The organism is Corallococcus sp. AS-1-6 (assembly GCF_020037015.1).
In the GTDB taxonomy this organism is placed as follows: Bacteria; Myxococcota; Myxococcia; order Myxococcales; family Myxococcaceae; genus Corallococcus.
This window is the reverse complement of record NZ_JAIQDE010000010.1, coordinates 114,632-296,734: the sequence shown is the minus strand read 5'-3', so window position 1 is coordinate 296,734 and position 182,103 is coordinate 114,632. Positions and strand designations below refer to the sequence as shown.

The window sequence follows — 182,103 nt, the reverse complement described above, 5'->3', positions numbered from 1 at the left end:
CTACCCGCTAATGGCGCAGGCGGCAGTAGACAAGGCCGCCGCCTGAACCATTCAGAATCCCTGTGTCGGCGTACTAGGTCGCGGCCGTCATCCAGCGCGTGAGGTCCTCGCGCACGGCCGCCAGCACCGGCGGGCCGTGCGTGCGGATGAAGAAGTGGCCGCCCTCGAAGTGGCGGATGCGCACGTCGGCGGTGGTCTCCTCGCGCCAGTGCTCCATCATGTCCAGCCCCACGTGCTTGTCCCCCTTGCCCGCGTACACGGACAGCGGGATGTCCAGCGGGGCCGCGTCCTTGCCGTTCTCCGACCAGGCCAGCGCGAAGTCCGCGCGCAGCGTGGGGAGGATGAGCTCCAGGAGCTCCTTGTGCTGGAGGACCTCCTCCGGCGTGCCGTCGTACTCGCGCAGCTTCGCGATGAAGCCCGCGTCATCCAGCGTGTGGATGGGCTCCCGGTCGTTGTGCGCCGGCGAGGGCGCCGCCGCGGCGATGAAGCCCAGCGGCTTCGGCCCGCCCTGGCGCTTCAGCGTCCGGGCCACCTCCAGGCCGATGCGCGCCCCCATGCTGTAGCCGAACAGCGCGAAGGGCCGGTCCATCAGCGGCGTCAGCGCCGGCATCAGCACGTCCATCAGCTCCGGCAGGGACTTCATCGCCGGCTCCATCAGGCGCCGCTCGCGCCCGGGCAACTGCACCGCGCACAGCTCCACGCCCGTGGGCAGCGCCATGCTCCAGGGCGTGTAGATGGCCGCGCTCCCGCCGGCGAACGGCAGGCAGAACAGGCGCAGGCGCGGCTCCGGAAGCGGCTTGCGGGACGGGAACCAACGGTCTTGGACGGGAGGGGTTGCGCTTGCCATGGCGCGGCCGTCTATACCACGCGCCCCCCGCGCGAAAATCCCCCTCCCGCACGCGGCGTGGGGGGCCGGAGCACGCACCGCGAGTGGAACGTGAAACATCCCTCCCAGCAGGTCCTCCCCCCATGTTTCACCGCCCCCTCCGGCGTGTCGCATCCGGCGTGTCTCGCACCCGCGGACGCGGAAACCTCCACGGCCCCGGTTGGGTGTGGGGAGGGTTGTGGTAGCTTGCTTGACCGTGAGCTACGAGCTTTCACATCTTGAGGCGCTGGAGGCCGAGTCCATCTTCATCATCCGGGAAGTCGCGGCGGAGCTGGACCGGCCGGTGCTGCTCTTCTCCGGTGGCAAGGACTCCGCGGTGATGTTGCACCTGGCGGTGAAGGCCTTCTGGCCCGCACCGCTGCCGTTTCCGCTGATGCACGTGGACACGGGGCACAACTTCCCGGAGGTCATCCAGTATCGCGATGAACGGGTGGCGGAGCTGGGCGCGCGGCTCATCGTCGCGTCCGTCCAGGAGGCCATCGACGCGGGGAAGGTGACGGAGGAGAAGGGGCCTCGCGCGTCCCGCAACCGCCTGCAGACGCAGCCGCTGCTGGAGGCCATCGAGAAGAACGGCTTCAACGCCGTCTTCGGCGGCGCCCGGCGCGACGAGGAGAAGGCCCGCGCGAAGGAGCGCGTGTATTCCTTCCGCGACGAGTTCGGCCAGTGGGACCCGAAGAACCAGCGGCCGGAGCTGTGGGCGCTCTACAACGGCCGCCACCGCCGGGGTGAGCACCTGCGCGTGTTCCCCCTGTCCAACTGGACCGAGCTGGACATCTGGCAGTACATCGGCCGGGAGAACGTGGCGCTGCCGTCCATCTACTACACGCACCGGCGCGAGGTGTTCCGCCGGGACGGCATGCTGATGGCCTGGTCGCCCTTCATGTCCATGATGCCCGGCGAGACGGTGACGACGGAGACGGTGCGCTTCCGCACGGTGGGCGACATGACGTGCACCGCGTGCGTGCCGTCCACCGCGTCCACCGTGGAGGAGGTCATCACGGAGGTGACGGCCTCCCGCGTGACGGAGCGTGGCGCCAGCCGCGCGGACGACAAGTTCTCTGAGACGGCGATGGAAGACCGCAAGCGCGAGGGATACTTCTAGTGGAACTGCTGAGATTCGCGACCGCGGGCTCCGTGGATGACGGCAAGAGCACCCTCATCGGGCGGCTGTTGTACGACACGAAGTCCATCCTCGAGGACCAGCTCGCCGCGGTGGAGCGCACGAGCCACGCCCGGGGTGACGAGTACGTCAACCTGGCGCTGCTGCTGGACGGCCTGAAGGCCGAGCGCGAGCAGGGCATCACCATCGACGTGGCGTACCGCTACTTCTCCACCCAGAAGCGCAAGTTCATCATCGCGGACACGCCCGGACACCTGCAGTACACGCGCAACATGGTGACGGGCGCGTCCACGGCGGACCTGGCGCTCATCCTGGTGGACGCGCGCAAGGGCGTGCTGGAGCAGACGCGGCGCCACGCGTTCATCGCGTCGCTGTTGCGCGTGCCGCACCTGGTGCTGTGCGTGAACAAGATGGACCTGGTGGACTACGACCAGGGCGTCTTCGACCGCATCCGGGAGGAGTTCCGCCAGTTCTCCATGAAGCTGGACGTGTCCGACCTGTCGTTCATCCCCATCTCCGCGCTGGGCGGGGACAACGTGGTGACGCGCTCGGAGAAGATGGCCTGGTACCAGGGCCCCACGCTCCTGCACCACCTGGAGAACGTGCACATCGCGTCCGACCGGGACCTCATCCACCTGCGCTTCCCCGTGCAGGGCGTCATCCGGCCGGCGTCCGCGAAGAAGTTCCACGACTACCGCGCGTACTCCGGGCAGCTCCTGGGCGGCGTGATGCGCCCGGGCGACGAGGTGATGGTGATGCCGTCCGGCTTCACCACGCGCATCAAGGCGCTGGAGCTGGCCGGCAAGCCGCTGACGGAGGCGTTCCCGCCCATGTCGGTGAACGTGTCGCTGGAGGAGGAGCTGGACATCAGCCGCGGCGACATGCTGTGCCGCCCGGGCAACCCGCCCACCGCGAGCCAGGACATCGACGCGATGGTGTGCTGGCTGTCGGACTCGTCGCAGCTCAACAGCGGCTCGCGGCTGGCCATCAAGCACACCACCCGCATGGCGCGCGCCATGGTGAAGCAGTTGCACTACCGGCTGGACGTCAACACCCTGCACCGCGACGAGCAGAGCTCCGGCTTGAAGCTCAACGAGGTGGGCCGGGTGACGCTGCGCACGACGGTGCCGCTCTTCTTCGACGAGTACCGGCGCAACCGCAGCACCGGCAGCTTCATCCTCATCGACGAAGGCACCAACGCCACCGTGGGCGCGGGGATGATCAACGGCCCCGCCGTGGACAGGTAGAAGGGAATGGCGATGCAACAGCGTCCGGGCTTCATCCTCTGGTTCACCGGCATGTCCGGCGCGGGCAAGAGCACGCTGTCCACCGCGGTGGCGCGGCAGTTGTCGCCCGTGCAGCGCGTGGAGCTGCTGGACGGGGACGAGGTGCGCACGTACCTCTCCCGCGGCCTGGGCTTCAGCCGCGCGGACCGCGAGGAGAACGTCCGGCGCATCGGCTACGTGGCGCGGGTGCTGGCGAAGCACGAGGTGGGCGTCATCACCGCGGCCATCTCGCCCTACAAGAGCTCCCGGGACGAGGTGCGCGCCCTGGCCACCCAGGCCGGCATCCCGTTCCTGGAGTGCTACGTCCAGGCCAGCCTGGACGCGCTCATCGCCCGCGACGTGAAGGGGCTCTACAAGAAGGCCCTGGCCGGGGAGATTCCCCACTTCACCGGCGTGTCGGACCCGTACGAGCCGCCCGAGTCCCCCGAAATCACCGTCCGCTCCGACGCGGAGACGGTGGAGGCGGGGCTGGAGCGCATCCTCGACACGCTGCGCGACCGGGGGCTGCTGGCTCCGGCCGCGAGCGCCGCCTGAGACGGCCGGGCCGGTTCCGGCCGTCGCTTTTCGGCTAGGCTGGTGACCCGGGAGGGGGTCCGAAGGCCGTGCCGATGCTCGTCTACAATCCAGGCCAGCCGGATGAGCTGTCCTACCCGCTGGGGGACGCGCCCATCACCATTGGCCGCGCGGACGACCAGGGCATCTGCATCCCCCACCGCAGCCTGTCCCGCCAGCACGCCCGCATCGAGTCCTCCGACGGGCGCTTCTTCGTCACCGACCTGGGGAGCAAGAACGGCACCTTCGTCAACGGCGTGCAGATCCGCCGCAAGGAGCTGCGCCCCGGCGACACGCTGACCCTGGGCGAGCTCGTCTTCCTGCTCACCCACGAAGCGCCGCCGGCCGCGCCCGCGGGCCCGCCCGGCTCCGGCTCGGCATCCGGCGAACCCCGCCCCCAGCTCACGCGCGCGCTCACCCGCGTGCCGCTGAAGACGCTGGTGCAGGCGGTGTCCGGCTCGGAGCGTTCCGCGGTGGAGCCCCCCGGCACGGCCACGCGCGCCCGCGAGCGGATGCGCATCCTCCAGGAGGTGGCGAAGCTGCTGTCCGTCACGGACGACCTGGAGGCGCTGCCCGGCCGGGTGCTGGACCTGGCGTTTCAAATCCTCCACGTGGAGCGGGGCGCCATCCTGCTCATGGACGAGGGCACCGGGAAGCTGGAGCCGCGCGTGACGAAGACGGCCGAGGGCACGGCCGTGCGCGGGCCCATCTACAGCCAGAACATCGTGGACTTCGTGCTGCGCCGGAGCGTGGCGGCGCTCTTCTCCGACGCGGTGAATGATCCGCGCCTGGGCGCCGCGGAGTCCGTCATCTTCAGCTCCATCCGCGCCTCCATGTGCGTGCCGCTCAAGCCCCGCGACGAGGTGCTGGGCGTGCTGTACGTGGACAACGTCTCCACGCCCAAGAGCTTCTCCGAGGACGACCTGGACTTCCTCGTCGCGTTCGCGGGGCAGGCGGCGCTCGCGCTGGAGAACGCGCGGCTCTACCGCCGCATCGAGCAGGAGACGGTGCAGCGCATGCAGCTCATCATGGACGCGAAGCTGGCCTCGCTCGCGGCGCTGGTGGGCGGCATGGCGCACGAGCTGCGCAACCCGCTCAACTTCATCAGCAACTTCGCCGGCCTCTCCGTGGGGCTCACGGAGGACCTGGCCGGCGTGCTGGAGCCGCAGCGCGAGCGGCTGACGGCGGACTCCGTGCGCGACGTGGACGAGGCGCTCGCGTGCCTGCGCACCAACGTCCAGAAGATCAACGAGCACGGCCGCCGCGCGGACGCGCTCATCCAGAACATGCTCCAGCACGCGCGCCGCTCGCCCGGTCCGCGCGAACCGGTGGAGCTCAACGCCCTGGTCGCGGAGAGCGTCGCGCTGGGGCAGGGCGGCATGCGCGGCGAGCCCCTGTCCGTCCACCTGGACGCCGAGTACGACCCGGCCGTGGGGCGGCTGGAGCTCAGCCGCGCGGACGTGGGCCGCGTCATCATCAACGTCGTGGACAACGCGCTCTACGCCATGCGTCAGAAGCGCCAGACGCAGGGGGCCACGTACGTGCCGGTGCTCAAGGTGCGCACCCTCGCGCGTCAGGAGCAGGTGGAGGTCCGGCTGCGCGACAACGGGCCGGGCATCCCCACGGAGAGCGCGGGAAGAATCTTCGACCCCTTCTTCACCACGAAGCCGCCGGGGCAGGGCACGGGGCTGGGGATGTCACTCAGCCATGACATCATCGTGCAGGGACACCAGGGCACGTTCCGCATGGAGTCGGTGCCAGGGGAGTTCACGGAGTTCGTCATCACCCTGCCCAGGCGGGGGGGACGGTCACCCATGGAGCGAGGCTCGGGAACGCGATGAAGAACCTCATGGACCCCGCGCTGCTGGAAGCCTTCCAGGGCCGGTACGAGCTGCTGTCGGAGCTGGGCGAGGGCGGCTTCGGCCGCGTCTACAAGGCCCGCCAGGTGACCACCGGCCAGAACGTGGCGGTGAAGCTGCTGCGCCTGACGGACGGCGCGACGCCGGAGTCCGTGGAGCGCCGCAGCGCGCGCTTCGAGCGCGAGATGAAGCTGTGCGCGCAGATGCACCACCCGAACATCGTGCGGCTCATCGACTCGGGCCGCGCGCAGGGCGGCGCCGTCTACTCCATCTTCGAGTTCGTGCCGGGCAAGAACCTGGCGCAGGTGCTCGCGGAGGAGGGCGTGCTGGACCCCGTGGAGGCGCGCCACCTGATGCTCCAGTTGCTGGACGCGCTGGCGTGCGCGCACGCGCAGAACGTGGTGCACCGCGACCTGAAGCCCGCGAACATCATGGTCGTGCCCACCGGGGCCCGGCGCAACGCGCTGGTGCTGGACTTCGGCATCGGGTCGGTGACGGACGAGCTTGCCCGGGGGGAGGGCCAGCCGCGCATCACGTCCACCAATGAGTCGCTGGGCACGCCGTCGTACGCGGCGCCGGAGCAGCTCCGCGGGCAGGCGCCCACGCCGCGCTCGGACCTGTACGCGTGGGGGCTGGTGTTCCTGGAGTGCCTCACCGGCCGCCGCGTCTTCGAGGGCGCCACCGTCGCGGAGGTCATCTTCCAGCAGCTCTCCACGGAGCCGGTGCCCATCCCGCCGGCCATCGCCGCGCACCCGCTGGGCAAGCTGCTCCAGCGCGTCACCGCGAAGGACGCGTCCCAGCGCACCGTGTCCGCGGAGGTGCTGCTGCGCCAGTTGGAGGCGGTGGACGTGTCCAACCTGCCGCGCCGGCCCGCGCCCGTGCGCATCCAGCCCGCGGCCCCCAACGCGGAGACGGCGACGGTGGAGCTGTCCAGCCGCACGCCCAACGCCGTGTCCACGCGCTCGCGCCGGTGGGCGGAAGGGGAGCGCCGGCAGTTGACGGTGGTGTGCTGCACGCTGTCCGCGACGCAGACGGCGCCGGGGCCGGTGGACATCGAGGAGCTGGATCACGTGCTGGGGGCCCAGCAGGAGGTCTGCATCGAGATCGCCCGGCGCTACAACGGCCACATCGCCAGCGCGCTGGGCGACATCGTCCTCTTCTACTTCGGCTATCCGGCGGCGCGGGAGGACGACGCGCGGCGCGCGGCGCAGGCGGCGCTGGACATGGTGGCGGAGGTGAAGCGGCGCGGCCGGGCCATCGAGGCCGAGCGCGGCACGCGGGTGGAGATCCGCGTGGGCCTGCACACGGGCCTGGTGGTGTCTCGCGAGCAGCGGGACCCGACGCTCTCCGGCCTGGGCTTCGTGGTGGGCACCACGCCGAAGCTGGCCTTCCGGCTGTCCACCTCCGCGCCGTCGGGCGCCATCCTCCTCACGGGGGACACGCAGCAACTGGTGCGCAAGCACTTCCCGCTGGAGCGCGTGCCCGCGTCCCCGAGCGAGCTGTTGCCCCCGGGGTTGGAGACGTTCGCCCTGCAGGGCGCGGACGCGACGTGGAGCGGCACGGACGACACGCTCACGCTGGTGGGCCGCTCGCGCGAGCTGGACCTGGTGCTGTCGCGCTGGGAGCAGGTGCGCGCGGGGCAGGGGCAGGCGGTGCTCATCACCGGCGAGCCGGGCATCGGCAAGTCGCGCCTCGTGCGCGAGCTGGGAGACCGGCTGGGCGCGGAGCCCCACACGTGGCTGGAGGCCCGCTGCACGCAGGACAGCTCCGGCCAGGCGTATGCCCCCGTGGTGGACCTGCTCACGCGGATGCTGGACCCGAACCGCGACCTGCCGCCGGAGGGCCGGCTGACGGGCCTGGAGGCGCTCCTGTCCGGCTACAGCTTCGAGCTGCCGGAGACGCTGCCCCTGTTCGCGGCGCTGCTGTCCCTGCCGCTGCCGCCGGAGCGCTGGGCGCCGCTGGACGTGTCGCCCATGAAGCACCGGGAGCTCACGCGCAACGCGCTGCTCGCGTTCCTCGCCGCCATGGCGGAGCGGCAGCCCGTGGTGCTGGCGCTGGAGGACCTGCACTGGGCGGACCCGTCCACGCTGGAGCTGCTCAAGGCGCTGGTGGAGGAGGTGTCCTCGTCGCGCCTGCTCGCGCTGTTCAGCGCGCGGCCGGAGCTGGAGCCGCCCTGGGCCGCGTCGTCGGTGACGCAGGTGCAGTTGGGCGCGCTGGCCCGCGCGGAGGTGGAGCGGCTGGCCACCGCCGCCGCGGGAGGCCCGCTCTCCCCGGAGGCGCTGGAGGAGATCGCCACGCGCACGGACGGCATCCCGCTGTTCGTGGAGGAGCTGGTGCGCACGCTGCGCGAGTCCGGCGCGCTGGTGGAGCGCGAGGGCCGCTTCGCGCTGGAGGCCAGCAAGGCGGGGCCGGCGGTGCCGGGCACGCTGCGCGACCTGCTCGTCGCGCGCCTGGACCGGCTGGGCCGCGCGAAGGAGACCGCGCAGATCGCCTCCGTGCTGGGCCGCGAGCTGACGCATGAGCTGCTGCGCCACGTGAGCCCCCTGACGCCCGAGGCGCTGGAGGCGGACCTGGAGCGGCTGGTGGGCTCGGGGCTCCTGCACCGCAAGCGCCGGCCGAAGGGGCCCGTGTACCTCTTCAAGCACGCGCTGGTGCGGGACGCGGCCTACGACTCCATGCTCAAGCGGTACCGCCAGCAGATGCACGCGAAGACGGCGGAGGCGCTGGAGGCGCACTTCCCGGAGCAGGTGGAGTCGCGGCCGGACCTGCTGGCGCACCACTGGGCCGCCGCGAACCTGAAGCGCAAGGCCATCCTCTACGCGCAGAAGGCCGCGTTCGCCGCGCTGGTGCGCTCCGCCTACCTGGAGGCCATCCTCTTCGCCCGGCTGGGCCTGTCGTGGCTGGACGCCATCGACGACCCGCTGGAGCGCGCGCAGTTGGAGCTGAGCCTCAACGGCGTGCTCGCGCCGGCGCTGATGTCCACGCAGGGCTGGCGCTCGCAGGACCTGCGCACCGTGGCCGAGCGCTCGCTGGAGCTGCTCTTCACGGTGGGGGAGAGCCCCTACGCGGCCCCGACCCTGTGGGTCCTCTCCATCTACTACCACCTGGGCGGGGATCAGCGCCGGGTGCGCGGCCTGTTGGATCGGCTGGTGGCGCTGGCGCAGCGCAACGGCGACGCGGGCCAGGAGGCGGTGGCGCTCACCATCCTCTCCAACATCGAGCTGCTGGAAGGCCGCCTGGGCGAGGCGAAGGCGAAGGCGGACCGGTGCCTGGCGCTGTTCGACCCGGTGGCGCACCGGATGCACCGCATCCTCTACGGACAGGACACGCGCGTGGGCGGCGAGTCCGTGCTGTGCCGGGGCCTGTGGCTGCTGGGCTTCCCGGACCAGGCGAAGGCGCACGGCGAGGCCGCGGTGGCGTGGGGCCGCGAGCTGAACCACGGCACCAGCATCGGCCTGTCGTTCATCTACCTGCTGCTCATCGCCCAGGAGCACAACGACCGGACGGAGGCGCTCCAGCTCATCGCCCAGCACACGGAGCTGTCCCACCGCTACGGCCTGCTGGAGCAGTCCGCCTACGTGGGCATCCTGCGCGCCTGGGCCGTGAAGGACCTGGAGACGATGCGGCGCAGCGTGGCGCTGCGCGAGGCGTTCGGCACGGAGATGGACCAGCCGGCGTACTACGCCCTGCTCGGGGAGCTGGAGCTGGAGCTGGGCCACGTGGAGGCGGCGCTCGCCTCCGTGGAGCGCGGCCGGCAGCGCGCGCAGGCCCTGGGCGAGGCGTACCACGAGTCCAAGCTGCTCCACGTCAAGGGGCGGGTGCTGCTGCAGCGGGATGGAAACACTGCACCCTCCGCGGAGTCGTGCTTCCGGCAGGCGGCGGAGGTGGCGCACGCGCAGGGGGCCCGGATGCGGGAGCTGCAGGCCGTCACCGCCCTGGCGCGGGTGCTCCAGGCATCCGGGCGGCAGGAAGAAGCCCGGCAACGGCTGCAAACGGTCTACAGTACCTTCTCCGAAGGATGGGGAACCCCGCCCGTCTCGGAGGCCCGCGCGCTGTTGGATGCGCTGGGAGGAGATCGCTGACATGAGCAAGAAGAAGCCGGAGTCGAAGGCCGCGCCCGCACGGGCCCGTCCGCTGGCGCGCAAGCCCGCGCGGGGCCCGGAGGCCAAGGCCTCGGTGAATGACTGGCAGGCCGTGTGGATGCGCGCCGTCGCGCTGGCGTGGAAGGAGCCCGAGTTCGAGGCGGCCCTCCAGAAGGACCCGCGCGCGGCCCTCAAGAAGCGCTTCGACTTCGACCTGCCCGCCAGCATCCACCTGAAGGTCGTCCCCTCCACCGCGCAGGACGCGGCGACGGACGGCACCTGGAAGGTGAACAACGCGGAGGTGGAGCTGCACCTGCCGAAGAAGCCGGCCGACGTGGCGGACCACGCCGTGGCGCTCTCCAGCCTCACCGACACCTACGGCCGCTCGCACTGCTGCGGCAGCCCCTGCTGCTGAAGCCCGCTCGGGGGGCGCTTCAGCGCTCCTGGGACTCGCCCCCCGACACCGCGAAGGCGCCCACGCTGGCCTCGCCGAAGCCGTCCACGCCCGCCACGCGCTGGAAGAAGTCCGGATCGCTCCGGCCCAGCGCGTAGGGCCTCAAGCCCAGCGCGGTGGACACCAGGTAGAGCGTCTGCACCAGCGCTCCCGTGTCCTGCAGCACCAGCGAGTACGCCAGCGTCTCGTACTTCCACGCGAGCCGGGGCACGCGCGCGGCCACCACCATCAGCACCTCCGGCCGCTCGAAGGGCTCCACCGGCGCGCGGGCCTCGTCCAGCAGCGCGTGGAACTCCGGCGTGGGGCCGCTCAGCTTCTCCAGGCGGTGGCCCAGCGGATCGTAGTGGTAGGCGCCCGGGGCCAGGCCCTGGCACTCGCCCACCAGGGGGTAGAGCTCCAGCGCGTACACCGCGCCCGCGCCGGGGTAGGGCCGGTCGGTGACTTCGCCGTCCTGCGTGGTGCGCACGTCGCGCACGCGCGCGGCGCGGTAGAGCAGCTCGCCCAGTTGCTTCACGGTGAGGGGGGCCGCGCCCCGGCCTCGCAGGCTGCGGCGGGCCTCCAGCACCTCCGTGAAGGAGCGGTCGCCGCCCGCGCGCAGCGCCTCCAGGTCCGGCCGGTACAGGTCCACCCCCTCTTCCGTCACGGTGGGCTTGAGGGCGGGCGGGTTGGGCAGCTCTCCCCGGAAGCGGTAGGTGGCCCCCGCGCGCGTCTGGTGGCCCCAGCCGCGCGAGCGCAGGTGGAAGAGCAGGTCGTGCGGCTCCCACTGCTTGAGCGCCGTCTGCGTCTCCTCCGACGCCGGCACGTCCAGCCCGTTGGGGACCAGGATGCCCGTCTCCGCCAGCAGGCGCACCAGCTCGCGCAGCGTGAAGGACTCGATGCCGGTGTTGAACTGGTTGAGCCGCGCCAGCAGCGTGGGGCGGGCCATGTCGAAGAGCAGCGACACCACGCGCCGGTCGTGCAGCGCCGCGGTGGCGTGCACCGTGGGGCAGTCCAGCACCGCGCGGCCCTCCGCCATGCGCGTGTGCGCGAAGCGCGACAACTGCAGCGGCTGGGCCGCGTCGAACGTCGCGCGGTGGCGCAGGAAGGACGCGGACGCGGGCGTGAGCGTCAGCAGCAGGTTGCCGCGCTCCTCCACCGTCCAGGACAGCAGGCCGCCGTCCCCGGCCAGGTCCAGCCAGTACCACGCGAGCGTCGTGTCCGTCCCCGCGGCGGCCGGCACCTCCGTCTCGTGGATGCCTCCGTCCGCGAGCGACTCGAAGACGGCGCGCACACCGGGGGCCAGCGGGCCCAACCGCAGTGAGCGGCCAGGGCCCTCCACGCGCGCGTCCTCCGCGTCGGGGCAACGCAGCGCCACACCTTCGGCGAGCGACAATCTCATTCGTGCGGCCTCACGGTTCCACACCGTAGAACCGAGTCGGGTTTTCCCAGAGAACCTTTCGTAGACGACTTTCGGTCATCACGTCACGCAAGGACAGCATCGCACCCAGCACATCCTCGCCGTGGTCCAGATGCGGGAAGTCGCTTCCAAAAACCAATCGGTCCTCCGGGAGGTGGCGCACCACGTCAGACAGGTACGGTTCGTCCGGTTCCACGGAAACGAAGCAGTGTTGGCGCAGGTAGGAGGAAGGGAGCTGTCGGATGGTGGCGGAGACCTCTGCACCCACAGCGCGATATTCCTCATCCAGGCGCCAGGCCCAGTATGGCAGCCAGCCGCAGCCGGCCTCCATGGCGCCAATGCGCAGGGCCGGGTGCCGCTCCAGCACGCCCCCCTGGAGCAGCGCGAGCAGCCCCATCATCAGCTCCATGGGGTGGGCGCAGACGTGGTTGGCGAAGCGGGTGTCGAAGCGGTCCGCGCCCGCGGACGGCACGTAGACGTGGCCGCTGCCGTGGAGCACCACCGCGAGTGAGAGCTTCTCGCACTCGGACCAGAAGGGCTCGTAGGCGGCGTCCGACAGGAGCCGGCCGTTGATGGGGTTGGGGCGCACCATCACCGCGCGCCAGCCGAAGCCCGCGACGCGGCGCGCTTCGGCGACCATGGCCTCCGGCTGGTGCCGGCTGATGAGCCCCACGCCGCGCAGGCGCTCCGGGTGGTGCGCGCAGAAGCCGTGCAGCCAGGTGTTGTAGACGGACGCGAAGGCCGTGGCGACGTGGGGCTTCAGCGGGGAGAAGCCCTCCAGCAGCAGCGCGTAGGTGGGGAAGAGGGCCGCCATGTCCACGCCGTCGCGGTCCATCTGGGCCAGGTACACGTCCGGCCGCTGCAGCAGCTCGTTCCGGCCCAACTGCGCGTAGGAGCGCGCGGAGAACTCCAGCCAGGCCTTCTCCGGCATGTGGTTCCACAGCGGCTTGCCGTCCACCTCCGGCAGGGGCAGCACGGGCAGGAGGCCCTGGGGCCCCAGCCGCGCCAGGCGCTCCTCCAGCGACTCGTCCGGGAGGCGTCCCGGGCGGGGCGCGTGCCGGCGCAGGCCGGGCTCCAACTGCTCCGCCCACAGGCTCAGCGGCTCCAGGACGTGCCGGTCCGCGTCGAAGATGTGAAGGCCGTCGCGCATGCGTCAGGGTCCCCAGCTCGCGAGCTCGTCGCGCACGTCCTTGAGCAGCGCCTCCAGCAGGCCGGTGCGGCGCGCCTGGGTGCGCAGGGCCTGCTCCTCCGCGTCCTCCAGCGTGCCCGGCTGTCCGCCCCGCGCCGCCACCGCGCGGTCGCACAGCTCGCGCAGGAACTCGTGGTGCTGCGGCTGGAGCGCCTGGAAGCCCTCGCCCCAGCGGGCGACGAAGTCCACCAGCACGTCGCGCGAGGCCTCCGGCACGTCGCGGCGGTCCGGCAGGTCGCGGCTCAGGCGCACGAAGAGGTCCGGGAACACGTCGCGCATCGCGGTGGCGAAGCTCGGCGGGACGTAGACGGGCTGCGTGTCCGGGACGAGGTCGCCCTGGCGCTCGGTGGCCAGCACCGCGTCGAAGTCCGTGAAGAGGCGCTCGTGGCGGCGGCGCTCGTTCTGGTTGCGCGCGAGGAAGAACACCGCGCGCGGCAGCATCGCCGGGGCGGTGCGGCGCACCTCCGCGAGCGTGTCCCCCAGGGCCTGCCGCTCGGACGGCGTCAGGGCCCAGGCGGCGGTGGACTCGCGCAGGAAGCGGTCGGTGACGGCCTCCGGCCAGTGGGGCTCCTCCACCCGGGGCGGGCGCTGGATGCCGGCGATGAAGCCCCGGATGCGCTCGCAGGCGGCGTCCCAGGTGGACAGCCGCTCCACCAGGTCGCGGAAGCCTTCGAGCAACTGGGGCCGCGTCATGCCCAGGGGCATCACGTTGAGCATGATGGCGCCCCGGTCCTTCGCTTGCGCCTTGCGCGGCGTGGCGAGCCGGCCCTCCGCGCGCAGCCGCGTCCACAGCTTCGTGCCGCGCGGGGCCTGGAGGGGCGCCACCACCACCCAGGGCAGGTGCGTGCGCTGGATGTTCGCGTGCAGCGAGTCGAAGACCGCGGGCGTGTCCTGGTCGAACCCGACGATGAAGCTGCCCCGGGGCCCGATGCCGTGCGCCTGGATGCGCAGGAGGTCTCCCACGAGGTCCGCGCGCACGTTCTGGTGCTTCTGCGCTTCCTTGAGCGCGGCCGTGTCGAAGGACTCGATGCCCAGGACGACGGTGTAGAAGTTGGCGTCCGCCATGCCCTCCAGCAGCCCGGCGTCGCGGCTCAGGTTCATCGTCACCTGGGTGAAGAAGCGCAGCGGCCGGGGCAGGGCGCGGTTGAGGGGCACCAGCCCCGCGAGCACCTCCTTCGCGTACGCCGCGTCGCCGATGAACTCGTCGTCCGCGAAGAAGACGCCCTCCGCCCCGAGCGCCGCGTGGGCGCGCACCTCGTCCAGCACGCGCTCCACCGGCTTGTGCCGCTGCTTGCGGCCGTACAGGTAGATGACGTCACAGAAGGAGCAGTCGAACGGGCAGCCGCGCGTGGTCTGCACGGAGCCCCACGCGTAGCGCGGGAGGTCCGCCGCGATGGCGTCCCAGCGGGGCAGGGGGCTCTCACTCAGCGCGGGCTTGTCGAGCTGGCGGTACTCGGCCGCGTACTCGCCCCCGAGCCAGTCCGCGAGGAAGCGCGGCCAGGTGCGCTCCGCCTCGTTGACGAAGAGGGCGTCGAAGAAGCCCCGGTAGTCCTCCGGCGCGGCGGAGATGGCCGGGCCGCCCGCGACCACGGTGGCGCCCCGGTCGCGGAAGTGGCCGCCCAGGAAGCGCGCCTGGTAGGTGAGGGCGGAGTACATCACCGACACGCCGACGATGTCGTAGTCCGGCAGCTCCGTGTCCGCGCGGAGCTGGCCGTGCAGCTCCTCGTCCCAGATGTCCACGGTGAAGGCGTCCGGCGTGAGCGCCGCGAGCGTCGCGCAGGCCAGCGGCGTCATCGTCGCGCGCTTCACCAGGCCGCGCTCGGGGTCGAAGTCCTCCGTCTCCCGGTCCACGTGGCGCCGGTCGGGGCCGCACTGGACGAGCAGGATGCGGGGCTTGGGTTCAGGGGGCGGCGCCATCGCTCAGAAGTAGAAGGGCACGGGGTTGAGCTGCGCTTCTGCCTTGGGGGCCTTCAGCCACCCCATCCGCACGGGGACGTCATACAGCCGGCCGGGGCCCAGCCTCCGCCAGAAGTGGCGCAGCCCCGGGACGATGACCTTCACCGCGGATACGCCCACGTCGGGCCGTGATTGCTCCACCACCAGCGTCTCCAGCCCCACGCTCGCGGCCCGGGCCACGCACTCGCGCACGTCGTCCCGCAGGTCGTGGTGCCACACGCGCGGGAAGTCGTCGCGGACGCGCGCGGGGACCAGGTCGTTGGGGAAGAGCCAGCTCACGTCGCCGTGCGCGCTGGCGTCCCAGGGCGACGGGGCCACGTCCTTCGGGTCGTAGCACTGGGCCACCTCCGTGAGCGCGCGCTGCACCGCGAGCTTCGCGTCGAAGTGGCAGCCGCACCCGGCCCAGGCCCGCCCGCGCTCCGGCGACCACACGAGCGCGGCGAACACCGGGATGCCCAGGTCGTGCGTGAGGTCCAACACCGACAACGTGAGGCCGAGCGACTGGTAGTGCTCGCTCACGGACGTGAACCACGGCTCGTCGAAGGAGCGCAGGTCCAGGCGCGGACGGCGCAGGCGGTTGTACCACCAGAGCGCCACCGCATCGCGCTCCACCAGCTCCAGGAAGCCCTGGAGGATGGCCTCCTCCAGGCAGTTGCCCGCCGCGTTCCCGTTGGAGTTGAAGAGGCAGAACGGCCCGTCCGCGGACGGGGGCGTGGGCGCGAAGAGGTACGCGAACGCCGTGGGCACGTACCGGGGGACCCCGTGCGTGAGCGACCACGCGGGGCTCCAGTCCATGGGCTCATCCGCGTACGGACGGGGCACCGCGGTGCGCATGTCGCGCCGGCCCTCGCCGTCGGACCGGGCCTGGAACTGCGCGGCGCTGAAGTGCTGGAGCGCGTCCGGGTGCACGGCCTGCGCGCCCAACTGGGACGCCGTGGCGTGGACGCGGGGCTCGTCGCCCTGGAACACCGCGCTGTAGCGCTCCAGCGCCTCACACAGCGCGCCCGCGCGGGCCTGGGCCTCCGTGCGGCCCTTGCCGCTGGCCACGCGGTGGAAGTCGTCGGAGGCCGGCGCGTCCGTCCACGGGCACACGCGGAAGACGGCGGACTGGATGTGGCCCAGCGGGGCGTCGCCCGGCACCGCGCGCAGGTCACTCACCACGCCCGTCACCGGGCTGATGAGGTGGCGGTGGCGCTCCCAGGTCTGCTCGGGTGTGAGGATGCGGTGGCCCCCGTCGTCGGTGAAGCGCTTGAAGCGCGAGGCCAGCTCCAGGGGCTTCTTCGCCCGCGCCTCCATCCAGTGGGGGTCGCCGCAGTCCGGGCACTGCGGGCGCTTCGCCACCGCGTGCGACTCCAGCTTCCAGGTGGCGAAGTCCAGCGTCCACAGCCGCGCCTGCCCCGGGCCGGCGGGCCCGTCCACCACCCAGCGGGCCACGAGCGTCGCCGCGAAGGACAGCCCCGCCTTCGCGGTGGTGGGCAGGCCCGTGCGCGGCGGGCGGATGGCGCGCGGCGGGGTGCCCTTGCGCGCGAGGTACTTCTCGATGGGGCGGTTGTCCCACAGCCGCGCCGTGAGGCACGTCCAGCAGGCGCGCTCGCCGGTGCCCACCACCGGGCCGGCGTGGCACGCGGTGCCGGACACCTTCAGCGGGAGGAACGCGGCGCCCGCGCTCCGGGCCTCCCGGGCCAGCGCGAGCGCTTCGGGCGACAGGTAGTCATCCACCAGCAGCACGCGGCGGTCGGCGTCGTCGCGCACGTCCAGGCCGGTGTCACGCAGCGCCTCCGCCAGCCCCTCGCCGTCCTCGCCGTCCACCGCGTGCACGGAGACGGACACGTCCAACAGCCGCCCGGCCGCGGTGGCCGCGCCCACGCCCATGGACTCCCAGAAGCCGGCGACGCTCTCGTCGAAGACGTCGTGCGCCTCCTCCACGTGCCCGCGCTCCTCCAGCAGCGCCAGCGTGTAGAGCACCTCCGGCGCGGAGGCCCGCCCCGCCAGCGCGGCGATGACGTTCGCCACGGTGCGCTCGCCATCCAGCAGGGGCACGATGCTCGCGTGCAGCTCGCCCTCCAGCAGGAACTGGGCGCGCTCCCCGACGAGGAACACGCGCCGCGCGTCGAGCACCTCTGCGCGCAGGTGGGGTTTGATGCGAAGGACTCGGTCCATGGGCAGGCGGGCGAGCCTACCCGGTAGCCCTCGCTCGTGGATACGACCCGGCGCGGCTTCCGGGGGCCCGGACGCCGCGTGGTAGAACGCCGCCTCATGGCCCGCATCCCCCTGACGCAGAGCGCGCGTGTGTCCCCGGCGTCCCTCCATCCCCCCCTCCGGAGCCGCGCCGCCACCGGCACGGTGGAGGTCACCCTGCTGCTGCGTCACGGGTCACCGCTGCCCACGGTGGAGGAGCTGTGCACGAACCCGCCGCGCCGCCCGCTCACCCATGAGGAGTTCGAGGCGAAGTACGGCGCGGACCCGAAGCACCTGGCCGCCGTGCGGCGCTTCGCGAAGAGCCACGGCCTGACCATCACCTCCGAGCGGCGCGACCGGGGCTACGTCGTGCTCCAGGGATCCACGGCCGCCATCCGCAAGGCCTTCGACGTGGACCTGCGGCGCTACACTTACGGGAAGACCTCCTACCTGACGCACACGAAGCCGGTGTGCCTGCCGCGCGCGCTGAAGGACGTGGCGGAGTGGGTCCTGGGCCTGGACACGCGGCCGCTGGTCACCCACAACGCGGCGGCCCTGCCCATCCCCCGGGAGATGGCGCGGCAGGCCGGGCTGCGCACGTACACGGCGCCCCACGTGGCCGCCCTCTACCGCTACCCCCGCAACCTGGGGGAGGGCCAGTGCGTGGGCGTCATCGAGCTGGCGGGCGGCTACAAGCAGGCGGACCTGGACGCGTACCTGAAGGCCGTGGGGGTGGAGCGCACGGCGCCGGTGGTGAACGTGGGGCCGAACAAGGCGGGGATCCTCAACACCGCCTCCAACGCGGAGGTCACCATGGACGTGGAGCTGGTGGCCTCCGTGTGTCCGTCCGCGCGCGTCGTCGTCTACAACGCGGCGTCGAAGGACTACTCGCTGCGCGACTACCACCGCGTCCTGGCGGAGGCCATCAGCGACCGGGAGAACCGGCCGTCGGTGCTGAGCACCAGTTGGTCCTTCTACGAAGGGTCGCTCATCCAGCCGGGCGAGGAGCTGGCCTTCGAGCGGCTCTTCGTCGAGGCCGCGCTCCTGGGCATCACCGTGTGCGCCGCGTCCGGTGACCTGGGCTCGCAGGTGCCGGTGAACGCGCGCTCGCCCACGGGCGCCATCACCGTGGCCGCGACGAGCTACCCCGCGGCGAGCGCGCTGGTGCTGGGCTGTGGCGGCACCACGCTGGAGGCGGTGGGGGACGTCCTCCACCACGAGCGCGTGTGGAACCGCCTGGGCGAGGCGATGTCCATGGGCCCCAGCTCCACGGCCGCGGGCGCGAGCAGCGGTGGCGTCAGCACCATGAACGCGCTGCCGCCGTACCAGCAGGGCATGGGCGTGCCGGAGCTGGTGAAGTCGTCATGGACGAACGGCGTGTTCGAGGTCTCCCGGAGCACCGGCCGGGGCGTGCCGGACGTCGCGGCGAACGCGGATCTGCACACCGGCTATGAAATCGTCTTCAAGGGCCAGCAGGGCGTGGCCGCGGGCACGAGCGCCGCCGCGCCCATGTGGGCCGCGCTCATCGTCCGCCTCAACGCGGCGTTGGGCGAGCGCGTGGGCTTCCTCCACCCCCGGCTGTACGCGCTCGTCACCGAGGGCCAGCCCGTCGTGCGCCGCATCACCCTCGGCGGCAACGGCGCGTACTTCGCCAGCGACGAGACGCTGTGGAACGCGTGCACGGGCCTGGGCACGCCGGACGGCGAGGCGCTGCTCGCGGGCCTGCGCAAGCTCGCCCGCCGCAAGCACTGACGCCCGGCTTCGTTGGGCGCGCGGCTACTCCAGGATGCGCTCCATGCTCAGGAAGGGCCGCGCGGCGGGGATGCCGCGGCCCTTGCAGACCTCGATGAACTTGTTGGATTCGATCATCTGGGGCGCGGTCTCGTCGTACTGGAGCACCATCACGTGGCGCAGCCAGGGCTCCTGGCCCATGGCGTAGATGAAGACCTCCTTCGGGTTCAGGTGATTGAGGATCTCCGTGGCGCGGGCGCTGTCGGAGCCGTTGAGCCGGCGCGACTGGTCCATCTTGCGCGGCAGGGGCTGGCTGAGCAGCGGGCCGTACATCCAGCTCATCGGGCCGCCCTCGCACTCCATGCCCAGGTAGAGCGCGTCCAGCGGCCCCACCAGCGCCGACAGGTGCTGGTACATGCGCGGCTCCAGCGCGTTGGAGTCCGCGGCCATCAGCAGCGAGCGGCCAGCCAGCCGCACCAGGTGCGCCGTCTTCGCCTGCACCGCCAGGTCGCTGTGCTCGCCGATGAAGGGGATGCCCATCAGCGACCCGCCGGGGATCTGGATCTCCTGCAGGTCGTCGATCTCGATGACGTTCTTGAAGCCCGTCTTCTCCAGCACCAGGCGCAGCGACGGGTCCGCCAGCGAGTACGCGTTCGAGCGCGGCACCACGATGGTCCCGATGCGGTGACGCAACTGCAGCAGCGTCTCCATCATCAGGTGGTCCGCGTGGCCGTGGGTGATGAGGACGTAGTCGATCTTCTCCGGCAGGTCCGCGTGGGTGAAGCGCCGCTGGTCCGTGGGGAACTCGTAGCTGATGACGGGGTCGGTGAGGACGGACACCTCGCGCGTCTCCATCAGCACGCACGCGTGGCCGAAGTAGCGCACGCGCACGCCGGGGCCGGTGTACGGCTCGGGCTTGCGCGGGGCGGTCTCCGTGAAGAGGTCCGCGAAGGCCTCCGCCGCGGAGGACGGCACGCCCAGCATCTCCGCCACCTGCCCGGGGCTGCCCGGCGTGTGGCGCATGCGGAAGAGGGCGTCGATGCCTTCATGCCGGTAGGGCACCTGGAGCCACAGGGGCGAGTCGCCCTCCAGGCGCGGGGTGCTGAAGACGTACTTGCGCGCGTCACCGGCCACGCGCATCAGCGAGATGCTCTGCGACGCTTCCTTGTAGAGGCTGCTGCGGTAGAGCAGCGGCTCCATGATGCGGGCGTTGGCGCGGTGGGCCAGGTCGTAGTGCAGCTCCACGAAGCCGCGCAGCATGTCCGGCACCTTGGCGTAGAGCGGCTCCAGGGACTCGCCCTTGGAGCTGGCCAGGAGCTGCTCCAGGTCCGACACGGCCTTGGTGTAGGCCAGCATGTCCGCCTGCTCGCGGGTGGTGCGGTCGAGGAGGGCCTTCACCTCGTTCACGCGCGACACGGGGTGGTTGATGAAGGGGCCGCCCATCAGCGCCGGGTTCTGCAGCGCGGCCACGTGCACGTCCGGGTTCGCCACGAACGACTGCATCAGCTTCAGGTGCAGGCGGGAGACGAACAGCGGCGCCGTGGCGGGGGAGATGAGGTACCACCAGACGTACCACTGGTTGAACAGCGGCTCGATGGCGACATCGGGCTTCAGGTACATCGGGCGGTCGAGCATGGAGGTCTCACGAGGGCGTCCGCCGGAACCGTGGGCCCGGACGCACGCGGATGGGCCGCCAATGTTGACGATTCCGGGCCTGACTTCAAGGTGCGGACTTCCTGGCCTGACCCGGAAGACGGCGGGGGCCCGCTACGGGCACCCCCGGCCCGCGTACGCGCTCGCGGACGGCGCATCACAGTCCAGCACGCGCACCCCGCCGGTCAGCCCCTCCACCTGGAACAGCGTGGGGACCCGCCCGGAGGAATAGGTGAGCGTCAGGGTGCCGGGCGCGGCGGCGGCGAGCGCGTCGGGGAGCCCCCGGCTGGCGCGCAGGCAGCCCAGGTCGCCCTCGACGCGCACGGGCCGCCCCGACGCGGGCAGGAAGCACAGCCCGCTCACGCTGGAGGCGTCCATCGACGGGGGGAGCGGGATGTCCTCGCCCACCTCGTCGCAGCATGACGGGACCTGCCGGCACGTCGTCGCCAGGCAGCGCGTGGCCGGGCAGGAGTCGCTGTCCCAGGTGTTGTCGCACACCGGCCGCTCCCAGCGCGCCACGCTGGCCACGGTGCCGTTCGCCAGCCGCACGTTCGCGTCCACGACGAAGCGGATGGGCTGCTGGGTGGACTGGGCCCGCTGCCGCGCCTGCACCGCCGAGGACTCCAGCTCCCGCGCCGCGCCGCTCTCGCGCCGGCGCTCCAGGTCGCCGCGCATCCCCGCCACCGCCAGCGCCGTCCCCACGGCGAACACGGCCAGGGCCGCCATCAACTCCAGCAACGTCATCCCACGTGAGCGCTTCATGAAGTCCTCGGAGGGGCGTCGGGGGCCGGTCATGGCACCCGTCCCGCGATGGCCGGGTTGCGGAGACTGACCCGGAAGGTAAGGGTGCGGCGGCGGTAGCCGTCCTGGGGGAAGCCCTCGTCGTCGCTCGTCCCCGCCTGGACGGAGCCCAGGTCGCGGCGGGGCGTGCGGACCACGAGCGTCACCTCAACGGAGCGGACGCGCTCCTGGAGCAGCCGCTGGAGCTCCGCGTCCGACGTGGGGGCGTCCTCCGGAGCGTCCGCGGGCCCCGTGTCCACCGCGCACAGCGCCTGGCCGAGCGTGCAGGCATCCACCGCGGGCCTCCCGGCCTCCGCGTCCGGGAACCAGCGCGGGGGCAGTTGGGGCTGGGACAGGTCGATGAGCCCCTGCCGGACCTTCAGCCGCTCGACGTCGCGGCTCATCGCGGTCCACGTGGTGGCCCCCGCGGCCAGGTACTCCAGGACCGGTTCACCCGAGGCCCAGTTCACCCGGTACGACGCGCCCTGGGCCCGCATCAGCAACCAGCCTGTCTGTTCCCACACGGCGTCCTGGGCGTCCACGCAGGGCCCGCTCCCGGTTCGCAGCGCGCCGGTGCCCGCGACGGCGGACACCTCCTGCGACGCCGCGCGGACCTGCTGCACCTCCACGTGGCAGGCCAGCGCCTGGCTGGCATTGACGAGGAACGCGGGCGTCGTCTGCCCCGACACGGGCTGGAGCTCCGTGGAGGGCGAGGCCGCCGTGCAGAAGCGCTCCGCGCCATCCTCGCGGACGCGGTAGGCCTTTCCACCGGAGCAGTCGTCCAGGGTGATCAGCCCCCGGCTGTCGCCCCACCACAGTTGCAGCGCATCCGAGGCCATGTCCGCGTAGGGGCCGCTCGCGGGCGGCAGCCTGAAGCCTGGATCCGCGGCCAGCAGGGGCGGACGGCCCTCGGACAGGTCCGGTGACGTCCACACGGTGAGGCCCTGGCGCACGTCTCCCTGGGAGAACACCAGCGTGGCGTTCCCCATGCCGGCGCCCACGCGGAGCAGCTCGGAGACGAGGAACTCCTTGATGGAGCGTGCGTTCGTCTGCGCCAGCATCGTCTGCTGCTCCAGCGTCGAGCGCCGCTGGAGCTGGAGGCTGGCGCCCAGGGCCATGGCGAGCAGCACCACGGACACCGCGGAGCCGATCATCAGCTCCACCAGCGTGAAGCCCCGCTGAAGGGAAGCCCTGCGTCTCATGGCGCCATCCGCGTCTGGAGGACCACCACTTGGCGTCCGGTCCGGGCCGGTTCCACCCAACTGACGCTGACCCGCACGTTGACGAGGTCGCCAGGGCCCTGTCCCCGGAGCGAGCGGTCCACGGCCGGCACGCCGACGGAGCCATTCTCGTTGAGGCCCGGCTGGACGGAGCCGTCCACGTCCACGGCGAGTTCGTACTCGCGCGCGACGACGGAGGCCGCGGGCTTGCTGGTCAGCACCGCCCCGGCGGCGGTCTGCCACACCGTGGAGCGGGTGCCGTCCAGCGCGGCGATGTTTCCGCACGCAGGGGCGCGCGTGCACCCCATGGACACGATGTTCTCCAGGGTCAGCTCCCCCAGGGTCTGGGCTTGCGTGGCGGTGAGGGTCCGGCGGTTGGCGCGGTTCGTCTCGCGGATCATCGCCATGGCCCCCATCAGCCCCAGGATGAGCACCACCGACGCGGCCAGCGTTTCAATCAGGGCGACGCCCCGGCTCGCGGAGGTCTTCCGGGTCTTCATTTCGGCAACCGTCCTTCCGGCACGGGCTCCCAGAACAGGACCCGCGAGCGCGTGGCGGCGGCGCTTCCGGTGTCGTTGTTCCAGGCGTCGTTGCCCACCATCAGCATCTTTCCGTCCGCGGTGAGCACGAAGAGGTGCTCGTCATGGACCACCGGCGCGCTGACGCCGTGGCCCTGGAGGGGCGCGCTCGACAGCGTGGGCGCCAGCGCCCCGGTGTTCACCTGGCCCACGGCGTAGAACCGCCCGCTCTCCGTGCTGCTCAGGCTGCAGATGTCCGCGGCCTTGCCCACCGCCGTGGTGGCGTAGACCTGGTCCTGGGACAGCGAGACGCCGCCCCACACCGCCTGCCCCGCGTCCAGCGGCTTCACCCAGAGCGGCGTCAGCGCCGAGCAGCCCCGCGTGCCCGTGGGGTCCGGATCCTCGTAGCCCAGCAGGTGGTAGCGGTAGAGGGTGTTGTTGGCCGGCCCGTCCGAGCTCTCGTCCGGGTTGTCCGCGGTGCCGAAGTAGAAGCGGACCACCGGGCCGGTGGACGCGTCCGTCACCTTCACGGCCAGGTTGGAGTAGAGCTGCTGGTAGCTCTGGTCCTGCCCCTGCGCGGCGCTGCTGCTCAACGACACGTCCACCGGGGCGTCCGCCACGCGGCAGCGGCGCACCTTGGCGCCTGGCGGTGCGCTCGTGTCGACCTGATCCAGGTTGATGCGGTACACGCGGCCGGCGGTGGTCGGGACGTAGAGGACCTCGTAGGTGCCGTCATGGTCCAGGTCCACCAGCGCGGCCTCGCCCGCGATGCCGGAGGCGTCGTCCAGGGTGATGACGCCCGCCATGCGGCCGGCGGCGGTGGTGCCCAGGTCCAGCGGGCGGCCCGTCTTCATGTCGAGCAGGTAGAGGGTGCCCGCCCTGCCGGAGCTGGGGACGTAGTCCGTGCCGACGACGGCGGTCCACGCGCCTGGGGTCCGCGTGGAGCCCCAGGCCAGGCGCACCACGCTCGGCGCGTGCCGCGAGCCGGAGTCATCCGGGAGCTTCACCTTCTTGGGCGATGACCTGTCCGCGTTGCGCGCGTCCGTGAAGGCCTGCTGCACGGCGCCGTCCGCCAGGCTGAACTCCCAGAGCGGCAGCGGGTACTGCGCGGGGAGGTCCGGCCGGGTGATGTCGAGCGCGAACACCGCCGGGCTGCCCTTGCCCGTGGCGGAGACCAGGACCGTCTTGGCGCCCTGCGTCCGGGAAGGGGTGCTGGACATCGTCCACGCGGGCTTGCCGGGCACGCCGAAGTCCACGTTGGCGATGGTGGGCGAGGCATCCACCTGCGGACGGGGCAGGTTGCCCGAGCCCAGGAAGCGCGCGTACCGGTTGACGTAGCGCTCCAGCAGGAGCCGCGGCAGGTAGGCGAACCGCTCCTCGCCGGTGCCGTAGTCGCGCGGCGACGTGCCGGCGCCACATGACGTCGGCGCGAAGTAGCCGCGTTGCTGATCCCGGGCGAGGCAGCCATCGCGCGCGCCGGTGCGAAACGCCCCCGCGTCGAAGGCGTGCAGGTAGCCGCTCACCGTGCCCACGTAGGCCACGGTGCGGCGGTTCTTCAGCGGCTCCATGAAGTTCCTGCGGTACTGGTCGCGCTCCGCGGCGCGGGCGCTCTGGTACCAGCCGTCGAGGAACGGCGGCACGGCCAGCGCCACGGTGGACAGGTTGACGCCGCCCACGGGCCAGGCGCGCCGCACGTTCGAGGCGCCCGGCGCGTGCAGGTCCTCCCAGCCGTACAGCCACTCGCGCAGGAAGGCGCGGTCGTTGGTGACGTCGTTGATCTGCTTGAACGGGTGCGTGGGCGTGCCGCAGGTGCCGTCGTTGTTCAGGTCGAAGACGTAGCGGCCGTTGACCACCTGATCACAGAGCGAGTCCGGGAAGAGGGGGCTGGTGGACGCGCTGTCGGCGGCGGCCGTCGCGATGTCCGTGCGCGCCCCCGTGGCATCCAGGGTGAAGAGCCTGCGGGTGGCGGGGTCCTGGCCCTTCGTCAGCGCGATGGCCATGACCCGGCCGGCGTTCCACCGCTCGACGACGTTCGTCCGGTTGGGGGCCTCCGGGTCGTAGAGCGAGCGGAAGTAGAGGTGCCCGCGCACGGACAGGTCCGTGGTGCCGTCGTAGGCGCGCGTGGTGGCGGCGGGCATGCCGGCATACCCGGGCGCCGTCCAGCCCTGGCCCCAGCCGCGTCCGGGCGTCTCGTTCGCGCCCCAGACGATGGCGTTGCCCACGGTGGACGGCGAGGCGCGGGCGTAGGTGCCGGCGCGCACGGCCTGGTAGCCCACGTCCACGTTGTCGATGATGGGGCGGCACCGCTCGTTCGGGCTGGTGATGTCCGCCTTCCAGCACAACTGCGACCCGGTGAAGCCCAGCGCCAGCATGTCCAGCTCCACCTCCTGGGTGGGCGGCGAGGTGTTGGGGAACTCCACCGGATACCAGGTGGGGTTGGGATTGCGGGTGCAGGTGCCGCCAGCGCAGACGCGGCAGTCCACGGCCACGGCGTACCGGAGGGTGGGCAGCGGCCCGCCGGGAGGCCGGCACGCGCCGGGGATCTCCTCCGACCAGCACGGTGCGCCGCCGGTGCAGGTGCGCGGCGCGGGGGCGAGGTCGTCCTGGCGGCGGAAGCGGACCTTGGTGATGGTGAAGTCCTCGGCGATGTCCGGGGAGATGTCGCCGGAGACGGTGCCGGAGCGGACGCCGCCGCCGTTCTCCTTGTTGATCAGGAACACGACGTCGTTGAAGTCGCGGTCACCGCCGCCGTTGAGGTCCTCGAAGCCGAGGATCCACCGGAAGGGGTCCGTGCTCGGCGCGCCCATGATGACGTGGGCCATGCGGTTGTTGGCGGGCCGGGGGATGGACTCCTTCTCCATGGGCATGTCGAGGTTGCCGTAGGCCGCCGTGTTCAACCGGCCCAGCGTGGAGTTGACGTGGGTCTTGGGGCCCTCCAGCCAGCCGCAGAGCAGCTCCTTGGTGCCGGACACGGCGCAGGCCCCGGCGGACGTGGAGGGGCTGCTCGGGTTGCAGCTCGAGTTGTAGCTGCAGCCGATGTTGCGCTCGGCCGTCACGGTGCCGCCCACGGCGTTCTGGTCCATGTTCCACGCCGCCTTGGAGAAGAAGACGGAGACGGACGTGCGCAGGTGCAGGGTGCACTTGTCGTCCGCGTCCCGGCGCAGGCACGGGAAGACGGTGCCGCCCGTGGACGTGGGGGCGTGGGATGCGTCGTAGAAGACGACGAGGAAGAACACGAGCTCCTTGCCGCCTTCGATCTGCCCCAGGTCCACGGTCCTGTCGTACGTGGTGATGCCGGGGTCGGGGTTGGTGGCGCGCTGGAGGCCGTTGGGGTCGTACCGGGAGACGTCGTAGTCGGGGACGCCGTCGGCGGTGTTGCTGGAGTCGGCGACGGGGGCGATGTTGTTGAAGACGCTCAGGTCCGTGTCGTCGTCGGACAGGAGGAAGACCATCTTCCCCAGGCCCAGCTTGTTGTTGCGAGGGTCGGCGGGCTCCAGCAGGTTGGGGATGTAGTCGAAGACGCCACGGTCGGAGAACGCGGGGGACGTGGGCGCGCCGCCCATCAGGCTGCCCACGAGGTCGACCTTGAAGGTGTTGCCCGTCTGACCCGGCCGCGCGTCCTTCAGCGACTGCTGGGAGGCGAAGGTCGACGCGCAGCCGCCGTTCATCGCCAGCTCGGGCTGGTTGTAGGTGAAGCCGCCGGAGGTGAACGACACGTTGCACCGGCGGTTGGGCGCGCCCGCCGAGGTGTAGGGGCCGATATAGGGGCGGGCCTTGGCGCCGCTGGTGGGCGCCAGATTGAAGAGGTCCTCGTGCAGGTCGAGGATGCCGTTGCTGTTCTTGTCGACGAGGTTCCCGTTGGCGTCCGCGTAGCCCCGGGCCTTCACGTCGTCCATGTACATATAGCCGAGCGCGTGCGACGCGCCGGCGGACTCGAACACGTAGCTGATGGTGACGTGCTGATCGAACGGGAAGTAGATGCGTTCGGGGTCCAGCACGGTGAGGTTGGTGTTGAGCTGGAGCCGGGGCGGGCTCTCGCGGGTGATGTTGACGGACTGGTTCGTGTCGAAGCCGCTGGCCTGGAAGTCGGGCTGCTTGTCCTGGGTGAGCACGTCCTGGCAGAGCTGGCTGAGCCCCTGCGCGTGCGCGAACAGCGGTGCCAGCAGGAGCGCGGAGATGGCGAGGGCGCGGTTCATCGCGTCTCCTTCGCGCGCCGCTCGGCGAGCTGCTGCTCCAGCTCCTGCCGCAGCCGCTCCGCGCGCTGGGGCTCAGGAGGCTGGGATGCGGTGGCCAGGAACGACATGAGCGCGTCCAGGTCCGAGGGCGCGAGCATGCGGGTGTCGCAGCCCGTGTCGGGCTTGAGGCGCTGGGGCCCCTGGATCCACTTGCGGACCTGCTCGTAGCCGCGGCGGGGCAGCAGCTCGCCCAGGTGGGGGCCGCTGCCCTTGGAGGCCGCGACGAGGCCCGAGGTGGACGGGGCCTTCGTCTGCACCTGGGCGACGTGGCACCGGGAGCACGCCTGTTGGAAGAGGACCTCGCCCCGGCTCTCCGCGTGGGCGAGCGGCGCGAGGAGGAGGAGCGCGGGGAGGAGGTGGACTCGCATGGACGCCTCGATGACTTGCAAGCTTCAGAAGAAGCGGACGGTCTGGGTGGCCGGGGCGCGGCGGTCCAGGGAGTTGTTGAACGTGTTGTTGGGGCCGCAGCCGCGGTTCACGCAGCCCGGGCCGGTGAGCTGCAAGGCATTGTCATTGGTGATGAGGGCCTGGACGACGGAGCGGGCAGGGCGCCCGCCGCCCACCACCACCTCGCCCACGGCGACGAGCCAGACCCGGCGGTTGGTGTCGGTGGTGAAGTCGGCGTCATCCGCGTCGTCATGGACGAACACGCGGTAGCGGACGTGGGCTTGGCGTGGGTAGTCCACGTAGGCCTCGCCCGTCGCGCTCGAAAGCTCCGAGGGCGTCATGGCCTCCGGAGTGAGCGAGTACGTGTTCCAGCCGTCAGCGGAGCCCGCGGCGGGGAGGACCTCGTACCAGGGCTGGGCGGCGGACCCGAGCCCGGGCTCGCTCACGGGGGCGCCGAGCTGCGCGAGCGCGGAGTTGTAGGTCTCCGAGTCCCCGAGCAGCAGGCGCATCGTCTCGCGTCCCTCCGCGAGTCCCGCCTCCGCGGCGAAGAACGCCTCCTTCTGTCTGCGCAGGTCGCCCTGGACAGAGGCCTCGCGGGTCACCGCGCGAACCGTCAGGGCGACGGTCACGCTCAGCGCGAGCGTGATGCCCAGGGCCGCCAGCAGGGCGAAGCCGCGACTGCGTGGCTTTCTGAGGGGAGAGGTGGGACGTCGTTGGGAGCGGGACTCCGAGGGGGGAGGAGCCATGGCCCGGGATAGAGCAAGGGCCGTGCCCTGGGCTTACGGATGATGACGAAAGGGCCGTCACCCTCTGGAAGACAGACGTCGCGGGTCCTGACGGCGCGCCAATTCCAGACAAACTCACGGGTGATTTCTCCAGAATCTGGATGGCCTGAACCAGATTCTGGAAGCGCGTCAAAAGTATGTTCTGGGAACATCAGGCAGGTCGGGCCATGCCTGCTTGCCCCGTGCCCGCCCGGGGAAGCGGCCGTTGCGGGGTGGACAGAGGACGCCCGGTCAGGCGTCAGACCCGTTGCGCCCGACCAGTCCCCTGCTATAACGCCCGCCGCCTCACGACCCCGTAGCTCAGTTGGATAGAGCGGCGGTTTCCTAAACCGCAGGCCACAGGTTCGATTCCTGTCGGGGTCACTCCGCAACCCCCCGTTCCGACTGAGGATTTCATCGGGACGGGGACGCGGGCTCCAGGGTCCAGCCGGTCCGTGGCGCTGTCCTGGCGTTGCGGCACCGTCTCTGACGCCGGGCCGGGGGCGGTCCTCGCCTTCGTGACGTCGGTGCCGCCAGTTCCCGGGTGCGTTGCCTGCGGCTTGGCGTGCTGGCCTGGATCTCCTGCCCAGGCCTGTACACACCACGCCTTGGAAGCAGCCGTCGCGGAGTTGCAGCGCCTCCGAGCTTCCGCCGGTTTCGTTCCGGAGGCCACGTCTGTCATGGATGGTGAGAAGGGCGGTGGCCGATGAGCCGCGCCTACGACGTGGGCGCGAGCTCCGAGATGGGGCGCCGGGACTACCAGCAGGACGCCGTGGGCCACACCCAGGGCCCGGCGGGACTTATCGCCGCCGTGGCGGACGGCCTGGGCAGCTACGAGGGCAGCGACAAGGCGGCCCAGGCCGCAGTGCGCTCGGTGCTGGGGCACGCGTACATGGACCCGGCGGGAGGCGGTGGCTCGCTCAAGCCCGGCATGGAGTCCGCCGTCGCGCACGCCCACCGCGACGTCCGCCATGAGCAGCATGTCGGCCAGCACGCGGGACTCACCACGCTGGCCCTGCTGGTGGTGGCGGGTGGACGCGCCGCCGTGGCGCACGTGGGCGACAGCCGCGTGTACCGGCTGCGCGCGGGAAAGCTGGAGCAGCTCACCGAGGACCATCGCGATAGCCGGCACGTCCTGACGCGGTGCCTCGGCAGCCTCCGCTCCGACTGCACTCCGGACGTGCTGGAGACGGACGCGCGTCCCGGGGACGTATGGCTGTTGTCCACGGACGGCGTGCACGAGTCGCTGACGCCGGAGCAGCTCGCCTCGGTGCTGGCGGACGGCGCCGACGCCCAGGTGGCTGCCCAGGCCCTGGTGGAGTCCGCGCTCGCCGCCGGCAGCCGCGACAACTGCACTGCCCTGGTGGTGCGCGTGCCCGGGGACACCTCGGAGACGGTGCGAGGTGCCGCGTGACGCGCACCGAGATTCAGGCGCTGCTGACGGTGATTCGCTACGAGGACTGGCTCTTCCACCTGGGCGGTGAGGGCTCCTGCCTCTTCCTCCAGGTGCGGTTCACCGCCGACGGCCAGTCCCAGCACGGCCGGAAGTGGCTCCTGTCGCCGCACATGACGCCCTCGGAGTTGGTGCAAACCGCATTCAAGGCGGTCCTCACTGCGCAGGAGCACGAGGTGCGTGAACGCTTCCGCTTTAGGGGCCGCACCATCTTCGGCCCGCACTTCGACGTCGATGCGCTCGTGGAACTCTGTGACCGCAGCGCGCTGGACGTGCGGACGGGAGGTGCCGCGTGAGCGCGCCCCGCCCCCACTCCGCCTCCGTCGCCAAGGTGTCCCTGCGCAGCGGCACCGGCCACCGCGTCTCCATCAGCGACCCCTCCGGCGTCGTCGTCAGCGTCTGGGACGCGGACGCGCGCAAGGCATGGGCGAAGGCCGACGACCTCGACCGCGCCCGCCGCGAGCGTGCCGCCAGCTGCGCCACCGTCATCACCCGGAGGCCCACGCGATGAGCTGCCGTCCCCCTCCCGAGAATGGCCCCTCCGGGGGCGCCCCCACGCAGCGCCAGCAGGAGGTGCTGGCCTACGTCCACGCCTACAAGCTCGACAGAGGCGTGGCGCCCTCGGCGAGCGAGGTGTGCGAGCGCTTCGGCTGGTCGTCCAAGCGCGCCGCGACGGACTACTTCGAGCGGCTGGAGCAGCGCCGCCTGCTGAAGCGTCTGCCGAACGTCCACCGCGGGCTCGTCATCACCGAGTCCGGCGAGGCCCTGGCTAACGACTACCTGCGCGAGCACCCCGAGGTGCTCAATGGGTAGCCCGCTGCCCACGCCCGAGGAGCGCCGTGAGCAGGTGCGCGTGCTGGTGCGCACGTGCCCGAAGCGCGAACGCGGCCTGCTGCGCCTGCGGCTGTACCGCGAGACGCCCACGTCGCTGGAGGACGCCGGGTACGCCGGGCTCAAGGCCCGGTGCGCGGTGTGCTGGACGCTGCGCCCGCGCCACCTGCAGCTCGGCGAGGTGAAGGAGCGCCCGGTGGCCACCTGCCGGCATCCCGCCTGCGAGCGGCTGTGGCGGACGGCGAAGAAGCGCGAGCAGCCCTTCCACGAACGCGCGAAGGCCGCGCTGCTGGCCTCCTTCGCGGCGGGCCCCGAGGTGCGCCATGCGTGAGCTGCTCACCGCGGCCGGCATCCTCGTCGCCCTCGCCGCGCTCCGGGGCGTGACTGCGCTTCTAGGCCTGATGGACCGCGACGAGGCGCCCGCCACGCCCACCCGCAGCACCGCTCGGCCCGTGTTGCGCGTGCTGCCCGGCGGCCTTTCCACGCAGCGCGAGGAGGCGAAGCGCCATGGCTGAGACGGCCATCGAGTGGACGGACGTCGTGTGGAACCCGACGCGGGGCTGCTCCCGCGTCTCCCCGGGCTGCGGTGGAGGTACCCCCGGCGCACGCAAGGGCGGCTGCTATGCGGAGCGCATGGCCATCCGGCTGTCCGGTCCGGGGCAGGCCTACGAGGGGCTCGTGAAGAGCACTCCGGCGGGCCCGCGGTGGACGGGCAAGGTGGTGCTCGACGCGGAGAAGCTGCTGGAGCCACTCCACTGGCGGAAGCCCCGGCGCGTCTTCGTCAACAGCATGAGCGACCTCTTCCACGAGTCGCTCACGGTGAAGGACATCGCGAAGGTGTTCGCGGTGATGGCGCTCGCGCGGCGGCACACCTTCCAGGTGCTGACGAAGCGCGCGGACGTCATGGCGCGCACCGTGGGCAACGAGGAGTTCCGTGGCCAGGTGCTGTCCATCGCTGCCATGGAGGCGACGCGGCGCGGGCTCAACCTGGAACCGGACGAGCTGCGCTGGCCGCTGCCCAACGTGTGGCTGGGCGTGTCGGTGGAGGACCAGCAGCGCGCGGACGCGCGCATCCCGGAGTTGCTGCGCACGCCCGCGGCTGTGCGGTGGCTCTCCTGTGAGCCGCTCCTCGGGCCGATTGACCTTCAGCGCTTCATCCCGCAGCGGACGCAGACCAGCGGCTGGAACGGCCCGGCCCATCACCACGTGCTTCCCGCTGTTGGTGGAAGTCGAGGGTTGGACTGGGTCGTCGTCGGTGGTGAGTCCGGCCCGGGCGCCCGGCCCATGCACCCCGTCTGGGCGCGACGCCTGCGCGACCAGTGCGTGAGCGCGGGCGTGTGCTTCTTTTTCAAACAGTGGGGAGCGTGGAGGCCCTACTGCACGATGACGGAGCAGGAGGCGGACGCGCTCTACGAGCCGGTGCCGGAAGGCATGCCGGAGGACAGCACGCGTCTCTGTCGCGTGTTGGAGGTGACCTTCCCCTCGGAGCCGCTGCCTGTTGGCGGTGAGGTCCACACGCTCTTCGCCCTTGGGAAGAAGGCTGCTGGCCGCGTCCTCGATGGCCGCACCTGGGACGAGATGCCGGAGGTGGCCCGTGGGTGAGGTTCGGATCCGCGGAATCACCCTTTGGCGGCCCTGGGGATGGGCGGTCGTCCATGCCGACAAGGACGTGGAGAACCGGGGCCCGCGCTTCCCTGCGCCCCCTATCGGCTCGTGGCTCGCCATTCACAACGGGAAGACGTGGGACCAGGACAACGCCGACGCCATGGCGTCCGAGTTCGGGCTCCACGTGCCGACGGAGGCAGAGCACCCGTCCGGCGCCATCATCGGCGTCGCGCGCGTGGAGGCGATGACGCGCAAGACGGCCTTCCGTCCCAGCCGCTGGTACATGGGAGAGACGGGGCTGTGGCTCACGGACAGGACGCCCATCCAGCCCGTGGCCTGCCGCGGCGCCCAGGGGCTGTGGGTGCTGCCCGGTGAAGTCCTCCGCCAGGTGCGCGCCGCGTGGTCGGTCGCGCAGGGGGCGGCTCGATGAGGCCCCGCTACCTGGATGCCGGCGCCGAACTGAGCGAGTGCGGCCTGTACCGGTACCGCCTCTGGCGCCGCTGGTCTGCGCAGGACGACCGCCGCGTCCTCTTCGTCATGTTGAACCCGTCCGTCGCCGACGGGCAGCAGGATGATCCGACGCTGCGCCGCTACGTGGCCTTCGCGCAGACCTGGGGCTACGGGGCGCTCACGCTCTGCAACCTCTTCGCCTTCCGGGCCACAGACCCGGAGGACCTGATGCCCGCGAAGGACGCGGTCGGCCCGCTCAACGACGCGTCCCTGGAGCGCGCCGCGCGCGAGGCCGCCCTCGTCGTCGGGGCGTGGGGCGCTCACCGGATGGTGCCTCAACGCGCGCCTGCGGTGCTGGCCCTGTTGCGCCGGTACCACCCCGTGCACGCGCTCGCGCTCACCGGCGCTGGCGAGCCCCGCCACCCGCTGTACCTCGCGGGCCACCTGCGGCCGCAGCTCTACCGGGAGGCGCTGTCGTGAGCCACGCGCGCCTCCTTCTGGCCGGCACGTTCGTCGGATACCTCCTCGCCCACGCGGAGCCGCACGTGGGCGCCTTCCTCTTCGCCGTCCTCTCCTTCTTCGCGGCGCTCGGCGCCGTCATCGCAACCCGAGCCCTCCCATGAGCTGCATCACCACCACGCCGCGCATCTTCACCATCGGCTATCCCTTCTGCGGCTCGGGCATCGGCGCCTCGGGCTCGGACGCAGCCATCGCCCAGGTTCTGGGGGCGTCCGCCACCTTCCGGAACCTGGGCGGCATCGACTTCGACGCCGAGGCCTGCGCGGACTTCGAGATGCTTACCGGCGCGCGGGCCCTCTGCGCCGACGTGACGAAGCTCACCCCGCACGCTCTGCGCGCGTTCTGGGGGCCGCGCTCGCCAGACGTCCTGAAGGGTAGCGCGCCGTGCAAGGCCGGCTCCGGCCTCCTTCCTCTGGAGGTCGCGAACACGCCCGCGTACCAGGCCATGAACGAGCTGATGGTCGTGTTCTCGGAGTTGTTTTTCGAGGCCTACCCCGACCCGGAGACGTGGCCGGCACTGGCCGTCTGGGAGAACGTGCCCAGCCTGCTCTCCGCGAAGCGTGCCGCCCGCGCCGTCGACCGGATGCTCAAGACGTGGACGTCCCGCGGCTACCTCTTCGACGTCCGCGTGCACGATCTGGGGAAGGAGGGCGGGCTGCCGCAGAAGCGGCGCCGCCTGGCCATCATCTTCCGGAACCCGAAGCGCTGCCCGGTGCCGGTTGAACTCCCGCCTGAGAAGCCTCTCCGCAGCGTGGGGGATGCCCTCGGCCCGCTGCCCTGGCCGGATGACCCACGCGCCGGGCCCATGCACCGTTCCCCGCGGTTGAGCTGGGCGAACCTCGTCCGGCTCGCCCTCATCGGCATTGACTGGAAGGACGGCCGGGTGCCGAAGTGGGACTGGCGGGACCTACCCCCGCGTGGCCAGGTGGTGCCGTGGCTTCGCGCGCGCGGGCTGTGGTCCGTGGACGTGGACGCCAGCGCGGTGGCCAAGCTCGAGGAACTGCTCGTCGGGGCACCCAGCCAGAAGCGGAACGAGGTGCACCGCCGCCAGCCCGTCCAGCCCTGGGGAGAGGCGTCCCCCACCGTCACAGGCCCTGGTGGCGCGGGGCTGTGCGGCGTCCAGGACGCGCGCCTCGGCGACATCGCGATGCGCACCGACAACCCGGGACGGCACGTCTCGAAGTACGCAGTGCAGCCCTGGACGGAGGCGAGCCGGACCGTCACAGGCGCGCAGCAGGTCGGCAGTGGAGGCCCGTGCGCGGCGGATCCACGCATCCTCGAAGCCATCGCGGAAAAGCGTGCCGGGCGCCCGGGCTTCATGCAGGTGGGCCTGTGGGACGCGCCGAGCGCGACGGTGACGGCGAGGACGGAGGCGACGGCGGGTCAGTCCATGGGGGCGGTCGCTGACCCGCGCCTCCTGGAAGGACTCGCCGAGGGGCGCACGGGCGACAACGCGGCCCGGTGGAAGGGGCGTCCCGGGTACCGGCAGGTGGTTCCCTTCGACGACGCCTCGCCGACAATCAGCGCGCGGACGACGGCGACGAGTGGTCAGGGGCCTGGGTCTGTCGCCGATGACCGGCTGCTGGAGCATCTCGGCTTGGGGTGCGAATGCCGCAATGGCTTCTACGGCGTCCTGCCGTGGGACAGGCCCTCGGGCACCGTGACCGGCAGCCTCCAGGTGGACTGCGGCACCGCGGCGGTGGCGGACCCACGCGGGCTGCCGCCGGAGCGGCCGGTCATCTCGCTGGAACTGGCGCTCCACCTGCTCGCCATCGGATGGGAGGTGCCAAAGGGCTGCCTCGCGCCAGCCATCCTCGCGCCGGATGGCACCTGGCACCGGCCGCTCACCACGCTGGAGCTCGCGCGCCTCCAGACGCTGCCGATGACGTTGAACGGGAGGCCCCTGGTGCTCGCGGGGCGGAGCGACCGCCGCTGGCGCGAGCACATCGGCAACGGCATCCCGCGCGATGCGGCGGAAGCCTGGGGACGGCAGCTGCTGGAGTCCCTACTGCGCTCCTCCCTGGGCGAAGGCTGGCGGCTGTGTGGCAACGGCCAGTGGGTGGCGCCGGAGCTGCACGAGGGGTACGCGGCGTGAGCGCGCCCACGCCCGCCATGACGGCGCTGGAGCAGGCCCGCGCCCTCGTCACCCGCCATCGCTTCCGCTGCGCCGGGGAGGCCCTCCTGCAGGAGGCGCTTGCCCAGGTGCTGACGGAGGCGGACATCCCCTTCCTGCGCGAGGTGCGGCTGGGGGCGGCGGGCCGCATCGACTTCCTGCTGACGGAGGCCCACGTGGGCCTTGAGGTGAAGGTGGACGGGGGCCTGTCCGAGGTCACCCGCCAGCTTCTGCGCTATGCGGAGCGGGAGGACATCCACGCCCTCCTGCTCGTCACGACTCGTTCCCGCCACGACAGCTTGCCGGCCCTCATGCAGGGCAAGCCCGTGCGCGTCGTCGTGCTGAAGGGAGGCCTGCTGTGAAGACATACGGGACGGTGCGCCTGGAGGCGCGGAAGCTGGGCAGCAGGGGAGGGGAGCGGCCCGCGTGGGTGGTGCAGGCGGAGCCCCACGTGGCGCTGCGGCTGAAGCGCGTCTTCGACCGCATCAACAAGGGGGACATCGGCGAAGTCCTCCTGGCGGCCACCGCGGAGACGGCGCGCGAGTTGGAGTGGTTCCTGGAGCGTTTCCCCATGGAGGTGGTGGGGAAGGAGGCCAAGGCCTTCCTCCGGCACGGCGCGCGCGAGCATGCCCGACGCGAGGCACAGGTGGCGGAGTTGCTGGCGACGGAGTACCAGGCGCCGGACTTCGCCATGAATGTCCCGCCCCGCGAGTACCAGCGGAAGGCGGCGGACATGTGGCTGCGCCTGCAGCGCCTGCTGCTGGCGGACGACGTGGGCCTGGGGAAGACGGCCTCCGCGCTGACGGGCTTCACGGACACCCGCACGCTGCCCGCCGTGGTGGTGACGCTGACGCACCTGCCCCGGCAGTGGCAGCGCGAGCTGGCGCGCTTCCTCCCGCGCCTGCGCGTGCACGTGGCGAAGCGCGCGACGCCGGAGGACGTCACCCGCGGGCGCGGCGGGCGGAAGCTGCCGTGGCCGGACGTCCTCATCCTCAACTACCACAAGCTGTCGGGCTGGGCGGACACGCTGGCCAGCGCGGGCGTGCGCTCCATCGTCTTCGACGAGTGCCAGGAGCTGCGGCGCGGGCCCGAGTCGGACAAGTACCGGGCCGCCCACTACCTGGCGGAGCGCACCCCCTTCGTCATCGGCCTGTCCGCCACCCCCATTTACAACTACGGCGGGGAGATGTTTCACGTCCTCGACGCCCTCAAGCCCGGCGTCCTGGGCACGCGCGAGGAGTTCAGCCGGGAGTGGTGCACCGGCGTGGACGACAAGCTCAACTTCAAGGACCCACGCTCCTTCGGTACGTACCTGCGCGACGCGGGCCTCATGCTGCGCCGCACGCGGCAGGACGTCGGGCGGGAGCTGCCGTCCCTCTCGCGCGACGTGCACACCGTGGAGTCGGACACGCGGGTGCTCGACGAGGTGCAGGACAAGGCCGCGGAGCTCGCCCGCATCATCCTCGCGCAGGGTGGGGTGAAGCCCGAGGAGCGGCTCCACGCGTCCGGGGAGCTGTCCTGGCGCCTGCGGCAGGCCACCGGCATCGCGAAGGCGCCCTTCGTCGCGGAGTTCGTCCGCATGCTGGTGGAGAACGGCGAGCGGGTACTGCTCTACGGCTGGCACCACGAGGTGTACAGCATCTGGCGCGAGCGGCTCGCGGAGTACTCCCCGGCCATCTTCACCGGCCAGGAGAGCCCCGCGCAGAAGGAGGAGCAGGCGAAGCGCTTCAAGGACGGGCAGACGCCCATCCTCATCATGTCGCTGCGCGCGGGCGCGGGCCTCGACGGACTCCAGCACTGCTGCCGCACGGTGGTGTTCGGCGAGCTGGACTGGAGCCCCGGCGTGCATGAGCAGGCGTGCGGCCGCGTCCACCGTGACGGCCAGCCGGACCCCGTCATGGCCTACTTCCTGGTGTCCGACTCCGGCTCGGACCCAGTGGTGGCGGATGTCCTCGGCATCAAGCGCAACCAGATGGAGGGCATCCGCGATCCGCAGGCCAGCCTCATGGAGCGGCTGGAGACGGACGAAGGCCGCGTCCGGAAGCTGGCCGAGGCCTTCCTGAAGAATCGGAGGGCGGCATGAGCCCCTGCGCTGCCCCCATGCGCGTCCCCATCTACGGCGTGACCGCGCCCCAGCCATGGGCCTGGGCTGTCCAGGTCCGCAATGCGCCGGTGCTCAACCTCCACCGAGCCCCGCCGGCGGACGTGCTGGGCGCCTACGTCGCGGTGTGCGCCGCAGCGGAGTACGTGCCGGAGCTGGCCGAGTGGATGGCCTCCTGGCACGGGCCGGGCGTCGCGGCCCCGCGCGCGGGCGACGTGCCCACCAGCGCGGTGGTGGCGGTGGCGCGCGTTGCAGCGGTTTCGCTATGGCCGGACGGCGAGCGGCAGTCGCGCTGGTACGTGGGCCCGGCGGGCATGTGGCTCGAGGACGTGGTCGCGCTGCAGGAGCCCGTGGCCTGTGAGCCTGGTCCCGCTGACACGCTGTGGGAGGTGCCCGGACAGGTGCTGGCGCGGGTTCGGTTGGGCTTCGGGGCGCTCGTCGGGGCGGACAAGGCGCGCTGGGACGCCTACGAGGCCCGCGCCGCGCGCGCCGGGGGGCGCGAGGCCGCGTCACTGAAGGACCGCGTCCTCCGAATGTGCGCCTGCCGGAGGGCGATGACGAAGTGCTCCACGTGCCGGACCTGGCGCTGCACCGCGCCTGGGTGCCCGCCGCACACCTGCACCATGGGGGTGTCGCCTTGAGTCGCTGCCGCCTGCCCACCGTCCGCTGCGAGGACTGTGGCGCCTCCCGCATGGCCGCCGTCACCGCCGCGGGCTTGCCCGCGCCCCATGCACCGCGCGTCGCCTCGGAGTCAGTTCGCGCGAAGCACCCCAGCGCCTGGCCCACCTGCCGCCACGGTGTCGCCGCGCTGGCCGACTGCGTGGACCGGCCTGTCTCGCCCGCGTGCTGCCCCTCTCCGGAGGCGTCGCCCCTTCTTCCCGTGCAGGACCCCACACCATGAGCATCTGCCCCACGCCTCCTGCTCGCCCTCGCCGTCGGCCCGTCCCGCCCCCACCTCCGGAGATCGGGGAGGGCGAGCCGGTGCCCCCGGGCATGGTGCGCCTGCTGTCCGGCCAGCTCGTCAGCGAGGAGGAGGCGGCCCAGGTGATTCCCGGCGAACTCCCGCCCGAGGCGCGCTGGCCCGGAGAGGCCTCGCCCGCACCGGAGGCCCACGCGCCCACCTACCGTCGCGAGCCTCCGGGGGCGTGCTGTGCACACACCTTCGACCCAGAGGCGCTGCACGATGAACTGGACGCGCTGCGCGCCCAGGCGGCCCAACTGCGCGAGGACCTGGCGCGCAGCGAGGGCCGTGCGGAGGGGCTCGCGCACGCCATCGCGCTGCTGGCCCCGTCCCTCGCCGTCCCCGCGCCTGTCCCCGGCGCGTCCCGTCCCGCTGTCCCCATGGTTGTCCCCCCTGTCCCCGGGGACATGTCCCCTTTGTCCCCGGGGACAGACGGGGACATGAAGGGGGGGAGGGGGGAAGCAGCAGCAACAGCGACGAAAGACGAAAAGCGTAGGGAATACGAGAAGTTGAAGAAGCAGAAGCAGCGACAGAAGAAGCGTGCTGCTGCTGAAAGCGCGCGCGACGTGTCCCCTGTCCCCTGTCCTCCTGTCCCCGGGGACATGTCCCCTGTCCCCCTGTCCCGCGCCGGAGGGGACACGTCCCCGGCAGCCCCTATCCCGGGGGCCTCCATCGTCCGCAAGGCTCGGCCGAAGTGGATGGAGGACGACGCGCCGAGCCCGGACAAGGTGTTCTTCGCGTGGACTCAGGAGGAGCGCTGCCGGCGCTTCGGCCGCGCCATCCCCGAAGCACCCCCTCCGGGCTGGGCCACCTGGTACTCGGACTCGCTGGCCGCCGTCGGAGGCGACGAAGGGCGCCTGCGAGCGGCCTGGCTCGCGTGGCTGGAGGACACCTGGGGGCAGTCTCGCCAGCCGGTGTGCGCCGCCCGGGCCTTCATCGGCGCGGAGGTGTGGCGCCGGCACGTCCCGGGGCAGGGCGGGGCCGAGCTGGGCAGCGTGGGTCCTGCGCAGATGCCCCCCGCCGAGGCCCGTCGCCGCGCGCAGATGAGCGTCGGCCGCGGTGAGGAGCCGAGCGCCCCGTGCGCCACCGGGTGCGGGACGGCGTCCTCCCTGGTGGTGTGGGGGCACTCGCTGTGCCGGGTCTGCGCGGCGTGGCTGGAGACGGACGTGCCGCGCCTCACGACGGACAGCGTCTCCCGCTGGGTGGAGTCTCGTGCATGCGGAGCGCTCCCCGCCGCCCTGGAGGCGAGTCCATGACGTCCTTCCGGAAGCACCCCGACCTGGACAAGGCGCTGTCCCGCGAGCGGGAGCGCGTGGAGGAACTCTCGCGCGCGTCCGCCGCCTCGCCGAGTCCCTGGACAGGTACGGCGCCCACCTGAGCAGCTGTCGCGCACCCACCCATGTACGTGCTTCAGGCGGGTGGCAAAGCTCCAAGCCTGTCGCGCGGCGGCGAAGAACTGTGGACGAGGAAGGGGAGGGCGCGATGAGCTGAGCGCCGTTCTACACTCGGCCGGCCCCGCCGGCTGGTCACGTAGGCGGCCGAGTAGTGCTCAGAATCCGCGTCACAGAAGGGCGTTGGTCTGAACGGGCAGTGCAGCACAGTGTCGTCTCAAGCTCAGCGCGGCGGTATGAATGTAGGTATTGCAGTGCGCGTATCTGTGTTTAAGAGCCGTCCTTGCGGAGGACTTCATGCAGCATGTCAACGAAGAAGAAGTTGCAAGACAGTTGCTCGCGCAAATCGCGACCCGTGGTCGAGAGCCAGTCGGAGCGCTCTTTTCATTTGTTCTGCGGCATACGGGCAAAGGCACGATTCCCATTGAGGGGAGAATTGTCTTTTCGGACGAGCGAGTCGAGAGTCGCGCCATAGTCAAAAATCAGAAAATGACGCTTGTGGAGGAGTGGGTTGAAGGGGCTGAGGCGGCCGTCGATAGGGTTCGCAGCATTATTGCGGGAAGCGGAACGGTCGACTCAGTCGGCATCGTTTGCTTGGGCGCCAGTACCTACACGGAGACTACGGGTAAGTTTCGCCACAGTGTTACTGGTTGGCGTGAATGGCAGTTTGTGACAAGGCTGCCTCGGGTCGAGGGATACGGCGAGGCTGATCTTCCTGGTGAACCCATTTTGTCAAAAGGAAATCCGCCATACTTGACGGGCGCTCATGCCGTCTGGGAGTGGATCCATAGGAGTGTGGATAGCTGGAAGAAGGATGCTACGCACGCCTCGTATGAATTGATAACAGTCCTGCCTGACTCGAGAGTTAGGCTGAGCCGTGTTGTGTGGCGCGGAGAGACGCTTGAGATAGACGTTGATGTTCGCGTTACTGAGCAAGGATACGAAGTGCAGGTTTTTTATGGGGGTGGAAAGTCGAGACGTCACGACATCAGAGAGGCGCAATCAGGAATGCTGGTTCTTGATGTCCCGAACGACGTGGAGACGATTGAGACGTTCGTTGTGGATCGAGCTGGCGAAATGCTGGTTCGTCATAGTCTGCATAGAAATGTCGATCACATTCCCACTCCTGGAGCAGATGTTGCTGAGCCCAGCGAGGAAAGTCAGATTGCAGCTGAGCTTCGTGATGGAGAGAACGAGAAGGTCGAGTACAAGCCGTTTGTTGACTCGAAGGACTCTCAAAAAGAAGCCGAGCTTGTGAAGACTGTTGTCGCCTTCTCCAATGCCGGTGGTGGGCGGCTGTATATTGGCGTCGAGGATAGCGGGCAACTGCAGGGGTTTGGTGAACTCAAAAAGATTTCTAAGCGATCTGATGATGCGGTGGAGCCACACATCAAATCGATGGCGGATAGGGTTGATCAGCTGATTCGAGATGGCGTCAAGCCCCTGCCGAAATTCAAGGTGAAATCTCGCAGTAGAGATGGAAGCCCATTCTTGGTTGTCGAGGTTGAGCGTGGCGATCAACCTCCGTATGCCACGAAGAACAATGACTATTTTGTTCGCCATGGGTCCAGCAGTATGCGCCCAGACCCAAGCGAGCTTAGGCGTTTGGTGCGCGGTGAGTATGCTGGTTTCGATGTCTTGCCACTTCTGGGGTTTAGGTGAGTGAATAAGCTTGGCTGGGTAAGCCATTAGCCACTTGCGAGTGTCATCACCCAGCCACGAGGAGCACCTTCAGCGGAGCGGAAAATGCTCCCGTCATGCCAAAGGACAATGACGTTTAACGCCAACAAGATACGTTCGCGCATGATGCTGAGCGGTCTATCCACCACGACGCAGAGCTCATCCTCGGGGGCTCCGTGGACGTGGCGGTACTCCAAGAGCTGGGCAAGGGCGGAGCGCGTCTGGTGCAGTTCGTTTCCTTCCGCTAGCGTCTTGGCCTCGAAAATGACGCGTCGGCCTTCGTTAGGACTGCGCGCCCAGAGATCGACGGCGGCCGGAATCTCCTCGATATCCGTCCAGCCTGCCGCTTCCAGTGACCGGTGGAGCTCCACCAGTAGTGCGTAGTGCCCGTGCGTCGCCTTTTCGCGCAGGGCGAGCGTGTCCTCTGGTGAAGCGTGACTGGTGCCCGGGATGAAGTCTGCCGGCGGACGACTCGAGTCGAAAGGGCGAGGCCTTCGCTTGAGCGGTGGCTGCGCCGCGTTCCGAACTTCGCCTCCTACAGGGAAAGTGGGAGGCGGGGCCGGCTTCGACTTTGAATGCGGGAGTGGGTCCGAGCCGTGCTGCACAGTGAAGCCGAGCGCTTTGAGCTGCGTTAAAACGGTGACGAACCCACCGCTGAATTCCGAGGACCAAAGCGGTCCTTGCGGCGGGTACTGGTAGCCATGGGCCACTCCGACGATGGCCTTCGAGTCGTACTTCTTGCCGTTGTGGACAAGAAAGTAGGAGCGGGCTTCTCCGAAGCCGTACGCCCGGAGGAAAGCCTCGCGGCCGAGGGCATCGAATTCGGCGATGGCCTTGAGAACAGCATCAGAGTCGGTGAGATCCTTGAGCGCCATCGCGCTCAGCCTATCGAACTCTGCTGGTGCTCGTATCCCCGCGAGGAGTTCAGGAAATCGTCCACGAGACCCGGGACTCTAAAGCTCGCGGGTAGGCGCTCTCAGCCCTTCTCCGTGTCCAGGAGGAACGTCGATGAGCTGCATCCGCTTCGAGGTGCCGGTGGAGACAGTCAACACCTCCAACCGGCGCGAGCACCACATGCAGCGTCACCGCCGCGCGAAGGGGCAGCGTGATGCCACCCACCTGCTGTGGCCGGGCTGGAGTGGCCCCGCCCTCCTGGTGGTGCGTCTGACGCGCGTGTCCCCGAGGACGCTCGACAGTGGGGACAACCTCCCCATCGCGATGAAGAGCATTCGCGACGAGGTGGCCCGGCAGCTGTGCTTGGACGACGCCTCGCCATTAGTGCGTTGGGTGTACGCCCAGGCTCAGGGCGAGCCCTCGGTGCTGGTGGAGCTCTCCTGGGGGGACGATCCACTCGCCGCGGCTGTGCGCGCCCAGGACGCGCTGGCCCCACCCCCACCTCCGGTGTCGCCCGAGGCCGCCGCTCCCCGCGCGCCCAGGGCACAGAAGCCGAAGGCCCCGAAGAAGGCTTCGTCCCGGCCGTTGCGTGGGCTCGCGGCCCTGGCCACGCCGGCCAGCTACCCAGGGAGGAAGCCGTGACGTGCCGCGTGCCGGAGCAGCCCCTGCTGCCGCTAGACGCCCCTGAGCCCCGGAAGCGCCGCCAGGCCGAGGAGGGCGTGCCCCTGCGCGGGCGTGGGTGTGAGGACGCTCGGGAGGCTCACCGACACGGGTGAAGTCCGTACTTTGCTTGTGTTGTATGACATTGGATTACACTAAGGGGCGGCCTCGTGCTTATTGATGGCGTTTTCGGTCGTCTTGTGCGTATAGATGGCCGACCACTACCCTGACACCGAGAGGCGTACGGATGCGCCAACCGCAGCCTGCCCAGTCCACGAGCCACCACGCCGTCTTCCAGAAGTACGTCCCGGAGGCGTTTATCGACGCGTGGCTCAACACCATCGCTGCGGTCAACCGCAGGCTCGCGCGTGAGTGCAGTGACCGCTACTCAGCCGAGAGTGCACGAGACGTCCTGCCCCAAATGCGACGTGGCGAGGTGGAGGACAAGTTCTTCGAGTTGGTAGGGCGCTTCGGCGGCGTTGCCACTCGCGCCTACAACAAGACGAACAGCTCGTGTCATGTGGAAGGCGTCTTCGGTGACGGTCGGGTACTGGTGGTCGAGAACTATGCGCGTGACGAAAGTGTGGGTCCGCGGTTGACGGGCTACGTACAAGAGCACGCGGCAGAGCTCCGGCAGATGTACCTGGGCCTGAGCATGTTCTCGAAAGAGATCGAGGCGACAAAGGCGCTTTCCGTCGCCCCCTCTCCGGAGATGAGCATCTTCGCTCAGCTGGTGTACGGGCCCACGGCGCGCAGCGCACGAGGCACTGGCATCCCCGGGTTCGCACGCGTGCTGTTCCCGTCTGCCGAGAAGGGGTTTTCCCGTGCCCGACCGCTGGTTCTCAACAACAGATTGATCGCGCTCCTTAACAAGACGCGTTCTGCTCAGGAGACCATCCACGACGACCTGCTGCTCGCCCCTCGCGCGCTGCCGAAGCTGGGCGAAGCGGACGGAACGCAGGGGGACTGATGCTTCTCGGGACTCCCGGATTTGTTCCCAGCCGATTGGTCGAGGCGCGCGAGGCACGGGGCCTTACGCAACTCGCACTGGCCGACCAAGCAAACCTCAGCCGCAGCACCGTGAGTGCCTACGAACTCGGTGACGCAACGCCGAGTCCTGCTGTTCTAGATCGCATCGCAACTTGCCTCGGTGTACCCGTCCGCCTCTTCCTGCGCCCACAGACCGCGCCAGGGCCAGGCGCTACGTTCCTTCGTGCTCCGCGCAGCGTCTCACCTGCCCTAAGCGCTCGTGCCGAGAGCTGGGCGAAGTGGGCAGGTGACGCGCTCTTTGACCTGAGCGACGCGGTAACTCTGCCGCCGGTGGACTTCCCCGATTTCAACATCGAGGACCCAGCGTCACTGACCGGAGACCGAATCGAGGAGCTAGCTGTTGCTGCGAGGCGCTACTGGAAGCTGGGCGACGGTCCTATCAGCAACGTGGTCTGGCTGCTTGAGAACAAAGGAGCGGTGGTGGCTCGATGCGAGCTTGGCGAGCCACGTTTGGATGGACTGAGTCATTGGCGCGGCTCTCGGCCAACTGTGCTTCTCGCATCTGACCGGAACTCCGGTGCCCGCTCTCGCTTCGATGCAGCCCACGAGTTGGGGCACCTCTTGCTGCATCGGCATGTCGCTCCAGCACGTCTGCGGTCCTCCTCAGAGTGGCGAATGCTGGAGGATCAAGCCCACCGCTTCGCCGGCTCCTTTCTTTTTCCGCGCTCAGCATTCTTGGACGAAGTCATCCTGGTTGACCTCGACAGTCTGCAGCCTTTGAAGCTGCGCTGGAAAGCCTCCATCAAGATGATGATCAAACGTGCGGCTACGCTGGGGATCATCAGTCCTGAGCGCGAGCGGCAACTGATGATCAACTACAACCGGCGAGGCTACAAAACGAACGAACCGCATGAGCGCGATGTGGCGGTAGAGTTGCCGCGCCTCCTTATGCGAGCAACAGAGATGGTGGTGGATGCGCACGGTCCTTCAGCCGTGCAGGATCGACTGCCTTACGCTCCTCACGACGTTGAGCGACTGACTCGGTTGCCACCTGCCTTCTTTGAAGGAAAGACTGGACTGGTTCTGTCGTTGCGCATTCCAGAGACAGTCGCCCAGGTAGTGGCGCCCGGGCCGCCCCAGGGTGACCTGCTGGGCGAAGTTGTGCCCTTTGCGCCGCGACGGCCATCCCGCTAGGTAGAACTCCGACCAAAGCCAGCGGCCCGCCCCGTCCCCTTAGGCGGGGGGCCATCTACGAGCACCAGGGACTCGACTGTGTCGCCGCTGCGGACCCTTCCACTGGCATCCTCTGCCGGTACTGCATGGGGGACGGTGCGATGGTTACGGAGGAGGATCGGCGTGCTCTTGCGCTGCGCTGCGACCGGCATCCCGGCGTGGTGATCAGTGGCGCCCTGGATGTCGTCGCGCACAACCCGAGAACGCGGTGACGTCCCGCGCCTGCCCTCGCAGCGCCGGACATGGTCACCTGCCATGCCCGAAGCTACAGTGTCCGGCCGACGTCGCGCTCCCACATTGCTTCCACGAGGATGTCGATGGGGCCCGCTTCGCCCGGGTCGTCGTGTTGGGCACGCCGTCGCGGTGGGCGTGGCGGCTGTGGGTGCCGGTCCGGGCTGCCGGACCCAGGGAGAAGTAGCTGGAGGGTGCTGCTATGGCTTGTCCGCAGGGGATGACCGTAGCGCGTTCGGTTGGGTGATACTGATTTCCAGCTATCCTGTGAAGATGCAGTGATGAAGTCGATTCGAAGGGTAGCGCGAGAAGGTCATGGTGAGACTATGATCTATCCATGAGCGAATCTCCAGGAGGGGTGAGAGAGGTGTCACCAAGCGAGTACCTGGCTCTGATGAAAGAGCCATTCGCACGGGCACGTCAGCGTGTTGGACTCATCGCGTTACTCAGTGGGAAGAGTAAGCTAGAGGGAAAGGGCACTGCTTTCTTTGCCAGGGTTGGAGGAAGGGATCTCGTCTTTACAGCCCGTCACGTAGTTCGTGTCGAGCGTGAAGAAGTGCCTCCAATTACATGGCCGTTCACGCCTTATCTCGTACGACTTATGGTCTTTTCGGCGGATTCCAACCCTCAGGCGGGGAGCCAGCCAATAGGGTTTACGCTCAGCGAGGGCGATATTGTCTGGGAAGACACGAGGCTGGATGTAGTGGCCTTTGCGGCTCCTGATGCTCTTATTAAGAGTGGTGCTTGTATCTTTCTCGATGCAGAACTAGCCAAGGATGCAGAAGTCCTCCAGGTGTTCCGTAATAGGCCTGAGGAGGAGCAGAAGCGGTTCGCGTGCTTCATCTCAGGTTTTCCCAACCTGACGCACGACCAAGATCCCATAACGCAGATGAATATGGTCGGCTGTGTTCATGCGCCCGTATCTGTGCGCAGAATGCCTGATGCGGTGTGGGATGGTTGCGGTGAATTGGCTCCGCAAATCGATGTTGAGATTGAGATTGGGTATGATATGCCCAAATTGCCCACTGAGCTGGGGTTCGTTGCCGAAAGATGGGGAAGGCTTTTGGATAGTGTAGCGCCCGATGAGCGACCGCTTATTGGGGGATTTAGCGGAGGACCTGTGTTCCTCTTGGGAGCGAAGGGCGAAACAGTTCTTGGGCTGCTCAAGGAGGGGGGACCTCGCTTCGAAGATCACGTCGGAGGCTGGTTGTCTCCTTGGGATGATGTTCTTTCGCAGATGCGCATGAGATTCCTGGTGGAATGAAGCACCAGGATTCGCGCAGTTGCTTGGGACTGGCGTTTCACAACCGCTGAACGTCGGGCAATAGTTGCCCTGTTGGCTGTGGTGGTGACTTTGCGTGCATACCCGCCAGACGTGAGGCGAAATTAGTGTGTCACGGCTGCCTGCCGCCCAGTCACATGCTCTGACGATGGGTGTTCCCGCGACGCCGCGCCACGACACCGGCGCTGCTCGGGACACCTCATGCGGCAGCGGCGCGGGCAGTCCATGTCGGAGCCGCTGCGCGAGCCCTACGCCACGACGGGGACAGGCTGACGGCTGCGTCCTTGGCCTACGGCGAGGCGGACGACGGAGACGAGGAGGACTTCTTCCGCGCGAAAGGTCGGCTCCGATGAGGCCGCCAGCGCGTTCCGTGCAGACGGGCCTGGAATGAGGCACGGTGAGGGAGCATGGCCCGATGCCGCAAACCACCAGAGGACGAGGGCCCGGAGCCGCAGTGCCTCGGTCCGGACCAGCCGGAGGGGCTGCCGCCCGCGCAGCTGCGGCGCCAGCAGCGAGCGAAGGCGCTGGATCTGCTTCGTGAAGGGGGGCACCACAGCGCCGTCCTGGAGCGCTTCCCTGCCTCACCTACGCGGGGCTGCCGAATCCTTGAAGCGCACCGCCGGACCCGGTCTACGCCGCAGGTGATGCTGCGAGGATGGAGACCAACGACGGCGTGGCCACGCTCAAGCCCTGGGAGACGGTGGACTTCCCGCACTTCGTGGGCGTGCGGCACCGCGGCGGCGAGTGGAGCACCATCATCCTGAAGCCCTCGGGGCAGGAGATCGATGTGGCGAGCCTGGGCGGACGGCGCGTCGTCCTCCACGGCAACGGCATCGAGTTCCTGGACCCGCTGCCGTCCGCAGGCGCGCAGCCGGTGCCGCTGAAGCCCAAGACGCCGGAGACGGTGTAGCCGTTTCCTGCCTGCCGGATTTGCAGCTGGCGAAGGGCGGCGGTCATTGACGCCCTGTGCCTGCCCCGCGAGCGCGGGGACCTGCCGTGCCCGATGCCGGGGTACCAGGCGGGCGTGGTGCTCCCGCGTGGTTTCCACGCGGATCCAGACGGTAGGAACTGGGCCCGTATCCTCGTCCCGGGGCAACCCTCGCGGTGGGGGTGGAAGCCGTGGGGCCAGATCCGGGCGGGTACTCCCAGGGAGAAGTAAGTGGAGAGGGGGCGGGGGCCGGCATCGCCGCCCGCCCATTGGCTGGTGGCTCAGCTCTCGGCGGTCGCGGCCTGCTCCGCCTCTGGACGGCCCTCGCGACACACCGGCGCGGTGTCTTCGGTTTGCTGGGACGCGTTCGCGGTAACGGAATCAGACGCCTCGTCACCGGGGCTCGGAGCTCCGCAGTATCCCTCCTTCTCGCAGGTCGATGTGCGGAATCCCACGGCGCAGAACGTGTTGCAGGGCTTGGAGAAGCACACGTCGTCGCACTGAGGAGGGAGGGCGAAGCTGGTGGCGGGGAGCAGCGAGAGAAGAGAAGCGGCAGCGAGGAGAGGACGGAAGCGCATGCGGGGACTCCGTTGCAGGGGTGCGCGTGAATGCTGCCCCTGAGGGAGAAGCCCTGGAATCGTGGCAAACCGCTAAACCCGATTCTGGCTGACTCTCTTCCGAGCGCGCACCTCGTGCGGACCCTGCGGAGCTGCGGCACAGTAGGCGTGACCATGTCCTCCTGCCGCCCTCAGTGCTGCGAAGGTGACTGCACCCGCTCAGCGGCGCCACGGCATCGTCGCTGCCACGCACACCTCATGCGCCAGAGGCGGCGTCAGCCCATGTCGGAGCCGCTGCGCGAGCCCTACGCCACGCCTTGGGAGCGGCTGACGGCTGCGGCCCTGGCCTACGCGGAGGCGGACGACGGGGACGAGGAGGACTTCAGCCGCGCCCAGGACAGGCTCCGAAAAGCAGCCCAGGCCTACGCGCAGAAGGAGTCGCCCCCGGCATCCGAGGTGGAGGCGGCCCCCCGCGCCCCGCGGAAGCGGCCGGAGCCGGAGGGGCAGCTGGCGCTGTGGGGCGACGACGTGGACGGCCAGGGCTGAGGCTGAGCGCGTCATCCGCGCGGCCCGGTTCCCTTGGGCTGCGGCCGAGGTAGTCGCAGTCCGAGCAGTGCCAGTCCTTCGTGCCCGGGACCCGGGATGCGTAGGTGTGCGGACAGGTACTGAGCCTCTCGGCGCGCTGGCGCAAATCCTCCAGGCCAGAGCACCAGTGGCCTGCGGAGGGCCGGTTGTGGGTGCGGCAGGCGGGGCAGTAGCGCGGATCGTCGGACACGGCTTCTCCATGGGGACGGCCGGCGGAAAGTCGCCGGTACCCATGAAGAAGGGCCGGCCTCCCGCGCCAGCGCCGGACGTTGTCCACGCGACACCGGAGACTCGGCGGCGTGGGAAGCACGCCTCCTCGCAAGCCCAGCACGCGCTCCAGCCGGAAGACGCCGGCGGATGAGTCGCGCGACCAGGTCCTGACGGCGAAGCAGGAGCGCTTCGTCCAGGAGTACCTCCTCGACCTCAACGCCACCCGGGCCGCCCGGGCTGCTGGCTACTCGGAGCGCACCGCCGAGTCGCAGGGCAGCCGCATGTTGAGGAATGTCAAGGTGTTGGAGTCCGTGGCGGCGGCCCAGAAGGCCCGTGCCGAGCGCGTCGAGGTGAAGTCGGACGACGTCCTGCGCGAGCTGCTCCTCATCGCCCGGACGGACATCGGTGACGCCTTTAGCCCCACCGGGGCGCTGCTGCCGCTGAAGCAGATGCCGGCCCACCTGCGCCGGGCCATCTCCTCCATCGAGGTGGAGCAGCTCACTGTGGACGGGGAGGCCATCGGCACCGTGGCCAAGGTGAAGCTCTGGGACAAGCCGAAGTCGCTGGAGCTGCTGGGTAAGCACCTGCGCCTCTTCGTCGACAAGGTGGAAACCACCGTCCAGTTCAGCCACGAGGACGCGCTGGGGGAGCTGGAATGAGCGCCCGCGCCCGTCGCCGCGCGGCCGAGCCGCCCCACCAGGGAGCGCGCCGCAAGCCCCTCTCCCCGCGAGAGAAGGCCATCCGCCAGCGGCTGAAGGACGACTTCCCGCACTACGCCTCGCGGTGCCTGCGCATCCGTCCGAAGGAGGTGACGGGCGGGGAGTTGCCGGCGCTGAAGCTCAACCGCGCGCAGCTGTACATCCACGAGCGGCTGGAGGCGCAGCTGAAGCGCCGGGGCTTCGTGCGCGCCATCGTCCTGAAGGGGCGCCAGCAGGGCTGCAGCACGTACGTGGAGGCCCGCTTCTACTGGAAGGTGAGCCACCTGAAGGGCGTGCGCGCCTACATCCTCACGCACGAGGACGCGGCGACGGTGAACCTCTTCGACATGGCGAAGCGGTACCACGACCATGTCCCGGCCCTGGTGAAGCCGTCGACGAGCGCCTCCAACGCGAAGGAGCTCCTCTTCGACAAGCTGTCCAGCGGCTACAAGGTGGGCACTGCGGGTGCGAAGGGGACGGGCCGCTCCTCCACCATCCAGTACTTCCACGGCAGCGAGGTGGCCTTCTGGCCGAACGCCGCGACGCACATGCGCGGCGTCATGGAAGGCGTGCCGACGGCGCCCGGTACCGAAGTCATCCTGGAGAGCACCAGCGACGGGCCCCAGGGCCTCTTCCACCACCTGTGCACGGCGGCGCAGAAGGGGGAGAACGACTTCGAGCTCATCTTCGTCCCCTGGTTTTGGCAGGAGGAGTACCGGCGGGAGGTGCCGCCGGGCTTCGAGCGCACCAGCGAGGAGGAGCGGTACGCTGCCCTCTGCCGCGAGGCGCACGGCTTCGAGCTGGACGACGCGCAGCTTGCCTGGCGCCGGGCGAAGATTTCCGTCTACGAGAAGGGCATCCACGACTTCCGCCGCGAGTACCCGGCGACGGTGAAGGAGGCCTTCCAGGCGGCTGCCGTGGGCGCCCTCTGGACGCAGGAGCTACTGGACAACTGCCGCGCCGAGCTCCCGAAGGACGCCGAGGGCAATCCGCTGCCCATGGTGCGCGTGGTAGTGGCGGTGGATCCGGCCGGCGGCGACGGGCCCGACAACGACGAGGTGGGCATCGTCTGCGCCGGCAAGGCCAGCAACGGCCACGCCTACGTGTGGCTGGATGCTTCGGGGAAGTACTCCGCAGAGGGCTGGGCAGCGAAGGCGCTGGCCCTCTACGAGAAGGAGCGCGCGGACGCCGTCGTGGGTGAGAAGAACTACGGCGGCGACATGGTGGAGACGAACGTCCGCACCAAGGCGCGCGAGATGAAGAAGCACGTCACCGTGAAGGTGGTGACGGCCACGCGCGGCAAGGCGAAGCGCGCGGCACCGGTGGCCGCCCTTTACGAGCGCGGGATGGCTCACCACGTGGTGCGCCTTCCTGCCCTGGAGGACGAGCAGACGACATGGGTGCCGGGCGAATCGGGCTGGAGCCCCAACCGCATGGACGCGGTGGTGTGGGCGCTGACGGAGCTGATGCTCGGCGAGGGCACGGCCACCTTCCAGGTTGGGAGCTACCGGTGATGGCCTGCCCGCTGCCGACCGCGTCCGCGCCGGACCTCTACGTCTCCGACGGCTACCGCGTGCGCCTGGCGCCCGGCGTCCTGGCCAAGGCCCTGCGCCTGGCGCGCGTGCGCGCCCCGCTGGAGACAGGCGGCCTGCTGCTGGGCGACGTGGTGGACGGCGAGGCGCACGTGCTCACCATCACCGGCCCTGGGCGGCGTGCCGTGCACGGCCGCGTGGGCTACGACGCGGACCGCGCCCACGACAACCGCCTCCTGGCCCGGGTGTACCCGCGCCTGCGCTACCTGGGCGACTGGCACACCCACCCGGGTGGGCCCGCCAGGCTGTCGCGCACCGACGAGGCCTCGGTCCGCGAGTCCCTCCGCGCGAACAGGCCGGAGGTGCTGCACCTGCTGCTGTCCGGCCCGTCCGCCATGCAGGGCCACGTGGTGGCGAGCGTCTTCGCCGCGGTGCTCGGCGAGCCGGCCATCCGCCGCATGGAGGTGGTGTCGTGACGTGCATTGCCGGAGTGGTGCACCAGGGGCGTGTGTACGTCGGCGGGGACAGCGCCGGCTCCAACAGCTGGCAGTTGGTGGTGCGGAAGGACGCGAAGGTGTTCCGCAACGGCCCCTACGTCCTCGGCTTCACCACCTCTTTCCGGATGGGACAGGTGCTGCGCCACGCCTTCCGGCCGCCGACTCCGCCCCGCCGGAGGAGCGCCCTGGAGCGCTTCATGGTGGTGGACTTCGTCGACACCTTGCGCGCGACGCTGAAGGAGGCGGGCTTCGCGCGCCACGGAAACGGGCAGGAGCACGGCGGCCACTTCCTGGTGGGCGTCGCCGGCCGCCTCTTCACGGTGGAGGACGACTACCAGGTGGGCGAGTCGCGGGACTCCTTCGCTGCCATCGGCTGCGGGGCGGACGTCGCTCGTGGGGCCCTCTTCGCCACCAAGGGCGAGAAGCCGGCGGAGCGCGTGCGCACCGCCCTGCGCGCGGCGGAGCGCTTCAACAACGGCGTGCGGGGCCCCTTCCTCGTGGTGTCCGGATGAGCGGCGCCGCCGACGTCAGCACCCCCAGCAGCGCCTACCGGGCCATGCAGCCCGCGTGGGCCCTCGTCCTCGCCCTCCTGGGCGGCACCGGCACCATGCGCGCCGCCGGGCGCACCTACCTGCCGCAGTACCACGCGGAGGAGGACGCGGCGTACAAGGAGCGCCTCCAGCGCGCCGTCCTCCTCAACGTCTTTGGCAAGACGGCGCGCAACCTCGCCGCGAAGCCCTTCGCCAAGCCCGTGCGCCTGGGCGACTCCGCGCCGGAGCCGCTGCGCGTCCTGGTGGATGACGTGGACAGGCAGGGCAGCGACATCACCGCGTGGGCCCGCGGCGTCTTCCGGGACGGCCTGGCCAAGGGCCTCGCCCACATCCTCGTGGACTTCCCGGTGGTGGACCCGGAGACGGTGAAGACGCTGGAGGACGAGCAGCGCGCCGGCCTCCGCCCGTACTTCGTGCACGTCTCCGCCGAGTCCCTCATCGCCGCGTACGCGGAGACGGTGGACGGGGTGGAGGTGCTCACCCACGTGCGCATCCGCGAGAGCGAGACGCGCCGGGACGGCTTCGAGGAGGTGCTGGTGGAGCGGGTGCGCGTCCTCGAGCGCGACTCCTGGGCGATTTACGAGCGTAGCGGCACCAGCGAGTGGAAGGTGGTGGCGGGCGGCCGCAGCACGCTGGGCTTCATCCCCCTCGTCACCTGGTACGCCGGGGAGCGCACCGCCTTGTGTGCCGCGAAGCCGCCGCTGATGGACCTGGCGGACAAGAACGTGGAGCACTGGCAGTCCGCCAGCGACCAGCGAAACATCCTCAACGTGGCGCGCTTCCCCATCCTGGCGGCTTCCGGGCTGGAGCAGGACCGCGGGGAAGGGGAGGGGCGAGGCTCGGGGAAGGTGACGGTGGGGCCCCACGCCCTCCTCACCACCAGCAGCCCGCAGGGGAAGTTCTACTACGTCGAGCACACGGGAAAGGCGATTGAGGCCGGCCGGCAGGACCTGGAGGACCTGAAGGACGAGATGGCCATGCTGGGCGTGGAGCTCCTCGTCCGGCGCTCCGGCACGCCCACGGCCACCGAGAAGTCCATCAACACGGCGCAGTCGCACAGCGAGTTGCAGGCCATGGCGGAGTCCTTCAGCGACGCGCTGGAGTTGGCCTTCTACTTCGCGGCCCGGTGGCTGGGGTTGGAGGTGGAGGACGCGAAGCTGAAGGTGGAAGTGCACACCGACTTCGGCATCTCCGAGGCTGACGCGCAGGGCCTGGACGTCCTCTTCAAGGCGCGCGCGGCCCGGGAGATTTCCCGCGAGGCCTTCCTCGCGGAGCTCAAGCGCCGCGGTGTCCTCATGGCCGACTTCGACGTGGAAGCGGACGGGGAGCGCTTGGCGAGCGAGGGGCCCGCGCTGGGCAGCCTGCGCACGGCGCCGGCAGCTGGCGGCCAGGTGCCCCCGGGCCAGCAGCTTCCCGCCGGTGGGAGGGCTGCATGACGCCCGCCCTGCGCGCCCGCCTCTGGCGCTTCGTCCACAACGTCATCGCCCACCCCCTCATGGAGGCGCTCCCCGAGGCGTGGGGGGATGCGCTGCATGACTGGACGGCCCGGCGGGCCTTCATCGAGTTGGGCTCCGGCTCGAGCCCAGGCGGTGCCCAGTGAAGCTGCTCCATGACGAGACGCTGTGCGCGGCGGGACTCCTTGGGGAGCGGCTGCCGTGCCTCACGGAGGACTTCGCGCGGGCCGCCCACTGGTTCCGCTCCAACCGTCGCGGCGCGCGGAAGGTACGCCGCCGCCTGCGCGAACTGCGTCAGGCACGGCTTGCCCGCGAGCAGCGCATCACCGCACGCGCCCAGGTGAAGTGGGGGGAACGGTGAGCCCCGTCCGCCCCACCGCCAACGAGGAGCTGCTGGAGCGCTCCGTCGCGCACGCCGTCCAGCTGGAGCGCTACAAGGCCGGCGTCGCCCGGCGCGTGGTGGCTCTCCTCAACGACACGGAGGAGCGCCTCACGGAGCAGCTCGCCGCGCGCCTCCAGGCCATCGAGGCCGCGGGCGGGTACGACGCCGGCCGCGAGACGACGGAGCGCATCGCCGGGCTGCTGTCCGAGGTGCGCACCCTCCGGGCCGGGGCCTACGCCGCCATTTCCAGCACGCTGCAGGAGGAGGCCGCCTCCTTCGCTGCGTATGAGGCGCGGTGGCAGGCGGCCCTGTTGGAGGAGACGCTCATCGTGGACGTCTCCATCGCCGCGCCCACCGCGGAGGTGCTGGAGGCGGCCGTCTTCTCGCGGCCCTTCAACGGCGCCGTCTTCGAGACGTGGGTGGCCGGCATGGAGCCGGCGGACCTGGCCCGCATCGAGCGCACCATCCAGGCGGGCGTGGTGGAGGGGCGGACGACGCAGCAGATTGTCCGGGACCTCATCAGCGGGGACGGGGCGCTGGAGGGCAGCCGCCGCGGCGCGGAGGCAGTGGCGCGCACCGCCCTCAACCACGTGGCCACCCAGGCCCGGGAAGAGGTGTACCGGGCCAACGAGGACCTGGTGCGCGAGGTGCGCTGGGTGTCCACGCTGGACGGCCGCACCACGCTGCTGTGCGCCTCCCGCGACGGCCACACCTTCCCGGTGCGCGGGGGCCCGCGCCCGCCCGCCCACTGGCGCTGCCGCAGCACCACCATCCCCGTCATCGACGGCGTGCGCCTCGTGGGCGACAGGCCCACCGTCCGGGACACCCGCGACAGGCGGAACCGGGAAATCGACTTCCGGGCCGAGGCGAAGGCCAAGGCGGGCGAGGCCTGGAAGGACATGACGGAGAAGGAGCGCGGCGCGGCGGTGAAGCGCATCCGCGAGCGCTGGGCCAAGGAGAACATCGGCTCTGCGCCCAAGGGCCTGTCCTACGAGGACTGGCTGCGCCGTCAGCCCACGAGCTTCCAGGACGAGGTGCTGGGCCCCGCGCGCGGGCGCCTCTTCCGGGACGGGGGACTTCGCCTCGGCAGCTTCACCGACGCTAGCGGCAAGACGCTCACCCTGGACGAGCTGCGCGCCGCCGAGGCCGCCGCTTTCAAGAAGGCACAGATGTAGCGGCCCGCCGGGCCGAGAAAGGCAGACACGTGGAATTCGAGTGGCAGCAGGAGTTGGACGCGCTGGACATCGTCCCGGAGAAGTTCCGCGGGCTGTACGCGAAGGGGGAGGGTGAGGGCGCGAAGTACGTCCTCGAGGCGGACCTGGTGAAGCGCATGGACACCACCAGCCTCAGCACCGCGCTGAAGAAGGAGCGCGACGCGGTGAAGGAGCTGAAGGCCCAGGTGGCCGGCTACCAGAAGCTGGGGAAGACGCCCGAGGACGCGGAGAAGCAGCTGGGAGAGCTGCGCGCGCAGCTGGCCGAGGCGCAGAAGGGGAAGGAAGGTGCGGCGGCGTGGGAGAAGCAGCGCGCGGAGCTGGAGGCCGGGCACGCGAAGGTGCTGACGGAGAAGGACTCCACCATCGAGCGCATGCGCTCCACGTACCACCAGCGCGTCGCCAACGCGGAGGCCCTCGCCGCCATCGCCGAGGCGAAGGGAAGCACGTCGCTGCTGTTGCCTTACGTCGAGCGTTATGTGAAAGTGATTGAGGAGGACGGTGACTTCTTGGCTCGGATTGTCGACGCGAAGGGTGAGCCTCGCGTCAACAAGTCGGGCGGCTACGTGACGACGCGAGAGTTCGTCGCGGAACTCAAGAAGAATCCGGACTTCGCCCGGGCCTTCGAAAGCTCGGGTTCCTCCGGCAGCGGGACGCCGCCGGGGGGCAAAACGGGCGGGACGCCCGGCGGTGAGAAGCTCACCTCTACGCAGCGCATCGCGAAGGGGTTGGCGGAGCTGAAGTAGCCGTTTCAGGTTCGCGGGATGCGGCCTGAAACACACCGGGCGGGATGCCCGGACGCAGTCACTCTCCTTCCAAACCAGACGCGTCCACCGGGCTTTCCCCAGCCCTCGCCGTAGCGCGTCCGCCCACTCGTCTTCTTTTCCCTCTCACGCGAGGAAGAAAGCCTTTCCATGCCTTCCGTCATCCTTTCCGAGGCGGCCAAGCTGTCGAACAACGACCTGGTGGCCGGCATCATCGAGAACATCGTCACGGTGGACCGCTTCTTCGGCGTCCTCCCCTTCGAGCCCGTCGAGGGCCCCGCGGCCGTCTACAACCGGGAGAACGTCCTGGGCGACGTGCAGATGCTGGGCGTCGGCGGCACCATCACCGCGAAGGCCGCCACCACCTTCACCCAGGTGACGAGTCCCCTGAAGCGCATCGTCGGCGACGCCGAGGTGGACAACTTCGTCGAGGCCACGCACAGCGACACCACGGATCAGGAGGCCGTGCAGGTGGCCGGCAAGGCCAAGGCGGTGGGGCGCAAGTACTCCAGCCTCCTCATCAACGGCACGGGCGCCAACGAGGAGTTCGTCGGTCTCCTGGGTCTCGTGAGCTCGGGCCAGACGCTGACGGCCGGCACCAACGGCGCGGACGTTTCCTTCTCGCTGCTGGACGAGTTGCTGGACGCGGTGAAGGCGAAGGACGGGAAGGTGGACTTCCTGATGATGCACGCGCGAACCATCCGCTCGGTGAAGACGCTGCTGCGCGGCCAGAGCGGCGCCGGCATCATTGAGACGCTGACGCTGCCGAGCGGCGAGGAGACGCTGGTGTACGAGGGCGTGCCCATCTTCCGTAACGACTGGGTGCCCACCAACCAGACGCAGGGGAGCAGCACCACCTGCACCAGCATCATCGCCGGGTGCCTGGACGACGGCAGCCGGAAGGTGGGCATTGCCGGCCTCCATGCGAAGAAGGCCATGGGCATCCAGGTGAAGGCGCTGGGTGAGTCCGAGTCGAAGGACGAGTCCATCACCCGCGTGAAGTTCTACTGCGGCCTCGCCTGCTACTCCGACCTGGCGCTGGCCGTCGTCAAGGGCATCTCCAACTAGCAGTGCGCGGCGAGGGCTCGCCCTGGGTACGCGCTGCGCGCGTGTCGTGGCGGGCTCCCCTTCGTGTTGCGCCGTCAACCTGGCGTCCGGCGCGTGCCGGGCGCTCCTTTTCCAAGGAGTCTTTCATGAGTCGAGTCATCGAAGTGGAGCTGGTGGGGCCCCGGTCGGGGCAGTCATGCGTGCTCGCCGGCTTCGAGTTCAGCCGCGGCGTCGCGCTCGTGCCGGCGGACGCGGGAGCGGCGCTCTCCATCCTCGCCACGTACCACTCGGCATACCCGCGCGAGTCGCGGGAGTACGAAAAGGCGCGGGATGCATGGGAGGACCGCCAGGCGTCCTCCGGCGGGAAGCTGACCACGGGCGGCGACCTGGTGGATGACCTCAAGGCCCAACTGGAGGCGGCCAACCGCGAGCGCGAGGAGCTGGCGGCCCGGCTGGCGCGCGCGGAGGGCGCCGGGAAGGGCACCAGCATTTCGGCCACCGAGGCGTCTGCCGCGCCCCCCGTCGAGGCCCAGGAGAAGCCGCCGAAGCCCGCCAAGGCGGCGAAGTAGTCCGCACACGAGGAGCTGCCCATGGCACTCGACACCACTCCCGGCGGCCCGCTCGCCGACTCCTACTGCGACGTTGTGGAGGCGGACGCCTACCACGCGGCGCGCGCCCACAACGACGCCTGGGCCGCCGCTGACGAGGCGGCGAAGGAGCGGCACCTGAAGTGGGCGACGTCCGTCCTGGACTCCCGCTGCGAGTGGGTGGGCGCGCGCGCCGACGCGGAGCAGGCCCTGGCTTGGCCGCGCCGGGGCGTGGTGCTGGATGGGTGCCCGCTGGCGGAGGGCGCCGTCCCCCGTCGGGTGAAGTCCGCGGTGGCGGAGTTCGCCTTCCGGCTGCTGGGGGAGGACTGGACGGCCGGCCTCGGGCCGGTGGTGGACGAGGGCGTGACGGTAGGCCCGCTGAAGACGTCGAAGGAGACGCACCGGCCCATCCCCTCCCAGGTGCTGGCCCTGCTGGGGCCCCTCGTTCAGGGCAGCCCCGGCGGGATCCGCGTCCACACCACGGTGCGCGGATGAGCGCCCAGGCCGACAGGTTGGCGAAGAAGGCCCTGGCGCTGGTGAAGCGCTTCGGCCAGCAGGCCACCCTCACGCGGGCCGGGCCGGGCACGTACGACGTGGCCACGTCGAAGGTGGTGGCCTCCACGACGGCGTACCCCGTCCAGGTGCTGGTGCAGGCGGACAGCGGCCAGGACAAGGAGGGCGACAGCCTCTCCGACGGCGGTACCACCCGCGCGGACCGGCGGAAGGTGCTCGTCGCGGCCAGCGGACTGCCGGTGGTGCCGGCGCCGGGGGACACGGTGGGCCCACTGGAGGGCCGCACCTGGCGCGTGCTGCGGACCGACCCGCCGACGCAGCTGGGCGGCACCCCCATCCTCTTCAACCTCCGGGTGTCCGCATGACGAAGGTGGACAGGCGCATCCGCAAGGGGGCCCGCTTCAGCAAGCAGGTGCAGGCCTTCGTGAAGGCCACCGAGGCGCGCGCCAACGAGGTGGTGCTCAAGACGGCGCTGGGCATCTTGGCCAACGTCGTCACTGCCTCCCCGGTGGACACCGGCCGCTTCCGGGGCAACTGGCAGGTGGGGCTGGGCGACAGGCCCGCTGGCACCGTGGACGCGGAGGACAAGGACGGCAGCGCCGTCGTCTCCCGCGAGGGCGCGAAGCTGGAGGGCGTGGAGCTGGGCGAGACCGTCTACATCACCAACAACCTGCCCTACGCCCGTCGGCTGGAGTTCGGCTGGAGCCAGCAGGCCCCGAAGGGGATGGTGCGCACCACCCTGGCCCAGGTGAATGAAATCCTCGAGGAGGCGGTGAAGTGAGCACCGTCCTCCTGGACATCCCCCGGGCGCTGGAGGCGCACGCTGCGGTGGTGCTGGCCCCCGTGGTGGGGGCGGACAACATCGCCTTCCCCAACGTCCTCTACGTCCCGAAGGAGGGTACGCCCTGGGCGCGGGTGGACCACCTGCCCGCGCGCACGGCCGCCGCCGGCCTGGGCCAGGACGCGCAGACTCGCCACCCGGGCGTCTTCCAGGTGTCCCTCTTCTTCCCCCTGGGCGAGGGCGCCGGGTCCGCCAACACCGCCGCCCAGGCCGTGTGCGACGGCTTCGCGCGCGGCACCTCGCTGCAGGCGGGCGCCACCGTCGTCCGCATCCAGTCCGCCTCCGCCGGGCCCGGCCTCCGCGAGGAGCCCTGGTGGCTGCGTCCTGTTTCCGTCTTCTGGCTCGTCCACGCGTAGCACCGTCGCCTCGCGCGACAGGAGAAACCCATGCCTTCCGCTTCCGGCCAGCGCACCGCGCTGCGCTTCACCCCCGAGGCCACCTTCGGCGTCGCGGCCAGCACCGCCTACAAGGCGCTGCGCTTCACCAGCACCGGCCTCAACCTCTCGAAGGCCAACTACCATTCCAACGAGATTCGCGCCGACAGGCACCTCTCCGACTTGCGTCACGGCATGGTGAGCGTCGGCGGGGACATCGGCGTCGAGCTCTCCCTCAGCACCTTCGACGACCTCCTGGAGGCCGCCCTCAGCGGCACCTGGGCCACGGCCACCACCGGCAGCGTCTCCCTCTCCGCGGACGCGGCCACGGGCGCCTTCGTGCGCACCACCGGCAGCTTCCTTGCGGACGGCTTCCTGCCCGGGGACCAGGTGCTGGTGTCCGGCTTTGCGGAGGCGGGCAACAACGGCCGCGCGCGCGTCGAGGCCGTCACCGCCCTGGGCCTCACGGTGGACCGGGAGTTGGTGGACGACGTGGCCGCCGCTGGCCGCACCGTGGCGCTGGTGGGCCGCCGGCTGAAGTCCGGCACCGTCCTGAAGACGTTCAGCTTCGAACGCGCCTTCACCGACATCGACCAGTACGCCCTCTACCGCGGCTGCGCGGTGGACAGTCTGAAGCTCTCCATCAAGCCGGAGGAAATCATCACCGGCACCTTCGCCCTGCTGGGCAAGGACATGCAGATGGCCACCGCCTCCCACGCGGCCACCGTTACGCCCCCGGGCACCAACAGCCCCTTCGACGCCTTCACCGGAAGCCTGCGCGAGGGCGGGCAGCTGGTGGCCAACGTCACGTCCCTCGACTTGGACATCACCAACGGGCGCTCCACGAAGGGCGTCATCGGCCAGCGCTCCGCCACGGAGATTCACGAGGGCGGCTTCGGCGTCTCCGGCACCCTCAGCGCCTACTTCATGGGGCAGGACCTGCTGGCGAAGTTCCTCGACGAGTCCGAGTCCTCGCTGGAGGTGGTGCTGCAGGACGTGAACGGGACGGACTTCCACACCCTCCGGATTCCCCGCCTCAAGTACACGGGCGGCGAGCTCGACAACCCCAAGGAGGGCCCCGTCCAGGTGTCCATGCCCTTCACCGCGCTGCTCGACGCCGCGTCCGGCGCCTCCATTCTCTACCAGCGCAGCAACGCGTAGCCCGCGGCCTGCGCAGCCCTTCCTCCCTTCACCACCAGGAGTCCCGCATGAGCACCGCCCCTGCCCCCTCCGGCTTCGACCTCTCCAGCCTCGTCCACCACGACACCCTCACGGTGGACATCCTCCACCCCGTCACCGGCAAGCCCACGGGCATGCAGGTGGAGGTGGCCGGCATGGACTCGCCGCGCTACCGCGACGCCACGCGCTCCCTCATCGACAAGGCCACCGCCAGCGCGCCGCGCGCCGGCCGCCGCGCTCGGCAGGAGGCGCCGCGGGACATGGAGGCCGACGCGCTGGAGCTGCTGGTGGCCTGCACCGTCTCCTGGACGGGCGTCCTGGAGGGCGGCGCGGCGGTGCCCCTCACGCCGGACAACGCCCGGCGCCTCTTCACCACCCACCCGTGGCTGCGTCGCCAGGTGGACGAGGCCGTCTCGGACCGCGCGAGTTTTTTCGAGGAGAGGGCGAGCGACTCCTCGACTTCGCCCGCCACGAATTCCGCCTGAGCCGCACCGACGCGGAGGGCGTCTCCGTCCGCGCCCATCTGGAGCAGGTGGAGCGCGCTACCGGGAAGCCTCCGCCGGAGTTGCTGGAGGCGCCCCCGCTGCCTGATGCCCTCGCCCACGTGTGGGGGTGGTTCGCCGAGCTGTCCAACGCCCGCGGCGCCGGTGCCTTCACCCTCAACCCCATCTCCTTCCCGGACATGGAGGCCTGGGTGCGCCTCTCCGGCCACCGGCCCACGGCCTTCGAGGTGCAAATCCTCCGTCGGCTGGATGAAGCATTCCTGGTTGAGGTCTCGAAGAAGTGAGGAGAGTGCACTCGCGGCTACATGCAGGCCGATGTGTTTTCAGCCCACTTACCGCCTGCTTCGCGACAAAGGATGTATGCACAGCCATCGCCACTGTATGAGCAGCAGGAGTATTCAAATCCTCCAGAGCACCCAGTAAGAGGGCGCCCATTGTGTGTTGCTGGTGGAGTGATGTTGCTTCTGTCTGGTTGTTTCGAATTTGCCTTGGTGGCGCTGGTTGACGATGGGGCGGCTGGCGCAGTGGGTGGTGATTGATCTTTGGAAATGGTGGGCTCTATTTGCTTGCTGAGTGCATGGCTCTTTCTGTCTTTCAGTGCGTTTTGGTGTTCCGTAATGAACTCCTTGATTAGTTTGTTGGCGGTTTCTAGCGCGCGCTTGGCTGCGAAGTCAGTGCGCGACTGGACCAGTTGAGAGGTCTCCCACGTTGTTACAAGGCGTCGATATTCAGTTCCAGTGATGGTGGCTGGTTGCGCGGCGGAGACGTTGATGTGAATCGCTGTTGTTCCATGGTTTTCCCAGGTGACTTCCTCAATTGATATGCTGAATAGTGATAAGCCTGCGGTTGTGTCCGCTCGATCGGCGGCGGGGATCGCTGCAAGCTTAAATGCGCCGTAAATTGTTTCCTCTAGGCGCGTCGATGAAAGTCCCTGTTGTGCAAGTAGTTCGGGAACGGAAGCGCTGACGCGAAACGCTGTAGCGTCGGCAAGATGGCCGAACGCGCTTCCTGCAAATGCGGTCGCCGAAAGCAAACCAATAAGAAATGCCACGAGAGCTTTCATGCTCCAAGGCCACCATATAGCCGCTGAGCAGTCCACTGGGCGCGTTGCCTGGGTGCGGCATGACCCTGCTGTTCGCCTCCCCCCGTTGTGACCGAGGACCATCATGTCTGGTGGCTTTGATTTGGCTGAGCTGAGCCTCCGCATCGACACCTCCGAAGCGAAGGAGGCCGTCACGTCGCTGGGCGGGCTGGAGGAGGCCGCCGAGAAGACGGAGCGGAGGACGACGGGGCTGGAGAACGCCACTGAGGCCCTCACCAAGGCGTTCGCCCGCGCGACGCGGAGCCTGGACGGCACCTCGAAGGCGCTGGCCGACATCCGGGCCGCCACCTCGCACCTCTCGGTGTTGGAGCAGTCCGCCGCGAAGATTCAGACGGCCTTCACCGCGACCGCGACGGCCACGGGGGCGCTGGAGGCCCAGCTCATGTCCCTCGGAGGCGCGGCCGGGAAGCTCCAGGCGACCCTGGCGGACACGTCCGCTCTGTCCCGCTTCTTGACGCACGTGGAGTCCCTCAACAAGCGCTTCGACGAGATGGGGAAGCAGAAGGAGGGGGTAGCGGATGCCCTCCGCAAGGCGAAGGAGGAGGCTGCGAAGGCGGAGCCCCCGGTGAGCAAGTTCGCGGACGGGATGAAGCGGCTGGCGGGCCAATTCCTCGGCGTCGCTGCGGCGGGCGCGGCCATCAAGAGCGCCACCGAGGAGGCGTTGCGGTTCAGCACGGCCATGGCCCAGGTCTCCACGGTGCTGGAGCAGGACCAACTCGGGATGATGGACGCGCTCACCGCGAAGGTGAAGGAACTGGGAAACCAGTTCGGGCGGACGCCCACGGATCAGGCCGGGGCCCTCTACGAAATCCTCAGCGCGGGTGCGAGCGACGCGGCGAAAGCCACGGAGTTGCTAACCGTGTCCAACAAGCTGGCCATCGGCGGCGTGACGGACGTGAGGACGGCGGCGGATGGCTTGACCGGTGTCATGGCCAGTTATGGGAGCCAGTTGCGCAACGTCACCCAGGCGGCGGACATGATGTTCGTCTCCGCGGCGGACGGGAAGACGAGCATCGAGGACCTCTCGCGCTTCATCGGTCGGGTGGCCCCCATCGCGTCCCAGACGGGCGTCAGCCTCGCGGAGTTGCTCGCAGCCACAGGCGCGCTGACGAAGAACAACATCCAGACGTCCACCTCCATGGAGGGACTGCGCGCCATCATCGCCGCCGTCGCGAAGCCGTCTCACGAGGCGGCGAAGCTCGCGGACGCACTCGGCCTGGAGTTCTCTGTCGCTGCGCTGAAGGCCAAGGGGCTCGCCGGCTTCCTCCAGGACGTGAACGAGAAGACGCGCGGCAGCACCGAGGAGATGGCCATGCTCTTCGGGGGCGTGGAGGCCCTGCTGCCGGTGATGACGCTCACCGGAACCGCCTCCGCAGACTTCGCGGCCTCGCTGAAGCACATGCAGGACTCCGCCGGGCGCACGGAGGCCGCCTTCAGCAAGATGGCCTCGACGCCGCAGTTCGCTCTCGACCAGCTCCGCGCGCGCTTCTCGGAACTCCAGGGCGAGGTGGGCGGCGACATCCTCTCCGCGACGGAGCCAAGCGTCCGCGCGCTGACGGAGAACTTCGAGACGGCCACCTACGCGGTGAAGCTTTTCGGTGAGTCGCTGGTGGTGGTGGCGGCGATGCGCGGGGCCGCGTGGGCCCAGGAGTGGGTGAAGGGGCTGGTGGCGAAGTCCACCGCGCTCACCCAGGCGCGCGAGTCCGCTGCAAGCGCCGCGCTCGCCGAGGCGAAGTACGCCCGAGCCGCCGACGAGAGTCGCATCGCCGCGCTCCGCTCGGCGCAGGCGATGCTGGAGAAAAAACTCGCGGCACTCCAGGCTTCGGCGGCCGTGGAGGGCAGCCTCATGTCGGCGACGAAGCGGGCCACGCTGGCTTCCACGGAGCTGGCGCTGGCGAAGGTGAGAGAGGCGTCAGCCATCGAAGGCGCGTCCCTGGCTGCACGCGCGGGGAAGACAGCCTTGGAGTTCATGGGAGGCCCCATCGGCATCATCACCGGCGCGCTCACCACGGCGGTTGCCCTCTGGCACGAGTACGGCAAAGCCGCCGAGGACGCGAAGGAGAAGACGCGGCAGTTCGCCCAGGAAAGCGGCGCCAACGCCGTCCGTGGCAGTCAAATCGCGGAGAACCTCATCCGCGAAACAAAGGCACTCAAGGACTACGAGCAGGCGCAGAAAGCGGCCACCATCGCCCGTACGGAGATGGCGTCACTGGGTGGGAGATATCAGGATGCCCTGAAAAGCGTTGGCGACTCCGCGGAGGATATCGTCAGGGTTTACGAAAGCCTTGCCATGGAAGATCGAGTGGCGGCTTTGGCCGAGATTGCGCGACTCGAAAAGGAGATCAATGACCCTGTTACCGGCATGAAGAGAAGGATTGTTGTCAATAGCGCCACTGTGCCAGGGAAAGGAGCGAATACTGCTCGCGACGTGCCGTTCTCAAAGATTCGCGCGGATCCGTACTACGCCGATGACATTGAGAAGTACCTCGCGCCCCTGGAGAAGGATCTCGGCATTCAAATGCAGCGTGCGGCCGACATCGAGAAGAGTCTTCAACGGGTTAGGGCGGCAAAAGCAGAGGACGCGAAGGCGAGCGCAGCCGAGGCGAAGGATGCCAGCGACCACTCGAAGGCTGCACTCAAAGAGGCGGAGCAGGAGGAGAAGGCCCGGGAGAAGCTGCTGAAGCGCCAGGAGCAGTGGCTGATGAATCTGGAGGAGGAGGCGCGCACCCTCGGCAAGACGAAGGACGAGGCGAAGGAGCTATCCGACGAGTACCGCTCGCTGAAGGACCCGAAGATGATCGCGCGGGCGGACGCGGCCATCGCGCAGATGGAGGCCCTCCGGAAGCAGAAGGAGGAGACGGAGCGGGTGAAGAAGGCGGAGGAGGAGCGGGCGCGCGTACTCCAGGGACTCAACCGCGAGCTGGGCAACCAGGACACGGAGAAGTACAGCCAAGCCCAGAAGCTCCTCCGCGAGGAACTGGAGGCCGGGCGCCTCAAGGCCGCGGAGTTCGAAGCGGCCATGAAGAAGGCCCGGGCGATGTGGACTCCCGAGGGCAAGGCCGAGGCCGCGTTGAAGACGGAGATGGATCAGCTCGCCAAGCAGCTCAACCCGACGGCGGAGCTGCAGAAGCGCCTGGAGATGGTGAAGCAGCTCTTCGCCGAGGGGCGCATCACCGCGGAGCAGTACCGGCAGGAGGTGGAGCGCCTCCAGGACCAGCTCCACGGCGGCTTCTCCTACACGAAGGAGATCGTCGGCACGGCCACGCAGCACATGGCGGACGCCTTCGCGAACTTCGTCACCACGGGCCGGCTGGAGTTCTCCGCCTTGGTGGACGGCATCCTGAAAGACTTGGCGCGGCTGGCGGCGCAGAAGGCCTTCATGGCCCTCGTCAACCTGGGCATGGACGCCCTCGGTGGCACGGTGTCGTCCGGCAGCGGCTCCACGCTGGTTGGCGGCGCGGACATGAGCAGCACCTACGGCTTCATGCTGGGCGGCGCGCACGCGGCCGGCGGTCCTGTCCGTGCGCAGCAGGCTCACCTGGTGGGCGAACTCGGGCCGGAGCTCTTCATCCCCTCCAGTTCCGGCCGCATCGTCCCCAACGAGGCACTGGGGGGCGGGGACGTGCAGATTCCCATCACCATCACCGTCAACGCGGACGGCTCTTCCCAGGTGAGCGCGTCAGGAGAGGGCGGGCGCGCGGAGGCGGAGCGTCTGGGGCGGCGCCTCGCGGACGCCGTGCGCAAGGTGATGCGCGAGGAGATGGCTCCCGGGGGAATGACGTACACGTTCGTCCGGGGGCGCTAAGCGGCTTGGTGGCCGCACCAGTCAGGACTCAGCCGCCGTGTAGGCCAAGGGGCTCTCCGGAAGGCACCGGCCCGCAGCCCCAGGACGGTTCCTGTGCGCATTTGCTGATGTGAGCTACACTTGGAAATAGTCACTGCTATTCTGAGACTCTAATGCAAGAGAAATCCCTAGGCGAGCCTACTTATATCCTCGACACATCGGCTATTCGGAGCCTAAGCGGTAAGTTGCTAGAGGCCGGAAAGACCAAGGGCCTCGACATTGCCGTTTCGCCGATCTCGTTCAGTGAACTATTTCGGCACCTCGGAAGCGATGATGGCAAAAAGATTGGTTTTGACAGTCTCGGACAAGTGCTCAAGCTGAAGCACGCGAGAATACTGCCTGATTCGTACTCAAGAACCGTTAAGGCATTTGACCCAGAGAGCGACGCAACGGATGAAGTCGCACGATTCGTAGAGTCGACGCTCGATATGCTTGGCTACGCGACACTTCCACCTGAACATGCTGAACTCCAGGAGCGCGTGCGTGGCGGCCTTCTGCTTGCTGCAGGACAGGCGCGAGAGCATCATCAGATGCAAAAGGCCTCCTTTCGGCAGATGGTTCACCATATTGCCGACTATCTCTCGCACTTGTTTCCGCCGGAAGGACTCAGACAGCTTCCTGACGAACTTTTTGTGGCTGCGTCTTCTGGCCCAGTTCTCAGAAGCTCATGGGAAGTCGCGGGCCGAAGCGAACTGTCGAGCGATGTCGAGATTCGAATGTGGATTAGGAATACGTACTTTTCGACATCATACCTTATTGCTCGGACGCGAGATTACATGCTTAAGGCTGGTAAGCCAGGAGCATCCCTTGCTATAGATTTAAATGACTCTGAAGATGCTGGTATTTGCGCTCACTTGTCGCTGACAGAGAAAAGCATTCTTGTCACAGGCGATCGTGGGACTGTGCGTGCCCTGCAGGAGGCATCGGAGCGGCTTGCCCGCCTTCTTAATGCACACTCGCTGAGTCCAGGACCAGTCTGGCCGGCAGCGCGCGTCCGAACCACTGATGAGTTCATTGAGGACGTCAAACGCCCCTAGTCGAAAACAGGGAGACCAAACCGGTTAAGTCAGTCGGCCCAGCTCCGCTCCTCAGGGCGGGGCCGACTCACTTGGCGAATGTCTACCGCGCCTGAGCCGGCCGTGCGTTCGCGGGCATTGGCCTCGGTGAAGGTGAAGAGGCCCAGGTTGCTCCGAAGCCTCACGGTGCCTGCCAAGCGCGCGTAGGCGCCCGTGAGGGAGGATGCCCGCCTGGGGCTCCAGGTACCCGCTTCTCACCGGCACGTCGCTCAGCACCCGTGACAGCCCCGCGGCGACGGCTACCCGTGGGGCGTCGTGGGGACCACCATCGCCAGGGGCAGCGCGGATGTGCTGCCCCTGGCGCCCAGCAGGCAACTCCCTGGCCCATGGGGAGTGCGTTGCGAGGTGATGATGGGCACAGCGGGCTCAGCAGGGAACAGGTGTCCCCCGGAGAAGGAGCTCGGCCCAGTGAGCGCTACAGCTTCGGCAACACGCTCTCGACTCGCACGTGTCGCGCGGCGTTGTCGATGCTGAGGACGGCATCGTGCTCGCCCAGTTTGATGACTCCCGTTCCGCCACTGCCGTGTCCCTCAACAGGTGCGCGCACGGGGGCATAAACATCCAGGCAGGTTCTGAGGTGGGTTTCGACGGCGGGTGGGAGTCGGGACAGTTGATCCTTCGCGGCAATGCTGAACTCGACGCTGTAGGGCTTGTTGCTCGTCACGCGGATGACCTCCTTTGTGTGGGAGAGGCCACTATAAGTAGGCGTCTGACATCCACCGTGGCAGCAGAACCTACGGACGTGGGTGGTAGCGTGCCGGCCGTACGTCCTCCATTGTCCGCTGAAGCACGCAGAGCGCGAGTCCGGGCGGGCGCCCAGCGCGTCCACGTCCACCGGGACACCTCGCCGGGCGGGCCGGGGACGGGCTCGCGGCGCCAGCGGCGTCCGCCCGGTCCTCGGTGGAAGCCGCGCTCGAGCGCCACGCTCGGAGGGCACCCAGGCACCGGGCACGGCAGGCCCTCGCGCTCCCGGGGGCAGGTGCAGGACGTCACAGCTCCAACTCCGCGCGCCACCCGGGGACGAACATGTCCAGCTCCGTGGACTCGAATCCGCCGCGTTGGGCAATGCGCTCCAGGGACTGGTCGGTGCCGTAGCGCCGCGAGTAGTCAGCGTAGGCGCGCTCAGCCAGGCTCCAGGGGGTGGTCCTGTGTAGCCCGGCCTTGATGTCCTTGTTGATCACGGGCAGCGGGAAGCGGCGCTCGCTCATCGCGCCGGTCCCGCATCCCGGCCGTCCGCGTCCCATTCGTACCAGCCGAGGCGCAGACGGCCCACTGCCTCATCGACGCGCGGCCGGGGGCTGCTGTCGTAGAGGAGTCCATCGAGTCACGGGCTCCAGGGCGCCCACCGCGCGCCCCTCGTGGTCCGTCACCGTCATGCGGCTTGGGTTGTTGGTCATGCCCTGGATGAAGGGGCGACTACCCATATGCTCCTTCGCCCGCCAGTTGACGTCGGGTGGGCCGTGCCAAGAGAAACGGTCGTAGCCTCCTCGCAGCACCCCAGCCGTCCGCTGACGGTGTCATCGCGTTCACGAGAGCGCGTTCCTGCGCTTCAGCTCTCCAGACTTATGCATCGCAAGAAGTGAACAGACATCATGATGGCTCTGCCAGCGAGCATTGTCGATTTGCGCTCGCCCGTAGACACAATCCATCATCACGTAGCTCGAATCTTCTTGCCCCGGCGAACGGTGCCCAACGTATCGAGCATACACGCCTTCCGGCAGGGCAATTACTAAGTTACCAACGGCATATGTGCCGGCAAGTTCATCTATGAACTCGACCAACTTGGCTGGCTCATAGATTTCGCATCGGCACTCCTCCTGCTCCGCAGATCCAATCGCTCGACAGCGACACCCTGTCGTCACCACGTTCATGACGACAAGACACCTGCTGGGGAAGTCGAGCCGGTAAATAACCTCGTAACCATCCAACTTCACACCCCTGATTGGACCCAAGTCGATGAACCCTGAACCCGGTCGGGATTGGGAGTCGCGGCTGAGGCCCGCTTCCTCCGAGGCTTCCTTCAATTGCCGGTCGACGCGCGTTCTCGTTGCTTGCGGCAGAGCGTCCAGCAGAAGCTTTTCGAACGGCGAGTTGACCTTAATCTCGTACGGCAGATGGGTTTGTGTATGGCCTGGCATGGCGACTTCCCTCCCGAGAGGTCGCCAACCTAGCGCTGTGTCCAGAGCGAGTGAACGGCCCCACGAGAAAAGGATCGAGCCTGAACTCGTGCACCCAGGGCGGGAGCGACCGCAATCTGGAGCACAGCCAGGCGGTGGCGCAGGGCCAGTTCATGCGTCCCGGCTAGATGGATCACGCTGAAAGGGGCTCGGCCGGCGGCGGATAGCCCCAGCGCGGGCCCCTCCCTACACCTGCGGTGGCGCCCGATCTGCTGTCCCTGCTGGAGGAAGCGGGCGTGAGTCCTGCGTTCCGCGCCGGGGACCGGAGAATGGCGACGGCTGATGGTGAGAGGGTTTCGTACCCAAGGCTCGGCGGACCGGTTGGGCGTGGCTGCTGGGAGGCTTGGGGACGCGAGAGGAAGCCAGAGGAAGCCGAAGGAAACGAAGCGCAACCGAACGGAACCCAGCGCAGCCGAAGCAGCAGAAGGCAAGAGCGAACAACGTCGTGGAGATCGTGCAGGTTCGCGTCGCCCCTCTCCGCACGCGAGCTGGCTACCGGACCGCGCACCTTCTTGGACGCCGGATGGGCCACGCGCTACAGGTCGCTCCAGGCCCCCGTGCAGGCCGTCCCCCTTCAGCCGCCACACGCCAGCTTCGGGCGGTGAGCGCCGCGTCCCACCCGGTGTTGCACGGCATCGAATGGGACGTGTCTTTCCCCGGAGGTTGTCCCCATGAGTCGTTGCAGGCCCAGCAGCATCCAGGAGTTCGATTTCGAGTCCAAGAGGGTCAGGTCCGTGACGGGGCCGGATGACCAGCCGTGGTTCGTTGCGGCAGACGTGTGCGCCGTGCTCGGACTCAGCAACCCGCGAGACGCGGTGGGGCGCCTCGACGAGGACGAGAAAGCGACCGTCGGCAATACCGACGGTCGGCCGGGCCAAGGTGCGCAGTCCTTTAATATCATCAGCGAGTCCGGCGTCTGGGCCCTGACGTTCCGGAGCCGGAAGCCCGAGGCCCGACGCCTTCGGAAGTGGGTGACGAAGGAGGTCATCCCTTCCATCCGCAAGACGGGCGCCTACGTCGTGCCGATGCCAGTGGTTCGCGAGGCAGTGGCGAGGCTCTTCGTGCGCCCAACGTTGGGTGCCTGGGCGAAGCGCTTCCCGGACGAGTTCTACTGGCACATCTACCGGTTGCGCGGGTGGACCTGGAGGAACATGGAGGTCAATCACCCACAGGCCGTCGCTACCTACACCATCGACTACATCTACGAGCGCATCGCTCCGGGTTTGCTGGATGAACTCGTGAAGCGCAACCCTGCAAACGAGCGCGGCAGCCGCAGGGCGCGACATCACCAGTTCCTCACGGACAACATTGGCCATCCCGCGCTGGAGCGGCACCTCTATGCGGTGCTCAGCATCATGCGCGCGTCCACGACATGGGGGGACTTCACTATTGCGATGGACCGCTTCCACCCTCGCCAGGGTAGGAACCTCTTCCTGGCGCTCGTGGATGATCTCCTCCCGCCGCCTCAGTTCCTGCCGTAGAAGTGCAGCAGAGCCTGCTCGGCCGCAGTCCACGCCTCCTCCGAAGATGGCCAGCATGAGCAGGTTGACTCTCGGCGGTAGGCGATAGGGCATGGATCGCTTCCTCTTCACCCCGGACTACGGGGCCCAGGCGGACTCGGTGCCCCGGGTGCGCAAGGCGCAGTTCGGCGAGGGCTACACCCAGCGCTCCGCGGACGGCCTCAACCCCGTCCTGCGGCGCTGGGCCCTCCAGTTCTCCAACCTCTCGAAAGTGGACGCGGACGGCCTGGAGGCCTTCCTGCGCGCCCGCGCGGGCGTCGAGGCCTTCGAGTTCGTCACCCCGGACACGGCCTGGGCCGTCACCGCCCAGCCCTTTGGGGTGGGGGACGGGGCCCAGACGCAGTGGCTCCTGCAGCGGCCGCTGTCCCCGGAGGTGCCGGGGCTGCTGGTGCCTGCCACGGGCTGGACTGCGCCGCCCACTGTCTACGTCGCGGATGTCGCCCAGGTGGAGGGGACGGACTTCGGCCTGGCCGCCTCGGGCCTCGTCACCTTCGCCGCGGCGCCGGCCGCAGGAGCCGTGCTCACCTTCACCGGCGCGGGCGAGCTGGTGGCGCACGTGGTGTGCGAGGAGTGGCACCGCGTCGCGAAGGGCTTCAACGCCTACGACTTCACCGCGACGTTCCAGGAGGAGGCCGGGTGAGCATCGCCAGCGACATCCAGAGGCTGGACGCGGGGGCTCTCGTGGAGCTCTTCGTCTTGGACGCCACCAACTTGCCTGGCGGAGGCGCCAGCCACTTCCACGCTGGTACCAACGGCCTCCGCGGGCCCGTCGTCTGGCAGGGTATGGCGTACGAGTCCTGGGCCATCCAGGTGAAGGGCTTCGACAAGTCCGGTATGGGCCGGCTGCCCAGGCCCACCCTGACGCTCGCCAACGTCGCCGGCACCATCGGCGCCATGGCGCGGGACCTGAACGACCTGCTGGGCGCGCGTGTCCTCCGGAAGCGAACCTTCGTCCGCTACCTGGACGCGGTGAACTTCCCCGGAGGCGTCAACCCCACCGCCTCGCCGCTGGACGCCTTCCCGGACGACGAGTTCGTGGTGGACCAGAAGACGGTGGAGAACAAGCACGTCATCGAGTTCAGCTTGGCCGCGAAGTGCGACCTGGACGGCGTCCGAATCCCGCTGCGCATCATCACGCAGATGTGCCCGTGGGAGTACCGCAGCGAGGGCTGCGGCTACGCGGGGCCCCCGGTGGCGAAGCTGGACGACACGCCCACGTCCGGCGCCCCGGAGGACCGCTGCGGGAAGCGCCTCGCGAGCTGCAAGCTGCGCTTCGGGGAGAGGAACGTCCTCCCGTACGGCGGATTCCCTGCAGTGGGACTCATCAGGTAGGTAGCCCGATGGGGTTTTTGTTCTATGGTCAATCCGAAGTGCCTGACGTTCTTTGGCTGTCGATACGAATCTTGGGAACAAGGGCCATGGGTCTCATTGGGTTGAACGATTCGAAATATTTTTGAATCTCGCCAAGGATTTCGTCAGTCCGTCGCTCAAGATCCAGTATTCCGTGTCCGCGACTGCCTAGCTCGCTAAGGATTTCGTTGTGAATCCAGCGATAGTTCGTGGCAAGTGTGTCGCGATGCTTTCCGGCATTTAGTCCCTCAATGTACTTCCTGAGACTCTTGTTCGTGGTCTCGTGAAGCACCTGTAGGCGTTCTTCCAGGAAAGAGACCACCTTTTCCCTTATAGCCATAGGGATGAAGGGGTCTGATTTAATTCTTCTGGAGAAGTCGCCAATATTCTGCCGCTGGGTGCTAACGGGTAGCCGTTCAGGCAGGGTTTTTCCACCCCGTGCAAGCATGTTGTGAAGGTCTTCATTGATTAGGCCTACAGCTTCTTCGACAGGCTTTTGCTTGATCCAGTGATTGGATGAAGAGGGGATGAATTCGCTGATGAGTTCGTCTGACAATTCCTTGAGTCTTGCGATGGTGTGCTTGTGGTATTCGGTGTTGATGGTGTTCAGTAGGCCGCGCTTGGCGCTTATGTATGTGAGGATGGAAACTGTTCCGGCCGCAGTGAAAAAGGCGATCTGAGCGATCTTGTGAATGTCGTCGAGCGTCATTTGTTTGTGCTTGTTCGATGAAGCTGTGGTGGGTTGCGTGTTTGAGGGGTGGTGACTGAGACGCCTCGTTAATCGAGGGCGGCGCGTCTGTGCAAGGCGGTGGATTCCGTCCACGCCCGTCTTCACCATGTCGGTATGGTCGACCCCTGCCGGCTGACGCTGGCCGATGACGTTCTGGGCGCCGCGCTCGCCCACGCCCAGGAGGAGTACCCGCGCGAGTCCTGCGGCCTCGTGGTGCTGGTGGACTGCTCCCAGCGGTACCGCCCTTGCCGGAACCTCGCCGACGGCCAAGCGCACTTCGTTCTATCTCCCGAGGACTACGCGCGGGCAGAAGGGGAGGGCGAGGTGCTGGCGGTGGTGCACTCCCACCCGAACGCCGCGCCGGAGCCGAGCGAGGCGGACCGGGTGATGATGGAGCGCTGGGGCCTGCCCTGGCTGATCCTCAACGTGCCCGTGGGGCACTGGCGCCTCTGGTACCCCGACGGCTACCGGCCGCCGCTGGTGGGCCGCACTTTCAGTCACGGCGTCCTGGACTGCTACTCCCTCATCCAGGACTACTACCGGGAGCGCCTGGGCCTGACGCTGCCCGACTTCGAGCGTCCGGACGACTGGTGGGCGAAGGGCGGCAACCTCTACCTGGACGGCTTCGGCCGGGCGGGCTTCGTGGACGTCACTGGCCAGCCCCTGCGCGAGCACGACGTCCTCCTCATGCAGCTGCGCGCCCCGGTGCCCAACCACGCGGGCGTGTACCTGGGCGGGGATGTCCTCCTGCACCACGTCATGGGGCGCCTGTCCGGCCGGGAGACGTACTCCGGCTTCTGGGCGCGCATCACCCAGCGCGTCGTGAGGCACTCCTCCCGATGCTGACGACCATCGTCCTGGGCGGGCCCCTGGGAAAGCGCTTCGGGCGCGTCTGGAAGCTGGACCTCTGTGTGCCCTCGCCCGCGGAGGCGGTGCGGGCCCTCTCGGCCGTCTGCGACGGCTTCCGGCGCTACCTCGCGGAGAACAGCGAGCCCGGCTACCACGTCTTCGCGGGCAAGCGGGACGTGGGGGAGGACGACCTGGGCATGCCCACCGGCGCGCGCGTCCTCGCCCTCATGCCCGCGCTGGCGGGGGCGAAGTCGGGCTGGTTCCAGGTGGTGGCGGGCGCGGTGCTCATCGCCGCCGGTGCCGTCCTCTCCGTCTACGGGTACGGCGCGGGCGTGCCCCTCATCACCGCGGGCATTTCCCTGGTGGTAGGCGGCGTCTCGCAGCTCCTCTTCGCCCCTCCCAACGCCACCGGGCCGGACGAGGACGACGCCAACAAGCCCAGCTACGTCTTCAACGGCCCCGTCAACACGCTCGCCCAGGGCCACCCGGTGCCCATCTGCTACGGGGAGATGGAGGTGGGCAGCTGCGTCGTCTCCGCCGGCATCGTCACCGAGTGGTCCGATGGTGGCTTCGGAGGCAGCAGCGGCAGCGGGCAGACGGGCCCCGGCGGGGCCGAGCCGGGTGGCGGCACCTGCCCTGCGCCGTGGGTGCCCATCCTCCTGTCGGACGGACGCGAGCTGCCCGCGGGCGAAGTCCAGGTGGGCATGCTGGTGCGCACCCAGGACGAGGAGACGCTGGAGTGGGGTTGCTTCCTCGTCACCGCCGCGGAGCCCGCAGAGGGCGTGCGGTGGCTGCTGGAGCTGGAGGACGGCCGGCGCCTGGAGGCCACAGGCAACCACCGCGTGCGGACGGAGGACGCCTGGGTGGAGCTGCGCCACCTCGCGGCCGGCACGCGGCTGGTGGGCGCGCGGCCGGGCGTGGTGCGCCAGGTGACGCGCGGCGAGCGAGGCCCCGTGGTGCGCCTCACCGTGGCGGGCGCGCACACGTACGTCTCCGACGGCCTCCTCAGCCACAACGTCAAGAAGGCGGACCCGACGGTGGAGGACTGACATGGGCGGCAGCAGCGGCGGCAAGGGGGAGGGCGGTGCACAGCGCACGCCCGTCGAGTCCCCCAACACGTTGAAGTCCAGCTCCAAGGCGCGCGTGCTGGACTTGCTGTGCGAGGGGGAGATTCAGGGCCTCGTGGACGGGCTGAAGTCCGTCTACCTGGACGGTGTCGCCATCCAGAACCCCGACGGCACCTTCAACTTCACGGGCGTCACCGTGTACGACGTGAAGGGCACCCAGTCCCAGGAGTACATCCCCGGCTTCCCCTCCGGTGAGGCGGAGCACTCCGTGGGCGTGGAGGTGAAGCACGCGGCCCCGGTGGTGCGCACGGTGACGGACGCGGAGGTGGACGCGGTGCGCCTCACCCTCCAGGTGCCCCAGCTCACCTACCAGAATCCCACGACGGGCGACTTGAAGCCCACCTCCGTCCTCGTCTCCATCGCCGTGCAGAGCAATGGGGGCGGGTACGTCACTCAGGACTTCGAGGGCGCGGAGTACTTCCGAGGGAAGTGCACCAGCCCCTACGAGCGCACCTTCCGCGTGGAGCTGACGGGTGCACCGCCCTGGGACATCCGCGTCACGCGCGTCAGCGAGGACGCGGACAGCGTGACGACGCAGAACAGGGTCATCTGGAAGTCCTACGCCACGCTGCTGGACGAGAAGCTCAGCTTCCCCAACACCGCGCTGTGCGCGCTGCAGGTGGCGGCCAGCCAGTTCTCCAGCATCCCCACGCGCAGCTACCGGATTCGCGGGCTGCGGGTGCGCGTGCCCAGCAACTACAACCCCTCGGCCCGGACGTACGAGGGCACCTGGGACGGCACGTGGAAGGTGGCCTGGACGGACAACCCGGCCTGGTGCTTCTACGACTTGCTCACCACGGAGCGATACGGCCTGGGCCGCTACCTCAACGAGGCCGCGGTGGACAAATGGGGCCTCTACACGGTGGCGAAGTACTGCGACGAGCTGGTGCCGGACGGGAAGGGCGGCACGGAGCCGCGCTTCCGCTGCAACCTCTACCTCCAGACGCAGGAGGACGCGTACAAGGTCATCAACAACCTCGCGTCCGTCTTCAGAGGCATGACGTACTGGGCCTCCGGCGCCGTCTTCGTCGCCCAGGACGCGCCGCGCGACGCCGAGTACCTCTTCACGCCGGCCAACGTGGTGGACGGCCTCTTCACCTACGCCTCCAGCGGGAAGCGCGCGCGGCACACCGTGGCGCTCGTCACCTGGAACGACCCGGACAACCACTTCAAGGCGGCGCAGGAGTACGTCACCGACGAGGAGGGCCTCGCCACCTACGGCTACAACCCCACCGAGGTGGTGGCGCTCGGCTGCACCTCGCGGGGCCAGGCGCAGCGCGTGGGCCGATGGCTTCTCCTCACGGAGCGGCTGGAGACGGAGACGGTGACGTTCCGCACGGGCTTCGAGGGAGCCATGCGAAACCCCGGCGCCGTCGTGAAGCTCCAGGACCCGTACCGGGCCGGACGCCGGTGGGGTGGGCGCGTGGTGGCCGCCACCGCCAGCCAGGTGGAGCTCGACGCCGACGTCACCCTGGAGGCGGGGAAGACGTACGCCCTCTCCGTGGTGCTGCCGGACGGCACGGTGGAGGAGCGCCCTCTGGCCGCGCTCGCGCCGGCACCCTACCGGGCCCTCACCGTGGCTACGCCCTTCGCGGCAGCGCCCCAGCCCCACGCCGTCTGGGTGCTGGCTGCGTCCGACTTGACGCCCACCCTCTGGCGCATCCTCAACGTGGCGGAGGTGGAGCCGCACCTCTACGAAATCACCGCCCTGCGCCACGAGCCGGGGAAGTACGCGGAGGTGGAGTACGGGGTGAAGCTGCAGCCGCTGCCCACGTCCGTGCTGCCTTCGTCCGCGCCGCCCGCGGGGCTGGTGGTGGGCGAGTCGCTGTACAAGACGACGAATGGCGGCGTGAAAGTCATGGCGACGGCCCGGTGGACGCAGGTGCCCACTGCCACCGAGTACCGGGTGCGCTGGCAGCGCGAGGGCGGCAACTGGACGTCGGAGGCGCCGGTGCAGACGCACTACTGGGAGTTGCTGGACTGCCTGCCGGGCGCGTACACCGTGCAGGTGGCCGCCGTCCTCAACGGACTCGTCACCACCTACGCCTCGGCCAGCTACTCCGTGCAGGGCAAGGCCGCGCCGCCCTCGGACGTGACGGGCCTCAGCTATGCCCTCAACGGCAACACCGCGACGTTGCGCTGGGCGGAGGTGCCGGACTTGGACAGGGACACCTACGAGCTGCGCTACGGCGCAAGCTGGGAGGCGGGCACCCTCATCGGCAAGGTGCGCGCCACCACGTGCGAGTGGGCCCTGCCGGTGCCGAGCGTCAACCAGGTGGTGTACGTGAAGGCCATCGACACCTCGGGCAACTACAGCACCGGCACGGCGAGCGTCCTCATCCTCGCGGCGCCCACGGTGCCGGCCACCCTCACCCTGGGGATTTCGTCCACGCCCCCTCCGTAAACGGGAGGGCATGCGCTCGCGCGAGCAGGAGGAAGCGGCCGGCATCTACGACCGTGAGGTGGACGGCGTCCGCTCTCCGCAACTCGTCAAGTCGCGCTACCTGGACATCCGCTGGACGCACGACGAGGTGCTCCCCGCCCACCTCCTCGCCGGCTTCCAGGTGGTCGTCTACGAGGGCAGCGACCCCAACGACACGGACCGCTACCTGCTGGAGCCGCGGAAGTTCGGCCCCTCGGAAAGGCGGTGGGTAGCCCCGCTGAAGCTGAAGGCGCAGACGGAGGTGAAGTGCGCCGTCCAGGCCCTCTACACCAACGGCAGCCAGAGTAGCTGGCGCGTCCTCGGCGGCGGCGTGGTGGCGGACCCGGACACCGTCACCATGGCCGTGGCGGACCTCTCCAACGTCCCCACCGGCAGCGTCTCCGCCCGGCACATGTCGGCCAGCTCCATCACCAGCGCCGCGGTGGCGCCAGAGGCCATCAGCTTCACCCACCTGTTGCTGCCGCCCACCGACAATCTGGTGCCCAACGGGTACTCGGAGGCCGGGGCCGAGGCGGTCGGGAAGTTCCCCGAGGGTGACTGCCTCGTGGAGGAGCCCTCCAACGCGAAGGAGGGGCGCTGGTGCCGGAAGCTGCCCGTCCTGGCTGGGGGCGGCTACACGGGGCTCAACTTCATCGGCGGTTTCCAGAGCACGGCGCCGGGCGGTCGCATCCGCTGCACCGCCGGGGATTCCTTCTACGCGGAGGCATGGGTGAAGTCCTCCGCCGCGCTCGCCCAGGCTGGCGCCAACCTGATTCTCCTCTGGGAGGATGCCAGCGGCGCCTACAGCGGCCAGTCCACGAGCACCTTCGTCACGCTCACCACCGCGTACCAGCGCGTGAAGGTGAAGGGCGCTTGCCCAGCGGGGTGCACCGGCGTCGAGCTCTACTTCGAAATCAACGCCGCCAGCTCCGACACCGGGAAGGCGGTGTACGTGGACGCCGTCTCCATGCGGAAGATGGTGACGTTCGACTTGCTGGTGGCCAACACCCTCCAGACGTCCAACTACGCGGAGGACGGTAACGGGGTGCCCGTGGCCGGCGCGAAGCTGGACAACGTGGGCACCGCCTTCAAGGCGGCCGGCGGCAACGTCCAAATCGGCAGCTACCTCCTGGACACGCCCTTCTTCCGGGCGAACCAGGCCCTGGACGGCACGTCGGCCGCAGGGCGCGTCCACTACCGGGGCAGCAACAACACAGGCGTGCGCGGCGGCGCGCCGCTCATCGACAGGCTGGACGTCCAGTGCACGGACTACGCGAAGTACTCCACGCCCCTTGTCCACTCGTGGCTGACGCACAACTTCTTCGTCCAGCCCTCCAGCGTGGACGACAACCTGGACGCGCTCCGCTACCTGAAGGTGGACTACTACAGCGGCTCGCCCAGCCTCGCGGCCACCTTCCGGGGAACGCGCTTCATCGCACTCGCGGACAGGAAGTACGCCAACGCCGTCGAGGGCAACGCCTCCAACCGCTTCGCGGTGAGCCACACCTTCAACGCGCCGGCCGCCCTCTCCGGACTGGCTGGCTCGGGGCTGGGTGAGTACGTCGCTCTGCTGGTGGAGGTGCACAACGTCTACGGGGTGAGCGCGGCCGCGTGGTTTACCCCCATCTTCGGCAACGGCCTCAACAGCAGCTTCTCGCGCTCGGCCTCGGCGCCCTTCACAGGCGGGCCCTCTGGGGGCGGGGGCGGGGGCTCCGGTGGGACGGGCGGCACGTGCGTCGCGCCCGAGACGCTCATCACCCTGGCGGGCGGGCAGGAGGTGCCCGCGGAGCAGCTTCGCCCCGGCATGCGCGTCCTCACCCAGCACGAGGAGACGCGCCGCGTGGGCGTCTTCGAGGTGGTGGCCGCATCCAGCCACCGCGCCTCGCGCTGGCGGGTGGAACTCACCGACGGCCGCGTCCTGGTGGCGACGCCCAACCACCTCCTCTACCGGCGCTTCGCGGGCTGGACGCAGGTGCGCGCGCTGCTTCCCGGCGAGCTGCTGGAGGGCCTGCGCCCGGGACTGGTGCGCCGCGTGGCGCCGGAAGGGGAGGGCGCTGTCGTGATGCTCACCGTGCACGGTGCCCGCACCTACGAGTCCGAGGGGCTCCTCAGCCACAACATCAAGCAGTCCATCTAGGAGTCGGCCATGCCCACCCTCACGCAGAGCGACGTCTACGCCATCAATGCCGCCGAGGCCCGGAAGCGGGACCTGCGCCTGGAGGTCGCCCGCATCAAGGGGCAGATGGACGCGTCGGCCGTGCTGTCGCGAGCAGCCGCGGAGGTGAACTCCGCCACGCTGGTGAAGAAGACGGCGCTCGAGCAGGAGCTGCTGCAACTGGAGTCTGGGGGCGCGGCCCCAGGTAGCAGCGACGACTGGGGGAAGTACTCCACCGTCGAGATGGCGGCCCAGGACGAGCGCTTCTACGCGAAGGACAAGGGCTATGACTGGCTCGTCTACAACCCGCTGGCCACCTTCGAGGAGACGGTGGCCGAGTTCGAGAAGTACATGCTGGAGCAGCGGACCGCCCGGGGGCGGCCTTGGCTGCTCCAGCGCGGCGAGGGGCTCGTCCGCGAGTGGCAGGCGAACGCATTCGCGCGCGGGCTCATCGCGGAGGACTCCTGGCCCACCCTCCGCGACTGGCTGATCGCCGTCGGGAAGGAGCGGGCGCTCGGCGCGGCGGCGTAGGCGTCAGCCCGCCTGCTGAAGCGGGGGCTGCGCTTCCTGCCGCTGGCCAGCGTCGGCTTCGGCCGCCTCAGCAGCGCGCCGGGTGTTCGCCTCGATGGCGACCTGGCACAGGGCCATCTGGGCCTGTAGTTCCAACGCGAAGGCGCGGCTTCTTCCCATGCTGACGCCGATGAGAACGCCGATGATGGCCCCTCCCGTGAGGGCCACTGGCCGCAGGTCGTCAGCAGAGGCGCTAAGGATGAATCCAATCGCCGCGCCGACGACGATGCCCATAAAACCATACAGCACAACGAGGCGCGACGCTCGGCTGTACAAGTCCTCCGCATGCTCCTGAATCACAGACGGGTCGTAACGCAATGCCATGGGGGTCCCCTTGAAGCGGCCTGAGGGCTCGCAAAGCAGGAAGCGTCGCATGGGTATTGCGCTACCGAATAGATGGGGCGGTTTTGCCCCTACCTGGGCGTGAATGGCGGGGGACCGGACGCTGTCCACGCGACCGTTGACCATGCGGCGGTATGCCCCCCGCTCCCCGCCGTACCCCCGACAACACCGTCCGCGAGGACCTCGCCCGGCTCGCTGCTCAGCAGGAGGCGACGAACGAGCGCGCCGGTACTGCCCTCAAGGCGGCCGAGCGGATGGCGGTGGACCTCCACCGGCTCATGGAGGGCGTTCAGACGGAGGTGCGCAGTGTCGGCGAGCGCATGGCCACCGCCGAGCAGGTGCGCCGCTTGGAAGACCGCATCATGGAGGTGGACCGGCGCGTGACGGAGCACGCGCCGGCCGTCGGCGCGGTGCCGGGACTGGCGGCGAAGGTGGAGGCGCTGGAGAAGTCCTCTGCCGCCCACGGTGTTGCGGTGGAGGCCATCCCCGCCATCCGGGAGCGCCAGGACGCGCAGGAGCACCGCAACTCCCGTCAGGCTGGGGCGCTGTGGGTGGTGGGCGTCGTCGTTGGCCTGCTGGGGCTCGCTGGGCTGCGCGACTGCGGACGCTGGTTCGTCCAGGCCCAGGCGCCCGCCCAGCACCAGTCCATCCAGGACGCGCCCGAGCCCGGTTCCTCCACGAGGCGCCGGTGAGCCTCGCCCTCTTCGCCGTGCACGTGCTTGCCGCGTGTGTGGCCATGGCCATGGCCGCGTGGCGAGCCTGCGGGCCTTCGACTCCGGCACCTATCGAGTCTGCACGATGAAGCTTCGCACCTGGCACCTGGAGGCGGCCGTCGTCTACGTTGTCCTCATCGCCGTCAACCTCGTCACGCGCGCGGACGCTCTGGAGTGGCTGGGCGCGCTGGCAGTGGCGCTCGGCTTTCACCATGCCTCCGTCTCGTCTCGCATGGCCGAGGCGGAGGCTGCGCGGCCCGTCCCCTCCGTCGAGTGCTTCCGGATGGCGGCCCTCTACTTCGTCGGCAAGGAGGTGGCGTGGTTCGCCTACTTCGCCGCGAAGGGCTCGTACTCCGCTCTCGTCGGCTGCGCCGTCTTCGCCGTGCACCCTCTGTGGCGCCGCTGGTACCGCGCCCGCTTCCCGAAGGTGGTGACGTCGTGACCCTGACTGATCTGGAGCAGCACCTGCCGAAGCATCTGGCGCAGTGGAGCCGCGAACTGCTCGCTGCGTCTACGGTGACGCGCCTGTGCCCATACCTGCTGGCGGGCATGTGCGACCGCGAGTCGCGCGGAGGGCTCGCGCTCACGCCGAGGGGCCCAGCCGGCACCGGGGACAAGGGGCACGGGCGCGGACTCATGCAGGTGGATGATCGCTTCCACCCGGGCTTCCTGGTCGCGTCCGACAGTACCGGGAAACACCTGTGGAAGCTGCCCGCGTACAACATCCTCTACGGCGCGCTGCTGCTGCGCTCGTACCTGGACTCGCTCAAGGACGTGCACCTGGCGCTCGCCGCCTACAACGCGGGCGTCGGCAAGGTGCGCCGGGCGGCCGATGCCATCACGGTGGGCGGGGACCTGGCGAAGCTGATGGAGCAGCGCCGTGCCGCCGCCGACGCGCTGACGTCCGGTGGCGACTACGGCCGGGATGTCCTCCGGCGTCGCGCGCAGTGGGCCCCCGCCGAAGCGTCGCTGGAGTCATGAGCATGGGACGCCCGCCCCACTGCCGGCTGTGCGGGAAGCGCCTGGGCCAGTGCGACCACCCGCGCTGGCTGCCGCGCCGCTGACCCGCCATCTCACAGTCCAACCCGCAGCACCATCAGGAGCATCTGCATGTCCAGCCCCGCGCCGTACACGCCGCCCGCCGCGCTCGTCGAAGCCGCCGAGAAGGCCCTGGCCCAGGCCAATCCCGGCAAGCTTGCCACCGCCCTCACGCTCTACACCTGCTATGGCAGTGTCACCGGCGGGCGCTCCGCGGTGACGGGCGCCGAGTTGCCGCCGTTCGAGAAGTGCTCCGCGCTGGTGCGCGCCGGCTGGCTCGCGGTCGCCGAGGCCATCAACACGCCGGTGGCGTCCGTGAAGGGCGCCCCGATGGTGCCGCCGGGCCAGAAGCCCAGCGTGGGCCGGGCCGTCCACTACCAGCGCGACGAGGTGGTGTGCGCGGCGGACATCACCGCGGTCAACGACGACGGCACCATGGAACTCCTGGTGAAGCCGCCCCGCTTCCTGCCGTTCACGGCGAGCAACGTGTCCCAGGCCCCCACCGAGGCACCCGAGGCCGGCAAGTGGAACTGGATGCCGCGCGTCTGACGCCTTCCTCCAGCTTCGGCCATCCATCCCTCGGCCTCCCCGAAGCACCACTAGGAGCACCTGAATGAACGCCACCACGAAGCCCCGCACCGGTCGCGAACAGTTGCTTGAGCGGTTCCGGACGGCCATCCGTGAGGACGTCGCCAAAGCGAGCACTCCGTACAACGGGAGGAACACCGCGTCCTTCACGCTCCGGCACTTCGTCCACCCGAGCCACTACGACCTGGCCTTCGACTTCATGCGCATCTGCTCGGAGGAGCTGGGCGAGCCCCTGGACGAGCGTGGCGTGTGGAAGTTCGGCGCCGAGGGCGAGCTGTGGCTGCCGAAAGCGCTGGCTCTGCGCGCGAAAGCGATGAAGTCGGGCGTCGAGGTCCCCGCGGCCACCTGACGCATTCGTCCGGCAGCTGCCGGCGCCTGCCCGGGGCGCTCCCGGGAGCCCCACACCCCAGAAGGAGCAACACCATGAAGAAGCGTCTCACCCTGGCCGCGTGCCTCGCGGTCATCCTCTCCGCGCCGGTGGCCCTTGCCCAGGCGTCCACCAGCACCGCCGCAACGTCCTGGACGACGGCCGAGGCCATCGGCGCCGGGCTGGTGGGCATCGCCACCGCCGTCATCGGCCTCTTCGCCGGCGGCACCTGGCTCACCGAGCGGCGCAAGCGGCGCATCGCCCTGGGCGCCTACCACGCCTTCCATGTCGTCGAGGACATCGCCGCCGAGGACCCGGAGGAGAACCTCGCGGACAAGGCGGCCAAGGGCCTGGAGGTCATTGACAACTGGATGAAGGCGAACGGCTGGCGTCCGCTGAAGCCCGGCGAGCAGGCGCTCGCGAAGCTCCAGTTCTCCGCGCTGCACGGCGAGCAGAAGGCGGAGGAGAAGGTGCAGGAGCAGGCTCTTTCCGTCGCGCTCGGCGCCGTCGCCTCGAAGGCGGCCCTGGAGGGCGCGGTCCCTACGACGCCCCGCGGGCAGCAGTAGCCGCGGGGCTGTCGCGGGTACTGAGCGACTTGCCGGTGCGGACCGGCTACCTGGAGGCCCAGGCGGGCGTCTCCTCCCTTACGGGCGCCTACACGCGTCTGGAGGGTGGGGCGCGGCTCCGGCAGAACCTAGGCCTCTTCGGTTTCGCGGAAGCCAACCAGCGCGAGCGGATGGCCGGAGCTGGCGTGCGGTGGACGTTCGGCGGGTGAAGCACCGCGGCCCGCCCGAAACATTTCGGGTGGGCCGCTGCCTCAAGTTTGCTGTCCTTTACTTCTTCGTGAAGAACATGAGCAGCTTCAAAAGCGTCACGATCGGGCCGATGAGGTATTGCAGAGTAGAAAGGAACGCATACCAAATCCCCATAGCCAGACGCGCGACGACTGCAGAGCGCTCTTCACCAGCGGCAAGGCGACGGTTGATGACCTCCAAGAGGTCACCAAGATCCTCCTTCGCGATTCGGCTCGGAACGAAGAGCGAGAACGTGTTGATGATGCGGCTCGCCCGGATCATGAAAACGTCGTTGGGCTCAACAAAGATGCCGCTCTGGAGCTGGCGCTGACGCTCAATCAGGCGGCGCATGAAGATGCGAGCGCCCGTGTCCAAAATCGGGTACGACGCAAGGAGCAGGTGGATTCCCGTGAACCACCACGTGTGCTGGAGGTCGGGGCGCACGAAGTGCCCGAAAGCCACCCACGTGAGTGCGGCTGAGACTGACATCCAATACCGCTGCGCCGCCATCTTTGCCACCGTGCTTGCCGTGGCGAGACTCAGCGCGATCGTGATGGTCGACATCATGAGCAGTCGGGCTCGCGCAGCCCGACGCTTGAGCTTCGTCCTTTCCTTTTGCGAGAGATTGAGCGCCTGATTCTCGCACTCAATCACAATTAATGCGCTGCGAACCAGCACCTCCTGAAACACGCGGAGGTTCAAGACGTACCGTTCAGTTTCGGTCAGGCTCAACAGCGCAGAGTTTCCGTTCACTTCAGACTCCCTGGGGATGCAACAGCAACGCGAGAAGCCCTTGCTGCTGCGTGGTGGCTGCGCGCCTACCCTCCGCCGTGAGGCGGTAGTAAACGCGGGGCCGACCACCTCGATCCGACGAGGCATCGCCTTCCCTCGACGTCACGAGGCCGTCAGCCTCTAGTTGCCGCAACGCAGGGTAGGTGTTGCCCGAGGTGAGCGTGACCTGTCCCTTACTTCGTTGCGTGACACGTTCCATCAGATCAAGGCCGTAACCATCGCCGTGCATTAGCTCGGCAAGAATTGCAGCGGACGCACTCAACTTCGCGGTCGTCATCATTTTTCCTTTCGTTCACCGTTACGTATTGATACGGTGGTCACAGTCCTTCATGGCTCAATGCCAATGAGGGCCTGTATGCAATTCATGCAGATTGAATTGCTCGTTACTCAGCCGCGAAGTGAGTTCTACTGTGTTTGCGTTGGTTCTCTCCGGATTGCGACGGGGCGAACACGGGGACTCCGGGCGTGTCAGGTGGGTGAACCAGGGCGGAATGCCCTCGGTGATGTTTATCTAAATCCGATAAAACCCCCTGTCAAGACGAGGTGCCGCCAAGGCCAAGTGGCATCCCGCGTGCATCACGCGCGCGTGTGGTGCACCTCCGCGCCACGTCCTCACGAGGCCCCCAGAGTGAATCCCTACTTCCAGTCCGACACCATCACCCTGTTCCACGCCGACTGCCGCGACGTGCTGCCTGGACTCCCGTCCGGCTCCGTGGACGTACTGCTCACCGACCCACCCTACGGGATGGCCTACGAGGCCAAGGCGAAGAGCGGCGCGGCCATCCGCGCGGACGGCTCCCGCCAGGGCATGCGCGTCTTTCGCCAGGCGCTCATCGCCGCCAGTCCCGCGCTGAAGCCGGACTTGCACGCGTTCGTCTTCTGCCACTGGGAGAGCTGGCCGGACTTCTTCGACGCGGCGAGTGCCCACCTGAAGATCAAGGGCGCGTTGATGTGGTGGAAGGCCCGTGGAGGCATGGGTGACTGCGCCGCCAGCTTCGCGCCGGACTACGAGGTGGTGCTCCACGGCGCGGGCCCGAGGCGCCGGCCGCTCGCCGGGAAGCGGCACGGAGCGGTCCTCGATGGCTACCCGCCGGTGCCCGCGCGGGCGCGGACGCACCCCACCGAGAAGCCGGTCAACCTGCTGAGCTACCTGCTGGAGCGCTCCTGCCCGACGGGCGGCCTCGTCCTGGACCCATTCGCCGGCAGCGGGGCGACCCTGGTGGCCGCGCAGCAGCTCGGGCTGCGTGCCGTGGGTGTGGAACTGGAGGAGCGCTACTGCGAGGCCGCCGCACGGCGTCTTGAGGCAGGCGCGATCACGGCTGCCCGCGCCGCCTGAGCTGCACCCGGTTCCGGTTTTCCTATCGAATGGCGGCGAGAAACCGGAACCGCTCAGCCCTCCGACGAACTCTCGCTCAGCCAGAAGTAGTCGTCCCCGCTGGCCAGCGCCTTCTCCAGGAACTCGCTGAAGGACGATGCGATGATCCGGCTGTGGACTGGGTCCGGGAACGTCCCGTGGTACCCGTCTCGCAGCGGATATCGTCCGTCCTTCTTCTGCGACACGTCTACCAGTACGAAGTCCGTGTCCTGGAGGTCCACCAGCGTGTACCAGGTTGCGGGGCCATTCGCGTCCTCGTCCCGCCCCTGGATGGCCACGCGCCCGCGGCGAACCTGGGCGAGCGGGAGGATCCAGAAGTTGGTGTCCGGCCAGGGCATGAAGAGGGCAGCTCCATCGCAGTGCCGGTAGAAGGCGCGCAGGTCATCGTCGAGCCTCCAGCCCACGCGTGCCTCGAAGGCCGCGAGCTCCTCGGCAGCTGCGGGAGGATTCGGGAAATGGTGCTGGTCAACTTCCGCGAGCAATCGCTGCATGAGCGTGGACATGGGCTCCGACCTCAATCCGCGTACGGGCGCTCAGGACCCGGCGTGAGCCACTTCCCGCCGGGGGCGTAGCAGGCCGGGTACTCGGTGTTGATGGTGGTGTGCACGTCATCAGGGACGGGCAAGACGTTGCCGGGCGCCGTCGGATCTCCTCCATGAAGGAAGTCGCGCAGGTGGTGCCCGGGCCACGCTCGTCCCGCCGTGTTCGGCCAGGTGCCGAGCTCCTTCGCCCACTCCTCGCGGAAGCGGATGCGGGAGCGTGACCACACCTTTCGGAGGCTCTCAGGGTCCGCCACCTTCGGGTAGTCGCAGCAGCAGTGGGTGATGGCGAGACGTCCGCCGGCCTCAGCGGGCATCAGCAGGAATCGCCCCTGCCAGTCGCCCTTGATGTCGGCCAGCCACATGCAGCCCATGAGGGGGAGCCCCTGCGCCGAGCACTTCGACTCGCAGCGGGATAGGAACGCGGCACTGCACTGCCAGGGCCCGTAGTAGATGGTCGTGCGCATCTGCCCGCCGTCTGGCGTCGTGAAGATGGGGCTGACCCACTTCGCGTGCGCTGGACTGCCGCCCCCGGCGATGGTCGCCGAGCCGCAGCCAACGACGGCGAGGAGAGCGGCAACACTCGCGGAGCGGTGGAGGGGGAGGACGGCTGGCATGGCTCAACATGCCAGCACGGCAAAACGAGAAAGTTAAGTCTTGTCAGATGGATAGACCCACCGGGTAGGGATGGCGGGACAACCCTGGCGTGCTACTCATTCTCCGGTCGTACGGTGCCGTCCAGGCCCACGATGAAGCGTAGCCGTCCGTTCTCCCGGTACGTGGCGAGCACCTCTTTGCTGCCGCGCCGAGGCGAGAACGAGAAGATGGGCAGGCCATGGACGAGGTGGCCCTGGCGGGTGGGCAGGAGGCCCACAGGCGTGAGGGCGTGACGGAAGAAGGAGGCCATGTCCTCGAGAAGGGCCGGACCTCCCCCTGCGCGCCAAGCTACGTCTTCCGCTCTGCTTCAGCTTCAGCCGCTGCCTCTTCGTCCAGGTCGCTTTCCTGGAAGATGGCACCCGTCAGGTCGAAGTAGAGGTTCTCTCCCCGGTAGGCCTTGAGACGCTTTGCGAACTGCTCGTCCAGTCGCGTGACAGCACGCTCGGCGTCGTAGGTCCCTGTCCAGTAGGTCCCATCGGGTCGTTCTTGCGCAACTTCGTATTGTCCGCGGTCACCCACAAGGAGGGTCTCCACGTGCGGCCCGCCCGTGGGCAAGTATGCGTCGCAGACGCTCCATGGGCGGTAGGCCCGCTGTGCGGCCTCCGCGAGCAGCAGGAGGCCCGGGTGATGAGGTGGCCTGCCCGGCCACGTGTATTCGTACCCGGCATGTGGCCGGTGTTCTTTCCGCTTCGGCTTCCGCTGCTTCGTGGTCATTCGGCTCTCCTCTGGTGGACTGCCGAGTATGTATCGAATCCGCGCGGGGGCTCATGATACGCCCTCGTCATCCTCGTCATTTCCAGGGGTTACTGACGCTGCGTTCCTTTCGGCCCCGCCCACGTTCTTCATTTTCCGGCAGACGTACTTGTAGATGGGCCAAGCGAATGCATCCGCGCGGTCATCACGCCTGTGGCCACCGTCCTGGCCGGTGAACTTGCTGAACTGCTCCTCGAATTTCTTGCGCTTGCTCGCCATGTAAGCGAGCCCGCCTTCCGCCGTCGCGGAGGTGGGGGCTGCGCAGTCCGCCTTTGAATGGAGCACGATGGCGTGGGCGTGGTTGGCGCCTCCGAGGGTGGGCGCAAGACGCTCACTCTGGAGGACGCGGCGCGAGCTGGCCCGCAGGTGAAGGCCTTCACCTGCGTGGAGTCCCGGTCCGACGTGCTCAGTTTCCTCCGACTGCCTTCACGTCGTGACACACAACTGGATCGCGACGCCCGGAGTGCGGCTACTTCTCTGGTCGCACGCTGCCGTCCTGGCCCACGGTGACGCGCAGCGCGCCGGACGCTTCGCCAGAGACGCCGATGCTGTAGAGCCGCCCCGACTGAAGCTGCTGGGCGGGCTCCACCGTCTCGAAGCCGTCCGGCGCCTCGCCGTAGACGATGCGGCGTCCGCGCGTCCCGCCGAAGGAGAGCGCGCGCACGTGCCACAACGTTTTCCCCTCTTCGGTCACCACGCGGATGACGTCGTACCGCGGCGGGCCGCCATCCTGGGATGGCTCATCCACGAGGAAGGCCGGGCTTGGCAGGTGCTCGCTGCTCGATGCGAGCGTCACGTCCAGGGGCGGCTGGCAGGCGGTGAGGAGCGCCACTTGGAAGACGACGAGCGCGAGCGGCAGGACTCGGTGGAGGCGCATGGTCACGGTGCTCCCTGGCCGGCGCGGAGGGCCTTCTTCGCGGCCTCGAACTGCGCAGTGTAGTCCTTGCCGTCGAGCTTGAACGGCGCCGGGGGCGTTTCAAAGCAGCCCTGGCCGAAGGCCAACTCGATGAACTCTGCCTGCTGCTCCGGGTTCATCTCCTCCCACGACTTGCCTGCCCGGAGGGCCTTGCCGACGTTGTAGCCGTCGCCGAAGAGCTGCGCCACCAACGCCTCGCTCATGTAGTCGTTGCCACCATTCTGGTGCTGCCACACGTGGGCCGCCTCGTGCACGAGCAGTTCCGGCTGGAGGGGCAGCGAGTCCTTCGGGATGTAGAGGGTGTCCCCGTGCGTGAAGGGGCGTCCACCCACCGTGAGGAGTCCCGCGTTGCCCTCTTTGATTTCGATGCGCGTGTAGTCGATGGAGTCCCCGTACACCTTGTGCAACGCCGCGAACTCGTCGTCCGTCAGCTTGCGGCCGGCGGGCTCGATGAAGAGCATCGTCTGGATGGCGCTGAGAACGCTCCCGCCCAGGCGCAGGAGCCCGTCCGTTGGCGTCTGGATGGCCTTCAGCAGGCTCAAGCCGAGCTGCGCGAAGCCCTCCTTGAAGCGGCCGGTGAAGATGTTGGCGAGGCCCTTGCCGGCCGTCTCCGCCATCTCCCAGGTGTTCTTCAGGGTGCCCTTGACGCTGTCGTAGATGCCCTCAGCGATGCCGGCCACGCCGTCCACCACACGCCCGCCGAAGTCCGTCAGCGCGTCACCGATGGAGCTGAAGAACCCCTGAGCCGCGACGCGCGGCCCGCTCTCCGCCGCCTGCGTCAGCCCCTCGGCCGGCGGGCGGATGGTGATGGCCGTGGGCGTCGTCGCGCGGCGGGCCTGGTCGACGAGCGCCTTCTGGACGGGCGTGTGCGGGGTGAAGGCGTCGACGGTGTTGATGGCCCGCTCTAGCGCCGGGGGCTTCGGTGCGGAGCGCTGGGGCTGCTCCGCGGGCTCGCGGTATGTGGTGGGGAGGAGGGCGGTGCGGCTGCGTGAGATGGGGTCCATGCTGGCTCCGGAAGGCGTTTCCCTCCGGAACGGTGCAGCGCGCGTGCCTCGGACCGCTCCTCTGCTGCCGTAGTGGAGTACCATCCACCCCGAGAGACAGCCGTCCAGTTCTGTGCTCCGTGATGCGGCTCAATCCTCCGGAATCGAGAGACGTGGCAATGTCGATGGAACGCATAAAGACCCTGCTGACCCATCCACTCGCTCAGCCGCTGAGAGGCTGTTCCGAAGCGGAGTTGTTGCAGTTGGAGCGCAACATCTCGCTTCCACTCCCTCCCTCTTACAGGGGCTTTCTCCGCCTCGCAGGAGGGGGAGCCGGCAAGCTCTTTTGGGGGTCGGACTGGGGACCCGGCATTGTTCAATCCTTCGCCAAGGACCTGAGGGAAAATCGACGGCTTGATTTGTATGGGCTTGAAGAGGACTTGCCTGAAGATGCGGTCATCTTCTTGTCGCACCAGGGCTATTATATCGAGTTCTTCCGGGCAAGCCTCGGTGATTCATCTTCAGTTTACTATTTCAGCGAGGGACAGGAGATGAAGACTTTCAAAGCGATGGATTTCACTGTTGGACCATGGCTTGAAGAGAGCATTTCCGCGAGCCTGGATGAGTTGACTGACTCCGAGCAGCGCAGGCGTTAAGTGCAGCTCAGAATCCGCACGTGTGGAAGTTGCCGGACGACGAGTACTGGCACTGGGCGGGGTTGCTGCACAGCGAGCCGCACTGGTTGTTGCGCCCGGGGATGGAGCAGGTGCCGCAGAAGCACGTCGTCTGGTGCCCGAAGGACGTGACGAAGGTGGAGCAGAAGCCCGCGGAGGAGCCTGTCTCCACGGCGCAGTTGCTGGCGATGAGCACCCCAGCGCTCGTCGCGCAGGTGAAGTGAACACGGGGCGTCGCGGCGCTGGCGCCAGAGGCCGTGGCGCAGACGCCGTTGGCGTCGATGCTGCCGCAGGTGCAGGCGCCATTGCCGGCGGAGTCGAGCCGTTTACATCGGCCCGGCCCGCACTCCATGGTGACGATGCCCTCCTGTTCGTCGCACCGCACCCAGGTATCGCCGGAGCAGTAGCCGTACTGGTTGACACCCTCGCAGGCACCGCCGACGCGGACGCAGCCGCTGTGCGCCTGGTTTGGCACGTAGCCCGGCGCGCACGCGCAGGAGTTGCCCGCAGTGTTGCAGGTGGCGTTGGCGGGGCAGGTGCCGCAGACGCCTCCACACCCGTCCGGGCCGCACGTCTTGCCGTTGCACTGCGGGACGCAGATGCAACTGCCACCGCTGCACGTGGTGCCGCTTCGGCACGTTCCGCATGCGCCACCGCAGCCATCCGGCCCGCAGGACCTACCGGAGCAGGAGGGCGTGCAGATGGGGCCGCTACCTCCATCACGGGGCGTGGAGCCCCCGTCCTGCATGGGCACTCCGCCGTCCACCTGACTCACACCGCCGTCCGAGGAGCCTCCGTCCTGCAAGACAGGAGGCCGCGTGGGCGGACCCTCGTCCAGATCCTCGGACGGGCCGCATCGTAGGGCCGTCACGGCGACGAGAAGAAGTAGGGCGAGGCGAGGCAGGGAAGAGGGGCGGCGCGGGCTCAAAGGGTGTCCTGGGTGGCGCGCCGGCGCGATGGCATTCGGCGCAAGAGCGCCGACCAAGAGCAGGACGCGTGCCGCGAACACATCTCGCTACCTGCGGGCGGCATAGGACTCCCGTTTCGGAGGGTGTCTGCGGGCAGGGAAGCCGTGGCCGGCTCAACGACGCCCGCTACGCGAGAAGGCACGGACGCTTAGCCTCGTCCTGCTGCCCACGGGCGCCTGGACGGACCTGGCGCCCGTGGTGGACCTGGATCTGCGCGTCCGCACATCCTCTTCCCCCGCCGTCGTCGTCCTGGAGCTGGAGTCCTGTCTGGATGCGCCCGCAACGGAAGCTGGCGCGCCTGCTGTCCGGCCGCGCGCCAGTGGCGCCGCGCCCCCAGCCGGAGCTCGCCCCGGCACCTGCCGGCAGTGGGCGTGGCCTGCGCCTTCTCAAAGCCGTCGCGCTGGCAGCTGATGGCGTCCTCCTGGCCGTCCAGGTGAGCGCGCCGAAGCCCCCGGAGCCCACGCCAGCACCGCTCGTCGAGTACGTCCCCGCCACCGTGGGTGACGTCGTGATGACGGACATGATTGCCGACGCGTCCGCACCGCAGGCCCAGACCATCGAGCGACGTCTCAGCATGCCGAGTGAGCCCTTGGAGGGGCAGGCGCGCCCGCCATGCCAGTCGCCCGCGCGCGAGGTCAACCGCGGCTGCTGGCTTCTCCTGGGCGACGAACCGCCCTGCCCGAAGAACCCCGTCGAGCACAAGGACAGGTGCTACGCGCCGGTGCAGGGCGCGAAGAACTGGCCCGCCAGCATCCGTCGGCAACCCTGAGCAGCGCGCCCGCCGACCGGGAGAAGAAGAGGCGGTAGGTGCAGCAGTGGCTTGTGGCGAGCGGTGAATGTCCTGTCGTAGGGTCCTCGTGCCTGCCACCGTCAGCGCAGGCAAGGGGGTTCCTGTGCCAACCGACATGAGCAAGGAAGCGCTTTCGTTCCTCGAAGAGCTCTCCGAGGAAAAACGTCCGAATATTGCGGCCCGCCGCGAAGCCGCAGAGAAGCTCTTCAGGGAGATGTTGGCCCTGAATGGCCAGGGGATCCACGGCGTCACGTTTGTGGAGTCAGCCCCCGGCATCTACATCGCCCATGTCCCATGGCGACGAAGTACTCGGGCCGATGCGAGCATCAGCCTAGCAGGTGATGCAAAGGCGTTTCTCCTCGCGACCAACGACGGCGAGAGGAGAATCGAGTTGCCGTTCTCGCTAGAGGCCAAGATGTTCCTTGGCAACGAGGTTGTCGGGCCCGACGGAAAGAAGGAACGTGAATCGGCCCTGACCTCTATCGTCAAGGCGCTGGTGGACCGCTGATCCGCTGAGGCGTGACGAGCAGGACCCTCGCAGGAGTTCTGCTCGTCCGCCGCCCCGTCCAGCGCCTCACGCGGAGGCGCGTGGGGTAGGGTGCGGCGCACGACTCGGTGAGGGGGGGGCCCGTGGACGAAATCGACAGGCTGCATGCGGACGACGAGCGGCGCACGAAGCTTCGAGACGCGGTGAAGGCTCGCCTTGCCGGTGTTGAGATTGGAATCCTCTCAACGCTCGCGGAGATTGAGCAAATCCAGCAAGACATGAGGAGCGACCTGAAGGATGGGCGGTCGTCGCTCTACCTCGAAAACGAGCAGCTCATGAAGAGGATGATGGAGCATCGGGATAGGCTCATCGCCGAGCACGCCGTGCTCGAAGGGCTCCTCGACAGGCCGGTCGCGCGCTGGGTGCCGCGCGTGGCGCTGGGCGTCGGCCTCGTGTCCCTGGCGTGGCAGATCATCGCGGCACTGTGGCACCTGAAGTAGCTGCACGCGGCCCGTCCGGGAAGGAGCGGACCGCCCATGCTCCGTGACTCAAGCTACGGGTTGACGTGAGTGAAGTCCTCGTCGACGCGCTTGCCACCAATCACCGCGCCGGCGAATACCTTCGTCACTCCGCCTCGTTCTGTGTCGAGGTGGTGCTTGACGACGCCTCGCACCTCAACGGTCCCTCCGCTCGTAGTGAAGATGTGGTGGCCAACGGTGCCGTAGACGTGCGCGGTTCCGCCATTGGCCACAATGAGCGCCGCGCCAATGGAGCCGTGAAGAATGAAGACGCCACCGTTCTTGACCGTGACGTAGCCGATAGAGTCGCCGTAGAGCTCAAGCCTGTCCTCCACGACGATGTCCCCTTGGACCTTCGCATTCACAGGGATGACCGTTGGGAGCTTCGGCTCGCGGATGATGATGAGTGGCTGCGCGTAGACAACGAATGGGATTGATGCACCGTGTTCGTCATCGACTCCCTCCCCGATGGTGTACACGAACTCCCAGTCAGTCGGATTGCTCTGCACTCGCGCTGCCAGGTCCGGCTTCAAGGCAAGCCCGGCAGCAGCAACACCGGCGACGGTCCCTTGGACGCGATAGTCGAGGTTCACGAAACCATTTCGCACCCAGTACGCCATGCCGGTGGCGTTGGTTGTTGTGCCGTCGAACCGCAGGCTGCCTGTCCCCAGTTCAACAGCACCACTGCCCTGCATCGGTACGTAGCGGAGCTTCATGTAACCCCCGTGTCGCCTAAACGCTCCCCATGGGCGCAGAACGACGGGGGCGACATTACGCGGCTCTGAGCCTGGGTAAAGGGGTTGTCACAGAGGAGGACAGGGTGGAGATGCACCCCAGGCAGATGAAGTTGAGCCGGTAGCCCCCGTCTGAACCATGTCTACGGCGGGGATGAGATTCGGGTAATGCGTAAGCTCCCCGTCCTCGCGGTCGCCGTGGGTGCGGCCCGCAGCCTCGGCCTCACGCAGCCGCGCGGGCTTCATGGCCGGCGAGTACTTCCAGCGCCTCGTGCTCCGCTGCGAGGTACTCGCGGCGCGCCTCCGCCAGCCGCGTCCGTGCCGCGGGACTCCCGTCCAGCCCGCGCATCGCGCCCTGCAGCTCCAACTCCGCTTCACCCAGGCGCTGCGCCAGCGCCACTCGCTCCGTCGTCGTCATGCCGGGCGCGGAGAGCAGGAGCCGTGCCGGTCCAACGGTAGCGGAGGCGCTCCGTCTACGGCGTGCGCGTCAACGTCGCGAGCGCAGCAGCGACACTACCTGCCTTCTCAACGTCCTGGAACGACAGCCCCAGCGCCTCAAGGGCATCCGAGGCCATGGCCCACGCCAGCGATGCGGCACGTTCTGCAGGTGGGTGCCCTGTTGGCGCCTCCTGGACGAATCGCTGAACCGCAGACGCGGCCTTGGTCCGCAGCCTCTCATTCTCAGCAAGAAGCGCGAGAATGGCCGACGACGTGGCGACCGACTGGAGTCGAATGTCGGTGTCGCGCTGCTTGTGGATGTTCACGACGACGAGCTTGCCGCCTGGGCGTGACGCCGCCTCTGCTGCAGTTCGTAGTGCCGCCTTGTTCTCGTCCGACAGGTCCACGTTCCACCTCCTGGCGCGGCATCCTACGACTGCGGGGCCGCCCAGTCCTCCGGCGGCGGCCCGCGCACGTCCGTCTGGGCCTCGCGGTTGGCCTCGCGGAGCGAGTCGTCCACCAAGGCGTCCACGCGCTCGGCGTTGGGCGGAAGCTGGCCGCCGGACTCCATGGCCTCCGCGTGCAGGCTCGCCGCGGCGGCGGTGAGGTGCCGCTTCATGACGGACATCCGGGACAGGGACATGGCCACCTCCACGACGGAGGGTGCGCGTGAGCACGCGCGGCCACAACCGCAAGTTGCGGCCGGGCCCAGGCGTCACACTGCGTCCTCGGCCTCGGCGAGCGCAGCCGCGCCAGGGTCCCAGGGGCGGAGGTAGTTGGCCAGGTCCTCTTGCTCGATGGGGTTGTCCCTCTCGTTTCGGAGGGAGTCGCCGTGGATGGACTCGTGCACGTGGAGCCCACCGCCCAGCTGCGCCACGTAGAGAGGGACCTCCTCAAGCCCTGCCGCTTGTGCCGCGGCGGTGCGGTGACTCCCCGTGAGCGCGAGGAAGGCCCCGACGGCGGAAGGATGGGGCACGCCGAGCAGTGGGCGTCCCTGCCAGCCATTCTCCTCTATGGACTCACGCAAGGCGGCCAGCTTCCCGTCATCGCGGACCTCGTGCGGCGGGATGATGCTGTCGATGCGAACCATCACGACGCCCATGACGGCCTCCGGTGCGCGGTGGGAAAAGAGTACCGCTTGGAGGGTATCGGAGCGCTACCCCTCAAGAGGTAGGCCCGGCGCAGCACCGGCCGCACGCCACCTCGCGACGGCCCCCATCTTTGTTGGCTGGAGGCGGCCATTCCGGCCGGCGCGATAGACGTTCCGGTCCTGGCGGCGCGGCCCCGCCGCGTGGTTGCCCGCGCAGGCAAGGAAGCCACCGGGCAGTGGGACGAGGTGCTGCCCGCAGACGGGGCAGCGATAGGTGATTGGCGTCATGCCCAAGAGACGCCGGGCGCAGTGGTTGTTACCCGCACCCGCGTCTTGCGGCGCTACTCCGGGTATCCAGGCGGCGGAGGAGTCCAGTTCGCTGGCGGCACGTCGTAAGGGAGCCACCCGACTTCGCCACGAGCCGGCCGCCATACCTGCACGTCACGTCCTTGCGCGTCCGTCATGACCTCCAGTGGCACGCCGGTGACGTCGGCGGCGATGCGGAGCAACTCGTCCGCCGGAAGCCTCGGGCTGTCATGGCTGGGCATCCCGAAATGTCGCGTGGTGATGACGGGGCTGCTGATGCGTGTCACGAGAGGCGTCCCACGGGTCACGCCGTCGTTCCAGTCCTTTGTCAGCACCTCACGGAACCGCTGCACTTTCTGTTGTACGTCGTCCATCTGCTTCCTCCTGATGTTGTCGGCGCACGGGGAGAGCCCTGCCGTCCGGCGCCCCGGCCGGCAGGTGGTGAGGGGGTTTCGGGGGTGGAGCGGCTACGGGCTGGTGCGGGGGATCAGGGACAGCACCTGCTCGAGCGCCGCGCGCAGCACCTGCGCGGGACCCTGGGCCGCATCCACGCGGCCTACGCGCTGGCCCTGGGCTTCCAGGTACGTGAGGGCCCGTGCGTAGCCCTCGGCCGCGCTGGCCGCGACCGAGGGCGTCTCATAGGCGTCCAGGACGCGCGCAGCTCCCGCGCGTCCGAGAGCGACGCCCACCGGGCATTCCAAGAAGATGAGCAGGTCCGGCTTAAGCGCATGGGCGTTGAGGCTCATCACGCGCTCCAGTCCCACGTGCGGCCCCTGGTAGGCCAGCGACGACAGCACGTAGCGGGTGGACAGCACCACTTCGCCGCGGGCGAGCGCCGGCCGGATGACCGTCTCCGTGTGGTGCGCACGGTCAGCCGCGTACAGAAGAGCCATCACCTCCGGGGACAGGGGACGTTCCGCCAGCATGCGCCGGACCAGCATCCCCACGGGCCCGCCGGAGGGCTCCTCCGTGTTCAGCGCTCGCACGCCCCTGGCGTGCAGTTCGTCGCCAATGAGACGGGCCAGCGTTGTCTTCCCGCTGCCGTCTCCGCCTTCCAGGACGACGAAGAGTCCAGGCAGATCAGCCATGGACGACGCCTCCCTCGGACTCCCAGGCCTCGCGCTCGTGCTGGCGCGTAAGAGCCTGGGCCTCGGCCAGAAGCTCCTTGCGGATGGCGGTGGCGAGCGCGGGCATCACGTTGTCGCAGAAGCCGCGCACGTCCGGCGGGTAGTCGTAGGAGGCGAACTCGTAGGGCATCTCCAACGCGGTGTCGTGGCACCAGACAGCGAACTGGTCGATGCCAATCTCGTCGCAACCCTTCGCGTCACGCCCGCTCCAGCAGCCCAGGGCATCCGCGAGGGACTGCCACGCCTCGGCCGCCTTCTCCTTCGAGTAGGTGCCGTCGCGGCGGTAGGTGAGGATGTGCTCGCGGATGCGCTTCAGTGTCCGCACGCCATCCCACCAGTCGCGCGTCTCCAGCTTGCTGCACACGTAGTCACCCTGGCCCGCGAGCTGCGCGACGAAGGCGCGGAACTCGCGCCCCGGCGCGGTCCACCGGAACGCGTAGTTGCCCCAGTCGGATACGGTGGCAAAGAAGCCGTCGCTCCGGAGGATGACGTCCGCGAGCCAGGCGCCCTTCTCGGTGCGGAGGCGGTACTGGTAGACGAGCGGCTCAGCCACGGGACACCTCCTCCCAGGGGAGCAGCGAGAGGCGGCGAATACGCTCCTCCACCTCACGCATCGGCACGTTGCTGGAGGTCCACGCCGCCCGCTCGCGCATGTCCTCCGCCCCGAGGCGCGCGGCCTCGGTGACGACCTGGGCGAACGCGTCCCAGGCCAAGAGACTGTCCGCACCGGCCCGCGCGATCGGCACCGGCAGCTCCGGGTAGACGGCCCGGAGGACCGCAACGGCCACGCCCTGGTGCGCGGTGGTGACGTGCAGCGCGCCCCACACCTGGCGCAGCGCGTGGCGCACGGCCTCGGGGATGTACGGACTGCCGCACGCGCCGCAGCGGGCCCGGCACCAGGTGCACGTGCCCTCGCCCACGCAGGTGCAGCGCCCCAATGGGTGCAGCGCATCCGCCGCAGCCGTCGTCAGTGGCGTGGGCTCGTGGCCGACCTTGGCCAGGGAGTACTGGATGCGCTCGCTGAGCGGCATCAGCGGCGGCACCGTGGGGCGCACGTCGACCTGGGACAGCATCCGGTACGCGGGCGGAGTCGAACCATCCGGAATGGCCGAAGAGTTCGGGGAGAGCGTCGTCTCGGCGGAGAGGGCGGAGGGAGCGTCGCGAAGGACTAGCGACGTCCGTTTTTGCGCCTCCGCGCGAGCAAGGACGGCCTGTTCCAACTCCACCACCTGCGCACGGAGGGCGTCACGCTCCGCCTTGAGCTTTACGACCTCCGTCGGCGCTTTGGCCATGTCGCAGTCCAGCGTGTCGGAGATGGCCTCCACACGGTTGGCCTGCGTCTCCAGTTCCGCCGCCAACCCCGGCACCTTCGCGCCCTCCAGTGCGGCATCGCGAAGCATCCGGGCCATCAGCGTTTCGAGGGCACCCTGTGTCCTCGCGACCACTGCCCGGAACCACCGTTCCACATCCTCGGTCGCGTACGCCGCCGCGCAGGGCGACGGCTCATCCGACAGCGAGGCGGACGTCAGCGGCGCGAGCCAGGCCCATGCCTGCGCCAGCGCGGCCCGTACCTGAGCCTCGTCGGCGGGCACCTCGCCCAGCGCGATGCGGCGGACCTCCTCCAGCTCCTTCGGCATGCCGCTGACGTCCGCTGACTTCATTGGGCGCTCGCCTCCGCCAGCGCCTTCGAGGCGGCGCGGCCGCGCGGCAGCTGGACGTCCTCCACGCTGTTGGGGTTGGCGTTGTCCGCCCAGGCCGCCGGGCGCCGGTTCGTCTTCTCCAGGTTGCGCAGCTTCTGGTAATGCGCCGCGCAGTAGCCCTTCGTCCGGCTGGGCTTGCCGCAGCCCTTGATGGCGCACCCGCGCACGCCGTCGGCCTGGGCCGCCTTCGCCCTGCCGGGCTTCGCCGCCCTGGCCGCGCTCGTCGGGGGCGCTTTCACCGCAGGCGCGGGCATCGCCACGCCACCGAACTGCGCCACGGTGTCGCGCAGCATCCTCGCGGCGTCCTCCAGCCTGTTCGCCAGCTCCAGCAGGCCACCACTGCTCTTCGTCTTCGTCGTCACGTTCGTCTCGTTGTTGGGGTTGAGCGCGCCGCCGTCGTGACGGCGCGCGGGGAGAGGGCGGGCGGCCCGCGTTACGCCGCCCGCTGGCACGTCATCGGGGGGACTAGGGGACCGGAATCGGAAGCAGGTCGCCGGCCAGCATCGCGAGGCCGATGCCCACCGCCATGGCGACGTCGCGCGCCGTCACGTCGAACCCGCGCTGCTTGGCCCTGGCCGTGTACGTCGCGGTCAACTCCTGCTCACGAGCCTTGGCTGATTCATCCATCACGCGAACCATCCAGAGGCGCATCAACTCCGCGCCCCGGTTGGCTTTGACGCCGGGCGGGGGCGGCTTGTTGCAAAAGAACGCTTCCCTCGCTTGGTAGTGCTCCAAGGCCTTGGGGAAGCCCTCCAGGTCCGCCGACTTCATGCCCGGGATCTCGTTGAGCATGAGGTTCTTGACGAACATGATCCCGAACTTCGCCAAGCCGCACTGCACCTCGTCCGAGTGCAAGTCGCCGATGGACTTCACGTTGAATCGCTTCCCGTAGGCGGCGATGAGGTCCTTCAGCGACTTCTCCGAATTGGTGAAGGTGATGCCAGAGAATGGCTGACGGAGCCCGGGGATCTTCGAGTTGATGGTGAGCGGAGCGAACGGTTCAGCTACGGCTGGGAGCGACCAGCACAGCAGGACGACGAGCAGCCACTTCAGCGTCTTCATGGGGAACCTGTAGGGGAGGAAGAGGACGCGCCGGAGGGCCTCACCGGCGCGCGAGGAGGGGCGGCCCGCGGCGACTGCGCGGGCCGCTGCGTCACGGACGGCGAGCGGGGGAGGGCTACAGGGGCGTGGCCGGCGCCAGCGTGCCGTCGGAGAAGAACACCCGCCCGTCGCAGATGGTCAGCCGCGACGTGGTGTTGCCGAGCGTCGCGGCTGTCACGGTGTACGGGTCCTGCGAGGTGACGATGAGGTTGGCCCGCGCGCCCACCTTGAGGGTGCCGACGCCGCGCATGCCACGGATGGCCGGGGACGTGCGCGCCTGGGAGCGCCAGAAGGTGGCGAAGCTGATGCTCTCGCCGGGGAGGCGGTGGTTGGCGGCCTGGGCTGCCTGAGCGAACACTGGCGCCGTGGTCTGGAAGCGGTCCCCGCCGAAGCCCACCTCGAAGCCGGCCGCGTAGAAGGACCTCAGCAACTGGGCCTCCTCCGCGATGTGCTGGGGATAGAGCGCCGCGATGGCGGGGAAGAGCTCGTAGTGCGGGGTGTTCAGCGCCACACGCAGGCGCGCCTCACCCAGCTCCGCCATCAGCTCGTCGGAGATGAGCTCCGCGTGCTCAATGCTCATCACGTCGACGAATGCCGCCAGCGAGCCGCCCACCACCTTCATCCGGCGGGCGAGCTGGCCGATGGCACCCCGGCCCGTGGCGTGGACGATGAGGCGGCGGTGCTCCTTGTCGGCGAGCACCCACGCCAGGCGCTGGTCCAACTGCGCGTCCGTCAGGTTGAGGTGGCCCCAGTAGGGCGTCTCCGCGTCGTCCAGCACCAGCTGCGGGTTGGCGTAGGCCAGGGCCAGGTTGCTGTCCCCGTACTCGTCCGTGTCCGCACCGCCGTCCACATAGGCGCCGTCGGCGAACACCTTCAACGTGGTGATGCCGTTGTCATCCGCGCTGCACTGGGACACCTCGGCCATGGTCGTCGCCAGGCACGCCCCCTGGATGAACTGGGGCTCGTCCGTGTCCAGTCGCACCTGCTCGGCCTGGGCTGGCGCGTCCACGAAGTTGATGTCGGTGAGGCGGCAGTAGCCATTGGCGGCGGCGCCACGCACCAGGGCGTTCAGCTGGCCCACCTTGGCCGCATGGGGGATGAAGCTGGCCACGTACCGGTAGAAGGGAACCTGGGCGTACTCGAAGGCCTTGCCCTTGAGGCGCAGGCCCGCGTCACGAGCGAAGCGGCCACCCTCGGGGTCCGGGCTGTAGGGGTTGAAGCCCGCGGCGGCGGCCGCCGTCCAGTTGAAGAGGCTCCCGTGCCCATCCGCGTCGAAGAAGTGCACGACGAACCCGGGTGCGGTCGCCTCCAGCGCGTCCGCGATGTTAAAGCCGCGCAGCTGGGAGTAGAGCGGGAAGAGCATGACGCCCACGATGGGCAGGCGCGTGGGCATCGGTTGGCCCGCGTCCACGGCGGCCTGCTCGGCCGCGCGCACCTGAGCCGCCCGGGCCTGGACGTCGGACAGCAGCTGGCTCCAGTCCGTGTACGGCACCAGCACGCCGGGCACCGGCGTCACCAGCATCTGGGGCAGCAGCACCGCATCCCCGTGGACGTGAATGTCCGACGCGGCGTCGAGGACGGGCCGCCCCTGGACATCCATCACCGCGGTGGTGGTGCCCACGTGGCGCCGCACCTTGAACTCGGAGCCCATGGCGATGACTTCGCCCTGGGCGTTGAAGGCCCAGGAGGTGAGCGCGGCCGGCCCGTCCGGATCCGCTCGATAGCTGCCGTTGAACACCACGCGCGAGGCCACCTCGATGGGCGGCGGGACGGGAATGCGCTCGGCGAGCGCAGGGGAGGACGCGAGGCACACGAGTGCCAGCGCGGTGAGACGCGAACGGAAAGACATACGACTCCTGGGGATGGGTGCTGCGGCTGGACGGAGTGCCGATGCCGGACTCGAACCGGGAGCGCTGAGACATCCAGCGGGGGCCCACGCCCCGTCATCGGCTGGTGCTGCAGGTGCTGCTGCGGACGGAAGGGCCCGGCGAGGGCGAGTGGGGGGGGCCGCCCTCGCCGGGCAGCGCTCAACGTCAGCGCCGTGAAAGGCCCCGCGTGGCCCTATGCCGCGCGGGGTGAGGTGGAGCGCTCCGTCCAGCCAGGTGCTGTGCTGGCCACTCCACCGACAAGGCCCGGTGGCCCAATGCCACCGGGTTGCAGCCCCGCGCGCTGAGAGACCGGCCCGGGCCGCGTGTTGCGGCGTCGGAACGCGCGGTGCTGCGCAACTTCAGAAGGGGATGTCCTCGTCCGAGTGCGGCGGAGGCTCCGGCGGGCCGCCGTACGACGCATGTCGATTTCCCCCACGCTGCTGCGGCGGGGCGCTGCGGGATGGAGCAGGGGTGGGCGCGCGACGAGGCCCGGCGCCCTGCTCCATCGCGAGGATGCGCCCCTTCATCTGCGCCGCGAAGCTTCGCGCCTGGGTGGGCTCCATCTGCTGCTTGAGGGCGAGGCCGCTGCCGAGCGGGTTCACCCACCGCACCTTCGGACTCCACTTCCCCTCGTACTCCTCGTTCTCGATGACGAGGGACACGTCGTTGGACTCGATGCCCGTGAGGTCCGAGACGTCGTTGCCCTGCCAGCCACAGGCGCGGAGGGCCTTGATGGTGTGCTCAAGCGACGCATCCGTGAAGAAGCCGAACCAGGTGATGCTCTGGCCGGCGAACGGCTCGGAGCCGTCATTGCCCAGCAGGGTGAACTCGATGGCCACCTGCTCCTTGCCTCCCGACGTGAAGCCGAGAGCGCCCTGCGAGGCGCGCGCCTTGTACCGTCCATTCTCCAGTTGCATGTCAGGCCACCTCGCCCAGTCGGGCGTTCGTCCAGTCGTTGAGCTTCGCCAGCTTCACCGCGTCCCCTCCGGCCCGCTCGATGGCGGCCAGGGCGCTGCGCTTGTGCTCCTCGGAGAGTTGCTCCGCCTTCTCGCGGATGGCCGCCTCCAGCGCCTGCGGATCCGCCGGCTGGTGCGCCTCCAGGGCCGCGGTGAAGTCCGTCCACGACAGGGGTATGGACTCGGGCAGGTCGCCGCGATTCTTCGCGTCGTAGGCGGCGGTGCGCGTCGTGTAGATGAGGCGCGCGCCAGTCGAGACGCCGCGTACGCGCTTCGTGCGCGCGTCCTTCGAGGCATACGTCTCGTGATTGGCGAAGAGGACGTGCTCCGCCCATTCCTTCACCAGCCCGCTGGCCTTCGCATTCAGCTTCAGCTCGTAGCGGTCGAAGTCTTCTCCTTCCGGATTCTTGAAGGGCTTAATCCAGCAGTGAGCCAGGAGGACGATGTGCATGCCCTTCTGTCGCCGGAGCTTGTCGAGCGCGGCGAGGAAGACGCGCCATTCGTCGAGCGCCGCGCTGTAGCCCTTGCCGTACCCGTAGGACTCGATGTTCGCCTGCTCGTCGCGCTTACAAATGTGCGCCCAGAGAAGCGGCTCCGCCCAGTCGAGGGTGTCCACGACGAGCGTCCGGTAGTCGTGCTGCTGGGTGGTGAGGACGCGGACGGCGTCCAGCACCTCCTGCCAGCTTTCCGGAGACGGGAAGCGCGTGACATCCAGGTGGTCCGTGCCGTCCTCCGCGCCGAGGAAGATGGGCGCGGGCGCGTTGGCGCCGAAGGTGGACTTGCCGATGCCCTCGACGCCGTACAGCACGACGCGGAGGGGCGCGGTGCGCTTGCCGCGCACGAGCGCGTCCAGCGTCATGCGCGAAGGGGAGGGCGGCTTCGGCTGGGGCCCGCCAGGAGTCCTGGGCGGTGGGCTGCCATTACGTTGGGGTGACATGCTTCGGTCTCCTCTTTCGACCGGGGTTGAGAAACTCAGGGACTGCGCTGCTGCTGTCAGCCGTCGTGCAGGCCCCATCCGCAGATGAGGCCGTCCTTGCCGTCGATGAGCGGGGCGCCGCAGTGGCAACGGCCGTTGGGCGCGTGTTGCGCGGGCGGCGGCGGGGAGAACTCGATGCGTCCCGGCGCCGAGTTGGTGGGCGCCGCGGGCACGGGCGGTGGTGCCGGAGGCGTCGGCGGTGCGCGCCCGTGCAGCACGTCCAACTCGCGGAAGTACGCGGTGCGGTTGGCCCGGTGCCGGAGGGTTTCCGGGGAGGGCTTGCGTGACTGTCGTGGCATGCGCCCCATGCTCCGCTCCTACTCGTAACGCTCGCCCACGGCCTGCTCGGCCTGGCGCAGCAATTCCCGCAGCTCCGCCTCAACCTCGTCTTCCGGGGTGAGGCAGTCCCACTCCATGTCCCGCCAGCGGTGCCGCCCTTCGTGCTCGTACTCGCGCTCGCACAGCACCCAGCTTCTCTCCGGGTGCTCGGCGTAGGCGGGGCAGGGGGAGCGGCGTGCTTCCGACAATGCAACCTCTCAGGTTGATTGCCGTCTTCATACCAATTGAGTCTGACGTGCTACGCGGCGGCCCGCTGCGCTTCGGCCCGCAGGCGAAGGTGCCGCGCGAGCCACACCTGGCGCTCCAGCTCCGCGCGAAGGTACACCTCCGCCTCGTTGAGACGGGCGAGCTGAAGCCGCGTGCTGGTGACGCGGCGCTGGAGGCGAAGCCACCGCTCGCGCGTGACGTCGGTGCCGTCGGGCTCGCACGCCTCCTGGAGGTACTCGACGGCCTGCAACACCTCCTGCTCCTGGACCTGCTTCGCCTCCAGCTCGCGCACCTGTTGCGCGAGGCTCTTCGCGTCCAGGTCCGGAGGCGTCCACCCCTCGCGGGCGAGGACGACGAGCGCCTCGGCCAACTCGTGCAGGGGCTTCACTTCGCGCCACCCTTCAGCTGGGCCACGTCCGCCGCGAGCCGGAGCGCCACGCCCTCGACGGTGGTGTCCAGCTCCTGCCACGCGCGCAGCACCTCCGGCTCCACCTCGTGCTCGTCGAAGTAGGTGCGCAGCACTTCGCGCGGCGTCTTCGCCTTCTTCTCAGCCACGGCACTCCTCCTTCTGGGGCACCGAGTGCCCCGGATTGCAAAGCTCCTGCGCCTTCGCGCGCATCGCGGCGGCCTTCGCGCGACAGTCGGCCGCGTCGCGCTCAAGGAAGACGGCGCCCTCCGCCGAGCACCACGCCGCCCCGGCCTTCCGCTCTTTGTGCTCCGCGCGGGACTCCAGGGCCTCCGCTTCCTTCAGCAGCGCTGCCGCCTCGTCCGTCTGCGGGTGCACCTCTCCCGTCGCCATGTCGTTGGCCCTCGCGTCCTCGTGGTGGATGGGGTGGTGCGAGCGCGTGGTGGCGCCCGCGATGGTGCTACCGGCGCACTTCCAGCACGTCGGTGTGCCGGTGCGGCTCGCCCGCGGTGTCCGTGAGTGTGACGAGCGGCTTGCCCTTCCGCCGCGTCGTCTTCACTTCGCGAATCTGCCGGTCATCCACGTCTTTGCCGTCGTCCTTCCTCCGGAACCACTGGCCCTCCCGGGCCTTCGCCGCATCCATCGCTCGCATCGTCTGCCCCCACGCGCTCGTGTCCATGCTGCGGTGCTGCTCCTGCAGGCGTCTCCGGTGGCGACCACCGAACTCCCGCTCCGCGACCATTCCCCTGAGGGGCAACGTCCGTCCGCCTTGATGGAATGCAATCTAAACTAAATTAAGTTTAGTGCAAGTTTGACCTGGAGATTTGTTGTGGCTACATCTCTGCATCGTTGACCGAACTGCAACCGACGCATACGAAAGGAGGCGAGCAGTGCAGAGAACCGCCGAAAGCGAGCCCCCCATGCCGCTGTTTCCCCCGCCTGAAGAGAAGAAGAAGGGCTCCACGGTCTACCTCCCTGAGTCGATGTGGGAGGAGCTGAAGGAGATCGCTGAGGTCGAGAGCGGAACCGAGAAGAAGCGGACGATCAGCGACGTGTGTGAGCACTTCCTGCGCTGGGCCATCGCCGACTACCGCGAGAAGAAGGCGGAGCAGGGCGACGCGCTGGCTTCGACGACGCCGGAGCCTCACGAAGCGCCGCGCCGCGGACGGTCGAAGAAGTAGCCAGGAGAGACAGGGAAACGCCGTAGAGTCATGCAGCTAGAGTCCTCTCCAGGCAGGCGAGCGGGAGTGTGTGATGGGCAGCGGTGTGAATAGCCGGGGCAGTGGTACGTCTCAGCGGGCGCGCGGAGGCGGTGGTGTGGGTCCGGGAGAGCCGCGCGCCAACGAGGGCCGGCAGACCGGCCGTGTGGGGCAGTACCACCTGGGCCGGTGCATCGAGCGCCGGACGGAGCAGGGTGACGTCTACCTGGCGCGCCACGTCCAGACGGGACAGCCCGCCATTGTCGTCCGGCCGGAACTCGAGGAGTCGCAGCTTGTTCAGACGACACCGGAGGAGGTGCTGGAGCAGTTTCCCAGCGCATCCCTTGAGGTCACCTGGACGTCATCCGATTCCCCTGCGTTCCGCGCGCTCCAGGTCCGACTGCCACACGCGGCGGCTACCGCCAAGGTGCACGAGGAGTTGGTAGCTGTGAGCGAGGATCTTCCGAAGCTTCTGGACCGCGCCATGGGGGAGCCAGAGCTGCGTGAGCACCTGTTGTCACCGCCGCTCACCCGCGCACAGCGCTGGCGTGGGTTAGTGCGTCGGCACGTAAACCGATCAAAGGACGTCGCACATAGACACTGGAAGGACGCCGCGCTTGGCCTTCTCGTTGTCGCGTTCCTCAGCAACTTGGTGTGGCCGCGTGTTGACCATCAAGCGCCGGACTCGTCCAGCCAGGTGTCTTCTGCGCTGGTTGCAGTCGAACAACAGCCATCGCAGGAGCTTCTGTCTTCAGGAGTAGGCGAAGCGGCGGCGGAATCACCGGAGATTGCCACCTTCGATTCCTTCGTTCAGGCGCCAGCCCCGCTCCCGTTTGCGCGCGATCTTCCGAAGAAGCCCTTCAAGCAGCAAAAGCGACCACCTTGCCGAAAGAGCCAGAAGGAACTCAGCGGCGGCTGCTGGGTAGCTGTAAAGAAGGAGCCTCCATGTGGGGATGAGTTCTACGAAGACGGGGACACCTGCTACGTGCCCGTGCTCGTATCGGAGAGCGGTGGCGACGTGCTTCCGTCGATCTCGCAGTAGTGCTCTTGCTTTTCGGTCGCACCAGCAGTAACGATTGTTGAAGCCGTTCCGAAGTGCCCGCTGACTTGGTGGCAGTGGGTGTCCCAAAGCTTCGCCACAGAATTCGCCGGTTGGTCGTGATGGTCTGGCCGGCGATAGGGCCCTGTAACCACGTGATGGTGCTGCAGGTGTGTCCGCGGGCTCCCGCTGGTGACCACCAAGCACCAGCGGGGCCTGTTTTGGGGTCGCCATGGGATGTCGTCACACGCTGCGCTGCTTCGCCCCCTACGCTCAGGATCCACGGGTTCGGACGGTGTGTCCATGCATGGCACCTCTGTCGCTCGCGCTCCCCACGTCGAGGCTCAGCGCTCGCTTGCCGGGGGCGGTGCGCTGTCGTCGAGGCCTCGTGCTGGCGCTGAGGAGAAGCGCCCCCTCCGCGCTTCCTCCCTGAGTTGGCGTGGCAGTTGCTCTACGCGCGCGTTCCCTGGACTGGTTCTCCAGCCAGGCACCGTGCGGCCCGGGTGACAACCTTTCAGGTTGTTGCCACACTTCAAACCTAATCCTTCGTTCAGTGCCGCAGGCGGTGGGGGAAGTCGATGAACAGCGAAGTCAGCAATGGATCGATGCAGGACGCGTGGGACGTGCGGCGTGCCGCGCAGTTCCTCGCCATCAGCGAGAAGACGCTCTACCGCCTCGCCGCAGAAGGGAGCGTTCCCAGCTTCAAGGTGGGCGGCTCGCTGCGGTTTGACCCGGCGCGGCTCCTGGCTTGGCGCGAGACGCAGCAGCGGGGAGGGAAGTAGTCATGGCCTGGGCGCAAAAGCTCCCGTCTGGGAAATTTCGTATCGGCTGGGTGGGGAAGAACGGCAAGCCGCACCGTCGGGTCATCCCGGCGAGAACGCTCACGGAGGCGCGCCGCGAAGCGCACGAGGTGGAGCATCGCGCGTGGCGGGAGGAAGCCGGTCTGGAAGCGGAGCGTCGGGAGGTGCCCACCGTGGCAGCAGCCATCCGCATGAGGCTGGATGCGCTGCCGCCAGAGTTCGCCAGCAAGCGCAACCTGGAGCAGAAGCTGCGCTACGTGGCGACGGCGCTGGGAACGAAGCCCGCGGACTCCGTCACACCGGCGGACGTACTGCGGATGCTCGCGAAGCTGACGAAGCTCTCTCCTCAGTCGCGCGAGCATGTGCGGATGGCAGGGCAGGGCCTCTACTCGTTCCTGGACGAGAAGGCAGGCCTCTTCTCCGGGCCCAATCCCTTCAAGAAGGCTGGGAAGGTGCGCGTGCCGAGGCGTGAGGTGGGCTTCTACACGCCGGAGCAGGTTGCCCAGCTCTTCGCCGCGCTGAGCCCGGAGCATCGGCCGCCCGTAGCCACCAGCGTCCTGACGGGCCTGCGCAAGGGCGAGGTGCGCGTGCTGCGCAAGGAAGAGGTCCACCTCGCGGAGCGCTATCTCCTCGTGCGCCGGAGCGGACACCGCGACACCACGAAAGGTGGGCGCGAGCGGCGAGTGCCCATTCCCGAGGTGTTGGTGCCGACGCTGGAGGCGCAGATGGCGACGCCAGGCCCCTACCTCTTCCCACGGCCCGGAACGGCCAAGCCCTTCGGGCCGAGCTGGCGGATCCACGACATCATCCGCCGCGCCCTCGTGCGGGCCCGCCTGGTGCAGGCCTGGACACACGTGTGCCGTCGCAAGGGCTGCGGCTTCCGGGAGGAGCGCCCGGACGATGCCCCCTCACGGTGCCCGCAGTGCAACTTCCATCTGTGGCCCAAGGGCATTCCTCTCACGCTGCGCTTCAAGCATCTGCGCTCCACGTGGGGGACGGTGGCCTACCAGACGACGAAAGACATCCGCTTGGTGGCGGAGGTACTGGGCCACGCCGACGTGGAGACGACGCGCGCGCACTACGCGGTGGCGCTGCCCGAGCACGTTCGCGCGGGCTCCGACGCCGTGGCGGCGACGCTCGACCCGTGGCGTCCACGTGGCGTGAAGACTGAGGAAGCGCGCGTATTACCGAGGAAGGTTGAGCACCTACATGGAGGCCGAAACGTGAATAAAAACGAAGGTTTGGCAAGGCAGAGGAAAGCTGGGGAAGGTCGCGCAATCCCCACTGGCCAGTTTCCTAAACCGCAGGCCACAGGTTCGATTCCTGTCGGGGTCACTCCGCAACCCCCCGTTCCGACTGAGGATTTCGTCGGGACGGGGAAGGGCGGACGCCCAGGGGCCGGGACCCTGGGCGCGCGGTAGGAGTCCTGAGGCTCTTCCCTCGGGCGGGCCTCTGCCCGAGCTGCCCTCTCGATGTGACCAAGCGGTATTAGCGGTCGAGCCGAAGTGCCCCCTGCGTTCCAGCTTGGTCCTTCTTCGTCCGTGGCTTCGAGGCATTCTGCTTCGTGGACTCGACTTGCGTGTTCTTCAGCACGCCGGACGGCAAATCGATGAACCCGCCATCTTCCATCCTCGTCAACTGCTCAGCGATGAGTCCCGCGTCATCAGGCAAGAACCGGATCGCGGACAGCGCGGCGTAGTCCCGCCGTTCGTCGATGGCGAGCCAGCGCCGTCCCAGATCTTCGGCGGCGCGACCCGTTGTGTTCGATCCGGAAAAGATGTCTACGACGAGGTCGTTCGGCTCGGTCAGGAACTTGATGAAGAAGGTCGGCAGGTCCGCGGGGAACCGCGCTGGATGGCTCTCCCTGCCGAGCGCTTTGCACATCCGGAGATAGCCGGAGTTGCTTTCGGTGTTCGGAAACTGGAGAAGGTTCGGAGGAATTGCCCCACCGTTGTCCGTCCCGAAGCCCTTGCCAATGTCGTGACCCGAGGGGCGGTCCTTCGGCCTATAAAAGGCGTCCGGGTCCGCGATGAGCTTCTTCATGCGCTCCGAGTAGGGAGCAAGAACGTTCCGCACATCGGCTTTTGGCCAGTCGCCCTTAGAGAACCACCAGACGGTGTTGACGGAGTCCTTCACACGGATCTTCCGCTTGTTCACCCACTCGATGGGCGACGGGAGCTTCGCCGGGTTGTGCCAGAAAAACTCCTCCGCAAGCCGGTAGTTGAGGCGGTCGCAGAACTCCAGCAACACACGAAATTGGTATAGCGACCGGACCGGCCTCCCCCGCTGGTATGCGCCACCAAGATCGACCACGAGGCTTCCGGTGTCCTTCAACACGCGGTGCGCTGCCCGTCCGAACTCAACGAGCCAGTCGACGTACTCGGTCTGATCCTTATTTCCGTAGCTCTTCTCCCGCAGCAGAGCGAAGGGCGGACTCGTCACGATGAGATCGACGCATGACTCGGGGAGCTTGCCGAGTACCTCGCGGCTGTCTCCGACAAGTTGGCTTCCTCGGGCGGTTGCGTACACACGATGTTGCAGGAGTTCGTCTGGCAGCATGATCGGATCGTAGGGTCTTCCAGCCGCGTGCATACCACGGCGCTCCGACAGCAACTAGACCTAAAGTCTATGGAGGTCGAAGACTCAGCCTGCGAGCCTGCCCCGCGTGCAGTCGCAGGGACGGCGAAGATCAGCGAGGAACCAGTTCGCGGCGAACCTTCGAGCGGCGCGGCTCGCTCGTGGCATGACGCAGGAGCAGCTCGGTGAGCTTGCTGATCTTCATCCGACCTACATCAGCTCGGTAGAGCGCGCAGAGAGGAATGTCTCCATCGACACGATGGAGAAGCTTGCGCGAGCACTGGACCTGAGTCTCTCGGCTCTTCTGGCTGAGCAGTTTGACGCTGCGGGAAGTGCATGAGCCCGACCGTCGACGGGCGACCTGCCCCTTCTTCTACTTGAGTGGGCCGATGGGACTGAAGGCAGACGACAGCTTTCTACATTTTGTGACAATGGGGGCAGTAGCGACCCAGCACGCGATGCAGCGCCTTACTGCCCTTGGCTTTGAGCCTGTGGTGCTGGAGCGTGGGAGTACGTCGAACAAGATCTGGGAAACCAAGGTCAAGCGACTTCGTCTCGCAGATGTCGTGTGCGTCAAGACCGGCGTGCGATTCGAGATCCGAGCAAAGTCCGACCTTCAGGTGAAGATGAGCGACTCGCCTTCGAACCCGGAGCGAAAGTGGGATGCTCCCCTCAGGGCCGATGACCTGATCGCGTTCGTGCCGTGTGACAGCACGCCTGCCGGCATCGTTGTCCGTGGCCCACCGTCCTTCTTCCGCACTGGCGACTTGAAAGCATCCGAAGCGCGTTCGAAGCTCGGAGCACCGAAGTCGAGCCAAGAGGGGGCCGAGCGAGATCGAACATGGCCCTCGACCATCCCGAAGAAAAGCGGGACGGTGCTTTCCGTTGACTCCAAGCGTATCGTGACCACTCAGGAATCGGGCCGGAAGCAGACCTACCCACTGAAGGGCAGGACAGCTTACGTAAGGCCTGGGGATAACTTCACGGCGGGAGTGACCTTCCTCGCTGGAGTCGTGCCGCAACTCGCAGACATCACGTCTTTCACGAAGCAGCAGTGGGACCCGCTGGTCGACCTCGGATCTCCCAATCCGGTAGATCGGTATGTTGCTGCGAAGGCGATTCCATTTCGGAATGGGGCACTGAAGGTCCGTCGCCACGCCCTTGATGTGGCGCTTCAGCAGGAGACGGAGGCCCGGACGCGGCTTGAACTTGCGTCGTCTGCTGCTCGGCTTGGCTCGCAACTCGGAAGAGACGTGCTCCTCAATGCGGTGTGGAAGCCCGAGCCTGGGGCACTTGCGTACCTCGCGATGGAGGCGGTGCTGATCCTCGCGGAAATTCATGATTCGTGGGCAGCCGATACCCTTGAGGACATCGCGAAGAGTCCCCGCTTCAGTGAGAGCGAGATTCGGCAGGCAGCGATCTGGGGGCTTGGGAGAACTGGTCACAAAGCATATGACCGCATCGTCCAATTTATCTCGGACAGTGAAGACGCGGTTGTCATACATGCAATCGCCACATTTGGAGTGGATACGCCGGCGGGACCGATCCAGGAACTCGTGTCGTTGCTCGTGGCAGATCCTTCGGACCGTATCCGAGCCTCGGCGTCCGAGGCGCTTCGATGCATCGGCAGTCAAACTGTTGCCGATGCATTGGAGGCTGCTGCGTCCAGTGGCTCCTCGTGGATTCCAGCAACTCTTGGCCGACTCACCTCAGCGGTGCTCGAAGGGATCACCGATACCGCGTTGCTCGCAGCCGCAGCCCCTGTTCGCATGCTGGCTGAAGAGACAAACTGGCTCATGTCGCGTGCGACTAGCACGGAGTACCAGTTCCTACTGAAGCAGGACCGTTAATGTATTGGACGGGCTGATGCAGAGGAGCGATGGCGGGCTGGGGATGGGGTCCCATCTTCCAGCCTTACCTCTGCCCTCACTTGGGTGCGCACAGTACACAACTGATACGTAAGCAGCCGGTCTCCAGCGAGCGCAGATGAGCGCCCGCGTCCAGCAATCTCCGGGATTTAGCCGCCACCACCCGAGGACCAAGGGGCCCTTCAAGGGTTGGGAAACCGCCGCTCTATCCAACTGAGCTACGGGGTCGGAAGTGGCGGGCGTTATAGCAGGAGACTCGACGCACGCAACGGGCCTGTCGCCTGCGCGGGCGGGCTCTGTCCACCATGCGGCGGCCAGGAGGCCAGGGCGAAACCCGCCCAGGCTCGCGGGCCACCCTTGGGTTCCGGTCAGGCCCTCATCAGGAGAGAGGCGTCGTCCTCGTCACGCGGCGCCCGCGGAGTCGCGAGCGCTCGGCGCAGCATGGTTTCCGTCCATTCGAGTTCTTCTCGGGACAGCCCTGCGCCCATCCACACGAAGCCCTTCTTGTGCTCGATGACGACAGTCAGATTCCGGAAGTGATTCTCATCCGTCTCACGCAGGTCGATATCCTCGATTTGCGACGCCGGGAGCCGTGTGACCTTTCGCGGCTTCCCACTCCCGGTGCGCGAATACTCAATCCCCCGTGCGGAGGCGGTGAGGGACCACCCCCGGTTGATCTCCCGAATGACACTCCACAAGAGGAGTCCTCCCAGGGAGAGGAAGACGCAGAGGGCGATCATCGGCTCCCTGGAGACGAGATGGCGGAGGCCGAACGAGCGCACCCAGAGAAGCCCGAAGACGGTGGGCCCACCCACGGCGATGACCAGCGCGATGCCCGCCTTGATGACGGAGTGAGGCCTCCAGCCGCAGCCTGGCAGCTCCAACACCCAGCCCTGGGCGCTCTGTCGGACGCGGATCCGGCTGCCCGGGGGGAGTGAAGGGAGCGTCTGATCGCCTTCAAGCGGCACGGCCTCGAGACGGGCATCCACGGGGCGCGCATGCCCGCCGTCCACGCTCAGATCAACGCCCAGGAAACGAGAGAGGGCTTGGGCGAGCTCGAGCGCCTCTTCCCGGTCGTCACTCCCGGACACCTGCACGGTTCGGGTCGGGGACTTCAACTCGACCGAATAGAATCCCCAGTCCTTGGACGCTCCCCCCGCCTTGCCGCGCGGGGAGAGGGCGACGGACGAAAAAGAGTCGAGCGGGTGCGTGTTCGCGGAGAAGAACACGCCGACGCCGGACCACAGTCTCAAGAGCTGTGTTTCCTTGTTGAGCAGCGCCTTCCATCCAGACGTCAGTTGGTAGGCCGCCCACACGCAGGTGACGAGCGCCAGGGCCCATGCCTGCCATGCGCTCCGAAGGAAGGGCACGAAGAGCGCAACGACGGGGAAGGCGAGCGCCGCGACCAGCGCCACCGTGTATGCCCCTCTCATGAAGCGAGGCACGTCACGCTCAATGGTCAAATGAGGGCCGGCGGCAGCCCACCGATGAGATCCGCATCGCATCCAAGCGAGGCTAGGCGATGGAGGCTCGCTGGGAGAAGGGCATGGGCCGTCGATCAACAGAAACGGCCCATGCTGGCTTCTTCTGATCAGTAGCCGGTGCCGCCGCAGTGATTGTTCATGCCGTCCTCGGTGCCGTACGGGATGCCGTCCTCGCAGATCTGGCGGCTGGGCGCGTAGACGTCCTGCCAGATCATGCCTCCCGGAGAGGTAACCAGGGTGAAGGCGGAGCCGGCGAAGTTCGACGTCCAGAAGCCCATGACGTCCGGGCTGCCCTGTACGGCATCGAGCAGCTCGGAGATGTTCTTGCGCGTGTATCGCATGGGGGACTCCTTGAGAGGCGGCGAGGTTGGGAACCCTGATACTAGCGGAAGCCGCCAGCACTGCGGATGCGCTCCGCCGTGCCACCGATTGCCGCGGCACGGAGGACCGCCGCGATACACGCCGGCACGGCCCCTGCTCACTCCGCCCTGTCCTTCGCGCCCTCCCAGCGCTGGCCGGAGCTGTAGTTGAGCGGGATCCACCGGTAGCCCTTGCCCTCCGCGCTCAGCCGGCCCAGACCCGGGAAGGGCATGTGCGCGAAGCCAATCAGATCGCCGCGCTTCGCCGCTTCCGTGAAGGCTCGCGCCCGCTGCGCCGAGGCCGCGCGCTCATCGACGTCGTAGACGACCGTCACCGAGGGCTCGCGCAACTGCACCGAGCCGAAGTGCATCAGGTCTCCCCACAGCACCAGCCGCTCTCCACGGCTCTCCACGACGTAGGCGCTGTGCCCCGGCGTGTGTCCCGGCGCCGGCATGGCCCGGATTCCCGGCACGATGGCGTCCCCATCGCCGAAGGCCTTCAGCTTCCCCGCCTCCTGGTACGGTCCCACCATCGCCCGTGCCTCCTCGAAGAACTTCGGGTCCACCGTTCCCTTCGTCCGATCATCGCGACCCAGCCAGAAGCCCGCCTCTCGCGCGTGGACCCGGAGGATGGCGTTGGGGAACACCCGGCGCATCTTGGACATGAGCCCACCCGAATGGTCGGAATGGATGTGCGTCAGCAACACCACGTCGATCTGCTCAGGGCGGTAGCCCGCCGCCTGGAGGCTTTGCTGGAGCTGGCCTCCCACGCCAGGGCCGAAGAAGCTCCCCACGCCCGTATCCACGAGCACCAACGCGGTGCCGGTGTTGATGAGGAAGGCGTTGATGGACAGCTCGACCGGATCCTCCAGGTAGTCGCGCGAGAGCTGCTCCTTCACCCGCTCGGGTGTCGTGCCCGTCGCCACCTCGCTCACGGTCTGGGGGACGGTGCCGTCGGACAGCGCGGTGACCTCGAAGTCGCCGAGCATCATCCGATGGAACCCGGGGGCCTGGGTCCGGACCTGGTGGGGTGTGCCGGCGTGGACAGTGGACGAAAGCAGGGGAGCACCACTCAGCATCAGCAGGGTGAGGGCGCGAGACACAGCGAAGAAGGCACCACGAGCAGGGGTCGTTTTCATACGCGAGGAGATACGCCCCGCCGCCGCCGGGATAAACGGGAGCACCTCGCACACTGCGTTTCACCGCTGAAACAATCCGGAAGGCATGCCCGGCCTGGGGCTTCGCCGTCGAACGCGGTATGCCGTGCGAGAGGTGGAAGATGGACACGTTCACGGCAATGGAAGCCTTCGTCCGCGTGGTGGAGACCGGCACCTTCACCAAGGCCGCTGATGCGCTGGGCCGCCCGAAGGCGGCGGTGACCCGGCTGATCCAACAGTTGGAGGCGCATCTGCGAGTGAAGCTGCTGCACCGCACCACACGCCGCGTGACGGTCACCCCGGAAGGCATGACCTACTACCAGCAGGCCCTGCGGCTGCTGGGCGAGGTTCGGGAGCTCGAAGCCACGTTGTCCCAGTCGCGGCGCGGCCCCCGGGGGCGTCTGCGGGTGGAGTCGAGTGGGACGATCTCCCGGCTGCTGCTCATCCCCGCGCTGCCATCGTTCTACGCGCGCTATCCCCAGATACACATCGAGCTGGGCGTGAGCGACCGCGTCGTGGACCTCCTCGCGGACAACGTCGACTGCGCCATCCGCGGAGGACCGGTGAAGGACGAGTCCCTGGTGGCACGTCACCTGGGCGACCTCTGCTATTGGCTGTGCGCCTCCCCCCGCTACCTGGAGCGCCACGGCGCACCCCTGCACCCGCTGGAGCTGGCGGGTCCGGCGCACGCGGTGGTCAGCTACTTCTCGTCGCTGAGCGGCAAGGAACTCCCCTTCGTCTTCGTTCGCGAGGGCGAGCGGCTGGAGGTCCGGGGTCGAAGCCTGCTCACGCTCAACGAGACCAATGCCTACCTGGCCGCGGGACTCGCCGGCCTGGGCGTCATGTTCGCACCGCGTTTCGTCTTGGAGCCCTACCTCGCATCCGGAGAGCTGGTGCGGGTGCTGGACGGCTGGAGGCCCGAACCCCGGCCCCTCTTCCTCGTGTACCCACCCACACGGCAGTTGGGCGCCGGGGCGCGAGTCTTCATCGACTGGTTGACGGAGCTGTTCGCGAGCCGGCCCGGTCTCTGGCGCGATGACCCCTGAATCTCCGGCAGGCACGTGAGTCACGGTGCGGACGGGGCTTCGGACCGCAAGCCCTGACGCGTGCCCTCCGTCACCCGGGGATTTAACCCGGTTTAATCGAACGGAAACGCAGCGGGGCGCGACACTCCTGTCAAAAGGGCCTTGGGGGCCCCGAGGGGGAAGTGCATGTCACGCATCCAGAACAACCCGTTTACGTTCTCCACGCCGCCGTTGACCACGGGGGGCACCCAGAAGGCGCCCACACAGTATCCTCCGGGGACGCGGATCGGGCCGCGGCCCGCGCCCCCACGCGACGTCGTGCGCGACGTGTTCGAGAGCGTGGTGAGCGGGGAGGCGATGCGACGGCTGCAGGGACTCGGGAAGATGGTGACCCTGGCCCAGCAGGGCCCCTTCCCGCAGCGCCAGCCTCGGGGCGGGGCGGCCCCGCTGACCGACGCCACGGGCGTTGGCGACGTCGTCTTCAAGCAGCGCGACAATGCCCGTGAGCCCGGGGATGGCCCCGTCACGCGCCTTCAGAAGTTCCTGGAGCGGGCGGGCTATCTGGACAGGGGCGGCGCGGACTATGGCTATTTCGGCCCCCTGACGCAGGAGGCCCTCGAGGACTTCCAGACGGCTGAAGGCATCAGCCCCGCGGACGGCAAGATGAGCCCGGCCACGCTCACCGCGATGCAGCGCCCGCAGCACCCGGCGATCGAGCCCACGATGGGCCTCCTCGCGGAGACCTACGCGCCGCAGCTCGGGCGACCCATGAGCCCGCTGGAGCCGGGACGGGATGGCGCGAGGGTGCAGCAGTTCGAGCGCGGCTCGATCACCCGCATGCCGGGGGGCGAGGTGCGGGTGCAGGACCTGTCCGGCAAGGACATCGTGCCGCCGACGCCTCCAAGCACCGTCAAGACGCTGGAGGAGGCGAAGGCCCTCCACGTCGCCCAGAACTCGAAGCCCGGCCTCCGGGACTACAACGACGGCAGTGAGTATTACGGCGGCAATGACTGCGGTCCTACGTCGGTGGTCATCACGGCGACGGCGGTGGGGGCCATGGAGCACCCGGACGCGGCCGGGGCGGGCGAGGCCATCGACGCCGTGCGGGACAACATCCTCGACGTGGACTCCATCGAGTCCGTCACGATGATCGTGACCGCGGTGGCCGAGGGGGTGACGGAGGCGGGCGCGGTGGCCACGACGCTTCTCCCAGGCGATGTCGACGTGGAGGCCGTGGACGCCGCCCTCTCTCGCGGGCACCCCGTCATCCTCGGAGGCAATCCCTTCATCGGGGATGCCGAGCACCCGTCATGGGGCAAGACGGCGTACGAAGCCGGCAATTACTTCTCAAGCGAGGACTTCGGCTACCACTGGGCCGCCGTCACGGGCAAGACCGAGGAGGGCAACTACATCGTCAATGACCCGCTCTGCCCCAAGGGCCCCATCGAAGTGACGCCGGAGCAGATGGCGCAGTACGTGAGCGACTCCTGCGGCATGGTGGAGGTGAGCCCCAAGCCCGTCCCGGTGTCGTGACGTCATGGCGGACCGGACTGGCCAGGAGACGGGGCTGGCTCCAGCCTGGGCAGCCTGGTCCGCGAACTCGTCCCCGATACCTTGGCCCGCGCTATCCGAGCGCCGCCTTCCGGTCCGGCTTGCGCTGGAACCTGTGGAGCACGAAGCCCACCGCGAGCGCGATGGCCCCGGCGATGAGGTTCTTCCGCTCCGCGCTCATCGCGAAGACGACACACAATGCGGCGGCGGCGAGGGGAATCACGGGCCCGCCAGGGATGCGGAACGCGTTCGCGGGCGCCTGGAGCTTGCGGCGCAGCACGGGCACCGCCAGGGCCGTGCCGAAGTACGTGGCGAGCCGGGCCACCACGGAGAGCGTGGCGAGCACCTCGAACGAGCCGGAGAACGCCAGGGGCAGCGCGATGGCCGTCTGCGTGAGGATGGCGACCGTCGGCGTGCGGTAGCGGGGATGCAACGTGGCGAGCGCGGCGGGGCCAAAGCCATCCTGCGCCAGCGCGTACAGGTAGCGCGGCCCGGCGAGCACGGTGTTGCTGTTGGTCCCCAGGATGGACAGCACCCCGCCCACCGTCATGAGGAGCCCACCCCAGCCCCCGAGGAACCGCGCGGCGGCGTTGGCGAGCGGCGTCTGCGCGTCCGCGACCCCAGGCAGCGTGCCCAGCGCCACCCACTGCACCGCCGTGTAGATGAGCGTGACGACGCCTATCTGCACGATGAGCGCGAAGGGCACGTCGCGGCGTGGGTTCTTGAACTCACCCGCCGGAGCCGCCGTGTTCTCGAAGCCGGCATAGGCGAACAGCAGCAGCAGCACTGCGGACCCCAGGTTGCCTCCGTCCCTGGGAGCCACCGACGTCGCCAGCGGAACGGACACGAAGAAGAGGCCCACGGCGATGAACACCAGCAGTGGCACCGTCTTGGTGACGGCGAGGAACACCGCGGTGCGGGCGCCGCCCTTCACGCCCACGACGTTGATGGCGGTGAGCGCGAGCAGGGGCACGGCGATGGCCAACCCCTGGCCGATGCCCGAGTTCGCCGCGGGCCACAGGAAGCCCAGCGCGCGGGAGAAGCCGACGGACAACGAGGCCACGGACGAGACGCGCGCCAGCCACGTCATCCAGCCGACCTGGAACCCCACCCGTTCACCAAAGGCTTCACGCGTGTAGAGATAGGCGCTGCCGGGCGTGTCGAAGTAGCTGGCCGCCTCCGCGAAGCAGAGCACGAGCAGCAGCACCGCCAGCCCCGCGAGCACGACGGCGCCAGTGCTGGCCGAGCCCAGGTTCGCGGCGGCCGCCGCGGGCAGCAGGTAGACCCCGCTGCCGATGACGTCGTTGATGGAGAACCCGACGATTTCCCAGCGCGATACCGCGCGCCGCATGCCTGGCTCATGAAGAGGCGAAGGGGTTCCGGTGGTCATGGATGGACGGGGAGGGGAACCCACTGGAGCACAGATGCCGCGAATCCGCGAATTCGTGAGAAGTCGCGGTCCGTTCACTCCACCCGGGCCTTCGCTCAGTGGCGCAGCAGCCAGGTCGCCAGCGGCTGCCAGGCCAGCGCCGGCGCGTCGGTGCCGTACAGCAGGTCTCCGTGGCCGAAGTCCTCCGCGACGCGCTCCGGTCCGAACCGCCGGACGACGAGCGTCGTGACGTCGGTGGATGACACGCGCGTCGTCGAATACAGCCCGGAGTCACCGAACGCTCCCGCCGCGCCCAGGTAGAACAGCGGGACGCGGATGTTCGCGAGCTCGGGGCGCGGGGTGGTGCCACACCAGATGGCGTCCAGCTCCGCCGTCTCACGCAGCGACTGGTGCGGCGGCGCGCTGGCGAACCAGGCGCTCACGCTCTCCTCGGACGACTCCCGCAGCCCCACGGCGTCTCCCTGCTCATTCAGGACTGGCGCGCTCAGGTGATACAGAGGCGTGTACGGCGCGAACCAATACGTCATGCCCGCCAGCGTGTTCATCGTCTCGCGGTTGGTATAGGGCGGGAAGATGGGCGACGTCGCTTCCGGCGCGCTCCGGGCCAGCGAGCCCACGTCGATGAAGAAGCGGTTCTCGGAGTCGGTCACCCCCTGGGCCAGGGCCTCGCGCCCGGCCGCCGCGTTCGCGCACGCGAAGTCCCGCAGGTCCGAGTGCTCGGGCGCGAGGTCGTAGTAGGCATCCAGCACGGCGATCGCCGAGAGGTGCTGGCCCCTGGCGGCCGCATAGGCATACGTGAGCTGGCCGCCATGAGAGAAGCCAGCGAGCACGATCCGGCTCAGGCTGTGGTCGGTGATGGCGCGCTGGACACGCGCGAAAGCGAGCGCGTCCTCGATGTCCCCGAGCTCCTGGTCCACGCCCATGTCCCCCAGGTCCGAGATGTCGCCGTCGGCCTTGGGGAGCGTCCAGCGCCGGTCGACGCCCCAGGTGTCGACGCCTCGCGACGCCAGGTAGGGCGCGAGCCCCGGCGCCGACGACGCGGGTGTGCCGAGCGTGGGCACGAAGTTCGTGACGAAGTTGGCGAAGTCACCGTGGAGCAGCATCACCGCGTGTGACGTCGGGCGCGGCTGCCACGGGGTGAGTTCGCGCACGACGCGGTGGATCCGCACCACGGCGTTTGGCTTGGAGCCCACGCGAATGTCGAATTGATAGTGATAGACGTCGGCCGTGACGTGCTCACGCTTCATCGCCACGGGCGGCGGAGCAGCGACAGCGGAGGTGCATGCGACCAGGACGGCCAGCGCGAGACCAGGACGAACCATTGCGGACCCTCGATATGACTTCGACGCGGTGAACGAAGCGCAGGGGTTGGGATGCGACGCCCTGTCTCCTCAAGAGTCCCCGTCCCCGTTTTTGATGCACGGCAGGTCCGCTCCATGGTTGGGCGACACACAGTGTCTTCGCAGGTTCTCGTGAGCGGAGATGACTCTGTGTAAATAGCCGCCCTTCACCCCCGGATGAGACATGGAGCAAGACATGCGGATGAGCGCAGTGGTCGCGTTGTGCACGTTCATGGTGGTCGGCTGTGGCGTCGGAGCGGAGGGAACGCTCGAGGATGCGCCGCCGCAGGAGGCCGTCAGCGGTGAGGCCCTGGCGCCCGGCCAGGTCGAGACGATGCGGATCCCCCCGGATGAGGATGACCCGCTCTGCGGCCCCGAGGACGAGTACTACTACGAGACCACCAGCTACTCGTCGCAGCAGACCTACCTGTGGCAGTGCCAGGGCTACGCCTACCCGGGAGGCCCGTTCGTCCGCTGCAACACGTACAAGGTCTGCCAGGTGGAGGACGTCTACATGAACTACGGGCTCTGCGTGGGCGACGTCCTCTACGGATACCGGCGCCTCAAGTCGTCCACCGTGACGACCAACTGCTACAACATCAGCATCAACGCCGCGACGGGCATGTCCTGCCCGAACCCGCTCTACGGCGGCTACTGCTACTGAGCTTCCGCGACGTCCGGCTCGCGCCCGCCATCAGGGTTCAGGCGGCGCGCGAGGCCGGGGCGCATCGTCAATCGCAGTGGAGCCTCCCGGCTCACGCGGTCAGCCGTTGCAGGGCCTCCGCGAGGCGGAGGTGCCCCTGGAATGCTCCGTTGCCCTGAGGCGCCTCGCCCTTTTCAATGGCATGGGCGAAGCGCACGCCGGGGTCCGCTTCCAGCCGCTCGAAGAGGCCCTGGAGCTTCGGGTAGTCGCGGCGGTCCAGGACGTCGTGGTACCGGGTCCACCGGGCGATGCCGATGAAGTAGGCGTCCGCCAGCGTGCGGTGGTCGCCCAGAAGCCACGGCGTGTCGCGCATCAGCGCTTCGAGGTTCGCGTGCGCGGAGACCACCTTTCGGGCCCCAAGCTTGCGCAGTGCCTGCTTTTCGGCCTCCGGCAGTTCGGCGTGCTCGAGCGCGTACCAGAGCGGTGAGAAGGCGCCGAAGAAGGTGGTGTTCAGGAACGCGAGCATCTGGTTCAGCCGGTCGAAGTCCTCCGTGCCCTGGGCGAACGACAGCCCGGTGCCCACGCCGCGCGCGCCCAGATCCACGGTGAGCAAGCGCGTGGCCGAGTTGGAGGACACGCTGGGCTCCCGGCTGATCCAGCGCGCGTCGCGCAGCTTCACGCTGACCGACGTGGGGCGGGACTTCCTCGACCATGCCCGCGCCGCCTTGACGGAGGCAGAGTCCGCGGAGAACGTGGTGCGTCACCGAGGAGCGATTCGACATCGCCGTGCGCAGTCACTTCTCCCCCTTGCCCGCCCCGGGCCCGGATGACCGCCGTCATCGACTTCCTGATGGAGGGCGCCAGCGAGGCTTGAGCGTCCCCGGCACGGGCGCCTGCGCCGCTATCCGCTCAATGTGTTCACCCGTCGAGCCAGTACGAGAAGCCGTCGCTACGCATCGCAAGGTCCAGGAACTCCATGAACGAGGACGCGATGCGCTTCGCTACTGGATACGTTTCATGCCACGCATCGAACAGCGGATACGCGCCGCCTGCCTGCTGGGCCACGTCCAGGATGACGTAGTTGGTGTCCTGCATATCCACCAACGTGTACTGCGAGGCCGCTCCATACTCGTCGGTGTCCCGCCCCATGATTGCAACGCGGGCCCGACGGATCTCCGCGAGCGAGAGAATGCGGTAGATCGCGTCGGGCTCTTCCTCGAAAAGCGTTCCGCCATCGGAATACAGGTAGAAGGCGCGCAGGTCCGCATCCAGCTTCCATCCGATGCGAGCCTCGAAGGCCGCGACCTCCGCCGGAGTCGCTGGTGGACGGGGAAAGTGGAGGCGCGCGAACTCCTTCAACAGGCTGTTCATGGACATGGTGGCGCCTTAGTCTACGTAAGGCCGCTCGGGGCCTGGCGCCAGCCACTTTCCCCCAGGTGCATAGCAGGCGGGGTAGGCGCTGTTGAATTCGAGGTGTACGTCGGGCGGTACAGGAAGAATGTTGCCAGGCGCGAGCGGAGGTCCTCCATGCAGCAGGTCGTAACGGAAGCAACTGCCATGACAGGTGATGACAGCATGGCCACGGCCGCCAGGCCAAACGTTCGCTTCAGCTCATGGCTTGCGTGTCGCCCTCCGCGCCCCAGCTCAGCCGCGCGCGGGTGCCTCGCGGCTCCAGGGGTTCGATGGACAGCGTCCATCCGAAGCGTTGGGCCAACCGGTCCACCAGCGATAAGCCGATGCCGTGGCTCTCGCTCCCGGGCTCGGCGCGGCCGAAGCCAGCTCCCGTGTCGGTCAGGGTCCACGACTGGGGCTCGAGGGTGATCACGATGCGCCCTTCATCCGTGTAGGCGAGCGCGTTCTTGAGGAGGTTTCCCATCATCACCCTTGCGACGGACGCGGGGACGGGCGCGTGGACTTCGCCCGCGGACTCGATGAGGAGCGCGATGCCGTCATCGCGCCGCAGGTGCCCGTACAACGCGAGCAGCTCCCGTGAGACGCGGTGCAGGTCGCAGCGCTCCTCGGAGCGGCGCTCACGGGCCAGCCAGAGGATTCCCTCCGTCAGCAGTCCCATCTGGCTCACGGCCCTGCGCAGGCGGTCGAAGGTCTCCGCGTCTCCCGGCGGGTCGAGCTCGAGGATCTCCACCGCGCCCTGGGCCACGGCCAGGGGCGTGCGCAGCTCGTGACTCGCGTCGCGGTTGAACCGCTGCTCACGCTCCAACTGCTCCTGGATGCGCACGTCGCGGGCGATCAGCGCGTCCCGCAGTGCCCGGACCTCGTCCACGCCGCCGTCATCCTCGGGCGGCGGGGCCCCTTCGGCCCGGAGCCACTCCACCATCCGCTCCAGCGGCCGACCGAGCCGTCGAGCCACGAGAAGGGCGAGGAGCGCGGCGGCCAGCATCGCCAGCAGCGCGCTGGTGAGAATCAGCCCCGCGGTCCGCTTCAGGTGCGCCGTCGTGCTCGTCAGGTGCGTCACGTCGAACGCGAAGTACCGGCGGTCTCCTCCAGCGCCGGGCCGCACGGCGACGTGGAAGTGTCCGTGCTCCGCCGCGGGGACCTCGTACTCTCCAGGAGGGGCGTCCGGACGCAGGCGCTCCGCGAGCCAGGAGGGTAGCGCGGCGTGGCCGTCATACTGCGTGATTCCGGGCACATGACCTGACCCGGTCCGGTCCGCCTCCGCCGCCACGATGCGGCTGAAGATGACGTCCTCCAGGTCGTAGCTGAAGAGCGTGAAGAGCCCTCCCATCAGCAGCAGCGCGAACGCGGCGGACAGCCCCATGGCGCGCTGGAGCACGGCGCGCACCGACCTGCCGGACCTAGCGCGCATCCAGGCGGTACCCCTCGTTGCGCAGGGTGGTGATGGCCTCATCGAGCCCCAGCCCGGCGAGCGCCTTGCGCAGGGCATAGACGTGGGTGCGCAGCGCGCTGGACCCGGGGGCGTCGTCCCCCCAGAGCCGCTCCGCCAGCGTGTCTGCGGGGACGGCTTCGGGAGCGGCCTCCATCAACCACCGCAGGCGCAGTGACTCCGTGCGGTTGAGGCGGACGGAGCGCCCACCCCAGCGCGTCTGCCCGCTCTCCGGCTCCAGCGTGAGCCCGCCCCACGTCAGCTTCCGCCCGCTCGGAGGGACGGGCCGGCGCGCCAGCGCTTCCAGCCGCCAGCGCAGCTCCCGGAGTGAGAACGGCTTGACGAGGTAGTCGTCCGCGCCCGCCTGGAAGCCTGCTTCCTTGTCCTCGAGCGTGTCCCTGGCGGTCAGCATCAGGATGGGCACGAGCCTGGGCGCGACCTGCCGGTAGCGCTCGCACACCTCCAGGCCGCTCATGCCGGGCAGCATCACGTCCAGCACGATGACGTCGTACGGCTGGCCCAGCGCGAGCGCGAGCCCCTCGGGCCCGGTGCCCGCGAAGTCCAACAGGAAGTCCGGCTCCAGGAACCGCGCGATGTTGGCCTGGAGGTCGCGGTTGTCCTCGATGACGAGTACGCGCATGGGAGTGTCCCGGATGCTACCCGCGGTCACGTCAAACGAATGTCAGCGAGTGGGTGACGCCCGGCTGACCGCCAGCCCCCCACGCTCCACGGCCTCTCCAACGAGGAGTCCCGTGATGACGCGTTCGCTGTTCCTGGCTCTGATGCTCCTGGCCACCTCCGTGGCCCACGCCGCGAGTCCCCCGGTCCCCATGGAGGTCCGCGCGGAGGATGGGGAGCGGATTCCCGCATGGGTCCTGGAGCCGGAAGGGGAGCGGGCCCATCCGCCCGTGGCCCTCCTGCTGCACGGCCTCACCCGGAGCAAGGACGACTGGCTGTCGGAGGCGGAGCCGACCTTCGGGGGCGCCCTGATGGAGCACCTGCGGAGCGCCGGCTTTCGGGTCTACCTCATGGACGCGAGACGGCACGGCGCGCGAGCGACCCCCGACGCGCGGCCTGGAGCCCTCGCGAAGCGAGCGCACGCGGGGGACGCCGGTCCGTATCAGGCGATGATTGTCGACACCGTGCGTGATGCCCAGGCGCTCCTCAAGACAGTGCTCGCCAACGGCAAGAAGCCGCCGAGCGTGCTCGTCGCCGGCTACAGCATGGGCGCCCAGGTGGGCCTCCTGCTGGCCTCGCGCGAGCCTCGGATCACCCACCTGGTGACGATGGTGCCGCCCCATGTCGACCCCGTGCTGGGCGACGCCGCACCGGTGAACCGGGTGGGGCAGGTTCATCAGGCCTGGCTGCTGCTGACCGCGAACCGCGATCCCTTCTCCACCGAGGAGGACACCCAGAAGCTGTTCAAGGCCTCGCCCTCCAAGCACAAGACGCGCCGGGCCTTCGACAGCGGGCACGCGCTGCCACGCGAGTACCTGGACGAGGTCCGCCGCTGGTTGGAGGCGCAGCGTCTGCCATAGGTTCATGGGGGCAGGTCAACAGAGAGCAGGGAGTCCGGCACGCATGCGCATCGCAATGAGTGGCACGCACCGCGTGGGCAAGTCGACGCTCATCGAAGACCTGGGGGAGCGGCTCTCGGGATATCGGCTCGTCGACGAGCCGTACCACCTGCTCGAAGAAGAGGGGTACGAGTTCGCGTCTCCCCCGTCCCTGGAGGACTTCGTCGCGCAGCTTCGTCGCTCCCTGGAGCTGCTCGAAGAAGAGGACACGCGAAACGTCCTGTTTGATCGCTGCCCCCTCGACTTTCTCGGGTACCTCCTGACGCACGAGGACTCCGATGCGTTCGACGCCGAGGAGTGGCTGGCCCGGATCCGCTCCACGCTCCAGACCCTGGACTTCGTCGTCTTCGTCCCCATCGAGGAGCGCGATCGCATCCGCGTCCCCGCACACGAGGATTCCCAACTGCGCAGGGCGGTGGACGAGAAGCTCGCGTGGATCCTGCTCGACGATCCATTCGAGCTGGGAGTGGAGGTCCTCTCCGTCCACGGGTCTGGCGCGGCGCGGGTTTCCCAGGTCCTCGAACGCCTAGGGTCCATGGCGGGGCGTTGAAGCGTTTCAACCCGGGCAGGGCAGCAGGACGCGAATGGGGCGCGCGCTGGAGTGCCTGCGCTTCGTGCCGAGCTGTCCTTCGGTGCCGCGTCCCCAGCACCAGGCTGAGCCTTCGGTGGTGATGGCGCAGGTGAAGGCGTCTCCGGCGGCCAGCGCGACGGCCTGACCTGGGAGGCCCGATACGCTAGCGGGGGAGGAGAGCGCGCGAAGTTCGGAACCGCCGCTCTGGCCCTCCGTGTTCTCGCCCCAGCAGACGACCTCTCCCTGGGTGCGCGCGCAGGTGTGGCGGAAGCCAAACACCACCTCCTCGACAGGGTGGTCCAGCTCCTTGATCTCCACCGGCGTCCTCGCGATCGCTGGGGAAGGCGCATCCATGAGCAGGTCTCCGAAGCACCAGAGCGAGCCATCCTTCTTCCAGGCGCAGGTCTTCTGGTAGCCCGCCGCCACGCGCACCACCTCGCTCATCCCGGGGATGGGGGTGGGCCCGGTTCGGGTGCGGACCTCGCCCAATCCCAGTGCGCCGTACTCGCTGCGTCCCCAGCACCACAAGGAACCGTCGCGCAGGGCCGCGCACGCGTGGCTCATCCCCGCGGCGACGGAGACCACCTCTCGCGGGAGCGCGGAGACCCGGACCGGTCCCGCGTGGGGTGTGTCATCTCCCGTGCCGAGCTGCCCGCTCTCATTGGCGCCCCAGCACCACAGCGCTCCATCCCGCCGGAGCGCACAGGTGAAGCCGCCGCCCCTGGCCACCTGGACGACCCCTGGCGCGGACTCCTTCCAACGGTTCGCGAAGAGCCCCTCGGAGCTGGGTGGAGGGGGCCCGAGCAGGCTCCAGCACGCCAGGGCGCCATCGGTCAGCCTGGCGCACTGGGCTCCTTCCAGTCCCGTGGCGCCCTCCAGGCGCTGGACGCGCACGGGATGTCCGCCCGGCGCTCCGTAGGATGTTTCGGAGGCGTCGAGGTTGCCTCCCGCGCAGTACACCGCTCCGGTGCGGGTGCTCACGCACGCGATGCCGTGTTCCATGCCCAGCTCGATGGCACTCCCAGCCAGCAGCGGCAGCGGTGACGGCCGACGTGTGTCCTGGCCGTCCTCCCCGGCGCCGTGAGCTCCAGGCGGGTTGACGCCCCAGCACCAGGGCGTGCCGTCGCGAAGGAGCGCACAGGCCGCATTGCCTCCCGCGGCGATCCGGGCCACGCAGCGCCCCTCCCGCACGGGCTCCTTCGTGGCGGGCAGCCCCAGGCGGTGCTTCAGGTGGCCGCTCCGCATGCGAGGAACGCCAGCGCTGTCCACGAGCTCCACCCACAGCTCCACCTGTCGAGGCGTCTCCAGGAGCGTCCACAGCTCCGCGTCCCTGGAGCGCTCCGTCGGCATGCCGACGACATGCTTCAAGGAGAACCGCTCCCGGAGCGTCTCACCCGGCGCGAGGTTCACCGGCCCATGGGGATGGAGATCGGCGACATCGATCAGGCCAGCGATGGGATGGCTGTAGACGCGCCCGTTGGCGGTGCGCACGTGAAGCAGGGTGAAGGCCGTCCAGCGCACGGTGCCGCAGGCCTCGACGGGGAGCTGCTGGGGCGCGGAGGTCGTGTTGTGTGCCAGGACCTCGAGCTCCACCTCGGTGGGCAGCGGCCCGCTGCTCGGGACGAGGGTCAGGCCGAGCCGCACTCCCCGCACCGGTTTCCCCCACGACACCTCCTCCGCCAGGGCGGAGCTGGCGAACAACAGGAGCAGGGTTCCCAGCAGGCAGCGCACGCTTGATGTCGGCACGGAAAAAACCTCTCGACGGTTCGCGCGTATGAACGGGCGTGGGAGCCCCAGGATCTAGAGGATCGGTCATGAGACGCAGGTGGATTCCGGCGGGTGTCACCACGATGGCCGTGCTCCTCCAGGGGCTGGGCCTGTCGGGCTGCTGCCCGGGGCCACGCCAGTTCAGCGCGGGGCTTCAGTCCTTCGCGAAGGCGCGGGTGGCCAACCGCATCCTCGCGGTCCTCCGCCTGAATCGGACGTTGATTGCCTTTCCTCCAGCGGAGGATCAGGGGACGCGGGACGCCAGTGGGAGCGTGTCGGTCATCGAGACATCGCTGGAGCTGGAGTTCCCGTCCGAGCCGGAGCGTCAGGAAGGGCTGCGCGTGGCCGGGCTCCAGATCCGGAATGGCGAGGGGTGGGTGGTGAGCCGGCAGTCGGCCGGTCAGGAGCACGTCGTGCGGACACAGACCCTGCGCTCCCGGCTCGAGCTCAAGGACCGGGAGGGCCAGCCGCTGCCGCCGGGGGAGTACACGGTGGAAGCCCTGCTCTTCAGCGAGCCGGACGGAGAGCCCACCGTGGTCCAGGCCCGCTTCCGGCTCGCCCCTTGCGCCTTCCTCTGAAGTCAGGGGCCGCTAGATGGAGCCTGCCCGCAGCACCGTGCTCACGTACGAGAGCGCCAGGCCCTGCCGGTCACCGACCCGCCTCCCGAGAAGGCTCACCACCGTCGCGGAGGTGTTCCAGCGGCTGAGCAGCGTGTACTCCTGGGTGTCCCAGTACGCGTCCTCGGCATCCGTGGCGGCCTGATCGTTCAACAGGGCCGGGGATGGGGCATCGTGCGGCCGCTGCTCCTGGACCGCCTGGACGGCTTCCGCGACGAAGGCGAGGCTGGCGAGCACGCTCAACACGGCCCGCTGATAGGCGGCCTCCTTCGCCGAGTCCCGGGCTTCAGACGGATCGCCGTACTTCGTCTGAAGCATGCTCGCGACGCCGTGGTGGGCCTCGCGAAGATCTCCAGCGGCGCCGAGGGAGAGGGTCACCGTCGCGAGCTTCTCCTGGGCGAAGAAGAAGCGGACCGTCGCGGGCATGCCCCAGTGCTCCGTCTGGAGCTCCAGCCCGCCGCCATCCACGACGACAGCCTCCGGGTAGTGTGCCCGCACCTCATCGGGGCTCATGCTCCAGTGGGTGTCCTCGAAGCCGGTCGCGGCGCCGAGGAGGTTGCGCAGGTGGGCCGCACGGATGGCTTCGCGCCGCTCCAGCCGTTGCGCGTGCCGCGAATTCTCACAGCCGAAAGCCAGCAGGCACAGCGGAAGGAGGGCGACGATCGTCCTGCGCATGGGGAGCCTCTCGGTGGAATGGACCGCCTGACGTGCAGCCGGGCGATTTATTCAATGGGGCGACGTAGGTGTGCCGCGCACCCGGGACGCCGGAGACGCGAAGCAGAAAACGAATGTCATGCGAAAAATAGGTCACTTGACCTATATCCGGGGCGGGTCATGAAAGGGAGTCGCCATGGAGTCCGAGGGTCCTGTCGTGCTGGTGGGGGGCTATGGGGTGGTGGGGGCGCAGCTCGCCGCGTTGCTGAGGTCGCGTTACCCGGACCTGCCGCTGGTCATCGCGGGACGCCGGGAGGCGCCCGCTCGGGAGCTGGCCGCGCGGCTGGGGCGGGCGGAGGGCGTCGCGCTGGATGTCCGCTCTCCGCGGGCGCTGGCGGCGCTGGGGAGGAAGCCCCGGGCCGTGCTGTCCCTGGTGAATGATCCGGAGGACACGCTGCTGCTGGCGGCGTCGCACGCAGGGGTCCCCGTGCTGGACATCACCCGGTGGACGTCCCGGTTGAAGGCCACGGTGCTGCGGCTCTCAGGGGCGACGCCGGGCGCGCCGGTGTTGCTCGGATCCGCGTGGATGGCGGGGCTGGTTCCCCGGCTCGTGGCGATGGCCGCGCGGAAGGTGGGGCGCCTGGAGCGGGTGGAGGTGGCCATCCGCTTCGCGCTCGCGGATCAGGCGGGGCCGGACTCATTGGAATACATGGACCGGCTGGGCCTGTCCTTCGAGGTCATGGAGGACGGACAGGAGCGACACGTGCTGCCGCTGACGGACGGCCGGCGGGTGAGGTTCTCCGACGGACGCGACACCCAGGTCTTCCGGCTCGACACGCCCGAACAGGCGACGCTGCCCCGCGTACTGGGCGCGCGGACGGTGACGACGCGGCTGGGCTTCGACTCGGGCTTCGCGACCTGGACGCTCGTCGCACTCCAGCGGCTGGGGATCCTGCGGCTGCTCCAGCACCCCCGCTGGACGTCGCTGCGCCGGGCGCTGCTCACCGGCAGCAACACGGGGGGCGAAGCCGCGTGGGTGGCGGACGTGGAGGGGGAGCGAGGACAGGTCCGCGTGGAGGTCGTGGATCCCCGGGGACAGGCCCACCTCACCGCCGTGGGAGCATTGCTGGGCACCGAGCGGCTGCTGGGACTGGACGGCGCGCCGCCGCCATCCCCGGGCGTGTGGTTCCCGGAGCATGAGTCCCGGCCCGAGGAGACGTTGGCCACCCTGCGCGCCTGCGGTGTCGAGGTCCGGATCGACGAGCGTCCGGCGCGTGAGGCGGCGTGATGGCCCGCCGCACGAGCAAGAAGGTCCCCGGGACGCTTCCCTCGCCAAACCCCCGGAAGGGGACCGCGGTGCATGCCAAGGGGACCGAGCGCGTGGAGCGCATCCTCGACGCGACCATGGAGGTCCTGGCGGGGGACGGCTACGCGGGCCTCAGCCTGCGCGTCGTGGCCCAGCGCGCGGGGCTGAGCCTGGGGAACCTCCAGTACTACTTCCCCACCAAGCAGGACGTGGTGCGGGCACTGCTGGCGCGCTACCTGGAGCAGGCCCTCCAGCGGGTCCGCGAGCGGATGGCGGGTGGAGGCAGCGAACCAGAGCAGCGGCTCTGGCTGGCCGTGGACGCCGTCCTGGAGGATCAGGACTCACCGCACGCATGCCAGTTCTTCGCGGAGCTGTGGGCGATGGCCGCGCGGGACGCCATGGTCGCCGACGCGCTCACGGTCTTCTACGCCGGCTATCGCGCTGGCGTCGTGGAGCTGCTGCGGGAGCTGGCTCCCGACCTCACCCCGGCGCGCAGGGAGCGCAGAGCGGCCCTGCTGGTCGCCTTCTTCGAAGGATTGTCCCTCTTCCGGGGCGCCGGGAACCTCCGCGGCGCATCGGTGCCAGGGCTGGAGCAGGAGCTGCGCGTGCTGCTGGAGCAGGTGCTGCTTCCAGGCTCAGAATGACGGCAGGTCGGACGCCAGATGTGACGACAGCCCGCCGTCCATCACCAGGGCGCTCCCGTTGACGTAGCCGCCAGCGGGCCCCACGAGGAACGCCACCAGCCCCGCGACTTCCTCGGGCGTCCCGAAGCGCTTCGCGGGGATCCGCTCCTGCAAGCGCTGGCGGGAGGAGGAGGGGGCCTTCGCCAGCATCTCCGTCTCGATGTAGCCAGGGCAGACCGCGTTGCAGGTGATGCCGTACGCTCCCCACTCCGCGGCGATGGCCTTCGAGTAGCCCACGAGCGCGTGCTTCGTGGCGGCGTAGGTGGACGACTGGGCGCCACCAAAGAGGCCCATGATGGACGCGACGTTCACGATGCGCCCATGGCCTTCCGCCTTCATCCGCGGCAGCGCCCACTGACACAGGTTGCGCACGCCCTCCACGTTCACGCCGAACAGCAGATTCCACTCGGCGACGCTCACCTCGTCCGCGCGATGAAACGGCCCGCCCAGGCCCGCGTTGTTCACCAGCACCTGGGGCACGCCCACCTTCGCTTCGAGCCGGCCGAGCGCGGACTCCACCTCGTCCCGGTTCGCCACGTCGCAGGCCAGCGGCCACGCACGGCCCCCGGCCGCGCTCAGTTGGTCCTGGAGCCGCTCCAGCGCGCCAGCATCGCGGGACACCAGGACCACCTCGAACCCGTTCCGGGACAGCAGGGTGGCGATGGCCGATCCAATCCCCCGGCTGGCCCCGGTGACGACAGCGACAGGTGCCTTCGGCTGCGTCTGCATCAGAGGACTCCCTGCGGCGGGACGAGTCGCATCTCGTCGATCCGCACGTTCGGAGGTTTGATCGCGATCTCCCAGATGCACTGGGCCACGTCCTCCACGGCGAGCATGTCGGCCGGACTGAACTCCGGCCGCGACTTCCAGAACGCGGTGTAGACGGCACCGAGCGACAGCAGCGTGGCGCGGATGCCGAACGCCTTGCCCTCCTCGTTCAGCACGCCGGTCAGCCCCCGGACGCCATGCTTCGTCGCGGCGTAGGCCCCGTTCATGGGCAGCGTGAGGTGGTCGCTCACGGACCCGATGTGGATGATCCGCCCGCCGCCCCGGGGCTTCATCCGCCGGAAGGCCTCGCGCGCGCACAGGAACGTGCCCGTCAGGTTCACGTCGAGCGTCCGCTGCCAGTCCTCGAGCGACGTCTCGTGGAGCGGCGTGAAGACCCCGACGCCCGCGCAGTTGACCATGACCTCGACGGGACCCGTCTCCGCCTCCGCCCGCTTGAACAGCGCCATCACGGAGTCCTCGCGCGTGACATCCACGTGCAGGCAGTCCGCTGTCTCCGTCGTCACGTCACTCGCGGCGCACACCACGCGCAGGCCCTCCGCGCGCAGCTTGTGGACGACGGCGCGGCCGATGTCGCCCGTCCCTCCGATGACGATGACGTTCCGAGTGCTCAAGCGCGTTGCCTTTCCCCGTGTGCATCCTCGCGAGGCGCATGGGCAGGCTAGTCCATGGAATGCGCGCCAAGGAGGAATACTCAGAGGCAGGGTGAGAATCCGCTTTCGGGCTATTCGGGCGCGCCCTGTTCGATCCACGTGAAGATGAGATCGATCTCCTCCTCGGGGATGGGCGGCAGGCCCAGGGGCATGCCCAGCACCCCTGGCTGGAAGTGCCCGTCCAGCTCTCCCTGACGCGCGAGCAGCGCGGCCACCAGCCGGGGCGTCCCGTCCTCCAGTCGATCCGGGAGCCCTCGGAACCGGCCGTCGCGCTGGACGCCCCGGAGGATGCCGGCCCGCGTGGCCAGGTCGAGCGAGGCCCCGTCATAGCCGAACCCGCCCGTGTTCCCCGGTCCCTGATCTCCGGGCCGCCGCATGTCGGAGTGGCAGTGGTAGCAGAGGTGCCGTGAGAGCTTCCGCGCCACCTCCGGATAGTGGACCTCGCGCTCCAGCCTCTTGGGTTGGTAGCGGGGGCGTGGCTCGGCGGCCACCTGGGGCAGGGGCGCGCGCAGGAAGGCCGCCAGATCCTCGACCTGCTTCGGGGTGAACGCGAAGGCGGGCATCTCCGTGTCGGGGAGGATGCGGCGCGGATCCGTCAGCCACTCGCGCAACTGCGCCAGGGACATGCGGTCGCGCACGTGGCGCAGGTCGGGGGCCCGCCTCCGGGCCGAGGGGCTGTTGAACTCCGGCGCGCCGTAGCGCAGGGACGCGAGCGGGAAGTCGCCCCGGGAGTGACAGCTCGCGCATGCGTGCTCCGCGTAGAGCGCACGGCCCGCCTCCACATCACCCTTCGCGGGTTCCGCCGAGTCCTGCTCGGTCACCGCGAAGTAGTCCGCGAGCAGCTCCGCGTCCTTCGGGCCCACCTTCATCCGGGGCATGGTGGCGCCGTAGAGCGGCCTCACCACGTGCGGCGCCTGGAGCCAGGAGACGAGCCACTCGCGCTTGACCCGCTGGCCCAGCGAGCCGAGGTCCGGGGTCCTCACCAGGTGCGTGAGGTGTCCCTTCCACCGCTCGACCTCCGCCTGCTTGTACCAGAGGTCCAGCCGCCCCGCGGTGATGGCCTGATGGCACGTGACGCAGTTCTCGCTCAGGCGCGCGGACACCGGTTCCAGTCCGGGGACGACGTGACAGCGATTGCACTGGAAGTGCTCCACGGCCTCCCGTGGAGTCTCCGGTGCGTGCTTCGTGGGGGCGAGCACCCGCGTCGGCAGGCGCAGCGCCAGCACGTCCGCGTCACGGACGAGCACGTAGCCACCGCCGGCCACGGCTACCACGAGGGCCAGGCCCGCGAGCGAGGCGAATGGAAACGAGCGCACGGCCACGGGGCGGAATCAGTAGACGTCGGTGTCCACGAACCCCCACGACGGGTTCTCGCAGAGATGCGGGAGGACGAGGTGCTCCCGGGCCATCCCCAATCCCAGCACCAGCACCACGGACGTGAGCACCAGGGCCACGAGGGGCCGGGTTCCCGTATCGCCGAACCTCCGCTTGCCCGGCCCGTGGAAGAACGCCGCCTGCATGAGGAAGAGCACCACGGGGCTGGCCACCAGCACCACCAGGTTGGGGAGGCTCATCACGCACGCGGAGAAGTCGCGCGCGCTGAAGTTGAGCAGCGGCCCCCCCACCGAGACCGCCTCCAGCAGCAGGAGGAGCGCGACGCCAACGACCACGAAGAAGGCCTTGCGCGCCGCCGCCGGCCCCGGCTGTCCCTTCACGGCCGGGCCCCACACGTTGCGCAGGACGACGCGGTTCATGAACACCGCGCCCACGGACCAGAAAACCAGGTCCATCCCATAGGACTGACTGAAGTCCTTGGGGGCGTGGTCCATCGAGTTGATGCAGGCGAGCGCGCGCAGCGGCCACAGGACCGGGGCACCGAACAGGATGGGAGCGAGGGCGCGGGGAAGCATCCGGTCAGGCTATCAGGCACTTCGCCGCGAGTGCGAGTGGGCCCACCTGGCGGCTGAACCCATTGGCAGTCACCGGGCCGGGCGCGGCGTGCGCTCGCTGCTGGGGAGCGGTCCTGGGGCCTACCCTCCGAGGTGCGCTCTGGAGGGCTGGCGCACCCGAGGGGAGTTCGCATGGAGCACTTCCTCACCCACGCCGAGCAACCCGCCGAGGTGCGCCATGCCAGACGTGCCAGCCGGACCTGGCCTCGCTGGCTCCGCTACACCTTGCCGGGATCCTGGGTGGCGCTCCTCTTCGCCTGTCTGGCTTTCACGCCGTCCCTGCTGCCGCGCGGCGGGCCGTTCCAGGGATTCGTCAGCGGCCTCAGCGCGGCCATCGGCTATGGGCTCGGGTGCCTGGGCGCCTGGCTCTGGCGGGAGTTCGCGGACCGCCCCGCGAGGACGCCCCGTCGTCGCGCATGGCAGGGCTTCTTCATCGCGGCCGCCGTGGCGCTGACGGGCGCGCTGCTGCTCGGCTGGCACTGGCAACAGCGCCTGCGGGAGCTCATGGGCATGCCCTCACCGGGCCGCGCGGGATATCTGCTCGCCCCCTTCGTCGCGGCGGTCTTCTTCTTCGTGACCATCGCCATGGCGCGTGGCCTGCGTGGCGCGTCCCGCGCGTTGGCCACCTGGCTGTCGAGACACATCGGCCCTCGCGCGGCCCGGGTGACGAGCGGACTGGCCGTGGTGGCGCTCACCGCGCTGGTGGCCAGCGGCCTGCTGTGGGACGGGCTCATCAGCGCGGCGGATCGCACCCTGGCGGTGCAGGACTCGATGACCGACGAGGGCGTGGTCCCACCGCGCACGGCGTTGCGCTCCGGAGGCCCGGGCTCACGCATCGCTTGGGAGTTCCTGGGAAGGGAAGGGCGCAACTTCATCGGACGCGGGCCTTCGGTCGAGGAGCTCTCCCGCTTCCATGGCACGGCGGTGAAGGAGCCGATCCGCGCGTACGCGGGTTTCGCCTCCGCGCCGGACGCGGAGGCCCGCGCGGCGCTCGCGGTCGACGACCTGGAGCGGGCCGGCGGCTTCGACCGCGCGTACCTGCTGGTGGTGACGACCACGGGCAGTGGCTGGGTGGTGCCGGAGGCCGTGGACGCCTTCGAGTACATGACCGGCGGCGACTCCGCGATCGTCGCCATGCAGTACTCGCATCTGTGGTCGTGGCTCTCCGTCCTGGTGGATCAGGAACGGGCCCGGGAATCCGGCCGGGCGCTCTTCGATGAGGTCTACGAGCGCTGGTCGCGGCTTCCTCCCGGCCACCGCCCGAAGCTGCTGGTGTTCGGAGAGAGCCTGGGCTCCTACGGCGGAGAGACCGCGTTCAGCGGCGAGCGGGACATGGCCAACCGCACCGACGGAGTCCTCTTCGTGGGGCCGCCGAACTTCAACACCCTGTATCGCGCGTTCACCGACCACCGGGACCCGGGCAGCCCCGAGGTGGAGCCCATCTACCATCAGGGCCGCATCGTCCGCTTCAGCCGCAGGCCGGGGACGAACATCCCGCCCGCGTCCGAGCCGTGGGGGGACTCGCGCGTGCTGTACCTGCTGCACCCCTCCGACCCCATCATCTGGTGGAGCCCCCGGCTCCTGGTGAAGCGGCCGGACTGGCTGCGCGAGCCGCGAGGCGATGACGTCCTGGACCAGATGGTGTGGATCCCCTTCGTCACGTTCTGGCAGGTGACGGCGGACCTGCCCCTGGGCATGGAGGTGCCCGCGGGCCACGGCCACGTCTACACCGCCGAGCACGTGGACGGCTGGGCCGCGCTCCTGCGGCCCGAGGGCTGGAGCGCGGACAAGACGGCACGGCTGCGGGACCTCCTGCTCGCGCGTTGAGGCCGGGGGCTACTCGGCCTTCGCCGAAGGCGCGGCCGGAGCGGAGACGCACTTCGTCTCGAAGACGTTGACGATCCGCTTGAAGTCCTGGCGCGTCGCATCCGAAACGCCTTCGTGGAGCATGTCGAGCGCGCGCCGCCCCATGGCCACGGCCTCCTTGCACCGCCCGGTCTGGAAGAACAACGCCGCCTGGGTGTTGAGGATGGCCGCGTTGCCGGGCATCAGCCGCACCGCGCGCTGGGCCGGGGCGAACCCCTTCTGGGGCTGGTCCGTGGTCACGTAGTACCAGGCCAGGCTGTTCTGGACGGAGGGGCTGTCCGGCAGCAGCTCCGCGGCGCGCTTGCGGGCCTGCTCCTGCGCGGCGGACAGGTCCGCGTTGGCCTCCAGGGCGTTGGCGAGCAGGTCCCACGCGCGCCCATCCTCCGGATGCTTCTCCACCAGCTCCCGCGCGAGCTTCAGCCGCTCGGCCTTGTCCAGCTTCTCGGCCCGCAGCCGGAGGGTCTCCACGTGGGTCGGATCTTCCTTGAGCGCCTGATCCAGCTCCAGGTCCGCCTTGCGCTGGCGTTCGGCCGGCGGCACGTCGCCCGGGGCCTGCGTGAAGAGGATGGAGCGGATGACGTGCACGTCCGCGGGCTCCAGTCCGCGTGTCTGGGTTTGCGTGGGCACCGGCGGCAGGGGCTGGGTGGAGATGGCGTAGCGCCCGAGCTGCACGTAGTTCGCGAGGGCGGCCTGATACGTGGTGTCACCCTGGAAGGCGGCCGTGAAGGCGCGCCGGGGGTCCTCGCCCCGGGCCAGTTGGTTCTGGAAGGTGTCGAAGCGCTCGCCGTGCTCGTTGATGAGGTAGTGCACCCACAGCCACGACGAGGCGTAGTGGCGCTGGAGCTCCGCGGTGCCCTGGTTCGTCTGGCCGTCCCACTGCCACAGCTCTTCCAGCGTGAGCCAGCCGTGCGCGCGCACGTACTGGAGCAGCGCCGGGCTGGCGCGGCCGAGCACCACGTTGCGGTCGCTGGGCCGGATGGTGACGGTCTGCAGGTAGGACGCCAGGCCTTCGGAGATCCACCGGGGCTGGCGGGGCAGGGCGAAGGCGCTCAGGTAGTGCGCCAACTCGTGGGCCTGGGTCTCCTTGTCGCCCGTCGAGTCCGCCAGCAGGTAGCCGCCGCCTCCCGTCATCACCATCCGAGGCCCGTCCGGCGTCTGGCCGGCGAAGCCGGCGTAGCGCGCGTCGGTGAACTCCTCCAGGTCGCGCGGATTGCCGAGCACGATGACGTCCACCGTGCCCGGCGGGTCGAAGCCCGCGCCCCAGGCCAGCAGCAGCGCCCGCCGGAACTCCTCCAGCTCCACGGCGGTCCGCGCCGCCGCCGGCTCCTCCAGGTTCGTGCGCACGCGGAAGTGCGAGCTCTTCACCTCGCGCCAGGGCCGGCCACCCTCGGCCGGGCACAGGGCCCGGCTCGCCGTACAGCCCGAAAACAACGCCAATGCCAACCCGAGGAGCCCCAAGCGAATGCCCATGGCGGCGCCTTCTGGCACATCCACCGGGCGGAAGGACAGCCACCCCCTGCATGACGCAAGGGGCGCCGCCCCCCCCACGCCGGCCCCTTCATGGGGATGAATCGTCAGTGAATCCGGGCACTTCGATTCACTCGACGGGTTCCGGTGGTCCCCCTGGCGGCCTGGGGGCGCCTCCCGCGTCAAGGACCCCGGTGGGGCCGACCGCTCCGAGGAGGCTCCCCGCTTGCCCTGAAATCACGTATAGGCCCTCCGCACATTTCGCGCGGCACGCGAGCGATCCGCAGGGCGAGCAGTCGGAGGCCCCCGGGACTGCTCTGGAGGAACGGATGGAGTTGTCGAGTCTCGAATCGAATTTCTGGGCAATCGCACCGAGCGTCATCGGCGCCGTCGGTCTGCTCTTCGCTGCGTTCTTCTACTTCCGCGTCAAGGGGCTCCCCGAAGGTGACGCGACGATGAACCGCATCGCGGGCTACATCCGCGAAGGCGCGATGGCGTTCCTCGTCCGCGAATACAAGGTCCTCGCGGTCTACTGCGTGGTCGTCGCCATCGTCATCGGCCTGGCGCTGGGCCCGGTCGCGAGCGCGAGCTTCGTGGCGGGCGCGTTCCTGTCGCTGCTCGCGGGCTACATCGGCATGAAGGCCGCGACGTTCGCGAACGTGCGCACCGCGCAGGCCGCGCGCACCGGCTCCAAGCCGAACGCGCTGCTCGTCGCGCTGGACGGCGGCGCCGTGATGGGCCTCGCCGTCGCCGGCCTGGGCCTCGTCGGCATGGGCGTCGTCTACTACGTGTTCCGCTCCAGCCCGGAGCTGTCCCCCATCCTCCACTCGTTCGCCGTGGGCGCCAGCTCCATCGCGCTCTTCGCGCGCGTGGGCGGCGGCATCTACACCAAGGCCGCGGACGTGGGCTCCGACATCGCCGGCAAGGTCATCGAGAACATCCCCGAGGACGACCCGCGCAACCCCGGCGTCATCGCCGACAACGTGGGTGACAACGTGGGCGACGTGGCCGGCATGGGCGCGGACATCTACGAGTCCATGGTGGCCGCCATCGTCGCCGCCATGGCCATCGCGCTGACCGCCAACGCGACGGAGCTCTCCCGCCTGGTGGTGGACACGAACGCCACGGGCAACGCGAAGCTGGCCGGCGTCATCCTCCCGCTCGTGCTGTCCGCCATCGGCCTGGTGGTCAGCCTGCTGAGCATCTTCATCGCCCGCGCGCTCAAGCACATGAACCCCGCGCAGGTGCTGCGCAGCGCGCTCATCATGCCCCCCGTCATCCTGGTGGGCCTGTCGTTCGTGCTGATGAACGTGTTCGGCCTGTCCCAGTCCATCACGGTGGCGCTGGCGGCCGGTGCCTTCGGCGGCGCCATCATCGGCCTCGTCACGGACTACTACACGTCCTCCACGCCGGTGCAGCGCATCGCGGAGGCCTCCATCACGGGCGCCGGCACCAACCTCATCCGCGGCCTCGCGGTCGGCATGGAGAGCGTGGGCATCTCCATGGCCACCATCGCGCTGGTGGCGTACATCGCGGACCGCGCGCTCGGCCTGTACGGCATCGCGCTGTCGGCGGTGGGCATGCTGGGCGGTACGGCCGTCGTGATGACGGTGGACGCGTACGGCCCCATCTCCGACAACGCGGGCGGCATCTCCGAGATGTCCGGCCTGGGCCCGGACGTGCGCGCCATCACCGACGAACTGGACGCGGTGGGCAACACCACGGCGGCCATCGGCAAGGGCTTCGCCATCGGCTCCGCGACCCTCACGGTCATCGCGCTGTTCTCCGCGTTCAACCTGGAGGTCAACCACACCCGCGTCGCCAACGGCCTGGCGGAGATGAGCCTGGAGCTGACCAACCCGAACGTCATCGTGGGCCTGCTGCTGGGCTCCATCCTGCCGTTCCTGGTGGGCGCCTCCACCATGCTCGCGGTGGGCCGCGCCGCCGGCGCCATCGTGGAGGAGATTGGCCGTCAGTTCCGTGAGATCCCCGGCCTGATGGAGCTCAAGGCGGAGCCGGACCCCAAGAAGATCGTCGACATCTCCACCAAGAGCGCGCTGCGCGAGATGATCTTCCCGGGCCTCGTCGCCATCGTCGCCCCGCCGCTGGTGGGCTGGGTGCTGGGGCCCCTCGCCCTGGCGGGCCTGCTGGCCGGTGCGCTCGTCGTCGGCGCCACCATGGCCCTCTACATGGCCAACGCGGGCGGTGCGTGGGACAACGCCAAGAAGTTCATCGAGAAGGGCAAGCTGCCGGGCCACGCCAAGGGCTCGGCCGTCCACAAGGCCGCCGTCGTGGGCGACATGGTGGGCGACCCCTTCAAGGACACGTCCGGCCCGGGCGTGGCCATCCTCATCAAGGTCATGAGCGTCGTGTCGCTGCTCGTGGCCTCGCTCATCGCGCTGCGCTGAGCACCTCCTGGGGTGCGGCCACCCGGCTTCGGGGCGCCGCACCCTGGGTGTAGCAGACCAGACACCCGGCCAGGCGATGCCGGCCGCTTCAGGGGCAGTGGGCGAGCGCGTGCTTACACTTCGTGTGAGCCGCTCGCTGTTCTCCTGACGATGAGGTGTCCCATGGTCCTGGAGTTCTCCCAGCCGCAGATCCACCTGCTCCACGCCGTGCTGGCCGAGGGCGCCGATGCCCTGCGGGACGAGATCGTCCGCACCGACAAGCTCGAGCTGCGTGAGGAGCTGAAGCGCAGGCTCGACCAGTTGCTGGTCATCCAGCGCCAGGTGGAAGGACGGATGCACCAGGAGCAGCCCGCAGCGCTCTGAAGCGCTCTGAGTTCACCGGGCCCGGTCCCCAGGTGGGAGGCCTGGGGCCTGGATGTCCGCTCGCTTCAGCGCGGTGCCTGTGCGGGCTTCCCTTCAAGGGGATGCCCCCGGGTGCCGGCGGTCCACTCCTCCCAGACGTTGAACGACTTCATCTGCTGGCCCAGGTCGGTGTCGCGCACGAGCGCCTCCACCTCCGCGCGGCTCTGCCGGGGCAGCTTCTCCTCCATCGTCGCGAAGCCCCACGCGAGCGCGCCCACCACGGCCGCGTTGGCGCGCAGCGTGCGCGCGTCGCACTGTTCGAACTCGTCCGAGCGCGCGTGGTAGTTGGGCCCGTACGTGGCCGGCTCCTGGTTGGCGATGAGGTTGGCCACGCCGTGCATCATGAAGTCGAAGTTGTCGGTGCCCACCACCGGCACGTCCACCTGCGTGAAGGGGCCCAGGCCCGCCACCGGCGTCAGGGCCCGGTCCACCAGCGGCACCAGCGCGGGCCGGCCGTTCGTGTAGAAGCCGGTGATGCGCCCGCAGCCGATGTCCACCGACAGCGCCAGGGTGTGCCGGTCCAGCTCCGCCGCGTGCGTGCGCGCATAGCCGGCCGAGCCGTACATGCCCTGCTCCTCGCCGTTCCACAGCGCGAAGCGCAGCGTGCGCGCGGGCTTCAGGCCCAGGCGCTGCATCTGCCGCGCGAGGTCGAGCAGCATCGCGACGTTGGCGCCGTTGTCCAGCGCGCCGCCGCCCAGGTCCCAACTGTCCAGGTGCGCCCCCAGCACGACGACCTCTTCCGGGTGCGTGGTGCCGCGGATCTCGCCAATGACGTTGCGCGCCTCGTAGGGGCCGCCCGTCCGCAGGTCCAGCACCGCGGTGAGGTTCAGCGCCCTGCCGGCGCGCAGGAGCCGCAGCGCGCGCTTCGCGCCGTCGCGCTCCATCACCATCATGGGCCGGGTGTTCCTGGGGCCCACGGAGACGCTGTGCCGGTAGAGCTGGTTGCCGGGGCGGCTGCCCATGTAGACGACGCCGGCCACGCCCGCGGCGAACGCGCGGGCCTCGATGACCGCCGCCTCGTCGTACTCGCGAAAGAGCCCGTCGACGTCCTTGAGCTCGTCCGTCTCCACCAGCAGGTACGCGCCGCGCGCCTTCGGGCCCATGCGCGCGAAGTCCGCCTCGGTGCCCCGGCCCCCGTCCCGCAGCGGCGCGGTGAGGCCTCCCCTGGGCGTGGCGGTGGAGAAGGGCATCGCGGCCACGCGCGGGGCGAAGCGCACGTCCTGGCCCTGCACGGTCGCGGTGGCGGCGCGCTCCAGCCACAGCGCCGGCATGGGGAAGGGCTCCGCGCGCGCCGTCACGCCCGCGGCGCGGAAGCGCTCCAGCGCCCAGGACACGGAGCGCTGGTTGGCCTCGGAGCCCGTGGCCCTCCCGCCCACCTCGTCCACCAGCGAGCGCAGGTCCTCCACCAGGGGCGTTGCCCCCAGCACGCTCCCCACGAGCAGCGCGGCTTCGCGCTCACGCGCGGAGGGCGGGGCCTCCTCGGACCTGGAGGAAGCCGGGAAGGCGAGGGCGAGCGACAGCGCCGCGAGGCGGAGGAGCGGACGGGGAGGGGACATGGCGCGAGCATCCCCACCCCGGCCGTCGCCCGGCAAGTCAGCGCATCTTGAGCACCACCCGGAAGCGGGCCTTGTTGCTCATCATCCGCTCGTAGGCCTCCGCCGCGCGGTCCAGGGGGAACACCTCGTTGCGCGAGCGCACGCCCTCCAGCGCGCTGAAAGCCATGGTCTCCTGCGAGTCCTGGGGCGCGCCGCTGGGCCAGCCCTGGATGCGGGTGCGCTTTCCAATCATGGACAGGCTGCTCACGGGGATGGGCTCCGAGCCCGCGCCCAGCAGCAGCAGGGTGCCGTTGCGTCCCAGGCCTCCGAGCAGCGCGCCCGCGAGGCTGCTGCTCGACGCGGTCATCATGATGACGCGCGCGCCCCCGAGCTTCTGGAGGGCCTCCGCCGGGGAGCCCTTCTCCGTGTCGAGGTATTCGTGCGCGCCCAGCTCCAGCGCCAGGGCCTTCTTGTCCGCGCCACGTGAGATGGCGACGGTGCGGTAGCCGAACTTGCTGGCGTATTGGATGGCCAGGTGGCCCAGGCCGCCAATGCCTTGCACCGCCACCAGATCCCCCGGCCGCGCGCCCATGTTGCGCAGGGAGTTGTACGTGGTGACGCCCGCGCAGAGCAGGGGCGCGGCGTCCTCGGAGCTCATCCCCTCGGGAACACGGGCCAGCGCCTCCTGGGGCGCGACCAGGTACTCCGCGTAGCCACCGTCGTAGCTGATGCCGCAGATCTGCTGCTTCTCACAGGTGACGAAGTCGCCGCTGCGGCACGCGACACACTGGCCGCAGTGGCCCCCGTGCCAGCCCACGCCGACGTGCTGTCCCTCCTTCCAGGCCGTCACGCCGGGGCCCACCCGGTCGATGCGCCCCACGACCTCGTGGCCCGGCACCCGGGGATACTGGATGGGCATCCAGCCTTCCTTGGTGATGGCGTCGCTATGGCAGACGCCGCACGCCTCCACCGCGATCCGGACCTGCCCGGGGCCGGGCTCGGGGACCTCGCGCTCGACGACTTCAAGCGCGCCGCTCGCCTTCTGTACCTGCACCGCCTTCATCTTCCTGGCCATGGCGTCTCCTCGGGGGGAGGGATGGGGATGACGCGGTGCGGGCGCACACGGAGTGAGGAAGGACGCCGGGCCGGTGGGCGGGCAGGGAGGAGAGGGCCTGGTCAGATGGGCCGTCCAGCGAGCATCCAGGTTGACGCGGAGTGTGCGCGCCTCAAGGCTGGGCGCCTCACGACAGGAGCGTCACGATGACTCACAGCCGTTCGACGAAGCTCGCGGTGATTGGCAGTGGCCTCATGGGCAGCGCGCTGGCGAGAGCCTTCGCCGCGGCGGGGCACGACGTCGCGGTGTGGAACCGGACGCCGGGCAGGGCCCGGGCCGTGGGCGGAGGCACCGTCGCGTTCGAGGACCTGGTGGAGGCCGTCACCGGGCGGGCGCTCGTGGTCGTCTCGCTGTCCAACTACGCGGCGTGGTCGGAGTGCGTTGCTTCGCCGGCGGTCGCGTCGGCGCTGGCCGGGACGACGCTGGTCCAGCTCACCAGCGGCTCACCGGCGGATGCGCGCGGAGGCCTGGAGTGGGCGAGGGCCCACGGCGTGGACTACCTGGACGCGGCGATCCTCGCCTATCCCGCGTTCGTGGCCACCGACTCCGCGACGGTCTACTACGCCGGGGCCCGCGCGGTGTTCGACCGGCACCAGGAGACGCTCCAGGCCATCGCCAGGAACTCCGTCTACGTGGACGAGAAGATCGGCTCCGCCGCGACGCTCGACTGCGCGATCCTCGAGGCCTACTACGGAGGCTCCCTGGCGGTACTCCACGCCGCGGCGATGTGTCAGGCCGAGGGGCTCGACCCGAAGGCCTTCTTCGCCCAGAAGAACTCCTTCCTGGGGTTGATCTCCGTCACCGCGGACGCCGCGCGGGACATGATCGAACGCAACGACTTCACCGGCCAGCAGTGCAGCCTCGACACCCACGTCGCGGCCATCGAGCACATCGTCCGGCTGAGCACGGACGCCCGCATCAGCGCGCGCTTCCCCCGGGAGCTGCTGGAGAACTACCGGCGGGCCGTGGGCGCGGGGCTGGGTGCGCAGGAACTGCCCGCCGTGTTCCGCACGCTGAAGCAGGACTGAGCGCGCCTACCGGCCCGCCTTCTTCCCGACGGCGGGCTTCACGGCCGTGGCCTTCGCGGGAGTACCCTTCACGGGCGTCGCCTTCGCGGGGGCCGCTGCCTTCGCGATGGCGGGGTTCCTCTTCGCGGCCAGCTCCGGGATCAACAGCAGCTCGATGCGGCGGTTGCGCGCGCGGCCCTGCGGCGAGGCGTTGGCCGCCAGGGGCCGCGTGTCGCCGTAGCCGGCCGCGAGCATGCGCTTCGCGGGCACGCCGCCCTTCTCCTGGAGGAAGCGCACCACGTTGACGGCGCGCGCGACGGACAGCTCCCAGTTGGTGGGGAAGAGGGCCTGGAGCTTCTGCGTGGGCGGCGAGTCATCCGTGTGGCCCGACACCTGGATGAGCTTGTCATCCACCTTGGACAGCACACCGCCCAGCCGGGTGAGGACCTCCTGGCCGCGGGGGCTGATGCTCGCGTCGCCTGAATCGAAGAGGACCTTGTCGACCAGGTCCACCTGGAGGCGGCCTCCGTCCTGGGACAGGCGGATGGCGCCCTCGGCGATCTCCTTCTTCAGCTTGTCCTGGAGGTCCTCGTAGGTGGCCTTGAGGCGGGTGAGCTCCGCCTCCTGCTCCTGCACCGTCTGGCTGAGCTGCTCCTTCTCCGTGTTGAGCTGCTCCTTCTCCGCGGACAGCTTCGCGTGCTCCGCCTCCAGCGCGGTCAGCTTCGCCTCCAACTGCTCCTTCGCCGCCGCCGCTTCACTGGCCCGGGCCGAGGCCGCCGCCGCCTCCGCGTCCGCGCGGGTCGTGCTGCGATGCGACAGATAGAGCACCAGGCCCGCGAGCACCGTCACCAGCGCCGTCACCAGCCAGGGCACCCAGGCCCTTCCGCGTTCCGTTTCCATGTCGCGACCTCCAGGGTGGAATGGACGGAGGCCACGCTAGTGAATGGCCCCGGGTGCGCCTCAAGGCGACCCGGGTGCGTGCAGGTATCTGGAGGTGGATTGTTTCAGCCAGGGCAGCCGGAGTGGGCCGCCGCTGGCAGGGACGTCAGTACGTGGCGCAGACGATGCCCACGCAGTTGCCCGCGGTGTTGTTCCGCGCGACGTTTCCTCCGCCGTCGTAGGCCGTGGGCGCGTAGATGCCGAAGCCCGTGTTGTTCAGGGCCAGGTTGTTGATCACCGAGGGCGTGCTGGGCGGCTGGACCCGGAGTCCGTCGCCGTCGTTGGCCAGGAACTGGTTGCCGCGGACGATGCCCGTGAGCGGCGGGGGCTCGGCCCCTTCACGGTCGGACAGCGTCAGGCCGCTCGCGTTGTCATGGAAGGTGTTGCCGTCGATGTAGACGGACAGGGTGGAGGCCTGGAGCCCGGTGCCGTTGTGGACGACCAGCGAATCGATCATCGACAGCTTGAACGGCTGCCAGACCGGGAGGGTGGCCTGCGCGAACGCGGCGTTGTTCGCGATGAGTGTGTTCTCGAACCGCATCTCGGAGCAGAAGCGGGGGCCGTCGCCGTCGTTGGGGATGGTGCCCACCGCGTCGTTCCACGCGATCGTGCTGGACCTGAAGCGCATGACGCCTTGCCAGCAGTAGAAGACCCTCCCGTTGGACGTGAACGTGGAGTCGAGCGCGTCGATGTCGTGGAAGTCCGCGAACATCGCGATCCCATTGTGGGTGAACACGGACGACCGCACGTCGAAGCTGCCATTGGACGCGTCGAACTCGCTGCTCAGCCCGATGTTGTTCCCGCTCAGGCGGCAATCCGTGATGAGGAAGTTCGCGTAGTTGTTATTGTGGACGCCCGCGGTGTTGTCGAGGAGCGCGAGCTTGTGGAGCCGCACGCTCGGCAGGTTCGCGGAGTCGGTGGTGGTGACGCCCCTGCCGAAGCCCTGGACGGTGCCATTGCGCACCATCCGGCCCCTGGCGATCACGATGCCTTGTGAATCGTTGTTCGCCGGGCCGGTGCGGCGGATGGCGTGGCCGCCCAGGTCCAGGACGATGCCGTCTCCATCGATTTGAAGCGCGAAGGGCGCCGAGCTGGGGCAGTTGAGGTCATGGCTGAGGAGGGTATTCGTGGTGAGGGTGTCACCACACCGGACGCCGTGGCCGGTGTTGGTGAACGTCACTTCGGCATCCGCTTCGGAAGGAATCGTGCCACGGGCCTGGACGTCAGGCGCCACCGTGAGAATGGTGGTCACTGCCACGGCCACGGCGAATCCACGCGTCTGCTTCATGCTGCCTCCCCGGGCCGGAGACGTCCGGCCACCGGCGGAGAGGCTATTCACGGCGCTTCCACGGGCTTCCCCCCCAAAGGAATTACTTCAGCGTCGAGGTGTCGATGACGAACCGGTACCGGACGTCGGAGGCGAGCACCCGCTCATAGGCGTCGTTGATCTTGCTGGCGGGGATGACCTCGATGTCCGCGCCGATGTGGTGCTTGGCGCAGAAGTCCAACATCTCCTGCGTCTGCGGGATGCCGCCGATGAGCGACCCGGTGAACACGCGGCGGGTCATGATGAGCGAGAACGCGCTGACCGGGAGCGGCTCTGGGGGAGCGCCCACGTTGACCAGGGCGCCGTCCAGGGCCAGCAGGGACAGGTAGGCGTCCACGTCGATCTTCGCGCTCACCGTGTTCACGATGAGGTCGAAGGTGCCCGCGAGCTTCTTGAACGTCTCCGGATCCTTGGTGGCGTGGTAGTGGTGCGCGCCCAGGCGCAGGCCGTCCTCCTTCTTGCTCAGCGACTGCGACAGGACGGTCACCTCCGCGCCCATCGCGCGAGCGAACTTCACGCCCATGTGTCCCAGGCCGCCCAGGCCCACGATGGCCACCTTCTTGCCGGGGCCCGCGCCCCAGCGGCGCAGCGGCGAGTACGTCGTGATGCCCGCGCACAGCAGCGGCGCGGCGGCGTCGAGCGCGATGCCTTCCGGGATCTTGAGGACGAAGTCCTCGGTCACGACGATGTGGGTGGAGTAGCCGCCCTGCGTGAGCTGGCCGTCCCGCCCGGTGGCGCCGTACGTCCCGACCATCCCCTTGAGGCAGTGCTGCTCCTCGCCCCTGCGGCAGGAGGGGCAGTCGCCGCACGAGTCCACCATGCAGCCCACGCCGACGCGGTCGCCGACGGCGTGCTTCTTCACCTGGGCGCCGACGCCGGTGACGATGCCGGCGATCTCATGGCCGGGGACGAGGGGGTAGGTCGCCTCGCCCCACTCGCCGCGGACGGTGTGGATGTCGGAGTGGCAGATGCCGCAGAACTTGATCTCGATGAGCACGTCGCGCGGGCCCAGCTCCCGGCGCTGGATGGCCAGGGGACCGAGCGGTGACTTCGCGGAGGTGGCGGCGTAGGCGTTGGCGGTAGGCATGGGTCTTCTCTCCAGGGGCAGCGGGGCCGGTGAGCCCCGTTCTCGTGGGGAGAGAGATACGCGCCAGCCCCGTGGATGACTACGCCCGGAGGAGCCAATAGGCTCTTAACGCGTGCTTAACAGTGGCTTCGGCTACGGTCCTCGCGAATGAATACGGCGCCCTTCACGCAGTTGCAGGTGTTCCTCGCCGTGGCCCGGCTGCGCAGCTTCAGCGGCGCGGCGCGCGAGCTGGGCGTCTCCACGGCCGCGGTGAGCCAGGCGGTGCGGCAACTGGAGGAGCAACTGCGGGTGGTGCTGCTCACCCGCACGACGCGCAGCGTGGCGCTGACGGACGTGGGCCGGCGGCTCGTGGAGGGAGCAGGCCCGGCGGTGGGGCAGACGCTGGCCACGCTCCGCGAGGTGGCGGCGCAGCCCGGCGAGGCCGTGGGCCGGATCCGGCTGACGGTGCTGACGGCGGCGGTGCCCTACGTCATCACGCCGGTGGTCCCCGTCTTCCGCGCACGTCACCCGCGCGTGGAGGTGGAGGTCGTCGTCGAGGATCGCCTCGTGGACATCGTCGAGGAGGGCTACGACGCGGGCGTGCGGCTGAGCGAATCCATCGAGCGCGACATGGTCCAGGTGCGGCTCACGGAGGCGTTCCGCTTCGTGGTGGTGGGCGCCCCCAGCTACCTGGAGCGCCACGGCACGCCCCAGCGGCCCGAGGACCTGCTGAAGCACGAGTGCATCACCTTCCGTTCGCAGACCACCGGGACGCTCTACCCGTGGGAGCTGGAGCGCGGACGCAAGAACTGGCGGGTGCCGGTGCGCGGGGGCGTCGTCAGCAATGACATCCATCTGCCCGCGACCCTGGCGGAGCACGGCGTGGGGCTCGCGTACGCCTTCGAGCCGGCCGTGGAGGAGCCGCTGCGCACCGGGAAGCTCGTGCGGGTGCTGGAGGCCTACGCGCCCACCGTGCCCGGCTTCTTTCTCTACTACCCCAGCCGAGCCCAGCGCTCCGCGCCGCTGCGGCTCTTCGTCGAAGCGGCGCGTGAGCTGGCGTTGAAGGCCTTGTGACAAAGGCGCCCGGTATCGTGGCTTGCCACGATTGACTTCCACGGGAGTGCCCCTGGGGATGATGTGGATGTTGAGTCGGAGACAGTCCTGGCGTGGATGTCTGTCATTGTCGTCCAATGCTGGCGTCTGCTGCCGGATGTGCCTGCCCTTCGCGCGGGCACATGTCCCTCACCCCAGGAATGCCGATGAACGCGCTGAGGAAGTCCCTGATGGCCGTGTCCGCCGTCCTCGCCGTGGCCCCCGCCGCCGCGTTTGCCTATCCGCCGCAGTGCGATGACGTCTGCCGGGTGTACTGCTCCGGGCCTTGTTACGAGGGGACCTACCGCACCACCTGCGAGGAGTCAGGCTGGTGCTTCGCGCCCGCGCCTTCCGAGGAGACCGCTTCCGTCTCCACGGAGCAGTCCAAGGACACCGCGCCGGTCTGCGACGCCGCCCATCCGGACACGGAGCAGGGGCCGGCCGTCGAGAGCTGAGCCGTCGTGAGCACCTCCGCGGGGCCTGTTGTCGTGTCCAGGCCTCGCGGTTCAGCGATGCGCGCCGCCGGGGCGGAGCGCCGCCGCCAACGCGTCGAGCGCACGCTCCTGCAAGGCGGAGAGCCGCACCCCGGTCCGCGCCTGACGCACCCGAGCGAGCGCGGCCCTCGCATCTGGAGCGTCCCCCCGTGCCACGAGGAGCGCGGCGGCGATCATCCCCGTGCGTCCATGTCCCTGCGCGCAGTGGACGTAGACAGGCCCGGGCAGGGCGGCCAGCTCGCGAAGGACCGGGGCCACGTGCTCCACGGGCAACGTCAAGGCGTCCAGGATGGGCAGGGACACGTAGCGGCCGGCGGCGCGGATGTCCTCGGGTTCGATGAACTCGGAGGTCAGGTCCAGCACGGCCGTGACACCCGGGGGCAGCTCGCCGGGGAGCAGCCGGCGCCCCACCAGGACCCCCGGCACCACTTCGTCGAAGGCGCGCTCCCGCGAGAAGCGCCGCGCCAGGTGCCAGGTGCCCCACGTGAGCACCAGGTAGGGCAGCAGCGCGAACACGGCCCACGGCCGCATGCGTCCATCCGGTTGCTTCCCGAAGGCTTTCGCGCCCCCGCCGGCATAGGCGATCGCCACGACCGCGAAACTCAGCGCGGGCCACAGCAGCAGCCCGCCGGGGCCCTGGAGCCGCTGCGCCAGGAACGTGAGGAGTGCCGCCGCGGTGGTGAAGACGAACGTGTACTTCATGCGCGGCGCAGCGTAGCCGCATCCGCGCTGGGAAACCCGGGGCCTCCCAGCGGCGGAGGCCGGCCCGGGAGTGACTGCTATTGGCTCACGACGCAGCCCGGCTGCGCGATGACACACCAGGAGGTGGCCTCGCTGACGCAGATGCTGTCCCAGGACGTGGTGCAGCAGTACGGGTCGCGGTTGCACACCGAATACGTGCAGGAGTTGCAGTCCTTGTTCAGCGACGAGCCCGTCGTGCAGACGTTGTGGGTGCAGGAGGCGGCGGTGCAGACGTTGTTGCTGGCGCAGATCTGCCCGGTGCCGCAGGTGCCGCAGGTGAGGGTGCCACCGCAGCCGTCGGAGATGGTTCCGCAGGTCTTGCCCTGGACCGCGCAGGTCGTCGGGGTGCAGGAGGCGGAGGCGTCGAAGACCTCGATGCTCGCCAGCGCCTGCATGTTGCCCTGGGCGTTGTAGGTCGTCCCTCCGAGGAACAGGACGCGCCCGTTCGGCAGCGCCACCGTGGGGTGCTCCACGCGGGACTGCGTCAGCGTTCCCACCGTGCTCCAGGTGCTGGTGGCGGGGGAGAACAGCTCCACCTGCAGCGTGTTGTAGGAGCCGCCGGCCATCAGGATGGTGCCATCCGGCCGCGTCACCGACGGGGCGGAGAAGTGCTGGACGGCCGTGGCGCCGGTGTTCGTCCAGGTGTTGGTGGCCGGGTCATACAGCTCCGCCGCCGTGACATAGCCCGTCACCAGCGCCTTGCCGTTGGCGAGCAGTTGCAGCGTGTGGCCATTGCGGCCCGTGTTCATCGACGCGACGGTGGTCCACGTCCCCGTGGTGGGGCTCCAGACTTCCGCGTGGTTGCTGGAGGACGTGGTGCTATTGCCTCCGCCCGCCACGAGCACGCGGCCGTCCGCGAGCAGCACCGCGGCCTGACCCATCATCCCGGCGTTGAGCGAGCCCGTGGCCGCCCAGGTGTTCGTCGACGGCGTGTAGACATAGGTCGTGGTGACGTAGCTCACGCCGCCCGCCACCAGCACGCGGCCGTCCGGAAGCAGCGTGGCGCTGTGGCCGTAGCTGATGCGGGGCAGGGGAGCAGCGGCGCTCCAGGTGTTCGTGGCGGGATCGTAGCGCTCGGCGGACGAGAGCACGCTCGAGTTGATGCCGCCCACGACCAGGACGCTGCCATCCTGCAACCGCGTGGCGGTGTGACCGCGGCGCGCGGTGAGCATCGACGGGCCGCTGGAGGAGGTGGCCGTCGCCGGGTCATACAGCTCCGTGGTGGCGTACGAGCCAGAAGGTGTCCCTCCGCCCGCGACCAGCACCTTGCCGTTGGCGAGCAGCGTGGCGGTGTGCTGGTAGCGCGCGGACAGCAGCGAGCCACCGGACACGACGAGCGCGGACGACTGGGAGGACGCGAGGTCGTCCCCAGGTAACTCGCTCTCGGGACTGCACGCGAGACACAACAGCAGGGGAACGACGGCCAGGGACATCCATGAAGACGTGCGCATAGGGGCTCCCAGGAAACGGGCCTGCGACCATGGCACGCGGTGTCTGGGTTCCTTCCATGAAACATGAAAACAATCCGGGTGTCTCAGGACACCCGGACCTGTCTCAGGGGGCGGGAAAATCAGGTCCTGAGCTGGAATCAGTCGACGCGGACGAGGACGCCGTCTCCGTGTTTCGCGGCCGTGACGTAGAAGGTGCGGAACGAGTCGAAGCGCTCGACGAGCCACTGCCAGGCCTCGTCGATGCCCTCCTCTCGCGGGCACTTGTAGACGGCTGCCTCGCTCAGTCTTTTGAAGGTGAAGTGTTCGCGAAGGGCGTCGAAACGCACGCCCTCCAGCATCCGGGCGATTTGCTCCACCGTCTCCGGCCGCGTGTAGCGAAGGGGCACGCCCTGACCCGCCACCACGTGCGGGGCGATCTCCGCCTCGCCGTGGATCGCGATGCCGGCCAGGGAGTCATCCTCCGCTCCGGGCGCGTGTCGGCGCCGGTCGGAGAGGACGAAGTGCAGGTGATCCCACCTCCGGCCAAGGTCCACCTGTTGCGTCGCCAGGTCGGGGCGGGTGCGCAGCACGTCCCGCACGGCCTCCAGGAGCAGGAGTTCATCGGAGTCCGGCCCGCCCGGTGCCAGGGTCTCCTCGCTCGGAGCCCGGAGCAACCGGGAGACGGACATCAGCCAACCGCCCACGCCGATGTTCCGCCGCGCCAGCTCCAGCAGCGGAGAACTGCCGGGAAGGGCCTGGTAGCTCGCATCAAGTCCCATGGCTCCCGTCCTAGCAGCTCCTCCGCCATCCGTTCAGCGGGAGTGCGCGCGCTACTGATCAGGCCTCCGAGTCCAGCCACGCGGCCAGCACGTCCGCGTGGCATGGGCCCGGCTTGCACCAGCAGCCCAGCCGCTTGCCTCGCAACGTCCGCACGTCGCGCAGGAAGTCCGGGTCGTGCTTCGTGCGCAGCTCCAGATACCAGCGGAAGGACTCGAACGCGTCTGGACCGGGCGCCATGCGCCGCTGGGCCTCGTCGCGGATCCGCCCGGCTTCGGCCGCGGGCAGCTTCTCCAGCCACGGCTCGAAGTAGGTGCGGATCATCGCCTTCCAGGTCTTCACGCCCCCGGGCTTGAACGGGTTGCCGAAGCGGCCGGGGACGGGGTTGAGCGGCCCGGGCTTCGCCCAGGCGCGGAAGGCGCGGCCCACGTACACCTCACAGGCGTCGTGGACGTGCACCGCGGTGGTTCGGGATTCGGACATGGCGGGTGCATCGTTAACAGACGCACCCGCCACGTGCCGTGCGTGACGGTCGGCCCGTCAGCAGGCAGGAGACATCAGGGGTCGATGCCCCGCTGCTCGGCCGGGGTCGGCGTGGAGAGGGACTTGTAGACCGAGGCCGCGGCGTTGAGCCCCGAGCCGAACGCCTCCACCGCGCCCTGCTTGAACTGGCCCTTGCGGATGCTCTCGAACGCGTCGCGGCCGAAGTTGAGGGCCTCGCGCTGGTGCGCGTTGACCTCGCTGCGCGCGCCCGTCTCCACCTTGTTGACGTTGTCGATGACGCTGCTCTTGGACCGCTCGGAGATGCCGATGCCGTTCTTGTCGAGGATCTGATTCACGCCGCCGACCGCGTGGCTGTAGTCGCTCGTCTTGCCGTGCGTCGACTGATCGATCTGGTGGCGGGAGGGGTCGCGGAAGACGTGGCTGGGGGTGACCTTGAACATGGCTTTTCTCGCTCGGGGCAGGGGGCCGTGGCCCCCGCCCGCGGTAGGTGATGCGTTTGAAATGATTGTCGGGCCATGTGGGCTGGAGTTTCCTGAAGACTTTCATTTGCCCACGTATACGTCATTTGTCGTATGCCGGCCGTCGCGGGGGCCATCGCAGTGGCGGGGCCCGCCGGAAGACGGCAACGTACGCGCCCGCCTCCTCCCACCCCCGCGGACATGATCGCCAACCTCCACGACGCCGACATTCCGAAGCCCGTGCTCGAAGTCATCACCCGCCTGCGCGAGCTGGGCCACCCCACCTACCTGGTGGGCGGCTGCGTGCGGGACATGGTCCGCAAGGTCCACCCGAAGGACTTCGACGTCGCCACCAGCGCGCTGCCGGAAGAGGTCCAGCGCGCCTTCCGCAAGGTCATCCCCACCGGCATCCAGCACGGCACCGTCACCGTCGTCACAGGCGGCAACCACGTGGAGGTGACGACGTTCCGTTCGGAAGGCGACTACCTGGACGGCCGGCGCCCCAGCTCCGTGTCCTTCGAGCGGGACATCGTGAAGGACCTGTCGCGGCGCGACTTCACCATCAACGCCATGGCGTACAACCCGCTGGACCGCGAGCTGGTGGATCCGTTCGGCGGCCAGGTGGACCTGCCCGCGAAGCTGATCCGCTGCGTGGGCTCCGCGCTGGAGCGCTTCTCCGAGGACGGCCTGCGCCCCCTGCGCGCCGTGCGCTTCGCCGCCGTGCTGGGCTTCACGCTGGACCCGGACACCCGCGACGCCATCCCCGCGACCCTGGCCGTGTTCCGCAAGGTCGCGCTGGAGCGCGTGCGCGAGGAGCTGCTCAAGCTGCTCGTGTCTCCCCGCGCGGAGATGGGGCTGCACCTGCTGGCGGACACGGGGCTGATGGCGATCTTCCTCCCGGAGGTGGCCCACGCGGACCCGGAGACCACCCGGCTGGCCCGCGCCGCCGTGCAGGCCGCGCCGCTGGACGCGGACCTGCGCATGGCCACGCTGCTGGCGGACATCGACACCGCGACGCAGGCCCGTGAGCTGTGTCTGCGGTTGAAGTTCCCCAACAAGTCCGCCGACCTCATCGGCCTGCTCGTCGAGCACGCGAAGCTGGAGACGCGCGTGGACGACGCGGACCCCGCGCTGCGCCGGCTGCTCGCCCGCGTGGGCCTCGCGAACCTGCCCGCGCTCCTCGCCGTGGCGAAGGCCCGCGTCCAGGTCCGCGCCCCGGATCGGCTGTCCGCGGTGGAGGCGCTGGCCGCGAGGCTGGAGGCGCTGGCCGCCGCGAAGCCCCCGCTGTCCGCGAAGGAGCTGGCGCTCACCGGGGGCGACATCATGAAGACGCTGGGCGTCGGCCCCTCGCCGAAGGTGGGCGAGGCGACCCGGTACCTGCTGGAGACCGTGCTGGACGACCCCTCGCTCAACACCGCGGACGCGCTGCGCGCCCGGCTCACGGCCTGGGCGGCGCGCGACTCCTGACGAAGGGGGCCTCCTCCCGGCCGGAGGGCAGGGAAGGGGGCCTCAAGCACCATCCGGCCGTGCGTCCCGGCCCGGGGGCGTGTAGGAAGGAGCCCCATGCGAGTCGTCGTTGCCATGAGCGGTGGGGTGGATTCCTCGGCCGCCGCCGCCCTGCTCAAGGAGCAGGGCCACGAGGTCATCGGCATCACCCTGCGCGTCTGGTCCTACGAGGGCGCCGCGAAGTGCGGCAGTTGCTGCAGCCCGGACGACATCGACGATGCCCGCGCGGTGGCCCAGACGCTGGGCATCCCGTTCTACGTGGCCAACGCCGAGGAGATCTTCCAGGACCGGGTCGTCAACCCGTTCGTCCAGTCGTACCTGGGCGGCAAGACGCCCATCCCGTGCGTGAGCTGCAACCGCGACGTGAAGTTCAACTTCCTCCTCAAGCGCGCGCGCGCCCTGGGCGCCCGGCTCGCCACCGGCCACTACGCCCAGGTGGAGGAGGTGGACGGCCGCTTCCACCTGCGCCGCGCCGTGGACGCCGCCAAGGACCAGAGCTACTTCCTCTTCACCCTGGGCCAGGAGGAGCTGAAGGACGTCCTCTTCCCCGTGGGCCACCTCACCAAGGCGGAGGTGCGCGCCGTCGCCGAGCGCCACCACCTGCCCACCACCCACAAGCCGGAGAGCATGGAGATCTGCTTCGTGCCCGACGGTGACTACGCCGGGTTCGTGGAGAAGGTCGCCGGCCCCCAGCCGTCCGGTGAGGTCGTGGACCCGGACGGCAAGGTGCTGGGCACGCACAACGGCATCCACCGCTTCACCGTGGGGCAGCGCAAGGGGCTCAACCTGGGCGGGGGCGAGGTGCGCTACGTGCAGCGCCTGGAGCCGGAGACGAACCGCGTCGTCGTGGGCCCTGCGGAGGGCACCGGCCGCGCGCAGTTCGGCCTGCTCCAGCCGCACTGGGTGGACGGGCCGCCTCCTCCGGAGCAGTCCGTGGAGGTCCGCATCCGCCACCGCCACGCGGGCGCGCCGGGGCGGATCCACATCTCGCAGCACGGGCTGGTGTCCGTGAAGCTCGACGAGCCCGCGCGCGCCGTCACGCCGGGCCAGGCCGCGGTCGTCTACGACAGGGATCGCGTGCTCGGCGGCGGGTGGATCGTCTGATCCGACCTGGCGTGTCCCGCGCCGGACTTCCGGCCTCGCGCGCGCCGCTGCTTCCAGTGCCTCCGCGAATTTGACCCGCCTGGGGGTGGGGCGTAGCTTGCGCGCACGCTGTCGCTACAGGCCGTTACACGGGCCGTGAGCGCGCGATCGAGGTCTGCCCCGCCATGCGTGACGCCCACCGGATGAAGGAGAAGTTCGACGTCTCGCTGGACAACCGGCAGATCGTCAGCCTGTTGATCGCCGGCATCGTCGTGATGGGCGCCGTGTTCGTGCTGGGCGTGGTGGTGGGCAAGAAGCTCGCGGGCGACTCGCAGACCGCCGCCGCGCCGGACCTGCTCTCCGCGCTGGACGCCAACGCGCAGGTCCTCAACGAGGCGCGCCAGGATCCGCCGCTCACCTTCCCGGACGAGCTCACCCGCAAGACGGGCTCGGAGCCCCTGCCGCCGCTGCCCAAGCCCGCCGCGAAGCCGGAGGCCCCCAAGGCCGTCGCCGCGAAGCCGGAGCCGAAGCCCGCGGAGGCCCCCAAGGCCGCCGCCACGAAGCCCGCCCTGGCCCCCACGCCGGACCCCGACACGGGCGAGCTGCCCGCGATGGACGCCGCCGAGGAGGACGCCATCGCCAACGGGAAGCCGCTCGCGAAGCCGGAGCCGAAGCCCGTGGAGGCCCCCAAGGTCGCCGCCGCGAAGCCGGAGCCGGTGAAGCCGGAGCCCAAGGTGGAGGCGGTGAAGGGAAAGGTGGAGGAGACGCCGGTCGCCACCCGCACCGCCGCGCGTGACGGGGGCATGAAGGAGGCCATTGCCCGGGCCCAGGCGCTGCCCGCGGAGCCGCCGCGTCCGTCGGAGGCCGTGAAGGGTGGGGCGTTCACGCTTCAGCTCTCCGCCTTCCAGAGCCGCCAGGACGCCGACCGTTTCGCCGCGCGGTTGCGCGACAAGGGCTATGCCCCCTATATCCTGGCGGCGGAGGTGCCTGGAAAGGGCACCTGGTACCGCGTCCGGATGGGCAGCTTCGCCAGCAAGGAAGCCGCGGGCCGGTACCTGACGGACTTCAAGCGCGAGACCCAGCTCGACGCGTACGTGGCCGGCACGAACTAGCGCTGCTGGGCAAGGAAGAGACGAAGCAAATGACGACGACGAAGCGGGTGGAGAAGCCCTGGGGGCATGAGCTCATCTGGGCCCACACGGAGCGCTACGTGGGCAAGCTCCTGCACGTGAAGGCCGGCCACAAGCTGAGCCTCCAGTTCCACAACGTGAAGGACGAGACCATCCACGTCCAGAGCGGCAAGCTCCTCTTCGTCGTGGACGAGGGCCAGGGCCTCATCGAGAAGGAGATGAACCCCGGTGAGAGCTACCACATCAAGCCGCTGACGAAGCACCGCATGGTCGCCATCACGGACTGCGACATCCTCGAGGTCAGCACCCCCGAGCTGAACGACGTGGTGCGCCTGGAGGACTCCTACGGGCGCACGGGCACCAGCGCCCCGTAGTCCCAGGCCGCACGGCCCGCTGGCGCGCCTCCACGGTGCGCCGGCCGGGTCCCGCCGTCACTCCTTGGACTTCGCCGCCGGGTTCGGATTGCGGGTCCACTGGTCCACGGTGCCGTCGCCGTCCAGGTCCTCGCCAATGCGGTCCACCTGGCCGTTCTCCCAGTACTCCCAGTAGTCCACCCGGCCGTCGTGGTTGGCGTCGCGCTCCTTCCGCACGAGCGTGTCGTTCTCGTAGTACAGCCACGAGTCCGCCCTGCCGTCGCCGTTCAGGTCGCGCTCGCCCTTCGTGCGCTTGCCCTCGGCGTAGTGGTACGTGGCGTCCACCTTGCCGTCGTAGTCCAGGTCCATCACCTCGCGGACCTTCGCGCCCTGCGGATCCAGGTACTGGGTGACGTCCACGCTGCCGTCCCAGTTCAGGTCCAGCTCCTTGCGCACCAGCACGTCCTTGAGCCGGTACTCCCAGACGTCCGTCCGGCCGTCGCCGTTGGCGTCCAGCTCCGTGACCGTCTCCCCCGGCCCCTGCTTACCCCGGACGGCCTCCGCCTCGGGGCGCTTGCGCATTGCGTCAGGGGTCTCCGCGGCCTTCTGGGAGGCGCAGCCGGTGAGCGCGCCCGTCGCCAGGAATCCCAGGAAAATCAAGCGGTTGGTGGATGACAAGGTGCCTCCCGGTCCGGTGGGGCGCCATGTTCGCGCCGCTTCACTTCCGTGCTTTCGCAGGCCACGTCATTCCATATATTTTCACGTATCGCCATGGCCCGAAAGAAAGTCAGCACCACCATCTACATCACTCCGGAGCAGAACGAACTGCTCAAGGCGCTGAACCAGAAGACCAAGGTGCCCGTGGCCGAGTACATCCGGCAGGGCATCGATTTGGTCCTGGAGAAGTACAAGGCGCAACTGCCGGGCCAGGCGACCTTCGACGAACTGTCCTGACCTTCGACGAACTCTCCTGACGAACGAGGCGTGACGTGACGAGCATGCGTGGCAAGCGGGCGGTGGTGCTGGGTGGGGCCGGATTCGTGGGCTCGCACCTGTGTGAGCGGCTGCTGGACGACGGCGCGGAGTCCGTCCTCGCGGTGGACAACCTCATCACCGGGAACGAAGCGAACGTGCGCACGCTCAAGCCGCGCGCGGGCTTCCAGTTCGTGAAGCAGGACATCACCGAGGGCCTGGAGGTGGACGGGCCGGTGGACTTCGTCCTCAACCTGGCCTCGCCCGCGTCGCCCATCGACTACGCGAACCTCCCCATTGAAACGCTGCGCGTGGGCTCCATCGGCACGGAGAACGCGCTGAAGCTGGCGGAGAAGAAGAAGGCCGTGTTCCTCATGGCCTCCACGTCGGAAGTGTACGGCGACCCGCTGGTGCACCCCCAGAAGGAGGATTACTGGGGCAACGTGAATCCCATCGGGCCGCGCTCGGTGTACGACGAGGCCAAGCGCTACTCGGAGGCCATCAGCGCCGCCTACGAGCGCAGCCGGGGCGTGAACGTCCGCATCGTGCGCATCTTCAACACCTACGGCCCGCGCATGCGCCTCAACGACGGCCGCGTGGTGCCCGCCTTCGTGGGCCAGGCGCTCAAGGGCGAGGACTTCAGCGTCTTCGGGGACGGCAGCCAGACGCGCTCGTTCTGCTACGTGAAGGACCTGGTGGACGGCCTGGTGCGGCTGGTGCTGTCGGACGTCCGGGGCCCGGTGAACATCGGCAACCCGCGCGAGATGACCATCAAGCAGTTCGCGGAGGCCGTGCGCGAGGCGGCCGGTGGGGGTAGGCAGATCGTCTACCACCCGCTGCCCAAGGATGATCCGAAGCAGCGTCAGCCGGACATCACCCGCGCGCGCACGCTGCTGGGCTGGGAGCCCAAGGTGAAGCTGGAGGATGGTTTGCGGGACACCATCGCGTACTTCCGTGAGGTTGCCGCTCGCCCCTCTGGGACTTAGGTTGGCCGCGCGCGAGTGAACGCGAGGTAGACGGCCCGGCCTTCGTGGCGGCCGGGCCTGGGGAGAACGGCGTGAAAGTCCTGGTAACGGGCGGCGCGGGCTTCATCGGCTCGCACGTGTGCGATGAGTTCCTGCGCAATGGCCACGAGGTCATCGCGCTGGACAACCTGTCGAGCGGCAGGAGGGAGAACCTGGATCCGCGCGTGCGGCTGGCCGTGCACGACATCCGGAGTCCGGAGGCCGCGGAGCTCATCCGCGCGGAGAAGCCCCAGGTGCTCTGCCACCTGGCCGCCCAGATGGACGTGCGCCGCAGCGTGGAGGACCCCGGCTTCGACGCGGACGTGAACATCCGCGGCATGACGAACCTGCTGGAGGCCGCGCGCCAGTCCGGCGTGAAGAAGGTCATCTTCAGCTCCACCGGCGGCGCCATCTACGGCGAGCAGGACTCCTTCCCCGCCCGGGAGGACCACCCCCAGCGGCCGGTGTCGCCCTACGGCGTCTCCAAGGCGGCGGGCGAGCTGTACCTGGGCTACTACCGCGCGCAGTACGGCCTGCCGTACGTCGCCCTGCGGTACGCCAACGTGTACGGCCCCCGGCAGAACCCGCACGGCGAGGCCGGCGTGGTGGCCATCTTCAGCCAGCGCGTCATCGCGGGGCAGGGCTGCACCATCTTCGGCGAGGGCAAGCAGACGCGTGACTTCGTCTTCGGCCCGGACGTGGCCCGCGCCAACTACCTGGCCTTCCAGAGCGACTACGTGGGCGCCGCGAACATCGGCACCGGCGTGGAGACGGACATCAACCGGCTCTACGAGCTGATCGCGGAGGCCGGCGGCAGCTCGCTGAAGGCCGCGCACGCGCCGGGCAAGCCGGGCGAGCAGCTTCGCTCCTGCATCGACGCGTCGCACGCGAAGAAGGTCCTGGGCTGGGAGCCGTCCGTGCAACTGGCGGAGGGCCTGCGCCACACGCTCCAGTTCTTCCGCGAGCAGGCCGCGGGGCCTGTCCGCGCCCGGGGCTGAGGGCCGGCCATCGCGCCGGCGTGCTCCCCCCGGCCCGGATGCCGGGGGGAATACGAGGCGTCAGGCGGGTGGAGTGCCCGGCGGGCAGGAGTGCGCCGGTCGTGGATTTTCAGGCGGTTCGGTGTTACCTACGCCCGCTTCGCGACCGACGAGCGCCCTGACCATGCCGGCTGAAAACGCGCACATCCGCAACTTCTGCATCATCGCCCACATCGACCATGGAAAGTCGACGCTGGCCGACCGCCTCCTGGAGAAGACAGGCACGCTGACCAAGCGTGAGGCGCAGGCCCAGTTCCTCGACAACATGGACATCGAGCGAGAGCGGGGCATCACCATCAAGGCCCAGTCCGTGCGGATGACGTACACCGCGAAGGACGGCCAGAACTACGTCCTCAACCTCATCGACACGCCGGGACACGTGGACTTCGCCTACGAGGTGAGCCGCAGCCTCGCCGCGTGCGAGGGCGCGCTGCTCGTCGTGGACGCGACGCAGGGCGTGGAGGCGCAGACGCTCGCCAACGTCTACATGGCGTTGGACCACAACCTGGAGATCATCCCGGTCATCAACAAGATCGACCTGCCCAGCGCGGACGTGGACCGCACGCGCGGGGAGATTGAAGACGTCATCGGCATCGACGCGTCCGTCGCGGTGCCCGCCTCCGCGAAGGAGGGCCTGGGCATCCACGACATCCTGGAGTCGGTGGTGAAGCGCGTGCCGCCGCCGCAGGGCTCGCCGGCCGCGCCGCTCAAGGCGCTCATCTTCGACTCCTGGTACGACAACTACCGGGGCGTGGTGACACTGGTGCGCGTGCTGGAAGGCACGCTGAAGCTGAAGCAGAAGATCAAGATGTTCAGCAACAACAAGGTCTTCGAGGTGCAGGAGCTGGGCGTGTTCAGCCCGTTCTCGCGCCCCGTGCAGCAGCTCATGGCGGGCGAGGTGGGCGTGCTCGTCGCCAACGTGAAGGAGCTGCAGGACGCGAAGGTCGGCGACACCGTGACGGAGGAGGCGCGGCCCACGGAGACCGCCTTCCCGGGCTTCAAGGAAGTCAAGCCGATGGTGTTCTCCGGCATCTTCCCGGTGGACTCCGCGGACTACGAGAACCTGCGCGACGCGCTGGCGAAGCTCACGCTCAACGACTCCGCCTTCACCTACGAGCCGGAATCGTCCACGGCGCTGGGGTTCGGCTTCCGCTGCGGCTACCTGGGCCTGCTCCACATGGAGATCGTCCAGGAGCGCCTGGAGCGCGAGTACAACCTCAACCTCATCACCACGGCGCCGTCGGTGGTCTACCGCATCACCACCAGCAAGGGTGAGACGTTGCTGGTGGACAACCCGGCGAAGCTGCCGCCCACGCAGAACATCGAGAAGTTCGAGGAGCCCATCCTCACCTGCCACATCCACGTGCCCAACGAGCACCTGGGCGCCATCCTGAAGCTGTGCCAGGACCGGCGCGGCGTGCAGAAGGACATGAAGTACCTGGGCTCCAGCGGCACCCGCGTGCAGGTGACGTACGAGATGCCCATGGCCGAAGTGGTGTTCGACTTCTTCGACCGGCTGAAGAGCGTGTCGCGCGGCTACGCGAGCCTGGACTACGAGCTGTCCTCCTACCAGGAGTCGGACCTGGCCAAGCTGGACATCCTCATCAACGGGGAGCCGGTGGACGCGCTCAGCGTCATCGTGCACCGCGAGCGCGCGTACCTGCGCGGCCGCGAGGTCTGCGAGAAGCTCAAGGAAGTGATTCCCAAGCAGATGTACGAGGTGGCCATCCAGGCCGCCATCGGCGCGAAGATCATCTCCCGTGAGACGATCTCCGCCATGCGCAAGAACGTCCTTGCCAAGTGCTACGGCGGCGACATCAGCCGCAAGCGCAAGCTCCTGGAGAAGCAGAAGGAGGGCAAGAAGCGCATGAAGCAGGTGGGCACGGTGGAGATTCCGCAGGAAGCGTTCCTCGCGGTCCTCAAGACGGAGCAGTAAGCCCCATGAGCACGGCCAGTCCTTCCATGAAGCTGGGAGCGGCCATGGCCGCGCGCCGTACCCCGGAGCAGCTCAAGGCCCGCCGCCAGTTGATGTGGCGCGAGCTGCTCACCAGCCTCTGGGCCCCGCTGTGCGGCGTGGGCCTGGCGTTCATCCCCTACGTCACGCTGATTGAGATGGCGCCCGGCACCGCGTCCTGGGCCCAGCCCCTGATGAAGGGCTTCGGCCTGCTGATGGTGCTGGCCTTCCTGGGGCTGCTGGTGTGGCGCAACGCCTCCCGGAAGGAGTCGCGGTTGCGCACGCTGCGCCACGAGGCGCGCGAGCTGCTCTCCGAGGACGAGCGCATCCTCGCGCGCCTGGGGACGAAGGTGCAGCCGGCCGTGGCGGAGCGCATCACCGAGCAGGCCCTGCGCGTGGAGGCGGCTTCGGTGGCGGGCAACGCGGAGGCGCTGCGCACGGAGACGCAGGCGCTGGAGAAGCTCACCCAGGAGCACCTGGGCGCGTACCGCAAGCAGTCCGTGTGGGACTTCCTGGGCGGCTTCGGCAAGGCGCTGCTCATCGCCCTGGTCATCCGCACGGTGCTGGTGGAGCCGTACCGCATCCCCTCCGGCTCCATGCTGCCCACGCTGCAGATTGGCGACCAGGTCTTCGTGAACAAGTTCATCTACGGGGTGCGCATCCCGTTCATGAACGTGGTGCCGTTCCGCATCGTGCGGGAGCCGAAGCGCGGGGACGTCATCGTCTTCAACAACCCGGTGGACGAGTCCAAGGACTTCATCAAGCGCGTCATCGGCATCCCCGGCGACACGGTGGAGATCGTCGACGGGGTGGTGCGCATCAACGGCGAGCCGCAGCCGCGCACGCTGGTGTCGCCGGACTTCGTGGTGCACAACCAGGACGACACCACGGGCCGCTGGTTCGACCAGGAAGAGGTGCTCTACCGCGAGGACCTGAGCGGCGTGGTGCACTCGTCGCTCCAGCACCCCATGCGCCTGCCGGGCCGCGAGCACGAGGGCCCCTACACGGTGCCCGCGGACAGCGTCTTCGTGATGGGCGACAACCGGGACAACAGCGCGGACAGCCGCTACAACCTGGGCGGCCCGGGCGGCGCCGAGGTCGCCTACGTGCCGTACGGCCACATCAAGGGCAAGGCCATGGTGGTCTGGCTGTCGCTCGGTTGGGGCGGCCTGCTGGGCAACCTGTTCGGCGGCACGGGCCTGCGGGTGGACCGCTTCTTCGAACCGGTGCGCTGACGGACGCTGGGCGGGCGGCCACCACGCGCCGTGCTTGACGCAACGTGCGGCGCGCGGTACGCGGCGCTCCCGGCCCATGAGACATCTTCTCGGAATCGCAGGCTGGCGGCGGGACGAGCTGGAAGCACTGCTCGACCGCGCCCAGGCTCACCTGCCCGGCGGACCGGATGCCTCGCACGTGTTGCGGGGCCGCGTCGTGGCGAACCTCTTCTTCGAGGACTCCACCCGGACGCGCTCCTCCTTCGAGGTGGCCGCGCGGAAGCTGGGCGCGGACGTCCTCAACTGGAGCCACGCGGGCTCCTCCGTGTCCAAGGGGGAGACCCTCCTGGACACCGCGCGCAACATCGAGGCCCTGGGGCCGGCGGTCATCGTCATCCGCCACCGCTCCTCCGGCGCGCCGGGGCTCGTGGCCCGGCACGTGAAGTGCGCGGTGGTCAACGCGGGCGACGGGGCGCATGAGCACCCGTCCCAGGCCCTGCTGGACGCCTTCACCCTGCGCCAGCGCTGGGGCCGCCTGGACGGGCGCACGGTGCTGATCGTCGGCGACGTGCTGCACAGCCGCGTGGCGCGCTCCAATCTCCTGTGCCTGAAGGCGCTGGGGGCCCGGGTCGTGCTCTGCGGGCCGCCCACCCTCCTGCCGCCAGGGCTGGAGGAGATGGGCGGAGAGGTGACGCACCGGCTGGACACCGTGCTGCCCCAGGCGGACGCGGTGATGTGCCTGAGGCTGCAGACGGAGCGCATGGCGGAAGCCTTCCTGCCGTCCCAGCGGGAGTACTCGCGGCTGTTCGGTGTCACGCCCGCCCGCGCGGAGCGGATGAAGCCGGACGCCCTCGTGCTGCACCCGGGCCCCATCAACCGCGGCGTGGAGCTGTCGCCGGTGGTGGCGGACGGGCCTCGCAGCGTCATCCTGGAGCAGGTGGCCAACGGCGTCGCGGTGCGCCGGGCCATCCTGGAGGCGTGCGCATCATGACCACCACGGTGCTCTTCCAGCGGGCGCGCGTCATCGACCCGCGCAATGGCGTGGATGGCGTCCGGGACGTGCTGGTGACGGACGGCCGGGTGGCCCAGGTGTCGGAGGCCCCGCTGCCCGCGCCGAAGGACGCGCGGGTGGTGGACGCCAAGGACCAGTGGCTGGTGCCGGGCTTCATCGACCTGCACGTGCACCTGCGCGAGCCGGGAGAAGAGGGCAAGGAGACGGTCCTCACCGGCTGCCGCGCGGCGGTGGCGGGCGGCTTCACCGGCGTCGTGGCCATGCCCAACACCAAGGTGGTGAACGACAGCGCGCTCGTCACGGAGCTGGTGCTGTCGCGCGCCCGGGACGCGGACCTGTGCCACGTGTACCCGGCCGGCGCCATCACCAAGGGGCTCAAGGGCGAGGAGCTGTCGGAGGCAGGCGAGCTGATCGGCGCCGGCTGCGTGGCCCTCACCGACGACGGCCGCCCGGTGATGAACGCGGGCCTGATGCGCCGGGTGCTCCAGTACGCCACCCAGTTCGACGTGCCGGTGATGGTGCACGAGGAGGACCTGACGCTGTCCGCCGGCGGCGCCATGCACGAGGGCGCCACGTCCACTCGGCTGGGCCTGCGCGGCATCCCGTCCTCCGCGGAGGTGGCCATGGTGGCGCGCGACCTGGTGCTCCTGGAGGAGACGAAGGGCCGGCTGCACGTGGCGCACGTGTCCTGCGAGGGCAGCGTGCGGCTCATCCGCGAGGCCAAGAAGCGCGGCCTGCGCGTCACCTGCGAGGTGGCGCCGCACCACTTCACGCTGGATGACCGGGCGGTGGGGGACTACGACACCCACGCGAAGATGGCGCCGCCGCTGCGCAGCGACGTGGACGTGAGGGCGCTGCGCGAGGCGCTGGTGGACGGCACGGTGGACGCCATCGCCACGGACCACGCGCCGCACGGCGTGTCCGACAAGCTGGTGGAGTTCGAGAAGGGCATCAACGGCATCGTCGGGCTGGAGACGTCCCTGGGGCTCACGCTGGCGCTGGTGCACGAGGGCGTGCTCACCCCGCGCCGGGCGGTGGAGCTGCTGTCGGACGGGCCGGCGAGGGTATTCGGCCTGCCGGGCGGTCACCTGGCGCCTGGTGCCCCGGCGGACATCACGCTGGTGTCCCCTTCGGAGGAGTGGACGGTGGATGCCCACCGGTTCTATTCCCGCAGTCGCAACACGCCCTTCCACGGGCGCACGCTGAAGGGCCGCGTGACGCAGACGTGGGTGGGCGGCCGGTGTGTGTTCGAGGACGGTCAGCTCAAGGAGTCGCGGTGATGACGAAGCGGGCGGTGCTCGCACTGGCGGATGGCACCACCTTCGAGGGTCGCGCCTTTGGCGCTTCCGGCGAGACGGTGGGTGAGGTGGTTTTCAACACGTCCATGTACGGCTACCAGGAGATCCTCACGGATCCCTCGTACGTGGGGCAGATCGTCACCATGGCGTACCCGGAGATGGGCAACGTCGGGGCGAACGCTGCGGACGAGGAGGCCGGACAGCCGCACGCGGTGGGCATGGTGGTGCGCTCGCTGACGAAGACGCCCTCCAACTGGCGCTCGCAGGAGACGCTGGACGCGTACCTCGCGCGCCACGGCCGCGTGGGCATCGAAGGCGTGGACACCCGCCGGCTGGTGCGCCACCTGCGCACGCACGGCGCGCAGACGGGCATCATCTCCACGGAGAACGTGTCCGCCGCGGCCCTGGCCGAGCGCGCGCGCGCCGCCACCGGCATGGAGGGCCTGGACCTGGCCACGGGCGTGTCCACCAGGGAGCCCTACGTCTTCACCACGCCGTCCCCGGACGTGTTCCTGGGCACGGGGGACAAGCGCCCGGAGCCGGAGCTGAAGTACGACGTCGTCGCGTACGACTACGGCCTCAAGCGCTCCATGCTCCAGTACCTGGTGGACGTGGGCTGCCGCGTGACGGTGGTGCCGTCCCACTTCACGGCGGAGCAGGTGCTGGCGAAGAAGCCGCACGGCGTCTTCCTGGCCAACGGCCCGGGCGACCCGGCCGCGGTGAAGGGCGCGGACCGCACGGTGGCGGCGCTTTTGGGCAAGGTGCCGGTGTTCGGCATCTGCCTGGGGCACCAGATCATGGCGCTGGCCCTGGGCGGCCGGACGTACAAGATGAAGTTCGGTCACCGCGGCGGCAACCAGCCGGTGAAGGACCTCACCACGGGCAAGGTGGAGATCACCGCGCAGAACCACGGCTTCGCGGTGGACGACGCCAGCCTCAAGGGCAAGGCCGTCGTCACGCACATCAACCTGAATGACGGCACGGTGGAGGGCCTGGCCGTTCCGGACGCGCGGGCCTTCAGCGTGCAGTACCACCCCGAGGCTTCGCCCGGCCCTCACGACGCGCGCTACCTGTTCAGCCGCTTCGCGACGCTGATGGCGGGTTCGTAGGAAGAAAGCTCGCAACGGCCATGGACACCGCGCTGACCCCGTTGTCGTACCAGCCGTACCTGGACCAGCTCATCGCCTTCGGCAGTCAGGAGGCCCGCAAGCCGGACCTCCTGGAGGCCAAGGCGGAGTACTTCCGCCTCACCGGTGAAGTCTTCGAGGACGACAAACTCTTCGAGCTGCGGATGGCGTCGTTCCTGGACTACTACCTCTACGACCGCGTCTCGCCGCTCACCGGCAAGACGCCGGCCGCGGAGCTGTACGAGCAGCGCCTGCAGTCCGCGGCGCCGGAGGAGGCCAACGCCTTCCGCAGCTTCACGGAGACGGTCCACGGCCTCTTCGAGGTGCGCAAGCTGGGCAAGGGCATGGTGCGCCTGCGCGAGCTCTTCTCCGGCAAGGACTTCGACGTGACGGAGCGCCGCCACATCGCGGGCCTGGAGACGGGGGACGTGCTGGAGGCGCGCCTCGTCCCCTTCGGGGGCCACCTGCTGTTCTCCTCCGCCTTCTGCTACCACCCGGCCATGGCGCTGAAGGCCATCAAGGCCGAGGTGAAGCGCCGCAAGAAGAAGGAGCCGGAGCGCCCCGCCAAGGACCTGGTGTGGGAGTGCGCCCGCCGGGCCCTCAACGTGGAGCGCTACCGCCAGCTCTCCGTGGAGAAGCTCTACGACTTCGAGCAGAAGGTCCTCTAGCGAGGGCCCCCTGCCCGAAGGCCCCCACCGCATGCGGCCTCAGATGCGGTGGATGCTCATCATGTTGGTGTTGCCCGGCACGTTGAGCGGCACGCCGGCCACCAGGATGAAGGGCGCGCCGGGCTCGCAGAAGCGCAGCTCCTGACAGAGCCGGCGCACCTGCTTGAGCATGGCCTCCGTGGTGCTGACGCGCTTCACCAGGTGGCCCGTCACGCCCCAGTACAGCGCCATCCGGTTCACCGTGTCCGCGTTGGGCGTCAGGCCGAGGATGCGCGCGCCGGGGCGGAACTCGGAGATGAGCCGCGCGGAGTGGCCGCTCTCCGTGTACGCGATGATGGTCCCGATGTTGAGCTGCCGGGACGCGGCCACCGCCGCCGCGGCGACGCCGGTGCCCAGGTCCTCGGAGCGCTCGAAGGGGGAGTGGGGCAGGGTGATGAGGCCCGTGCGCTCCGTCTCCTCCACGATGCGCGCCATGGTGGCCACCGCGTCCACGGGGTAGCGCCCCGCGGCCGTCTCCCCGGAGAGCATCACCGCGTCCGCGCCGTCCAGGATGGCGTTGGCCACGTCCGACACCTCCGCGCGCGTGGGCCGGGCGTTGAGCACCATGCTCTCCAGCATCTCCGTGGCGACGATGACGATGCCGCCCAGGCGGTTGACCTCGAGCACGGCGCGCTTCTGGATGGCGGGAAGCTGCTCCAGCGGCATCTCCACGCCCAGGTCGCCGCGGGCCACCATCACCCCGTCCGACTCCCTGGCGATGGCGTCCAGGTCGTCCACCGCCTGGGGCTTTTCGATCTTGGAGATGAGCGGCGTCTTGCGCTTCGCCACCAGCGCCCGCGCCTGGCGCACGTCCCGGGCGGAGCGCACGAAGGACAGCGCCACGTAGTCCACGCCCACCTCCTGGCCGAACGCCAGGTCCACCTTGTCCTTCTCCGTCAGCGTGGGCACCGACATGGCCGTGCCGGGCAGGTTGAGCCCCTTGTGATCCCTGAGCAGCCCGCCCACCTCCACGCGGCAGGACACGTCCTGGCCGCTCACCTTCAGCACGCGCAGGCGCACCCGGCCGTCGTCCAGCAGCACCTCGTGGCCCTTCTCCACGTCCCGGGGCAGCGTGCGCACCGGGGTGGGGATGACGCGCCCCTGGCCCACCACCGCGCGCGTCGTCACCGTCACCGTGTCGCCGGCCGTCACCATCAACTGGCCGCCCTCGAAGCGCCCCAGGCGCACCTTGGGGCCCTGGACGTCCTGGAGGATGGCCACCGGCACGCCCAGCTTCTTCGACACCGCGCGGATGCGCTGGACGCGCTGCCGGTGCTCGTCGTGCGTCCCATGAGAGAAGTTGAGCCGGGCCACGTTCATGCCCGCCTTCACCAGCGCCTCGATGACTTCCTTCGAGTCCGACGCCGGACCCAGCGTGCAGATGATCTTCGCCTTGCGCATAAGGCGGCCCATCCTAGCGCCAGGAGGTGGGCGCCTTGACAGGCTTGCGCCCGAAGGACTAACTCTTCGCCTCACGCGCTGGGCGGAAAGTTACCGCGAGCCGGCGCACGCCATTCGTGGCTCTCAGACGCATGAGACGAAGAAAGCCCGGCTACCCTGGGAGGGGGGGCCGGGCTTTCATCGTTCCAGGTTCCAGGGCGGCCTAGAGCTCAATCTCCTGGCCCTTGCCCATGGGCTCCATCAGCGGCTTCGTGGCGTGGTCCATGCCGATGTCCTCCGAGGGAGGCTTCGGGTGGCCGGCGCTGGGGCCCATGGGAGGCGGCGGGGGCAGGGGCCCCATGTCCTCGTCACCCAGGCCGGGGCCGCTGCCGCCCACGCCCAGGTCCTGCTGCTTCTGGAGGGCCTCAATCTCCGAGCGGGTGATGCCCGCCATGGCCAGCACCTTGCGCGTCACGCGGATGCGGGCCTGGCTGTGCATGGCCATGGCGATGGAGTCGGAGGGCCGCGCGTCCAGGGCCATCTCCTTCTTGCCCTGCTGGAGGAAGACGCGGCCGGAGTAGACGTTGTCACGCAGGTCGTCGATGCGGACCTCCGTCACCCGGCCGCCCAGCTTGGACACCACGTCGTCCAGCAGGTCCTGCGACAGCGGCTGGGGCGGCGGACGCTCCGCGAGGCGGAAGGCGATGGAGACCGCCGCGCCCTCGTCCACGAAGAGGGGGAGCACCGTCTCCCCGTCCTTGGTGGTCAGCACGACGGCGTGCGTCTGCGCCTCCATCAAGGGCACCACGTCCTTCACCTCCAGCTCCACCAGCTCCGAACAGGCCCTGGGGTCGCTGCCCTTCTCGGTGATGCAGGGCTTCTCTTTCTTCCCTTCCGCCGTGTCGGAGGCGGCGATGGCGCCGGGGATCCCGAACGCGGGAAGGAACAACGCTCCTCCCAGCGCCAGCACCACGGCCGTGAACGGAGCGACGAAGAAGTTGGCGCGGTTGGACGTTTTCACATCCCTAAGCTACGCACCTCTCCCTTCACCGGGAGGGCACCGCCCCTCCGCCGTCGCGAGCGGCCCCCGGGCCCTGGCCCACCCGGTTGGAGGGCGGGCGGGCAGCCGGGAAGAGGGGCGCGAGGCGACTAGCGGTCGTCCTCGGACTCCTCGTCGTCGTAGTCCTCGTCGTCCTCGGACTCCTCGTCGTCCTCGTCCTCGTCGAGGTCCTCGTCCTCGTCGGCCTCCTCCTCGTCTTCATCCTCGTCGTCGAGCTCGTCCTCCAGCTCCTCGGCTTCGAGCGTCATCGTCACCGCGAACTTCTTGCTCAGGGTGGCGATCTGCGCGCGCATCTCCGTGAGCGCGGCGACGAAGTCCTCGGTGAGGTTGGCGGGCGCCTTCGCGTCGCAGTGGGGACAGACAATCTTCTCCGTCCCCTCGATGAGGTCCTGGGCTTCCAACTCGAAGCTGGCCTCGCACTTCTGGCAGGTGAAGTCGATGCTCATGGTCGGGCGCGGCATACAAAGCCGGTGAACATGCTGTCAACGCCTGAGACGGGGGGACGTGGAACGGGCGGGGCGCTTCCACTACGTTTCACCAGATGGACCTGCCCAAGACGATGCTGCATGCGCTCCATGACCAGGCCGCGCGGCTGGAACACCGCCCGGCGCTCTGGTCCCGGCATGGAGGCGCCTATGTCCCCACCTCGTGGTTCGACTACGCCCAGCGCGTCAAGCGCTTCGCCCTGGGGCTGCACGCGCTGGGGTTCCGGGACGGCGACCCGCTGGGCATCCTGAGCTTCAACCGCGAGGCGTGGCACGTCGCGGACCTGGGGGCCATGGCCCTGGGCGGCGTGCCGGTGGGGCTCTACACCACCAGCAGCGTGGACCAGCTCGTCTACATCCTGGGCCACTGCCAGGCGCGCTTCCTCCTGGTGGAGAACGCGAAGCACCTGGTCACCGGCCTGGAGGTCCAGAAGCGGCTGCCCGCGCTCCAGCACCTCATCGTGGTGGACGCGCCCACGCCGCTGCCCGAGGGCGTGCTGCGCTACGCGGACGTGCTGGCCTCCGGCGCGAAGGCGGACGAGGCCCCCTACTGGGACGGCGTCCACTCGCTCCGCCCGGACGCGCTCGCCACGCTCATCTACACGTCCGGCACCACCGGCCAGCCCAAGGGCGTGGCGCTCAGCCACCGCAACCTCGCCTGGACGGCGAAGCAGTTGGGCGACACCCTGGGCTTCCAGGACATGGAGGACGAGCGGCTGGTGTCGTACCTGCCGCTGTCGCACATCGCGGAGCAGATCGTCTCCCTGCACAGCCCGCTGCTGTTGGGCATGCAGGTGTACTTCGCGGACTCGCTGGACGCGCTGGGCCAGAACCTCAAGGACGTGCGTCCCACCCTCTTCTTCGCGGTGCCGCGCGTCTGGGAGAAGTTCAAGACGAAGGCGGAGGAGGGCCTCGCCGCGCAGCCGCCCCTGAAGCGCCGGCTGGTGGAGTGGGCCCGCGCCACGGCGCTGGAGCGCAACACGCGCGTGTTGAGCCAGGAGCGCGTCCCGTCGCTCATGGAGGCCAAGTTCGCGCTGGCCCGGCGGCTGGTGTTCCATCCGTTGAAGACGCGCATCGGCCTGGAGAAGGCGAAGCTGTACGCCACCTCCGCGGCGCCCATCGGCCGGGACGTGCTGGACTTCTTCGCCTCCATCGACGTCGTCCTGCTGGAGGTGTGGGGCATGACGGAGGTGTCCGGCCCCGCCACGGTGAGCACCGCCGAGTGCGCCCGGCTGGGCACGGTGGGCCGCCCCATGCTGGGCGTGGAGGTGCGCATCGCGGAGGACGGGGAGATCCTCGTCCAGGGCGGCAACGTGTGCCTGGGCTACCACCGCAACCCAGAGGCCACGCAGGAGCTGCTGGCGGACGGGTGGCTGCACACGGGCGACGTGGGGCAACTGGACTCCGAGGGCTTCCTGCGCATCACCGGGCGCAAGAAGGAGATCATCGTCACCTCCGGCGGCAAGAAGACGTCGCCCGCGAACATCGAGGAGCTGCTCAAGGCCGTGTCCCCCGTGGGGCACGCGCTGGTGGTGGGCGACCGGCGCAACTACCTGGTGGCGCTGGTGACGCTGGAGCCGGACCGGGCGCGGAAGCTGGCGCGGGAGAAGGGCTGGCCGGAGGACGTGGCCGCGCTGGTGAACGACGCGCGGCTCCAGCAGCACCTGCAGGAGGCCTTCGAGCGGGACGTGAACCCGAAGCTGTCCCGCTTCGAGACCATCAAGCGCTTCCGCGTGTTGCCGGGGGAGTTCTCCATCGACGGCGGGGAGCTCACGCCCAGCATGAAGATGCGCCGCAAGGTGGTGGAGCAGAAGTACGCGGACGTCATCGACGCGCTCTACAGCGAGCCCGGCGGCCCCGTCGCCGCCCACGGTTAGGGAAAAGCGAAAGGGGCGGGGGACTCACGCTTCGAGTCCCGCGCCCCTTCGTGCTTCAGCGGCCCTGGCGGCCGGTGACTACTTGCCGGTCCGCTTCTCGCGGGCGACGTAGTCGCGGCGGGCGGAGCCCGTGTAGACCTGACGGGGACGGGCGATCTTCTGCTCGTTGTCCGTCACCATCTCCTCCCACTGCGCGCACCAGCCCACCGTGCGGGGGATGGCGAACAGGACGGGGAACATCTCCGCCTGGAAGCCCATCGCCTCGTAGATGAGGCCCGAGTAGAAGTCGACGTTCGGGTACAGCTTGCGCTTCACGAAGTACTCGTCCTCGAGCGCGATGCGCTCCAGTTCGAGCGCGATCTCCAGCAGCGGGTTCTTGCCCGTCACGTCGAAGACCTCGTCCGCCACGCGCTTGATGACCTTCGCGCGCGGGTCGTAGGACTTGTAGACGCGGTGGCCGAAGCCCATGAGCTTCTTCTCGCCCTCGCCGCCCTTCACCTGCTTGATGAACTCCGGGATGTTGGCCTTGCTGCCAATCTCGCGGAGCATGCGGAGCACCGCCTCGTTGGCGCCGCCGTGCAGCGGGCCGTAGAGCGCGCCCACGCCCGCGGCGACCGCGGAGTAGGGGTCCACCTGCGAGGAGCCCACCGTGCGCACGGACGTGGTGGAGCAGTTCTGCTCGTGGTCCGCGTGCAGGATGAAGAGCACGTCCAGCGCCTTCTCCAGCGTGGGGTGCACCTTGAAGGCGCTCGTGCCGATGCGCTTGATCATCGCCAGGAAGTTGGCGACGTAGGACAGGTCGTTGTCCGGGTAGACGAACGGCAGGCCCATCGCGTGCCGGTACGAGAACGCGGCGAGGGTGGGCATCTTCGCGATGAGGCGCGTGATCTGGATCTCACGGCTGCGTGCGTCCTTGATGTTCTTCGCGTCCGGGTAGAACGCGGACAGCGCCGCCACCGTGGAGCCCAGCATCGCCATGGGGTGCGCGTCGTAGCGGAACCCGTCGATGAAGGACTTGATGTTCTCGTGAACCAGCGTGTGGTGGGTCACGTTGAACGTGAAGTTGTCCAGCTCCTTCTGCGTGGGCAGCTCGCCCTTCAGCAGCAGGTAGGCCACCTCCAGGAAGGAGGACTTCTCCGCGAGCTGCTCGATGGGGTAGCCGCGGTACTCGAGGATGCCCTTGTCACCGTCGATGAACGTGATGGCGCTCTTACAGTTCGCCGTGTTCAGGAACGCGGGGTCGTAACCCATCAGACCGAAGTCATCGCTGCCGGTCTTGATCTGGCGCAGGTCGGGGGTGCGGATACAGCCGTTCTCGATCGGGATCTCGTACGTCTTCCCGGTCCGATTGTCGGTGACGGTCAGCGTGTCCTTGGGCATGGGCGGAGATTTCACAGGGCGGCGGACGCTTTCAACAAAAAAGAACGATAAGTCCGGGAGGCGAAGTTTCTGGTCCGCGCGCCCGCTCAGGAATAGCGGACGCCGGCCCGCGCGAGCTGCCGCCAGAAGCCCGGGAAGCTCTTCTCCACGCACTCCGGCCCCGTCAGCTCCAGCGGCACCCCGGACAGCACACACAGGGTGGCCGCTGACATCGCCAGGCGGTGGTCGCCCCGGCTGTCCATGGCGAAGCGCGCGGGCTTCACCTTCGGCGGGAGGATGCGGAGCGACTCACTGTCGGCTCCGGCCGACAGTTCCGTGGTGCCGCCGTAGGCCGACACCAGCGTGCGGATGCCCTCCAGCCGGTCGCTCTCCTTGACCCGCAGGATGCCCACGTCGCTGAGCGTGGTGGGGCGGGGCAGCACGCACGCGAGCGCCGCCAGCGTGGGCAGCAGGTCCGGGCACTCCTTGCCCGTCGCGCGCAGCTCGCCCGTGGCTTCGCCCTCGAAGCGCCACGTGTTGGGCGCGCCGGACGGGAGCATCCTCAGGCCCACTTCGGCGGCCAGCCGGAGGATCGCCTGGTCCGGGTGGGCGCTCTGGGGCTCCGCGCGCTCCACCGTGCCGCCCGTGCGCCAGGCGATGAGCACCAGATAGCCCAGCGAGGACCAGTCGCCTGGCAGTGATGGCACGGATTCAGGCGCCTGATAACCCGTGACGGAATAGTGACCTCCGGACTGTTCCACGGTGAAGCCGAAGCGGCGCAGCCACGCCACCGTGAGGTCCATGTAGCCGGCGCTGGTGAGCGTGCCTTCGATCTCCACGCTCCACGCGCGCCTCTCCCGCAGGAAGCGCTCCGCGCAGCCCAGCAGCAGGCTGGAGGCGTACTGGCTGCTCTGCGCGCCCGGGACGCGGAACACCGGCGCGACCCTGGAGGTGTCCAGGGGCGCGTGCAGCTCCACCGGCCACGGGGCGCCCTCGGTGAGCGTCAGGCCCGCGGGGCCCAGGGCCTCCTTGAGCGACGTGAAGAGCGGTCCGTGCGGGCGCTCACCCAAGCGGGGCGTGCCGGTGAAGCGCACGCGCGCGCCGGGCGTCACCGCGGCCTGCGTGACGAGGATGCGGAAGGGGGCGCCGCCGTCCGCGCAGTCCACGTCGCGCACGGGGCCCGCGGGAAGGCGCAGGGCCTCCACGCCCCGGCGCAGCACGCGCACGTCCGCGGGGAGGTCCTCGTCCGACTCCGCCTGCACCGACGGCAGCGGCCAGGCGCCCGTGAGGTGTCCCAACACCAGGGCGCGCTGGGCGTCCGACTTCGACACGGGCGGGGTGAGCGGTGAGGCGCTCAAGGCGCTCGGGTCGACGGTGAGGCGGTTCGGCGAGGCGTGGCTCACGGGCGGGCTCCACGGGTCCAGGCGGGCCACAGGGCCCGCCACGTCTTGGGCATCACATCCACGACCTCGGCGGTGCCCACGGCGGTGAGCAGCACCATGCGCAGCTCGCCGTTGGCGCCGGCCTTCTTGTCGGCGTCCAGCAGCGCGACCACGTCCTTCAGCGGCGCGCGGTGGGCCAGCTCCGCGGCGCGGTCACGCCCGAGCACGCCCGGGCCCCGCGCCAGCGCGCGCTCCACTTCATGCGCCACGGGCTCCGGGGTGATGCCCAGGTGCCGGCCCACGTCCAGGGCCCAGAGGATGCCCAGGCCCACCGCGTCGCCGTGCGACAGCTTGAAGCGAGACAGGCTCTCCAGCACGTGGCCGAAGGTGTGGCCGAAGTTGAGCACGCGGCGCAGCCCCTGGTGCTCGTAGGGGTCCTTCGAGCAGACGTCCTCCTTCAGGCCGCGCGCGTCCTTCACCAGCTTCTCCAGCGACGGCGGCGTGCGCACGTAGCGCTTGAAGAGGGACCCATCCAGCGACGCGACCATCTTCCACGCCTCGATGGAGCCCTCGCGCACCTGCGCGTCGGACAGCGTGGCGTACAGCTCCGGGCACAGCCACGTCTCATCCGCGTAGTGGAAGACGCCCGCGGGGTTCTTCACCACGCGGCCCCGCACCGTCAGGTCCACCGCGCCCTTGCCGCCCAGGCTGCTGTCCACCGCCGCGAGCAGCGTGGTGGGCACCTGCAACAGCCGCACGCCGCGCTTGAGCAGGTGCGCGGCCACGGTGGCCACGTCGCCGACGGTGCCACCGCCCACGGCGACGAGCGTGCCGGAGCGCGGCAGGATGATTCCCCCCGCGAGCACCTTCTGGAGCGAGCTGAGGCTCTTGGCGCGCTCACCGCCGACCAACTGGATGATGGCGCGCGGCTTGCGGGCCTCGATGGCGGGGATGAGCGTGGGGTGGAAGCGCGCGACGGTGCGGTCCACCACGGCGACGCTGCCCTCGGGCAGCCTGGCGACGAGCTTCGTGAAGGAACCCCAGCGGTCGTTGGGGGGGCGGTAGGAACCGGGAGGAAGCGGGCTCATGCGGAGTGGGGGCGGGCGTTGAACTGCTGGACGAGGTCGGCGATGACGAGCGACACCATGGCCTCCAGCACCGGGACGGCGCGGGGCATGATGCATGGGTCGTGACGGCCGCCCTTGGCGTGATCCGCCAGCGTCGCGGGCGGCTTGAAGAAGGCGCGCACCTGCATGGGCTCACCGTTGGCGAGGCCCCCCTGGATGCCGCCGTACGCGTCCTTCACGGCGTGGAACTTCGTGCCGGGCTGGCCGATGCGCTGGAGCAGATCCGGCGGACCCCACACGACGCCGGTGACCGCGCCGATGCTGCCCAGCGCCTGCGCGATGAGCGCCTTCAGCTTGCCGAAGATGGGCTCGCCCAGGCCCACGGGCAGGCCCTCCACGCGCACGTCGATGGCGCCGCCCAGGCTGTCCCCGGCCTCCTTCGCGGCGAGGATCTGGCGGGACATCTCCTCGCGCACGGCGGCGTCCGGGCAGCGGGTGGCGTGCGCGTCCACCATGGCGCGGGTGAGGCCCGGCGGCGGGACGGAGGCGACCAGCTCACCCACCTGGGAGACGTAGGCGACGGTGCTCAGCGAGGGCAGGTCGCGCGCGAGGTACGCCTCCGCGACGGTGCCGCCGATGACGCGGCAGAGCGTCTCGCGCCCGCTGGTGCGGCCGCCGCCCCGGTGGTCGCGGTGCTTGTAGCGCTCACGCCACACGGCGTCCGCGTGGCCCGGCCGGTCCACGGTGGCCAACTGGTTGTAGTCCTGCGAGCGCTGGTTCGTGTTGCGCACAATGGCCGCGATGGGCGTGCCCAGCGTCTTGTCCTGGAAGACGCCGGAGAGGATCTCCACGGTGTCCGGCTCGTTGCGCGCCGTCACCAGCGCGGACTGCCCGGGACGCCGGCGATCCAGCGCCGCCTGGAGCATGTCGCGCGTGAGCGGCACCCCTGCGGGACAGCCGTCGATGACGGAGCCCAGCGCGGGGCCATGGCTCTCGCCAAACGTGGTCAACCGGAAGAGGGTTCCAAAGGTATTCATGTCGCCGTTTCCCAGAGTTGTCGCTGCCGCCGGGCCTGGGCGACGAACCACGCCGCCCCGAGCAGGAGTGGGGTGCCCCCGCGGCGAACGATCTCCGCGGCGACGCGCCGGCCCGGCGCACCGTATGCGATCACCGCCACGCGTGCCCCCTGGAATCGCAGGTTGTCAGGGGGGGCCACGCGGTCTGGCCACGTCCAGACCCAATCCCCGGACAGCGGTGCTTGTATCTCCGCGCGCTTGACGACCCGCAGGGCGAGCCCGTGTTCAGCGGCCACCAGCCGCAGGGCCTGCGTGGAGCCGCCATCGCCCAGCACCGGCACGTCCTTCGCGCCCAGGCGCGTCAGCACCGCGCGCGCGCCCTCCGTGTCGGTGTTGAAGGACTCCCACCGCGAGCCCCGGCGCACCAGCGTGTTGATGGCGTCCAGCGACGAGCCCGTGTGCTTCGCGAGCCGCATCTTGAACGGGCTCGTCACGGCGAAGCCCGCGTAGTGCGGCAGCAGCGCGTCCACCACCGCCTCCACCGGCGCGTCCTCGGCCAGGTCGATGCGGTCGAACGGCTGGCGGTGGATGCGCGGCGAGCGCGAGTGCGCGATGGCGGTGCCCAGGATGCCCAGGCGGAGCGCGAGCGGGTCCTTCGCCTTGCGGTGCTCGCGCACCACGTCGTCCAGCAGGCGCTGTCCCGGGGCCGCCGTCCACGGGCCGCCCATCGCCACGTACTCCAGGCCGTTCTTGCGCGACAGCACCGCGCGCGCGGGAATGGCGACAGGGCCCATGCCCAGCACGGTGACGCGCTCGGCGCCGAAGCGCTGGGACAGCGCGGCCTGCGTCCGGAGCAGCACCTCCAGGTGCGCGGGTCCGTCCATGGGCTCCACGTGCTTCACCAGCGCGTCCGGCGGGAGGGGGCGGGACCAGCGCCGGAGCGCCTCCTCCGTCGTCAGCGGGCCCTCCGCGTGGTGCGACGCGAGCAGCCTCCCCGGCGGCGCGTCCATGTCCTGCGCGCGCTCCACGTCGCGGTCCACGCGCCACGCGGCCTGGACCCACGGCGCCGGCAGCGGCTTTCCACGCTCGGAGACGAGCAGCGGCATCACGCGGGCGAGCGCCTCCGGGTCGATGTCGCCGGGCGCGTGCAGATCCGTCCGCACCTCGATGACGTCCGCGCCCCGCTTCAGGCCGTCGCGCGCGAAGGCCACGGCGTCCGCGCCGGTGAGGGTGGGGGGCAGGGTGATGATGCGCCGGGTGGCCATCACGCGGGCTCCTGGGCAAGACACCCCCGGAGGAAGTCCGCCAGGGAGATGGTGGGCACGCGGGCGTGCAGCGCCTCGCGTTCATGGAACAGCGAGTGGAGCTCCTCCTCCAGCGACACGTCCGCGCGCAGCCGCGGGCGCGTGGTGTCCGCCATCAGCCGCTCGCGGTACGTGTCGAAGGTGACGGGGACGACGAGCGTGAAGTGCCCCGCGAGCGCCTCAGGATGGTGCGACAGGAAGCCGCCGCCCACCGCCACCACGCTGCCCGGAGGCAGCAGGCCCAGCGTCTCGCGCTCGGCGGCGCGGAAGGTGGTGGGGGACTCAGCCACCCAGGAGCGCAGCGGGCGCCCGTGCCGGCGCTCCAGCTCCGCGTCCAGGTCCAGCCCGGCCCTGCCGAGCAGTTGGGAGACGAGCGGCAACAGGCGCGTCTTGCCGGCCGCCCGGTGCCCCGCGATGACGACCGTCTGCGCGCCGGCGGGGCGGGGGCAGGGCCCCGGGGACGCGAGTGCCCCCTGGAGCGCCTGCTGGAGTCTGGGGTCTACCGACGCGACGACTTGCGAGACGAGAAGGCGCCGGGCCTCAACGGACGGTGCCGACATAGACGTAGGCGGTTCCAAACAGCAGGGGGTGGGCGGCGCGCTCGGAGTAGGCGCCGGCCTGGTCCATCAGGGAGAGGAAGCGCTCGCCGGCGGGGAAGGCCGCGGCGGTGCGGGGCAGGTACTGGTACGCCGCGCGGTTGCCCGTGAGCAGGCCGCCAATCGCCGGCATCACCGTCTTGCTGTAGAAGCGGAACAGCGCGCCGTACGGGCCCGTGGGCTGGCCGAACTCCAGCACCACCACGCGGCCCCCGGGGCGCACCACGCGCGCCATCTCCTGGAGGCACTTCACCGGATCATCCACGTTGCGGATGCCGAAGGAGATGGACGCCACGTCGAACGTGTTGTCCGGGAAGGTGAGCGCCATGGCGTCCTGCACCTGGAACTCCACTTCCAGGCCCGCCTTGGCCGCCTTGGCCGGCGCGCTCTCCAGCATCTCCGGGCAGAAGTCCGTGCCCACCACGCGGCCCGTGGGCCCCACCGTGCGCTTGAACGTCAGCGCCAGGTCACCCGTGCCGGTGGCACAGTCCAGGACCTGGCTGCCTTCCTTCGCGCCGCTGAGCTTCACCGCCGCACGCCGCCACAGACGGTGCACGCCGAAGGAGAGGACTTCGTTCGTCACGTCGTAGCGCGTGGCGATGGAGGAGAACATCTGACGGACTTCGGTGCTCATCGCGCCCCCGCGATCTGTGCCGGCCCCGCCGGCGTCCAAAGGTGACGGTCCACCGCGGCGAGCACGCCCGGCAGCCGTTGCATCAACGTAGCGAAATCCCCGGGCGACATCGCCTGCTGACCGTCGCACAGCGCCTGCTCCGGCCGGGGGTGGACTTCAATCAACAATCCATCCGCCCCACAGGCCGCTGCCGCCAGCGACATGGGAGCGATAAGCGACGGAATGCCCGTCGCATGCGAAGGATCCACGATGACCGGCAGGTGCGTGCGCTCCTTCGCCCACGCCACCGCGGCCAGGTCCAGCGTGTTGCGCATCGCGGTCTCGAAGGTGCGGATGCCGCGCTCGCAGAGCATCACCTGCTCGTTGCCGCCCGCCAGGATGTACTCGGCGGCGTTGAGCCACTCCTGCACCGTGGCGGACAGCCCGCGCTTGAGCAGCACCGGCTTGCGCAGCCGCCCCAGCGCGCGCAGCAGCCCGAAGTTCTGCATGTTCCGCGCGCCCACCTGGAGGATGTCCGAGTGCTCCGCCATGAGGGGCAGTTGCTCCGTCTCCATCACCTCACTGATGATGGGCAGGCCGTGTCGCCGTCCGGCGTCCACCAACAGCTTCAGCCCCGGCTCCCCCATGCCCTGGAACGCGTACGGACTGGTGCGCGGCTTGAACACGCCTCCGCGCAAGAGGTGCGCCCCCGCCTGCGCCACCGCGCGGGCCGCCAGCTCCAACTGCTCCGCGCCCTCCACCGCGCACGGCCCCGCCATCACCACGAAGCCGGGCCCGCCCACCTCCACGGCCCCCACCTGGACGCGGGTGCCGCCTGGACGCGCTGCGCGAAGCACCCGGTGTGCACCCGGGTCACGCCGCCCGGCTGGGTCGTCTGGTTGCTGGCCTCCCACGGCGGCTCCCTCGCTGGAGTTTCTGGAATTCGGGTTCCATTGAGTTCAAGCGGTTTTGAACTCCATGGTGCATGTATAGCCGAGATCGCTTAGAAGACAATCGAAGGTGATGTCACTCGCCTCCCCCGAGGTGCAGGAGAATGGCTGATGACGCCGCTCAGTCCCGCTGAGGATCCGCGATGGGTCGCCGGGATGATGCCCCTGCCCGGAGTGGATCCGCTGGCGGGAGCGGGCAGCCTCGGCGTTCCTTCCGTGTACTGGGAGCGGCCGGTGGCGCGCGAGGCGGTGGCGGGGTGGGGTGAGGCGGGCGTGCTGGAGGCGCACGCGCCCGGTGAGTTGCCGGCGGTGCTGGGCGCGCTCGGGCACGACCGTGTGCGGTGGTTGGACGCGGAGGCCCCCCGGTTGCCGGGCCCCTGGTTCGGCGGCATGCGCTTCAGCCCCACGCAGCCGGTGGACTGCGCGTGGCGCTCGCATGGGCTGGCGCGCTGGACGCTGCCGGAGGTGCTGGTGTGGCGCGAGGGCAGCGCGCTGGCGGTCGCGGTCTTCGCTCCGGAGGGGGCGGGCGCGGAGGACGTGGTGCGCTCGCGGCTGGAGCGCGTGCGGGCGTCCTTTCCCCAGTCCTACCGCCATCCGGTGGGCGCGCCGGTCGCGCTGCGCACGGCCTCGTCGCGGCCGGACTTCGAGGCGCTGGTGGACCGCGCGGTGGAGGCCATTGGCGCGGGCCAGTTGCACAAGGTGGTGCTGGCGCGGGCGCTGGAGGCGGAGGGGCCGGAGCCCTTCGACGTGGTGGACGTGCTGGCGCGGCTGCGCGAGCAGAACCCGCGCTGCGCGACGTTCCTCTTCCGCGCGCCGGACGGAACGGGCTTCCTGGGCGCGACGCCGGAGACGCTGTGCCGGCTGGACGGGCGCAGGCTGGAGACGGAGGCGCTGGCGGGGTCCGCGGCCCCGGGCGGCGCGGAGGCGCTGGACGCGAGCGACAAGGACCGGCGCGAGCATGAAGCGGTGGTGCGCTACATCCTCCAGGCGCTGACGCCGGTGGCGGCGAGCGTGTCCGCGGACGCGCAGCCGTCGGTGCTCGCGCTGAAGAACGTGGTGCACCTGCGCACGGGCATCCGCGCGGAGCTGGCGGACGGCGTGGACACCGCGAAGGTCGTCACCGCGCTGCACCCCACGCCTGCGGTGGGCGGCACGCCGCGCGAGCGCGCGCTTTCGTTCCTGGTGGAGCACGAGTCCCTGGACCGGGGCTGGTACGCGGGGCCGGTGGGCTGGGTGGGCCCCGGGCGCGCGCATCTGGTGGTGGCGTTGCGCTCGGCGCTGGTGCGCGGAGCGAAGGCCCGGCTCTTCGTGGGCGCGGGCATCGTCGCGGGCTCCAGCGCGGAGTCCGAGTGGCGGGAGACGGAGATGAAGAGTCTGGCGATGCTGCGCGCGCTGGGGGGCCGGTGATGTCCCTGGACGCCAACCTCAACGTGCTGTGGTCGCGGGCCCTCCTGGAGGAGCTGGTGCGGGGCGGCGCGCGGCACGCGGTGGTGTGTCCGGGCTCGCGCTCGTCGGCGCTGGCGCTCGCCTGCGCGCACACGCCGGGCATGCGCGTCTGGTCCGTCATCGACGAGCGGAGCGCGGGCTTCTTCGCGCTGGGCATCGCGAAGCAGTCGCGTCAGCCGGTGGTGCTCGT

The 182,103-nt window shown here is 69.3% G+C and carries 195 protein-coding genes and 1 tRNA gene (1 of these 196 running past the window's edge); 108 read left to right on the top strand and 88 right to left on the bottom strand.

The window, feature by feature from the left end; all coding sequences use genetic code 11:
• Positions 1-73 precede the first annotated feature (73 nt).
• Entirely contained in the window at positions 74-847 is a 774-nt protein-coding gene (locus K8612_RS16875) for a thioesterase II family protein (protein WP_223738056.1), read from the bottom strand.
• Positions 848-1,082: 235 nt separating this feature from the next.
• Here K8612_RS16875 and cysD point away from each other — a divergent pair, with 235 nt between their 5' ends.
• The 6 genes from cysD to K8612_RS16845 all read left to right on the top strand — a co-directional run bounded on the left by cysD (position 1,083) and on the right by K8612_RS16845 (position 10,200).
• The gene (gene cysD, locus K8612_RS16870) at positions 1,083-1,988 is read left to right on the top strand and encodes a sulfate adenylyltransferase subunit CysD (RefSeq protein ID WP_120529214.1); all 906 of its coding nucleotides are present in this window, start codon (positions 1,083-1,085) and stop codon (positions 1,986-1,988) included.
• Positions 1,988-3,253 (top strand): GTP-binding protein, encoded by a 1,266-nt coding sequence (locus K8612_RS16865; protein ID WP_223738057.1) that lies wholly within the window; start codon positions 1,988-1,990, stop codon positions 3,251-3,253. Before cysD ends, K8612_RS16865 begins: the two co-directional genes overlap by 1 nt.
• A gap of 12 nt (positions 3,254-3,265) precedes the next feature.
• Complete coding sequence (gene cysC, locus K8612_RS16860; RefSeq protein ID WP_223738058.1) at positions 3,266-3,826, top strand: adenylyl-sulfate kinase; 561 nt, start codon at positions 3,266-3,268, stop codon at positions 3,824-3,826.
• A 74-nt stretch (positions 3,827-3,900) separates the two neighbouring features.
• Positions 3,901-5,685 (top strand): FHA domain-containing protein, encoded by a 1,785-nt coding sequence (locus K8612_RS16855; protein ID WP_223763031.1) that lies wholly within the window; start codon positions 3,901-3,903, stop codon positions 5,683-5,685.
• On the top strand, positions 5,682-9,785 hold the full coding sequence (locus K8612_RS16850; RefSeq protein ID WP_223763025.1) for a TOMM system kinase/cyclase fusion protein: 4,104 nt from the start codon (positions 5,682-5,684) through the stop codon (positions 9,783-9,785). The genes K8612_RS16855 and K8612_RS16850 overlap by 4 nt, the downstream gene beginning before the upstream one ends.
• Position 9,786: 1 nt before the next feature.
• The gene (locus K8612_RS16845) at positions 9,787-10,200 is read left to right on the top strand and encodes a BMA_0021/BMA_0022 family TOMM bacteriocin (RefSeq protein ID WP_223738060.1); all 414 of its coding nucleotides are present in this window, start codon (positions 9,787-9,789) and stop codon (positions 10,198-10,200) included.
• A 19-nt stretch (positions 10,201-10,219) separates the two neighbouring features.
• On the opposite strand, the gene K8612_RS16840 is transcribed toward K8612_RS16845, so the two are convergent.
• Genes K8612_RS16840 through K8612_RS16825 form a run of 4 tightly spaced genes read right to left on the bottom strand, consistent with a single transcriptional unit; the run spans position 10,220 to position 16,940 of the window.
• Positions 10,220-11,617: a SagB family peptide dehydrogenase gene (locus K8612_RS16840; protein WP_223738061.1), complete on the bottom strand. Its 1,398-nt coding sequence runs from the start codon at positions 11,615-11,617 to the stop codon at positions 10,220-10,222.
• Positions 11,618-11,627: 10 nt separating this feature from the next.
• Positions 11,628-12,785, bottom strand: a complete 1,158-nt coding sequence (locus K8612_RS16835) for an amidohydrolase family protein (RefSeq protein ID WP_223763024.1) — start codon at positions 12,783-12,785, stop codon at positions 11,628-11,630.
• A gap of 3 nt (positions 12,786-12,788) precedes the next feature.
• Entirely contained in the window at positions 12,789-14,741 is a 1,953-nt protein-coding gene (locus K8612_RS16830; RefSeq protein WP_223763023.1) for a radical SAM protein, read from the bottom strand.
• 3 nt (positions 14,742-14,744) lie between these two features.
• Positions 14,745-16,940, bottom strand: coding sequence for a TOMM precursor leader peptide-binding protein (locus tag K8612_RS16825; RefSeq protein ID WP_223763022.1), 2,196 nt, complete (start codon positions 16,938-16,940; stop codon positions 14,745-14,747).
• Between the two features lie 96 nt (positions 16,941-17,036).
• Here K8612_RS16825 and K8612_RS16820 point away from each other — a divergent pair, with 96 nt between their 5' ends.
• Positions 17,037-18,710, top strand: a complete 1,674-nt coding sequence (locus K8612_RS16820; RefSeq protein ID WP_223763021.1) for a protease pro-enzyme activation domain-containing protein — start codon at positions 17,037-17,039, stop codon at positions 18,708-18,710.
• A gap of 24 nt (positions 18,711-18,734) precedes the next feature.
• On the opposite strand, the gene K8612_RS16815 is transcribed toward K8612_RS16820, so the two are convergent.
• The 7 genes from K8612_RS16815 to K8612_RS16785 all read right to left on the bottom strand — a co-directional run bounded on the left by K8612_RS16815 (position 18,735) and on the right by K8612_RS16785 (position 28,111).
• Complete coding sequence (locus K8612_RS16815; RefSeq protein WP_223738066.1) at positions 18,735-20,324, bottom strand: MBL fold metallo-hydrolase; 1,590 nt, start codon at positions 20,322-20,324, stop codon at positions 18,735-18,737.
• Between the two features lie 132 nt (positions 20,325-20,456).
• Positions 20,457-21,104 carry a Tfp pilus assembly protein FimT/FimU gene (locus tag K8612_RS16810; RefSeq protein WP_223763020.1) on the bottom strand — a complete coding sequence of 216 codons (648 nt, stop codon included), beginning with the start codon at positions 21,102-21,104 and terminating at the stop codon, positions 20,457-20,459.
• 29 nt (positions 21,105-21,133) lie between these two features.
• The gene (locus K8612_RS16805; RefSeq protein WP_223763019.1) at positions 21,134-22,324 is read right to left on the bottom strand and encodes a prepilin-type N-terminal cleavage/methylation domain-containing protein; all 1,191 of its coding nucleotides are present in this window, start codon (positions 22,322-22,324) and stop codon (positions 21,134-21,136) included.
• Positions 22,321-22,842 (bottom strand): pilus assembly protein, encoded by a 522-nt coding sequence (locus tag K8612_RS16800; RefSeq protein WP_223763018.1) that lies wholly within the window; start codon positions 22,840-22,842, stop codon positions 22,321-22,323. Before K8612_RS16800 ends, K8612_RS16805 begins: the two co-directional genes overlap by 4 nt.
• Positions 22,839-27,056, bottom strand: a complete 4,218-nt coding sequence (locus K8612_RS16795) for a DUF4114 domain-containing protein (protein WP_223763017.1) — start codon at positions 27,054-27,056, stop codon at positions 22,839-22,841. Before K8612_RS16795 ends, K8612_RS16800 begins: the two co-directional genes overlap by 4 nt.
• Positions 27,053-27,463 carry a cytochrome c family protein gene (locus K8612_RS16790; RefSeq protein ID WP_223763016.1) on the bottom strand — a complete coding sequence of 137 codons (411 nt, stop codon included), beginning with the start codon at positions 27,461-27,463 and terminating at the stop codon, positions 27,053-27,055. The genes K8612_RS16795 and K8612_RS16790 overlap by 4 nt, the downstream gene beginning before the upstream one ends.
• 24 nt (positions 27,464-27,487) lie before the next feature.
• Positions 27,488-28,111 carry a hypothetical protein gene (locus K8612_RS16785; protein WP_223738072.1) on the bottom strand — a complete coding sequence of 208 codons (624 nt, stop codon included), beginning with the start codon at positions 28,109-28,111 and terminating at the stop codon, positions 27,488-27,490.
• Between the two features lie 445 nt (positions 28,112-28,556).
• Between K8612_RS16785 and K8612_RS16780 the strand changes: the two genes are divergently transcribed.
• The 18 genes from K8612_RS16780 to K8612_RS16700 all read left to right on the top strand — a co-directional run bounded on the left by K8612_RS16780 (position 28,557) and on the right by K8612_RS16700 (position 41,332).
• A tRNA-Arg gene (locus K8612_RS16780) sits at positions 28,557-28,630 on the top strand.
• Between the two features lie 322 nt (positions 28,631-28,952).
• Positions 28,953-29,660: a PP2C family serine/threonine-protein phosphatase gene (locus tag K8612_RS16775; protein ID WP_223763015.1), complete on the top strand. Its 708-nt coding sequence runs from the start codon at positions 28,953-28,955 to the stop codon at positions 29,658-29,660.
• Positions 29,657-29,995, top strand: a complete 339-nt coding sequence (locus K8612_RS16770) for a hypothetical protein (protein WP_223763014.1) — start codon at positions 29,657-29,659, stop codon at positions 29,993-29,995. The genes K8612_RS16775 and K8612_RS16770 overlap by 4 nt, the downstream gene beginning before the upstream one ends.
• Complete coding sequence (locus tag K8612_RS16765) at positions 29,992-30,210, top strand: hypothetical protein (RefSeq protein ID WP_223763013.1); 219 nt, start codon at positions 29,992-29,994, stop codon at positions 30,208-30,210. The genes K8612_RS16770 and K8612_RS16765 overlap by 4 nt, the downstream gene beginning before the upstream one ends.
• Positions 30,207-30,512: a LexA family transcriptional regulator gene (locus tag K8612_RS16760; protein WP_223763012.1), complete on the top strand. Its 306-nt coding sequence runs from the start codon at positions 30,207-30,209 to the stop codon at positions 30,510-30,512. Before K8612_RS16765 ends, K8612_RS16760 begins: the two co-directional genes overlap by 4 nt.
• Positions 30,505-30,861: a hypothetical protein gene (locus K8612_RS16755; protein ID WP_223763011.1), complete on the top strand. Its 357-nt coding sequence runs from the start codon at positions 30,505-30,507 to the stop codon at positions 30,859-30,861. The genes K8612_RS16760 and K8612_RS16755 overlap by 8 nt, the downstream gene beginning before the upstream one ends.
• The gene (locus tag K8612_RS16750) at positions 30,854-31,045 is read left to right on the top strand and encodes a hypothetical protein (RefSeq protein WP_223763010.1); all 192 of its coding nucleotides are present in this window, start codon (positions 30,854-30,856) and stop codon (positions 31,043-31,045) included. The genes K8612_RS16755 and K8612_RS16750 overlap by 8 nt, the downstream gene beginning before the upstream one ends.
• Positions 31,038-32,132: a DUF5131 family protein gene (locus K8612_RS16745; protein ID WP_223763009.1), complete on the top strand. Its 1,095-nt coding sequence runs from the start codon at positions 31,038-31,040 to the stop codon at positions 32,130-32,132. The genes K8612_RS16750 and K8612_RS16745 overlap by 8 nt, the downstream gene beginning before the upstream one ends.
• Positions 32,133-32,295: 163 nt before the next feature.
• The gene (locus K8612_RS16740) at positions 32,296-32,565 is read left to right on the top strand and encodes a hypothetical protein (RefSeq protein ID WP_223763008.1); all 270 of its coding nucleotides are present in this window, start codon (positions 32,296-32,298) and stop codon (positions 32,563-32,565) included.
• Positions 32,562-33,065 carry a DUF1643 domain-containing protein gene (locus K8612_RS16735; RefSeq protein ID WP_223763007.1) on the top strand — a complete coding sequence of 168 codons (504 nt, stop codon included), beginning with the start codon at positions 32,562-32,564 and terminating at the stop codon, positions 33,063-33,065. The genes K8612_RS16740 and K8612_RS16735 overlap by 4 nt, the downstream gene beginning before the upstream one ends.
• Complete coding sequence (locus K8612_RS16730; protein ID WP_223763006.1) at positions 33,062-33,208, top strand: hypothetical protein; 147 nt, start codon at positions 33,062-33,064, stop codon at positions 33,206-33,208. The genes K8612_RS16735 and K8612_RS16730 overlap by 4 nt, the downstream gene beginning before the upstream one ends.
• Positions 33,205-35,199: a DNA cytosine methyltransferase gene (locus K8612_RS16725; RefSeq protein WP_223763005.1), complete on the top strand. Its 1,995-nt coding sequence runs from the start codon at positions 33,205-33,207 to the stop codon at positions 35,197-35,199. The genes K8612_RS16730 and K8612_RS16725 overlap by 4 nt, the downstream gene beginning before the upstream one ends.
• Positions 35,196-35,579 (top strand): hypothetical protein, encoded by a 384-nt coding sequence (locus K8612_RS16720; protein ID WP_223763004.1) that lies wholly within the window; start codon positions 35,196-35,198, stop codon positions 35,577-35,579. Before K8612_RS16725 ends, K8612_RS16720 begins: the two co-directional genes overlap by 4 nt.
• Positions 35,576-37,300: a DEAD/DEAH box helicase gene (locus tag K8612_RS16715; protein WP_223763003.1), complete on the top strand. Its 1,725-nt coding sequence runs from the start codon at positions 35,576-35,578 to the stop codon at positions 37,298-37,300. The genes K8612_RS16720 and K8612_RS16715 overlap by 4 nt, the downstream gene beginning before the upstream one ends.
• The gene (locus K8612_RS16710; RefSeq protein WP_223763002.1) at positions 37,297-37,959 is read left to right on the top strand and encodes a hypothetical protein; all 663 of its coding nucleotides are present in this window, start codon (positions 37,297-37,299) and stop codon (positions 37,957-37,959) included. Before K8612_RS16715 ends, K8612_RS16710 begins: the two co-directional genes overlap by 4 nt.
• Before the next feature lie 256 nt (positions 37,960-38,215).
• Entirely contained in the window at positions 38,216-39,535 is a 1,320-nt protein-coding gene (locus K8612_RS16705) for a hypothetical protein (protein ID WP_223763001.1), read from the top strand.
• The gene (locus K8612_RS38895) at positions 39,532-39,657 is read left to right on the top strand and encodes a hypothetical protein (protein ID WP_255671753.1); all 126 of its coding nucleotides are present in this window, start codon (positions 39,532-39,534) and stop codon (positions 39,655-39,657) included. The genes K8612_RS16705 and K8612_RS38895 overlap by 4 nt, the downstream gene beginning before the upstream one ends.
• Positions 39,658-39,967: 310 nt before the next feature.
• Positions 39,968-41,332, top strand: coding sequence for a helix-turn-helix domain-containing protein (locus K8612_RS16700; protein WP_223763000.1), 1,365 nt, complete (start codon positions 39,968-39,970; stop codon positions 41,330-41,332).
• 26 nt (positions 41,333-41,358) lie between these two features.
• Here K8612_RS16700 and K8612_RS16695 read toward each other — a convergent pair whose 3' ends face one another.
• Positions 41,359-42,225, bottom strand: coding sequence for a hypothetical protein (locus K8612_RS16695; RefSeq protein ID WP_223762999.1), 867 nt, complete (start codon positions 42,223-42,225; stop codon positions 41,359-41,361).
• Between the two features lie 133 nt (positions 42,226-42,358).
• Between K8612_RS16695 and K8612_RS16690 the strand changes: the two genes are divergently transcribed.
• The 24 genes from K8612_RS16690 to K8612_RS16575 all read left to right on the top strand — a co-directional run bounded on the left by K8612_RS16690 (position 42,359) and on the right by K8612_RS16575 (position 61,337).
• Positions 42,359-42,886, top strand: a complete 528-nt coding sequence (locus K8612_RS16690) for a hypothetical protein (protein WP_223762998.1) — start codon at positions 42,359-42,361, stop codon at positions 42,884-42,886.
• 265 nt (positions 42,887-43,151) lie between these two features.
• On the top strand, positions 43,152-43,874 hold the full coding sequence (locus K8612_RS16685; protein ID WP_223762997.1) for a hypothetical protein: 723 nt from the start codon (positions 43,152-43,154) through the stop codon (positions 43,872-43,874).
• Positions 43,874-45,088, top strand: a complete 1,215-nt coding sequence (locus K8612_RS16680; protein WP_223762996.1) for a helix-turn-helix domain-containing protein — start codon at positions 43,874-43,876, stop codon at positions 45,086-45,088. The genes K8612_RS16685 and K8612_RS16680 overlap by 1 nt, the downstream gene beginning before the upstream one ends.
• A 607-nt stretch (positions 45,089-45,695) precedes the next feature.
• Entirely contained in the window at positions 45,696-46,622 is a 927-nt protein-coding gene (locus tag K8612_RS16675; protein ID WP_223762995.1) for a hypothetical protein, read from the top strand.
• 673 nt (positions 46,623-47,295) lie between these two features.
• On the top strand, positions 47,296-47,550 hold the full coding sequence (locus tag K8612_RS16670; RefSeq protein WP_223762994.1) for a hypothetical protein: 255 nt from the start codon (positions 47,296-47,298) through the stop codon (positions 47,548-47,550).
• An 857-nt stretch (positions 47,551-48,407) separates the two neighbouring features.
• Positions 48,408-48,671, top strand: a complete 264-nt coding sequence (locus tag K8612_RS16665; RefSeq protein ID WP_223762993.1) for a hypothetical protein — start codon at positions 48,408-48,410, stop codon at positions 48,669-48,671.
• Between the two features lie 338 nt (positions 48,672-49,009).
• Positions 49,010-49,579 (top strand): terminase small subunit, encoded by a 570-nt coding sequence (locus K8612_RS16660; protein WP_223762992.1) that lies wholly within the window; start codon positions 49,010-49,012, stop codon positions 49,577-49,579.
• Positions 49,576-51,132 (top strand): hypothetical protein, encoded by a 1,557-nt coding sequence (locus tag K8612_RS16655; protein ID WP_223762991.1) that lies wholly within the window; start codon positions 49,576-49,578, stop codon positions 51,130-51,132. Before K8612_RS16660 ends, K8612_RS16655 begins: the two co-directional genes overlap by 4 nt.
• Positions 51,132-51,626 (top strand): Mov34/MPN/PAD-1 family protein, encoded by a 495-nt coding sequence (locus K8612_RS16650; protein WP_223762990.1) that lies wholly within the window; start codon positions 51,132-51,134, stop codon positions 51,624-51,626. The genes K8612_RS16655 and K8612_RS16650 overlap by 1 nt, the downstream gene beginning before the upstream one ends.
• Positions 51,623-52,159: a hypothetical protein gene (locus K8612_RS16645; RefSeq protein WP_223762989.1), complete on the top strand. Its 537-nt coding sequence runs from the start codon at positions 51,623-51,625 to the stop codon at positions 52,157-52,159. The genes K8612_RS16650 and K8612_RS16645 overlap by 4 nt, the downstream gene beginning before the upstream one ends.
• Positions 52,156-53,634, top strand: coding sequence for a DUF4055 domain-containing protein (locus K8612_RS16640; RefSeq protein ID WP_223762988.1), 1,479 nt, complete (start codon positions 52,156-52,158; stop codon positions 53,632-53,634). The genes K8612_RS16645 and K8612_RS16640 overlap by 4 nt, the downstream gene beginning before the upstream one ends.
• On the top strand, positions 53,631-53,798 hold the full coding sequence (locus tag K8612_RS16635) for a hypothetical protein (RefSeq protein WP_223762987.1): 168 nt from the start codon (positions 53,631-53,633) through the stop codon (positions 53,796-53,798). Before K8612_RS16640 ends, K8612_RS16635 begins: the two co-directional genes overlap by 4 nt.
• Positions 53,795-54,013, top strand: a complete 219-nt coding sequence (locus K8612_RS16630; protein WP_223762986.1) for a hypothetical protein — start codon at positions 53,795-53,797, stop codon at positions 54,011-54,013. The genes K8612_RS16635 and K8612_RS16630 overlap by 4 nt, the downstream gene beginning before the upstream one ends.
• The gene (locus tag K8612_RS39575; protein WP_223762985.1) at positions 54,010-55,209 is read left to right on the top strand and encodes a minor capsid protein; all 1,200 of its coding nucleotides are present in this window, start codon (positions 54,010-54,012) and stop codon (positions 55,207-55,209) included. The genes K8612_RS16630 and K8612_RS39575 overlap by 4 nt, the downstream gene beginning before the upstream one ends.
• A gap of 29 nt (positions 55,210-55,238) precedes the next feature.
• Positions 55,239-55,991, top strand: a complete 753-nt coding sequence (locus K8612_RS16620; protein WP_223762984.1) for a hypothetical protein — start codon at positions 55,239-55,241, stop codon at positions 55,989-55,991.
• A 168-nt stretch (positions 55,992-56,159) separates the two neighbouring features.
• Positions 56,160-57,077 carry a major capsid protein gene (locus K8612_RS16615; RefSeq protein ID WP_223762983.1) on the top strand — a complete coding sequence of 306 codons (918 nt, stop codon included), beginning with the start codon at positions 56,160-56,162 and terminating at the stop codon, positions 57,075-57,077.
• 125 nt (positions 57,078-57,202) lie between these two features.
• Entirely contained in the window at positions 57,203-57,625 is a 423-nt protein-coding gene (locus K8612_RS16610; protein ID WP_223762982.1) for a hypothetical protein, read from the top strand.
• 21 nt (positions 57,626-57,646) lie between these two features.
• Positions 57,647-58,138 (top strand): DnaT-like ssDNA-binding protein, encoded by a 492-nt coding sequence (locus K8612_RS16605; RefSeq protein WP_223762981.1) that lies wholly within the window; start codon positions 57,647-57,649, stop codon positions 58,136-58,138.
• Positions 58,135-58,521: a hypothetical protein gene (locus K8612_RS16600; RefSeq protein ID WP_223762980.1), complete on the top strand. Its 387-nt coding sequence runs from the start codon at positions 58,135-58,137 to the stop codon at positions 58,519-58,521. Before K8612_RS16605 ends, K8612_RS16600 begins: the two co-directional genes overlap by 4 nt.
• A complete protein-coding gene (locus K8612_RS16595) occupies positions 58,518-58,937 on the top strand; it encodes an HK97 gp10 family phage protein (protein ID WP_223762979.1) in 420 nt (139 codons plus the stop codon). The genes K8612_RS16600 and K8612_RS16595 overlap by 4 nt, the downstream gene beginning before the upstream one ends.
• Positions 58,934-59,353 carry a phage tail terminator-like protein gene (locus tag K8612_RS16590; RefSeq protein ID WP_223762978.1) on the top strand — a complete coding sequence of 140 codons (420 nt, stop codon included), beginning with the start codon at positions 58,934-58,936 and terminating at the stop codon, positions 59,351-59,353. Before K8612_RS16595 ends, K8612_RS16590 begins: the two co-directional genes overlap by 4 nt.
• Positions 59,354-59,383: 30 nt before the next feature.
• Positions 59,384-60,532 carry a phage tail tube protein gene (locus tag K8612_RS16585; RefSeq protein ID WP_223762977.1) on the top strand — a complete coding sequence of 383 codons (1,149 nt, stop codon included), beginning with the start codon at positions 59,384-59,386 and terminating at the stop codon, positions 60,530-60,532.
• Positions 60,533-60,579: 47 nt separating this feature from the next.
• Entirely contained in the window at positions 60,580-61,035 is a 456-nt protein-coding gene (locus K8612_RS16580; protein WP_223762976.1) for a hypothetical protein, read from the top strand.
• 47 nt (positions 61,036-61,082) lie between these two features.
• On the top strand, positions 61,083-61,337 hold the full coding sequence (locus K8612_RS16575; protein ID WP_223762975.1) for a hypothetical protein: 255 nt from the start codon (positions 61,083-61,085) through the stop codon (positions 61,335-61,337).
• Between the two features lie 17 nt (positions 61,338-61,354).
• Here the strand turns inward: K8612_RS16575 and K8612_RS16570 are convergent, their stop codons facing one another.
• Entirely contained in the window at positions 61,355-62,116 is a 762-nt protein-coding gene (locus tag K8612_RS16570) for a hypothetical protein (protein ID WP_223762974.1), read from the bottom strand.
• Positions 62,117-62,237: 121 nt separating this feature from the next.
• On the opposite strand from K8612_RS16570, the gene K8612_RS16565 reads away from it, so the two are divergent.
• Positions 62,238-65,960, top strand: a complete 3,723-nt coding sequence (locus K8612_RS16565) for a phage tail tape measure protein (RefSeq protein WP_223762973.1) — start codon at positions 62,238-62,240, stop codon at positions 65,958-65,960.
• Between the two features lie 152 nt (positions 65,961-66,112).
• Entirely contained in the window at positions 66,113-67,036 is a 924-nt protein-coding gene (locus tag K8612_RS16560) for a hypothetical protein (protein WP_223762972.1), read from the top strand.
• 454 nt (positions 67,037-67,490) lie between these two features.
• On the opposite strand, the gene K8612_RS16555 is transcribed toward K8612_RS16560, so the two are convergent.
• From K8612_RS16555 to K8612_RS16545, 3 genes are all read right to left on the bottom strand, one after another.
• Entirely contained in the window at positions 67,491-67,739 is a 249-nt protein-coding gene (locus K8612_RS16555) for a hypothetical protein (RefSeq protein WP_223762971.1), read from the bottom strand.
• A gap of 325 nt (positions 67,740-68,064) precedes the next feature.
• The gene (locus K8612_RS16550) at positions 68,065-68,283 is read right to left on the bottom strand and encodes a hypothetical protein (RefSeq protein WP_223762970.1); all 219 of its coding nucleotides are present in this window, start codon (positions 68,281-68,283) and stop codon (positions 68,065-68,067) included.
• A gap of 318 nt (positions 68,284-68,601) precedes the next feature.
• Positions 68,602-69,213, bottom strand: a complete 612-nt coding sequence (locus K8612_RS16545; protein ID WP_223762969.1) for a hypothetical protein — start codon at positions 69,211-69,213, stop codon at positions 68,602-68,604.
• A 710-nt stretch (positions 69,214-69,923) separates the two neighbouring features.
• Here K8612_RS16545 and K8612_RS16540 point away from each other — a divergent pair.
• The 3 genes from K8612_RS16540 (at position 69,924) to K8612_RS16530 (ending at position 72,104) form a co-directional block, all read left to right on the top strand.
• Positions 69,924-70,733 carry a P63C domain-containing protein gene (locus K8612_RS16540; protein ID WP_223762968.1) on the top strand — a complete coding sequence of 270 codons (810 nt, stop codon included), beginning with the start codon at positions 69,924-69,926 and terminating at the stop codon, positions 70,731-70,733.
• Between the two features lie 91 nt (positions 70,734-70,824).
• The gene (locus K8612_RS16535; protein ID WP_223762967.1) at positions 70,825-71,412 is read left to right on the top strand and encodes a phage tail protein; all 588 of its coding nucleotides are present in this window, start codon (positions 70,825-70,827) and stop codon (positions 71,410-71,412) included.
• Positions 71,409-72,104, top strand: a complete 696-nt coding sequence (locus K8612_RS16530; protein ID WP_223762966.1) for a phage minor tail protein L — start codon at positions 71,409-71,411, stop codon at positions 72,102-72,104. The genes K8612_RS16535 and K8612_RS16530 overlap by 4 nt, the downstream gene beginning before the upstream one ends.
• A gap of 28 nt (positions 72,105-72,132) precedes the next feature.
• On the opposite strand, the gene K8612_RS16525 is transcribed toward K8612_RS16530, so the two are convergent.
• Positions 72,133-72,831 (bottom strand): hypothetical protein, encoded by a 699-nt coding sequence (locus K8612_RS16525; RefSeq protein ID WP_223762965.1) that lies wholly within the window; start codon positions 72,829-72,831, stop codon positions 72,133-72,135.
• Positions 72,832-72,966: 135 nt separating this feature from the next.
• On the opposite strand from K8612_RS16525, the gene K8612_RS16520 reads away from it, so the two are divergent.
• Genes K8612_RS16520 through K8612_RS16500 form a run of 5 tightly spaced genes read left to right on the top strand, consistent with a single transcriptional unit; the run spans position 72,967 to position 79,936 of the window.
• The gene (locus K8612_RS16520; protein ID WP_223762964.1) at positions 72,967-73,698 is read left to right on the top strand and encodes a C40 family peptidase; all 732 of its coding nucleotides are present in this window, start codon (positions 72,967-72,969) and stop codon (positions 73,696-73,698) included.
• Positions 73,692-74,750 carry a hypothetical protein gene (locus K8612_RS16515; protein WP_223762963.1) on the top strand — a complete coding sequence of 353 codons (1,059 nt, stop codon included), beginning with the start codon at positions 73,692-73,694 and terminating at the stop codon, positions 74,748-74,750. The genes K8612_RS16520 and K8612_RS16515 overlap by 7 nt, the downstream gene beginning before the upstream one ends.
• A gap of 1 nt (position 74,751) precedes the next feature.
• Positions 74,752-77,232, top strand: a complete 2,481-nt coding sequence (locus K8612_RS16510; protein WP_223762962.1) for a host specificity protein J — start codon at positions 74,752-74,754, stop codon at positions 77,230-77,232.
• A gap of 10 nt (positions 77,233-77,242) precedes the next feature.
• Positions 77,243-79,387 (top strand): Hint domain-containing protein, encoded by a 2,145-nt coding sequence (locus K8612_RS16505; protein WP_223762961.1) that lies wholly within the window; start codon positions 77,243-77,245, stop codon positions 79,385-79,387.
• A 9-nt stretch (positions 79,388-79,396) separates the two neighbouring features.
• Positions 79,397-79,936 carry a hypothetical protein gene (locus K8612_RS16500; RefSeq protein WP_223762960.1) on the top strand — a complete coding sequence of 180 codons (540 nt, stop codon included), beginning with the start codon at positions 79,397-79,399 and terminating at the stop codon, positions 79,934-79,936.
• Between the two features lie 3 nt (positions 79,937-79,939).
• On the opposite strand, the gene K8612_RS16495 is transcribed toward K8612_RS16500, so the two are convergent.
• Complete coding sequence (locus K8612_RS16495) at positions 79,940-80,299, bottom strand: hypothetical protein (protein WP_223762959.1); 360 nt, start codon at positions 80,297-80,299, stop codon at positions 79,940-79,942.
• 152 nt (positions 80,300-80,451) lie between these two features.
• Here K8612_RS16495 and K8612_RS16490 point away from each other — a divergent pair, with 152 nt between their 5' ends.
• The 7 genes from K8612_RS16490 to K8612_RS16460 all read left to right on the top strand — a co-directional run bounded on the left by K8612_RS16490 (position 80,452) and on the right by K8612_RS16460 (position 83,798).
• Positions 80,452-81,009 (top strand): hypothetical protein, encoded by a 558-nt coding sequence (locus tag K8612_RS16490; RefSeq protein WP_223762958.1) that lies wholly within the window; start codon positions 80,452-80,454, stop codon positions 81,007-81,009.
• 106 nt (positions 81,010-81,115) lie between these two features.
• Positions 81,116-81,472 (top strand): hypothetical protein, encoded by a 357-nt coding sequence (locus K8612_RS16485; protein ID WP_223762957.1) that lies wholly within the window; start codon positions 81,116-81,118, stop codon positions 81,470-81,472.
• A complete protein-coding gene (locus K8612_RS16480; protein ID WP_223762956.1) occupies positions 81,469-82,011 on the top strand; it encodes a transglycosylase SLT domain-containing protein in 543 nt (180 codons plus the stop codon). The genes K8612_RS16485 and K8612_RS16480 overlap by 4 nt, the downstream gene beginning before the upstream one ends.
• Positions 82,012-82,140: 129 nt before the next feature.
• A complete protein-coding gene (locus K8612_RS16475) occupies positions 82,141-82,617 on the top strand; it encodes a hypothetical protein (RefSeq protein ID WP_223762955.1) in 477 nt (158 codons plus the stop codon).
• Between the two features lie 64 nt (positions 82,618-82,681).
• A complete protein-coding gene (locus K8612_RS16470) occupies positions 82,682-83,005 on the top strand; it encodes a hypothetical protein (RefSeq protein ID WP_223762954.1) in 324 nt (107 codons plus the stop codon).
• Positions 83,006-83,079: 74 nt separating this feature from the next.
• The gene (locus K8612_RS16465; RefSeq protein ID WP_223762953.1) at positions 83,080-83,589 is read left to right on the top strand and encodes a hypothetical protein; all 510 of its coding nucleotides are present in this window, start codon (positions 83,080-83,082) and stop codon (positions 83,587-83,589) included.
• Positions 83,590-83,618: 29 nt separating this feature from the next.
• Complete coding sequence (locus tag K8612_RS16460) at positions 83,619-83,798, top strand: hypothetical protein (RefSeq protein ID WP_223763032.1); 180 nt, start codon at positions 83,619-83,621, stop codon at positions 83,796-83,798.
• A gap of 58 nt (positions 83,799-83,856) precedes the next feature.
• Here K8612_RS16460 and K8612_RS16455 read toward each other — a convergent pair whose 3' ends face one another.
• Both K8612_RS16455 and K8612_RS39570 read right to left on the bottom strand, forming a co-directional pair.
• Positions 83,857-84,570: a hypothetical protein gene (locus K8612_RS16455; protein WP_223762952.1), complete on the bottom strand. Its 714-nt coding sequence runs from the start codon at positions 84,568-84,570 to the stop codon at positions 83,857-83,859.
• A 1-nt stretch (position 84,571) separates the two neighbouring features.
• Complete coding sequence (locus tag K8612_RS39570) at positions 84,572-84,886, bottom strand: PadR family transcriptional regulator (RefSeq protein ID WP_373692110.1); 315 nt, start codon at positions 84,884-84,886, stop codon at positions 84,572-84,574.
• A 351-nt stretch (positions 84,887-85,237) separates the two neighbouring features.
• Here K8612_RS39570 and K8612_RS16445 point away from each other — a divergent pair, with 351 nt between their 5' ends.
• On the top strand, positions 85,238-85,945 hold the full coding sequence (locus tag K8612_RS16445) for a DNA methyltransferase (RefSeq protein WP_223762951.1): 708 nt from the start codon (positions 85,238-85,240) through the stop codon (positions 85,943-85,945).
• A gap of 53 nt (positions 85,946-85,998) precedes the next feature.
• Here K8612_RS16445 and K8612_RS16440 read toward each other — a convergent pair whose 3' ends face one another.
• The 7 genes from K8612_RS16440 to K8612_RS16410 all read right to left on the bottom strand — a co-directional run bounded on the left by K8612_RS16440 (position 85,999) and on the right by K8612_RS16410 (position 89,853).
• Positions 85,999-86,487, bottom strand: coding sequence for an SMI1/KNR4 family protein (locus K8612_RS16440; RefSeq protein ID WP_223762950.1), 489 nt, complete (start codon positions 86,485-86,487; stop codon positions 85,999-86,001).
• Between the two features lie 11 nt (positions 86,488-86,498).
• A complete protein-coding gene (locus K8612_RS16435) occupies positions 86,499-87,140 on the bottom strand; it encodes a hypothetical protein (RefSeq protein WP_223762949.1) in 642 nt (213 codons plus the stop codon).
• A gap of 92 nt (positions 87,141-87,232) precedes the next feature.
• On the bottom strand, positions 87,233-87,430 hold the full coding sequence (locus K8612_RS16430; protein ID WP_223762948.1) for a hypothetical protein: 198 nt from the start codon (positions 87,428-87,430) through the stop codon (positions 87,233-87,235).
• Between the two features lie 38 nt (positions 87,431-87,468).
• On the bottom strand, positions 87,469-87,894 hold the full coding sequence (locus K8612_RS16425; protein WP_223762947.1) for a hypothetical protein: 426 nt from the start codon (positions 87,892-87,894) through the stop codon (positions 87,469-87,471).
• A gap of 51 nt (positions 87,895-87,945) precedes the next feature.
• Positions 87,946-88,152, bottom strand: a complete 207-nt coding sequence (locus tag K8612_RS16420) for a hypothetical protein (protein ID WP_223762946.1) — start codon at positions 88,150-88,152, stop codon at positions 87,946-87,948.
• A 250-nt stretch (positions 88,153-88,402) separates the two neighbouring features.
• Positions 88,403-88,810 carry a hypothetical protein gene (locus tag K8612_RS16415; protein WP_223762945.1) on the bottom strand — a complete coding sequence of 136 codons (408 nt, stop codon included), beginning with the start codon at positions 88,808-88,810 and terminating at the stop codon, positions 88,403-88,405.
• Positions 88,811-88,812: 2 nt separating this feature from the next.
• Positions 88,813-89,853: a hypothetical protein gene (locus tag K8612_RS16410; protein ID WP_223762944.1), complete on the bottom strand. Its 1,041-nt coding sequence runs from the start codon at positions 89,851-89,853 to the stop codon at positions 88,813-88,815.
• 158 nt (positions 89,854-90,011) lie between these two features.
• Here K8612_RS16410 and K8612_RS16405 point away from each other — a divergent pair, with 158 nt between their 5' ends.
• On the top strand, positions 90,012-90,488 hold the full coding sequence (locus K8612_RS16405) for an SMI1/KNR4 family protein (RefSeq protein ID WP_223763029.1): 477 nt from the start codon (positions 90,012-90,014) through the stop codon (positions 90,486-90,488).
• Between the two features lie 7 nt (positions 90,489-90,495).
• On the opposite strand, the gene K8612_RS16400 is transcribed toward K8612_RS16405, so the two are convergent.
• On the bottom strand, positions 90,496-91,281 hold the full coding sequence (locus K8612_RS16400; protein ID WP_223762943.1) for a hypothetical protein: 786 nt from the start codon (positions 91,279-91,281) through the stop codon (positions 90,496-90,498).
• 464 nt (positions 91,282-91,745) lie between these two features.
• Here K8612_RS16400 and K8612_RS16395 point away from each other — a divergent pair, with 464 nt between their 5' ends.
• The 3 genes from K8612_RS16395 (at position 91,746) to K8612_RS16385 (ending at position 93,251) form a co-directional block, all read left to right on the top strand.
• Positions 91,746-92,243 carry a hypothetical protein gene (locus K8612_RS16395; RefSeq protein ID WP_223762942.1) on the top strand — a complete coding sequence of 166 codons (498 nt, stop codon included), beginning with the start codon at positions 91,746-91,748 and terminating at the stop codon, positions 92,241-92,243.
• Positions 92,244-92,379: 136 nt separating this feature from the next.
• Positions 92,380-92,772, top strand: a complete 393-nt coding sequence (locus tag K8612_RS16390; RefSeq protein WP_223762941.1) for a hypothetical protein — start codon at positions 92,380-92,382, stop codon at positions 92,770-92,772.
• Between the two features lie 122 nt (positions 92,773-92,894).
• On the top strand, positions 92,895-93,251 hold the full coding sequence (locus tag K8612_RS16385) for a hypothetical protein (RefSeq protein ID WP_223762940.1): 357 nt from the start codon (positions 92,895-92,897) through the stop codon (positions 93,249-93,251).
• Between the two features lie 53 nt (positions 93,252-93,304).
• Here K8612_RS16385 and K8612_RS16380 read toward each other — a convergent pair whose 3' ends face one another.
• The 20 genes from K8612_RS16380 to K8612_RS16285 form a co-directional block, all read right to left on the bottom strand.
• The gene (locus K8612_RS16380; protein WP_223762939.1) at positions 93,305-93,985 is read right to left on the bottom strand and encodes a hypothetical protein; all 681 of its coding nucleotides are present in this window, start codon (positions 93,983-93,985) and stop codon (positions 93,305-93,307) included.
• 241 nt (positions 93,986-94,226) lie between these two features.
• Entirely contained in the window at positions 94,227-94,421 is a 195-nt protein-coding gene (locus K8612_RS16375; RefSeq protein ID WP_223762938.1) for a hypothetical protein, read from the bottom strand.
• Between the two features lie 55 nt (positions 94,422-94,476).
• Entirely contained in the window at positions 94,477-94,848 is a 372-nt protein-coding gene (locus tag K8612_RS16370) for a universal stress protein (protein WP_223762937.1), read from the bottom strand.
• A gap of 23 nt (positions 94,849-94,871) precedes the next feature.
• Positions 94,872-95,084: a hypothetical protein gene (locus K8612_RS16365; protein ID WP_223762936.1), complete on the bottom strand. Its 213-nt coding sequence runs from the start codon at positions 95,082-95,084 to the stop codon at positions 94,872-94,874.
• A 72-nt stretch (positions 95,085-95,156) separates the two neighbouring features.
• A complete protein-coding gene (locus tag K8612_RS16360; protein WP_223762935.1) occupies positions 95,157-95,543 on the bottom strand; it encodes a ParB/RepB/Spo0J family partition protein in 387 nt (128 codons plus the stop codon).
• Between the two features lie 329 nt (positions 95,544-95,872).
• Positions 95,873-96,211 carry a hypothetical protein gene (locus tag K8612_RS16355; RefSeq protein WP_223762934.1) on the bottom strand — a complete coding sequence of 113 codons (339 nt, stop codon included), beginning with the start codon at positions 96,209-96,211 and terminating at the stop codon, positions 95,873-95,875.
• Positions 96,212-96,304: 93 nt separating this feature from the next.
• On the bottom strand, positions 96,305-96,925 hold the full coding sequence (gene tmk, locus K8612_RS16350; RefSeq protein WP_223762933.1) for a dTMP kinase: 621 nt from the start codon (positions 96,923-96,925) through the stop codon (positions 96,305-96,307).
• Positions 96,918-97,517, bottom strand: coding sequence for a hypothetical protein (locus K8612_RS16345; RefSeq protein ID WP_223762932.1), 600 nt, complete (start codon positions 97,515-97,517; stop codon positions 96,918-96,920). Before K8612_RS16345 ends, tmk begins: the two co-directional genes overlap by 8 nt.
• Positions 97,510-98,625, bottom strand: a complete 1,116-nt coding sequence (locus K8612_RS16340; RefSeq protein WP_223762931.1) for a hypothetical protein — start codon at positions 98,623-98,625, stop codon at positions 97,510-97,512. Before K8612_RS16340 ends, K8612_RS16345 begins: the two co-directional genes overlap by 8 nt.
• A complete protein-coding gene (locus K8612_RS39565; RefSeq protein WP_373692109.1) occupies positions 98,622-99,026 on the bottom strand; it encodes a cell wall protein in 405 nt (134 codons plus the stop codon). Before K8612_RS39565 ends, K8612_RS16340 begins: the two co-directional genes overlap by 4 nt.
• A gap of 103 nt (positions 99,027-99,129) precedes the next feature.
• On the bottom strand, positions 99,130-99,726 hold the full coding sequence (locus tag K8612_RS16330) for a hypothetical protein (RefSeq protein ID WP_223762930.1): 597 nt from the start codon (positions 99,724-99,726) through the stop codon (positions 99,130-99,132).
• Between the two features lie 115 nt (positions 99,727-99,841).
• A complete protein-coding gene (locus K8612_RS16325) occupies positions 99,842-101,614 on the bottom strand; it encodes an amidohydrolase family protein (protein WP_223762929.1) in 1,773 nt (590 codons plus the stop codon).
• A gap of 378 nt (positions 101,615-101,992) precedes the next feature.
• Complete coding sequence (locus tag K8612_RS16320; protein WP_223762928.1) at positions 101,993-102,550, bottom strand: hypothetical protein; 558 nt, start codon at positions 102,548-102,550, stop codon at positions 101,993-101,995.
• Between the two features lies 1 nt (position 102,551).
• Positions 102,552-103,526: an ATP-binding protein gene (locus K8612_RS16315; RefSeq protein ID WP_223762927.1), complete on the bottom strand. Its 975-nt coding sequence runs from the start codon at positions 103,524-103,526 to the stop codon at positions 102,552-102,554.
• Positions 103,527-103,582: 56 nt separating this feature from the next.
• Complete coding sequence (locus K8612_RS16310) at positions 103,583-103,864, bottom strand: hypothetical protein (RefSeq protein ID WP_223762926.1); 282 nt, start codon at positions 103,862-103,864, stop codon at positions 103,583-103,585.
• An 18-nt stretch (positions 103,865-103,882) separates the two neighbouring features.
• On the bottom strand, positions 103,883-104,092 hold the full coding sequence (locus K8612_RS16305; RefSeq protein WP_223762925.1) for a hypothetical protein: 210 nt from the start codon (positions 104,090-104,092) through the stop codon (positions 103,883-103,885).
• 50 nt (positions 104,093-104,142) lie between these two features.
• Positions 104,143-104,499, bottom strand: coding sequence for a hypothetical protein (locus tag K8612_RS16300; RefSeq protein WP_223762924.1), 357 nt, complete (start codon positions 104,497-104,499; stop codon positions 104,143-104,145).
• Positions 104,496-104,666, bottom strand: coding sequence for a hypothetical protein (locus K8612_RS16295; RefSeq protein WP_223762923.1), 171 nt, complete (start codon positions 104,664-104,666; stop codon positions 104,496-104,498). The genes K8612_RS16300 and K8612_RS16295 overlap by 4 nt, the downstream gene beginning before the upstream one ends.
• Positions 104,659-104,910 (bottom strand): hypothetical protein, encoded by a 252-nt coding sequence (locus tag K8612_RS16290; RefSeq protein WP_223762922.1) that lies wholly within the window; start codon positions 104,908-104,910, stop codon positions 104,659-104,661. Before K8612_RS16290 ends, K8612_RS16295 begins: the two co-directional genes overlap by 8 nt.
• A 67-nt stretch (positions 104,911-104,977) precedes the next feature.
• Entirely contained in the window at positions 104,978-105,196 is a 219-nt protein-coding gene (locus K8612_RS16285) for a hypothetical protein (protein ID WP_223762921.1), read from the bottom strand.
• A gap of 241 nt (positions 105,197-105,437) precedes the next feature.
• Between K8612_RS16285 and K8612_RS16280 the strand changes: the two genes are divergently transcribed.
• The 4 genes from K8612_RS16280 to K8612_RS16265 all read left to right on the top strand — a co-directional run bounded on the left by K8612_RS16280 (position 105,438) and on the right by K8612_RS16265 (position 108,976).
• On the top strand, positions 105,438-105,698 hold the full coding sequence (locus K8612_RS16280) for a hypothetical protein (protein WP_223762920.1): 261 nt from the start codon (positions 105,438-105,440) through the stop codon (positions 105,696-105,698).
• Positions 105,699-105,834: 136 nt separating this feature from the next.
• Positions 105,835-106,758, top strand: a complete 924-nt coding sequence (locus K8612_RS16275; protein ID WP_223762919.1) for a hypothetical protein — start codon at positions 105,835-105,837, stop codon at positions 106,756-106,758.
• A gap of 575 nt (positions 106,759-107,333) precedes the next feature.
• The gene (locus tag K8612_RS16270) at positions 107,334-107,537 is read left to right on the top strand and encodes a helix-turn-helix domain-containing protein (RefSeq protein WP_223762918.1); all 204 of its coding nucleotides are present in this window, start codon (positions 107,334-107,336) and stop codon (positions 107,535-107,537) included.
• 2 nt (positions 107,538-107,539) lie between these two features.
• Positions 107,540-108,976, top strand: coding sequence for a tyrosine-type recombinase/integrase (locus tag K8612_RS16265; protein WP_223762917.1), 1,437 nt, complete (start codon positions 107,540-107,542; stop codon positions 108,974-108,976).
• A gap of 67 nt (positions 108,977-109,043) precedes the next feature.
• Here the strand turns inward: K8612_RS16265 and K8612_RS16260 are convergent, their stop codons facing one another.
• Positions 109,044-110,114 carry a site-specific DNA-methyltransferase gene (locus K8612_RS16260; protein ID WP_223762916.1) on the bottom strand — a complete coding sequence of 357 codons (1,071 nt, stop codon included), beginning with the start codon at positions 110,112-110,114 and terminating at the stop codon, positions 109,044-109,046.
• Positions 110,115-110,298: 184 nt separating this feature from the next.
• Between K8612_RS16260 and K8612_RS16255 the strand changes: the two genes are divergently transcribed.
• Positions 110,299-110,472, top strand: a complete 174-nt coding sequence (locus tag K8612_RS16255; RefSeq protein ID WP_223762915.1) for a helix-turn-helix transcriptional regulator — start codon at positions 110,299-110,301, stop codon at positions 110,470-110,472.
• Positions 110,473-110,521: 49 nt separating this feature from the next.
• Complete coding sequence (locus tag K8612_RS16250) at positions 110,522-111,982, top strand: HEAT repeat domain-containing protein (protein ID WP_223762914.1); 1,461 nt, start codon at positions 110,522-110,524, stop codon at positions 111,980-111,982.
• A gap of 386 nt (positions 111,983-112,368) precedes the next feature.
• On the opposite strand, the gene K8612_RS16245 is transcribed toward K8612_RS16250, so the two are convergent.
• The 3 genes from K8612_RS16245 to K8612_RS16235 form a co-directional block, all read right to left on the bottom strand.
• Positions 112,369-113,415 (bottom strand): hypothetical protein, encoded by a 1,047-nt coding sequence (locus tag K8612_RS16245; protein WP_223762913.1) that lies wholly within the window; start codon positions 113,413-113,415, stop codon positions 112,369-112,371.
• Positions 113,416-113,591: 176 nt separating this feature from the next.
• Entirely contained in the window at positions 113,592-113,825 is a 234-nt protein-coding gene (locus tag K8612_RS16240; RefSeq protein ID WP_223738075.1) for a hypothetical protein, read from the bottom strand.
• A gap of 137 nt (positions 113,826-113,962) precedes the next feature.
• Positions 113,963-114,835: an MBL fold metallo-hydrolase gene (locus tag K8612_RS16235; RefSeq protein WP_223762912.1), complete on the bottom strand. Its 873-nt coding sequence runs from the start codon at positions 114,833-114,835 to the stop codon at positions 113,963-113,965.
• A 305-nt stretch (positions 114,836-115,140) separates the two neighbouring features.
• Between K8612_RS16235 and K8612_RS16230 the strand changes: the two genes are divergently transcribed.
• Together K8612_RS16230 and K8612_RS16225 are read left to right on the top strand one after the other, a co-directional pair.
• Positions 115,141-116,046: a LysR family transcriptional regulator gene (locus K8612_RS16230; protein WP_255671736.1), complete on the top strand. Its 906-nt coding sequence runs from the start codon at positions 115,141-115,143 to the stop codon at positions 116,044-116,046.
• Positions 116,047-116,211: 165 nt separating this feature from the next.
• A complete protein-coding gene (locus K8612_RS16225) occupies positions 116,212-117,558 on the top strand; it encodes a peptidoglycan-binding protein (RefSeq protein ID WP_223762910.1) in 1,347 nt (448 codons plus the stop codon).
• A 91-nt stretch (positions 117,559-117,649) separates the two neighbouring features.
• Here K8612_RS16225 and K8612_RS16220 read toward each other — a convergent pair whose 3' ends face one another.
• Positions 117,650-118,927 (bottom strand): APC family permease, encoded by a 1,278-nt coding sequence (locus tag K8612_RS16220; RefSeq protein WP_223762909.1) that lies wholly within the window; start codon positions 118,925-118,927, stop codon positions 117,650-117,652.
• 134 nt (positions 118,928-119,061) lie between these two features.
• Positions 119,062-120,288, bottom strand: a complete 1,227-nt coding sequence (locus K8612_RS16215; RefSeq protein WP_223762908.1) for a hypothetical protein — start codon at positions 120,286-120,288, stop codon at positions 119,062-119,064.
• A 220-nt stretch (positions 120,289-120,508) separates the two neighbouring features.
• On the opposite strand from K8612_RS16215, the gene K8612_RS16210 reads away from it, so the two are divergent.
• Positions 120,509-120,970, top strand: a complete 462-nt coding sequence (locus K8612_RS16210) for a hypothetical protein (protein ID WP_223762907.1) — start codon at positions 120,509-120,511, stop codon at positions 120,968-120,970.
• A 91-nt stretch (positions 120,971-121,061) separates the two neighbouring features.
• Here K8612_RS16210 and K8612_RS16205 read toward each other — a convergent pair whose 3' ends face one another.
• Complete coding sequence (locus K8612_RS16205; RefSeq protein WP_223762906.1) at positions 121,062-121,628, bottom strand: glutathione binding-like protein; 567 nt, start codon at positions 121,626-121,628, stop codon at positions 121,062-121,064.
• Here K8612_RS16205 and K8612_RS16200 point away from each other — a divergent pair.
• Entirely contained in the window at positions 121,525-121,779 is a 255-nt protein-coding gene (locus tag K8612_RS16200) for a LysR family transcriptional regulator (protein ID WP_223762905.1), read from the top strand. The two genes, K8612_RS16205 and K8612_RS16200, sit on opposite strands and share 104 nt — an antisense overlap.
• A gap of 88 nt (positions 121,780-121,867) precedes the next feature.
• Here the strand turns inward: K8612_RS16200 and K8612_RS16195 are convergent, their stop codons facing one another.
• The 3 genes from K8612_RS16195 to K8612_RS16185 all read right to left on the bottom strand — a co-directional run bounded on the left by K8612_RS16195 (position 121,868) and on the right by K8612_RS16185 (position 124,431).
• Entirely contained in the window at positions 121,868-122,326 is a 459-nt protein-coding gene (locus K8612_RS16195; protein ID WP_223762904.1) for an SMI1/KNR4 family protein, read from the bottom strand.
• A 229-nt stretch (positions 122,327-122,555) separates the two neighbouring features.
• Positions 122,556-123,773: a HAMP domain-containing sensor histidine kinase gene (locus K8612_RS16190; RefSeq protein WP_223762903.1), complete on the bottom strand. Its 1,218-nt coding sequence runs from the start codon at positions 123,771-123,773 to the stop codon at positions 122,556-122,558.
• Entirely contained in the window at positions 123,763-124,431 is a 669-nt protein-coding gene (locus K8612_RS16185; protein WP_223738083.1) for a response regulator transcription factor, read from the bottom strand. Before K8612_RS16185 ends, K8612_RS16190 begins: the two co-directional genes overlap by 11 nt.
• Before the next feature lie 115 nt (positions 124,432-124,546).
• Between K8612_RS16185 and K8612_RS16180 the strand changes: the two genes are divergently transcribed.
• Both K8612_RS16180 and K8612_RS16175 read left to right on the top strand, forming a co-directional pair.
• Entirely contained in the window at positions 124,547-125,329 is a 783-nt protein-coding gene (locus K8612_RS16180; RefSeq protein WP_223762902.1) for an alpha/beta hydrolase, read from the top strand.
• A 43-nt stretch (positions 125,330-125,372) separates the two neighbouring features.
• Complete coding sequence (locus K8612_RS16175; RefSeq protein WP_223738085.1) at positions 125,373-125,918, top strand: AAA family ATPase; 546 nt, start codon at positions 125,373-125,375, stop codon at positions 125,916-125,918.
• Positions 125,919-125,924: 6 nt separating this feature from the next.
• On the opposite strand, the gene K8612_RS39560 is transcribed toward K8612_RS16175, so the two are convergent.
• On the bottom strand, positions 125,925-127,685 hold the full coding sequence (locus K8612_RS39560) for an RCC1 domain-containing protein (protein WP_223762901.1): 1,761 nt from the start codon (positions 127,683-127,685) through the stop codon (positions 125,925-125,927).
• A 68-nt stretch (positions 127,686-127,753) separates the two neighbouring features.
• Between K8612_RS39560 and K8612_RS16165 the strand changes: the two genes are divergently transcribed.
• Complete coding sequence (locus tag K8612_RS16165) at positions 127,754-128,284, top strand: hypothetical protein (protein ID WP_223762900.1); 531 nt, start codon at positions 127,754-127,756, stop codon at positions 128,282-128,284.
• A gap of 12 nt (positions 128,285-128,296) precedes the next feature.
• Here K8612_RS16165 and K8612_RS16160 read toward each other — a convergent pair whose 3' ends face one another.
• Positions 128,297-128,998 carry a hypothetical protein gene (locus tag K8612_RS16160; protein WP_223762899.1) on the bottom strand — a complete coding sequence of 234 codons (702 nt, stop codon included), beginning with the start codon at positions 128,996-128,998 and terminating at the stop codon, positions 128,297-128,299.
• Positions 128,999-129,173: 175 nt separating this feature from the next.
• Between K8612_RS16160 and K8612_RS16155 the strand changes: the two genes are divergently transcribed.
• Together K8612_RS16155 and K8612_RS16150 are read left to right on the top strand one after the other, a co-directional pair.
• Positions 129,174-130,265 (top strand): saccharopine dehydrogenase family protein, encoded by a 1,092-nt coding sequence (locus tag K8612_RS16155; RefSeq protein ID WP_223762898.1) that lies wholly within the window; start codon positions 129,174-129,176, stop codon positions 130,263-130,265.
• Between the two features lie 68 nt (positions 130,266-130,333).
• Positions 130,334-130,927: a TetR/AcrR family transcriptional regulator gene (locus K8612_RS16150; protein WP_223762897.1), complete on the top strand. Its 594-nt coding sequence runs from the start codon at positions 130,334-130,336 to the stop codon at positions 130,925-130,927.
• On the opposite strand, the gene K8612_RS16145 is transcribed toward K8612_RS16150, so the two are convergent.
• The 4 genes from K8612_RS16145 to K8612_RS16130 all read right to left on the bottom strand — a co-directional run bounded on the left by K8612_RS16145 (position 130,919) and on the right by K8612_RS16130 (position 134,315).
• Complete coding sequence (locus tag K8612_RS16145) at positions 130,919-131,695, bottom strand: SDR family NAD(P)-dependent oxidoreductase (protein WP_223762896.1); 777 nt, start codon at positions 131,693-131,695, stop codon at positions 130,919-130,921. The genes K8612_RS16150 and K8612_RS16145 overlap by 9 nt on opposite strands.
• Entirely contained in the window at positions 131,695-132,366 is a 672-nt protein-coding gene (locus K8612_RS16140; protein ID WP_223762895.1) for an SDR family oxidoreductase, read from the bottom strand. Before K8612_RS16140 ends, K8612_RS16145 begins: the two co-directional genes overlap by 1 nt.
• Before the next feature lie 110 nt (positions 132,367-132,476).
• Positions 132,477-133,727: a c-type cytochrome gene (locus tag K8612_RS16135; RefSeq protein WP_223762894.1), complete on the bottom strand. Its 1,251-nt coding sequence runs from the start codon at positions 133,725-133,727 to the stop codon at positions 132,477-132,479.
• A 9-nt stretch (positions 133,728-133,736) separates the two neighbouring features.
• Positions 133,737-134,315: a hypothetical protein gene (locus K8612_RS16130; RefSeq protein WP_223738094.1), complete on the bottom strand. Its 579-nt coding sequence runs from the start codon at positions 134,313-134,315 to the stop codon at positions 133,737-133,739.
• A 279-nt stretch (positions 134,316-134,594) separates the two neighbouring features.
• Here K8612_RS16130 and K8612_RS16125 point away from each other — a divergent pair, with 279 nt between their 5' ends.
• Complete coding sequence (locus K8612_RS16125) at positions 134,595-136,181, top strand: alpha/beta-hydrolase family protein (RefSeq protein ID WP_223762893.1); 1,587 nt, start codon at positions 134,595-134,597, stop codon at positions 136,179-136,181.
• Positions 136,182-136,190: 9 nt separating this feature from the next.
• Here K8612_RS16125 and K8612_RS16120 read toward each other — a convergent pair whose 3' ends face one another.
• Positions 136,191-137,690: a hypothetical protein gene (locus tag K8612_RS16120; RefSeq protein WP_223762892.1), complete on the bottom strand. Its 1,500-nt coding sequence runs from the start codon at positions 137,688-137,690 to the stop codon at positions 136,191-136,193.
• Between the two features lie 326 nt (positions 137,691-138,016).
• Here K8612_RS16120 and K8612_RS16115 point away from each other — a divergent pair, with 326 nt between their 5' ends.
• Together K8612_RS16115 and K8612_RS16110 are read left to right on the top strand one after the other, a co-directional pair.
• Positions 138,017-140,095, top strand: a complete 2,079-nt coding sequence (locus K8612_RS16115; protein WP_223762891.1) for a sodium-translocating pyrophosphatase — start codon at positions 138,017-138,019, stop codon at positions 140,093-140,095.
• Between the two features lie 162 nt (positions 140,096-140,257).
• Positions 140,258-140,458, top strand: a complete 201-nt coding sequence (locus K8612_RS16110; protein ID WP_223762890.1) for a hypothetical protein — start codon at positions 140,258-140,260, stop codon at positions 140,456-140,458.
• Positions 140,459-140,523: 65 nt separating this feature from the next.
• On the opposite strand, the gene K8612_RS16105 is transcribed toward K8612_RS16110, so the two are convergent.
• Positions 140,524-142,053: a M28 family metallopeptidase gene (locus tag K8612_RS16105; RefSeq protein ID WP_223762889.1), complete on the bottom strand. Its 1,530-nt coding sequence runs from the start codon at positions 142,051-142,053 to the stop codon at positions 140,524-140,526.
• Between the two features lie 37 nt (positions 142,054-142,090).
• On the bottom strand, positions 142,091-143,107 hold the full coding sequence (locus tag K8612_RS16100; RefSeq protein WP_223762888.1) for an alcohol dehydrogenase: 1,017 nt from the start codon (positions 143,105-143,107) through the stop codon (positions 142,091-142,093).
• A gap of 185 nt (positions 143,108-143,292) precedes the next feature.
• Here K8612_RS16100 and K8612_RS16095 point away from each other — a divergent pair, with 185 nt between their 5' ends.
• Positions 143,293-144,174 carry an NAD(P)-binding domain-containing protein gene (locus K8612_RS16095; protein WP_223762887.1) on the top strand — a complete coding sequence of 294 codons (882 nt, stop codon included), beginning with the start codon at positions 143,293-143,295 and terminating at the stop codon, positions 144,172-144,174.
• Between the two features lie 6 nt (positions 144,175-144,180).
• On the opposite strand, the gene K8612_RS16090 is transcribed toward K8612_RS16095, so the two are convergent.
• The 3 genes from K8612_RS16090 to K8612_RS16080 all read right to left on the bottom strand — a co-directional run bounded on the left by K8612_RS16090 (position 144,181) and on the right by K8612_RS16080 (position 147,506).
• Positions 144,181-145,053 carry a flagellar motor protein MotB gene (locus K8612_RS16090; protein ID WP_223762886.1) on the bottom strand — a complete coding sequence of 291 codons (873 nt, stop codon included), beginning with the start codon at positions 145,051-145,053 and terminating at the stop codon, positions 144,181-144,183.
• Positions 145,054-145,198: 145 nt separating this feature from the next.
• On the bottom strand, positions 145,199-146,356 hold the full coding sequence (locus K8612_RS16085; protein WP_373692108.1) for a right-handed parallel beta-helix repeat-containing protein: 1,158 nt from the start codon (positions 146,354-146,356) through the stop codon (positions 145,199-145,201).
• Between the two features lie 106 nt (positions 146,357-146,462).
• Complete coding sequence (locus K8612_RS16080) at positions 146,463-147,506, bottom strand: NAD(P)-dependent alcohol dehydrogenase (protein ID WP_223762884.1); 1,044 nt, start codon at positions 147,504-147,506, stop codon at positions 146,463-146,465.
• Between the two features lie 147 nt (positions 147,507-147,653).
• On the opposite strand from K8612_RS16080, the gene K8612_RS16075 reads away from it, so the two are divergent.
• On the top strand, positions 147,654-148,559 hold the full coding sequence (locus K8612_RS16075; protein ID WP_223762883.1) for a LysR family transcriptional regulator: 906 nt from the start codon (positions 147,654-147,656) through the stop codon (positions 148,557-148,559).
• Between the two features lie 185 nt (positions 148,560-148,744).
• Positions 148,745-149,032: a hypothetical protein gene (locus K8612_RS16070; protein ID WP_223738106.1), complete on the top strand. Its 288-nt coding sequence runs from the start codon at positions 148,745-148,747 to the stop codon at positions 149,030-149,032.
• A 51-nt stretch (positions 149,033-149,083) separates the two neighbouring features.
• On the opposite strand, the gene K8612_RS16065 is transcribed toward K8612_RS16070, so the two are convergent.
• From K8612_RS16065 to K8612_RS16045, 5 genes are all read right to left on the bottom strand, one after another.
• On the bottom strand, positions 149,084-149,773 hold the full coding sequence (locus K8612_RS16065) for a tyrosine-protein phosphatase (RefSeq protein WP_223762882.1): 690 nt from the start codon (positions 149,771-149,773) through the stop codon (positions 149,084-149,086).
• Positions 149,774-149,850: 77 nt separating this feature from the next.
• Positions 149,851-151,263, bottom strand: a complete 1,413-nt coding sequence (locus K8612_RS16060; protein WP_223762881.1) for a kelch repeat-containing protein — start codon at positions 151,261-151,263, stop codon at positions 149,851-149,853.
• Between the two features lie 137 nt (positions 151,264-151,400).
• A complete protein-coding gene (locus tag K8612_RS16055) occupies positions 151,401-152,021 on the bottom strand; it encodes a DUF1877 family protein (protein ID WP_223762880.1) in 621 nt (206 codons plus the stop codon).
• Between the two features lie 58 nt (positions 152,022-152,079).
• Positions 152,080-152,502 (bottom strand): DUF4326 domain-containing protein, encoded by a 423-nt coding sequence (locus K8612_RS16050; RefSeq protein WP_223762879.1) that lies wholly within the window; start codon positions 152,500-152,502, stop codon positions 152,080-152,082.
• Between the two features lie 74 nt (positions 152,503-152,576).
• Positions 152,577-152,963 carry a hypothetical protein gene (locus K8612_RS16045; RefSeq protein WP_223762878.1) on the bottom strand — a complete coding sequence of 129 codons (387 nt, stop codon included), beginning with the start codon at positions 152,961-152,963 and terminating at the stop codon, positions 152,577-152,579.
• A 219-nt stretch (positions 152,964-153,182) separates the two neighbouring features.
• Between K8612_RS16045 and K8612_RS16040 the strand changes: the two genes are divergently transcribed.
• The 4 genes from K8612_RS16040 (at position 153,183) to K8612_RS16025 (ending at position 157,074) form a co-directional block, all read left to right on the top strand.
• Positions 153,183-154,448, top strand: coding sequence for a CCA tRNA nucleotidyltransferase (locus K8612_RS16040; RefSeq protein ID WP_223762877.1), 1,266 nt, complete (start codon positions 153,183-153,185; stop codon positions 154,446-154,448).
• Between the two features lie 96 nt (positions 154,449-154,544).
• Entirely contained in the window at positions 154,545-155,591 is a 1,047-nt protein-coding gene (gene mnmA, locus K8612_RS16035) for a tRNA 2-thiouridine(34) synthase MnmA (RefSeq protein ID WP_223738113.1), read from the top strand.
• Positions 155,592-155,755: 164 nt separating this feature from the next.
• Positions 155,756-156,682 carry an SPOR domain-containing protein gene (locus K8612_RS16030; protein ID WP_223738114.1) on the top strand — a complete coding sequence of 309 codons (927 nt, stop codon included), beginning with the start codon at positions 155,756-155,758 and terminating at the stop codon, positions 156,680-156,682.
• Between the two features lie 29 nt (positions 156,683-156,711).
• Positions 156,712-157,074, top strand: coding sequence for a cupin domain-containing protein (locus K8612_RS16025; protein ID WP_014397344.1), 363 nt, complete (start codon positions 156,712-156,714; stop codon positions 157,072-157,074).
• A 57-nt stretch (positions 157,075-157,131) separates the two neighbouring features.
• Here K8612_RS16025 and K8612_RS16020 read toward each other — a convergent pair whose 3' ends face one another.
• Positions 157,132-157,731 (bottom strand): hypothetical protein, encoded by a 600-nt coding sequence (locus tag K8612_RS16020; RefSeq protein WP_223738115.1) that lies wholly within the window; start codon positions 157,729-157,731, stop codon positions 157,132-157,134.
• 93 nt (positions 157,732-157,824) lie between these two features.
• Here K8612_RS16020 and K8612_RS16015 point away from each other — a divergent pair, with 93 nt between their 5' ends.
• From K8612_RS16015 to K8612_RS15975, 9 genes are all read left to right on the top strand, one after another.
• Positions 157,825-158,007 carry a ribbon-helix-helix domain-containing protein gene (locus tag K8612_RS16015; protein WP_014397342.1) on the top strand — a complete coding sequence of 61 codons (183 nt, stop codon included), beginning with the start codon at positions 157,825-157,827 and terminating at the stop codon, positions 158,005-158,007.
• A gap of 44 nt (positions 158,008-158,051) precedes the next feature.
• Entirely contained in the window at positions 158,052-159,011 is a 960-nt protein-coding gene (locus tag K8612_RS16010) for a UDP-glucuronic acid decarboxylase family protein (protein WP_223738387.1), read from the top strand.
• Positions 159,012-159,082: 71 nt separating this feature from the next.
• On the top strand, positions 159,083-160,027 hold the full coding sequence (locus K8612_RS16005) for an NAD-dependent epimerase/dehydratase family protein (RefSeq protein WP_223762876.1): 945 nt from the start codon (positions 159,083-159,085) through the stop codon (positions 160,025-160,027).
• A 163-nt stretch (positions 160,028-160,190) separates the two neighbouring features.
• Positions 160,191-162,002 carry a translation elongation factor 4 gene (gene lepA / locus K8612_RS16000; protein WP_223738117.1) on the top strand — a complete coding sequence of 604 codons (1,812 nt, stop codon included), beginning with the start codon at positions 160,191-160,193 and terminating at the stop codon, positions 162,000-162,002.
• A 5-nt stretch (positions 162,003-162,007) separates the two neighbouring features.
• On the top strand, positions 162,008-163,255 hold the full coding sequence (lepB, locus tag K8612_RS15995) for a signal peptidase I (RefSeq protein WP_223738118.1): 1,248 nt from the start codon (positions 162,008-162,010) through the stop codon (positions 163,253-163,255).
• A gap of 76 nt (positions 163,256-163,331) precedes the next feature.
• On the top strand, positions 163,332-164,225 hold the full coding sequence (locus K8612_RS15990; RefSeq protein WP_223738119.1) for an aspartate carbamoyltransferase catalytic subunit: 894 nt from the start codon (positions 163,332-163,334) through the stop codon (positions 164,223-164,225).
• Complete coding sequence (locus tag K8612_RS15985) at positions 164,222-165,526, top strand: dihydroorotase (protein WP_223762875.1); 1,305 nt, start codon at positions 164,222-164,224, stop codon at positions 165,524-165,526. Before K8612_RS15990 ends, K8612_RS15985 begins: the two co-directional genes overlap by 4 nt.
• Complete coding sequence (carA, locus tag K8612_RS15980; protein WP_223762874.1) at positions 165,526-166,653, top strand: glutamine-hydrolyzing carbamoyl-phosphate synthase small subunit; 1,128 nt, start codon at positions 165,526-165,528, stop codon at positions 166,651-166,653. The genes K8612_RS15985 and carA overlap by 1 nt, the downstream gene beginning before the upstream one ends.
• A gap of 20 nt (positions 166,654-166,673) precedes the next feature.
• Positions 166,674-167,339: a hypothetical protein gene (locus K8612_RS15975; RefSeq protein ID WP_223738122.1), complete on the top strand. Its 666-nt coding sequence runs from the start codon at positions 166,674-166,676 to the stop codon at positions 167,337-167,339.
• Between the two features lie 39 nt (positions 167,340-167,378).
• Here K8612_RS15975 and pyk read toward each other — a convergent pair whose 3' ends face one another.
• The 3 genes from pyk to K8612_RS15960 all read right to left on the bottom strand — a co-directional run bounded on the left by pyk (position 167,379) and on the right by K8612_RS15960 (position 170,264).
• The gene (gene pyk / locus K8612_RS15970) at positions 167,379-168,779 is read right to left on the bottom strand and encodes a pyruvate kinase (protein WP_223762873.1); all 1,401 of its coding nucleotides are present in this window, start codon (positions 168,777-168,779) and stop codon (positions 167,379-167,381) included.
• 202 nt (positions 168,780-168,981) lie between these two features.
• On the bottom strand, positions 168,982-169,779 hold the full coding sequence (locus tag K8612_RS15965; RefSeq protein ID WP_223762872.1) for a bifunctional nuclease family protein: 798 nt from the start codon (positions 169,777-169,779) through the stop codon (positions 168,982-168,984).
• 128 nt (positions 169,780-169,907) lie between these two features.
• Complete coding sequence (locus K8612_RS15960; RefSeq protein ID WP_223738125.1) at positions 169,908-170,264, bottom strand: hypothetical protein; 357 nt, start codon at positions 170,262-170,264, stop codon at positions 169,908-169,910.
• Positions 170,265-170,359: 95 nt separating this feature from the next.
• On the opposite strand from K8612_RS15960, the gene K8612_RS15955 reads away from it, so the two are divergent.
• The gene (locus tag K8612_RS15955) at positions 170,360-172,180 is read left to right on the top strand and encodes a long-chain fatty acid--CoA ligase (RefSeq protein WP_223762871.1); all 1,821 of its coding nucleotides are present in this window, start codon (positions 170,360-170,362) and stop codon (positions 172,178-172,180) included.
• Between the two features lie 78 nt (positions 172,181-172,258).
• On the opposite strand, the gene K8612_RS15950 is transcribed toward K8612_RS15955, so the two are convergent.
• The 8 genes from K8612_RS15950 to aroF all read right to left on the bottom strand — a co-directional run bounded on the left by K8612_RS15950 (position 172,259) and on the right by aroF (position 180,374).
• Positions 172,259-173,560: a citrate synthase gene (locus K8612_RS15950; protein WP_223738127.1), complete on the bottom strand. Its 1,302-nt coding sequence runs from the start codon at positions 173,558-173,560 to the stop codon at positions 172,259-172,261.
• 86 nt (positions 173,561-173,646) lie between these two features.
• Complete coding sequence (locus K8612_RS15945; protein WP_223762870.1) at positions 173,647-174,942, bottom strand: 3-phosphoshikimate 1-carboxyvinyltransferase; 1,296 nt, start codon at positions 174,940-174,942, stop codon at positions 173,647-173,649.
• Positions 174,939-176,009, bottom strand: a complete 1,071-nt coding sequence (locus K8612_RS15940) for a 3-dehydroquinate synthase family protein (RefSeq protein ID WP_223762869.1) — start codon at positions 176,007-176,009, stop codon at positions 174,939-174,941. Before K8612_RS15940 ends, K8612_RS15945 begins: the two co-directional genes overlap by 4 nt.
• Entirely contained in the window at positions 176,006-177,025 is a 1,020-nt protein-coding gene (aroC, locus tag K8612_RS15935; protein WP_223738130.1) for a chorismate synthase, read from the bottom strand. The genes K8612_RS15940 and aroC overlap by 4 nt, the downstream gene beginning before the upstream one ends.
• A complete protein-coding gene (locus K8612_RS15930; RefSeq protein ID WP_255671723.1) occupies positions 177,022-178,269 on the bottom strand; it encodes a shikimate dehydrogenase in 1,248 nt (415 codons plus the stop codon). The genes aroC and K8612_RS15930 overlap by 4 nt, the downstream gene beginning before the upstream one ends.
• Entirely contained in the window at positions 178,269-178,868 is a 600-nt protein-coding gene (locus K8612_RS15925) for a shikimate kinase (protein WP_223762867.1), read from the bottom strand. The genes K8612_RS15930 and K8612_RS15925 overlap by 1 nt, the downstream gene beginning before the upstream one ends.
• Positions 178,849-179,538 carry a bifunctional demethylmenaquinone methyltransferase/2-methoxy-6-polyprenyl-1,4-benzoquinol methylase UbiE gene (gene ubiE / locus K8612_RS15920; RefSeq protein ID WP_223738133.1) on the bottom strand — a complete coding sequence of 230 codons (690 nt, stop codon included), beginning with the start codon at positions 179,536-179,538 and terminating at the stop codon, positions 178,849-178,851. The genes K8612_RS15925 and ubiE overlap by 20 nt, the downstream gene beginning before the upstream one ends.
• Positions 179,535-180,374 carry a 3-deoxy-7-phosphoheptulonate synthase gene (gene aroF, locus K8612_RS15915; RefSeq protein WP_223762866.1) on the bottom strand — a complete coding sequence of 280 codons (840 nt, stop codon included), beginning with the start codon at positions 180,372-180,374 and terminating at the stop codon, positions 179,535-179,537. The genes ubiE and aroF overlap by 4 nt, the downstream gene beginning before the upstream one ends.
• 204 nt (positions 180,375-180,578) lie before the next feature.
• Here aroF and K8612_RS15910 point away from each other — a divergent pair, with 204 nt between their 5' ends.
• Complete coding sequence (locus K8612_RS15910) at positions 180,579-181,874, top strand: isochorismate synthase MenF (RefSeq protein ID WP_223762865.1); 1,296 nt, start codon at positions 180,579-180,581, stop codon at positions 181,872-181,874.
• Positions 181,874-182,103, top strand: the 5' portion of a protein-coding gene (gene menD, locus K8612_RS15905) for a 2-succinyl-5-enolpyruvyl-6-hydroxy-3-cyclohexene-1-carboxylic-acid synthase (RefSeq protein WP_223762864.1). It continues 1,540 nt past the right edge of the window; only the first 230 of its 1,770 coding nucleotides appear in the window; the start codon lies at positions 181,874-181,876; its stop codon lies beyond the right edge, outside the window. Before K8612_RS15910 ends, menD begins: the two co-directional genes overlap by 1 nt.

Bases quoted from the DNA above. Each gene is read 5' to 3' on its own strand.
- K8612_RS16875 (WP_223738056.1), bottom strand. From the start codon at position 847: ATGGCAAGCGCAACCCCTCCCGTCCAAGACCGTTGGTTCCCGTCCCGC.
- cysC (WP_223738058.1), top strand. From the start codon at position 3,266: ATGCAACAGCGTCCGGGCTTCATCCTCTGGTTCACCGGCATGTCCGGC.
- K8612_RS16855 (WP_223763031.1), top strand. From the start codon at position 3,901: ATGCTCGTCTACAATCCAGGCCAGCCGGATGAGCTGTCCTACCCGCTG.
- K8612_RS16850 (WP_223763025.1), top strand. From the start codon at position 5,682: ATGAAGAACCTCATGGACCCCGCGCTGCTGGAAGCCTTCCAGGGCCGG.
- K8612_RS16845 (WP_223738060.1), top strand. From the start codon at position 9,787: ATGAGCAAGAAGAAGCCGGAGTCGAAGGCCGCGCCCGCACGGGCCCGT.
- K8612_RS16840 (WP_223738061.1), bottom strand. From the start codon at position 11,617: ATGAGATTGTCGCTCGCCGAAGGTGTGGCGCTGCGTTGCCCCGACGCG.
- K8612_RS16835 (WP_223763024.1), bottom strand. From the start codon at position 12,785: ATGCGCGACGGCCTTCACATCTTCGACGCGGACCGGCACGTCCTGGAG.
- K8612_RS16830 (WP_223763023.1), bottom strand. From the start codon at position 14,741: ATGGCGCCGCCCCCTGAACCCAAGCCCCGCATCCTGCTCGTCCAGTGC.
- K8612_RS16825 (WP_223763022.1), bottom strand. From the start codon at position 16,940: ATGGACCGAGTCCTTCGCATCAAACCCCACCTGCGCGCAGAGGTGCTC.
- K8612_RS16820 (WP_223763021.1), top strand. From the start codon at position 17,037: ATGGCCCGCATCCCCCTGACGCAGAGCGCGCGTGTGTCCCCGGCGTCC.
- K8612_RS16815 (WP_223738066.1), bottom strand. From the start codon at position 20,324: ATGCTCGACCGCCCGATGTACCTGAAGCCCGATGTCGCCATCGAGCCG.
- K8612_RS16810 (WP_223763020.1), bottom strand. From the start codon at position 21,104: ATGAAGCGCTCACGTGGGATGACGTTGCTGGAGTTGATGGCGGCCCTG.
- K8612_RS16805 (WP_223763019.1), bottom strand. From the start codon at position 22,324: ATGAGACGCAGGGCTTCCCTTCAGCGGGGCTTCACGCTGGTGGAGCTG.
- K8612_RS16800 (WP_223763018.1), bottom strand. From the start codon at position 22,842: ATGAAGACCCGGAAGACCTCCGCGAGCCGGGGCGTCGCCCTGATTGAA.
- K8612_RS16795 (WP_223763017.1), bottom strand. From the start codon at position 27,056: ATGAACCGCGCCCTCGCCATCTCCGCGCTCCTGCTGGCACCGCTGTTC.
- K8612_RS16790 (WP_223763016.1), bottom strand. From the start codon at position 27,463: ATGCGAGTCCACCTCCTCCCCGCGCTCCTCCTCCTCGCGCCGCTCGCC.
- K8612_RS16775 (WP_223763015.1), top strand. From the start codon at position 28,953: ATGAGCCGCGCCTACGACGTGGGCGCGAGCTCCGAGATGGGGCGCCGG.
- K8612_RS16760 (WP_223763012.1), top strand. From the start codon at position 30,207: ATGAGCTGCCGTCCCCCTCCCGAGAATGGCCCCTCCGGGGGCGCCCCC.
- K8612_RS16755 (WP_223763011.1), top strand. From the start codon at position 30,505: ATGGGTAGCCCGCTGCCCACGCCCGAGGAGCGCCGTGAGCAGGTGCGC.
- K8612_RS16750 (WP_223763010.1), top strand. From the start codon at position 30,854: ATGCGTGAGCTGCTCACCGCGGCCGGCATCCTCGTCGCCCTCGCCGCG.
- K8612_RS16745 (WP_223763009.1), top strand. From the start codon at position 31,038: ATGGCTGAGACGGCCATCGAGTGGACGGACGTCGTGTGGAACCCGACG.
- K8612_RS16740 (WP_223763008.1), top strand. From the start codon at position 32,296: ATGGCGTCCGAGTTCGGGCTCCACGTGCCGACGGAGGCAGAGCACCCG.
- K8612_RS16735 (WP_223763007.1), top strand. From the start codon at position 32,562: ATGAGGCCCCGCTACCTGGATGCCGGCGCCGAACTGAGCGAGTGCGGC.
- K8612_RS16725 (WP_223763005.1), top strand. From the start codon at position 33,205: ATGAGCTGCATCACCACCACGCCGCGCATCTTCACCATCGGCTATCCC.
- K8612_RS16710 (WP_223763002.1), top strand. From the start codon at position 37,297: ATGAGCCCCTGCGCTGCCCCCATGCGCGTCCCCATCTACGGCGTGACC.
- K8612_RS16705 (WP_223763001.1), top strand. From the start codon at position 38,216: ATGAGCATCTGCCCCACGCCTCCTGCTCGCCCTCGCCGTCGGCCCGTC.
- K8612_RS38895 (WP_255671753.1), top strand. From the start codon at position 39,532: ATGACGTCCTTCCGGAAGCACCCCGACCTGGACAAGGCGCTGTCCCGC.
- K8612_RS16700 (WP_223763000.1), top strand. From the start codon at position 39,968: ATGCAGCATGTCAACGAAGAAGAAGTTGCAAGACAGTTGCTCGCGCAA.
- K8612_RS16695 (WP_223762999.1), bottom strand. From the start codon at position 42,225: ATGGCGCTCAAGGATCTCACCGACTCTGATGCTGTTCTCAAGGCCATC.
- K8612_RS16690 (WP_223762998.1), top strand. From the start codon at position 42,359: ATGAGCTGCATCCGCTTCGAGGTGCCGGTGGAGACAGTCAACACCTCC.
- K8612_RS16685 (WP_223762997.1), top strand. From the start codon at position 43,152: ATGCGCCAACCGCAGCCTGCCCAGTCCACGAGCCACCACGCCGTCTTC.
- K8612_RS16680 (WP_223762996.1), top strand. From the start codon at position 43,874: ATGCTTCTCGGGACTCCCGGATTTGTTCCCAGCCGATTGGTCGAGGCG.
- K8612_RS16675 (WP_223762995.1), top strand. From the start codon at position 45,696: ATGAGCGAATCTCCAGGAGGGGTGAGAGAGGTGTCACCAAGCGAGTAC.
- K8612_RS16670 (WP_223762994.1), top strand. From the start codon at position 47,296: ATGGAGACCAACGACGGCGTGGCCACGCTCAAGCCCTGGGAGACGGTG.
- K8612_RS16665 (WP_223762993.1), top strand. From the start codon at position 48,408: ATGTCGGAGCCGCTGCGCGAGCCCTACGCCACGCCTTGGGAGCGGCTG.
- K8612_RS16655 (WP_223762991.1), top strand. From the start codon at position 49,576: ATGAGCGCCCGCGCCCGTCGCCGCGCGGCCGAGCCGCCCCACCAGGGA.
- K8612_RS16650 (WP_223762990.1), top strand. From the start codon at position 51,132: ATGGCCTGCCCGCTGCCGACCGCGTCCGCGCCGGACCTCTACGTCTCC.
- K8612_RS16640 (WP_223762988.1), top strand. From the start codon at position 52,156: ATGAGCGGCGCCGCCGACGTCAGCACCCCCAGCAGCGCCTACCGGGCC.
- K8612_RS16635 (WP_223762987.1), top strand. From the start codon at position 53,631: ATGACGCCCGCCCTGCGCGCCCGCCTCTGGCGCTTCGTCCACAACGTC.
- K8612_RS16615 (WP_223762983.1), top strand. From the start codon at position 56,160: ATGCCTTCCGTCATCCTTTCCGAGGCGGCCAAGCTGTCGAACAACGAC.
- K8612_RS16610 (WP_223762982.1), top strand. From the start codon at position 57,203: ATGAGTCGAGTCATCGAAGTGGAGCTGGTGGGGCCCCGGTCGGGGCAG.
- K8612_RS16605 (WP_223762981.1), top strand. From the start codon at position 57,647: ATGGCACTCGACACCACTCCCGGCGGCCCGCTCGCCGACTCCTACTGC.
- K8612_RS16600 (WP_223762980.1), top strand. From the start codon at position 58,135: ATGAGCGCCCAGGCCGACAGGTTGGCGAAGAAGGCCCTGGCGCTGGTG.
- K8612_RS16595 (WP_223762979.1), top strand. From the start codon at position 58,518: ATGACGAAGGTGGACAGGCGCATCCGCAAGGGGGCCCGCTTCAGCAAG.
- K8612_RS16585 (WP_223762977.1), top strand. From the start codon at position 59,384: ATGCCTTCCGCTTCCGGCCAGCGCACCGCGCTGCGCTTCACCCCCGAG.
- K8612_RS16580 (WP_223762976.1), top strand. From the start codon at position 60,580: ATGAGCACCGCCCCTGCCCCCTCCGGCTTCGACCTCTCCAGCCTCGTC.
- K8612_RS16570 (WP_223762974.1), bottom strand. From the start codon at position 62,116: ATGAAAGCTCTCGTGGCATTTCTTATTGGTTTGCTTTCGGCGACCGCA.
- K8612_RS16560 (WP_223762972.1), top strand. From the start codon at position 66,113: ATGCAAGAGAAATCCCTAGGCGAGCCTACTTATATCCTCGACACATCG.
- K8612_RS16550 (WP_223762970.1), bottom strand. From the start codon at position 68,283: ATGAGCGAGCGCCGCTTCCCGCTGCCCGTGATCAACAAGGACATCAAG.
- K8612_RS16545 (WP_223762969.1), bottom strand. From the start codon at position 69,213: ATGCCAGGCCATACACAAACCCATCTGCCGTACGAGATTAAGGTCAAC.
- K8612_RS16540 (WP_223762968.1), top strand. From the start codon at position 69,924: ATGAGTCGTTGCAGGCCCAGCAGCATCCAGGAGTTCGATTTCGAGTCC.
- K8612_RS16535 (WP_223762967.1), top strand. From the start codon at position 70,825: ATGGATCGCTTCCTCTTCACCCCGGACTACGGGGCCCAGGCGGACTCG.
- K8612_RS16525 (WP_223762965.1), bottom strand. From the start codon at position 72,831: ATGACGCTCGACGACATTCACAAGATCGCTCAGATCGCCTTTTTCACT.
- K8612_RS16520 (WP_223762964.1), top strand. From the start codon at position 72,967: ATGGTCGACCCCTGCCGGCTGACGCTGGCCGATGACGTTCTGGGCGCC.
- K8612_RS16515 (WP_223762963.1), top strand. From the start codon at position 73,692: ATGCTGACGACCATCGTCCTGGGCGGGCCCCTGGGAAAGCGCTTCGGG.
- K8612_RS16510 (WP_223762962.1), top strand. From the start codon at position 74,752: ATGGGCGGCAGCAGCGGCGGCAAGGGGGAGGGCGGTGCACAGCGCACG.
- K8612_RS16505 (WP_223762961.1), top strand. From the start codon at position 77,243: ATGCGCTCGCGCGAGCAGGAGGAAGCGGCCGGCATCTACGACCGTGAG.
- K8612_RS16500 (WP_223762960.1), top strand. From the start codon at position 79,397: ATGCCCACCCTCACGCAGAGCGACGTCTACGCCATCAATGCCGCCGAG.
- K8612_RS16495 (WP_223762959.1), bottom strand. From the start codon at position 80,299: ATGGCATTGCGTTACGACCCGTCTGTGATTCAGGAGCATGCGGAGGAC.
- K8612_RS16490 (WP_223762958.1), top strand. From the start codon at position 80,452: ATGCCCCCCGCTCCCCGCCGTACCCCCGACAACACCGTCCGCGAGGAC.
- K8612_RS16485 (WP_223762957.1), top strand. From the start codon at position 81,116: ATGAAGCTTCGCACCTGGCACCTGGAGGCGGCCGTCGTCTACGTTGTC.
- K8612_RS16475 (WP_223762955.1), top strand. From the start codon at position 82,141: ATGTCCAGCCCCGCGCCGTACACGCCGCCCGCCGCGCTCGTCGAAGCC.
- K8612_RS16470 (WP_223762954.1), top strand. From the start codon at position 82,682: ATGAACGCCACCACGAAGCCCCGCACCGGTCGCGAACAGTTGCTTGAG.
- K8612_RS16465 (WP_223762953.1), top strand. From the start codon at position 83,080: ATGAAGAAGCGTCTCACCCTGGCCGCGTGCCTCGCGGTCATCCTCTCC.
- K8612_RS39570 (WP_373692110.1), bottom strand. From the start codon at position 84,886: ATGACGACCGCGAAGTTGAGTGCGTCCGCTGCAATTCTTGCCGAGCTA.
- K8612_RS16440 (WP_223762950.1), bottom strand. From the start codon at position 86,487: ATGTCCACGCTCATGCAGCGATTGCTCGCGGAAGTTGACCAGCACCAT.
- K8612_RS16435 (WP_223762949.1), bottom strand. From the start codon at position 87,140: ATGCCAGCCGTCCTCCCCCTCCACCGCTCCGCGAGTGTTGCCGCTCTC.
- K8612_RS16430 (WP_223762948.1), bottom strand. From the start codon at position 87,430: ATGGCCTCCTTCTTCCGTCACGCCCTCACGCCTGTGGGCCTCCTGCCC.
- K8612_RS16425 (WP_223762947.1), bottom strand. From the start codon at position 87,894: ATGACCACGAAGCAGCGGAAGCCGAAGCGGAAAGAACACCGGCCACAT.
- K8612_RS16420 (WP_223762946.1), bottom strand. From the start codon at position 88,152: ATGGCGAGCAAGCGCAAGAAATTCGAGGAGCAGTTCAGCAAGTTCACC.
- K8612_RS16415 (WP_223762945.1), bottom strand. From the start codon at position 88,810: ATGCGCCTCCACCGAGTCCTGCCGCTCGCGCTCGTCGTCTTCCAAGTG.
- K8612_RS16410 (WP_223762944.1), bottom strand. From the start codon at position 89,853: ATGGACCCCATCTCACGCAGCCGCACCGCCCTCCTCCCCACCACATAC.
- K8612_RS16405 (WP_223763029.1), top strand. From the start codon at position 90,012: ATGTCGATGGAACGCATAAAGACCCTGCTGACCCATCCACTCGCTCAG.
- K8612_RS16395 (WP_223762942.1), top strand. From the start codon at position 91,746: ATGCGCCCGCAACGGAAGCTGGCGCGCCTGCTGTCCGGCCGCGCGCCA.
- K8612_RS16390 (WP_223762941.1), top strand. From the start codon at position 92,380: ATGAGCAAGGAAGCGCTTTCGTTCCTCGAAGAGCTCTCCGAGGAAAAA.
- K8612_RS16380 (WP_223762939.1), bottom strand. From the start codon at position 93,985: ATGAAGCTCCGCTACGTACCGATGCAGGGCAGTGGTGCTGTTGAACTG.
- K8612_RS16375 (WP_223762938.1), bottom strand. From the start codon at position 94,421: ATGACGACGACGGAGCGAGTGGCGCTGGCGCAGCGCCTGGGTGAAGCG.
- K8612_RS16365 (WP_223762936.1), bottom strand. From the start codon at position 95,084: ATGTCCCTGTCCCGGATGTCCGTCATGAAGCGGCACCTCACCGCCGCC.
- K8612_RS16360 (WP_223762935.1), bottom strand. From the start codon at position 95,543: ATGGGCGTCGTGATGGTTCGCATCGACAGCATCATCCCGCCGCACGAG.
- K8612_RS16355 (WP_223762934.1), bottom strand. From the start codon at position 96,211: ATGGACGACGTACAACAGAAAGTGCAGCGGTTCCGTGAGGTGCTGACA.
- tmk (WP_223762933.1), bottom strand. From the start codon at position 96,925: ATGGCTGATCTGCCTGGACTCTTCGTCGTCCTGGAAGGCGGAGACGGC.
- K8612_RS16340 (WP_223762931.1), bottom strand. From the start codon at position 98,625: ATGAAGTCAGCGGACGTCAGCGGCATGCCGAAGGAGCTGGAGGAGGTC.
- K8612_RS16330 (WP_223762930.1), bottom strand. From the start codon at position 99,726: ATGAAGACGCTGAAGTGGCTGCTCGTCGTCCTGCTGTGCTGGTCGCTC.
- K8612_RS16325 (WP_223762929.1), bottom strand. From the start codon at position 101,614: ATGTCTTTCCGTTCGCGTCTCACCGCGCTGGCACTCGTGTGCCTCGCG.
- K8612_RS16320 (WP_223762928.1), bottom strand. From the start codon at position 102,550: ATGCAACTGGAGAATGGACGGTACAAGGCGCGCGCCTCGCAGGGCGCT.
- K8612_RS16315 (WP_223762927.1), bottom strand. From the start codon at position 103,526: ATGTCACCCCAACGTAATGGCAGCCCACCGCCCAGGACTCCTGGCGGG.
- K8612_RS16310 (WP_223762926.1), bottom strand. From the start codon at position 103,864: ATGCCACGACAGTCACGCAAGCCCTCCCCGGAAACCCTCCGGCACCGG.
- K8612_RS16290 (WP_223762922.1), bottom strand. From the start codon at position 104,910: ATGGCGACGGGAGAGGTGCACCCGCAGACGGACGAGGCGGCAGCGCTG.
- K8612_RS16285 (WP_223762921.1), bottom strand. From the start codon at position 105,196: ATGGACACGAGCGCGTGGGGGCAGACGATGCGAGCGATGGATGCGGCG.
- K8612_RS16280 (WP_223762920.1), top strand. From the start codon at position 105,438: ATGCCGCTGTTTCCCCCGCCTGAAGAGAAGAAGAAGGGCTCCACGGTC.
- K8612_RS16270 (WP_223762918.1), top strand. From the start codon at position 107,334: ATGAACAGCGAAGTCAGCAATGGATCGATGCAGGACGCGTGGGACGTG.
- K8612_RS16265 (WP_223762917.1), top strand. From the start codon at position 107,540: ATGGCCTGGGCGCAAAAGCTCCCGTCTGGGAAATTTCGTATCGGCTGG.
- K8612_RS16260 (WP_223762916.1), bottom strand. From the start codon at position 110,114: ATGCTGCCAGACGAACTCCTGCAACATCGTGTGTACGCAACCGCCCGA.
- K8612_RS16255 (WP_223762915.1), top strand. From the start codon at position 110,299: ATGACGCAGGAGCAGCTCGGTGAGCTTGCTGATCTTCATCCGACCTAC.
- K8612_RS16250 (WP_223762914.1), top strand. From the start codon at position 110,522: ATGGGACTGAAGGCAGACGACAGCTTTCTACATTTTGTGACAATGGGG.
- K8612_RS16240 (WP_223738075.1), bottom strand. From the start codon at position 113,825: ATGCGATACACGCGCAAGAACATCTCCGAGCTGCTCGATGCCGTACAG.
- K8612_RS16235 (WP_223762912.1), bottom strand. From the start codon at position 114,835: ATGATGCTCGGCGACTTCGAGGTCACCGCGCTGTCCGACGGCACCGTC.
- K8612_RS16230 (WP_255671736.1), top strand. From the start codon at position 115,141: ATGGAAGCCTTCGTCCGCGTGGTGGAGACCGGCACCTTCACCAAGGCC.
- K8612_RS16225 (WP_223762910.1), top strand. From the start codon at position 116,212: ATGTCACGCATCCAGAACAACCCGTTTACGTTCTCCACGCCGCCGTTG.
- K8612_RS16220 (WP_223762909.1), bottom strand. From the start codon at position 118,927: ATGCGGCGCGCGGTATCGCGCTGGGAAATCGTCGGGTTCTCCATCAAC.
- K8612_RS16215 (WP_223762908.1), bottom strand. From the start codon at position 120,288: ATGGTTCGTCCTGGTCTCGCGCTGGCCGTCCTGGTCGCATGCACCTCC.
- K8612_RS16210 (WP_223762907.1), top strand. From the start codon at position 120,509: ATGAGCGCAGTGGTCGCGTTGTGCACGTTCATGGTGGTCGGCTGTGGC.
- K8612_RS16195 (WP_223762904.1), bottom strand. From the start codon at position 122,326: ATGTCCATGAACAGCCTGTTGAAGGAGTTCGCGCGCCTCCACTTTCCC.
- K8612_RS16190 (WP_223762903.1), bottom strand. From the start codon at position 123,773: ATGCGCGCTAGGTCCGGCAGGTCGGTGCGCGCCGTGCTCCAGCGCGCC.
- K8612_RS16185 (WP_223738083.1), bottom strand. From the start codon at position 124,431: ATGCGCGTACTCGTCATCGAGGACAACCGCGACCTCCAGGCCAACATC.
- K8612_RS16180 (WP_223762902.1), top strand. From the start codon at position 124,547: ATGACGCGTTCGCTGTTCCTGGCTCTGATGCTCCTGGCCACCTCCGTG.
- K8612_RS16175 (WP_223738085.1), top strand. From the start codon at position 125,373: ATGCGCATCGCAATGAGTGGCACGCACCGCGTGGGCAAGTCGACGCTC.
- K8612_RS16165 (WP_223762900.1), top strand. From the start codon at position 127,754: ATGAGACGCAGGTGGATTCCGGCGGGTGTCACCACGATGGCCGTGCTC.
- K8612_RS16160 (WP_223762899.1), bottom strand. From the start codon at position 128,998: ATGCGCAGGACGATCGTCGCCCTCCTTCCGCTGTGCCTGCTGGCTTTC.
- K8612_RS16155 (WP_223762898.1), top strand. From the start codon at position 129,174: ATGGAGTCCGAGGGTCCTGTCGTGCTGGTGGGGGGCTATGGGGTGGTG.
- K8612_RS16145 (WP_223762896.1), bottom strand. From the start codon at position 131,695: ATGCAGACGCAGCCGAAGGCACCTGTCGCTGTCGTCACCGGGGCCAGC.
- K8612_RS16130 (WP_223738094.1), bottom strand. From the start codon at position 134,315: ATGCTTCCCCGCGCCCTCGCTCCCATCCTGTTCGGTGCCCCGGTCCTG.
- K8612_RS16120 (WP_223762892.1), bottom strand. From the start codon at position 137,690: ATGGGCATTCGCTTGGGGCTCCTCGGGTTGGCATTGGCGTTGTTTTCG.
- K8612_RS16115 (WP_223762891.1), top strand. From the start codon at position 138,017: ATGGAGTTGTCGAGTCTCGAATCGAATTTCTGGGCAATCGCACCGAGC.
- K8612_RS16110 (WP_223762890.1), top strand. From the start codon at position 140,258: ATGGTCCTGGAGTTCTCCCAGCCGCAGATCCACCTGCTCCACGCCGTG.
- K8612_RS16105 (WP_223762889.1), bottom strand. From the start codon at position 142,053: ATGTCCCCTCCCCGTCCGCTCCTCCGCCTCGCGGCGCTGTCGCTCGCC.
- K8612_RS16100 (WP_223762888.1), bottom strand. From the start codon at position 143,107: ATGGCCAGGAAGATGAAGGCGGTGCAGGTACAGAAGGCGAGCGGCGCG.
- K8612_RS16095 (WP_223762887.1), top strand. From the start codon at position 143,293: ATGACTCACAGCCGTTCGACGAAGCTCGCGGTGATTGGCAGTGGCCTC.
- K8612_RS16090 (WP_223762886.1), bottom strand. From the start codon at position 145,053: ATGGAAACGGAACGCGGAAGGGCCTGGGTGCCCTGGCTGGTGACGGCG.
- K8612_RS16080 (WP_223762884.1), bottom strand. From the start codon at position 147,506: ATGCCTACCGCCAACGCCTACGCCGCCACCTCCGCGAAGTCACCGCTC.
- K8612_RS16075 (WP_223762883.1), top strand. From the start codon at position 147,654: ATGAATACGGCGCCCTTCACGCAGTTGCAGGTGTTCCTCGCCGTGGCC.
- K8612_RS16070 (WP_223738106.1), top strand. From the start codon at position 148,745: ATGAACGCGCTGAGGAAGTCCCTGATGGCCGTGTCCGCCGTCCTCGCC.
- K8612_RS16065 (WP_223762882.1), bottom strand. From the start codon at position 149,773: ATGAAGTACACGTTCGTCTTCACCACCGCGGCGGCACTCCTCACGTTC.
- K8612_RS16060 (WP_223762881.1), bottom strand. From the start codon at position 151,263: ATGCGCACGTCTTCATGGATGTCCCTGGCCGTCGTTCCCCTGCTGTTG.
- K8612_RS16055 (WP_223762880.1), bottom strand. From the start codon at position 152,021: ATGGGACTTGATGCGAGCTACCAGGCCCTTCCCGGCAGTTCTCCGCTG.
- K8612_RS16050 (WP_223762879.1), bottom strand. From the start codon at position 152,502: ATGTCCGAATCCCGAACCACCGCGGTGCACGTCCACGACGCCTGTGAG.
- K8612_RS16045 (WP_223762878.1), bottom strand. From the start codon at position 152,963: ATGTTCAAGGTCACCCCCAGCCACGTCTTCCGCGACCCCTCCCGCCAC.
- K8612_RS16040 (WP_223762877.1), top strand. From the start codon at position 153,183: ATGATCGCCAACCTCCACGACGCCGACATTCCGAAGCCCGTGCTCGAA.
- mnmA (WP_223738113.1), top strand. From the start codon at position 154,545: ATGCGAGTCGTCGTTGCCATGAGCGGTGGGGTGGATTCCTCGGCCGCC.
- K8612_RS16030 (WP_223738114.1), top strand. From the start codon at position 155,756: ATGCGTGACGCCCACCGGATGAAGGAGAAGTTCGACGTCTCGCTGGAC.
- K8612_RS16025 (WP_014397344.1), top strand. From the start codon at position 156,712: ATGACGACGACGAAGCGGGTGGAGAAGCCCTGGGGGCATGAGCTCATC.
- K8612_RS16015 (WP_014397342.1), top strand. From the start codon at position 157,825: ATGGCCCGAAAGAAAGTCAGCACCACCATCTACATCACTCCGGAGCAG.
- K8612_RS16010 (WP_223738387.1), top strand. From the start codon at position 158,052: ATGCGTGGCAAGCGGGCGGTGGTGCTGGGTGGGGCCGGATTCGTGGGC.
- lepA (WP_223738117.1), top strand. From the start codon at position 160,191: ATGCCGGCTGAAAACGCGCACATCCGCAACTTCTGCATCATCGCCCAC.
- lepB (WP_223738118.1), top strand. From the start codon at position 162,008: ATGAGCACGGCCAGTCCTTCCATGAAGCTGGGAGCGGCCATGGCCGCG.
- K8612_RS15990 (WP_223738119.1), top strand. From the start codon at position 163,332: ATGAGACATCTTCTCGGAATCGCAGGCTGGCGGCGGGACGAGCTGGAA.
- K8612_RS15985 (WP_223762875.1), top strand. From the start codon at position 164,222: ATGACCACCACGGTGCTCTTCCAGCGGGCGCGCGTCATCGACCCGCGC.
- carA (WP_223762874.1), top strand. From the start codon at position 165,526: ATGACGAAGCGGGCGGTGCTCGCACTGGCGGATGGCACCACCTTCGAG.
- K8612_RS15975 (WP_223738122.1), top strand. From the start codon at position 166,674: ATGGACACCGCGCTGACCCCGTTGTCGTACCAGCCGTACCTGGACCAG.
- pyk (WP_223762873.1), bottom strand. From the start codon at position 168,779: ATGCGCAAGGCGAAGATCATCTGCACGCTGGGTCCGGCGTCGGACTCG.
- K8612_RS15960 (WP_223738125.1), bottom strand. From the start codon at position 170,264: ATGAGCATCGACTTCACCTGCCAGAAGTGCGAGGCCAGCTTCGAGTTG.
- K8612_RS15955 (WP_223762871.1), top strand. From the start codon at position 170,360: ATGGACCTGCCCAAGACGATGCTGCATGCGCTCCATGACCAGGCCGCG.
- K8612_RS15950 (WP_223738127.1), bottom strand. From the start codon at position 173,560: ATGCCCAAGGACACGCTGACCGTCACCGACAATCGGACCGGGAAGACG.
- K8612_RS15940 (WP_223762869.1), bottom strand. From the start codon at position 176,009: ATGAGCCCGCTTCCTCCCGGTTCCTACCGCCCCCCCAACGACCGCTGG.
- aroC (WP_223738130.1), bottom strand. From the start codon at position 177,025: ATGAATACCTTTGGAACCCTCTTCCGGTTGACCACGTTTGGCGAGAGC.
- K8612_RS15930 (WP_255671723.1), bottom strand. From the start codon at position 178,269: ATGGCCACCCGGCGCATCATCACCCTGCCCCCCACCCTCACCGGCGCG.
- K8612_RS15925 (WP_223762867.1), bottom strand. From the start codon at position 178,868: ATGTCGGCACCGTCCGTTGAGGCCCGGCGCCTTCTCGTCTCGCAAGTC.
- ubiE (WP_223738133.1), bottom strand. From the start codon at position 179,538: ATGAGCACCGAAGTCCGTCAGATGTTCTCCTCCATCGCCACGCGCTAC.
- K8612_RS15910 (WP_223762865.1), top strand. From the start codon at position 180,579: ATGACGCCGCTCAGTCCCGCTGAGGATCCGCGATGGGTCGCCGGGATG.